Genomic DNA, 227,442 nt, shown 5'->3' with positions numbered 1-227,442 from the left:
CCAGCTTCTCGGTGCTGGCAGACATGACCCGGGCCGTGGGCGGCGACCTGGTGGACACCCGCTCCATCACCCCGCCCGGCGCCGAGGTGCACGAGTACTCCCCCACCCCCGGTGATCTCCGCGATGCCGCAGCGGCGGACGTGATCTTCTTCAACGGACTGGGCCTGGAGGCCTGGTACGAGCAGTTCCTGAGCCATTCTTCGGCGGAGGTGGTGATGCTCTCCGAGTCGGTGGAGACCCTGCCGGTCACCCGGCTGCCCGAAGCTTCTCCGGGCTCCGGCGAGTCCGACGACGTCGAGGACCCCGGGGCTTCCGAGAGTGCCGGCGCGGAGGAGACCGCCGAGCTGCCGGTCAACCCGCACGCCTGGATGTCTCCGGCACAGGCCATGGTCTATGTGGACAACATCGAGGCCGCACTGAGCGAGCTCTCCCCCGCCGACGCCGAGCAGTTCACCGAGAACGCCGGCCGCTACAGGGAGCAGATCCAAGCGGTCTGGGACCAGGCCGAGGAGCGGCTGGCACCGCTGCAGCAGGACGGTGAGATCCACCTGGTGACATGCGAGGGCGCCTTCAGCTACCTGGCGAAGGACCTGGATCTCGGCGAGCACTACCTGTGGCCGCTCAACGCCGAGGACGAGGGAAGCCCGAAGCAGGTCGAGGCGCAGATCCGCTACGTCGAGGAGCACCAGGTGCCCACGATCTTCTGCGAGTCCACTGTCAATGACTCCACCCAGCGGCAGGTGGCCGAGACCACCGGCGCCACCCTGAGCGAGCCCCTGCACGTGGACTCGATCACCGAGCCTGACGGACCGGCACCGAGCTACCTCGAGCTCTTGGAACACGACCTGGACCTGATCATCGAAGGAGCCCAGCGATGAGCACTGACATAGACACTGGATCAGCCACAGGCGTGGACGCCCCACCCGGTGCTGCCGCCGTCGTCGTCGATCAGCTGAGCGCCGGCTATCCAGGCGTCCAGGCTCTGGACGAGGTCAGCATCACCGTGGGCACGGGCAGCATCTGCGCCCTGCTGGGAGCCAACGGCTCCGGGAAGTCCACGCTGTTCAAGGCGCTGCTGGGACTGCACCGACCCACCGCCGGGACCGTGCGGCTCTTCGGCATGGAACCGACGAAGGCCCGACGGCGCAACCAGGTCAGCTACGTGCCGCAGCACGAACAGGTGGACACCAGCTTTCCGATCAGCGTGGAGCAGGTGGTCATGATGGGTCGCTACGGGCACATGGGCTTCACCCGCCGCACCCGCCCTGCGGACCGGCAGGCCTGCGACCAGGCGCTGGACCAGGTGGGCCTGAGCCAGCTGCGCCGGCGCGGGATCGGTGAGCTCTCCGGAGGCCAGCGCAAGCGCGCCTTCCTGGCCCGTGCCATCGCCCAGCAGGCGCCTCTGATGCTGCTCGATGAGCCGTTCGCCGGCGTGGACCGCGGTTCGGAGGAGCTGATCAGCTCGGTGCTCAAGACGCTGCGCGACACCACGGGCACCACCGTGCTGATCTCCACTCACCACCTCGCCGGCGTGGAGGACCTCGCAGATGAGGTGGTGCTGCTGCACCAGCGGGTGCTCGCCGCGGGACTTCCGGGCGAGGTGCTCACCGAGGAACAGCTCGGCCGCAGCTTCGGCGCCGTGCTGCGCGAGACGAACTGATGAGGGAGGCAAGCTGATGTGGGAGCTGCTGGTCCAACCGATGGAGTTCGCCTTCATGCAGCACGCCCTGACGGCGGCGATCATCTCCTCGGTGGTCTGCGCCCTGCTCTCCTGCTGGCTGGTGCTCATGGGCTGGTCCCTGATGGGTGACGCCGTGGCGCACTCGATCCTGCCCGGGATCGTGCTGGCGCACATCTTCGGTCTGCCCATGGCGCTGGGCGCCTTCGTCTTCGGGATGCTCGCGGTGCTGCTCATCGGCGGGATCAGCGGAGGCTCGACGCTGAAGCATGACACCTCCATCGGCGTGGTGTTCACCTCGCTCTTCGCGCTGGGCCTGGTCCTGGTCTCCAGGACCCCCAGCGAGACGCACCTGACCCACATCCTCTTCGGCAATGTGCTGGGCATCTCGCAGCAGGACCTGCTGCAGACCGCCGGTCTGGGGTTGGCCACAGTGGCGGTGCTGTTGACGCTGCGGCGCAGCTTCGTGCTGCTGGCCTTCGACAAGGTCCACGCCCACACGATCGGACTCTCCACCGGCGCCCTGTCCATCTTGCTGCTGGCCCTGCTCGCGCTGACCACCGTGACCGCGCTGCAGACCCTGGGGATCCTTCTGGTGGTCGCTATGCTGGTGGTGCCCGGCGCCACCGCACTGCTGCTGTGCCGCCGCTTCGGGCCGATGCTCGCGGTCGCCGCGTCCAGCGCGGCAGCCTCCGCGGTGATCGGCGTCTATGCCAGCTACTGGCTCGACATCTCCACCGGAGGCTCGATCGTGCTGGCACAGTCGGGCCAGTTCGCGCTGGCCTACCTCTTCGCCCCGGTGAAAGGGATGATCCCGCGGCTGCGCCAGCGACGTCAGCGCCCACCCTCCGAGCAGGCGAGGCCGACCCGCTCGATCGATACGCTCCTCGACGTGAAGGATCCCGCCTAGATGACTCCGCGCACCTCAGCTCAGGGCCGTTCCACCGCGATCGAGGCTGCCACCACCTCCGTGGAGGACTACGCCAAGACCATCTATGGCCTCGCCGAATGGGACGGCGCCTCGGTGACCGCGTCCGCGCTGGCCAGGACCCTGGGCGTCTCCAACCCCTCGGTCTCGCTGATGATGCGCAAGATGGCCGACCTGGGGCTGGTGGAGCACCGCCCCTACGCGCCGATCGCGCTGACCCCCGCCGGACGCCAGCTCGCCCTGGCAATGGTCCGCCGGCACCGTCTGATCGAGACCTGGCTGGTGCGCGAGCTCGGATACGGCTGGGAGGAGGTCCATGAGGAGGCCGAACGGCTCGAACACGCCGTCTCGGAGACCTTCGTGGACCGTCTCGATGTGCGGCTGGGCCACCCACGCGTGGACCCTCACGGTGATCCGATCCCCGGTCCAGACCTGCAGCTGGACTACCCCGAGACCCTGCTGCTCTGCCGGGTGCCGGCCGCGATGAAGGTGCGCCTGGAGCAGGTCGACGACGCCGTGCCGGATGCGCTCTCCGCCCTGGACACCCACCGGGTGCCCATCGGTGCGCAGGTCACGGTCCAGGCCACCGACCGCGGCGCCGTCGTCCTGACCCCGCTCACCCCCGGAGGGCAGGACAGCCCGGGAGCTCCCCCGACGCAGGACGATCAGTCGGCGGCGGCCGGGAGCATCCGGCTCGCCCATGAGGTGGCCCACGCCATGCGCGTAAGCGTGGTCCGCTGAGGCCGCCCGGCCCCGACGTATCCTGTACTGGTGTCTTCTCCCGAACCGCGTGCCTCCAGCAGGCGCCCACGCCCGAAGCGGCAGGCGACCTCGCTGACGGTGCTGATCCTCCTGGTGGCGCTGGCCGGCGCCGGTGGCGCGCTGCTGCGACTTCTGGTCGGCGAGCTGATCCCGGAGCAGGGGATGAAGTTCCCGTGGACCACGCTGGTGATCAATCTCAGCGGATCAGGGCTGCTGGGCCTGCTCATCGGCGTCGCACGCGCCCGCCCGAGCACCCCGGACTGGGTGGTGCCGACCTTCGGCACCGGACTGCTGGCCTCCTACACGACCTTCTCTGCGGTGATCCTCGCCGTGATGCCCTCGATGCCCGGATCCGCCTATGAAGGACTCGCGGCCGTGACCTATGTCAGCCCGGGGGCGATGGAGATGCTCACCTACCTCATCATCAGCATCCTGGGCTGCACCGCTGCTGCCGCGGCCGGACTGACCATCAGCCGTGCGCTGTTCGGCCAGCTCGGCGCCGCCTCCGCGGATCTCGGTGTGAGCAGCGAGGGCCGCCATGAATCCTGAATTCAGCATCGCCATTGCGCTGGGCGTCGCGCTCGGCGGCTCGGTGGGCGCGGTGGCGCGCTTCCTCCTGGACCGATACCTGCGCGTGGGCCTGCTGCTGGCGAACACGCTCGGGTGCTTCCTGCTGGGGTATCTCCTCGGCGAACTCACCTGGCTGAGCGGGAACGGCGCCGCTGAGCCCGAAGGCGTGCTGCCCGGCCCGGTGTCCACGGTGCTGATCTTCGGGGTCCTCGGTGCGCTGAGCACCTTCGCAACCGTCTCGGTGCGGGTGGCGCAGACCTGGGTGTCGGGTCGACGACTGCGGGCGGTGGGGATCTGGACGGCGCACGTGGGGTGCGGGTTCGCAGCCGCCGCGCTGGGGATTGCGCTGTCCCGAATGTCGGGGCTATACTGAAAAGTCAGCTCGCGAGCACGTGGCGAGAGGCAGGGGCTGATAAGCCTCGTTGACAACACAATATGGGGACGATCGGTTTCGACGATCTGAGTTGATCATGGTGAAGCGGGTCGAGGATGCAGAGTGACCTCGTAAATACCTCTCTGCAAAACAATAAGTGCCGAAACTAAGCGCACTGACTTCGCCCTCGCTGCCTAAGCAGCGACGCGAGTCTGTCAGCCTGGGTCTGCTATCGACCCAGCTCCTGGCATCAGCTAGATAGCCACTGGTTCCAACTCCTCGTCGTGGGGAGTTGGGTCGACAATTCACACGACTGGGCCCGTCATCCGCCTGTCTGCGTGACGGCTGGGGCCGAGAAAATCTATCAGCAGACTGCACCCGGAGAAGCCCATGTGAATCCAGATCGGACGCGGGTTCGATTCCCGCCGTCTCCACAGATCGCCCGAGCAGGCTCAGCCTGCTCGGGCTTTTTTGTGCCCTGAAGCCGGGAAGCCCCAGCTCGAAGGGCCCGGGAAGGCCGCGTTGCTCAGCCCGCCCCTCGGGAGTCGGAGTAGTATCCGGAAGGTCTCGTTGACTGTGCGAAATCTACGTGAAGGAGCCTGATGAGCATCCCCTTCTACCGCCCGCTCTCCCCCACCTGCGGCCTGCGGGTCTCCCCGCTCGCGCTGGGAACGCTGCCCTTCGGCGGCGCCAACGGCATGGGTCATATGGGCAGCCTGGGCCCCGACGATGCCGCCGTGCTGCTGGATCGCTCCCTCGAAGCAGGGGTCAACCTGCTGGACACCGCGAACCTCTACTCGCTCGGTGTCGCCGAGGAGGTGCTGGGGCAGACCCTGGCGCGCAGCGGCCGCTATGACGAGTTCCTGGTCACCACCAAGGCCCGGATGGTCGTCGGTGACGGCCCCAACGACGGCGGCGCCTCCCGCTGGCACCTGCTCAAGGAGGTCGAGACGTCTCTGCACCGGCTGGGCCGTGATCACATCGACCTGTTCTACCTCCACCACTGGGACGGCGAGACCCCGCTGGAGGAGACGCTGCAGACCATGGACGGGCTGGTCCGCGCGGGCAAGATCCGGTACTACGGGGTCTCGAACTACACCGCCTGGCAGCTGATGAAGGCGCTGAAGGTCTGTGAGGTCAACGGCTTCATCAAGCCTGTGGTGCAGCAGATCCACTACTCACCGTTCTCCCGCGAGGCCGAATACGAGATGATCCCCGCCGGGATCGATCAGGGCATCGGCACCCAGGCGTGGAGCCCGCTGGGCATGGGGCTGCTCAGCGGCAAGTACCGCCGGGACCAGCGCCCGGAGTCAGGTGCTCGCATGGTCGACGGGGATGGCTCCGAGATGCGCGTGGCGGACTGGGAGAAGCTCCACAGCGTCGTCGATGTGCTCGATGAGGTCGCTCAGCGCAACGACGCCACCATCCCGCAGGTCCTGCTCGCCTGGCTGCTGGAGCGCCCCGGGGTGACCAACCTGGCCGTGGGCGCGCGCAGCCTGGAGCAGTGGAACGATCTGCTGGGCACCTTTGAGGTCTCCCTGGACGCGGCGGACTCTCAGGCCATCGACGACGTCGGCCGGCCGACCCTGGCCTACCCGTTCTGGCACCAGGCCGATATGGCCAGCGAACGCATGAGCGCCGCGGATGTGTCGATCATGGCGACCACCAAGCGGGAGATCGCCGAGAAGATCGGCGAGTAGTCAGCTGACGTTCAGCTCGCACGGACAGGGCCCGATGGTGGTCTGACTATGGTGGAGACAGACGACCACAACAGATTGAGGTGTCAGATGACTACCGAACAGAACAGACCTGAAGAGGCGAAGAGGCCCAGCGCGGACCACAGCTCCGCCGATGTGAACGGCGGCCAGCCGCTGGACACTCCCCCGCACCAGCGTGACGGCGGGAATCAGCACACCCACGGCGAGCATCACCGCGACGAGGCTGCGCGCAACCCGGGGCTGGATCCCGAACCGACCGAGACTCCGGGGCTGGAAGACGGCGGCGGCGTGCAGCCTGGCGATACTCCGCCCGATTCGAACTCCGCGACCGCCTCACCCAAGCAGGCTTCGCCGACGAAGCCCCCGAAGTCCAACCTGGTCATGACCGTGGCGATCATCGCGATCATCGTCGTGGTGCTGCTGATCTTCGTGGGTTACATCGCGGGACTGCTCGACTGAGCCAGGGGATGACCGAGGGCTGAGCACGACTCAGTTGAGATCGGCTCAGCGGAGACTCAGGACGACCGCAGGTTCCGGTAGCGCATGGCGCGCTGGGCCTCGCGGTTGTCCTGCTTCTCTCGGAGGGTCTGCCGCTTGTCGAACTCGCGCTTGCCGCGGGCGATGCCGATCTCGACCTTGGCCCGGCCGCCCTTGAAGTAGAGCGAGAGCGGGACGATGGTCAGGCCCGGGTCCTCGATCTGGCGGGAGATCTTCACCAGCTCTTTCTGGTGGAGCAGAAGCTTGCGTTTCCGGCGGGCTGAATGATTGGTCCAGGTGCCGTTGAGGTACTCGGGGATGGTGACCTGTTCGAGCCAGAGCTCGCCGCCGCTGGAGAAGCCGCCGAAGCCGTCGGTGAGGTTGGCGGTGCCTTCGCGCAGCGACTTCACCTCGGTGCCGGTGAGCACCAGTCCGGCCTCGTACTTGTCGAGGATCTCGTAGTCATGCCGCGCGCGACGGTTCGTCGCCACGATGCTGTTGTTGGGATCGCGCTCTTTCTTCGCGCCCTTCTTCTTCGCCACCGTGTCACCTCCGCGCTGGATCGCTGATCTCGGCGTTCTTCTGCAGTGGCCAGAAGAGCCGACCTTCGATCATACACGCAGGTATCGGCGCACCGTGACCCAGGAGGCGATGATCGCCAGGACCACGGCGATCGCCAGAAGGCCCGGCATGATGATCCAGGCTTCGGCGGAGTCGATGAAGTGGATGCTCGGCACCTGCTGGGCCATCCACTGTCCCAGCACGAACTCCGCGACCACCCAGGTGGCCGCACAGGCGAGCAGACCGCCGATCAGTGCAGCGATCACGCCTTCGAAGACGAAGGGCATCCGGATCATCGATTTGGAGGCGCCGACCAGACGCATGATCCCGGTCTCGCGGCGACGGCTGAACGCGGAGAGCCTGATGGTGGTCGCCACCAGCAGCAGCGCGCAGACGATCATCACCCCGGCGATGATCAGCGCGACCATGGTCAGCCCGTTGAGGATGCCGAAGATCTGATCGAGGACCTCCTGCTGATCCGCCACGGACTCCACCCCGGGGGCAGACCCGAAGAGCTCGGTGACCACCGGGAACTCCTCCGGCTCGTGGAGCAACACTCGGTAGGACTCCGGCATGTCAGAGGCGGTCAGCGCCGCGGTGCGCGAGTTCTCCCCACGGGTGTCCAGGAAGTCGTCCAGGGCTTCCTGCTGCGTCTCGTGGCGGTAGCTGGCCACGTACTGGCTGGCCGCACCATCGGAGAGGGTGTGTTCCAGGGAATCGCGCTGATCCGTGCTCACCGCACCGGTGGGACACGCTGACTGCGGGGAGCTCTCGGTGCACAGGAACACCGAGAGCTCAAGGCGATCATAGAAGTCGTCGGTCATCTGGTTGACCTGGGTCTGCATCAGCGCGGCGGAGCCCACGAAGGTCAGCGAGATGAAGGTGACCAGGATGACGGAGGCGACCATGGCGACATTGCGGCGCAGCGAGCTGAAGGTCTCGCTGAGCATATAGAGGAGGCGGTTCATCGGTCCCTCCTCAGGCGGCGCATGATCGATCGGCGCGAGCGGGACAGGCCGAGATGTTCTGCTGTCCTGCTCGCATCGGGGTAGGTGGACTGAGCTGCCGAGGACTCAGGCCGCGGCACCGGGCTGGGCTCCTCGGGCTCGGGCGGCAGCTCCGGTTCACGTTCCAGCTCTGGCTCTGACTGGGGCCCGACCTCTGGCTCCGGCTCGGGTTCCGGGTCGGGCGTCGGGGGATCCAGCGTGAAGGCGGGCCGGGACGGTGACTGCTGTTCCGGCGGCTGGGCGGAGGGCGGCTGCGGGGCGTCGTCGTCGGCGCGCGCCAGCCAGGACAACCGGGGCCGCGCGGGCGGCGGAGTCGCCGGAGCCAGCGGTGCGAGCGGCTCGCCGTCGAACATCGGGGCCGACGGCGGCCGGGGCTGGTCAGGTTCGCGGGGCGGCTCGACGGAAGGCCCGGTCGCGGCAGGAATCTCGCCCGTGATCGGTTCCTCCAGGGTCGGCTCGACCGACTGAAGTGCGTGTGCGTCCTGATGATCAGCCCGAAGTTCGGTCTGATCCTCGCGTGGACCGTAACCCGCTGGTTCGTCCGCTGGTTCCGTCACGAAATCGTCCTCGAGATCGTCCTCGGTCTCGGTGTAGCCGTCCTGTTCGAGGTCGGGCATCTCGGTGCCGTTGAAGTCCCCGTGGGGCTCCTGGACGTCATGGCCGTGAGCGTCGTGGCGGAGATGCTCGGGCCAGGTGACCCTGAAGCCTGCCTCTTCTTCGTGCGCGGAACCCTCGCCGTCGAAGTCGTGCTCGTGCTCGTGCTCGTGCTCGAAGGGATCGTGGGCGACGGGCTCATCGTTGATCGGCGCGTCGTGGAGGCCCTGTTCGCTGTCATCGCCCGCGGGAGCCGCGGGGGCGTCGTCGTCGAGGTCCAGTTCGGTGAGCTCATCGGTGTATGCCAGCGGGGCGGTCTCCTGGAGCACCGGATCTTCGTCGTAGGCGAGCACGGAGGGGTCCTCGCCTGGAGCCATCACCTGGTCCTGGGGGTGATCACCGACGTGATCGATGGCGTCATCACGCGATTCCACGAAATGGTGGTCTTGCGCGTCGGGCTCCCAGGTGTGGTGTTCCTGGGTGTCGTGTTCCTGGGTGCCGTGTTCCTGGGTGCCGCCGTCACCGAAGTCACTGTCCGCCAAGTGGTCTTCCGCGGTGCCGGTGTCGCTGCCGACCACGGCGGGAACCATCCCGGTCTTGAGCGGGGCCGGATCGTGGGCGCGCAGCCCTGATTCGCCCTCCTCCTGGGCGAGCACATCCCAGGCCTCGGAGCCTTCGGGCGGGTCGTAGGAGCCGTGGGACTCGTCGCGGACCACCCGGCCGTGGTGCAGCTGCACCACCCGGCTGTTGGCCTGGTCGACGATGGCGCGGTCGTGGGTGGCCATGATGACGGTGGTGCCGGAAGCGTTGATCCAGCGCAGGACCTTCATGACCTCGGCGGAGGCGCGCGGGTCGAGGTTGCCGGTGGGCTCGTCGGCGAGCAGGATCGCGGGGTCGTTGACGATGGCGCGGGCGATGGCGGCGCGCTGCTGCTCACCTCCGGAGATCTCATGCGGGTAGCGCTTCGCGAGGTGAGCGAGGTCGACCTTCTCCAGGACCTTGGTGACGCGTTTGCGGATCGCGCTGCGTTTGGCGCCCAACACCCGCATGGCGAAGGCGACGTTGTCGAACACGGTCTTGTCCGGCAGCAGGCGGAAGTCCTGGAAGACCATGCCGATGCTGCGTCGGAAATCGGGGACCCGGCGGTCGAGCATCAGCCCGAGGTTCTGCCCGGCCACGGTGACCTTGCCGCGCTGGGGCAGGCCCTCGCGCAGGATCATCCGCAGCAGGGTGGACTTGCCGGAGCCGGAGGCGCCGATCAGGAAGGCGAAGTCTTCGCGGTAGAACTCCACGGTGACGTCATCGAGCGCCGGTCGCCCGTCTGCCTCGTAACGACGGGTGACCTGTTCGAATCGGATCATGGATCAGTCGTCCTCGGCCGCAGTCTCGTTGCGCCAGCGGATGCCGGTGTCGATGAAGCCGTCGATGTCTCCGTCGAGCACGGCCTGGGTGTTGCCGACCTCGTGCTCGGTGCGCAGGTCCTTGACCATCTGGTACGGGTGCAGCACGTAGGAGCGGATCTGGTCGCCCCAGGAGGCCTTGATGTCTCCGGCGAGCGCCTTCTTCTCGGCGGACTCCTCGGCCTTCTTCAGCACCAGCAGCCGGGACTGCAGCACGCGCATCGCGGCGGCGCGGTTCTGGATCTGGGACTTCTCGTTCTGCATCGAGACCACGGTGCCGGTGGGAAGGTGGGTGATGCGCACGGCCGAGTCGGTGGTGTTCACCGACTGTCCGCCGGGCCCGGAGGAGCGGAAGACGTCGATCTTGAGGTCGTTCTCGTCGATGTCGATGCTCTCGGTGCCTTCGAGCAGCGGGATGATCTCGACCGCGGCGAAGGAGGTCTGTCGGCGGCCCTGGTTGTCGAAGGGGCTGATCCGGACCAGCCGGTGGGTGCCGGCCTCGACCGAAAGGGTGCCGAACGCGTAGGGCGCGTTGATCTCGATGGTGGCGGACTTCAGTCCGGCCTCCTCGGCGTAGGAGGTGTCGAGCACCTTGACGTTCCAGCCGCGGCGCTCGGCCCAGCGGGTGTACATGCGCAGCAGCATCTCGGCGAAGTCCGCGGCGTCCACGCCGCCGGCTCCGGAGCGGATGGTCATCACGGCGTCGTACTCGTCGTACTCCCCGGACAGCAGGGTCGTGATCTCCAGGGACTCCAGCGCCTTGTGGATGGAGGCGACCTCACGGACGGCGTCGTCGAGGACCTCGTCGTCGCCCTCCTCCTTGGCCATCTCGACCATCATCTCGACGTCGTCGATCCGGGTCTCGAGCCGCTCAAGGCGCTCCAGCTCGGTCTGTCGGTGACTCAGCTGAGAGGTGACCCTCTGCGCGTTGGCCTGGTCGTCCCAGAGGTCCGGCGCGACGGCCATATCACTGAGCTCGACGACCTGCGCCTTGAGCTTTTCAACGTCGGTGACCTCCGTGATACGGCGCAGCGTATTGCGCAGGTCACGAAGTGCGGTGGGGAAATCTGTCTCAGCCATAACAGCACTACAGTACCGTCGTCTGGGGATTCACCGGTTGAGACTCACCCGGGGGCATGCTCGCGCTGATCTTCACCCCATCGAGGAAGGGACTGACGCGAAGGTGCCGGGCAGAGGGACCCGGCGTCGGGCCAGGTCTCAGCGGGCATCTCGGCGGCGCTTGAGCCAGCCGTCGAGGATGGACCATCCCCAGAGCGCGACGACCCCGAAGCCGAGCAGGATCCCCAGGATGCGCAGCGTCTCGGCTTCGAACACCCCGGAGTCGAGGAACTCCGGGCTCACCAGGGCCCCGCGCACCAGCAGGTTCAGGATCAGACTCACGAACACCACCGCGAGCACGGTGTTGGCGACCGCGAGACCCGCATCCCACCGGCCACGCCGCTGAAGGACCACCGCGAAGACCGCGTGCAGCCCGATCAGCACCAGCAGCCACGGCCAGAGGGCGGTGTTGAGGATCGGCATGGTCTCGCCGTCGACCCGCATGGAGCCGCCGAATCGGTCCCACAGCACCGCACCGGCGGCCAGCCCGAGGAAGACCAGGGTGGCGATGAGCTCGGATTTCGCGCTGTCCGCCCCCGGCACGGGGAGTTCTTCGGGGTCCCAGCCGGTGTCGATCTCGACACCGGATCGCTCGATGATGAAGAAGACCAGGGTGACCCAGAAGCAGAGATGCACGATCAGTGAGAGCCCCACGGTGATCGAGGCGCTGAGGATCTCGCCGATATCGGCGCCGTCGAGGGTCTGTCCGAGCGCGACGCCGCCGGCCGCACAGATCGGTACGATCGCGAGCAGCTTCCTGAGCAGGCGCCACCAGGTCAGGTAGTAGGGCGGTCCGATCAGGTTCAGCGGCTGGTGCGAGTAGCCGGCGGCCAGGACGGCTGGGTCACCCAGGTCGATCAGCGTGGCGCGTTCGGCCGCAGCCGGTTCCTCTCCCATGCTGACCCGGCTGGCGATCGCCTCGGCGATGGACTGCTCCAGGTCGGTCCGGGATTCCTCGCGCACCTTCGGAGCCAGGTGTCTGGTGGCGGCGGTGACATACCGCTCGGTCAATGTGGTGTCCATGTCAGGGGCCCCTGCCCGGAGTTGATTCGTCGGAGAGGACTATCGTCGCGCCTGCTGATCCCGGCGGGAAGAGTGGGCCGCTCATCGGTTGAGGCTCACTCGAGCGTGGGACTCCACGCTGATCGGGACCTGAGCCGGCAGGATCACCGAGACCATCGGCAGGTCGACGACGGCGGCCAGTTCCACGTGCGCCGTCTCCCCCGCATCGGTGACCCAGGTCCGCGACACGACCAGGTCATCGAACCGGCCGTGGGCGCCGGAGACGGTGAGGTAGTTCTGCGCCTGGGCGCGCACCTGGTCGCTGCTGACCCGCGGGGTCGGCCCGGAGGCGCCCTGTTCTGCGGCCTGGGCGGCGGCCGAGGCGGCACCATCGGCGGCGGAGAGCAGCTTGCGCGCCTCCAGATTGACCGCCGTGGCGCCTGCCATCACGGCGACGAGCAGCAGCACCACCAGCAGCATCCCCAGGATCAGGACGCTGGACTGTCCCGCGTCCTCAGTCTGCAGCCGCCGCAGCGCCGCCTTGGTCGCGCCTCTCTGCGGGAGCCGAGTCGGGAGCAGGGTCCGTGTCGCGTGCATCTCAACCCGCCTGGACCTGCGCTGAGGTGGAGGAGACGGTGACCAAGGTGGAGCGCCAGCCACCGAGGTCCGGGATCAGCGGCACCGGTACCCGGACTTCCACGGTGAAGGCGACCACGTCGCCGTCATCCTCGCAGCCACCCTTGGGGCAGGACATGGTGATCTCCGCCTGCTCGGTGCTGATCCCGAAGTCGGCGAGCGCCGCCGACGCCGCAGCCTGGCTTCGTGCTGCCCGTTCCCCCGCGCCGAGGTCCTCCCCTCCGAGGACGTACATCCGGGCAGCCTGATCGGAAGCGCCAAGGCTCGCGTAGGCCGCGGCCTGGACGGTCGCGACGCCGAGGATGAGATAGATGACCGGAATCAGCACCAGCACGGCGAGCATGATGAATTCGACCAGTGTGGAACCTGACTCATCCTGGCCCTGCCGCAGCCGCTGGGTCAGCCGCTCAGTCAAAGTCATACGCGCTGCCCGTCACCTCGAGGCTGCCGACCCCCGGAAACAGCCCCAATACCGGGACCTGAGCCTGGACCGTGATCTGAAGGGTCTGGCCCTCCGGTTGGGCCAGGTACTCATAGCCCACGTCCTGGGCGTATCGGGAGGAGATCGAGGACTCGATCAGAGTCCGGGTGCGCTGGACCCCGTCCCCGGCGGTGCGGTCCTCCAGCACGCCGAAGCGAGCCCCCGTGGACGCCGCGTCGATCAGGGTGTTGCGCACGTGCACCATGAGGGTCAGCTGGAGGAGCGCGAAGCTCAGCAGGACCAGGAGCGCGGAGACCATGGTGAATTCAGCGGTGGCGGCACCCCTGTCCTTCCCCGCCGACCGGATGCGCGCGAATCGATGGGCCCGGTGCGGGTCAGCGCGAGACCTGATTGATGGCATCGTTGAACAGTCCCTGCAGGGCTGGCTGAGCGATCGCGAGCAGCCCGGCCACCAGCACGGCGCTCATCAAGGTGATCATCACCCAGCCCGGCACATCACCGCGCTCCTCCTCTTTCAAACAGACCGCGGCGCAGGCCGCCTGGTGGACGAGTCTTTCCGTGTGCGGCATGTTCTTCCCCTTCTCCGGTGGTGTGGTTGTGTTGTGAGCGGTGGTTCAGATGCCGATCTCCAGCAGCGAGAGACCCGGGTAGATCGCGAAGAGCACCGTCAGCGGCAGCACGCCGAACACCAGCGGCACCAGAGTGGTTAACAGTTACTATTCTTTCCATGAGGACTGCTATCTACCTGCGTCAGTCGCAGGACAAGACAGGGAACTGGGCCGCGATCGATCGCCAGGAGCTCGCGTGCACGAAGCTCGCCGAGGCCAAAGGGCTCGACGACCTCACCATTTACAAGGACAACGACCGGTCCGCGAGCAGCGGTAAGGAGCGCCCCGAGTTCAACCGGCTCGTCACCGACATGCAGGCCGGGAAGGTCCACACGCTCATCGTCTGGCACCTGGACCGGCTCACCCGCAACGTCCGCGACCTCACCCGGGTCATCGAAGCCGGGAAAGACCACCGGACCAACATCGCCAGCGTCCATGGTGTGAGCCTCGACCTCGGCGACCCCACGGGCGTCGCCGTCGCGACCATCCTGACCGCGATCGCGGCCATGGAGGTCCAACACAAGGGAGCCCGCCAGCGGTCCGCCAACGAGCAGCGAGCCCGCCGCGGTGAGACCTTCTGGACCCGCCGGCCCTTCGGCTACCAGCGCCACAACTGTGAGGTCACGATCGTGGAGGACGAGGCAGCGGCGATCCGAGAAGGGGCACGGATGGTCCTCGCCGGCTCCACGATCACCGCCGTCGCCCGGCATTGGAACAGCCTCGGACTGACCACCACGGCCGGGAACCCCTGGGGTGTCACCCAGGTTCGGCGGCTGCTGATCAACCCCCGATACATCGGGCGACGGATCTACAACGGCGAGGACCTCGGGGACGGGTCCTGGCCGGCGATCCTCGACCCAGAGCAGCTCCCCGAGCTCGAAGCGAAACTCACCGATCCACGCCGCAAGACCGCCCCCAACGACCTCTCCATTAAGTACCTCCTCTCAGGTATCGCGGCGTGCGGGAAATGCGGGAAACCGATGTACGCCTCACCCAGTCCGACGAAGAACGGGCACAGCCGGATGATTTACCGGTGCATGGGCGGCTACTGCCTCAGCCGGGGCCTCGAGCAGGTCGACGCCGTCGTCGAAGCCGCAGTCATTGGAGTCCTATCCCGGCCAGACGCAGCCGCCCTCTTCAACCCCGACAGCAACGTCACCGAACTCCGCGCCAAAGCCGCCGCCATCCGCGAGCGCCGGGACACCCTCGCCGCGCTACTCGGAGAAGGTCTACTCTCACCTGGGGCGGTCCGGGAACAGTCAGGGAAGCTCACCACTGAGCTGCGCGACTACGAGGCGCGGATCGACGCCGCAGACACCCTGGACCCCCTGGGCGCGGTCCTCGGCACAGACGATATCGAGGCCGGGTGGCTGGCGTTGCCGGTCATCGCGAAGAGGCAGATCATTGAGGCACTCATGCAGGTTCGGATACTCCCCATGGGGAAGGGCCACAGTTTCAGCGCGGACACCATCGAGATACTGCCCAGGAAGGCAACCAGCTGATGAGACTAGAACCTATCCAGATGAAGGAAATGATTTTTGTTTACTGCGATGGAACTAAATCACGTTCCCACGAGAGCGCGAATGCAGGTGTGTTCTATAGGCGTGACGGCGAATGGGTGGAAACCCCCAAGGATTCGACACCGCTGGCCCCAGCCCCATCCAGGGCGGACCGTGGCGGGGATGCTCCTGCGAAGCGCAGTTCGCGCGCTCGCCGCCTGACACGGCTGCCGGTCCGCGTCGACCGTGGCAGATACATTCTGCGATGCAGTCATGACCAGTGTCGGAACCATCTGCCCGTGAGTAGCGAGAACATCCCTCGCCTCTACGAACGGTTCGACACACTGCTCGCAGCCGGTATCCAGCGAATCGGACTCGAGCACCTAAAGTCACTGCTTTAGACAATGCATCTATTGCCTGGTAGGTGCTAGCATCTAAAAGCAACGTCTTAGGACGTTTCGGAGCAGGCGGCCCATGCGGACGCCGAGCATCGCTTCTGAGGTTGGCGGCTACCTCGAATACAACCCCGCCCGAAGTCCTTGGGAGGGCACTAGATTACTAGTGCTCTGGAGCCTCAGATGCCCTCATGGACCTCGGAACGCGCACGCGTTGCGTCCCTCACACGATCCCGCCCAGCAGATGATCCTGAACTGGTCGAAGCCCGGCAACGCCTCAAGGCGGCCCGGTTAGAAGACCACGTCCGCCAATCAGTCGCGGATTGGCCGCCCCTCACGCGAGAGCAGCTCGACACGATCGCCGCCGCCCTCCACGGCGCACGGGCGGTGGCATCGAAATGAGCCCGCACAGCGAAACACCCCCGGCGGCAGGCCGAGGGCGTTCCCAGAAAAATGAATCCGACACTCACAAGAATACCGCTCGGCAGCTCGAAAAGATAAGAGCTCGTGTCCGCGCCCGTACCGACGAAGCGCAGACCGCGACGCCCACCCCGCACGACTGGCAAGACCACGGACTCAGCCGTCAACAGCGCATAGCAGCCCGCTACGCCACCCACACCGCCGGCAGGATCACCTACGTCATCGGCAGCGGCTGGCACCACTGGGACGGCACACGCTGGGCACCAGACCCTCGTGAGGTCCACGCCTATCAGGCGCTCCGCGAAGTCCTCGAAGCATCATGGGCCGAAGCCATGAGTGACCGGGACCTCCGCACCGACGTCACCTCCGCCATGACCGCCAACGGCAGCGCCGGAGTCCTCGCCCTCGCATCCCGCGACAAGCGCATCGCCGTCACCGAGACCGACGTCGACCCCTACCTGCTCAACTGCGCCAACGGCACCCTCGACCTGCGGACCCATGAGCTGAAACCTCACGACCCGGCAGACAGGATCACGAAGATCACCAGGGCCGCCTACCATCCGGACGCCGCCGGCCCGACCTGGGAGCACTTCCTCGAGACCAGCCTGCCCGACACCGAAAGCCGCGACTACCTGCAGCAGTACCTCGGGCTCAGCCTCATCGGCAGGACCATCGAGCACCTGCTACTCATCGCGACCGGCACGGGCCGAAACGGCAAAGGCGTCTTCGCGAACACCATGAGCCACGCGCTCGCGGACTACGCGACCACCGCACCCAGCGACATGCTCGTCGCGAGCCGCCACGGGGACAAGAAGAGCGCCGGCGAACTGTCCGGGCTCATGCGGCTACGCGGGGCACGATTCGTGAGCATGTCCGAGCTCAACCGAGGCGTGAAAATGGACGAATCCGTGATGAAGCGTCTCACCGGCGGGGACCCGATCACGGCGAAACACATGGGCCAGGACTACGTCGAGTTCAACCCCTCGCACTCGCTATTCATGCTCACCAACGACCTGCCGACCATCCCCGCCGACGCCGCAGCCGCATGGGCCAGGATCAGAGTCGTACCCTTCACCGTTTCCTTCGCAGGCCGCGAGGACACCACCCTCGAAGAGCGCCTCCAAACAGAGATCGACGCCGCCCTCGCCTGGGCAATCCGAGGCCTCCTCGCCTACCAGACAGCGGGGAAGCTGCGCACCCCGGCGTCCGTCCTGGCCCGCACCGAGGAATACCACGGCGAGAACGACCCCCTCGCCCGGTTCATCGAAGAGCGCTGCATCAGGAACCCCGCAGCCAGCATCACCCGCGCCGCGCTACTCGACGCCTACAACACCTGGGCCAAAGAGAACCGGGAACCCCAGTTCGGCTCCCGCGTGATGACACCCCAGGTGCGAGCACTCGACGGCGTAACCGAATCCAGTGGGAGGGGGCGCGGATGGCAAGGAATCGGGCTGGCCGCAGACGTCCACGATGACGGCTGACCAGGGCGGGAACACATGTCACAGCATTTCCCAGAGATTCCTTCACGCGCGCGCATGAGAAATGACTGGGAACAAGTGTGACAAGTGTTCCCAGCCTCGCAACAACACCTAGAAATCACCACCACAACAAGGAGAACCGCCATGACCGAAGTAACGATCACCCCAGGCCCACTGCGAAAAATTCACATCAGCGACGAAGTACTGACCATCGACGTCGCGCGACAGCTCGACGAAATCACCATCAGCGTCGTCGACGGATACGGACTCGACGCCCTAGACACCATCCAGTCGTACCGGCCCATCGCCCGCATCCGCGCCGCGAAGCACGCACACGGCGTCGAGCTGCTCGGCTTCACCCCCGGGCGTGGAGAGCTCATCCGCATCACCATCTTCGCCGGCCATTTCCGCATCAAACGCGCCGAAGAGACCACCGAGGAAACCGAGACCCTCGACGCCCCCCTCGAAGGCATCCGCCTCGCGGGCGAATGGGCCACCAACCACCTGCCCCTGGCGGTCCTCCCTCGGAGCACGACCGACCAAGGCTGACCGACACCACCCCGCGAAAGCGACACCAAACAGGCGACGAAGGGCAGGCCAATGGGACACCACGACGACGCACCAGACACCACCCGAGCGGAGACAGCTGCACAGCAGAACACAACCCGGACGGAATCCCCGCCGAGACGACCAGGAGTGCCGCCACCTCGCATCGAGCTCGGAGACCTCCGCACCCTCGTCGCAAGCCTCCACACCACACCACCCCACGACGACACCGACTAGACCAAGGAGAACCACCATGGCGCGCACCGATCCACGCCGACCACCAGACCTCGCCGTCAACCACCACACCTGGCCCCAGCTCGTCGCCGCCATGGACGGAGCCATCACACCCTGCAGAAACAGCAGCGAATGGCTGAGCGAGAACCCACGCCAGCAGCAACGCGCAGCGGCACTATGCCGAGGCTGCTCAGTCCTCGCCGAATGCCGAGACTTCGCCCTCGCCGTCAACGAACCCAACGGTGTCTGGGGCGGAACCACACCCACCGATCGCAAGGCCCAACGACGCCGCGCACAACGCGAAAAAGAGGCCGCATGAACATCAAAAACGGTGGTCGGCTGCCAGCCCGCGTGACAGCCGCGCACACGGCACGAGCACCCTCACGCCTGGAAGCGCGGCCAGGACGCGAGAACGCCCATCCTGCGCCAGTCCTGGCATGCCGGGCCGTTCGAGGGGGTAGGGGGGTCGAAAAAGCTAGGGGCAAGCGGACGGGGGCGCGCAGCCGGGGTCCCCCGCAAAAAGTCTCAATATAGCGAGGGCCCCTTAGGTTCTCCCTCGAGTGAGCTTCCCGGGCGACGAATAATCACCCATTCGCCGGATGACGACTGTCTCTCATCGCGGTGGGAACGGCTCATACGTAAACCAGAGGTTAACCAACTTCTCGCCGTCCTCGTTCTTCTCGCCGGTAGAGCGACGGGTGACTTTCACGATGCCGTCTTCTGTGAAGTAAGGGTCACGCCGTCGAGCTGAGATGGTCTTCGCTACCCGGAAAGGAATTTTCTTTGCCGCAAGCATGGGCTGTCCCGGATTCTGTCGCGCGCGTTCTGCCAATGCATCAAGACCAAAGTAGTCGACCCTGGCTTGCCCGATCAGAAGTCCATCGGTTGGGCCTGGATCAACAAAGTCCCCTACCTCGGGCAGCTCTTCCTCAACCATCATGCCTCCCTTGTATCCCAGCCTGTCGCCATACCTTATCAAGTCCCGGAATCAGGGAACCCGCAAGAAAATTCGGGTCGAAGTCGATCAGCACTGAGTTTCGCCACATAGTCGACCGAATCCCGGCAAGCTTGTAGCAGCGTCCCCGCTATCCCCTATCCGATTCACACAGAAAGACAACATCATGAATCCCAGAGAGAAACTGGCTGCTCTGATGAGCGAGGGCGCGAAGCTCCGACAGAAGTCCATCACCGGCGGTGAGTTCTCCGAGAAGGACGCCAGCCGCGCGGTCGAGCTCGCCGCCGAGGTGACCGGCCTCCAGGCCACGATCGCGAAGCAGGACAAGGCGTCCCGGGACCTGCAAGCGGCTATGGACGGCTCCGAGCTGCGGGAGAACGACCAGCACAAGGACTGGAGCGGTACGGGCCGCAATGCGGCACTGAAGGCCGGCACCCGGTACGGCGTCGCCGAGAAGGCCCGCCACTTCTCCGATGGTGTGATGCGCGCATTCGACGCCGCCGCCCCACTCATCGGCGGACCCGCTGTCGCGAAGCAGCTCATCCCCCAGGGCGCGATCACCGCGGAGTTCGATGGTCGGATTATCGAGGATCCCCGCCAGCGGTTCAGCCTCGCCGCCGCGCTGGGCACCCGGCAGGTCAATGGGGCGGGCGGGCAGTACCTGCGCCAGACCGAACGAGACAACCAGGCGGCGACCGTGGCCGGCGGGACACTGAAGCCTATTTCCCGGTTTGGGCTCAGCCCAGCAAGCTGGTCAATCGCGACGATCGCGGCCCTGACCGAACCGGTCCGTCTGCAGTGGCTCGCTGACTATGACGGGCTGCAGCAGTTCCTCACCAGCGAGCTCGCCTACGGAGTGGACGAGGCCGCAGCCGAGTTCATCCTCCACGGCGGGACGGACGAGAACGGGGACACCGTCACCGGCCTCCTGAACACCAGCGGGGTGCAGCAGACGCCCTACGCGGTGTCGGCGCTGCGGACTATCCGCGCCGCCATCGGTGACCTCGAAGCCATTGGGGTCGAGCCGACCCATGTGGTGATGGCACCGAAGGACTTCGAGGAGCTGGAAGTGTCGCTGGACGCGGACCAGAACTTCCAGTTCGCCGGTGCACCGGTGGACCGGGTGAACCAGCGCCTGTGGGGGCTGCCAGTGGTGACCCCGGCGAACATGCCGCGCGGGGAAGCGATCGTCGGGGACCTTTCCACGGTGACCCTGCTGCACCGGGCTTCGCACCAGCTCACCTGGGACGCGTCGACCGCGAACGTAGGCACCGCCGAGGCCCCGGAGGTGCGCGACCTGTTTCGCACCAATGAGGTCCGTTTCCGTGACGAGCTTCGTCTCGGCCTGGAAATTTCCAGCCTCAAGACCTACACGGTCGCCACCCTGACTGCCGCCTGATTGAGCCGGGGTCCCCGCCGGTGGTAACGACCAACACCGGCGGGGACCCTGGCCCCGTCTGATCGTTTGAGAGAGGAAGAGGGAGAAGGAGAGCAGCCATGATTATCAAGCCTGCAGTGTCGAAGGACGCCGAGCCCGGCACCGCGAAAAGTACCGGCACCACCAGCACGGGGTCCGGGCCGGGGTTCACTGACTGTTTCCGTGCCGTGGACACCACGGGGCCGGGCGGGCCGGGAAGGTGCCGGCCCCGCACCCCGGCGCACATCTGGGCGTCCCAGCCGTCGGTGCGGAAGGTAGTGGACTTCCTCGCCACCCAGGCGGCGTCAACCCCGATGGTCCTCCTGCAGCAGCGCGCGGACAATGACACCAGGACGATCCGGGACGGCGACGCGTACCGGGTGCTAAAGAAGCCGCACCCGCTGATGACCTCGTACATGCTGTGGCGGAACGTGATGATCGACCGGCTGCTCTACGACGCCGCCCTCGTGATCTACGTCCACGGGGAACTGCGACGGGTCCCGCCGCACATGTTCGAGATTCGCTCTGACGCCTTCGGAGTCGTGCGGGAAGTCCGCGTCCACGAGAACGGCGAGTCGGTGGACGTGACCGATATACCCAAGGTGCTGCTTTACGGGTGGCACCCGGACACCGCCGGCGGGGTGTCGCCGCTGCACACTTTGGCCGCGATTCTCGACGAGGCGCAGCGGTCCGTGCAGTGGAGGTCCCGGCTGTGGGAGAACAGCCCGAAGATGAGCGGCCTGCTGACACGGCCGGCGGACGCTAAACGGTGGGATGCCGAGCAGAAGCAGGCGTTTGTGGAGGCATGGCGGTCTTGGGCCAGCGGTGAGAAGGCTGGCGGCACCCCGATCTTGGAGAACGGGATGGAGTACCAGCCGATGACCGGCCTGACCCCTTTGGACGCGCAGGACATCGAGGGGCGACGGCTGACCGACGTGGAGGTCGCGACGTTCTTCGGGGTACCGCCGGAGATGCTGGGAATCCGGGCCGGGAAGTTCGCGGGGCTGAATGCCTACCGGGAGACGCTCTACGGTGCCGTGCTGGGTCCGTGGTGTGTGGAGCTCGAGCAGGCGTTCAATTCGCAGCTGCTTCCCCACCTAGACACCCGGGACGGGGTCGCTTTGAAGCTTGACCGGGACGGGATGGTTGCCGGCACCTTCTTGGAAAAAGCCCGCACGGCGCAGGTGCTCACCGGGGCCCCGGTGATGACGAGGGCGGAGGGCCGGGACTTGCTGAATCTGCCGCACATCCCGGACACCGATGAGCTGATCACGCCGATGAACCTTACCCAGGAGGGCGGCGACTAGACCAGGGCGCGGCGTCAACGTCACCCCGCATCCTGGCCGGCGGTTCTTGTTTCGGGGCCGCGCGGAAGGGTTCGGGGAGCGATGGTCGGAGAGCGGTCTCATTCTCCTTTTTCGGGCTGCTGAGACCCGGCCAGCGCCGCGCCCCACCCCAAGAAGTGGATTGTGCATCAGCCTTGTGAGGTTGGCGAAGGAAGCTAGGATCGGATCCATGGCGACTTTAGGTATGAGATCCCGATTCGACGGGCGGATCAATGACTGATGTACAGACGAGCGTTTCGAGATGTGTAACGCCAGGTCGCCAGTACGAAATGCACCGGTTGAACGTCCAGCTTGCCTCGGGAGAAATTCTGGCCATCGTTGACGAAGAGCTCAGCGCGGCGATTCAGAGCTCGACGAGGGACGAGACGTTGATGCGCTACCAGGAGTTCAAGAAGCTGCAAGAGAGAGCCTGCTTGGGGCAAGCAACGACTAAGCGTGACACACGGAGTCGACACGATCTCGACAGCGTCAGAACAGAGCCCCACCTTTGGGAGTTGCGACTTCAAGTAGGAAGCTGGCTATTGCGTCAATACCACGCAGAGCCTGCAGAGTTCCCCTCCTTGCTGGTCGCCGTGAAGGCCTACTCAAAAGAGGTGCAGGGGAAAACTGGACAGGAAATCACTGATGAACAGGACTCGGAGATCGCGGTGGGCGCGGCACGCTACGACCGCGAGAGTTGCCGACACTGGGGTTGGGGCACGGTTAGTTGACACCGCGCGGTCGTGCTACATAGATTGCAGTCTATGGACACCCTAGAAAGCCTCCTTGGGATTGACCCCGAGGACCCCAAAACGAAGCTCGCTGCAGAGCTCGCCGAGGAGCACTACGACTTCATCGAGAAGCTCGTTAGCGCGCGCGTACGCGCCGGGCTGAGCCAGCAGGACGTTGCCGACAGCATGGGTGTCACGCAGCCGACCGTCTCCGCCGTTGAAAGACTCGGCAATGACCTAAAGCTGTCCACTATTCGTCGTTACGCGCTCGCAGTCGGAGCGATGGTCCGCTACCAGGTTGAGCCGGCGGTCGTCTCGCGGGACTTGGCGGAGGTGATCTCGTTGGAGGACCATCGGAAGGGCCGACGGGTCCACATCCACGGTCGCTGGCCAGAGGAAAGCATTCCCGCATACCAGTACATGTGACTGTCGATCAGCCTCTAAGAGGTATTTGAGAGGAACCGACGACCTTATGCAGACAGAAGTAGCGCCCGAGAATGGCCTCGACTCGACGGTAATCGGAGTTTTTCTTCAAAAATCCACGACAGCTTTCACGCTTTCCAAGCGTCAGGTGTCTGGGGGTCTCACTTACAGTCTCGACCTGCACACCACACCCGAATGGGCGGAAGATCCTTCCGTCCTCAGCGTTGACGTGGAGACAAAGCTCGAGATATTTGTCGTCGGGGACTCACCTGATTCCAAGCCCAAAAGTGGCGATCGGCCAATTGGTACTGTCGAGGTCACGTACCAGGCCCAGATCGCGATAGCCGAGCATCACAAACACTTCATGGACGTTGACCGCGCCGAGGGGTTTGCTCGAACGCAGGGCATAAGCATGGTCTATCCGTATATTCGGCAGTATCTGTCTGACACGATTGTTCGTGCTGGGTTCCCTCCCCTTTACATACCCCTGCTCGAACAGGCCGAGAAGGGCGAGTGAGTTTCCGAGCTCATCGTGGCTAGCGTGTGGTCGCGCGGAATCACGAAGATGCTGCTCAATCGATTCGCCTACGTCGGGCCCGCGGCTTAAAAGTAGCAACATCACACCATTGCGACCAGCATCCCGATCTCCTTCTTCCCCGCCGTTTCGATCAGTTCGCGACGAGCGAGTTCGCGGACGTCCTGAGCCTGGGCGTGCATGACCTCGGCCAGGGGCGTGCCGCGCTCCATCGCCACGATGATGCCCTCGAGGAACCGGGAGATCGGCGCCGACCCCACCCGGGTGGACATCTGTTTCAACGCTGTCGAGAAGCTGGTGCCGGCTTGGGTCTGGTGCAGCACCCGGGTCAGCTCGAGGGCCAGCTCTCCGCGCGCCAGCCTTCCCACGCGGGAGAACGCACCGGGAGCCCCCTCACCGGCGCTGACCGCCAACGCGATCATCTCTGCGATGGTGGGAAACTCTGTGAGCATGCGCGCCTGTCGGCGCCGAATCTGGCTGGTGAGCAGGTTGTCACGCAGGGCCACGCCCAATCCTGCAAGCCCGAGCACGATGACCGCGGCGGAGAACCCGTTGAGGCTGCCTGCCCAGACGCCGAGCAGACTGAGCCCGGTTCCCAGCAGGGCGCCGAGGACTCCGAAGCCGAGCTGCTGAAGGCGGTAGTCATTAGGACCGAGTCGTGAGTTCGCCTGTCCCAACCGGTGACCAAGCTGTTGGGTGTCGAGACTGAACCGATCGAATTGGCGTGCCGCCTGGTGCAGCACCGGGGTGAGGATCTTCGCCAGTACTCCCAGGGGCATGGTGTGCTCGGCACCAGAATCGGAGAGGGCGAACCGCGAGTCCGTGGAACGCAGGTAGGGAGCCACCCGTGCTGAGAAGCTGGGCTGATTGTTCACCGGCAGCGCTCGCAGGATGATGACCAGGCCAAGTCCCAGGACCAGCCCACAGATCATTGCCCATCCGATGACCGCCTCATTCACGCCAGCACCCGTACTTCCCGCGGCAAAGCGCCGATGCGCAGCATGAGTCGATAGCACACCAGGGACACGAGGAGTCCGGCACCAAGCACAAGCATGCCGGTGGCGCCTCGGTATGCCTCGGCGGCATCCCGCTGCAACGAGAGCAGCAGAACCACGATCCAAGGAGCGGCTACCGCGAGCTTGGCGGCGTTGACCGTCCAGGATTGCCGCGCCTCAAGTTCGCTTCGCGTCCTGGCGTTCTCGCGCAGGAACTCCGCCAAGGTGCTCAACAGCCGGCCCAGGTCAGAACCACCCACCTCGCGAGTGATCAGGAGCGCCGCCACGATCCGGTCCCCCACCGGATCGGCGAGACGCAGCTTCAGCCTCTCCAGCGCGACACCGAGGGTCTGTCCCGCGCGGTAGTCCTTGGCGAACTCCACAAACGGTTCACGCAGCGGCTCTGGACCTGAGGTGCCGAGTTGAATCAGCCCCTCAGGCAGCGACATCCCCGACCTGACCGCCGAGCGCAGATGATCCACCGCATCAGGCCAGATGTGTCGCAGCAGTGCGCGACGCTTCCCGGCCTGCCAGCGCAGCGCCAGGACCGGGACCATCCCGGCGAAGAACGCGAAACACAGCGCCACCGGGACCGCAGCGGTGAGCACCAGGACGACCAGAAACGCTGCGACGGCGCAGACCAGGACTGCGGTGAGGACCCCCGTGACCGGGATTCTGGGGTGCCCGGCCTCATCGAGAAGCTTGCGCAGCCTCCGCCGACGCGGTCGGTTGGGACGACCCGCGGTGGAGGGACGCGGCCAGAAGGACGCGTAGATCAGCAGCAGTCCGAATCCGAGCCCCAATCCCAGCAGCAGACTCATCCCAGCATCCCCGTCCTGGCCAGTCGGATCTGGTGCTGCGGTGAGAGCTTCGGCAGATCGAAGACTGCAGACTCCGTGACCTCCAGCTCACCCTCCGGCGCGTCGAAGAGCATGGTCGTCTCGATGGTGTCGGCCTCGACCCGGCTCCCCACGGCCAGGATCTGCCCTACGTGGCGGCTGCCGTCCCGCTCGCGCACGCAATGGACGACCAGGTCGAAGCAGGAGGCGACGGTGGGCAGGATGAAGCTGCGCGAGATGTTCTCACCGGCCAGCAGCGGAAGGGTGCAGATCTTGGTGACAGCGTCTTGGGCGCTGTTGGCATGCACGGTCGCCATCCCAGGAAGTCCTGCGTTCAGAGCGATCAGCATGTCTAAGCTCTCGGCTTCCCGGACCTCCCCGACGATGAGCCGGTCAGGGCGCATTCGCAGCGCCTCTTTCACCAGCCGCCGGAGCGGGATCTCTCCCTCCCCCTCGAGGTTGGACTGGCGACACTGCAGTCCGACCACATCGCGAAGCGGCAGCTGCAGCTCGAAGATCTCCTCCACCGTGACGACCCGCTCTCGCGGACCGATCGCAGCCGAGAGGCAATTCAACAGCGTCGTCTTTCCAGACTGGGTCGAGCCTGACACCAGGATATTCATTCCGCTGTCCACACACCCGGCCAGGAACTCCGCGGCCGCTGCGGTCAGGGAGCCGTTGCGGACCAGGTCGTCGAGCGTATGGGCTCGCGCAATGAACTTGCGGATATTGACGGCCCAGTGGCGTCGGGTGATGTCCGGAATCACGACGTGCAGACGGGACCCATCGGGCAGCGTCGCGTCGACAAACGGTGAGGACAGGTCAAGTCGGCGTCCTGAACTCTTGAGCATCCGTTCCACGAGGTCCCGGATGCGGGATTCACTCAATGTGATCGAGGTGAGTTCGGAACGGCCCGCGCGAGCCACGAACACAGCGCTGGGTCCGTTGACCCAGACCTCCTCCACCGAGGCGTCATCAAGAAGCGGCTGAAGCTCCCCGAAGCCGGCGACGGCATCGACGACATGCTTGACCGCCTGCTCCACGGGGCCGATCAGCGGCAACGCGGTCACCATCGACCGCCGGTCGTACTCGACGACGGCGGCCTCGACCAGCTCTCGCACGCCGCGCGGATTCTCTGCAGGGTCGAGCCCGCGGTGTCGGATCTGTTCCCGCACCTCATCTTCAACGATCGTCAAAGCATCCACAGGCTCGGCCTCGTCCCTGATTCCAGTGTGGTGAGATCACGATAGCCAGCTACGCAGTGACTGACCAGCGATTGTTCAAACCCTGTGGAAAATAGGCGATGATCACAGGTTCTCCACAGCTCGCCATCTGCCCGCGGCCGCCGAATCGTGGGGGGCATAACCTCAGGGAAAGCGGACGCCGCGAAGCGCTCTCGCGGACGTCTCGGCACCCGAGGATCAGGAGGGACACGCGTGACCACGGCAGCACCGATGACCCTGGCCTTCACAGTCGTCCACGCGCCAGGGTCCGTTCCTGAGTCCTTGTGGACCCTGATGCGTCTCGCAGCGGGCGGTGCGCACGTCCACGAGCTGAGGATCGTCCTCGACGGCACCGCCATCCCCTCGGGGGCGCAGATCGATGAAGCGCTGTCCGCATGGGTCCAGAGCTTCCGGAGCGACTGTTCTTCCCGCACTGGGGTCCTGGCCGGCCCAGTCGGACCCGCCTGGGTCGCAGTCCTGGACCATACGCCGTTGAAGGACCACGCCGCGGACTCCTCTTCGATCCATCACGGAATGGTCGTGGTGCTGCATCCCCGAGCCCATGCGGCGCAGCGAACCAGGTCGGACCCGTCACCGCTGCGACTGTGCATCAGCGCCGGGCCGGACTCCGGATGGATGGTGAAGGTCCCGCGAGGTGTCCACCTGCTGGGGCGGGGCACTGCGCATCGCGGCACCGCAGACATCCGGATCAATGACCCTCGTCTGGAGCCCGTGCATGCTTCGATCCATGTCAGTGCGACACAGGTGAAGCTGACTCGCTCAGGGACAGCTTCACAGCTGCTCGCCATCGAGGTCCCGGTCTCCGTCGGCGGGTCGCGCGTGGAGCTGGTCCAGAACGCGCCGGCGGCTGCCCCCGCAGCGATCTGGCCCCTGCCACGCGCAAGCGTCGCGGAACAGCCACCGTCCGGACGCCACCGCACGACGCTGCTCATGTCCTTGGCCCCGCTGATCGTCGGGATCGTGCTGGTGCTCGTCACCGGAATGTGGATCTTCCTGATGTTCAGCGCCGCCTCTGCACTCCTTGCTGTGGTCACACTCGTCGTCGCGCACCGGCAGCGCCAGCGCTTCCGCCGGGCCGTTCGTGCGGCCGCCACCGCATGGGCCCGGCAGCGCAGAGACCTGCTGACCCCACCAGGACGCTCCATCAGAGCCCTGCGAGCGCGGGCTCACCCGCGGAGCTCGCTCACCCCCACGGACGCCGAGGGCGTCGTCGTGACAGTGGGTGAGGCGAGAATCGATGCTGATCTGGACTGCCCGGGTGATACTGGACCGCCGGTTGACCTGCCGGAACTCTCGGTCTGCACAGCGGCGGCGCTGACACTTCGCGCGGCTGAACACACCGCACTCTCGGGCCCACCTCGAGACCAGCTCAGCGTCCTGCGTTGGATTCTCGCGCAGCTGACCCACCATTGCCGAACAACTCCCGAAGTCATGCTCGCAGCAGGTCCCGAGGAGAGCGGCGGATCCCGGTCAGGTGAGCTTCTCGACATCACGGAGCTGCGCGACTATCCCCACGTGAGCGTCGTGCAGCGGCGCAGTCTCCCCGACGCGCTGCAGCTCAGACAGGCCAGGTCCCCTATCTCATCTGCACCGGTGCTGATCACCCCTGTTTCGCTGGACCCCGCACACATTCGGGCAGCGCTGCACGCCGGGTGGCACGTCATCTCCCCGGCCGGGTCCCCTGCCCTCCAAACACTGCCGGGGAAGCCACCGGAGGAGCAGGGGCTTCCCCCGGCAGCCGATGGCTGGCAGGTGAACCTCGAATCGGGCGAGATCCACCGGATCGAGTCAGGAGCCGCGCTGCGGGTCGCAACAGAGCTGGTTCCTGACGGACTGTCGCGACGGACGCTCCACGAACACCTCAGGCTGGGGCTCGCGCGGATCTCAAGGACGGCGACGACTCCCGAGGTCCCCGCGCAGTTCACCGCGGCCCTGCCCGACCCCCTGATGACGCGCAGCGCCCACCTGCGGCTGGAGACGCTGCTCGGCCGTGGGGCCGCCGACGCGGAGCTTCTGGACCTGGTGGAGGACGGTCCCCATATCCTGCTGGCAGGAACGACTGGAGCGGGTAAATCCGAGCTTCTGAAGTCGATGCTGCTCGGCTGGGCGGCCAGATACAATCCCCGCGAGCTGAACTTCCTGCTCTTCGACTTCAAGGGCGGGTCGAGCTTCCAACACCTGGCGCGACTGGAGCACACGGTGGGTCTGGTCACGGACCTCACACAGGCACAGGCCGATCGCGCGCTGGAAGGCGTCCGATCTGAGCTCACCCGGCGGGAACGGCTCTTCCTCGAGTCCGGGGCCACCGACTACGCAGATTTCCGACGAGCACAGCCCGACCGGCCGCTGGCTCGGATCCTGGTGGTCTTCGATGAGTTTCGGATCTTCACGCAGGAGCTTCCGGCAGCGATGGGTGAACTGATGCGCCTTGCCACCCTGGGTCGATCGCTGGGACTCCATCTGATCCTCGCGACCCAGCGCCCACAGGGAGTGGTCACAGCAGAGATCCGGGCCAACATCGGAACCACGATCTGTCTGCGTCTGCGCAGCGATGACGAGGCACGCGAACTGGTGGGAACCACAGCGCCCGCACATATCCCTCGGCACCTGCCGGGCCGAGCAATCATCCAACGCCCAGGAGAACCAGCGGTGGCGTTTCATGCGGTGCAGCTGCTGGACCGTTCGGCGAAGCTCCGGGCACGTCCGGAAAGGTCCCCGATGCCGCCGGCGGCCGGGTGGCGAGAGACCACTCCGCACCTGGTCGAGACGCTGGGGGCGCATATGCGCCGGCAGCGGATTAGCAGACCCCACACTCCGCTTTGCCCTCCGCTGCCCGAGATCCTGCGAGCGCCACCCCAGGCCCACGAGGTCCTCCTCGGCCTCATCGACGATCCCGCCCGGCAGGCGCAGCGTCCGCTTCGCCTCAACCTGAACGAGGGTCTGGGCACCGCCCTGCTGGGCGAGACCGGGTCTGGCGGCACCGCAGCCTTGGTATCACTGGTCCACCAGCTCCTGGAGCTCCCCGCAGAGGTCCACGTGTACCTCCTGGACGGCGACCACTCCTTGGAACAGTTCCGGAGTCACCCACGAGTCGGGTCCTGGGTCACCACGGAACACCCTCAGGAGGCTCAACACCTGGTCAGCGAGCTTCACCGCCTGGTGGTCCGACGGCGCACCGCCCCGCCTCAGGAGCGCATCCCGGTGGTCCTCATCGTCTCTGGGCACCCGCAGTGGCATGGGTTGAGTCACCTGCTCGGCCTTGGAGGCTTGGAGCATGACCTGGGCGTCCTCATCGGTGAGGGAGCCGGCTTCGGTGTCAGCGCGGTGGTCGCAGGAGGCCGCGAGCTCGCCCTGGGGAAGCTGGGTTCGCGGCTCCCGTCCAGGATCTACCTCCCCTACGGCGTCTCCGAGGACGTGCGGCTGCTGTGGCCGAAGCTGCGCGTCACAGATCGCCTGCTCGGGCGCGGAGTCCTCGTCACGGCCGATGTTCCGCCCCCAGGCCTGACCGTCCAGCTTGTGACCGGCGTCCGCGTGCAGCAACCTCGGAGCCAGGTGATCGGCGGTGAAGAATCGACGAACGGTCCCATGCTCCGGGTGCACCCGCTGCCAGAAGCGATAGACCTCCCTGTGTTGAAACCCCGCTCGGAGGCGCTGCTGTTGGGCCTGCGCCAGTTCACGCACGCACCCGCCCTGCTCGAGGACGACTCCTGGCAGGTCGGGCTCATCCTCGGAACCGCGCAGACCGGGAAGACCAACGCCCTGCGCGTGGTCGCCGCCCAGCGGGGGTGTTGGACTCTCGGCGATCTTTCCAAGACCTGCGAGCACGGGGTCACCGAGGCTGCGGCCCACCGGCTGCTCCTGGTCGACGACGCCGACCGGTGCACCCCCGCGCAGCACCAGAGTATTGAGGCGTGGCTGGACTCTGGGGGAAAGGTGCTGGCGACGGCACGGCCAAACCTGAACGTCGTCGGTCAGTTTCCCTGGTCCTACCGGGCACGTGGAGGCTCAGCGAACTTCGTGCTCAGTCCGCTGAGCCGCTCGCAGGGGGACGCCCTCGGAAGCTCCATTCCCATCCTGCCGAGACTCATTCCGGGACGTGCAGTGTGGACGGCATCCGAGGGGCCCCGGGTCATCCAATGGTGGAGGCACCCGCGGACACCCTGTGCCGACCGCTGAGACACACGCTGGTTGCCGAGAGACAGGGCGGCTCCCAAGACTTGGCGGCTTGGCCACTGGGAGGATCGATGGCAAGGGCCCCTCCGGCGCGTCAGCCTCACCCGGTCGGACCCGCCCCGACTCGTAGGCGACCACCACCAGCTGCGCCCGGTCCCGACATCACACTTGTCCAAGGACGGTTGACGTCGGACTCACCGCCGCTGTGCTGAGGAACAGCGCACCTGCGATCTCAACGCCGAAGCGTCCCAGCTCCAGGGCGCAGCCCGGTGTGGACGAGTTCCTGGTCATCGACGAGCAGTACCCGCAGCGTCACTGGGGACCCCGGGTGGGGAGCCGGGCCCGGACGCGGTAACCGGGCTCTCCGTCGTCGGCTGGTCCGTAGTCCAACCGACCCCCGGCCACAGCGATCCGCTCGGCCATCCCCTGCAGCTCCGATCCGTGCCGGTCAGGCCGGACCGGGGTGGGCTCCCGCGGGCTGCCATGGTCACGGATGATCACGTTGACCACATCGGCCTGCAGGTCCAGACCGACATCCACGCTCTCCGCCGTCGAGTGGCGCAGCACATTGGTCAGTGATTCCTGCACGATCCGGTAGACGACCAGCTCCACAGAGGGACGGACCGTGGAGAGGTCCCCGTGGACGGTCAACGAGACGTCCAGTCCCGAGGTCCTGACGGCGTCGATGAGCTCAGCGAGCTGATGTTCTGCGAGTGCGGACTCTTGCGCGGCCCCGGTGCCGTCTTCGCGCAGCACCGCGATGGTGCTGCGCAGATCCACGGTGGCTTCCTGACTGGCGGTACGGACCCTCGCCACGGCCTGTTTCGCGGTCTCCGGGTCGCTGTCGATGGTCTCCGCCGCCACGCTTGCCTGGATGCCCACCACGGCCACCGTGTGGGCCAGGACATCGTGGAGTTCACGAGCGGCACGCAGTCGCTCCTCGGTGAGCTGGCGCTGATGCTGCTGATCCGCCAGCAGCAGTCGCAGGGAGGCCTCCTCACGGATCGTGCGCCGGCTGCGCAGCGCCTCCCCCAACAGCAGCAACACCCCCAGCAGCGAGATGTCGAAGAGCGTGCTCAGCGCAACCTGACCCAGCGGCTCCGCCTCGGGACCGCTGAGCCGGTAGGGCACGCCGATGAGACCGGTCAGCGCGAGGACCGCGAGCGCCCACCAGAGGTGCCCCTTCCACGCGGCGATCAAGACCGGCACGCCGATGGCCAGGGCTGGCGAGAAGTCGGGAATGCCGACGCTGACGGCGGCGTAGAAGCTGACGCTGGCGCCGATCAGGGCGGCCCGCGGGGCTCGTCGCGCAATAGCGGTCCAGGCCCCGGTGAACAGGAGGATCGCGACCACCGCCGCATCGACCTGCCGAGCCGGCTGATCTGCTGACTCCGAGGCGGCGATGATCATGACCACGGTGACCAGTGCTGCAGCCGCGAGGTCCAGAGGAATGCCGCGCCAGAAGGTGAAAGGCACCTTCCCAGTTTAGCCACCTGGCTCATCAATGGTCTGGCGATGGACCTGGAACGTATCGATGAGGTCGTGGAGGTCGACACCACGGAGGTCTGGGAGGTCTGGGAGGTCCCGGAGGTCTGGGAGGTCTCGAACTCAGGCAACCTCCCGCGCAACCTCCACGGCCACGACGTCGAGTTCCATGTGGTCGACATCGCCAGCCGCGCACCAGGCCCAGAACTCGCCGGTTGGAAGGACACGGTCGACGCAGCGCCGAACACCACCACTCGGAGCGCGCTGCGCTTCACCAACCCCACCGACCACACCAACCCGGATCTGGCCCAGGTGCTCCACTCTCACCTGCTTTGTCACGAGGATCTGCGCATGATCGGCCAGTTCGTCGTCGTCGAACCGGGGCAGCAGCCCGGAAATCGGTCGAAGGGTCGTCCCGGGAGTCCCTCAAGGAGTCAGCACGAACATTGAGCCCCATCCGCTCAGCGTCTGGCCTGGATCCAAGGTAGACGCAGATCAGCGCGGGCAACTATTCTCCAAGGATGCAGCAAGGCCCTGCTGCACGCAGCATCCCAGGAGGCTGGAGGCCAGTCGCACCGCCTCTCTGGGAGTCAGCCCATAGCCGCTTGTGGAAGGAGATCCGATGTCCCACACCCGCATGAGCACACGCAACGCTTTTCTCTCGATGGCCGCCATCTCGACACTGGCGCTGAGCGCCTGCGCCAGTGATGAACTCGGCGCAGAGGATCCCGCCGAGGACGAAGACACTGCGCAGACCGAGACCGCTGAGACCGCCGACACCGGGACCGAGGACACGACGGAGGACGCCACAGCCGAGGAGGACGCGGCGGGGACCGATGCGGATGAGGATGCTGCAGCTGATCCGGAGGATGCGGATACGCAACAGACGGACGAGACCTCGGACGGCGATGGTCCGCAGGAGCCCTATGACGCCGTAGACGCCGTCATGGCCGAATACCCGGATGCGATCGTGCTGGACTTCGACACCGAAGGCTTCTACTACGAGTTCACGATCTACGACGGCGAGGTCGAGTGGGAGCTCGAAGTGGACCGTGACAGCCTCGAGATCATCGATGCGGAGGAGGACGACGTGGACTCCGATGACCAGCGCAAGTCGGAGTCGGTGGAGATCGACTTCGCTGAGGCGCTGCGCACCGCCGCTGAGGAGGGCGACGGCGTTGCCGCCGAGGCCGATCTCGACGACGACAACGGCGCGGTGGTCTGGGAGATCGACCTGGACAACGGCACCGAGGTCTATGTGGATGTGGCCACCGGCGAGGTCGTCAACGTGGACAGTTGACATAGAATGGGCTGACTTGAGAATCAGCCGACTAGGGCAGGGAAGAGGTGAGGTCGTGACGGCCAGCCACAGCGACACCACCAGTGACAACGTGAACCCGACCGCGCAGGAGCCCGTCGGCGAGGCCTCCCGGGACGCCGTCGAGGCAGGCACGGTCGATGATCAACGCGGCCGTCACGACCTCACCGGCTTCTCTCCCAAGGCTCGGGCTTGGCGGTCCTTCTTCGAGACCTCCGCGATCATCAGCGATCGCATGGAGAAGCGGCTGCACTCCAGCACCGGGCTGCGGCTCACCGATTACAACCTGATGCTGCTCCTGGCCGAGGCCGAGGATAACCAGCTGCGCATGGGGGAACTCGCCGAGGGCATGGTCTTCTCCCCCTCCCGACTCTCCTACCAGGTCAAGTCGCTGCAGAAGCGCGGTCTGATCGATCGCTTCGCCGACGCCGAGGACCGGCGCGGCATGACCGCCCAGCTCACCGAAGAGGGGCACCGCGTCTTCGAGCAGGCCTCCCGGCTGCACGCCACGCATATCAAGCAGCTCTTCCACCCCGCGCTGGATGACGCCGAGGCCGACACGCTGCGGCAGATCTGCGAGCAGATCAAGGACACCGTCGCTGCGGCAGACCGGGCCTGAGCCCAGAGTCTGAGCGACGACCTCCGCTCAGCGGACCAGTTTCAGCTGAACCGAGTCCGCCCGATGGCGCAGCATCTCAAACTCCGACAGGGCCGCCTGCACGCTGGCCAGCGCCAGCCGGGCATCCACCTCATCGGCTCCGGGCGCCAGCACGACGCCGATGCTCAGCTCCGGTCCGCTGCCGCCGCCCACCACCGCATCTCCTGCCTCGGTGCGGGTCGCCACGCCGTCGCCGGGCTGCAGCTGCAGCTGGGCGACTCCGGGGCACAGATCCAGGATCCCCGCCAGCGACTCGGCCAGCTCGGGGTCCTGATACGAGGGCACCCATCGGGTGGCCTGCGCCAACGCCTCCACCGCGGGGCGGCGCAGCACGAAGGTCAGCTCCGCTCCGGGGTCCAGCACCGCGAGCTCGGCGCCCTCGGCCAGGGCCGCGAGCATGATCCGTTCGGTCTCGGCCGCCACCGGCCGGGCCTTGTCGTGCCAGGCGGTGAGTGCCTGCACGGAGGTGAACACCGGCATCGTCTGGCGTCCATCGCGGCTGGTGACACTGATCAAGGTGATGTCGGCCTGCTTGTCTCCCACCGGCGCGCCGCCATGGCCCGGTTCGGTCGAGCCGCCCGGGGCGGGCGCGGCCTCCTCGGCCAGCTCGGCGAGCACCGGGACGAAGAGCCGCTGCCCGGCCAGGGCGTTGACGAATCCCGCCTCATCGAGCTCGCCGGCGAGCAGCTGCTCCCGGGCGGACCGGACCGCGGCGGCGGCGAGGCCGTCGTCGCCGTCGAAGGTGTGCAGCGGGTTGCCGTCGCCGGAGAGGTCGCGGTCCGCCCAGGGGATCCCGGCGGAGTCCGCGGGGCGGCCCTCGGCGTCCCGGGGTGCACGCTGCAGCAGGGCAGCGATATGACCGGGCAGGTCCCTGCTGGGGGCGGAGTCCTGGTTCATGCGGAGGCTGAGGCCACCTTCAGCGCCTCGGGGAACTCGAACTTCCCGGCGTAGAGGGCCTTGCCCATGATGGCGCCCTCGACCCCGAGGGAGACCATCTTGGCCAGGGCCGCGACGTCCTCCAGGGAGGAGATGCCGCCGGAGGCGACCACAGGCTTCTTCGTCTTGGCGCAGACCTGGGCGAGCAGCTCGGTGTTGGGGCCGCGCAGGGTGCCGTCCTTGGTGACATCGGTGACCACGTAGCGGGGGCAGCCGGCGTCTTCGAGGCGCTGCAGCACCTCCCAGATGTTGCCGCCCTCGCGGGTCCAGCCGCGGGCGGCGAGGGTCTCTCCGCGCACATCCAGGCCCACGGCGATGGCGTCGCCGTGGCGTTCGATGGCGCGGGCGGTCCACTCCGGGTCTTCCAGTGCGGCGGTGCCGAGGTTGACGCGGGTGGCGCCGAGCTCCAGGGCCCGGTCCAGGGATTCGTCGTCGCGGATGCCGCCGGAGAGTTCGATCTTCACACCGAGCTCCTTGACCACGCGGGCCATGATGTCGCGGTTGTCGCCACGGCCGAAGGCGGCGTCGAGGTCCACCAGGTGGATCCACTCGGCGCCCTGCTGCTGCCAGTTCAGGGCAGCTTCCAGCGGATCCCCGTAGCCGGTCTCAGATCCGGCCTCTCCCTGGACCAGTCGCACGGCCTGGCCGTCGGCCACGTCGACGGCGGGCAGCAGCTCCAGGGCGGGAACGGTGGCAGTGGGCGCGGAGGGCTCAGTCATGGATCTACTTTCGGCTGGATGTACGGCTGGTCGGAATGTCTGGCTGGGTGGGTCAGGTTCTCGGGCGGCGGACCCTCAGGTCACGCCGAAGGACAGCGGTCAGAGGCTCAGGATCCAGTTGCGCAGCAGCTGCATCCCCGCGTCACCGGACTTCTCCGGGTGGAACTGGGTGGCCGAGAGCGGACCGTTCTCCACCGCGGCGATGAAGTCGGCGCCGTGGTGGCTCCAGGTGACCTTCGGTGGGTTCATGGTCTCGATGGACTGATCGAAGTCCCAGGACTGCACGGCGTAGGAGTGCACGAAGTAGAACCGCTCATCCCTGAGCCCGTCGAAGAGCACGCTGTCCTCGGGCGGACGCACGGTGTTCCAGCCCATATGCGGGACCACGGCATCTTCGGGCAGGGCTGTGACCTCACCGGGCCACTCCCCCAGGCCTTCGGCGGGAATGCCGTGTTCGACTCCGCGGTCGAACATCACCTGATGCCCGACGCAGATGCCGAGCACCGGGCGGGACCCGGCGATCCGGCGGCCGATCCAGCGGGGTCCGTCGATCTCACGCAGCGCAGCCATCACCGCCGCGAAGGCGCCCACACCGGGCACCACCAGCCCGGAGGCGTTGAGCACCGCGTCGGTGTCTTTGGTCAGGGTCACGTCCGCGCCGGCGCGCTCAAGCGCACGGACCGCGGAGTGGGTGTTGCCGGAGCCGTAGTCCAGGACGACGACGTCGGGCTTGCCGGTCACAGGGCACCCTTGGTGGAGGGGATCTCGTCGGTGCGCGGGTCGGACTCCACTGCTTCGCGCAGCGCGCGGGCGAAGGCCTTGAACTGGGCCTCGGCGATGTGGTGCGGGTCGCGTCCGCCGAGCAGGGTCATGTGCAGGCAGATCCCGGAGTGGTACGTGATCGCCTCGAAGACATGGCGGGTCATGGAACCGGTGAAGTGCCCACCGATGAGGTGGTACTGCTGACCCTCGGGCTCCCCTGAGTGGACCAGATAGGGCCTGCCGGAGACATCGACCACGGCCTGGGCGAGCGCCTCATCCAGCGGGATGGTGGCATTGCCGAATCGTCGGATGCCCCGCTTGTCTCCCAGGGCGACGCGCAAGACCTCGCCGAGCACGATGGCGGTGTCCTCGACCGTGTGGTGCACGTCGATGTGGGTGTCGCCGGAGGCTTCGACGTCGAGGTCGATGAGGGAGTGCCGGGACAGTGCGGTGAGCATGTGGTCATAGAACGGCACACCGGTGCTGATGTTCGAGGTGCCGGTCCCGTCGAGGTCCATCCGGACCTTGACGCTGGACTCGCTGGTGACACGTTCCATCTGGGCGATGCGCCCGGAGATCAATTCTGCTCCCATAACTCCTGCTTGGTGGTGGGGTACGCCAACGCTTCAGTCTACGCGGTGGTGCTGGTGATGAATCGCTGCAGCGAGGCCAGGAAGTCGCCGGTCTCCTCCTCAGTGCCGGCGGTCACGCGCAGATGCCCGGGGATGCCGACGTCTCGGATCAGGATCCCGTCCTCGAGCAGGTGCTGCCAGGCGGCCTTCTCGTCCGTGAGGCCGCCGAAGAAGACGAAGTTGGCGTCCGACGGCGCCGGGTGCAGACCCATCTGCCCCAGCGCGGTGACGATCCTGTCGCGCTGTTCCTTGATCCGTTCCACATTGGCCATCAGGGTTCTCGAGTGGTCCAGGGCGGCGACGGCGGTCGCCTGCGTCACCGCGGAGAGGTGGTACGGCAGCCGCACCAGTCGCATGGCGTCGGTGACCTCGGGGGCCGCGGCCAGGTAGCCCAGTCGGCCACCCGCCAGCGCGAAGGCCTTGCTCATGGTGCGCGAGACGATCAGCCGTTCCCGCCCGGGCAGCAGCGCCAGCGCCGAGCCGGTTCCGGACTGGCGGAACTCGCCGTAGGCCTCGTCCACCACGACCATGGTCTGAGATTCCTCGGCGGCGGCATAGGCGGCCTCCACGGTCTCCAGCGAGAGTGCGGTGCCGGTGGGGTTGTTCGGCGAACACAGGATCACCACGTGGGGACGGTGCTCACGGATCTGCGCGGCGACGTCGTCAGGGGTCTGGGTGAAGTCAGCCGCGCGGGTCCCGGCGATGTACTCGCTGTAGGTGCCGCGGGCGTAGAGCGGGTACATCGAGTAGGTCGGCGGGAAGGAGAGCACCGAGCGGCCCGGGCCGGCGAAGGCCTGCAGGATGTGCTGCATGATCTCGTTGGAGCCGTTGGCGGCCCAGATGTGCTCGGCCGTCAGCTCGGCCGGCTCTCCCTCGGAGGCGAGGTCTCGGTTCAGGTATTCGGCGAGCTTCTGTCGCAGGACCGAGAACTCGCGGTCCGGGTAGCGATTGAGCTGGGCGGCCGCGGCGCGGACCTCTTTGCCGATGGCATCGACCACATCGGCCGGAACGTCATAGGTGGTCTCGTTGACATTGAGCATCGCCTTCACGCTCAGCTGCGGGGCTCCGTAGGGTTCTTGACCCTGGAGCTCCTCGCGCAGCGGCAGTCGGGACAGGTTCCTGGCACGGGATGAAGTCACCGGGACATTCTAACCGGGTGATGCGCACCGACTTCAGCTTCCCGCGGTCTGCTCAGTCTCTTGGGACGAACAGTTCCTGGCCCGGGGTGAGCTCGGAGCCGTTGAGACCGTTGAGCTCAGCGATCTGCCCGATGAGGACCTGGGCGTGCTCCTCGGAGTCCACGGAGGCCGCGACGCTCCACAGCGTGTCCCCCGCGCCGACCGTGACCACCTGTGCGTCCACGCCTGGGACGTCGCCCGAGGAGGCCTGCGCCTGGTTCAGCAGCGAGGTGGCCAGCATGAGCGCACCCAACAGTGCGACCGCCAGGACTGCCAACGCGGGCAGGCCCAACAGGAGGAAGCGACCGCGGCGAGTGAGGTGCACTGCCGGAGCCGGTGCGGAGTCAACAGGTGCAAGTGCAAGCGGTGCTGTACTCATGGGGAAGAACCTCTCATTCGAACGTGTGTACTATTTCTAGCACATAGTTTCGAATCTCGACCAGACTCGCCGCAGAATCAATGGAATCCCTCTACGATTTCGAGTAACCTGAGCGCCAAGTTCGAAGTGATCTTCGAAGCGAATCTCACGGTGAACAGTCCACCAGCAGGGTCTGACATGGATGCTGACACGGGTCCCGGCGGGGTCAGCCCCGCTTCGGTACAGGGTCGAATCTCGGTCCGCTCGGAGCTCGGTCCGCTCGGGTCCGGCACTGCTTCATCGGGACGCAGAACGCTCAGCACAACTACGGAGGCAGCAATGGCGCGGAACACCAGGGACTCATCGGCAGCGCCGCGACTGACGGATCGGCAGCGGCAGATCGTCGATGTCATCCAGGAGTCGCTGGCCGAGCGCAGCTACCCTCCCTCCATGCGTGAGATCGGCGACGCCTGCGGGCTGGCCTCACTCTCCTCGGTGACTCACCAGCTGGCGCGGCTCCAGGAGCTGGGCTACCTCAGACGGGTGCCCGGGCGACCGCGCGCCATGGAGGTGCTGCGTGACTCTGCCGGCGCCCCCGTGCTCAGCGAACAGGCCCAGGAGGCCGAATCTGCGGCACGTGACGCAGTGGTGGAGCTGCAGGGCTACCGCACCCAGTCCGACAGCCGGATCTCTGAGATTCCCATGGTGGGTCAGATCGCGGCCGGTGGACCGATCCTGGCCGATCAGCAGGTCGAAGACATCATGCCGCTGCCGCGGCAGCTCACCGGCGAGGGCGAGCTGTTCATGCTTCAGGTCCGCGGTGACTCCATGATCGAGGCCGGCATCTTCGAAGGCGACTGGGTCGTGGTGCGTCGGCAGAACACCGCAGAGAACGGCGACATCGTCGCCGCCCTGCTCGACGACGAGGCGACCGTGAAGACGCTCAAGCGCCGCGACGGCCACGTCTGGCTGCTCCCGCAGAACCGGCAGTATGAGCCGATCCTCGGCGACGAGTCCACCATCATGGGCAAGGTCGTCACGGTGCTGCGCAGCCTCTGAGGCAGCTGCAGGTCCCCCACACACGCCGCGGTGCCCCCAGCTCTTCCCGGCCCTCCGAGACCCGGCGTCCTAGTCCCGGCGCGGCACCACCGTGGGTTCCTCCCCCGTGGGTGACGGTGGATCCTCGCGGAGCTCCTGCTCCGTCATGACGTCGAGGACCCGCGACCACCGGTCTTCAACGGTTTCCGCGCTGAGTTCGACCCCAGGCGGAATGTTTTCCTCGGCGAGGTCGCGCAGCGGCCAGATCCCTCGGTGAGGCTCATCATCGGTCGGGCCGCGATCCACGGTGACGGGCAGCCAGTCCATGGAGATGACCTCGGCGTCCTCGTCGCTGACCTCGACCGTTGCGTAGACCACTGTTCCGCTGGCAGTTTCTGGGATGCAACAGGCCTCGTCCTGGTTGGAGAGGAAATTGCCCATGGACCACACCACCCACATGCCCTCACCTGACGGGCCGCCCTCGAGGTGTTCCAGCGGCTGGGGCGTGTGCGAATGGCTGCCGAACACCACGTCGATCTCACCACCGGCTGCCAGCTGCTCGCCATAGTCCCGCTGCTCTTCAGCGGGCTGGTGGACATACTCCTCACCCCAGTGCACAGAGGCGACGACGACGTCGGCGCCGTCCTCGCGCGCCTGGGCCGCCTGGTCTGTGAGCTCCTCGGGAGTGACATCGGCGACGCGCCACAGTTCATCCTCCGGCGGTGGATATGCCTGGTTGTGGAGCATGGTGGTGGCCACATGCGCCACCGTCACCTCTTGTCCGCCGCGTTCCAGCGTGTAGAGCTGGGGCTGGGCGGCTTCGGCTTCAGTTCGCGCGGTTCCGGCATGTCCCAGGCCAGCGTCGTCGAAGACGTCGAGCGTGCGCTCCTGCCCGGCCGTTCCCTGGTCGAAGGAATGGTTGTTTGCTGTGGAGCAGCCGTGGAAACCCACCGAGGCGAGATCCCCGGCGAGTTCCGGCGGGGCCGCGAACACCGGATAACCGGCCGGCTCCACACCCTCTGGGGCGATCGGCACCTCCAGCCCGCACAGGGCAAGATCAGCACCACTGATGAGATCTTCAACCCCGCCCATCAGCGGCGCAAACGAGTAGTCTGCGCCGTCGGCGAGCGCAGCTGCCTCGTCAATGATGGGGCCATGGAGAAGCATGTCCCCCGTGCCGGCGATGGTGAACTGCTCCGGCTGAGGTTCGTCAGTCTCCGCCTGGTCGGCTTCATCGTCGTCGATGTCGGGCCGCGCGGTGTCAGTATCGCTGTGCGCATCGGTCGGCACAGCGGGCGCGGCGTCGTCATCCCCAACGCCTTCGGCGCAGCCGGCCAGGGTGAGCGCTGCCGCCAGCACCCAGAAGCAGGTCATGGGGCCTGAGCCTGTGGTGCGTCTTGGATCCGACATCGTCTGTGAGCCTCCCGTGGTCACCCATCATGTGGGATTGATTCTCTTCTGCAGCCTCACCCGGGAAGCGCACTGAGCCCAGCTCCCAGCACCCGACTCACCTCACAGGTCGAGCTAGCCGTCTGACTCGGCCAGCCGGGCCAGCGCCCCGCGGGCCAGATCCCCGTTGACGGTGGGCCAGAAATCTGGCATCGATTGCTTCAGGAAGCCGCCGTAACGCGCATTGGCCAGGCGTGAGTCCAATATGGCCAGCACCCCCTTGTCCTCCGAGGTGCGGATCAGCCGTCCAGCACCCTGGGCCAGCCGGGTGGCGGCGTGGGTGGCAGCGACCTGCATGAACCCGTTGCCGCCATGCTTGGTGACCTCCTGGCTGCGCGCACTGACCAGTGGATCATCCGGTCGTGGGAACGGGATCCGGTCGATGGCCACCAGCCGGCAGGACCGGCCGGGCACATCCACGCCCTGCCAGAGGCTCATGGTGCCGAACAGGCAGGTCTCCTCATCCTCAGCGAAGGCGCGCACCAGCGCGGACATCGTCGAGTCGCCCTGGCAGAGGATAGGGATATCAAGGCGCTGCCGCAGATCCTCGGCCGCCTCCTCGGCGGCGCGGCGAGAGGAGAACAGCGCGAGGGTCGCACCCTTGGAGGCCTCGATGAGACCGGCCAGCTCATCACGCTGGGCCTGGGCGGTCTTCATCGACGGCGGCGGCAGGTGCTTGGCCACATAGAGCACCCCCTGTTTGGGGTAGTCGAAGGGGCTACCCACATCCACGGCGTCCCAGGCCGGGGCCTTCTCCCCCGCCAGGCCCAGTGACCCGGCCACGGGGTCGAAGCTGTCGCCGATGGTCAGCGTCGCGGAGGTCAGCACCACGGTGCGATCACCGAAGAGGCCTTCACGCAGCCGCCCGGCCACCGAGGTGGGTGCGACGTAGATGAGTGGGGACTCATCCAGATCTGCCTCCTGGTAGCCCCGACCCGGCACGAACGCTCCGGGCCTGTTGAGCCAGACCACGTCGGGGGTGTCCGGGGAGTCCAGGATCCGGTTGGCGGTGTCGAGCACGGCCTGCATCCGGGACCTGGCGGTGCTGCGCCCGGGATCGGCCTCGGCGTCACCGGTCGGCTTCGAGTCCGAAAGTGCGGTCCGTGCGGCGTTGCGGGCCAGCTCGACCGCCTCGCGCTGCTGCGGGTTCAGGCCGCGCGCTAGCAGGCCTGAGTCGATCCGGTGGAAGGCCGCCTCCACGGCGACCGCGGAGCTCTGCAGCGCTTCGACGTTGATGGCGGTGTGCCGCCGAGCGGAGGAGGCCGCGGCCTTGATCATCTGTGCGGAGAGCTGCGCGGTCACCGCGGAGGTCACCCGGTCGGCCAGTTCATGGGCCTCATCGACGATGACGGCGTCATGGTCCGGCAGCACGTCGAGCCCCTCGAAGGCATCGATGGCCAGCATGGCGTGATTCGTGATCACCAGGTCGGCGTCCTTGGCCTTCTCCCGGGCTCGCTCGGAGAAGCACTCTGCCGCCATCGGGCATTTGCGCGGGCCGATGCAGTCCACGGCGTTCACCGAGATCTGCCGCCAGGCCCGGTCGGTCACCCCGTTGGGCAGGTCATCCCGGTCCCCGGTCTCGGTGACCTCGGCCCACTCGCGCAGCGCCACGATCTCCTTGCCCAGCTGAGAGCCGGGTTCGAAGGCGGTGACCCCGCCGGTGGGTTCGTCGGCGAAGGCGAAGAGGGCCTGTTCGTCGTCGTCCTCGGGGAAGCCGCCGTCCATCTTGTGCTTGCAGGCGTAGTTCGCCCGGCCTTTGACCAGGGCCACGTCGACCGGTCGGTCCACGTGCTCGGCGATGTTCTCCAGCAGGCGCGGAAGATCACGGCCCATGATCTGGGCCTGAAGCGCCAGCGTGGCGGTGGAGATCAGCACCGGCTTCTCCGCGTCCAGTGCGTGGACCACCGCCGGCACCAGATAGGCCAGTGACTTGCCCGTGCCGGTCCCGGCCTGGACCAGGAGGTGACGGCGCTTGCGCAGCGCCATGGCCACATGTTCGGCCATGGTCACCTGCCCCTCGCGCTTGACTCCGCCCATGGCGGTGACGGCGCGCTCGAGCAGGTCCGTGGTCTCCTGGTATCCCGTGGACCGGCTGGTGCTCACGCTCAAGGCGTCGGCTCTGCCTGGACCTGGAACTCGGCGAGGTCCCCGACGAGTTCCCGGCGGACCAGCACCTTCAGCAGCGTGCCCTCCTCCAGGTACTCGGTGGAGAGGATCTCGGCGTCCTCCGCGTGGAGCCTGGAGACGATGTCTCCCTGGTCATAGGGCACCATGAGCTGCAGCGGGACGCTGGGACGCGGGATGGAGCGGCTGATCAGTTCGCGCAGCTCCTCGATCCCCTCCCCGGTGTGCGCCGAGACCACGATGGTGTGCGGCTCACGACGGCGGATCCGTTCCACCACGTCCCAGTCTGCGACGTCGGCCTTGTTCAGCACGATGACCTCGTCCACCTCGTCGGCGTCGACCTCGGCCAGCACCGTGCGGACCGCGCTGATCTGGCCCTCGGGCTCGGGATGGGAGGCGTCGACAACGTGCAGGATGAGGTCGGCGTCGGCCACCTCCTCCAGCGTGGAGCGGAACGCCTCGATCAGCTGGGTGGGCAGCTGTCGGACGAAGCCGACCGTGTCCGAGAGCGTGTAGCCGATCCCGTCCGGGGTGACCGCCTTGCGGGTGGTGGGGTCCAGGGTGGCGAACAGGGCGTTCTCCACCAGGACCCCGGCGTCGGTGAGCCGGTTCAGCAACGAGGACTTGCCCGCGTTGGTGTATCCGGCGATCGCGACGGAGGGCACGGCGTTGCGTTTGCGGTTGGCCCGCTTCGCGTCTCGAGCCGGTTTCATCGCGGCGATGTCCTTGCGGAGCTTGGCCATGCGCGCGTTGATCCGCCGACGGTCCAGCTCGATCTTGGTCTCACCTGGACCGCGTGACCCGATGCCGGCACTCGCACCACCGACCTGGCCGCCGGCCTGGCGGGACAGCGACTCGCCCCAGCCGCGCAGGCGCGGGAGCATGTATTCCATCTGGGCCAGCTCCACCTGGGCCTTGCCCTCCCGGGACTTCGCGTGCTGCGCGAAGATGTCGAGGATCAGGCCGGTCCGGTCGATGACCTTGACCTTCACGATGTCCTCCAGGCCGCGGCGCTGGGAGGGTGCGAGCTCGGAGTCGACCACGACGGTGTCGGCGCCGAGCTCGGCCACTGCGACGCGGATCTCTTCGGCCTTGCCGGAGCCGAAGAAGGTGCCGGGGTCCGGCTTGGCCCGGCGCTGCAGGAAGCCGTCGAGCACGGTGGAGCCTGCGGTCTCGGCGAGCGCGGAGAGCTCACGCAGCGAGTATTCCGCCTCTGCGACGGTGCCCTCGCCCCAGAGCCCGGCGAGGACCACGCGCTCCAGGCGCAGCTGGCGGTACTCCACCTCGGAGACGTCTTCCAGCTCGGTGGAGAGCCCGTCGACCCGGCGCAGGGAGCGGCGTTCCATGAGTTCGAACTGTTCGCCGTCGGACTCGGAGTGTGAGGTATCACCGGCGAGCTCACGTGCTTGTTCACCGAGGATGCCGCGGCGTTTGAAGCTCGAATCCGCCTCAAACCGGGTGGTCCGCTTCGGTGCGTCTTCGCGGGCTCGATCAGCGGCCAGGATCCGCTCGATGGTCGCATCGACGGAGGACTGCTCTGCGGCTGGCGCCGTGGAGTCCTCGGGGGTCTCGCCTGAAGGTTCGGGCGTGTGATTCTGCTTGGTCATGATCTCCTTAGGACCAGTTTTCGGCCTGGCCCTGCCCGCCGTGGATCTCCATCCTACGTTCGACCCTGGACATGGTTAAGTGCGCGGGTCCGCTGTGGAGATCGAGCGGGGCTTGTTCGGGGGTGTGGATACTTTGGTTCGGCCAGCTTCCGGATCCGCATCGGGAACCGAGGTGGCGCAGTCCGCGAGGACCGCGCTGGTGCCGGGCGAACGACACTGCCGGCTCAGCGGGCCGGCCAGGTGGTGAAGGGGTGACTCAACCGCGCGGGCGGGAGTACGTCAGGTGAATCCACATAGGGAGGAGTCTACTACGATTCACCGTGTGAACTCCCAGCATTATTTCTCCGCGTCCCCCGAGGGGCCCTTCACCCGCCGAACCGTCAGCGTCACCCTGGACCGCAGAGAGGTCTCGGTCTCCACCGCCGGGGGCATCTTCTCCCCCGACGGAGTGGACAAGGGCACTGCGGTGCTGCTCAAGCACGCGCCCGATCCGGCGAGCCAGGGCCACCTGCTCGACATCGGCTGCGGCTGGGGCCCGTTGGCGCTCACCATGGCGATGCGCTCACCGGCGGCCACGGTCTGGGCGGTGGATGTCAACGAACGCTCCCGCATCCTGTGTGCGGAGAACGCGGCTGCACTGGGACTGACCAATGTGCGGGTCGTGGCACCTGAAGAGGTGCCGGCTGAGATTGAATTCGACACGATCTGGTCCAATCCCCCGATCCGTGTGGGCAAAGAGGTGCTGCACGGACTGCTTGAGCATTGGCTGCCGCGGCTGGGCCCCGGCGGCGAGGCCTGGCTGGTGGTGCAGAAGAACCTCGGCGCGGACTCGCTGCTCGCCTGGATCACCACGATGCTCTCCGGCTCAGCAAGCGAGTTCCACAGCGGGCGCGCGGAGACCGCGAAGGGCTTCCGACTGCTTCGGATCAGCCGCGGCTGAGCAGGCGGCGTCGACGGCTCAGCGGCTCAGCGGCTCAGCGGCTCAGGCGAGTGTCCCGGTGAGCACCAGCTCCGCGGGTCCCGCCAGCTCCACGTCCTCGGCCCCGTCGGCGCGGGCGGTGAACCGTACAGTGACCTGTCCGCCGGGGACGTCGACCTTCCAGAGGTTCACGCTGTCATCTGCGGCCCAGACCCGGACCGCGGCTGCGGCGGCGCAGGCGCCGGTCCCGCAGGACATGGTCTCGCCGACCCCGCGTTCATGCACGCGCATCCGTACCCGACCCACCGGCTGGCCGTCTTCGCCCTGAGTCACCAGCGGCTCGGCCGGGACCACGAACTCCACGTTGGTCCCTGCGGGCGGGACCGGGTCCACCTTGGGTGCCTCGTGAAGGTTCAGGTCCTGCAGCGTGGTCTCGTCAGAGAGAGCGACGACGGTATGCGGATTGCCCATCGAGATGCTCAGGGCTGGGCGGGGCTCATCGAGTCCGGCGGCGATCACCAGCGCGTCCGAGGCGTTGGACGCGGCCTGCTCGGGGTCCAGGAAGGACCATACGCCCATGCCGATGGCGTAGCCCTCGGGGACCTTGCGCACGGTGCGCAGCCCGGCCCGGGTCAGGACGGGAAGCTCCTGGCCCTCGGCCAGCTGCACCAGGTCTTCGGCGATCAGGAAGTGGGCGAAGGCGCGCACGCCGTTGCCGCACATCTCGGACACCGAACCGTCGGAGTTCCGGTAGTCCATGAACCACAGGGGCGCTTCGTCGGTGCTGCTGAGCTCAGGCGTCTCGGCCAGCACCCGTGACACCATGGCGTCGCCGATGACCAGGTGTGCGGGGACTGCACGAATGACCCCGTCGCCGCCGATGCCCAGGTGACGGTCGCAGAGCGCTGCCACCTGGTGCGCTTCCAGAGCCTGCTCCCCGGTGGGGTCGGCGATCATGACGAAGTCATTGCCGGTGGCGTGGGCCTTGGTGATCGAGGTGCCGGTGAGGGCGTCCAGGCCGGTGAGGTGGTGAGCCACGCGGTTCTCCTTCATTGATGCTTCGGGTCCTGATCTTCTGAGCTGCTGCTTGGGGGCGCGCCGCTGTCGAGATGTTCAACGCAGCGCGCGGTGGATCGCTTCCTGGGCCTGCTCGGTGAGGTCTTGGGACGGCGCCGGGAGCCAGGTCACGCGGGGATCAGCGCGGAACCAGGTCTCCTGTCTCCGGGCGAACCTGCGCGTGGCCACCGTGGTGGACTCGATCGCCTCCCCCGGGGTCAGTTCGCCATCGAGGACTTCGAGGAACTGCTGGTAGCCGATGGCCCGGGAGGCGGTGCGTCCTCGACGCAGTCCGGCGTCGTCGAGCTGGCGCACCTCCTCGAGCAGGTCTTGGTCGGCCATGCGCTGGACGCGGCGTGCGATGCGTTCGTGGAGCAGGGGCCGGTCCACGTCGAGTCCGATCTGCACCACCGGTTCCAGGCCTGGTTCATGGCGCCGCTGCGGCATGTAGGAGGAGAAGGTCCGGCCGGTGAGCAGCACGACCTCCAGGGCACGGATCAGGCGTCGGTCGTCTTTGATGACGGCGGCAGACTCGGGGTCCAGCTCGCGCAGCTCCTGGCGCAGCGGGGCTGCACCCTCGTCGTCGAGTCGCAGGGTCAGGCGGCTGCGCAGCTCTGCGTCGGTGGGTGGGAATTCGATCACGTCGATGACGGCGCGCACGTAGAGCCCTGAGCCGCCGACCATGATGGGGGTCTTGCCGCGGGCTCTGATCTCCCCGATGATCCGGCGTGCCTGGTCCTGGAAGTCCGCGACCGAGGCCTCCTCGGTCACGTCGAGGACGTCGAGGAGGTGGTGCGGCACGGCGCCGGCCTCGTCCTGGGTGACCTTGGCGGTGCCGATGTCCATGCCTCGGTAGAGCTGCATCGAGTCGGCGTTGATGATCTCCCCGTCGAGGCGCTCGGCGAGGTCGATGCCCAGCGCTGACTTGCCGGAGGCCGTGGGGCCGACCAGCACGATCAGCGGAGCCGTCTGCCGGGCAGCATCCGATCTTGCGGAGGACACCTGCTGTGTCAGATGATCAGCGGTCATCAGGAGACGGGGCGCAGAGTCGGCATGCCGAGGGAGACGGCCGCAGGAGTGGATCCGGTCACCTGAGTGGTGCCCACGCCGCAGGAGTCAGCCTGCCAGCGGTCCCAGGCTTCGCCGGCGGAGGACCGACGAAGCTCGTAGTCCGCGGGGCCCGTCGGATCGGCCAGCAGGTGGAATCCGGCGGCCTCGGTGATGGTCACGGTCACGAAGTCACCGGGACGCGGCGCGGAGGCTCCGGCCGGCACGGCGAAGTGCACGAGCCGGTTGTCCCGCGCGCGCCCGCTGAGCCGTCCGGTCTCGGTGGCTTTCGCACCGGAGTCGGCGGTGACGAGAAGCTCCTGGGAGGTGCCCACAAGTTTCGCGTTCTCTTCGGCGCCGATGCGGTCCTGCAGGGCGCACAGGCGTTCGAACCGCTCCTGCACGATCGCCTTGGGGATCTGATCCTCCATGGTGGCGGCGGGGGTGCCTGGACGTGGTGAGTATTGGAAGGTGTAGGCCGAGGCGAAGCGTGAGGCCTCGACCACCCGCATGGTGTCCTCGAAGTCCGCCTCGGTCTCCCCGGGGAAGCCCACGATGATGTCGGTGGTGACCGCCGCACGCGGCATGGCTTCACGCACCTTCTCCAGGATCCCGAGGAACTTCTTGGAACGGTAGGAGCGTCGCATGTCTTTGAGCACCTTGTCGGACCCGGACTGCAGCGGCATGTGCAGCTGGGGCATGACATTGGGAGTTTCGGCCATGGCATGGATGACGTCGTCGGTGAAGGAGGCCGGGTGGGGGCTGGTGAACCGGACACGCTCGAGCCCTTCGATCTCTCCGCAGGCGCGCAGCAGTTTGGCGAAGGCGCCGCGGTCGCCGAACTCGACTCCGTAGGTGTTCACGTTCTGGCCCAGCAGGGTGACTTCCACTGCGCCGTCGGCGACGAGCGCGCGGACCTCGGCGAGGATCTCGCCCGGACGCCGGTCGCGCTCTTTGCCGCGCAGCGAGGGCACGATGCAGAAGGTGCAGGTGTTGTTGCAGCCCACCGAGATGGACACCCACCCGGAATGCACGGACTCGCGTTTGGTCGGCAGCGTCGACGGGAAGGTCTCGAGAGCCTCGAGGATCTCGATCTCGGCCTCGGCGTTGTGGCGGGAGCGCTCCAGCAGTGCCGGCAGCGACCCGATGTTGTGGGTCCCGAAGACCACGTCCACCCAGGGTGCCTTCTTCTGGACGGTCTCCTGATCCTTCTGCGCCAGGCAGCCGCCGACGGCGATCTGCATGCCGTCATGCGCGGCCTTGGTCTGGCGGAGCATCCCCAGATGTCCGTAGAGCTTGTTGTCGGCGTTCTCACGCACCGCGCAGGTGTTGAAGACGACGAGGTCCGGGGTGGCGCCCGCTGCGACGGGCCCGTAGCCGGCGTCCTCCAGGAGTCCTGACATCCGCTCGGAGTCGTGGACGTTCATCTGACAGCCGAAGGTGCGCACCTCGTAGGTGCGCGGACCCGCCGCTGCCGGGTGCGCATCGACGGCAGAACCCTCCGCCAGGGCGGGGTCCGGTGCGGTGGTCTCGGCGCGGTCCATCAGTGCATCACTCATTGCAGGGAATTCTACGCGTTTGAGTGATCCTCGATCACTTCACGCACGATCTGAAAGGCTGCTCCCGGGGCGTGGCCTCTGCGGGCCAGCATCGAGACCAGTCGACGGGTGACCTTGTCCCGCTCGGCGCGCTCCTCCGGACTGGGCCCGGTGGGCACGGCCTTGCCCTGAAGCTTGCGCCGCACGAGCTCGCGCGCGGCCTCACCCTCGTCCTCGGCGCTGATCTGCTCCAGCGCGTCAGCTGCCACCGGCTCGCTGATGCCCTTCTCACGCAGCTCCCGGCGCAGCGCGGACTTTCCGAGGTTCTTGAGCTCATGACGACCCCTCACCCAGGTGCGGGCGAACTCCGTGTCATTGACCAGGTGGACCTCTTCCATCCGATCCAGCACCCGGGTGATGATCTCCGGGTGGAACTCCTTCTCCTTCAACGCCACGGCGAGCTGGTGCCGGGACTTCGGGGACCCGGTGAGTCGGCGCAGCACCACGGCACGGGCCTTCTCGTACTGCTCCTCAGGACTGAGCTCGGCGATGGCACCCATGGAGGTCTCGGCCTCCCCGTCGTCGGCCTCAGCTTCAGCTTCAGCTTCAGGGGCATCGACTTCGGGGGCATTGACTTCGGGGGCATCGAACGCGGGGGCGTCCTCGGCCCGATCTTCGCGGCGATCCTCAGCCTCCAACGGCGCCGTGGGGCCGGGGAGCCCGCCAGGGTCCACCAGCGGACGGGCCGCGGCTGATGCCTCGAACTCGAGGTCTCCCGACTCGATGTCAGCGAGTTCGGGGCCAGCGAGTTCGGAGTCAGCGAGTTCGGGGCCGGCGGAGTCGGCCTCCGCGCCCAGGGCGTCGCCCGGGACGGTTTCGCCCGGGGCAGACCCGGCAGTCCCAGCGTCGGCAGGCGGAGGGTCGGCAGGCGGAGCGTCGGCAGGCGGAGCGGGCAGGGAGGTGTCCACCACCAGGAAGTCGGGAACCGGCTCGTCCGGGTCCCGCTCCTGGATTCTCGTCATGGCCGCCCGCAGGGCGTCGATCTTCTGCTGCTGGTCACCCATAGAGGCCTCCTATCAGCCGTCGACCGCCTTGAGGGCGGGTCCACCTTCGTCTTCCAGCGGGGCGATCAGACCGAGCTTCTCCCGGATGCGACGCTCGATCTCATCGGCAAGGTCGGGATTGTCCTTGAGGAAGGTGCGTGCCTTCTCCTTGCCCTGGCCCAGCTGGTCCCCGTCATAGGTGAACCAGGCGCCGGACTTCTTCACGAGGCCGTTCTCGACGCCGACGTCGATGAGGCCGCCTTCACGGGAGATTCCCTCGCCATAGATGATGTCGAACTCGGCCTGCTTGAACGGCGGGGCCATCTTGTTCTTCACGATCTTGGCGCGGGTCCGGTTGCCCACCGCGTTGGTGCCCTCCTTGAGGGTCTCGATGCGGCGCACGTCGACACGGACCGAGGCGTAGAACTTCAGCGCCTTGCCGCCCGAGGTGGTCTCCGGGGAGCCGAAGAAGACGCCGATCTTCTCGCGGAGCTGGTTGATGAAGATCGCAGTGGTCTTGGTCTGCGAGAGCCGACCGGCGATCTTGCGCAGCGCCTGCGACATCAGGCGGGCCTGGAGGCCGACGTGGGAGTCGCCCATCTCGCCTTCGATCTCGGCGCGGGGCACCAGCGCGGCGACGGAGTCGATCACGACGATGTCGATGGAGCCCGAGGAGACCAGCATGTCCATGATCTCCAGCGCCTGCTCACCGGTGTCCGGCTGGGAGACCAGCAGCGCGTCGGTGTCCACGCCCAGCTTCTGGGCGTACACCGGATCGAGGGCGTGCTCGGCGTCGATGAAGGCGGCGATGCCGCCCATCTTCTGCGCGTTGGCCACTGCATGGAGGGCCACGGTCGTCTTGCCCGAGGACTCCGGGCCGTAGATCTCCACGACGCGGCCGCGGGGGAAGCCGCCGATGCCGAGTGCGGCGTCCATGGCGATCGATGAGGTCGGGATGGTCTCGATCGGCGCCCGGGTTTCATCACCCAGACGCATGACCGAACCTTTGCCGAACTGCTTGTCGATCTGTGCCAGCGCTGCTTCAAGCGCCTTCTCACGATCTTTGCTGACTGCCATGATTCACCTCGATGACTCGTTGTATGTATGTGGTGCCAGATTAGGCGGACCCTCTGACATGCCCTCGTGCACGGGCAGACGATGTGCATCCAACCGGGTCGACCCCGCAGTACGGGCCTTCTGAGGAAAACTCTAACGCATCCAGTCGAACATATCTTCGACTGTCGCCCGGCGTGTCCGCGCGGCTGATTCGCCCGCCGCCGCCGAGGCCGCGGGCCGCTCCACCCATGGTGCTGATCGGGTGTGTCCGGTCCAGCTCAGCTCTTCGGCGAGATGTCTCGTCCGAGGCGTCGATCAGCGGGGACATCCTGCTGCTCACACACGGCGTCCCAGACATCGCGCGCACTCACGCCCGCCTCCAGCGAGGACTTCACCGTCAGCTGGTATTCGCTGAGCACCAACGAGTCGGCGAGGACGTGGGCGTAGTTGGCCCCGAACTCACCCTCCATGAGGAACCAGAACCGGCTTTCTCTCACGAAACCCTCTTGTCTGTGCCGTTGTCTGTCGAATGTCGCACCGCTGATCCTGCGGAGCGCTGCACCGGGTCGGCGATGTTCACGGCTCCCGGGACGGTGGACTCCTGCGCGAGCGAGGGATCGTGCTCGGCGTCGAACTCGGTGTAGGCCTTGTTGAGCTTGGCCAGCAGCTTCGAGAGCGTCTCGATCTCCTGCTCCTGCCAGGGCGTGAGCATCTGCAGGTATCGCTCGGCTCGGTCCCCCTGGGCGGATTCCAGCCGGGCGCGGCCCTCCTCGGTCAGCGAGACCATCTGGGCCCGGCCGTCGGCAGGGTCGGTGGCCTTCTCCACGAAGCCGCGGTGCTCCAGCGTGCTGAGCTGCCGCGAGAGTGTGGGCTTGCCGATCCCCAGGTGACGGGCGATCGCAGTCATCCGCTGCGGTCCCATCTGCTGGAGCGTGGCGAGCACGGAATAAGAGGCCGGCTCGATCTCGGAGTCGATCTGACGCGCCAGCTGCAGGGCGTTGAATCGACGCCGGACGAAGAGTCGGTTGAACTCCTGCTCCAGCTCGTGGACCTTGGCGCGTCGATCAAAACTTTCCATGGGCAACAGTCTAGGACAGCAAGGGAGGGCCGCCCCATAGGGCGCCCTCCCAGACAGATCTTTGGCCTGCTCCGGTGCTGAATCTCATCCGGCTGATCCGCCGACGATGTTGCCGGTCTGGCCAGCGGCTGGCTGGCTGTCGGTGCACACGCCCATGCCTTGCGGCCGGCATCGGTCTCAGGACCCGCTGCGGGCGAGTTCTTCTCGGGTCAGCGCGTCGGGCACGCGATCCGGGACGACTCCGCCGCCGAACTCGCGCTGGAACTCGGTGGGCACGGTGTCGGGGACGTGGAGTCCCTCGGCGGTGGCGATGCGCTCCGCAACCTGGGAGAGCATCGTGGAGAGCGGCACCTCGAGGGCGGAGCAGATCGAGGCGAGCAGCTCCGAAGAGGCTTCCTTCTGCCCGCGTTCCACCTCGGAGAGGTACCCCAGGGACACTCGCGCGTCGTGGGAGACATCTCGCAGGGTCCGGCCTTCGGCCTGCCGGATGCTGCGCAGGACGTCACCGATCTCCTGGCGCAGGATCACTCCCTTGGACTCTCGGGGCTGGGTCGTGGCGACGCCTTCGACGTCCATATCTTTCCAACGGGTCACGCCGTTGACGGTGACTGGTTGTCTCACCATGGACTCACTCCTCTTTCGGTATGTTCCACCTGTCGTCAACGGTCTTGGCAGGTGTTTTCTTCCCGGGGTGGCTGAAGGTCCCTATACGCCTACTCTAGTCCCGATCCCCGATGCCATGAGGTTCGGTGAGCAAGAAGTCTTCGACAAGCTTCAATGCGCCCTCCACCGAGGCGGCGCGGATCTCTGCGCGGTCACCGTGCAGATCCAGCAGCAGGGATCCAGAGATCCACGTCTCAGCGGTCTCGGGGGCCAGTCCCGCCGAGGCCGGTTCGCAGCCGGCGGGAAGGCGCAGTCCGAGCCGCTCGGCTGAGGACTCTCTGCAGGCCAGCCCCAGATAGACCGTGCCCACGTCCTTGCCCTCGTGAGGTTCGGGCCCGGCCACGCCGGTCGTCGCGATGCCGATATCGGCTCCCGTGCAGAACGCGACGCCGCGCGCCATGGCCGCCGCGACATCGGGATCCACGGCGCCGCGATCCTCGAGCAGCTGCGCATCGACGTCGAGAACATTACGTTTCACGGCGCTGGAATAGGCGACGACGCCGCCAAGCAGCGCCACCGAGGTGCCGGGCACCTCGGCGATGCGGGAGCAGAGACCGCCGGCGGTCAGCGATTCAGCGGTGGCCAGGGTGAGGCCCCGGTGCCCCAGGCTCTGGATGATGGTGCGCGGCTCGGTCCGGCGCTCCGCGGCGCGGGCGACCTCTCCGGCCTGTCCGGAGATCCGGTCGGGCTCGCTGGAGAGATCAGTCATCGTCGGGCGACCTGGGGTGCTCGGCCGCGGCAGAGTCTGCACGCTCCTGGCGCACCCGGCGGCGCATCCGGATCGCGGAGATCAGGTAGTCCACTCCGGTGACCACGGTGACGGCCAGGGCGAGGATCATGATCCAGAAGGCGACGTCGGCCAGCCAGGTCGCGATGACCACCAGGGGCAGCAGCATCAGCAGCAGGCCGGCGGACTGCAGCACCGTCTTGAGCTTGCCGCCGCGGGAGGCCGGCATCACGCCGTAGCGGATCACGACCATGCGCAGCACGGTGACGCCGAGCTCACGGGCAAGGATCACGATGGTCACCCACCAGGGAAGCTCACCGAGCAGCGAGAGCATGACCAGGCCGGCCCCGATCAGCAGCTTGTCCGCGATGGGGTCAGCGATCTTGCCGAAGTCGGTGACCAGGTTGCGGGACCGGGCGAGGTCGCCATCGATCTTGTCGGTGAGCACCGCCAGTGCGAAGACCCCGGCGGCGGCCCAGCGCCATCCGCCGTTGGTGGCCTCGCCGGACCCGCCGAACACCTCGCCCTGGGCGTCGAGCACCAGGAGCCAGATGAAGACCGGGACCAGCGCTATGCGCACCATGGTGAGGATGTTGGCGATGTTGAGCAGCGGCGGTTCGGCCGGCTGCCCGGTCTGTGCGTCTCGTTCGCGCGGTGTGTCAGTCATGAGTCTCTCAACGTCCGGTCAATTCCCACATATCCTCGCCGGATGTGGAGTCGTGCCCGTCATGATAGTCCCTCGCCTGCGGCAGGGCCGCCGTGCGTTCGGCGAGATCACGGGCGATCAGGTCGGCGCTGGAGAGCGAGGCGCGGCTGACCTGGCGCTGCCCGACAGCCTGGGTGGGTGCGGTCTGCGTGGGCTCCTCCTCGCCGCGAGCGGGATAGTCGCTGCCCTCGCGCGGCTGGATCGGCTGGATCTGGGTGGGCTGGGTCGTCGGATAGCCAGCCGGATCCGGCGCCGAGACGGCGGAGACCGCCGAATGACCGGACGGAGCGGAGTGACCGGAAGCGGCCGAGTGGGCGGAGTGACCGGAGGCCGCCGAGTAGGCGGAGCCGGCGCCTGCGGCTGACGTCGGACTGTGCGCAGGCTCTGCGACCCCGAGGATGCCGCTGGGCGCGGTCTGCACCGACTGGCCGGGCTCGTATTCGATCCCGGTGTTGTCGTACGCCTCCGGTGCGGCCTCGCTGGGCGCCGCCGCCCGCGGCTCCTCGCCGCGCATCATGGCCAGCAGGCCGGGGAGCTCCTCCGGGGAGACCAGCACGTCGCGGGCCTTGGAGCCCTCGGAGGCGCTGACCACACCGCGGGATTCCATCAGGTCCATCAGTCGCCCGGCCTTGGCGAAGCCGACGCGCAGCTTGCGCTGGAGCATCGAGGTGGAGCCGAACTGGGTGGTGACCACCAGCTCGGTGGCCTGAAGGAGCACGTCGAGATCGTCGCCGATGTCCTCGTCGATCTTCTTCGAGACCTTCTCCGGCACCACGTCTTCGCGGTACTGGGCCTTGAGCTGGGACTTCACATGCTCGACCACGGCGTGGACCTCGGAGTCGTTGACCCAGGCCCCCTGCACGCGCATCGGGTTGGGCCGACCTGCCGGCAGGAACAGCGCATCGCCCTGTCCGAGCAGCTTCTCGGCGCCCACCGAGTCAAGCACCACGCGGGAGTCGGTGGAGGAAGAGGTGGCGAAGGCCATCCGGGAGGGGATGTTCGCCTTGATCAGCCCGGTGACCACGTTGACCGAGGGACGCTGGGTGGCCAGCACCAGGTGGATGCCGGCGGCGCGGGCGAGCTGGGTGATGCGCACGATCGAGTCTTCGACGTCGCGCGGAGCGACCATCATCAGGTCGGCGAGCTCATCGACGATCACCAGCAGATACGGGTAGGGGCGCAGGTCGCGCTTGGAGTCCGGCGGCAGCTGGATCGCTCCGCTGCGCACGGCCTTGTTGAAGTCGTCCACGTGCTTATAGCCGAAGTGGGCGAGGTCGTCGTAGCGGTTGTCCATCTCCTTGACCACCCACTGCAGCGCCTCGGCGGCCTTCTTGGCGTCCGTGATGATCGGGGTGACCAGGTGCGGGACACCTTCGTAGGCGGTGAGCTCCACCCGCTTGGGGTCCACCATGACCAGGCGCACCTCATCGGGGGTGGCGCGCATCAGGATCGAGGTGACCATGGAGTTCACGAACGCTGACTTGCCCGCACCGGTGGCGCCGGCGACGAGCAGGTGCGGCATCTTGGCCAGGTTGGCGACGACGAAGCCGCCCTCCACGTCCTTGCCCACACCCATGACCATCGGGTGCTCGGTCTTCCGCGCCGCGTTGGAGCGCAGCACGTCACCCAGGGCGACGACTTCCTTGTCCTTGTTCGGGATCTCGATGCCGATGGCTGACTTGCCCGGGATCGGCGAGAGGATCCGGACCTCGTTCGAGGCCACGGCGAGGGAGATGTTCTTCTCCAGCCCGGTGACCTTCTCCACCTTGGTGCCGGGAACCAGCTCCACCTCGTACCGGGTGACGGTGGGGCCGCGGGAGAACCCTGTGACCTGGGCTTCGACCTTGAACTGCTGGAAGGTCTGGTTCAGCGCGTGGACGATCTCATCGTTGGCGGCGGTGTGCTCCTTGGCCGGCGGACCCGAGGGCAGCAGCCCCTGTTCGGGCAGCGCGTAGGTGACGTCGCCACCGAGGGTGAGCTGCTCCGAGCGCACCGGCATGGCAGCGGCCGGAGCGGGCGCCTCGGGGTTGGGATTGCGCTTCAGTCCCGCGGAGGACGGAACGCCCGACGGCGGCACGGCAGGCGCCGCCGCTGCGGCGGGTGCCGCGTGGGCTGCGGCTGCCGGTGCGGCCTTCTCCCGGGCGCGCTGAATGGCGCGCTCCTGGGCGGTGGGGCGGCGCACCCCGGCAGGCACTGCCGGAGAGCCGAACGAGTCCTGCTCGGACTCGTTGAACACCGGGTCCTCGTAGGCGCCCTCGGTGGCGCGCCTGGCCTCGGGGTCTTCGTGGCCGAAGGAGTCGGTGTCTGAGTCCTCGGAATCCTGCTTGGTGCCCATGATCTTCGACAGCAGGGACTTCTTGGTGCGGCCCTCGCCGCCGCCGTCCTCGGCGTGGCGGGCGGCGCGACGCGGGCGGGCCTGGGCGTCGTCGTCGTGAGACTTTGACTGTGATGCGGGCGCTGACTTCGAGCCCGACTTCTGCGCGGGTGCCGACTGCTGGGCCGAGCCGCCGGAGGGAAGACTCGGATCCTCGAGCGGCTCGCGGCGCTCCCCGACGATGAAGCCCTTGGCGACCGCGACACGGTCGGGGACCCGGCGCAGCGGGGTGTCGGTGATGACCAGGAGTCCGGCGAGCAGCGCGAGCAGCAGCAGCGCCCAGACCGGGTAGGGGGTCACCAGGGAGGCCAGCGGGACGCTGACCAGGTAGCCGATGACTCCCCCGGAGTTCAGCAGGGCGGTGAAGGTGCCGTCGTCGCCGACGGTGAAGGCCTCGTTGATCGTGGGCAGACCGTTGGCCAGGTGCACGACCCCGGCCGAGGCGACCAGGATGATGGCGCTGCCTGCGGCGATCCGGGCGTTGCCGGCATGCTCCTGGGGTGCGCGGAAGTAGCGCACGGCGGCGATGAACAGGATCAGCGGAAGGATCACCGAGGCCCAGCCGAAGGTCCCCGCAGTGGAGGTGTGCACCAGGTTGACCGCCCAGTGATCCAGGGTGCGGGCTCCCCACCAGTCGACCACCGCGGTGAGCAGCGCGAGCAGGAAGAACACCAGTCCGGCGCCGTCGCGGCGATCATCGGGGTGAACCTTCACCTGCCGACCGATCCCGCGCACAGCAGAGGCCACCGGCGTGGCCAGGGCCAGCCAGAAGCCGCGTGCGGCGGAGGCCAGCAGGTTCCCGCGGGGGGACTCTGCCGGTGGGTTGGAGGGATTCTTCGACGTCGTCGCGCGGCCGGATGCACTTTTGGAGGTCTTGCTTCCTTTGGTGCTGGCGGCTCGCGAGGGGGAAGTACGTGTCGCCATAGAGGCTAACTTACCCTCGATGCCGGGTCCGGTCACCGATCGGCACACCTTTGGACCCCGTCACACCCTTGCGCCGGATGCGCCGCTGGGCCCCGCATGATGCGAGGCCCAGCGGCGTGATGGTGCAGATCTGACCGGTGCAGGTCGAGCTGACCCGGGCGGGGCGACCCGATGGATCAGGTCTCGACGACCACCGGGACGATCATCGGCTTGCGGCGCAGCTTGCGCGCCACCCAGGAGCCCATGGTGCGGCGCACGATCTGCTGCAGCTGATGCGTGGTGTGCTCCTTGTTGTCCTGGATCGCCTCGGTCAGCGCGCGGGAGATCTTCGGCTTGATGTCCTTGAAGACCTGATCCTCCTCGGCGACGCCGCGGGCGTGGATGTCTGGTCCGGAGATGATCTTGCCGGTCTGCCGGTTGACCACCACGACCACGGAGATGAAGCCCTCTTCGCCCAGGACGCGTCGGTCCTTGAGGTCGTTGTCGGTGATCTCGCCGATCGAGGAGCCGTCCACGTAGACGTAGCCGCACTCGACCTGGCCGACGATCTGCGCGACACCCTTGTGCAGGTCCACCACGGAGCCGTCATCGGCGAGGATGACGCGGTCGCTGGGGACCCCGGTGTCCTCGGCGAGCCTGCCGTTGGCGATCAGGTGGCGGGTCTCGCCGTGGACAGGCATGACGTTCTTGGGCTTGACGATGTTGTAGCAGTAGAGCAGCTCACCGGCGGAGGCGTGTCCGGAGACGTGGACCTTGGCGGTGCCCTTGTGGATCACGTCGGTGCCGAGCTTGAGCAGCCCGTTGATCACGCGGAAGACCGCGTTCTCGTTGCCGGGGATCAGCGAGGAGGCCAGGATGACGGTGTCGCCGTCACCCACCTGGATCGGGTGGTCGCCGTTGGCCATGCGCGAGAGCGCGGCCATCGGCTCGCCCTGCGAGCCGGTGGACATCAGCACCACCTCGGAGTCGGGGTAGTTGTCCACCTTCTTCATGTCCACCAGGATGCCCTCGGGCACGTCCAGGAACCCGAGCTTCGAGGCGATGCCCATGTTGCGCACCATCGAGCGGCCGACGAAGGCCACTTTGCGGTTGTGCGCGTGGGCGGCGTTGAGCACCTGCTGCACGCGGTGCACGTGGGAGGAGAAGGACGCCACGATGATCCGCCGGTTGGAGGTGCCGAAGAGCTGGTCCAGGGTCGGACCGATCTCCTTCTCCGGGGTGGTGAAGCCAGGGACGTCGGCGTTGGTGGAGTCGGTGAGGAACAGGTCCACGCCCTCTTCGCCGAGCTTGGCGAAGTGGCGCAGGTCGGTGATCCGCCCGTCCAGGGGCAGCTGGTCCATCTTGAAGTCACCGGTGTGAAGCACGGTGCCGGCCTCGGTGCGGATGAACAGGGCCAGCGCGTCCGGGATGGAGTGGTTGACCGCGATGAACTCGCACTGGAAGGGGCCGAAGTCCTCGATGTCACCCTCTTTGACCTCGAGCGTGTAGGGCTTGATCCGGTGCTCGGTCAGCTTGGCCTCGATGAAGGCCAGGGTCAGCGTGGAGCCGATCAGGGGGATGTCGGGCTTCTTGCGCAACAGGTACGGGACGGCCCCGATGTGGTCCTCGTGGCCGTGGGTCAGGACCAGGCCGACGACGTCGTCGAGCCGGTTCTCGATGTAGCTGAAGTCAGGAAGGATCAGGTCCACGCCGGGCTGTTCCTCTTCGGGGAAGAGGACGCCGCAGTCGACGATCAGCAGCTTGCCGTCGATCTCGAAGACCGTCATGTTGCGCCCGACCTCCCCCAGGCCGCCAAGGGCGACGGTGCGCAGGGTGCCGCGGCGGAGTTTCGGTGGAGTGATGAGGCGCTGTGCTGCCAAGGTGAGATTCCTCCTCGAGAGATCCCGGTGGGGACCTCAATTGTGTAGTGGTTGCGTTCTCTGCTCCGCTGGCAGCCCGTTCTTCGAACGGGTCCCTCAGAGCTGCCAGCCTGCCTCGCGCAGGTCGGCGATGATCAGTTGTTTCTCGAGTTCGTTGGCCTGCACCAGGGGCAGGCGGACGCTGGGGTGCATCCCGGTGCCGAGCCAGTTGAGCACCTGCTTGCACGAGACTGCGCCCTGGACGCGGGTCATCATCGCGCGGATGACGGGGCCGAGCTCGCCGTGGGCGATGCGGGCCTCGCGCAGCTCGTAGTTGAGCACCGCGTCGATCATCCGTCGGAAGGTCGGGGACGCCACGTGGGCTGTGACCGAGACGACTCCGGCGGCGCCCATCGCCATCCAGGCGAGCACATTCTGGTCATCGCCGGAGTAGACCTCGAGGTCGGTCTTGGTGAGCACCTCGGTGGTGGCGGTGATGTCGTTCTTGGCGTCCTTGAGCGACATGATGTGCGGGTGCTCGGCGAGCTTGAGGATCGTCTCGGTGGCGATCGGGATGCCGGTGCGTCCGGGGATGTCATAGACCATCAGCGGCAGGTCAGCGGCATTGGCCACCGCGGTGAAGTGCGCGAACACTCCGTCCTGGCTGGGCTTGTTGTAATACGGGGTGACCACCAGCTGGCCGTCGGCCCCGGCGCGCTCGGCGCGCTTGGCCATGAGCAGGTCGTGGTCGGTGTGGTTGGTCGCGGTGCCGGCGATGACCTTCGCCCGGTCTCCGACGGCGGACTTGGCCGCGCGGACCAGGGATTCCTTCTCGTGGTCCTCCAGCGTGGAGGTCTCACCGGTGGTGCCCGAGACCACCAGGGAGTCGTTGCCCTCCTCGACGAGCCTGACGGCAAGCGCTTCGAAGGCCTCGAAATCGATCTTGTCATCGGGGGTGAAAGGCGTCACCATCGCCGTGATCAGGTGCCCGAAGTACGGGTCGGTCTGATCCGGGTGCTGGACCTGCCCCTCCATGAGGTGCGGATCGAATTCGTGTGTGGGCTCGTTGTCGCTTGCCATAAGCAACAGCCTACCGCGTGGGCCCCGCCGACGGGCCAGCGACGGGCAGGAACTCCGCGCGGACCTGGCCGGGACTGGGCCGAGACCTGACCGGATCCTGGCCGGGACCCGGTCGCGGGGTCAGATGTCGGCTTCCTCCATGGGACCCGCGCCCAGGGTGATGCCGCTGTGCCCGGGGTCCCCGTCGAAGTGCTCGTGGGAGACGTCGACCACGGGGTACTGGCTCAGATCGATGCCGGCGGGCACCGTGAAGGTGGTGGAGCCGGCGGTGGCGGAGCCGAGGGAGATCAGCTGGGTGCCGTCCTCATCGCGCAGCCACACCTCGAAGTATCCGGCCTCGGGGTCCGGGGCCGCGGAGATCTCTACGGTGAGCTCCAGGGCCCCCGCCTCGGTCTCGACCATCTCGGCGCGGCCGGTGAAGTCCTCTGCGGCCACCGGTTCCAAGGTGGCGTCGCCGACGACGGTGGGGACGGCCACGGGAAGCTCCACCTCGGCGGCGTCTCCCTGGCCGAGCACAGCTGCCACCGCCGCGCCGCCGAGCAACGCGCCTGCGGCGGCCGCCGCGAGCGGGATCCAGGCGCGGCTGCGCCGGGAAGGTTCCCGCTGGCTCTGCCGGCGGCTGTTCCGCTCACTGGTCCGGGGGCGCAGCTCGGTGACCGAGGCCATCGAGGCGCTCCGGTCCGAGGCATGCTCCGGGGTCGCTGCGATCTCGGCGGCGATCCGGTCCCAGAGCCCGGCGGGGGGCTCGTGCAGCGCGGCGGGATCCCGCAGCGCCTCCATGGCACGCTCGGTGGCCTCGAAGGCCGCGTGGCAGGGCCCGCAGAGTCCGAGGTGCTCGCGCTGGGCAGCTGGGAGTGGCGGGTGGATCTGGTCCAAGGTCTGATCATCAGTCTGGTCGGCGGCCGACTCGGTGTGGGCGAGCCGCGGATCGGCCAGGACCGCCAGGTACTCGTCCGTCAGGTGCCCGTTGGTGCCGAAACCGTTCCGCGCGGGAATCTGTTCAGTCACTATGCACCTCCAGACTTTGTCTCATGCGTGCCAGTCCCCGGTGGACATGGGATTTCACGGTGCCGAGCGGCATCTCCAGGCGTTCCGCGATGATCTTGAGCGGAAGGTCCTCGGTGTAGGCCAGACGAATTATCTCATTCTGCGGCGGTCCCAGCTGATTCAGGCTCTGCTGGACCACCACTCGGTCGACCACGGCGTCGGTCGGCTGCGGCGCACCGTCGCGCGCAGCCGCGTCGGCCCCGGCCTCGGCGGCCTGCAGATCCTTCTCCCGCCGGGCGAAGACATCGGCGATCACCCGCCGGGTGATCCCGGTGAGCCAGGCGCCGGTGGGATGGGTGATGTCATAGGTGTCCCGTGAACGCCAGGCCCGGGTGAAAACCTGCTGGGTGGCATCCTCTGCGTCCTGACGATGCCGGAGCGCGGCCATACACAGGGAGAACACGAAGCTACCGTGCTGGCGGTAGAGGTCGTGCATGGCTGCGGGCTCCCCGGCCGCGAAGCGCATCGCAAGGTGCTGATGATCCAGAGCGACTCCTCGGTCGGGGGGCACGGGCAGGCCAGGCGCAACCGGAGCTGTCGCCTGCTCAATCGAGGGGTTCGGCGACCACGATGATGTTGTCCGCATAGCTGCTGCGCTCATCGATCCACTGACCCCCACAGGTGATCAGCACGAGACGGTGCTCCCCGGTCCGCTCGAAATACGGAGCGAAGTCCAGGCCGTCCTTGCCGAGCTGTTCCACCTGTGTGACTTCATAGTGATGTGCATCTCCGGCTTCGTCAAGGACGGTCACCTCCTCACCCGGACTGGAGTCCTTCAATGCATAGAGCGGCCCGACCGGGGTCTCTTGCGAGCCGGCATGGGCCGAGATGACGGTGGTCCCGACCTCATCGGCCGGCGCCTTGCCGTATTCGTACCAGGCCGCCTGGGCGGCGTCGTCGGGGATGTCCATCTGGCCATCCCCGGCGCCGCCGCGCGGCTCCACCGGGATGTCTGCATCGATCTCCGGGTAGAGCACCTGCACGGGCTCGGGAGTGGGCTCCTGTTCTCCCTGCTCGGCAGGTTGGACCGGGACGGATCCGGGACTCAGGACTGAGGGGGTGGCCTCCGGAGATCCGGGGGCCGTCGGCGAAGGGGAAGACGCCGACGGTCCCGGGGATGCTCCGGAGGCCGAGACCGCCGCCGCCTGGCCCTCGGAGCTGGCCGCAGTCCCCGTGGCGCACCCTGTTGCGACCAGAGAAGCGGTGAGCATGAGAGCCAGGCTGGCGGAGTGACCCGCCCGCAGGCGACGACGGTGGTTGTTCATCTCAGGCGCGGCTCTTGGCGCGGGCACCCATGGCCACGGCTCCGACGCCCATCAGGGCCAGCACGCCGATGCCGGCGACCCAGCCGGCAGTGGACTGGCCGGCGACGACCTCGAAGTTGCCGGTGGGCACGCCGTCTGGCGAGGAGTGCGCGGCGTCGACCGTCTGGGTTGCCAGAGCCAGGTTGCCGTCCGCGGCGGAGCCCCAGGCGTAGACGATCGTGTTGACGCCTTCGGCGACGTCGACATCAGCCGGGCCGATGACCGGGTCAGACTCGCCGGCCAGAGACACGGCGGCCTCAAGCGTGCCGGCAGGCAGCTCCAGCGCGGCCTCGTCCGGGTTCGCCAGCGACTCGACGGCGACCTCGCCGTTGGCCCAGATGTCGACCTCGGGGGCGGCGGCCACGTGGCGCACCGTGAGGCGACCCTCACCGGCCGCGAGCTCCGAGGTGTCGTTGCCGAACGCGGTCACGGTCGGGTTGCCGTCGGCGTCCAGGTGGGCGGCTGCGGTGTAGTTCCCGCCGCCCTCCAGGGAGACGTCCACGGGGCCGAGCACCGGATCCGAGGCATCGGCGGCGTCGGCGGCGGTGATCGCGATCTCGTAGTCGCCGCCCGGCAGCTCCAGCGGCCCGGCCAGGTCACCTGGGTTGAAGTCATCGAGGGTCAGCTCGCCGTTGACGTAGACGTCGACGGGAAGGTCCGGCACGGCGTGCAGCACGGAGAGCTGAGCGGAGGCCTCATGCTCGTCGGCGTAGGCAGGGGCCGCGGTGGCAGCGATGGCCATCCCGACGAGAGCGGTGGTGGCGAGTGGAAGTGACTTGCGCATGGCGTTGTCCTTTCAGGGTGCCTGAAGGCAGTGATGGTGATCACTTTTTGTGCTCACATCAGGACTACCGTCGGAGCCGCAAAAAGGTTGCAGCGGATTCGAAACTTTTTTCTCCCGGGCCGCTCAAGTGGTCCGCTGGCGCGCCCACCAGGTGCTCGGCGATCGTCGGCCCGAGGAAGCAGTAACGTACATACGGTGATCAAAGCTGGCACCACCTCCGTACGTCCGCGCCGCATCTCCGGTGTCGATGCCGCCCGCGGTCTCGCGCTGCTGGGGATGATGAGCGTCCACGCGCTGCCCACCATCTCTGAGACCGGCCAGGACGCGAGCTGGGCCGGGCTGCTCTTCACCGGACGGCCCTCCGCGCTGTTCGCGATGCTGGCCGGGGTGGGGCTCTCGCTGCTCAGCGGCGGCGACGGCCGACCCCATTCCGGGGCGCAGCTCGCCGGGGACCGCAAGGCTGTGGCGGGGCGCGCGCTGGTCGTGGTGGTGATCGGGCTGCTGTTGGCCTCGTTGAACTCCGGAGTGGCGATCATCCTGGTGCACTACGGCCTGCTCTTCCTGCTCGCGCTGCCGTTCCTGCGTCTGGGCGCGGTGCCGCTGTTCGCGCTCGCCGGGGCCTGGGTGGCCGCAGCCCCGGTGGCGTTCTGGTGGCTGCACAACGATCTGCGCAGCTCCTGGGAGGGATTCCCCGACATCTGGCGGCTCTGGCACTCCCCCGGCGTCGCCGACCTGGCCAATCCGGCGGTGCTGGGCATGGATCTGGCGCTGACCGGGTACTACCCGCTGCTGCTGTGGCCGGCTTACCTCTTCACCGGCATGGCCATCGGCCGGCTGCAGCTGCACCGCGCCCCCACCGCGCTGAAGCTGGCCGGCATCGGTCTCGTGCTGGCCGCGGCGAGCTACGCGGTGCACCTGTGGATGCTCTGGCAGTCCTCGCTGATCCCCGAACTGGCGGCCCGCTATGGCTGGTCCAGCGCCGAGATGCGCGCCGAGCTGCTGGTCGGGACCTTCCAGGTTCCGCTGGTCACCGAGGACCTGTGGTTTCTGCTTGCCACCCCCCATGAGGGCTCCACCATGGACCTGATCCACACCATCGGCACCTCGATGCTGGTGCTGGGGCTGTGCCTGCTGGTCGCGGAGAAGCTGCGCTGGCTGCTGGCACCGCTGATCGGCGCGGGTGCGATGCCGCTGACCCTCTACGTGGCCCACATCGTGGTGCTGCACTTCTGGCGCGGGGCTCCGGTGCCGGACTTCCTGACCTTCCTCACCAAGTATTCGCCGATGGAGATGCTGATGATCCTGATCATCGGCGCCCTGGGCGCGGGTCTGCTGCGCTTCATCCTGCGCCGTCGCGGCCCGCTGGAGGCGCTGGCCCACGCGGCCGGCAACGCCGTCGCGGGCCGCTAGGTCCTCGCCCGGAGCAGGCACGGCGGCGGTTCCCGCACGGCGCTCAGGCGAGGCGGCGGGCTCCGGCGGAGGCGTGCGCCAGGAAGCCGGTGGGCTCGGTGAAGCCGCGCCGGCGGGCATTGTCCTGGACCGCGGCGAGCAGCCCGTCGAAGGAGTCCGCCTGGATCAGCGCGATCACGCACCCACCGAATCCTCCACCCACCTGCCGGGCCCCCAGCGCGGGCTGCACGTGATCGGAGGCCGGCACCGAGAGCAGCGTCTGCACCATGGTGTCGGTCTCTTCGACGGTGATCTCGAAGTCATCGCGGGCAGAGGCGTGGGATGCAGAAAGGATCTCACCGAGCTGGGCGTAGGCGCCGGTGCGCAGCGCCTCCCGGGCGGCGAGCACCCGCGCGTTCTCGGTGAGCACGTGCCGGACCCGTCGCAGGGTGACCTCGTCGGGGAGCCGCGCCGGCAGCTCCTCGGGCGCGACCCCGTCGTCGGTGAGCTCGCGCAGACTCTGCACCCCCAGCGTCCGGGCGCCGGCCTCGCACTGGGCGCGGCGGGCGGCGTACTCGCCGTCCACGAGGCGGTGCTCGGCGCGGGAGTCGATGACCAGCAGCGCGAGATCATCCGGGGCCAGGGTGAACGGGACCTGTTCGGTGCTCATGCTGCGGGTGTCCAGCAGCAGCGCGTGCTCGGCCTCGGCGGCGACCGAGGCCATCTGGTCCATGATCCCGCAGGGCATGCCCACGAAGTCGTTCTCCGCGTGCTGCGCGAGCCGGGCCAGCTCCGCGGCGGGCAGGTCGACGCCGGCCAGGTCGGTGGCCGCCAGCACCACCGAGCACTCCAGGGCGGCCGAGGAGGACAGTCCCGCGCCGATGGGCACCGTGGAGTCGATGAGCAGGTCCAGGCCGGGCAGCCGGTGTCCGGCCTGCTCCAGTGACCAGAGCACCCCGGCGGCATAGGCGGCCCAGCCCGTGACGACGCCGGGGGCCAGCCCGTCGAGGCTGAACTCCGCGGTCTCGCCGTTGAGCAGCGAGCGCACATGGACCATCCGGTCCTCGCGGGCCGCGGCCGCCACCTCGCTGACCTGAGGCAGAGCGAAGGGCAGCACGAAGCCGCCGTTGTAGTCGGTGTGCTCGCCGATCAGGTTGACCCTGCCCGGGGCGGCCCAGATCCCGGTGCAGGTGCGGCCGTAGGCGGCGTGGAAGTGCTCGGCGAGCGCCAGGTGCTCTGAGCTCATGCGGCGCCTCCGCGGGCCTGGTCTCCGGGGGTCTGGGTTCCGGCGGTCTGTGGGTCGGGGGTCGCGGCGGGCTCGTGCCCCAGGGCGGCCCAGGCGTCGGCGACCATCTCGCGGACCTCGCGGGTCGGGCTCCAGCCCAGCCGCTCGAGCGCGCGCGCTCCGGAGGCGACCAGCACCGCCGGGTCCCCGGCGCGGCGGGGCTCCTCCGTCGCCGGAACTGGAGCCCCGGTGACCTCGCGGACGGCGTCGATCACCTGGCGCACCGAGGTGCCGGTGCCGGTGCCGAGGTTGTAGATCTCGTGGGTCGAGGGTTCGGCGGCCTGCAGCGCGCGCAGGTGCGCCTCGGCGAGGTCGAGCACGTGGATGTAGTCGCGCACCGCGGTGCCGTCCTCGGTCGGGTAGTCGGTGCCGAAGATGCTGGCGGACTCCTTCTCCCCCGCGGCGACCTTGAGCAGATTCGGGATCAGGTGGGTCTCCGGGTCGTGGCGTTCGCGCAGGTCACCGGAGGCGCCGGCCACGTTGAAGTAGCGCAGGCTGATCGCGGCCAGCCCGTGGGCGTGGGCCTCGGCGGTGAGCATGTGATCGATCGCCAGCTTCGACGCCCCATAGGGGTTGGTCGGCATGGTCGGGTCCGATTCGGCGATGCTGGATCCGGCGGGCTCCCCGTAGACCGCGGCGGTGGAGGAGAACACCAGCCGGCCGACCCCGGCCTCGCGCATCGCATCGAGCAGCGCGAGGGTGGCGACGATGTTGCCGTGCCAGTAGCGCTCCGGGTGGCTCACCGACTCCCCCACCAGGGAGCGCGCGGCGAGGTGGACGACACCGTCGAAGCTGGAGTCCAGGATCTCACCGACCTGGAGCAGCTCGGCCTGGTGCCAGCGCGCTCCGTCCAGCACGGAGTCGGCGTGGCCGGTGCTCAGGTTGTCCAGGACCTCCACGGTGTGGCCCTCGGCGAGCAGCCGCTGCACCACCACGGATCCGATATACCCGGCACCGCCGGTGACCAGCAGCTTCATGGTGTCTCCTCTGTCTGGGTGGGTGTTGCCTGCTCTGACTCTGCCGTGTCTGATTCTGCCGCCTGCGGGCCGATCGCCACGAGTCGCCGTGCCGTCTCCTCAGGGGCGATGTCATTGATGAACACGCCCATCCCGGATTCGGAGCCGGCCAGGTACTTCAGCTTGTTCTCCGCCCGCCGGATCGAGAACAGCTGCAGATGCAGCCGCATCAGCCCGGGTGCGGTCGAGGCCGGGGCCTGTTGCCAGCCGGAGATGTAGGGCAGGGGTGAGTCGAAGAGCAGGTCGCCGCGGCGCAGCAGGTCCAGGTAGAGCGCGGCGAAGTCGTCGCGTTCGGCGTCGGTGAGCTCGGGCAGCCGCTCCACCGCGCGGTGCGGGTAGATGTGCAGCTCCACCGGCCAGCGCGCCCAGGCGGGGGTGAACGCGGTCCAGTGCTCGGTGCGCGCGACGATCCGGCGACCGTCGGCGACCTCGCTGGCCAGGATGTCGGCGAAGAGATCAGCGTCGCGGCGGGCGCGGTAGTCCGCGGCGGAGTCCAACAGGGTGCGGGTGCGCGGGGTGACGAAGGGGTAGCCGTAGATCTGCCCGTGCGGGTGGTTCAGCGTCACTCCGATCTCCTCGCCGCGGTTCTCGAAGCAGTACACCTGCTCGACGCCGGGTTCGGCGAGCATCGCGGCGGTCCGGTCCGCCCAGGCGTCCACCACGGTGCGCATCCGCCTGACGCTGACCTGCCCCAGCGCGGAGGTGTGCTGGTCGGTGAAGCAGACCACCTCGCACCGGCCCGAGCCGGGGTGGCGCAGACCGGCAGACTCCTGCGCCGCCGTCGTGGTGCTCAGGAGCTCCTCGGGGATCGGGATGTCGCCGCGGAAGGAGGGGAAGCGGTTCTCGAAGACGACGACGTCGTACTGGCCCTGCGGGACCTCGGTGGCACGCTCGGGCGTCGAGGGGCACAGCGGGCATTGATCGGTGGAGGGCAGGTGGGTCCGATTCTGGCGGGCCGCGGCGATGGCCACCCATTCGCGCAGCAGCGGGTCATAGCGCATCTCGTTGCCGCCCACCGGTCGGGAGATCTCGCGCCGGTCCTCGACGGTGCGACGGCGGGGCTCATCGTCGAAGAAGAAGATCTCGCGGCCGTCGGCGAGCTGGGCCCGGGTGCGCTGCGCGGCATGCCCGCCGGGGAGGGGCTGCGGCGGTTCGGGCGCGGGGCGCTCGGCGGCGCTGGCGGGGGTGGCGGGGGTGGTCATCGGGGACTCCTGGTCTCGGTGGGTTCGGCGAGGATCAGCGCCTCGAGCTGCTCGCGCAGCGCATCGGCCGCGGCGTCGTCGAGGCCGGTGTCGGTGATCAGTGTGTGGATCTGCGCGAGCTCGGCGAAGGTGCCCAGCGCTGTGGCGTTCCATTTGCTGTGATCCGCCAGCACGACGGCGCGCGGTGAGGTCTGCAGCCAGGTCCGGTTGGTCTCGGCCTCCTCCAGGTTCGGAGTGGTGAACCCGGCCTCCAGGGCAAAGCCGTGGGCGCCGAGGAAGATCAGATCCAGATGCAGGGAGCGCAGCGCCTGGTTCGCGATCGGGCCGAACAGCGCGTCCGAGGGCGTCCGGACTCCCCCGGTGAGGATGACGGTCTGATCTGCTGGTGCGCTGCCCGCGGCTGTCTGTTCCGGGGCTTCGCCGCCGACCCGCGCCTGCTCGGCGGAGCGGTGGAAGATCTCCGCGATCCGCGGGGAGTTGGTGACCACGGTGAGCTCTCCGATGTCGAGGAGCCGGTGCGCCAGCGCCCAGGTGGTGGTGCCGGCGGAGAGGCCGATGGACATCCCCGGCTGGACCAGCTGAACGGCGGCCGCGGCGATGGCTTCCTTCTCGGCCTGGCGCTGCGCTGACTTCACCGGGAAGCCCGGCTCCTCGCTGCGCCGCGCGGATGAGCCGGCGGCGGCATCGGCCGGGGCGACGGCTCCTCCGTGGACCTTGGCGATGAGCCCGTGGGCGGCGAGGTTGTCCAGGTCCCGACGGATGGTCATGTCCGAGACCCCGAAGTGCGCGGCGAGCTCGGTGACGCTCACGGCCCCGGAGACGTCCAGCAGAGAGACGATCCCGGCACGACGCTGGGCTGCCAGCATGGACTCCCCTTCACTTGCCGACCTGTTGCTCACATTCAAACACAAGCGAACAGTTCCCAACACCCCCTGACCTGTCCAGGGAGAACCCCCGGTGGGGAGGACTGGACGATAGGCTGGGGGGATGAGCACAGCAGAGATTCGAGTCGCCGTCCTCGGCGCGGGCGGCCGCATGGGCATCGAGGCCGTGAAAGCCGTTCAGAACGCACCGGACATGGAGCTGGTCGCCGCGCAGGGCCGCACAGACGAGCTCAGCGAGATCCTCTCCGCCGGGGCCACCCATGTGGTGGATCTGACCGTGCCGGAGTCCACCGAGGCCAATGTCCGCTTCGCCGTGGAGCATGGCCTCCACGCGGTGGTCGGCACCACTGGCTGGGACACCGCGAAGCTGCAGGCTCTGGAGCAGCTGCTCAGCACGCACAGCTCCACCGGTGTGCTGATCGCCCCGAACTTCGCGCTGGGCTCGGTGCTGGCCACCGCCTTCGCCGCCAAGGCCGCGCAATACTTCGACTCTGCCGAGATCATCGAGCTGCACCACCCGAAGAAGGTCGATGCCCCTTCAGGCACCGCGGTGCGCACCGCGGAGCTGATGGGTCAGGCGCGGGACGCGGCCGACGTCGGCCCCTCCCCCGATGCCACCGAGACCGCCCTGGAAGGTGCTCGCGGCGCCGAGGTCGCCGGGATTCACGTGCATTCGGTGCGGCTGCGCGGACTCGTCGCGCATCAGGAGGTCCTGCTGGGCTCCACCGGTGAGCAGCTGACCATCCGCCACGACTCCTTCGACCGCGCCTCCTTCATGCCCGGCGTGCTGCTGGGTCTGCGCACCGTGGGATCGCGGCCAGGCCTGACCCATGGGCTCGACGGCTACCTGGACCTGGGACTGTAGCCCGCGTGAAGACGAAATTCTGGACCGGACTGGTCATCGTCCTGCTCGCCATCATGTTGGTCGGCGCCGGGGCCTCAGCCTGGCGGTTCCTGCGCGTGGATGACCTCGCCGCGCAGCTCATCGGCGCCGGTGCGATGCTGATCGTGATCCTCGGCGTCTGGGTCCTGGCCCGGGAGCTGCTCTTCGGCATCGGCACCGAACGATTGGGCCGGAGGCTGGAGACCGAGGGCGGGCTGCCCGAAGACACCGTGGAACGTTCTGCCGGAGGCCGGGCGAACCGGGCCCAGGCCGATGAGCAGTTCAAGATCTACGCCGCCGAGGCCGAGGCCGCCCCTTCAGACTGGCGCTCCTGGTTCCGGCTCTCCATCGCCTATGACATCGCCGGGGATCGCACCCGAGCCCGGAAGAACATGCGCAAGGCGATCGCCATGGAGAAGACGGCCCGCTCGAGCCGGTAGGTCCTGCACCGGGCTAGAGCCCGACCCATTCCTTGCTGCCGTCGGCGAAGAACTGCTCTTTCCAGATCGGCACCTGTTCCTTGGTCTGCTCCACCAGTTCGGCGCAGGCTTCGAAGGCCTCGGCGCGGTGGGCCGAGGCGACGGCGGCGACCAGTGCGTGGTCCCCGATCGCGAGCTCCCCCACCCGGTGGGCCACCCAGACCCGCACAGTCGGGAAGCGCGCGGCGATGTCGACGGCCACCTGGGCGATCGCTTCGGCCGCGGAGGGGTGCGCGGTGTAGCTCAGCCGGTGCACGGGCTGGCCCTGGTCGTGGTTGCGCACGATTCCGGAGAAGCCGACGACGGCGCCGGCCCGTTCAGCCCAGACCTCCGCCTCTGCCTGGGCGGGGGTCAGCGGCTGATCGCTGAGCTGGGCGAGGATCACGCGTTCCTGCGGAAACTCGAAGGGCTCATCGGCGGAGAAGCCTGCCCGGTTCAGCTCCTGGGGTGTATCCGAGCTCATTCCTCGCTGTCCCAGGCCTCGTGGTCGCGGATGTCGGCGACCTGGTCGCAGAGGTGCGGGAGGACCTGGACCAGCACCTCCATGCCCTCGCGGACAGCCTTGGGAGAACCGGGCAGGTTCACGATGACCGTCTTGCCGGTGACCCCGGCGACGCCGCGGCTGAGCGAGGCCAGCGGGTTCTTGGTCCGGCCGTGGGCGCGCACCGCCTCCATGATGCCGGGGATCTCTTTGTCCAGCAGCGGCTTGGTGAATTCGGGGGTCAGGTCATCGGGGGTGAGCCCGGTGCCTCCGGAGGTGATGATCACCGCGGGCTCGATCTGCACCAGCAGCTCCGAGAGTGCCGCGAGGACTCCCTCGCCGTCGGGGATCAGCACCGGGGGGCGGGTGAAGAAGCCGATCTTCTTCGCGAACTCGGCGATCACCGGTGCTGAGCGGTCCTCGGTGACCCCGGTGGCCGCGCGGGTGGAGACGATCACCGGTGCGATCATGCGCGAGGTCTGGGCGTCGGAGTAGTCGGTCTCGCCGAGGTCCGGCACCTCAGCCTCAGCGGTGGCGTCGGCGGGGATCTTCTTGGGCGGGGTTGCGTGCGGGGTGTCGGTCATCGGGTCTCCGTCTCAGTCCTGGCCCATTCTCCGCTGGCGCCGCCGGCCTTGAACAGGACCATCTGGTCGGTGATCACGGCGGCCTTGTCCACGGCCTTGATCATGTCGTACAGAGTCAACGCCGCGACCGTGGCTGCCGTCAATGCTTCAATCTCCACGCCGGTGCGCGAGGTGGTCTTCACCTCCGTGGTGATGCGCACCGAGCCCGAGGCAGGGGTGTCGACGTCGAGGTCCACGGTGACCTTCGCGACCGGCAGCGGATGACACAGTGGGATCAGCTCAGGGGTCTTCTTGGCGGCCATGATCCCGGCGATCCTCGCGGTGGCCAGTGCGTCGCCCTTGGGCAGCCCGTCACTGGCGAGCAGCGCGGTGACCTCGGCGGTGGTCTTGACCACGGCCTGGGCCCGGGCCACCCGCTGGGTGACCTCCTTGCCGGAGACGTCGACCATGTGGGCGCTGCCGTCACCGCGGACGTGGGTCAGCCGCTGCTGGGCAGCGGCCTCGGTCTGCTGCGCACCTGGCTGTTCGCTCATCGGGTGCCGATCCCGCGGCCGGTGATCAGCACGGCCTGCCGCTCGGAGCCGGCCGGGATCTCGACGTCGTCCTCGGGCAGCTCCAGCAGCGCATCGGCCCGGGCGAGGTGACCCAGCAGGTGGGAGCCGGGCCCGCCCTCGAGCTCCACGCTGGGCGCCGCGCCGGTCTCGGCGGCGGCGTCATCGAGGATCCGCACGCGACGGAACTGCCGGACGCCCTGCGGGGAGCTGATGTCTTCGACCGTGCGGACCGTGATCCGGCGCGGCGGGGCGCAGTTGGGATCCACCGCCGCCAGCGCGGGACGGACCAGGGTCTCCATGCTCACGGCCGAGGAGACCGGGTTGCCCGGCAGCGAGATGACGGCGATCGGGGCGCGGGCGTCATCGACCTGGGAGCGCCAGTGCAGCAGGCCGCGGCCCTCGAGGTCACCCTCGAGCAGACCCCATCCCTGCGGGCCCCCGGGCTGCTGCGCGACGACGCCGAAGGAGATGCCGCGGCGGCCGAGCCCCTGGCGGACCACCTCGTAGGCGCCCTTGCTGATGCCGCCGGCGGTGATGATCAGGTGTGGGTGGTGCACCGCGATCAGCGCGTCCAGCGCTTCGAGGAACCAGGCCGGGTCATCGGTGCCGATCCGGGAGGTCTCCACCTGGTGCCCAAAGGTCTCCAGCACCGCGCCGAGCAGCGGGGTGTCGGCGTCGTAGAGCTGGCCGGGGCGCAGCTCGGAGCCGGGACGACGGATCTCGTCCCCGGTGGAGACCACCAGGGTGCGGATCGGTTCCAGCACGCTGATCTCGGCGTAGCCGCAGGCGGCGAGCACGGCGAGCTGGGCGGGGCTGATCACGTCACCGGGTTCGGCGAGGAGGGTGCCGGCGTCGATGTCGGAGCCCACCTCCCGGATGTAGCGGCCGCGGGCGACGTCGGCCTCGGTGAGTCCGGTGAAGCGGACCTCCTTGGCGCCGAACCCGTCGGTGAACTCCACCGGGATCACCACGTCGGCCCCGGCGGGGATCGGGGCCCCGGTCATCACCTCGAAGGCGGCGCCGATGGGCAGCAGCGCCGGCTCCTGGCCGGCGGCGGTGGTGCCTGCCACCGGCAGGGTGGCTTCGCCGGCATGCACGGTGAGGTCGGCGGCGCGCAGCGCGAAGCCGTCCATCTGGGAGTTGTCGAACCCCGGCAGGGGCACCTCGGAGACCAGCCGCTCGGCGATGATCCGGCCGGCGACGCCGCCGGAGGAGATCTCCACGGTCTCGGCGGCACGGGCGCCCAGGGCGGCGCCGAGCACCTCTCTGAGGCGGCTGATGTGCTCTTCGACGGGTACGCGGTCGGGGGTCTCTGACATGGGGTCCAGTCTACGCAGAGGCTGTGACATCTCCTCGTGACAGGCCGCGAGGATACGATGGCCAGATGCAGCAGCTTCCAGCTGACCACGCCCCCGCTCCAGGCGCATCGAGCACCGCCCCGGTGAGCCCGAGCTCCTCGAGCCCGGCCTCCCCCAGTCGGGTCCAGCTGGGCATGCCCGCGCTGCCCTCCCAGCAGAGCGCATCCAGGCCCGGAGAATCAGGCGGGGGTCACGTCGGGCGCGACACCAGCGGCGCGGATCCGGCTCGCGGGCTGATGGACTCCTTCGGCCGCCGCGCCACAGACCTGCGGATCTCGCTGATCGACAAGTGCAATCTGCGCTGCACCTACTGCATGCCGGCCGAGGGGCTCCCCTGGCTGAGCAAGGACCAGCTGCTCTCCGCCGCGGAGATCCGCCGGCTGGTGCACATCGGGGTGAACACGCTGGGGGTGCGCGAGCTGCGCCTGACCGGAGGTGAGCCGCTGGTCCGTGCTGATCTGGTCGAGATCGTCGCGGCCCTGCGCGCCGATCACCCGGATCTGCCCATCGCGATGACCACCAACGCCATCGGACTCGAGCGCAAGGCCGCCGCGCTGGCAGAGGCCGGGCTGACCCGGGTGAACATCTCGCTGGACTCGGTGCACCGGGAGACCTTCGCCCAGCTGACCCGCCGCGACTCCCTGGACAAGGTGCTGATCGGGGTCGAGGCCGCCGCCGCGGCAGGGTTGACCCCGCTGAAGATCAACGCGGTGCTGATGCGCGGGATCAATGACACCCACGCCGCGGACCTGCTGGCATGGTCGCTTCAGCGCGGCTTCGAGCTGCGTTTCATCGAGCAGATGCCGCTGGACGGGGATCAGCAGTGGAACAAGGACGGCACGATCTCCGCCGCGGAGACCCGGGCGCTGCTCTCCGAGCGCTTCGTCCTGACCCCGACGCCGGAGAACCGCGACGGCGCCCCGGCCGAGCGCTTCGACGTCTACCCGCTGGGCACATCTGATGACGCGATCCTCAGCGGGCTGCACGGGCCGCCGCTGGGCCGGGTCGGGGTGATCGCCTCGGTGACCGAGCCGTTCTGCGCGGACTGTCGGCGCACCCGGCTCACCGCGGAGGGCCGAGTGATGAGCTGCCTGTTCTCCAACGAGGAGTTCGACCTGATGCACCTGCTGCGGAACCCCGCCACCACCGACGCCGAGATCGCCCAGGCCTGGGCCGAGGCGATGTGGGTCAAGCCCGCCGCCCACGGCACCGACCGCCCAGGCTTCGATCTGGCCAGCTTCCACCGCCCTGACCGCTCCATGTCCGCCATCGGAGGCTGAGCCATGACCGAGACCTCACCTGCGACGGCATCCCCCGCACCGGACACATCCGCTGCGCCTGTCCCGACGTCAGCGCCGAGCGCCGCGCCTATGACGGGTGCGCCGATCAGCGTGCGCTTCTTCGCCGCCGCCGCCGAGGCCGCCGGGGTCGAGGAGCTGCGCCTGCCGGTGCCCGCAGAAGGGGTCGCCGTTGTCGATCTGCTGACCGAGCTGCCCCGGCTGGTCCGGGAGCAGCTGTCCACCACCGCCGGCGGTGACGACCCTGCGGGCGACCACGACCACGACCGCAACACCAACGACGGCGCCGCGGTGCCCGGCCTGGAGCGGGTCTGCGCGCGAAGTTCGTTCCTGGTCAACGGGGTTCGAGCCCGGTCCGAGACGGCTCGGCTGCACCCCGGGGATCAGCTCGATGTGCTCCCGCCCTTCGCCGGCGGCTAGGCCTGCCGCTCCCGGCCCCGAAGCGCTGACAGGCCGCGGGAGGGACGAGTAGATTCCCGATCATGATCAGGACGCCGATGGAGACAGCTCTGGCGCAGTTCGCGGCCTACCGCGTCGGGGACCGCCAGGCGGCGCGGATCCTCCTCGATGAGGACATGACCTTCACGTCTCCACAAGATGACCATCTGGACAAGGCCGCATTCCTGGAGACCTGCTTCGCCACCGCCGAGCGCTTCCTGCGCCACGAGATCACCGCTGCGGTCGAGATCGAACCCGGCACGGTGATGCTGCGCTATACCGCTCAGCTGCCGAACGAGCCGCCGTTCAGCAATGTGGAGCTGGTGAAAGTGGTCGATGGGCAGATCACCGAGATCGAGCTGTACTTCGGCGGGGTCGAGGCCAAGGGGTCGGGTCCGAGTCCGATCTGGCCAGGTCGACACTGAAGCCGAGCCGAGCCGCTGGGTCAGGGTGCGAGCTCAACCTCAGTCAGCGGCACGACCTCGCGGTCTCCCAGCGGCTGGTCGAGCTCGATGACCAGGGCCACGTAGCGGGCCTCCTGGGTGCAGGCGGAGCCGACTGCGTCGGGCAGGGTGCCCGAGATGGTGGCCACGCGAACCTCCGTGTCATCCTCTTCCACCACCGACCGCACGCCGTAACAGGCAGGATTGCCGCTGTAGAAGGCCAGCTGGAGCTCCGTCTCGGAGGCGGTGCTGTATTCCTGCCAGCTGGAGAGGTGTTCGGACACCAGCTCTGGTGCCTCCTGAACCGGGGTGGGGATCATGTCCGGGACTTCACCGCCATCGTCAGGCCCCGCGCCGTCGATGTAGGCGCCGCTGCCGTCGGCACCCTCGTTCGGGTAGGTCACCGCGGGGGCGCTGGTGGACTGATCGCCAGGGCTCTCTGCCCTCATAGGGCCTGAGTCGCCCGCGCAGGAGGTCAGGAGCATAAGGCCGAGAGACATGACCACGACGCCGGACCGCCGGGAAGCAGCTCGACTCCGGCTGCGGCTGCGGCATCCACTTCGACTGCGGTGCATGAGACCCCCTCGGTCCGCCTGCAGTGACTCTTCCAGTCTAGGCGGGGCCGACCACCGTGACAGCTCGTGGCGAGCTGGCAAGCCTGGCCGCGACCTTGCGCACGTCCTCGGCGGTGATGGAGTCGATCTGGTGCAGCGTGTCGGAGATGTCGACGAACTCGCCGCGCACCAGCTCGGCCCGGCCCAGTCGGGACATCCGCGAAGAGGTCTCCTCCATGCCCAGCACGGTGCCGCCGCGCAGCTGACCCTTCGCGCGGGTGAGCTCCTCGGCGCTGACGTGGTCGGTGGCGATCCGGTCGAGTTCCGCGGCCATGACCTCGGTGACCTTGGCGACCTTGTTCGGCAGGCAGCCGGCATAGAGGCCGAAGTAGCCCGCGTCGGTCATCGCCGAGGAGAAGGAGTAGGTGGAATACGCCAGGCCGCGGCGCTCGCGAACCTCCTGGAAGAGTCGGGAGGACATGCCGCCGCCGAGCACCGCGTGCATCACCGAGAGCGCGAAGCGGTCCTCGTCGGAGGCCGCCATACCGCGGCCGCCGAGGATCACCTGGGACTGCTCCACGGGTTTGATGATCGTCTCGGTGCCGGCGCGGACCGGGATCTCGGTCTCGCGACCGACCCGGCGCTGCGCAGGTGAGCCGGGGACGGTCATGTCCCAGGAGGACTTGTCCAGCGCCTCCGCGATGAGTGAGACCACATGGTCATGGTCGAGCCCGCCGGCGGCGGTGATGACCAGCTCGTCGGGGCGGTACCAGCGCTGGTAGTGGTTGAAGACGTCCTCGCGGCTGGCGGCATTGATCTCCTTGGGCGTGCCCCCGATGGGCCGGCCCAGCGGGTGACCGTCGAGGACCTGGGAGCCGAACCGCTCGTGGACCACGTCCTCGGGATCGTCCTCGGCCATGGCGAGCTCTTCAAGGATGACCCCGCGCTCGATCTCCATCTCGGCCGGATCCAGCAGCGCGGAGGTGACGATGTCGGTGAGCACCTCGACCGCCATGGGCAGGTCGGTGTCGAGCACCCGGGCGTAGTAGCAGGTGTGCTCCTTGCCGGTCATCGCATTGGACTCACCGCCCACGCTGTCGAAGGCCGAGGCGATCTCCAGCGAGGAGCGGGTCTCGGTGCCCTTGAAGAGCAGGTGCTCCAGGAAGTGGGTGGAGCCGTGCTGGTGGGCGGCCTCGTCGCGGGAGCCCACTCCGATCCAGAAGCCTAAGGTGACCGAGCGCTGGCCCGGCATCTCCTCGGTGAGCACACGCACCCCGGCGGGGAGCACGGAGCGGCGGACGGTGGAGCCGGCGTCGTTGTTCAGGACGCCTTCGGTGTGGGGATCAATGGTGACGCGCATAGGCCCCCAGGTTACCTGGGTGGTTGAGTTATCCGGCACTTACGTATCGGCCGGAGAACTCAACCAGCTAGGAGGAACGGCGGGAGAACGACGACGGCGCCGGTTCGGCCCCCAGCGGGCGGCTCAGCTCTCCAGCATCGGCGCGGACCCGGGCTCAGCGGACCACCGAGCTGAGCAGCAGGCTGGTCTCACTGTTGACCACTCCCTTGATCCCGCGGACGCGGCGCAGCACCTCGTCGAAGTCGCGCAGATTCTCACACGAGATCTCCGCGACCAGGTCCCAGCCCCCGTTGGTGGTGTGCAGCGCCATGATCTCGGGAAAGCCGCGCAGCTCGGCGATCACATGATCGGTGGTGCGCCCGACGACCTCGATGAAAGAGATGGCGCGGACCTCGCCGGTCTCATTGTGGTCGTGGACGCGCACGCTGAACCCCACGATGACCCCTTGGGCCTTGAGCTTCTCGATTCGGCTGGTGACCGTGGCCCGGGCGACTCCGAGCTGTTCGGCGAGCGCCGCTACCGGTGCGCGGCCGTCCTTGCGCAGCGCGGAGATGAGTCGACGGTCGAGGTCCGTGAGGCGAGGCATGTGCATAATGCTAACCGAAACCTGCCAAACTGCCACCTGAGTGCCCCGAAATTCAACAGAACTGCTCTTACATGTACACATCGAGATCCCTAGGCTGAGACTCATCACCCTGGCACGATTCACGCACCACCCCTTGAAGGAGTTCCTCATGACGCAGTTCGTCGACGTCGGCAACATGGCCCGCTGGATCCAGCGCGAGGGCGTGGAGCAGCTGATGACCGAGATGATCCAGTACCTCGAGGCCGACTTTCGCCGCTGGGAGAGCTTCGACAAGATCCCGCGCATCGCCAGCCACACGCCGTTCGGCGTGATCGAGCTGATGCCGACCTCCGACATGGAGACCTACGCCTTCAAGTACGTCAACGGGCACCCGCTGAACCCCTCCCGCGGGTTCCAGACCGTCACCGCCTTCGGCATGCTCGCCGATGTGGACAACGGCTACCCCACCTTCCTCGCAGAGATGACTCTGCTGACCGCCCTGCGCACCGCCGCGACCTCCGCGATGACCGCGAAGGCGCTGGCCCGCCCAGACTCGACGCGGATGGCGCTTATCGGCGCCGGCTCCCAGGCGGAGTTCCAGGCACTCGCGATCCGCTCGGCGCTGGGCATCGAGGACCTGCAGGTCTTCGATGTGGATCCCGCCGCGATGAGGAAGCTGCGCCGAAACCTGGAGCCGCTCGGCTTCAACGTCACCCTGGCGGAGTCCACCGATGAGGCCGTGGCCGGGGCCGACATCATCACCACCTGCACCGCGGACAAGGCGCAGAACACCATCCTGAGCTCTGCGCAGATCTCCCCCGGCGTGCACATCAACGCTGTGGGCGGAGACTGCCCGGGCAAGACTGAGCTGGACGCCGAGATCCTGCGCCGTGGCCGGGTCTTCGTGGAGTACCCGGAACAGACCCGGATCGAAGGCGAGATCCAGCAGGTGGAGCCTGATTTCCCGGTGGTCGAGTTCTGGCAGGTGCTCACCGGCGCCGAGTCCGGCCGCCAGTCCCCTGAGCAGATCACGATCTTCGACTCGGTGGGCTTCGCGATCGCGGATCTCTCCGCGCTGCGCTTCGTCCGCGACGCCACCGCCGGCACCGATCTGCAGACCTCGCTGGACCTGGTCGCCGACCCCGAGGACCCGAAGGACCTGTTCTCACTGGTCAGCTCGATGAAGCCGGTCGGGTGATCGTTGATGACTGAGGTGATGAATGCGCCGGTGGCGCGTTTCCGCGTCACCGCAGAGCAGGTGACCGAGCAGGCCCCGTCCCGAGTGGTGCTCGTGCGACCGCACCAGTTCACGCCCAACCCGGAAACCGCTGCGGACAACAGCTTCCAGCAGCGGATCCTCGACGCGCTGCTGCCCTCAGCCGCCCGGGAGTCCGCCCGCCGGGTAGCCGATGCGGCCTACGCCGAGGTCACCGAGCTCGGCCGCACCCTGGAGCGACTGGGCATCGGCGTGGACATCTTCGATGACCCCTCCGCGGAGACGCCTGACAGCGTGTTTCCGAACAACTGGTTCAGCACCCATCCCGACGGCACGGTCACGCTGTATCCGATGTATGCGGAGAACCGCCGGGCTGAGCGGCGCGGCGACATCGTGGCGCACCTGCAGGAGACCCATCGGGTGCGCCGCGTGGTGGACTACTCCTCGGCGGAGCGCTTCGGCGAGTACCTCGAGGGAACGGGTTCGATGGTGCTCGATCACCGCGCCCGGCTGGCCTACGCCTGCCGGTCACGTCGGCTGTCCGCGGGCCTCTTTGCTGAGTTCTGCCGCGACTTCGGCTACGCCCCGGTGCTCTTCGACGCCACCGACGGCGACGGGGTGCCGGTCTATCACACCAACGTGATGATGTCGGTCGGCACCGACCTGGCACTGATCAGCAGTGACATGATCCGCGACCGGGCTCAGCGCGAGCACGTGCTCGGCGTTCTGCGCGATTCCGGCAGGACCGTGGTGGAGCTCAGCGAAGCCCAGGTCGGCCGCTTCGCCGGCAACTGCCTGGAACTCGCGGGGACCGACGGGCGCTACCTGGTGCTGTCCACGACAGCCGAGGCGAGCCTGACGGACGCTCAGCGGGAGACCATCGCCGCGCACTGCACGTTGATGCCGGTCGATGTCTCCACCCTGGAGGCCGCTGGCGGGTCAGTGCGCTGCATGATCGCCGGCAACCACCTCCCCCGCCGCTGACCCCATCCTGGGCAGTTGAGTTCTCCGGTCGATACGTATGGACCGGAGAACTCAACTGCCGGGGAGGATCTGCCGGGAACGGACGACGACGGCGCTCGGTCACCTCATCTTTGGGTGGCCAGCAGGCAAAGGGTCACTCCCCCAGCCAGTTGCCGTTGGCGTCGTACTGGTCCGCGAAGATCTTCGGTGGGGTGTCGCCCGGTTCGAGGGTGACTGGTCCGTTGCAGCCCCAGTCGACGGTGTTGCGGCAGGAGCCGGAGACGTTGCGCGCGGCGACTCGCCAGATGTCGGCCTCACCCGGTGAGGCCTGGACCTCCACGGATCCGGGGATGACGATCCACGGTCCGCTGCCGACCCGGTACTCGCCGACGAAGGTGGTGCTCAGGCTGACCGGGAAGCGCCCGGTCTCGGTGTAGACGTGACTCGTGGGTGTCTCTTGATTCGTCTTGACCACCGCTTCGCCCTGCCAGCTGTCGGGCATCGGTTCCCCGGGGTCGTGTGTGACCCGGCTGGCACCATCGCCGTAGTCCCATAGGAAGCTCTGCGGGTTCACTCGGATCTCCACCGGAACGCCGAGAAGGGTCTGATTCAGGTTCTGTGTCTCGACGTCCGCGAACATGTGGGTATGCCGGCCCCGGTAGCCGAAACCGAGAAGGTCGGGTTCGAACTCGACGGAACCTCCGGCGATCGGGAGGGTGGCGAAAGCTTCTTCGACGGCGCCGGGCAGGAGCGCCATCACATCGACAGCCTCTTCCCCTTCGTCCCCCTCGACGTCGGGGACGGCCGCTGGCGCGCAGATGTAGCCAGAAAACTCGCCAGTATCGACAGGGCTTACGGCGTCCATACCCTGGGACGCGCATTGCTCAATCAGAACCACCCGACAATCGGCTTGACCCTCCCCGCTCTCCGTTCCGCAGTAGGTTGGCTGCGACTCCGGCACCGAAATCGGCGGACTGGCATCTTGTTCGTCCGCACTAGACGCCCCGCCACGGTCGTTGCGGACACCTGGCAGTTGGTGCTCCGCGCGAGTCCTAGGACTTTCACACCTAGCACTTCCTTGAGCACCTCCTCCCTCCCAGGCCACTATGTGATCGCAGCTTCGGGATTGCGGCGTGCCAGCGGAAGCCATACCAAGTGTCACTCCGACAGGGACCGCCACGAGGCTGGAGATTATCCAGACAACCGATCCAACTCTTGCTTCAGACCACAGTTTCATTGTGGGTCCGCGATACTGAGCTCAAGGACCCACCACTGTGCTCCGTCATAGGCGAGAGACGCCTCGGCAGCGTAGGTTTCGTCCGTCACCTCACCGAGGCTTTCTCCAGAAGTGTCGTGCGCGGCGTACCCACCTTCAACGAGAGTGAATAAGATTCCGGCATTGCCGCCGGTTGTGATTGACGAGACGATTTCATCGGACGTGGTGGCACCCTCCGCGACATACCATCCACCCTCTGCCTCATAAAGGTCATAGAACTGGTCGATTTTGTTATTGCACGTCTCGCAATCCGGAGCCGAGACTGCGGAGACAGGCTCGAACTCGCCAGTAAGTTGCAGGTACGTAATCGCCTCAAACCAGTACTTCAGCGCCGCCAGCGCGCCCTCTTCGGTCTCCTCATAGATCTCATCCGGAACCTCAGGCTCGGGCCAGTTCTGCGCGGGTCCATCCGAAGACGCAGGCACCGGCGTCGGCGACGATTCAGGCTCTTCGGCCTCGCTCCCGTCACCACTCGACTGCTCCGGATCCGAAGCTCCACCCTCCGGTGAGGTCTCCTCCGCACTCGGCTCAACATCCGCTCCACCAGACTCAGCCCCAGCATCGTCACCCCCACAGGAACTCAGCGCCAGCCCAAGAACCAGCACAACACTCACCACACCAAGCCGACCCGCTGAAGTGTTCATGAACCTGTCCCGTTCAATCCGTCACGGCCACTGAAGCAACAGACTAAACAGAACCGCCCCGGCGCAACAGGGGCCGGGGCGATTCTGTGGAGGGCGAAGAATCAGAACAACTGGCGGAGATTCGTCTTCGCGAGGTCGACAAGTTCATCCCCGCGGCCACTGAGAACCGTCCGCACCGCATAGAGCGTGAAGCCTTTTGCCTGCTCAGCGGTGACACTCGGCGGCATCGAAAGCTCCTGGCGCTCGGTGACAACATCCAGCAGCGCCGGGCCGTCGTGCGCGAGGAACTCCTCGACGGCGGCTGGAAGATCCTCAGACTTTTCCACCCGGATCCCCTTGATATCCATCGCCTCGGCCACTTTCGCGAAGTTGGGATTCTTCAGCTCGGTGCCGAAATTGACGATGCCGGCGGCCTTCATCTCCACCTCCACGAAGTTCAGCGAGGAGTTGTTGTAGACCACGGTCTTGATCGGCAGCTCGTTCTGGGTGATGGTCAGCAGCTCCCCCATGAGCATCGCCAGCCCACCGTCACCGGCGAGCGCGATCACCTGCTTCTCCGGCTCGGCCATCTGCGCGCCGATCCCCTGCGAGATCGCGTTCGCCATGGATCCGTGGCTGAAGGAACCGAGCAGCCGGCGTCGTCCGTTCATCGTCAGGTACCGGCAGGCCCAGACCACGGGTGAGCCGACGTCGGGAAGGAAGATCGCGTCGTCGTCCGCGGCGTCGTTGATCAGCTTGGTCAGGTACTGGGGATGAATGGTCCGCCGCGAAGGCGTCGCCAGCGCGTCAAGATCCTTCCGGGTCTTCGCGTAGTGCTTCGTCGCACCGTCAAGGTGCCGGGAATCCTGATGTACATCGAGCTTCGGCAGCAGCGCCTCCACGGTGTCCTTGACCGACCCGACCAGCCCGACGTCCACCGGGGTGCGTCGGCCGATCTGGGATCCGCGGATGTCGACCTGCACCACCTTCGCGTCCTCGGGATAGAACTGCTGATACGGCAGGTCCGAGCCGAGCACCAGCAGCGTCTCGCAGGCCGCCATCGCAGCGTAACCGGAGGAGAACCCGAGCAGCCCGGTCATTCCAACGTCGTAGGGGTTGTCCCACTCCACGTGTTCTTTGCCGCGCAGCGCGTGCACGATCGGGGCCTGCAGACGCTCGGCGATCGCCAGCAGCTCGGGGTGAGCTCCGGCGGTGCCGGCACCGGCCAGGATCGTCACGCGCTCGCAGGTGTTCAGCGCCTCGGCGGCCCGGTCCAGATCGGCCTCGGCAGGAATGACCCGGGAGTGCATCGACCGGATGGTCTCAGCCTCGGCCTGGCTATCGGCGAGCGCCACGTCTCCGGGGATGACCAGCACGGCTACCCCGCGCTTCTCGATGGCTTCGCGCATGGCGATGCGCAGCAGCCGCGGCATCTGGTCCGCGTGGGCGACGTGCTCCACATAGACGCTGCATTCGCGGAATAGCTCCTGCGGGTGGGTCTCCTGGAAGTAGCCGGACCCGATCTCCTCGCTGGGGATGTGCGCGGCGATCGCGAGCACCGGGGTCCGCGAGCGCTGCGCGTCGAAGAGGCCGTTGATCAGGTGCAGGTTGCCCGGCCCGCAGCTTCCCGCGCAGACCGCGAGCTCCCCGGTGACCTGGGATTCCGCGCTGGCGGCGAAGGCGGCCGCCTCCTCATGGCGGGTCGGCACCCATTCGATGGTCCCCGCGGCGCGCAGCGCATCGGTCAGACCGTTGAGCGAATCCCCGGAGATCCCGTAGATCCGCTCTACTCCGCTGGCGTGCAAGGTATCAACGATGTTCCGTGCGACTGTCGGCATGAGCGTCCTTCCCTTCAGGGTCGCCGCTCCCCGAGTAAAGGCCACGGCGCGTATGTCCGCAGTCTAGAACTCCGGGCCCCGTGCGCCTATGGGCCAGGTCGTGCGGAGGACGACGACGGCGGGCCCTGTTCAGCGGCCGAGGCACCAGCCCCACGTAGGCTGGCTCCATGCCGATCTATGACTCCCCCGCTGAGCACCCCATCCTGGGGGCCAAGTCCCTGCAGTCGACGCCGATCTATGACCTGGTCGAGGAGACCTTCAGCTTCGGCAAGAACGGCCAGACGCTGACCCGCGCGTTCCTCAAGCACCTCAGCGCCGTGGCCGTCCTCGCGATGGACGAGCAGGACCGGGTGCTGCTGATCCGGCAGTACCGGCACCCGCTGCGGCAGAACATGTGGGAGATTCCGGCAGGACTGCTCGACGCCGAGGGCGAGCCGATGCTCGACGCCGCAGCGCGGGAACTCCACGAGGAAGCCGACATCAGCGCCGACACCTGGCACACCCTGGCGGACTTCCACACCAGCCCCGGCGCCTCCAATGAAGGCATCCGGATCTACCTGGCCCGGGGCATCACCGAGACGCCGGAACATGACCAGCACGAGCGCGAGGGCGAAGAGGCCGAGATCGAGAAGGCCTGGATCCCTCTGACTGAGGCTGTGCAGGCGGTGCTCACCGGGCAGATCCGCAACCCCAGCGCCGTGACCGGAGTCTTGGCGCTGCACGCGATCAGGACCGGTGCAGGGGAGCTGCGCGACCCTCGTGCGCCCTGGACTGATCATCCCCGCGGCATCAAGCCCTAGGCGCCCACTTCCCTCTTCTCGAGCAAGACTTCCCGGTCCCCGATGGCGTTACGTCTTCAGGTCATCGAGGACCTCGAGCGGTGACTCGACATCACCGCGCCACGCTTCGATCCCTTCACGCAGCGCCAGGGCCGCGATGACCAGTGCAGCCACGGAGTCGGCCCACATCCAGCCGAAGAGGGTGTTGAGCAGCAGCCCGAGAAGCACCGCCCCGGAGAGATAGACGCAGAGCAGCAGCTGCTTGGCGTCGGCCTGGACGCTCTTGGATCCGAGTTCGCCGCCTGTGCGGAACTCGAACCAGGCGAGCAGCGGCATGACCACCAGGCTCGCCACGGCGATGCCGATGCCGACCGGACTGTGATCGACCTGCTCCACCCCGGTCAGGGTGAGGATCGCGTCGATGCTGACGTAGGCGGCCAGTGCGAAGAAAGCGATACCGATGGCGCGGACGGTGGCCTTCTCCCACCGTTCAGGATCCTTTCGGGTGAACTGCCAGGCCACCGCGATCGCCGAGGCGACCTCGATCACGGAATCGAGTCCAAAGGCGATCAATGCCGTGGAGGAGGCGGCCACCCCGGCCCCGATCGCCACGGCAGCTTCGATCACATTCCAGGTGATGGTGAAAGCAACGATGAGCCGCACCCGACGGTGCAGCTTCGCCCGCCGCGTGGGCGTCACGGACTCCAGGCTCATTGACGCTCCACAGTTGCCGAAGCTTCACGACAACCAGACACGGAACAGGCCGGGTCCATACATGGCACGCTCTCATCCACCGCGAGAGTCACCTCCAGCAATGCGGTCAGGGCGACGGCGAGGTGTGGGTCAGCTATGGCGTAGCGAGTCTGGCGCCCCTCGGTCTCAGCGACCACGATTCCGCATCCCCGCAGGCAGGCGAGGTGGTTGGAGACATTCGTGCGGCTCAGTGCGAGTTCACGTGCCAGCTTCGCCGGGTAGCCCGGTTTCTCGAGCAAGGACAGCAGAATTCGGGAGCGAGTCGGGTCCGACATCGCCCGTCCAAGGCGGTTCATCACCTCCGCGCGGGAAACATTGGTCAGCATGGGATGACTATACATCGAGCGCTGACCTATCAATCCAGGCGCCAGACTCTTGACCCATGCTCAGGACCCCTTCTAACGTGTAAGCAACTACTTACGCATTGGAGGCGCTCTTGCCACCCAAGGACCCGTTGAGCGTCACCTTCAGCGCCCTGGCCGATCCGACCCGTCGGGACATCCTGAACAGACTGCGACGCCGGCCGCTCACCGTGAGCGAGCTCGCCAAGCACTACCCGATGAGCCGCGCCGGGGTCTCCCAGCATCTGAGCGTTCTGGAGCGGGCAGAGCTGGTGAGCCGCAATCGCCGCGGGCAGTGGATCGACTGCTCGATCACCCCGGCGTCCCTCGATGAGGCATCCCAGTGGATCGAGAACCAGCGCAGGCAGTGGAATGAGCGGCTGGATCGCCTTGAGGAGTACCTCAACAATCACCCATCCAAGGAAGATGCATCACGGAAAGGCGAAGAGCAATGATCGATGAATCCAAGGGCTTCACCCTGGTGCGGACGTTCGCGGCCACGCCGGAGCAGGTCTGGACTGCGTGGACAGACCCCGATGCCGCAGCACAGTGGTTCCATCCCGAGGGTGCCACCACACCGCGGGAGTCGGTGGAGATGGACGTGCGTGTGGGCGGACGCTACACCTACACGATGGTCAATGATGAGGACGGCACCGAGGTGGTCACCGCCGGCGACTACCGAGAGGTCTCCCCCTTTGAACGCCTCGTCTTCACCTGGGGTGACCCGCACAGCGATCCCGACGACGCCCCGGTGGTCACCCTCGTCCTGGCCACCACCGACGCGGGCACCCAGCTGACCTTCGACCTCCGCGGTGCAGAGGGCGCCAAGGGGGACAACTTCTTCTACGACGGCTGGGACAGCGCGCTGAATGTCCTTGACTCCTTCCTCCAAGACGACAGCCACAGGTCGACTACCGCTCAGAAATGAGGCGACCATCACGGATCGTCACGGTTCGGTCGGTCAACGTCGCCATCTGCGCATCATGAGTCACGATCACCGTTGCAGTGTTGAACTGACGCGTGGTGCTGACGAGCAGTTCGAGGATGGATCGGGCCCGCTCGTGGTCCAGCGCGGAGGTGGGCTCGTCCACCAGCATCACCGAGGGTCTGCCCATGAGTGCCCGGGCGATGTTGACCCGCTGGCGTTGGCCGCCGGAGAGCTGGTGCGGACGCCGGTTCGCGACAGACGCCAGACCGACCAGATCCAGCAGTTCCGCACCCTGTTCTTCTGCCGCCTTCAGCTGCCTGCCTCGGTCGCCGCGCAGATGTGCAGTGAGCACCAGCTGATCCAGCGCGGTGAGGCTCGGCAGGAGGTTGGGCTGTTGGAAGATGGTGCCGACGTGGTCTCGGCGCAGGGTGGTGAGCTCGCGCTCACGCATTCCGGTGAGTTCCCTGCCGGCGAGGTGCACCGAGCCGGAGCTCGGTCGGATGAGTGCCGCGGCCACGGCCAGCAACGATGATTTTCCCGAGCCTGAAGGACCGACCAGGGCCGTGACGGTCCCGGCCTCTGCGCTGAAATGGACCGCATCGAGTGCCCGAAGCGTGCGGGCCTCTCCGTTCTCGTCGACGCCGTCCGGATAGGTCAAGGTCACGTCCTCCAGCCGAAGAGCAGCGGCATCTCCACAAGTCGGAGCCGACGGTGATGGCATGGGTGCGGTCTGGATCGATGTCATGCTCAGTTTCCTCCGAGGGCGAGAAGTGGATCGACGCGGGAGACGCGTCGAGTCGTCAGGGCGGCACCGGCAACGCCCAGTGCGACGACCCCGAGGACCGGGGCCGCGACGGTGACAGGCGTCAGCACGAACGGCACGGTGTTGGCGATGAGCAGTCCTGCTGCCCAGGCGGCCAGTCCGCCGGTGAGGGCGCCGAGAGAAACCACGATGGCCGCTTGGGTCAGCGCGTCGCGGACCAGGTAGCCGCGGGAGGATCCCAGCGCGCGGAGAACCGCGAGGTCACGCGTGCGCTGGATGGTCCACACGGTGAGAAATGACACGACCACCAGCGCGGATATGCCGTAGAGGAATCCCTGCATCATCACCAGTGAGCCGCGCTCTGACTGGTAGGCGGGCAGAGCGTTGAAGGCTCCCTGAGTGTCGGTGGAGACAGTGCCAGCCTGGTCATTGACCGTGGCGAGGGCCTCGGTGGACAGATCATCTGCGGCAGCTCGTCCGGCTGCCTCAGGCACCGCGAGAGCTGGAACCGCGGCAGCGGGTACCGCGAGAGCGGTCGCCACAGTGTCCTCGCCCAGATGAGCGATGCCCGCGAAGTCTTCGATGGACGTCCAGACCACCGGGACGTGACTGTAGAACTCGTCGTCGACCATCCCGGCAACGGTGAACTCACCGGAGGACAGGCGCAGGCTGTCCCCCAGTGCCAAGTCGAGATCCTCTGCGATCACAGAGCTGAGGATCACCTCGCCTTCATCCGGATGCGGCCAACCTTGAATCGCCTGCAGTCCCGGGGCAAGCGTGGTGTCCTGCTCCACGCTGAAGACCGCGACCGAGGCCGCTGTCCGGCTTGAGCCCTCCTCCGCGTCATCAGCACTGGTTTCAACCCGGGTCTGCGTCATTCCCAGCCGCTCCACGGCGCCTGCACCCAGAGCCTCCTCCCAGATGTCCAGCTCGGCTGCGGTGATCCCTGATTCGGTGAAGGAGGGATGATCATCCGCGTCCGCTGGCGCGCTGAAGATGACGTGTGAGGCGTCGAGTCGCTCCAGTGCTGAGGTGTTCTGATGACCGAGACCGTTGGTCAGGCCTGTGAGCAGCACCAGGAGCATGGTGATGAGCGCGACGACTCCGCCGATCAGCGCGAAGCGCCCTTTGGCGAAGGTGATGTCCCGAAGGGATAAGTACATGGCGACTCCAGAGAGCAGGTGTTGGGTGATGATCTTGCTCTCCAGAATTCTGGAATCAGGCCGCTCAGGGATCGTGTGATCGGTTGATCCCGCAGGTCCCTTCGGTGGACGCCAGGCTCAACCGAATGGTTGATCCGGCGGGGAGTCCGCCTCGGTACGATGATCAAGTGGACGACCACGGCCCACGAGCATTGTCACTTGTCGTGGAGCAGTCGAGGAGGGCATCGCTGGTGGGAGAGGTCTCCACGCCCGACATCCTGCGTGGTCTGAGGATCAGCCTGCATGTCAGCTTCGCCGCCCTGCTGCTCATCGGAGTGCTGCGCGTCGTCGTCGGCATCCGTTCTGCCTTCGGGGGCGAATGGCTCGTCGTCTCACTCAGCATTCTGCTGGCGTGCATCTACGTCATCGGAACCGTCTGGGAAAGTCGGTTCGCACAAGGTCAGACCAGCCGCAATCCCCGACGCTTCGTGCTGCCGTGGCTGGGCGCAGTCACCCTCGTGTGGGCGGTGATGACGCTGGCCAGCCCCGACTTCTCCTGGGTGGCGTTCCCGCTCTTCTTCCTCTACCTGGTCGTCCTGCCGACAGGACCGGCGATAGCGAGCATCGTGGGTCTCACAGCGGTGGTGATCCTGGCCCAGTTCATGCACGCGCCGTCGGGTGATTTTCATCTGGCAATGGTGATCGGGCCATCCCTGGGAGCCGCTTTCGCCGTGGTCGTCGGCTTCGCCTACCGGGCGGTATACCGAGACAACGAACGCCACCAGCGAACGATCCGTCAGCTGCAGGCAGCTCGGCTGGAGCTTGCCGAGCAGGAACAAGAGGTGGGGCGCGCAGGCGAACGGGAAAGACTGGCCCGCGAGATCCACGACACCCTCGCCCAGGGACTGTCCTCGATCGTGCTGATGACCCGCGCCGCACGGCAAGAACTGGAGAATCAGCACCCGGACAGGGCGCTTGAACGCATCGACGTGATCGAGGAGACGGCGGCAGAGAACATGGCCGAGGCCCGACGTTTCGTGCGGGATCTGAGCTCACCCGCCCTGGACTCCGATCTCCTCACAGCCCTCCGCGAGGTATGCACCCGGACTGCCGAGCGGGCGCACGCCGAGGGACAGGAGCTCCAATGCAAGTTTCGAAACGAAGGCGAGCTGCCTGACCTGCCGCTGAACCACCGTGCAGTGTTCTTGCGTGCAGCCCAGTCGCTGCTCGGCAACGTCGTGGCCCACGCGCGCGCTCACACAGCCGTGGTCACTCTGCAGGTCTGGCCCGATGCGGTCTCATTAGACGTGGTCGACGACGGGATCGGCTTTGCCAACGACGACGACGCCCAGCTCGAACGACAGGACGCCCCCAGCTACGGACTGGCCAAACTCGCGGCGCGCGCTCGCGAGCTCAACGGAGCACTGACCGTCGAGTCGGCTCCGGGCAAGGGCACTGCGGTGAACATCCGACTTCCCCTGGAGGGCCAGTGACACCCGGACCCACGACACCTGAACCCACAACACCCGGCCCGACGACGCAGGTGCGCGTCCTTCTCGTGGATGACCACCCCGTGGTCCGCTCAGGGGTGAAGGCGCTGCTGGAAGGTTCGGGGAAGCTGCGCCTGACCGCTGAGGCCGGCACCGGTGAAGCGGCGTTGGAGATCCTCGCGGTCTCTGCCCAGGAGGTGGATGTGGTGGTCATGGATCTGCAGATGGGTGCAGGCATGAGCGGGGTCGAAGCCACGAGAAGGATCACCGCGGAGCATGACCTTCCGGTGCTGATCCTGACGACCTTCGACACTCAGGCGGACATCGTGGCCGCCATGGGTGCCGGCGCGATCGGCTACCTGCTCAAGGACGCACCGTCGGAGACCGTGCAGCACGCGGTGCTGGACGCCGCGGCGAGGAAATCCGTGCTGTCCCCCTCCATCACCGCGCAGATGATGAAGCGACTCGCGTCACCAGCGACGGCGCTGACTCCGCGTGAGATCGAGATTCTGCAGCAGCTGGCCACCGGAGCCACCAATCGTGACCTGGCCCGCGTGCTCTTCATCTCGGAGGCCACGGTCAAGACTCACCTGGTCCACATCTACGACAAGCTCGGCGTGGAGAATCGCACGCAGGCCATCGATCGAGCACGCGCTCAGCACATCATCTGACCTGGCCATTGCTAGGCTGACCGCGCTTTATCGCGGTCAGCAGCCCTCTTCTCGGGCCTTCCTCATCTATGAAAGGGCTTCAACGCCGTGCGTACGGAACAACAGGCCTTGAAGGTCTCCCTGGTGGGAGTCCTGATCGTCTCTGCGCTGGGAATCGGGTTCGGCGTCGTCTCCGGATCGTTCGCCATCCTCTTCGATGGTGTCTTCTCGCTGGTCGATGCGGTGATGTCAGTCGTGTCGATCACTCTCGCGGGACTCATCGCGAAATCAGCGTCGAATGCGCTCTCGAAACGGACACATGATCGATTCACCATGGGTTTCTGGCATTTCGAACCGATCGTCCTGGCGGTGAACGCCCTGCTGATGATGTCGGTGGCCGCCTACGCACTCTTCCAAGCGATATCGGCTCTGCTGACGGGTGGCCGTGATGTCGAGTTCGGCCCCGCGGTGGTCTACGCCGCCGTTGTAGTCGTGTTGACCCTCGTGATCGGGTTCATCGAGCATCGAGCGAACAAGAAGCTCGGCTCGGCTCTGGTCGCGATGGACGTGAAGGGCTGGATCATGGCCGGAGGAGTGACCGGAGCTCTGCTTGCGGCCTTCTTGATCGGCATGCTGATCGAGGACACCGACGCGGAATGGGCGATGCCCTATGTCGATCCAGCGGTGCTGGCGATCGTCGCTCTGATCCTTCTTCCCATGCCGTTCTCCACATTGCGCAGGGCCCTGGCCGAGATCTCCCTGGTGACTCCACCCGAGCTCAAGAGACAGGCCGAGGGAGCAGCCCAGGACGTCACCGAGTCAGAAGGCTTCACCGACTATCGGGTCTACGCCGCGCAGCAGGGACGAGCGCGCACGATCGACGTCGTCTTCTACGTTCCCACAGGCATGGGGCTTCGATCCTTGGAGGACTGGGATCGCATCCGTGACGAGACCCGAGCGCAGCTGGACGGTGAGGATCCGCACAGTTGGATCACAGTCTCCTTCACGACGAAGACACCACCTCCGCAGCCGCAGCCCTGAGAACACCTTCGCCGCTTCTGCCCGATCGAGCAGAAGCGGCGAAGAGAGACCCAGCAGAACCGTCCGTGGAGATTCCTAGATGAAGCCTGGCACGAGGACCGCCACCAGGACGTTGACGGTGGCGAGGATGCCGGCGGCGTGGGTCAGCTTCTCGCTTGCCCGCTGGTTGTTCTTGCGGGACTTGCTCGCGGCGATCTCCAGTGCCGCGACCACGGCGAGGGAGACCAGCAGCTTGATCCCGATCTTGAGATGGTTCACATCGGCGCCTCCCCAGAGGTCGGCGGCCTCGCCCAATGCGACGATCAGCAGGCCGCTGAGAAGCAGGATGCGGCCGCCCCAGACCATGACTGGCCAGGGTCGTGGCTTGCGGAGGACCACGAAGTACCCGCCGATGACGGCAGCCATCGCGAACAGGTGGGCCAGGACGCTGAGGTCGTAGATGATATCCATACCTCCAGCCTATGGAATGAGCCAGAGGTTCAGGCGCGCAAGGTGTCAACCGAATGGTTGATCTTCGCGGCACTGACGAGCCGGAGCCTGATCAACTGGCCTTCTTCTTCTGGCTGGAGCCGCTGTCCTTCGAGGAGTTCTTCGAAGAACCACCCTTCGCGGGACCCTGAGATCCCTCACCTTTGGAACCCTCAGACTCCCCAGCACCCTTCCCCGAGCTCTTCCGCCGGGAGTCCACCGACTGCTTCAGCGCCTCCATGAGGTCGATGACGTTGCCGTCGCCGTCGTCCTCATCCTCGACGTTGCCGAAGGTCGCGTCGGTGTCGATGTCCTCCCCGTGGGCGAGCTTCTCCTCCACGAGCGTGTGCAGCTGGTCCTGGTATTCGTCCTTGAACCGCTCCGGGTCGAAGTCCTCGGCGTAGGCGTCCACCAGCGAGGTGGCCATCTCCTGCTCCTTCTTCGTGAGCCGCGACTTGGGGATGTCGAAGTCCGGTTCGCGCAGCTCATCGGCCCAGCGCAGCCCTTGCAGCACGATCACGTCCTCACGGACCCGCAGCACCCCGAGCCGGGTCTTCGTGCGCAGCGTGAACGTCACGATCGCCACTCGGGAGGACTCCTCCAGGGTTCGACGCAGCAGCACATAGGCCTTCGCAGACTTCCCCGCGGGCTCGAGGTAGTAGGACTTGTCCAGCACCATGGAGTCGATCTGGTCCTCGGGTACGAACTGCTCCACCGCGATCTCCTTGGAGTCATCCGCGGGCAGCTCCCCGAGCTCCTCCTTGGTGAGCACGACGGTGGACTCGCCTGAATCATAGGCCTTGTCGATGTCCTTGTAGTCGACCTTCTCGCCGCAGACCTCGCAGTGGCGCTGGTAGCGGATCCGCCCGCCGTCCTCGTCGTGGACCTGATGCATGGACAGATCGTGGCTCTGCGTGGCCGAATACAGCTTGATCGGCACCGTCACCAACCCGAAAGACACGTCTCCAGACCAGATCGCCCGCATGGGTCACTCCTGAGGTTGTTCGTCATGGGTTCTTCGTCATTGCTCTTGGGCTAATGACATCACAGCCGTCTGGGTCCGGACAGATAGAGCGGACGATGACGGCGCGGGCTCGGCTGGGAGACGCGGCGGCGGCAGGGGAGCTGGGCCAGCAGGTAGGCCGCGATGAGCAGCATCTGAATGCACCCACACACACGGAGGGGCACTGCCGATGATCGGCAGTGCCCCTCCGTGGAAGTCTGAGATTCAGCGCTTCTTGCCGTTGTTCTCGTACTGCGAGAGTGCCAGGCCCAGTCCGAAGAGTGTCGGCGCCCACTGGCCGACGAAGATGCCCCATCGGTCTGCCTGCGGCTTGGAATCGTCATTCTTGTAGCGGGAGAGCGCCCAGCTGCCGAAGGACAGCCCCACTGAGACCAGTGCGGCGTTGTAGGCGTGCTCGGAACGTAGACCCAGATTATGCAGTGTCGTCAGCATGTTGACTCCTCAAGAACATCGTTGTCAGTACCCGGACAAACTCGGCACCTGACTTCAACGTATGGGCGCCGCCTGGTGACTCCATGTTTTTTACCTCCGCCTAGGCTTTGCACGCCGGAGTGCCAAGCCTAGGCGCGCGGCGGTCAGCTCAGCGCCGAGTGGTAGGCCGCCAGGCCAAAAGTGCCCAGCACGGCCGAGACGTCCCGTGGGGATCGAACACCAGCCGACGACGGCGGCAGGTGGGCTGCCAGATGCACCCACTCCCCTGCGTGGTTGGGCAGGGAGAGCATCGAGCTGTATCCGCGCTGCGCGCCGGCGGCGGTGAGCTCCCAGCCCGAGAGGGTCTGGTGCGGCACTCGTTTCGGCCCGAAGCCTGGGAGCGCCGCGGCCAGGCCGGCGGGTTCGAAGACCTTGCCCATCCAGCCGTGGAGCCGGTGACGGGTTTCGGAGGAGACTCCCCCGGCTGCGGCTGGACCGTTCCCGGTTTCGCCCGGGGTCCCAAGCGCACGCAGCAGCTGCAGGTTTGCGGAAGCAGTCGTCTCACCGACGAGCCCCTCGCCCCATGATTGATCGCGCTCCAGGCCGGTCAGCCGAACAGCATCGAGGCCCAGCTTCGCGACCAGGCCCTGGGCTTCGGTGAGCAGGTCGACTCCCTCGGACGCGGCGAAGTCCAGCAGCGCGAGCACACAGGCGCCGTCGCCGGTGGAGAAGACCAGTTTCACCGCGTCGTCAACACTGAGCGTCAACTCCCCGGCCATCAGTCGCAGCGTGCCCGAGCGGGCTCCGACGCGGTGATCAGAGGTCACTGTGAGCGGACGCCCGAGGAAGCCCCCGTCCCCCTCGGCGAGGAGGGCCAGGGTCAGGCCGAGCAGCAGCTTGCCCGTGCCTGCCAGGTCGTGCGGTTCATCCGCCCGGGATTCGGCACCCACCCCAGTAGATTCAGCAGACCCAGCGGCGCCCACGGCGAAACGCGCCTCCGGATAGGTCGCCGCACATTCCTCAAGGCTCAGCATCTTCACCTCAGCGACCAAGGGCCCACTCCTGAACTGCCAGTCCCAGCTCGGCGAACAGATCAAACGCCGCCACCCGCCCGGGGACCCCGGAGGGCAACACGGTCGGGATGTTCTCGGCGTAGGCCGCGACTGCTGCCAGAGGTGCACCCGACGCCGAGAGCGCCAGTCCCACCTGGGAGAGGCTGCGCAGCCCGCGCCCGTTCTTCTCCGCGAACCGGATCTGAGTACAGGCGACCCCCAGCGCCGGGGTGAAAAGCCCGAGCATCGCATCACGCGCGAACTCGCACAGCTGCTGCGACAGCATCAGCTCAGCGGCGGCGAGGTCATCCACGCACCCGCGGCCCAGCTGCTCCAGCAAGCGGGACTGATCCCGCGCCGTCGTCGTAGTGAGAGTGTCCAGTGAATGACTCCAGGTCAGGTCTCCGGTGCGGGGGAAGATCTCGCGGTGCAGGGTGGCGTGGAGGCCCATCCAGGCGCAGTAGTCGTTGACCCATTGCAGCGGGTCAGGCCGGACGGAGCCGATGGCGGCGAAGACCAGCTGGGTGCAGATGTTGTCCGAGGTGCTCATCATCTGCAGCAGGCAGTCGCGCAGGCTCAGCGAGATCCCAGCGGAGAGGCTGCGCATGATCCCGGCCTGGACGCCGTCCTTCATCTCCTCGGTGATCACCGAGCGGTCTTCCAGGCTCAGCTCGCCGGTCTCCACCAGTGCGAGGCAGGCCAGCAGCACGCTGACCTTGCGAGTGCTGAAGGAGGCGGCGGCGCGGGTCGAGTCCTGGCCGACGACCTCGCCGGTGCCGATCGGGCGGATCTCCCAGGACAGCGCGAAGGGCTGGTCTGCGGCTAAGCGCGTGACCGCGGATTCGAGGTGCTGCAAGGACTGCTCCACAAGGCTCCTCATCACTGCGGGCGCCGGACGAGTCCAGCATAATCGCGAGCGCTGACCTGTCCGCGCGCTGTACGCCTCACGCGTCACGCGCCCGGTTCACTCGGAAGCACCTAGGTCGGACGGGCCCGCTCCAGGGCGTCGATCACGGCGTCGATCCGCGGGTTGCCGCGCGAGCCTGCCCGGAAGGTCAGCATGATGCGGCGGTGCGGTCGATGCTCACCGGCGAGCGGGACGCGTCGAACGTGCGGATGTGAGATCTCCTGCGCGATCCGCGGCACCGCCGAGATGCCCAGACCCGCGGCCACGAGAGCCGCCGTCGCGGTGAGGTCCTGTGCGTAGTGGCTGGATCGCGGCGCATAACCCGCTGATCGGGTCGCCGCGTAGAGCTCCTTGTAGGAGTCCTGGTGCGGCAGACCGGTGATCCACTCCTCGTTGCGCGCCTCTTCCAACCGCACCTCCTCCCGCGAGGCGAAGGCATGAGACTGGTGCACCAGCAGGTCGATGGGATCGTCCATGAACTCCGCGACCTCAAGGTAGGCGGGGAGGCGACTCGTGGATTCATCGGCCACGAAGAGGCCCACATCGATTGCGCCGGTCTCGAGAGCTCGTGTGATCCCCTGCGAATAGATCTCCTTGGCCATGGGCCGCAGCAGCTGGTGATCCTCCCGGAGTCGCACCACGGCCGGGGTCACCACTGAGGTCAAGACCGTGGCGAAGCCGCCGATCGACACGGGTCCGCAGAGCTCGGTGGCGGCCGAGGCTGTGTCGCTGAGCGCTGATTCCCACGCGGCGTTCAACGCCCGGGTGTGCTCGACCAGCCGATGGCCTGCCGCAGTCAGTTTCACCCGACGCCCCTCGTGCTCGAGAAGGTCGAGGTCGATCTCCGCCTCGAGCTGTTTGATCTGCCGTGACACCCCCGAGGGGCTGCGAAACATCGCTTCCGCAGCGGCCGTCACCGTCCCGTATTCACTCACGGCGACCAGGAGCTGCAGGCGGGAGTCGATCATGAATCAATACTGCACGATCATCGTGACTATGTGAACCTGGACGCAGGCTTCTGAGTCCGTTGAACTGGGCCCATGCCCCACTCCACAATCTCCACCGTCTCCCGGCAGCACGAACCCCCGATCTCTCTGGCCCGCCTGACCGGGATCCTGGCGGTGTTCACGGTGGTGCTGGTCATCGGCGGGACCGATATGACCAAAGTGGCTGTGGCGCTGCCCGAACTCACCGAACAGCTGTCGCTGGGCCCGGTCCAGGCGCTATGGGTCGCCGATGCCTACGCCCTCACCACGGGCATCGCGATCATTCCCAGCGCAGTCCTTGCTGATCGCTATGGACGAAGGCGCGCCTACCTTGCCGGGCTGACCGTCGCCATGGCAAGCGCCCTTCTCGCAGGGACCGCTGCCGATCCCACGATGCTGATCATCGGACGGATCGGGCAGGGGGTCGGGTCCGCCCTGCTCATCGCGGCCACCGTGGCGATCATCCGCGTCTCATTCCCCACCGAGAGATCTCGCGCCTTCGCCTATGGCCTCTGGGTCTCCAGCTTCAGTGCCGGCGTCGGTCTCGGACCGCTGCTGGGCGGCGTCCTGGTGGAGCACCTGCCCTGGGCGTGGATCTTCTGGGTCAACGCACCGGTCCTGGGCCTGTGTCTGCTCGCTGCGGCCTTGGTGCTGCCCGAGTCGAGGAACGCACATCCCCCGGGCCTGGATCCGTTCAGCATCGGGTCCTCGACGATCGGAATTGCGGCTCTGATCCTGGCGCTGAAATCGATGCCGCGGGACGACTCCGTCGTGATCGCGCCGGCACTCCTTCTAGGAGGCGCGGTCGCCCTGACTGCCTTCTGCGTCCGGCAACTCCGACTGCGCCGGCCGTACCTGGACGTCGCGCTGTTCAAGAACCCGGTGCTCGCGGTCTCGGCGCTGAGCATCGCGGCCACCACGGGACTCTTCAACGGCACCCTCTACCTGCTCACCCAGCAGCTCCAGCTCGTTGACGAGCGGTCCGGCATCGAGGCCGGCCTGGTGCTCCTGCCCCTGGCCGCGGCCAGCGTCCTCGGCGGCGTGCTGAGCCCTGGACTGAAACGGTGGATCTCCGAGCCGTACCTCTTGATCTCAGGGTTCCTCTGCACGGCGTCGGGTGCCCTGCTGTTGATCTCGTTGCCGCAGACAGCCCACCCTGCGAGCCTGATGCTGCTCGGACTCGGTGCCGGCACGGTGATGGCCATCGCGTCGAACGCCTTGATGAGCTCCGCTCCGACCACCCGCACAGCCGATGCCGGCGCGATCCAGGAAAGCGCCTTCGCCCTGGGTGCCGGGATGGGCATCGCCACCCTCGGGGTGCTGTCCCTGCACTTCAGCGCGCTGGACGGTGACGATCTGGGAATCGGGATCCACTCTGCCCTGGGAGTCGGCGCGTTCATCTACGCCTGCCTCGCGATTCCAGCAGCCCTCATCTCCTTGGCACGACGGCGCTGAGCTGCGGCCTGCGGAGCCTGGACGACGGCGAGGAAGCAGGCCTCGATCATCTGGCAACGCTGCACGGGGTGGGTCCCAAGGTGATTCGCATCCTTCGGGAAGCGCGGCAGGAACAGCTCGAGCAGCTGTTCAGATGTCGTCCTCGTAGGCAGGTCCGCCCTCGCTCTCCCAGCGGCCCAACTGACGAGCCTTGGAGGCGTTGTACTTGCGCCGCACCCCGTAGCCGCCCTCGTCGTCCTCATCGAAGAAGACGGCGCCGAATCGCTCCAACGCCGCCCGCAGCTTCTTCTTGGCTTCTGGGTCCAAACCGGATCCGCGGTGTTCGAAGTCGCGGACCCTCGCGGGCTCGAGCGAGGCCTCCTCACTGATCTCTTCGACGGACACCTGTGTGAGCGCGCGAGCTGCCCGGGCCAGGTCTGGGGTCAGCGGAGCGAGATATCGTTTCATCTTCCCAGTGTGTCAAATACCACACCTTTCGGGAATGGCCATGAGAATGGCATCGCCGTCACCCTCAAGAGATCGGAACAAGCACCATGCAGAAGACCTCACTGATCGCACTGGCACGGCATGAACTTGAGCAGGCTCGTAAGGCGTCCAGCGGCAGGAGCGCGAAGACGGTGTTCGGGGGTCATGAGCATCAACTGCGGCAGACTCTCATCGCCCTACGGGCAGGTGAGGAGCTCTCCGAGCACGAGAACCCCGGGGAAGCCACCTTGCAGGTGCTGGAGGGCCGAGTCTTGCTGAAATCCGGTGAGGCGTCCTGGAACGGATCACCCGGAGATCTCCTGACCATTCCGGACGGACTGCATTCGCTGGACGCCGTCGAAGACGCCGTCATCCTTCTCACGGTGGTCAAGCAACGCTGAACGCAACTCCGCGAAGATCAGGCTGAATCACCTCACCGTCCGGCAGGTGGGGGCCGCGGCCCGCTGGGCGCATTAGGGTTGGATCATGATCAATGAAGACGCACGACTGCCCCAGGACATCCTGCACGCACTGCCCGGCTCCAACGCGGTGATGAAGCACGGTGTTGATGTCGACGCCGCCCGCTGGCGCGCCGAACTCTCCAAGCGCGGACTCCCCACGCTGACCGGCATGCTCGGCAGCCTCGACAAGGTCTCGCTGACCCGCCGCGACGTGTTCGAGATCGGCGACCGCGAGCGCACCGCTGACAACGCCTTCCAGCTGTTCTATTACTCGCTGTCATGGGGTCTCGGGCCCAAGGTTCCGCGGCTGCACCACCGTCTGGACAACTTCGCCTCCCACCGCGACGAGGCCTCCGAGCTGCTCGTCAACGCGTGGAACTCGGTGCGCAACGGCGATTCCGCCAAGGACGCCTTCAGCATCCTGACCACCGACGACGGCGCCGGACGGATCCCGTGGTTCGGGCCTGCCTTCTCCACGAAGTTCCTCTACTTCGCCCAGGGCGCGGCCGCTGAGCCGAAGCTGGTCAGCCTGGACCGCGACGTCGCCGCGAACCTCGCGCGCGACGCCTGGCCCGACGCGACCACCGACGTCTGGGTTCCCGAGGTCTACCAGCAGTACTGCACGCTGATGACCGAATGGGCCGACGAAGCCTCACAGGACTCCTCGGTGGATCGCACGGTCCGCGCCGATGAGATCGAACTGGCAGTCACCCGCCGGGCATAAGTCACTTCCCCTCTTGAGGGACACCACTGTGGCGGGCGCTTCTCGACGCAAGCGCCCGCCACAGTCATGTCATGACCCGGCGCAAATTAGCCTTACTCAGCCAACGCCCAGGCTCCCCCACCAAGGTTGACCCATGGCAAGCAAGCGGCAGCAGACTGTCACGGTCGCCGGTCACAAGCTGCGGCTCTCCAACCTGGACAAGGTCCTCTTCCCCGCCTCGGGCACCACCAAGGCCGAGGTCATCGAGTACTGGCAGACCGTGGCCCCGGCGATGCTCCCGCACACCAGGAACCGCCCGGCCACCCGCAAGCGCTGGCCCGACGGCGTCGGGTCAGAAGAGAAGCCCAATGAGCCGTTCTTCCGGAAGAACCTCGAGGACTCCGCCCCGGCCTGGGTACCGCGCGAGGAGCTGGAACACTCCGATCACAGCAACACCTACCCGCTGGCGAATGAACCTGCCGTGCTCGCCTGGTTCGGACAGGTCGGCGCCCTGGAGGTCCACGTCCCGCAGTGGCGGTTCAGCCCGGACGGTGAACCGCAGAACCCCGACCGACTTGTCCTGGACCTGGACCCCGGCCCCGGTACGGACCTTGCCGACTGCGCGCGGGTGGCCCGCTGGTGCCGCGAGATCCTCGATGAGATGAACCTGCCCTCGGTCCCGGTCACCTCCGGGTCCAAGGGCATCCACCTCTACGCCGCGCTCAACGGCAGCTACACCTCCGAGCAGGTCTCCCAGGTCGCCCATGAACTGGCCAAGGCACTGGAGGCCGATCACCCGGATGAAGTTGTCAGCGATATGAAGAAGTCCCTGCGCCAGGGCAAGGTGCTCATCGACTGGTCGCAGAACAACCGCAACAAGACCACCATCACCCCCTACTCGCTGCGCGGCCGCCCCGGATCCGCCGAGGGTCCGCATGTCGCCGCCCCGCGGACCTGGGAGGAGCTGGAGGATCCGGACCTCGCCCAGCTGGACATGCACCAGGTGATGGAGCGGATCGCCTCCGGCACGGATCCCTTGGCTGACTTCACCGCCGACGACGACGCCGCGGACGTCCTGACGCCTGCCCAGGACGCGCTTTCCACCTACCGGTCCATGCGCGACGCCGCGAAGACCCCTGAACCGGTGCCCACCGACTCCCCCGCCGCCCGGACAGGGGATCCGATCTTCGTGATCCAGGAGCATCACGCCTCCCGGCTGCACTATGACACCCGGCTCGAGCGCGATGGGGTGCTGGTCTCCTGGGCCGTGCCGAAGGGCCCGCCGCTCAAGAGTGGTCAGCAGCGACTGGCGGTGATGACCGAGGACCACCCGATCGAATACGCCCAGTTCGAGGGGACCATCCCGAAGAATGAGTACGGCGGCGGGGAGATGTCCATCTGGGACTCCGGCACCGTGAAGATCGAGAAGTGGGAGATCGGCGTGGGCAGGTCCGGGAAGGTGGTCTTCGTCCTGACCGGTGCACCCGAAGGCGGGTTGGGCGGGGTGCCGCGGCGCTACGCGCTGGTGCAGACCGATGAAGCCGGCAAGGACTGGCTTATGCGGATGACCAAGGACCAGCCGCGGGCCGCCATGAGCGCTGCTAAGCCGTCCGCTGAGTTGCCGGAGAAGCCCGAAAAGTCTAAGGAGTCAGCCGACGCATCTACGAAGAAGTCAGCGTTCCCAGACCCACTCCCCTCCCCCATGCTCGCCTCCCCCGGCAAGCCCACCGACATTCGCGGCAACGGGTGGGTGCTGGAGGGCAAGTGGGACGGCTACCGGGCGATCGCCGCGGTCCACGCCGATGGTCGCGTGGAGATCCGCAGCCGCAAAGGCAAGGACTTCACGCCCACCTTCCCCGAGCTGGGCGAACTGGCGGACCTGGCCCCAGCGGGAACCGTGGTCGACGGCGAGATCGTCGCGCTGAACTCCGGCTCCCGGCCCGACTTCGGACTGCTGCAGCGTCGCGGCAAGCTGAGCAAGCCCAAGGAGATCGAACAGACGGCCAAGAAGATCCCGGTGCACTTTATGGTCTTCGATGTGCTTTACACCGCCGAGCACGGTGACCTCACCGCTGAGCCCTATTCGCTTCGTCGGGAGATTCTGGAACAACTCGCCGAGAGCGGCAAACACGTGCAGGTCCCAGGCGACCTGGGTGATTCCCTGGATGAGGCCATGGAGGTCAGCCTGGAACTCAAAATCGAAGGACTGGTGGCCAAACGCGCCGACAGTCCCTACCGCTCAGGGTGGCGCTCCGAGGACTGGCTGAAGCTCAAGCACGAGAGCCACGCCGATGTGGTGATCATCGGCTGGCGCCAGGGCAAAGGCGGGCGCGCGAAGACCTTCGGCTCGCTGCTGCTGGGCATGACCGACGACGACGGAGAGCTCCACTACGCCGGACGGGTCGGCACCGGCTTCAGCGACGTGGAACTGACCGATCTCCGCGCCCAGCTGGAAAAGCTGATCCGCAAGACCGCCCCGGTGGATGACGTCCCAGCCGAGGACTCCTCGGACGCGACATGGGTGACTCCGAAGCTGTCCGCGGAAGTCCGCCATTCCGGGGTGACCAGGGACAATCGGCTGCGCCACCCCACCTGGCGGGGCATTCGGGCAAAGAATGGACCCTGAATCGGCTCAGCGCGGACGCGCTGCACTCAGCACCTCTGATCCGTAGACTGCGAACAAGACGCTCATACCCAACACAGGAGAACAATATGACTGACATGACTGCGAACGAACTCGTCAAGAAGCTGAACAGCATCGGCACCTGCATGTTCACCACGGTGGACCAGAACCACCGGATCGTCTCCCGCCCGATGGGCGTCACCGAGATCGATGACCAGCACAAGTTCTGGTTCTTCACCCCGCTGAACTCGGACAAGGTCGAGGACATCGTCGGTGAAGGCGAGGTCAACCTCGGCTTCGTGGACGCCCACACCTGGGTCTCCATCGCCGGCAGCGCCCAGATCATCGATGATCTCGAGCGCAAGAAGGAGCTGTGGGACCTGGGACCAAAGGCCTACTTCGAGGGCGGCCCCGAGGATCCCAATGCCGTGCTGATCGAGGTCACTCCGGAGACCGCCCAGTACTGGGAAGGCCCAGGCAAGGCTGCGGCTCTCGTGAAGATGGCGAAGGCTTCGCTCTCCTCCGAGACCCCCAGCATGGGCGACCAGGGACGCGTAGATCTGTAAGTAGCTCAGACTTGAGAGGAGGCGGGTCACTTTGGTGGCCCGCCCTTTCGCTGTTGCTAAACAGAACTCTCCACTTCACCCCTTCCAGTAGGAACCCCACCACAGAGGCAGAACACTTCAGCAGATCTTCAGGGCGAGATGGCGCTCGGGTCCGCATCCCAACGTAGGTGAAAGAAGTTGAAATCGGACTCTCGTGCGATCGCCACCGGCAACGCTGGTCACGCCATACGATGTGAGTACGCACCGCTGACTTGGAGGGAAAGTTGATGGCACGGTACTCACACGTGGACCGAACCGGAATTGATGCGGTCGCCGATCGCTGGAAGCGACACTCGCTGCTGAATGACGCATCCTTCCTACGGCCTGAGGAGTTCCCGAGTTGCTGGTCGTTGGAGAATATAGAGGAGCTCTACCGATTATTTGTCGAAAATCCCATTCTGGGTGCCGAAGGCGGCGGCACATTCGCTTCCAAGTGGGACACACAGCTAGAAGGGGCCAGCGTGGGAGTCCGACTGCTGGCTGCCGAGTGCCTCATCGTGTACTACATCTTCACGGAAACCGTCGGGTTCAAGCGGAAGCTCCAGATGGTCAACGACACCATCCAACAACAGGACCTCCGGATCGACCCAGAACAAGGTGATCAGGATGTGCTACATGCATTCCAGAACTCACTCGCAAATCCTGGCTCGCGCTACAACACTGGTCAAGACATTCAGCTCACGTACCTCATTGACTTCGGTCTCCGATTTAAGAGCGAGTCTGACCCGAAGCGAAGAGAGCTACTCGACGACAATCCGTGGGAATTCGCCACTTTCGCTGATTCAACGGACAAGCCATTGGACGCAATGCGCCACGTCGTGTGTCACCTGATCTACCCTGACCATTTCGAGAGAATCTCCTCGAACCGGCATAAGTCGCAGATCCTCTCCGCTTTCAGGGGCCTTCACGCTGCCTCCGAGGACGAAGGAATCGACCAACAGCTCTACGGGGTCCGGCAAGCCCTTTCGCGAACACTGACAAGAGACGAAGCACAGCGAGACTTCTACGAACCGACTCTGGAACCTATCTGGCGACCGGTCGCTGAGGACACTGACCAAATCTCGCCATTGACTGCCCTCCGGCGAAAGAAGCAGATCGTATTCCACGGCCCTCCCGGCACAGGCAAAACCTACCAAGCGCGACGTGTTGCAGAATCCCTCATTCGTTCAAGTGGAATTCAACGTTGGGGAGTTGAAACTTACTTCTCCAGTTCGAGCGCCGTCGAACAGCTTGTGGAATCCAACATCACGCATCTTCAGCTCCACCCTGGCATTGACTACTCAGAGTTCGTCGTCGGCCTTCGACTGGGTGAGCACGGCAGGACGGAGTACCGCAACGGGATTCTCCTGGACCTGATTGAGAACATGCAGAGGCAGCAGGCGCAGCAAGACCTGCCACTCCCCCACGTCCTCATCCTCGACGAGATCAACCGCACAGATCTCTCCGCGATGCTTGGGGAAGCCTTCAGCGCAATGGAGGCCGATAAGCGAGGCAAGTCCATTACATTGGCTGCGACTGATGAGCACGGCGACCGCCTGAGCCTGACGATCCCTAAGGATCTCTACATCATCGGAACGATGAACGAGATCGATCACTCCGTAGAGTCGCTCGACTTCGCCTTGCGACGGCGCTTTTTATGGTTCCGTGCGACGTTCGACGCCGACGCCCTGCGCAGCATCTGGCAAGATCAGTGGCGAGAAGTAAAGCCAAGAGTTGCCCATGGTGACGCCGAGGACCAACTCGAACAACTGATCCGTAATATCGAGACATTCAACGAGGCCATCGCGGAGACGGCGGACCTTGGACCGGTTTATCGGATCGGACACGCCTTCTTTAACGACCTACCGTTCTTGATCGCAGAGGCCTGGCCAGGGCGCAGGCCGAATAGAAATCGGGTTCTGTGGGGTCCGTCCGGAAAGTCACTGCCCCCGCTGGATAATTTGTGGGCGTTCTCGATCCGCCCCCTCCTCGAGCAGTACCTTTCAGGTTCAGATGTGCAGCGAGATGAGCTAGAGCGTCTGAGAGCCCTGCTGTTCCAAGCGCCCGCGGGTCACGGATGAAAATGGTAGAAGACTGTATCCATCTCAGCATCCCAGATCTTACGAGCGAGAGTGCCTGGCCCAACCAACCTTTACCAGAGGACCAGCAGTGGCTCCGGTCTATCGCACGGTTGAAGCCCGAACAGTTCTTACTCGATGTCGGAGACCGTAACGGCGCTGGAGCTGACCCCGCGCCGATCCTCGACGTGGACCTCAATGGATGGCGCGCAGGACGCTACATCGGCGAAATCCATCACCAGGGCCGCACCTTGCAGATACGGCCGAGGCTAGGAATCGAGACCGTCGCCCAGTGGATCAGCGCGATCCACAACGTCCACGTCTTGCCCGACGTGGCTGGGGGTTCCCGGTCGTACCAGCCACTTGTGATACAACTTACTGCCGCGCTGTGGCGCGCCTCCATCTTGGATGCGGGGCGGCACACCCTTGCCCGAGAGAAGGTTAAACGGAAGTCCGCCGGCCTACGGGTGCGAGGGAAGCTCGACGTCGCTGCCACTGGCAAGCTACGCGCCGCCGGTGACCCCGAACTGGTCTCCAACAGCACCTTCCGGACACTTGATAACTCGACCAACGCCGTCGTCGTAGCTGCCGACCGAGTGATTAATTCGCGAATGGGCAGCCCTAGATGGCGTGGTCCCAGGATAGAAGACCAGCTCATCGTGCTGAAGCGGGCCGTTGGAAGCAATCCCCAGCTCCCTTCCCGAGGTGAGCTCAAGCGAGCCCGCTACTCTCCCCTCGAGGTCAAGTGGAGAAAGACCGCGGAGCTCTCCCACATGATCGCCTCAAACCGGTTGCTTCGCCACAACGCCGAGGCCTCCGATACTTACGGACTGCTGATCGATGTCGCAGAGCTTTGGGAGCGTTTCGTGTTGCACTGCGCGAGCGAAGCGTTTGAAGCACCTGTAATCCACGGCACTTCGACGACAGTGGAACATCGATTGTTGAGCTCCGTAGCGCACCCTGACCGAGGCATGGGCCGCCTCTACCCGGACATTCTCATAAACCCGTCGACCGAGACGAACTCTTACCGGTGCATCATCGACGCCAAATACAAGCCTCTGACTCAGCCTCGAGGTGTCGATCGCGAGGACCTGTACCAAATCCACGCCTACTCCCAGGCATTCAACGCCCAGCGCTCACTACTCGCCTATCCGGTCCTGGACGGTGACACTGCATTCGCTCAGAGATTCAGCCCGTGGGACACCGGCGCGGACGCCGAGATTTCGTTCCTCCGACTCCCTATTGAGCAAACGGAATGTGTAGCTGCCCTTCAGGCCTGGGACAGTGGAGCCTGACTCCCGGGCACGATTCTGGCTAGGCCACCATCATTGGCCAATGAAGATCCCACTACGCTTGTGCACGTGTCAGGTCCAGGCCAAACCCTCTCTCGATGAGATTGAAGTCTTCTCAACCCGAGGGTGATGTGCGATAATAAGAGTAATTCGCAATAGCCGGTTCCGAGTACATTCACTCCCCCTTCGCGAAGTTTCCACATGATCACAGTCCCGCGCGGACTCCGACTCCATGTCAGTCCTCGCCGGTAGTGTGGAATCCAATACAAAGCATCACGTAAATCGCGCTCGCTCAGCTGCGCATCGAGGGGAAACAACACATGGCGACATCGGTCCCAGGGGAAACTTCAGACGGACACGAGGAGTTGCTCGCTCAGCTCCGTGACCTGGTGCCGAGTGCCTTCTCAGACGGCCAGCTCGACCGAGAAGCACTTCTGGGCGCGCTGAATCTCCGTGATGGCTTCAAAGAGAGCTTCCAGTTCACCTGGCCTGGATTGGACCAAGCCAGGAAAGATGCGCGCGCAGCAACCACGGCCACATTGGTCCCTGACGAGGGAGCTTCCCTCAACTGGACGACCGCACGTGACGTGTTGATCGAAGGCGACAACCTCCAGGTGCTGAAGCTCTTGAAGAACGGTTACTCACGCTCTGTGAAGCTGATCTACATCGATCCGCCCTACAACACTGGTGACACTTTTACGTACAACGACGACTTCGCCGTGCCGGAGGCGGAGTACCTCACCACCACCGGACAAGTCGATGATCAGGGTCAAGCGCTCTCTAGCAGAGTTGAAACGAAGGGGCGAAAGCACGCTCCCTGGTTGACCATGATGTTCTCGCGCCTGGTGCTTTCGCGCCAACTCCTGAAACGAGACGGAGTCACCCTCGTCTCAATCGACAACAACGAAGTACATCACCTTCGACTTCTCCTGGACGCGGTGTACGGGGCTGAAAATTTCGTCGACATGATCACTTGGCAAGGCGGACGAAAAGGTGACGCAAAGCTGACAAGTGGAGGTCAAGACTACATACTCGTCTATGCGCGGGACCGGTCTTTCTTGACTGCGAACGATGTGCGCTGGCGTGAACGAAAATCAGGGCTGGACGGTGTTTACGCGATGGAGAGTGAACTCCTAGAACGTCACGGTAAAGATTTTGAAGCTGCGAAGAAAGAGCTCCGGGACTGGTTCGCCGCACTCCCGGAAGGCCACCCGTCAAAAGCACACGCACACTACAGCTTCATAGACGAAGACGGAGTGTGGACTTCGGACAATAGTGCGAGTCCAAACTACCGAGCCAACCTTGTCTACGACTTCAAGGGCTACAAGCCCCCGGAGAAGGGCTGGCGCTACGAAAAAGCCACTATGGAGCGTCTCCACGCGGAAGGACGGCTCATATACCCGAGTGGTCGCGCAAGCCGTGTGAGAATCAAGAAGTATCTGCACGATCAGGAGTATTGGGCTCCCGGTTCTTCATTCGTAAAAGACCGAAGCGGTGCCTCGAGTGCACTCGATCGGCTAATGGGCTCGAAAGTCTTTGACGATCCCAAAAGTACTGAGGTTTTGGCCCGCTTGTTTAGCTCCATGACCAACGAAGGCGACACGATTCTCGACTTCTTCTCTGGTTCTGGGTCCACTGGCCAAGCAGTGTGGGAGCTCAACGCTCGACAGGGAGGGTCTCGTTCGTGGGTACTGGTACAAATACCAGAGACACCAAATACGGACGAGCCATCCGGCGAAAATGCAGCTAACGCAGGGTACGGCACAATCTTCGAACTCACGGCTGAACGTATGCGTAGGACAGCCAAAGAGTTGGCTCCGCTCCACGGGACCCAGGAATTTGCCTTCCGCGTCTTTCGCGCCCGGACCACAAATCTTGTCGTCGAGAAACCTCTGCTCGCGATTCCTGAAACTAGTGAACAGGCATACTTCGACCGCGTGCTGTCTGCCGCTTACGGAAGCCCGGTACTCCCCCACTCCACTCCAGAGGCTGTGGCATGGGAAGTGGCCCTTAAAGCGACCGACACTCGCCTTAACAGTGGGGTCATTGCACATGACGTGGACCATATAACGACCTATGAGTTCCGCGCGATCGGTGCCGAAGAGGACACGGGCCGTTTGCTGGTGTCATTGGATGCATTCACTTTGGAAACTGCTGATGCTCTGGAGCTGTCGGACGACGACACGTTGATTCTGCGTGGCGACAAGGTGGATGACTCGGTGACGCTGACACTCGCTCCGCGCTTACAGTCAAAGCTGATCTTGCTGGAGAGGATCCCTCGTGAAGTTTCGCTTTGACGACCAGCCGCACCAATCGGCCGCTGTATCGGCGGTCGTTGACCTCTTTCGAGAGGGCGGCCTCCGCCCACCGCTGGACGTGCTCGCTGGACAAGCACCAGGATCCGAGGGGCACCTCGGTTTCAAGCTGGATTCCACTGTTCTGAGCGGAAACTTGGCCCAGATAACCAAACGAGAGAACGTCGACCCGCAGTCCAGTCTGCAGCTACTCAGCGAAACCGATCTGCTGGGTGTCCCTCGTGAGTTCCCCAACTTCTCAGTGGACATGGAGACTGGCACGGGCAAAACCTACGTCTACATCTCCACTGCCCTTCGTTTAGCTGAGCTCTACGGACTTCGAAAATTCGTTATCTTGGTCCACTCTGTCGCCATCAGAGCCGGTGTGAGGAAGACCTTCGAGCAAACTGAGCAGCACTTCCGCTCGAAGTACCCGTCCGTTGAGTTCAACTGGGGCGTACTCGGCGAAAACTCCGGCCTGAGCGACTTTTCTCAACCCTCAAGCACGGTGCAGTTCCTGGTAGCTAGCGTGCAGGCTCTAGACAAGCCGGAAACCAACACGCTGTACTCCAGCGCCGAACAACCGCGCCTCTGGGGCGTCGGCGAGACAGGCGTGGATGAGATCGCCCAGACTCGACCAATCGTGATCATAGATGAACCCCAGAATATGGGCACTGATCTGCGCCGTCAGGCAATCTCTACACTCAATCCCCTGGTGGCTCTTCGCTACAGTGCCACACACAAAGAGCCATTCAACTTAGTCCACCGTCTCGGGCCCCGAGAAGCGGCGGATACCGGACTCGTCAAGCGCGTGTCGGTCAAAGGCATCATCGCGGGACAGGACGGTCGACCGTACATCCATATCTCCAAAGTACGGTCGAAGCGGAATACGCTATTCGTCGAAGCGACTATCGATCGCAAGTACGCGGATGGCGCACGACGCGTACCGGTAGTGCTGCAAAACGGCAGCGACCTATTCGAAGATTCCGACGGCGTTGCTGAATACCGAGGTCTAGTAGTCGATCGGATCGACAGGAAGCCCGACCGTGTGACCTTCACCAACGGTCAAGTAGTCCAAGTTGGCGAGGAAAGTGGCGTCGACCGGCAACTGGTGTGGCGTGATCAGGTCAGACACACCATCCGCCAGCATTTGTCTCGCCAGGATCAAGTTGACTCCGCGGGTCACGATGTCAAAGTTCTGTCACTCTTCTTCGTGGAGCAAGTGGCTGACTATGCAGGATCCGAGGGGGTCCTTCCGGGCATGTTCGACGAGCTCTACCGTGAAGAGTGGCTGCGCGCCGGAAAAACCGAGTCCGAGATGCCTGATCCTGCTTCCGTGAGGGTGGCCTATTTCCCGTCCACGAAGACCGGAGTTCTCAAAGACACTAAGGGTCGGGCGTCCGACGCCGAGTTCGAGGCGCGCGCCTACCAGGAGATTATCGCGAACAAAGAACTGATTCTTACCAAGAGCAATCCCCGAGCGTTTATTTTCTCCCACTCTGCACTCAAAGAAGGCTGGGATAACCCGAACGTCTTCCAGGTCGGGTTCTTGAGGCACACCCGGTCGGATCTCGAGAGACGCCAACAGATCGGTCGAGGCCTTCGCCTACCAGTCAACCAATCGGGTCGCCGCGTGAAAGACCAAGCAGTCAACAAGCTCACCCTTGTCGTGGACGAATCGTTCGCGGAGTTTCGGGACGGCTTGAACGCTGAGTATATTTCCGCTGGAGGATCCAGTGGCGAGACCGCTGATCTTGAGAATGCCGACAACGAAGTTGTACTGCGGCGTCGCCCCGCCCTATTCGAGAGCAATGAGTTCCGTGAGCTTTGGAAGCGTATACGTTACAAAGCACGCTATCGAGTAAGTGTCATCCCCCAGTCGCTTGCTGCGGTGGTGGCCGCTTCTGACCACCTGGACCATCTACGCTTTATCCAGCGCCGCGCCAACGTCGTGCAGTCTGCGAATCTCAAATACGACAATAACGGTCAGGTCGTCACCGAGGACGCAGAGGTGTCCGAGAACCGCGGGGAGCGAATCCTCATGACCGGCCAACGTCTCCCGGATGTTGTCCAGCTGATCGAAGAGCAGCTTCAGTACGGGAAGTTTCCTTTGCAACTTACCCGTCAGACAATCGCACTCATCGTTCAGCACATTATTAGCTTCCCTGAAGGCGACTACGGTCGTCACGTGCTCGACGACCCTGAGTACTGGGCAAGGATCGTCGCAAATGCGATTCGCTGGGAAGCCATCGAGCAGATGATTGACGGCATCACGTACGAACCTGTGGACGAGGCGGAATGGTACGACGCGGAGGTTGTCTTCGTTGACGTGGAGTCCAAGACTCCCGTGCAACCCTCTAAGGGTAATCCTGATCCTCAAGCCGGAGTTATCGAGGACCAAGGTGGTCGCAGTCTTTACGACCACGTCGACTACGACAGTCACGTTGAACGAGCGTTCGCACGGCAGCTTGAGAATGACACGGACCGAGTCAAGCTGTTCACGAAGCTGCCACGAAGGTTCAAAGTAGCCACGCCCGTGGGCGAATACGCCCCAGACTGGGCCATCGTCTACGAGGAGGATGGAGCTGAACGACTTTACCTAGTTCGGGAGACCAAAGACACACGCAATCTCGAAGATCTCGACTGGGACGAGAAAATGCGTATCAAGTTTGCCGGGCGACACTTCCATGCTGCTCCGCGTGGCCAAGTCGGCTACCTGCACACCACGGAGAAGGACGGCGTTCTATCCCTCCCCGACAGGAGCAAGGAATGAACCGCGTGAGTGTTGAAGTGAACCTGAGCTCCTACCTAGAGGTGGAACGGAGATAGCGCATGCACATATCCAAGATATCGCTGACGAATTACAAGAACTTCTCCAGCACGTCCGTCCTGCTGCATCCCGGCGTCAATACAATCGTAGGAGAGAACGGCTCCGGAAAGACAAACCTCTTAAGGGCACTGCGTCTACTTCTCGATGAGAATATGGTCGGACGCTCGCACTCACTGAGCGAGACAGACTTTCATCGAGGACTCGAAGACTGGAGAGGGCACTGGATCTCGATCAGCCTGGAGTTCTCGGACATCGGACCAGACGAGAGTATGCAAGCTCTGTTTCAACATCGAGCTGCCGATGACCAAGACGAGTCATTGGAGATAGCCACCTATGGTCTTCTGTTTCGACCAAACAAGTACACCCGCAATCGGTTCGCGAGTCTAAGGGCCGGCGATAGAACCGCCTTGGAACTCTTGCAGCAATCCATCACTATTGATGACTACGAAACCGTGATCGCAGGCAAGATTTCGGTCGACCTGACCGACCCTGATGAATACAAACGAATCGTGGGGGATTTTGATGCCGTCGAATTCCCGTCAGACCTACTAGGGATCGCACCTGACTTCCCAGAGCTCGGAATTCCAGTCCCACGTTATTTCTCTCTGGTTAAAGAGTTCTCATTTTCTTACATACCAGCGCTTCGCGACGTGGTTAAAGATTTTCAGATGAATCGTAACAACCCATTACGGACGCTACTAAACGTCAAGAGCGATGAGATCCCCGAGGGGGATTTCGACTCGATTCTCGCCAAGGTCGATGAGCTAAACAACGCGATCGAAACTAGGTCGGACGTCACGGACATTAGAGATGGCATACGTGAGACGTTCAAGGAAACCGTGGGAGAGACCTACTCTCCTACTTCCATGAGCATCAAGTCAGAACTCCCCACAGAAGCGAGTCGACTGTTCCAGTCTCTTAAGCTGTACGTCGGAGAACATGGCGAAACATACGAGGGGGGCGTTGAGGAGCTCAGCGTCGGCGGTGCCAACCTAATGTTCTTGACGCTGAAGTTATTAGAGTTCCAATATCGAACTGCTCGTAAATCAATCGCTAATTTTCTCGTCATCGAGGAACCAGAAGCTCATATACATACTCACATCCAGAAGACACTCTTCGATCGTGTGCGCTATGACAGCACCCAAATAATTTATTCGACACACTCCACTCACATCTCAGAAGTTAGCGAGATTGAGCGCGTGAACATTCTATCTAAGGAGGGATCCGGTTGGTTCGCGTATCAGCCCGCTACGGGTCTTGACCCGCAACAGGTGGAAGGTGCAGAGCGCTTCTTAGACGCTATCCGCTCCAACTTGTTATTCGCGCGGAGCGTCCTGCTTGTCGAAGGTGACGCAGAAGAGATCCTCATCCCGTCTCTTGTAAAGACCGTTTATGGCGTAAGCCTCGACGAAATCGGCGTGAGCGTTATAAATGTGCGTAGTACAGGGTTCAAGAACCTGGCAAATCTGTTTCACTGTGACCGTATACGGAAGCAATGCGCCATCGTCACCGACTCAGATGAAGCGTTTTTTAACGTAGAAGAAGACCCTGAAGATGACCAGGCCGACCAGGCGAAGAAATCTAAAGCTCGGGCCTCGCAAGATTCCGGCCGCGGACGCGTCGCAGATCTGGACGCCTACACCGCGGAGAACGATTTCGTAAGCAGTTTCTACGCCGAGCACACCTTTGAGGTAGATCTCGCTTTTGCGGACGCAGCGAACCGGGAGCTTCTCGTCAATCTCGTTGATCGCGTGTACACCAGACCCTCAAGTCGAACCTGGCATAAAGCTGCCCTCAATTCCGGGCGCACAGCCAAGTCGGGATACACCACTCTCAAGATGGCCGATAAGGCAGGCAAAGGGTGGTTTGCGTTATTGCTCAGCGGTTATTTGACTGCGGATATGGTCGTACCCTCCTACATTATCGATGCCCTTGGATTTAGCGTCTCAGTACTTCCCACAGAGACGTGGTGCCGGTTGTTCGAATACCGGATTGCCACTTGGAAAGATCTGAGTGATACGGAATTCACCAACGCCAAGTCTTTTGTGGACCAACTTAGGCGGAGCGAAATCGGTCCGCGAGAGTGTGCGCGTCTGCTCGAATTCATTGAGGACGACGTTCAGCTGAGGGCACTCGTCGGGGCGTTCTTGGATGAGTGACTCTCTAGATAAGCTCAATGCGGAACAACTTGCGGCAGTAAATGCTGATGGCAACATCCTGCTTGTATCCTGCCCTGGCAGCGGCAAAACTCGCACCCTCATTCACAAAATCGCTCGCGAACTGGCCGAAGTCGACAGCCACCGGCAGTTTGTGATTGCACTGACCTACACGCATGTAGCTGCCAACGAGGTGGAAGATCGCATCAGCGGTATGGGCATCAGTACCGATCAGCTGTGGGTGGGCACTATCCACAGCTTCTGTCTGGAATGGATTATCCGACCCTACGCGATCTATCACCCGGCCCTCCGGGACGGTTTTAGGGTGATCGACACTTTCGATCAAGAGGTTATGCTCGACTCAATCGCCAAGCAGCATGGCCTACGCAGTCGCTTCGATTGCTCGCATTTCGCCACATCAACTGGGTACGAGATCGACCTAAGCACCTCGCAAAGGAACCGCCCGCTAGTTATTGCTGCGGTCGAGCAGTACCACGAGGAGCTTAACGCCCTGCGAGCGATCGACTTCGAGATGATGCTCAAGTATGCCGCGGACCTTATTCGTGACAACAAGCAGATCGCGCAAAGATTGAGTCGCCTGTTTCGTCTGATCGCCGTTGATGAATACCAAGACACTCGCGAAATTCAGTACCAGATCCTTGCGTGCATTTTTCGAGCGACCGGATCAAGTGCCCGTCTGTTCATGGTGGGTGACCCCAATCAGGCGATCTTCACCTCGCTCGGAGGTTTGGCGCTTCCCCACGAGGAGCTGACCGGTATGACTGGATTGACAATTTCGGAAATGTCCCTCAGCCAAAACTACCGATCGTCCGAAGAGAGAGTGGACTACTTCAGCAGGTTCCAAGTCTCCCCAATGGACATCGTAGCTTCAGGACACCTTCGCGACTGGTCCGGAAACGTTACCTACAACCGGACCGTAGACCGTTCGCAACTGCCAACACACCTTGAAGAATTGATCCGGTACAATATCGAGACTCTTCATATCGATCCGTCCGAGATCTGTGTGGTGGCTCCATTCTGGATCCACCTGGCGTCAGTAACACGGGCCCTTGTCCGAAGCATGCCAGAGTATGAATTTAATGGACCGGGCCTCACACCGTTCGGAGAGAATCGCGACAACTTTTGGTTCAAGCTAGCTCGCATTTCGCTGACGGAAGCGTCCCCCCGTCACTTCTATACAAGACTCCGCTGGGCGCAGGAAGTTATAGATCTTCTCGTGGAGTGCCGTGCGACCACCGATGACTTGGCACCCAGGACACTTTTGCGCTTTTCAAACTCTGTGTCGCTAGATACTCAAGATGGCGTTAAATTCCTTCGAGACTTTTTCGATGCGTTTCTAAATGAGTATAGTATATCTCTAGATACGCATGAAGGACTAAAACACCAGCACGATAGTTTCTTTGAAAGAATGCATAATAGAATCTCACGTGTCGAGAGAGACGAGGGTGTGAGTCTGAATGATCTTGAGACGTTCAAAAAAGTATTCCGCCCCAAATCAGGCGTCACTGTATCGACCGTCCATGGTGTCAAAGGGGCAGAATTCGATACGGTCATAGCTTTTGCGTTATACGAAGGCGCGCTCCCGCACTTCAATGAGCCCGACAAAACAACTGCAGCCAACCGATCGCTGTTCGTAATAAGTTCACGGGCACGAAAGAATTTGCATCTAATTTCAGAGAGAGGGAGGTTTGACTACAGGGGTGACGAGCAACGCCCCACTCAAGTCCTTGCTGCCGCGGCATTTGATTACTCCAACGAGGTCGCGTAGCAAAATCAGAAGGGTGTAGATGCTCCTCCCGAGTCGTCGGTGGAGCAGAGCGTTATCTTACCCGACGACGTATACTTGACCGGAAGATATTCAGACTCTTTAGTTTCATGAATCGAGGAGCCTCAGGCCGTGAAAAATACCTGCAGAGACCTATGGACGGCAGACTTTATTTCTGTTATTCGGGCTCTTTTTTTTGCTTTCTTTGTACTTGTTGGAACAATTTTTGGGATGGCGGAAGAACCCTTCTCGTTTATCCTGGCGGCGCTGCTGACAATAGTCGGGGGCTGCTTGCTCTGGCTGGCACACTCCATCGCGCTCAAGAATGCCCCTCCGCCCGACGCTCCCCAAACGAGCGTGGTCATCTGGCGAACGCTGGGGAGTGGTTTCCTGAGCGCTGCTGCTGGAACCACCGCTTCAGCCTTTATGAACAGAGAGATACAGACGGGTGGCAATGTCGTTCCAGTACTGCTCTTCGTTATCGCCTTTCTACTAGTTTCCATTCTGGTGGTACAGCGAAGACTGCATCGCGGGTAAATCTGAGCACCCTGGGACTTATCAAGTCGAACGAGGTCAAGTCTCTACTTGAGCTCAGTGCAGCTTCGAGACCGAAGCGGCTCATGCATTTAGCGGCTATGAATGCGGACCGCGCGTTTCACCCCCCTTTAACCAAATCACTCATCCGACCAACCCCAGAGTCCTGCGGGACTCCCTCGTAAATACCCGCGCTCTTCAGCCTCCGCCTCACCGTCTTGGTAGTGAAACCCAGTCGCCGTCCTATATCCCCGGTGCCCACGCCACGCTCGTAAAGACGAATGATTTCGGCAACTTGCTCTGGGGCAACCCTGGACTTCTTCGGCCGGTGGACTCCAGCTTGCGCCGTGTACTTCAAGACCGTCGCGCGATGGCAGCGGTACTCGGTGGCCAGGTCCTCGACGCTGACTCCGGCTGCGTAATCCGCGGAGAGCCGCTTAATCTCCTCCTCTGTGAACGCCTTACGGCGGGGTCTACTACCCGACTCCACTGCAGTGGGGACACTCACAGGGTCAACGTTTTCTCTTGTTACCGACATCATGAGTTGGTCGAGGCAACTCACTGTGGTGCTCAGTTTGTTTGCGTAGTCGCCCGACATGCCGGGGCGACCTGCTCTACTCAAACACTGGAACTCGCGTCCAACGACCGTGAGACCTGCCGATTACGTGACTCTCCGAAGCAGCCTTCGAAATCTATTGACTATCGATAGATAATCACTGAAGCTTGATGTATGATAGGTCAACGCTGGGTTGTTGCCACCCTCAAGGCATCACTGGTCCTGCTCTTCGGACTCCTGCTCCTTCTCCAGGCGATGTCTCTTCCAAAGCAGTTCGCCTATATGGCGCAGGAGTCGCCCGACATGGCGTTCCTTCGCTGGCCCCTCACGCTGATCTCAATCTTCTGGGTGCTATGCGTCCAGGTGGTCATCGTCTGCATCTGGCAGCTGCTCACGCTGGTGCAAAAGGACCGCATCTTCAGTCCCACCTCGATGCGCTGGGTCAACCTCGTGCTGGGTGCGATCGGGGCCGCATGGCTTGTCCTGGTCGGAGTCTTTCTCTACATCGGGATCAAAGCCACCGATCCTGGGATCCCTCTGGTGCTCGCGCTGATGGTGGCGGTTGGCGCCGTCGTCGGCCTGGTGGTCGTGGTGATGCGGGCGCTGCTGAAGCAGGCGACCACGCTGCGCACCGACATGGAAGCCGTGATCTGATGCCGATCATCGTGCGGATCGATGTGGAGCTGGCCAAACGGAAGATGAGCGTGGGTGAGTTCGCCGAGCGGGTCGGGATCACCCCCGCGAATGTGGCGGTGTTGAAGAACGGACGCGCCAAGGCGATCCGATTCAGCACGCTGGAGGCAATGTGCGAGGTCCTGCGGTGCCAGCCCGGAGACCTCATCGAGTGGGTGGAGGAATGAGCGGCCGGGTGCGGCAGACGGATGTGCTCGTCGTCGGAGCCGGACTCGCGGGGCTGCGCGTCGCGACCAGGCTGGCGGAGCGCGGGCACTCGGTGGTGGCCATCGACCGGCGACGGGACCTGACCACCTCCATCAGGACGACTGGGATCTTCGTGCGGCGCACTTTGGATGACTACGACCTGCCCGATCATCTCCTCGGACCAGCGATACGCCGGGTGGTGCTGTACCCACCGAGCCTGCGCGATCCGGTGGAGCTGGTCAGCGAGCGCGATGAGTACCGCGTAGGTGAGATGGGTCCGCTCTACGCGGCTGGGGCCCGGGCCGCAGTCTTCGCCGGGGCTGAACTGATGCTGGGCACCCGCTACCTTGGTGGCTCGGATGGCCGATACGAAGTGACCGGGCCTGACGGACCCACCACGGTGCATGCCCGCTTCTTGGTCGGGGCGGACGGTGCGCGGTCGCGGGTGGCTAGGGATCTGGGACTGGACCGCAACACGCAGCTGCTAGTCGGCGCGGAGAATGTCTTCACCGTCTCCGAGCCGGTGGGCTCCCCCGCCTTCCACTGCGTCCTGGATCCCCGGCTGGCGCCCGGGTACATCGGCTGGGTGATCAACGACGGAACCCACGCCCACGTGGGAACCGCCGGGTACTCCCGCCGCTTCACCGGCGGGGTGCGCAGCACGCTGGACGAGTTCGCGACGCGCGCTCCAGGATTGACCGAGGCGGACCGCCCCCCTGCCGAGGTCGAGCGCCGCGGCGGCCCCATCCCGGTGGGCGGGCTGCTGCGGCGGATCAGTTCACCCAATGGGCTGCTCGTCGGTGACGCGGCCGGCGCGGTGTCACCGCTGACCGCCGGCGGACTGGACCCCTGCCTGCGACTCTCCGACTACGCGGCCACCGCGCTGGATGAGGCACTGCGGACCGGCCGGCGAGAGGCACTGCAGGACTACGACGGCGGCGCGCTGCGCCGGAAGTTCACCGGACGGTTGGCGATGCGCCACGCACTGGCCCAGGTGAAACACCCTCTGATGGCGAGCGCCGGATTCGAGGTGCTGCGGACGCCCTTCGGGCGGGCAGCGGCGCGGAAGGTGCTGTTCGAGGATCGGTCGTTCCCAGACCCACCAAACCCGATACGTCTTGGGAAGGGAAGTGAACCTGGAACCGGATACACATCGACGGAGACAATGTCGCGTCCATCATGATGGCTGATCCCGACGTCGGCGGAGGCTCTGCTGAATTTTCGAGTCCCTTCCCAGATCAGCGCCTTGCGGCATAGGGTTGAACATACATAAGCGTCGACACCGGAGTGAATCATCGTGAGCAGCTACAGCACCGATCCGTCGCAGACCACTACCTCTGCTCCCCCGTTGAACGAGCCGCTCTACGGAGCCACACTCGGCCAGGCCGTGCGCGCTTCTTCGGCAAGTACGCGCACTTCAAGGGCTACGCCTCGCGCAGCGAGTACTGGTGGGTGCAACTCTTCATGACCGTAGTCGGCGGGCTGATATCAATCCCGCACATGCGCACCTACGATCCCGCGCTGGGATACTTCGACCTGACTCAGGGCACCGGCAACGTCGAGGGACTGGTTCTGGCGAGCTCGCTCGCGGCCTTCGTCTGGGGCGTCGCAACGGTTCTTCCGATGCTCGCGGTGAGCTGGCGCAGGCTGCACGACGCAGGACTCCCAGGACCCGTCTATTTCCTGGGACTGATCCCCTTCATCGGCCCCTTCATCGTTCTGATCCTGATGATCTTGCCGACGCGGTTCGATAAACGGCACCCGAAGTGGGAGTACTCGACGGAACCAGCGCCCGAGGCGCAGGAGGCGGGACGCTCCCTCCCCTAGGCTTTCCACCTCATCTGTGAGACCTCACGACTCCAGCAGCCGCTTCCGCTCGGCCTCCACGTCATAGTCCGCTGCGGGCCAGCGCAGCTTCAGGTCAGAGAGCGCGGCGATGAGCAGCTCCTGGACCGCCAGTCGGGAGTACCACTTCCGGTCCGCGCCGATCACATGCCAGGGCGCGTGGTCGGCGTCGGTGGCTTCCATAAGGTGAGAGTAGACCTCCTGGTAGAGGTCAAACTCGGCCCGGGCGTCGGCGTCGGAGGGGTCATACTTCCAGTGCTTCTCCTTGCGGTCCAGCCGGGAGACCAGCCGGTCCAGCTGCTCCTCCTGGGAGATGGTGAGCTTGATCTTGATGATCACGAAGCCCAACCGGACCAGTTCGCGCTCGAAGAGCATCAGCGCCTCGGTGCGGCGCTCGAGCTCCTCCGCACTCTCGCTGCCGAGGATGGTGGGCACCAGCACGTCCTCGTAGTGGGAGCGGTCGAAGACCCCCACATGCCCGGGGCGTGGGAGCCTGCGGATGATGCGCTCCAGGTAGTGCTCACGACTCTCCGCTGGGGTGGGCTTGCCGAACCCGGCCACGTCCACACCCATCGGGTCCATGGAGGTCACGACCTGCTTGACCACCCCGCCCTTGCCGGAGGCATCCATGCCCTGCAGCACCAGCAGGATCCTGGGCCCCCGCGCCAGGTTGCTGAGCGCCTTCTCCACCTCGGGTGAGAACAGCTCCTCCCGGCGGGCCTTCTCCGCAGGTGTGCGCCGAGGCACTCGGCCGGCGATGGCCTTGGCCACCTCGCGCTGGTCCTCTTCAGACGCTGAGACGACATGTGCCCACATCAGCTCCTGCAGGTCGGCCAGCATCTCGGCGCGTTCATCGAGCGCGTCCTCGCCGTCGTCCTTCTTGCCCTTGAACCCGACCTTCTCGCGGGTGGGGGCATCTGCAAGTGAGAACGGGGACGGGTATTGGTTCACCCGCCAGAGCTTGCGGGGGTCGCCCTCGAACGGGGTCTTCTTCGCGCCCTTGGGTCCGCGGACGCCGTCCAGGGGGACATCGAGCCGGTGGGCATTCTTCTCATTCTTGGACACGGTGTCTCCTTGTGGCAGATGCAGCGGCGATTTCAGGGGGCAGGAAGGTCAGTCGGTTGTGCGCGGTGAGCGGCGGATGAAGTCATCGGCGATGTCATTGAACTGCGCCCACTTCACGCCTTCGTGGGAGTTGATGTGTTCGATCAGCCGCTCCAGCATCAGCAGCACCTGCGGGCGTCCGGAGACGTCGGGGTGGATGGTGATGGTGAAGACCGCGTAGTCGCTCTCCCGGTAGACCCAGTCGAACTGGTCGCGCCACATCTCTTCGAGCTGACGTGGATTCACGAAGCCGTGGCTGTTGGGGCTGGACTTGATGAACATCATCGGCGGCAGGTCATCGAGGTACCAGGAGGCGGGAATCTCTACCAGGTCGGTCTCCTCGCCGCGGATCAGGGGCTTCATCCAGGAGCTGGCGGGCTTGTCGTAGTCGATCTTCGAGTGCTCCCAGCTGTCCCCGACGCGCACGTAGTAGGGCTCGAAGTCCCGGTGCATCAGCGAGTGGTCATACTTGATGCCCTGTTCCAGCAGCAGCTCGTTGGTGACCGTCGAGAACTCCCACCAGGGCGCCACATAGCCGGTGGGGCGGCGCCCGGCGCGCTTCTCGATCAGATCGATGCAGTAGGTGAGGATCTCGGTCTCCTGCTCGCGGGTCATCGCGATCGGGTTCTCATGGCTGTAGCCGTGGACTCCGATCTCGTGCCCGGCGGCGACCACCTGATCGAACTGCTCGGGGAAGGTCTCGATGGAGTGCCCTGGCCAGAACCAGGTGGAGGGCAGGTCGTACTTGGCCAACAGGTTGTTCAACCGGGGCACCCCGACCTCACCGGCGAACATGCCGCGGGAGATGTCTCCCGGGGAGTCCTCGCCGCCATAGGAGCCGAGCCAGCCGCCGACCGCGTCGACGTCGATGCCCAGTGCTACGTAGATCTCTTTGGCCATGATGTGAGTACCTCTTCCGTGTCTGGTGCAGTGCGTCTGAAGTGTTCTAGGTCTGCGGGTTCAGCCGTGCGTCCAGCTGGTCTCTGGCCTGGCTGGGTGAATGGGCGCTCAGCAGCAGCGCCATCAGGATCCGGGCCTGGGTGGCGGGCAGGTCTGAAAGCGGGACAGCTCCGGCGGCGACGGCGTCCACGGCTCCCCCGCCTCCGTATATCACCGCGACGGGCCCGGCCCCGGTGCGGGTGCCCAGACCCACCAGGACACCCTGAGCGGTGGCCTGCGCGATGGCATCGGTGAGCGGAACACCGGGGTTGCCTGCCCCTGCGCCGAGCACAACGACACCGGTGGCCCCGGCCTCGAGAGCTGCGTGCATCAGCGCGGCGTCGGCCCCGGGATAGCCCAGGACCATGTCCACCCGCTGATCTTCGAATGCCGCGTTGGGCAGCGGGAGCGGCTCGGGTGTCAGCGCCTGGGCGAAGTAGCTGGTGCCGGAGCCGACGACGGCGCCCAGCGCGCCTGCACTGCGGTGGCCGAAGGGCTGCGGGGCCAGGGTGTGGTTCTTGCGCAGACCCAGTGCGCTGTGGATCTCCCCGCCGAAGACCAGCAGCACGCCTTGGTCGCGGGAAGCTGGCGAGGCCGCGGTGTGGATGGCGTCGTGGAGGTTGCGTGGGCCGTCGCCGTCGGGGTGATCGGGGCTGCGCTGGGCTCCGGTGAGCACCACCGGCCGCGGATCATCATGGGTGAAGCCCAGCAGCGCGAGGGTCTCTTCCATGGTGTCGGTGCCATGGGTGACGACTACGCCGTCCACGTCTTCCCGGCCCAGGATCCGCGCGACCTCGTGGGCGATCCGGGAGAGGTCGGCTAGAGAAAAGTTGAAGGAGTTCTGCACCGCAACGTCCTCGGACTCGAGTTCGACGCCGGCTCCGAAGTCGTCGAGTCCGTGCGTGCTCAGGGCGCTGATCAGGTCTGCGGCGCTGTCCTTGGCGCGGGACCCGCCTGCCGAGCTCTGACGGGAGGAGATGGTTCCTCCGGTGGCCAGCACGACGATGCGGGTCATGTCAGCCTCGATTCTTGTGGTCGCCACTGTCTTCCTTGAGTCCATCACAGACCAGCGGTGAGGACAACGACGTTTGCTGTGGTTACGCTCGAGGTGACGCCTCGTACGGAGCTCTCCCTATATGGGCCTGGCTCCGCGCGGGGATATAAGGAGGAGCACCACACATGTCATCATCCGACACCCCCATCCGGGTGATGCTGGTCGCGGACCCGGGAGTGGCCGCCCGCCGGATCAGAAAGATCGAAGCAGTGTTCACCGCTGAAGCGCGCGAAGTGCTGGCCGACGACGTCACTGTGGAGATCGAGACTCGAAGCGTGCGGATAAGCCCTGACGGGACTCTGGACATCAAGGCGCTGGGTGAACTCGACGCCGAGCACCTCGATGCCGACGCCGTCCTCATGCTCACCGAGGTGCCCCGCCATGACGAGGGACGACCGCTGGTGGCGGAGATCTTCGCCGAGAACAGGACGGCGATCATCTCTTATCCAACCCTGGGCATCTGGGCGACCAAGCGGCGGATCCGTGAGATCTTCATGGACTGTCTGTTGCGGCTGCTGCCTGATTCCCACGGGCCGCTCCAGGAGAAATATAAACAACGATGGACTCACTGGAGGCCGGCAGAAGGAAAAGAACGGCACCGGTTGTTCGCCCGCTCCGGCACCGGCGACCTGCGAACGATACTGGGCATGACCGTCGCCAATGACCCGTTCCGGACCGCTCCGAAGCTCTCCGGCGCCCTGGCCGGTGCGGCGGCGGTGGGCGCCTTCGGCATCTTCTACTACTCGATCTGGCAGATGGCTGACGCGTTGAGCACGGCACGGCTCCTCTCCATCGGGGTCACCGCGATCCTGAGCATGGTGGTCTGGCTGATCTTCACCAACAGGCTCTGGGACAAACCTACGAACCGACACCTGGCTCGGGTCGTCTGGCTGTACAACGGGTCCACCGTGCTGACCCTGCTGATCGCAGTGTCCGTGCTCTACACGGCGCTGGTGGTGACCATTCTGATCGGCGCTCTCGTCGTCATCGACCCGGATTTCCTGGCTGAACTCATCGGCAACGAGATCAGCTTCTTCAACTACCTGGACATCGCGTGGCTCAGCGCCGCCATGGGAGTTGTGGCAGGAGCGGTGGGATCCACCTTCGACTCCAGCATGGACATCCGCCGCATCACCCATGGCCAGCGCGAGTCCCAGCGTCGGTATTCGGAGGAAGAGCTGGGCTAGGTGCGGTTCTTCGTAGGTTCTGATTCATGTCCGTGGTCATACCTAGGGTGATTCTCACTGGCACAGAAACTGTTTTTCTCAACGTGTCAGATCTCTGGATAGGCCAGGGAATCACTCGAGGAAGAGGGACACGATGAATCACTCGCACCAGGATCAGCACCAGTCTTACCCACCGGCTGCAGGCGGTGCGGACTCACCGGAGAAGCCCAGGAAGAGCCGTCGCTGGCCGTGGATAGTCGGCATCGTAGTGGCACTTATTGCGGGGGTCGGTATCGGCAGCAGCGGAGAGCCCGAACCTGAGATCGTCACCGAGACCGAGACGGAGACCATCACCGAAGAGGTCGAGGTGGAAGTCGAGGTGGAACCGGCAGACCTCGAGGAGCGCCGCGAGGTCATCGCCGAAGACGAGGAATCCATCGAGACCCGGGCATCCGAGCTCGAGGACCGTGAAGATGCCCTGGACGCACGGGAGGAGGAGCTGGCATTGCAGGCCGAGGAGGAAGCCGAAACGGAAGCGGCCGAGCAGTCCGCACAGGAAGAGACATCAGCCTCGGATTCCGGATCCATCCCGGGCTCAGGAACGTTCCTGGTCGGCGAGGAGATCCAGCCGGGCACCTATCGCACCGAGAGCACCTCAGGGTTCTGTTACTGGGCCCGACTCTCAGGACTCAGCGGTGAGTTCGACGACATCATCACCAATGGACTCCCCGAGGGACAGGGATTTGTCACCATCGCCGAGACGGATGTCGCCTTCGAGACCAGCGACTGCGGCGAATGGACTGCACAGTAGAGATCCCGTCGACATCACCGGGTGAGTCCGGGTGCCCGGACTCACCCGGTTCCACGCTCAGAATGAGCTCTCGATGCCTGACTCAGGTCCTTGTCGCACTTCACCGCGACAGATGTGAAGGTCGACTTTTTCGCACACGACACTTGAATTGAGCTGTGCGGCAGATCACTATGGAGATAGGCAAAATTGCCGTGCAGTCTTTCCCCTCCCGAGAGGTCACCACATGTCCACCACCTCCACGCTTGACACGACCACACTCCTCGACGACGTCCGCTGGGACAGCAAGGTCTTCACCGGCCAATGGCAGACCGGCGGGGGTGAGCTGATCCCGATCACCGAGCCCGCCACCGGCGACAGCCTCGGCACCGCCGGCGGCGCCTCCGTCGCCGACGTCGAGCGCTCCGCCACCGCGGCGGCCGCCGCGCAGAAGAAGTGGTCCGCGATGAAGCCCTCCGAGCGCGCCGCAGTGCTGCGCCGCGCCGGAACCCTCTTCGAGGAGCACGCCAAGGAGATCGAGACCTGGATCATCCGTGAGACCGGCGGAGTCCCGGCCAAGGCCGCGCTGGAATCCCACGTCGCCGCGGCCGAGTGCTTCGAGGCCGCCGCACTGCCCTCCGCTCCCGCCGGTGAGGTGCTGACCACCGAGCAGCCGCGCTGGTCCTTCGCGCGGCGCCGCCCCGCCGGCGTCGTCTCGGTGATCTCCCCGTTCAACTTCCCGCTGATCCTCTCCATCCGCTCCGTCGCTCCCGCACTCGCGCTGGGCAATGCGGTGCTGCTGAAGCCGGATCCGCGCACCACCGTCTCCGGCGGCGTGACCATCGCCCGGATCTTCGAAGAAGCCGGCCTGCCCGCCGGCGTGCTGCACCTGCTGCCCGGTGGCGGCGAGGTCGGCAAGGCGCTCACCGAGGCACCCGAGGTACGCATCATCTCCTTCACCGGCTCCACCGCGGCCGGACGAATGGTCGGTGAGACCGCGGGCAAGCTGCTCAAGCGCGCCCACCTGGAGCTCGGCGGAAACAACGCCCTGGTGATCCTGCCCGGTGCCGACCTGGACAAGGCAGCCTCGGCCGGTGCCTTCGGCTCCTTCCTGCACCAGGGTCAGGTCTGCATGACCACCGGACGCCACCTGGTGCACGAGTCGCTGAAGGACGAGTACATCGCAAAGCTGAGCCAGAAGGCGAAGAACCTTCCGGTGGGCAACCCGGCGGAGGACGGCATCGCCATCGGCCCCATCATCGACGCCAAGCAGCTCGACCGGATCCACTCGATCGTGGAATCCTCCACCGCAGACGGCGGCACGGTCGAGGCCGGCGGCGTTTTCACCGACCTCTTCTACTCCCCCACCGTGATCTCCGGGATCACTCCTAAGAACCCGGCCTGGACCGAGGAGATCTTCGGCCCCGTGGCTCCGGTCATCTCCTTCTCCACCATCGAGGAGGCCGTGGAGATCATCAACAGCAGCGAATACGGGCTCTCGGTGGGCGTGCTCGGCGATGTCGGCCTGGCCATGAAGATCGCCGACCAGGTCGACTCCGGCAAGGTCCACATCAACGAACAGACCGTGGGCGACGAAGCGAACGCGCCCTTCGGCGGGGTCGGCGATTCCGGCACCGGCTCCCGGCTCGGCGGCGCGAGCGCGAACATCGAGTCCTTCACCGAGACCCAGTGGCTGACTGTGCGCTCGGAGATCGCGTCCTACCCGTTCTAGATTCAGCCCTCGCTGATGCTGACCTGGGCCTTCTCCTCGCGGCCGAAGGCCCAGAGCAGCAGCTCCTCGGGCGCGCCCTGGATCTCCTGCACCGGGGCGGAGGACGGTCCGCTCGTCGTCGCGCCGTAGCCGGGGCTGATGAACGTGATGCGCCGCTTCGCCTTGCGCGCGGCCATCGCGAACATCGCCGTGGCACCCTGCTTCCAGAGTCGCCTGCGCAGCTTCTCGGAGATGCGGCGCGGGCTCTTCGGATCGAAGTCCGACTGCGCGCGCAGCACGTCCTCGGTGTGGATGTAGAACTCCGCGGTGTTCATCAGATCGTTGAGCGGTGGGAGGCTCTGCGGGAAGTAGAGAGGCGGCCCGGCCTCCGCCCGGTTGACCAGCGACTCATACCCGGTGGCGCGCAGCTTATCCAGGGTCCTGCGCGCCGCGTCGCCCACCAGCGGCAGCGCCGGACCGATGATCAGGTCCGGGCGGGAATCGCGGATCACGATGTGCAGAGCCAGGTCCTCGGCGGCCCACCCTTCGCAGAGCGTCGGGGCGTCGGCGGGGACACTGCGCAGTGCAGTGACCAGGGCTTGGCGTTGCTCAGAAGCTGTAGAGGTCATAGGCCCAAGTGTATGGTCGGGGCATCACTTGGGTACGGAAGGACCGTGAGATGACTCCGCACGCACGCACCGAAACTTGGCTCGATCCACATGGCACCCCGGACTCCACGGTGAAGCAGCTCATCGCGCTCATCCTCTTCGTCGGGATCCCGCAGGCAGTGGGGTTCCTGGGCAACATTCTCACCGCCGATGAGACCGACGGGTGGTACGCCGACGCGGACAAGGCCGCCTGGACCCCGCCGGATGCGGTCTTCGGTCCGGTCTGGACCGTGCTGTATCTGCTGATGGGCGTGGGCGCCTGGCTGGTCTGGCGCCGTCGGCACAGCGTCAACGCCACTCCGGCACTGGCGCTGTTCGTGGGGCAGCTGGTGCTCAACAGCATCTGGTCCCCGCTGTTCTTCGGCGGCTATCCGCTCTTCGGCACCGCAGCTCTTTGGGCCGCGATGGTGCTCATCGTGGTGTTGATCGTCGCGATCGGGCTGACCATCTGGCGGTTCTGGCCGATCTCCCGGGTGGGGGCATACTTGCTGCTCCCGTACTTGGCGTGGACGCTGTATGCCTCGACGCTGAACTTCTACATCGCGCTGATGAACTGAGCGTCCAGGGCTTGCGCGGGACTCGACTACCCGAACCCGGTGCCCAGCAGCGTGCCGATGATGAACGTGGCCGCGAGCGCGATCGCTCCGCCGATCACCACCCGCATGGTGGGCCGCAGCATCGGACTGCCGCCGAGCCGAGCACCTAGCGCCCCGGTCAGCGCCAGGGTCAGCAGCACCAGCGCGAAGGTCGCCGCGATCCGGATATCAGGCGGCAGCAGGATCGCGGCGAAGGGAATGGTCCCGCCGACGGTGAAGGCCGCGGCCGAGGCGAACGCCGCCTGCCACGGGCTGATCAGGTCCTCCTGATCGATGTTGAGCTCGACGGAGAGGTGCGCCGCCAGCGCGTCATCCGCGGTGAGCTCCTCGGCGACCTTGCGCGCGGTCTCGGCGGAGAGCCCCCGCGCTTGGTAGAGGCCGGTGAGCTCGTCGAGCTCCTGCTCCGGCATCTGTGCGAGCTCTCCGCGCTCCTTCTCGATCAGCGCCTTCTCACTGTCGCTCTGGCTGCTGACCGAGACGTACTCGCCCAGCGCCATGGAGATCGCGCCGCCGACCAGGGCGGCGGTGCCTGCGGTCACGATGGGCGCGAGCTGGTTGGTCGCTCCAGCCACGCCGACGACGATGGCCGCGACGGAGATGATCCCGTCGTTCGCGCCGAGCACCCCGGCGCGCAACCAGTTCAGCCGTCCCGCGATGCCTGCGGTGTGCGGCTCTCCGGCGTGGACTGGCATATTCATCCGGCGTCCCTCAGGATTCGGCAGCTGGTCGGGCAGATCTGCTGCGCCCATTGGACCGTAGACCTGAGGCTCAGCTCAAGAGGTCGCGCCCAGCTCCCGAAGCTTGGCCTCGACATCGGCGTTGGAGGGCTCCACCTGGTGTGAGCCGTCGGGGTAGACGACCACGGGAATCTGCTTGCGTCCGGAGATCTCCTCGGCCACCTTCGCGGCGGCGACGTCGTGCTCCAGGTCGATGTAGTCATAGTCCAGCTCGAGCGCGTCGAGCTGGGCCTTGGTCCGCCGGCAGTCCCCGCACCACTGGGCGCCGAACATCCGGATCTTGGTGTCTTCTGTCATTGGGCATTCTTCCTTCTCTGGACCAGGGTCAGCTGTCTGACGGTGTCAGCTGCCGAGCACGTGTTCGAGGGCCTCTTGCAGGGTGTGGTGGCGGAACGCGTATCCCAGGGACTGGGCCTTCACCGAGGTGACCTGCTGATCCGCGCCGACGATCTCCTTGGCACCCTGCTCACCGAGGACCAGCTTCGGACCGAAGGTCGGCACCGGGATCGCCGAGGGGCGGCGCATGACCGCGGCCAGGGTCTTGGAGTACTGCTTGGCGGTGACCGGCTCAGGCCCGACACCGTTGACCGGACCTTCGGCGTGCGGGTTCAGCGCCAGGTGCACGATCAATGAGGCGATGTCATCGATGCTGATCCAGCTCTGCCACTCCTTATCACCCAGCGGTCCGCCAGCACCGAGGGTGTAGAGCGGCAGAAGCTGAGAAAGCGCGCCGCCGGCGGGGGTCTGCACGATCCCGGTGCGGACGATCCCGACCCTGACCCCGGCCTTCTTCGCCGGCGCGGTGCTCTCTTCCCACTTCTTGCAGACGTCAGCGAGGAAGTCAGTGCCCGCAGGTGAGTCCTCGGTCAGGATGGCGCTGCGGCTGGAGCGATCGGCCGGCGTCGCACCGTAGTAACCGATGGCGGAGCTGCTGATCAGCACGCGGCCGCGCTGATCGGCTTCTTCCAGGTGCGCGAGGGTGGTGGCGATCAGCGAGGTCCCCTCCACGCGGGAGTCGAGGACCTTCTTCTTGTGCTCATCGGTGAAGCGGGCGGCCAGCGGGTGTCCGGCGAGGTGGATGACGGCGTCCACGTCGCGCAGCGCCTCCGGGTCAAGGGTTCCGGCCTCGGGATCCCAGATGATCTCTCCGGTCTTTCCGCCAGAGGAGTCCCCGTGGCCGCGGACCATCCGGCGGACCTCGATGCCGGCACCGCCGAGCAGCGCGCAGACCTGGCGTCCGATCAGCCCGGACGCGCCGCTCACGGCGACCACCTTGATCGGGGCGACCTCGGGCACGTGGTGGGGGTCTTGGTTCAGCTGTGAAGCCAGGCGGCCGTGGGACTGGTGGAAGGCCAGGTCATCGCTGCTCTGTCGGCCGCGGTAGGCGAAGATCCGGTTCAGTTCGGCCTCGAACTGGCGAGCGACCACCTTCTGCACCGCGGCGGGGAGCTTGTCCACCAGGGGCAGCTCGTAGGTGACCTTTTCACGCAGGACCATCCCGGCGCCGTCGTCCTCGAAGCTGCGGTCATGCCGCCAGGACTTCGCGGGACCCGAGATCATCTCATCGGAGAAGCCATGTCCAGGCTTGAAATTGGTGTGCCGCGAGCGCCATTTGGTGTACCCGCGCATCGGCAGCGAGCTGGCCGAGCCGGCCATATCGGCGAGGGAGGACAGGGTGGTGCCGAAGAAGCTGGGCATGTTGATCCCGAGCACCGACTCCGACCCGTCCTGCAGACCATTGGTGGGCTCCTCGATCACTCGGCCGGCGAAGGGCGGATGCAGCCGCACCAGCGCACCCGGGCGGGCGTACCAGTCGAAGACGTCTTCACGGGAGAAGGGCAGGTGGGTCTCGTACTCGAAGATCGGCATAATGCCTCCTGGTAGACCTGGCGCGGCAGCTTAGCCGGAACGCTACCAGGCCTCACTGCCCGGTGTCTGGGAGTTTCTTCCGGCCTCCGCGGTGCTAATCTCGGGCCATGCCGGTTCGTAACACTCGCCGCGTCCGCGCCGCGCGCCGGCGGACCAGACGCGTCGCCGCCTCGGGAAGCGACCTGACGAAGGACCAGTGGTTCCGCATCCTCCAGGCGTGGGCGCGCTGCGCCTACTGCGGCGCCGAAGGGGCTCCTCTCCAGAAGGACTGCGTATCCCCGATCTCCCGGGGTGGGCGCTACACGATCGACAACGTGGTGCCTGCCTGCCGTTCCTGCAACGCGAGCAAGTGCAACGACGAGGTCACCTCCTGGATGCGACGACGGCGCCTCGACGAGCCGGCGTTCCTGCGCCGCTGGGTCGAGATCACTCGAATCCTCCGCGCGGAGGATGCAGCGGTGGAAGATGCAGCAGTGGATGATGAAACGGCGTTGAGCTGATCACATCTCGTCCCGGAAGCCGTGTCATAGGGCTGTGACAGAGTGGTCACGTGAGCATCCCCAGCACGAACACAGCCAGCCCTGACTCCTCCGCCGCCGAGCGCGATCCGGCCTTCTACACCGAGGCCCGCGAGCGCCTGGCCGCGCTGGCCGGAGCCGAGGTGGACTTCCGTGACGGCCAGTTCGAGGCGATCTCCGCGCTGGTGCAGGAACGACGCCGGGTGCTGGTGGTGCAGAAGACCGGCTGGGGAAAGTCTGCGGTCTACTTCCTGGCCGCTCATCTGCTGCGCAGCCGCGGACGCGGGGTCAGCCTGATCGTCTCCCCGCTGATCGCGCTGATGCGCGACCAGATCGCCGCCGCCACCCGCGCCGGGGTGCGCGCCCAGGCGGTCAGCTCCGCCAACGCCCACGAATGGGACTCCATCATGGAATCCCTGCGCAATGACGAGCTCGACGTGCTGCTGATCTCCCCCGAACGTCTGGCCAACCCGCGCTTCCGCGACGAGGTCCTGCCCGGGCTGCTGCAGCGCATGGGCATGCTGGTGGTCGATGAGGCTCACTGCATCTCCGACTGGGGTCATGACTTCCGGCCCGACTACCGCCGCATCGGGGAGATCGTGCGCAACCTCCCCGCCGAGGTCCCGGTCCTGGCCACCACCGCCACCGCGAACTCACGGGTGGTCGAGGACATCGCCGCCCAGCTCACCCCTGCCGGGGAAGCTGCCGGACCTCAGGGGGCTGACAAGGAGGTCCTGGTGCTGCGCGGCACGCTCAGCCGTGAATCCCTGCGCCTGGGCGTCCTCTCGCTGCCCGACTCCGAACAGCGCATCGCCTGGCTCACCCAACATCTGAAGGACCTCACCGGCAGCGGGATCGTCTACGCGCTGACCATCTCCCAGGCCACCGACCTCGCCGCGCACCTGAATTCGCACGGCTACAAGGTCGCCGCCTACACCGGGCAGACCGACCCGGATGAGCGCCAGCAGCTGGAGCAGGCGCTCAAGGACAACACGGTGAAGGCGTTGATCGCGACGAGCGCGCTGGGCATGGGCTTCGACAAGCCGGACCTCGGGTTCGTGGTCCACCTCGGCGCCCCTTCCTCCCCGGTCTCCTACTACCAGCAGATCGGCCGTGCAGGACGCGCGGTAGACAGCGCCGACGTGCTGCTGCTTCCCGGCAAGGAGGACATCCGCATCTGGGAGTACTTCGCCCAGGCCTCCATGCCGACCCAGGAACGCGCCGATGCCGTGCTGGGCGCCCTCTCCCCCGAGACCACGCTCTCGGTGGCCAAGCTCGAGGCCATGGTGGAGATCCGCCGCTCCCCGTTGGAGCTGCTGCTCAAGGTCCTGGAGGTCGACGGCAGCGTCCGCCGGGTCTCCGGCGGCTGGCTCTCCACGGGCAGACCGTGGACCTATGACGCCGAGCGTTATGACACCATCCTGGCGATGCGCCGGGCCGAGCAGCAGCTGATGCTCGACTACGAGCGGCTCCCCGCCGGGGTCTGTCGAATGGTCTTCCTGGCCCACGCCCTCGACGACGAGGAAGCCCAGCCCTGCGGTCGCTGTGACACCTGCGCAGAGACCTGGTTCCCGCATGATGTCTCCCAGTCGGCCCTCGCCGAGGCCAAAGACAGCCTGGACCGCGTCGGTCTGGAGATCGCCCCGCGCAAGCAGTGGCCCACCGGGCTGGACGCACTCGGGATCAACCTCAAGGGAAAGCTCCCGGCCGAGGCACAGTCCCAGCCGGGACGAGCACTCGCCCGGCTGAGCGACCTCGGCTGGGGCACCCCTGTCCGCGAGGCGCTCCAGGGCGCCGACGCGGAGGTCTCCGAACAGCTGGTGCGTGGAGCGATCCGGGTCCTGGCCGAATGGGGCTGGGCACGGCGACCCGACGTCGTCGTCTCGATGCCCTCCCGGAAGCATCCGGTGCTGGTGGACTCCATCGCCCGGGCGCTGGCCCAGGTCGGTCGGCTGCCCTACGCCGGAGCACTGGAGTGGGTCGACGGCGGTCCCACCAGCACCCCGGACACCAACAGCGCCTTCCGGCTGGCCGGGCTCTTGGGGAAGTTCGCGGTGCCGAAGGAGCTCGCCGAGAAGATCAACGGCGCCTCGGTGCTGCTGGTCGACGACGAGGTCGTCTCGCGCTGGACGCTCACCGTGGCAGCCCGGGAGCTGCGCGGGGCGGGTGCGGCAGAGGTGCTGCCCTTCGCGCTGGGCATGCGCGGCTGATCCCGACTCCCTGCAGGTGATTCGGGCGGGATGAACAGGCGGAGGGTACGGGCGTGAATGCTGGATACTCCCAGCTCCAGCCACCAGGATGAGGACCATCGCCGGGACTCCGTTCCCGGCCACCGGCAGCAGCCTGAGGAAGGACGACCTGTGAACTCACAGAGCCCGCACACCGCCTATGAGCCCTCGAACACCCACCGCTCGGTCTGGCTGGACACCTACTCCCCCGAGTCCATCCCCAGCGACTCCTTCACCGAGGGCGCGCACTATGACACCGTCGTCGCCGGAGCGGGCCTGACCGGTCTGACCACGGCGGTGCTGCTGGCCCGGGCAGGGCACAAGGTGGCGGTGCTGGAAGCCCGAGCAGTCGGGGTCGTCGCCACCGGCAACACCACCGCGAAGCTCTCTCTGCTGCAGGGCACCACGCTCTCCAGCATCCGCAGGCACCACTCCGCTGAGGTGCTGCAGGCGTATGTGGACGGCAACGATGAGGGCGTCTCCTGGCTGGTCCGCTATATGCAGGAACACGGGGTGCCCTATCAGCATCGCACCGCCTACACCTACGCCACCACAGAATCCGGACTCTCCTCGGTGCAGGAGGAGTTCGCCGCCTGCCAGGAGGCTGGGTTGCCGGTGACCTGGACCGATCAGACCGATCTGCCGTTCGAGGTCAGCGGCGCCGTGGCACTGGCGAAGCAGACTCAATTCCACCCCATGGAGGTCCTCGCCGCCCTGGCCGAGGAGCTCCGTCAACGCGGCGGGGAACTCATCGAAGGGGTCAGGGTCACCGGGGCGACCTCCAACGGCTCCGCGGCTGGTGACGCATCCGACACTGCCGGGGGCGCCGGTGCGAGATCCCGTACGGGAACTCCCCGGGCCTCGGTGGAGGACGACACCGAAGGCTCCCCTCTGGACCCGGCAGTGGATGAGGCGCCCCTGACCGTGGAGACCTCCCAGGGTCAGGTGACCGCGGCGCGGCTGATGCTCGCCACCGGGGTCCCGGTCCTGGATCGCGGCGGCTATTTCGCCAAGCTCAAACCCAACCGCTCCTACGCGATGACCTATCGGGTGCCCGGCGCTCCGGTCAGCATCCCGAAGGGCATGTATCTCAGTGCCGACACCCCTGGCCGAACCCTGCGCACGGTCCCGGTGAACGGTGAGGAGCTGCTGCTGATCGGCGGCAACGATCACGGAGTGGGCCGTTCACCCTCCGAGCGCGCCGCCGTGGATGATCTCGAGGCCTGGGCGCAGGCCCATTTCCCCGGCGCGAGGCGCACCCACGTGTGGTCCGCCCAGGACTACCGCACCGCGCAATACGTCCCGTTCTTCGGCGCGCTGCCCCGCGGCGGCGGAAGGATCTATCTGGCCACCGGGTACAACAAATGGGGCATGAGCAACGCGGTGGCCGCGGCGCTGGCCATCTCGGCGCAGATCCTCGGCGGGCACATGGCCTGGGCCGAGACGCTGAGCAAACGGATGGTCACGCCTTCGGACGTGTTCACCGGGATCAAGGACAACCTGGAGGTGGGCGGGACCCTGGTGGCCGGCTGGGTGGGCGCCGAGCTGCGCTCGCTGCCCGAGGACACCCCCGAGGAGGGCGAGGGCAATGTGGGTCGCGACCATGGGAAACCTGTCGGGGTCTCCACCGTGGACGGTCAGACGTGCAAGGTCTCCGCGATCTGCCCCCACCTGGGTGGGGTGCTGAAATGGAACGACGCGGCCCTGTCCTGGGACTGCCCGCTGCACGGCTCACGCTTCGCCGCCGACGGGGAGCTTCTGGAAGGGCCCGCGGTCACGAATCTGTCGCCATTGTGAAGTCCCGCGGGTAGGAGGCCTGGGCGCCGAGCCGGGTGGTCGTGGCGGCGGCGAACCTCGAGGCGATGGTCGCCGCCGTCTTCAGACTGTCTCCGCAGGTCAGCCGTCCGAGCAGGGCACCGGCGAAGGCGTCCCCGGCGCCGCTGGTGTCGACTGCCTGCACCTGGACGCTGGGCACATGCACCGGTTCCAAGCCAGATTCATGGATGCTCGCCCCGGCTGCTGCGCGCGTGACGATGAGGGTCTCGATGCCCAGCGCGCCGGTCGGGTCTTCGGGTGTCGGGGCCTGCGAGTGACGGTGGGCAGCGCCGGCATCCGCCAGCAGCTGGTCGGCCTCACCTTCATTGACGATCACCAGGTCCACGTCGCGGAGATCCAACGTCTGCTCAGACAACGGTGAGGCGTTCAGCGCCACCCTGGTCCCTGCCGCGCGGGCGCGGGCAGCCACCTCCAGGACGGTGTCCAGCGGGACCTCCAGGCTGAGCAGGATCCAGTCGGCCTGGTCCAGCAGCGCTTCCGGGCAGTCCTGGGCTTGGAGTTCCGCGTTGGCCCCGGGGACCACCACGATGGTGTTCTCCCCGTCAGCGCGCACGGTGATGAAGGCCATCCCCTGGGCGCCGCGGCCCGGAGCGACGGCGTCGACGTGAACCCCTGCCTCGCGCAGCGCGTTCACCGCTTCGGCCCCGGCGGCGTCGGACCCGCAGCGAGCGATCAGCTGCGCCTCGGCGCCGACCAGCGCTGCGGCCACTGCCTGGTTCGCGCTCTTGCCCCCGGTGGCGGTCTGCGACGCGGTGGCCAGCAGTGTCTCCCCGGGCTGTGGGAACTCAGGCAGCCGCGCGGTGATGTCGCGGTTCACCGATCCCATGACGAGCAATGTCATATGTGTCCTCTCCTGTGCAGTGCAGCTGAGTCCCATGATGCCAGCGATGCACAGGGGCCTGCCGCCAGAGATGAGCACGGCTCGGAGCGGGTGCGCGGCAGCGTCTGGAATTGTGCCGCGGCGGCGAAGAACCCGATGCGAACGATCACGCGCGAAAGGCCCAGCCGATGTGCGGCTGGGCCTTTCGAATGTATGCACGGCGGTGAGCACGTCCGGCGTCATGCAGCCGGGAGCACCTCGGTGGCGCTGCCCTGACCCGCAGCCCCGGCCTGCTCAGCTCAGGAGAGCGAGAGGAAGAGCTTCTCGAGCTCCTCCACGGTCAACCCGTCCTCGGTCTCCGCCGCCCGCTCAGGGTCGGTGACGCAGAACTGCATCGCCGAGGAGACCACGCTGAACCCGGCGCGGTCCAGGGCGGTGGACACCGCCGCGAGCTGGGTGACCACGTCGCGGCAGCTGCCGCCGTTCTCCACGGCGTTGATCACCGAGTCCAGCTGGCCGCGGGCCCGCTTCAGGCGGTTCACGATCTTGCGCTGTGTCTCCGGATCGGCTTCTCTCATGATTCTCTCCCTGTTTCTCGCACTGATTCGTCTCTATGTTGCCAGCTGATCTCCGCGCCGGCGGTACAGCAGGGTCCCGAGCAGCACCACGATGGCCGCTGCGGCACCCAGGCCGTAGGCCAGCGGCAGCTCCTGGAGGAACACCACCACGCCCATGGCCAACACCAGATATCCGAAGGCCTTCTTCAGCGCCTTCTCTGGGACGTGCTTGCCGAACGCGGTGCCGATCAGCGCGCCGATCACCGTGATCACGGTGATGATCAGCACCGGGACCCAGTCGATGCTCACCGAGGTCAGATACCCGGCGAGCCCGGTGAAGGACTTCATCGAGATGATCAGCAGCGAGGTGCCCACCGCGGCGGGCATCGAGAGCCCGCCGAGCAGCACCAGCGCCGGAACCACCAGGAACCCGCCACCGGCACCGACCATGCCGGTCACCAGACCGACCACGAGTCCTTCGATCAGGATCTTGGCCAGAGGAAGCTTCTTCCTAGGCTGACCAGAGGCTTTGGCGCGACGGTCCAGGATCATCGCCAACGCCGTGGCGACCATCATGATGCCGAAGGCCACCATCAGCACGACGCTGGGCAGTCGGCTCCCCAGCAGTCCGCCGCCGAAGGCTCCCACCATGGCCGCGGCGCCGAAGATGAACCCGGTCCGCCACTGCACGTTTCCGCGCTTGGCATGGGCGACCACGCTGACCGCGGAGGTGACCCCGATGATGAACATCGAGGCGGCGATCGCCTCCTTCGGCGGCATTCCCGCCACGTAGGTCAGAAGCGGAACCGCAAGGATCGTGCCCCCGCCGCCGAGCAGGCCCAGCGAGATCCCGATGATGACGGAAAGGATCATCGCCAGGATGAGACCGGTACTCACCCCCGCGACGCCGGAGTCTGGATCTGCGTGGAGCGAGGAATCTGCGCCAGGAATGCCTCCACGGTCGGGTCAGCCTCCACCTTGTTCCACGGCATCTTGTTCAGCGCCGCGGCCATCGCACAGGAATCGGTCGCCGCGGAGAAGGTCAGCCCCGCACCGATCGCGCCGGCGACGTAGCCGACCTTCGGGGAGATCAGCTTGCCGCCGAGGAACCCGGCGAGCACCAGCGATCCGGCGACCATCCGGACCTGGCGATCCATGGCCCAGCGCTGCTGGCCACGGTGCGTGTGCTGGCTGTGCTGCGCTTCCATGGCGACGACGCCGCCCTCGAGCACCCGTGCCGTGTCCACTCCTGCAGCGCGCAGGTGCTGCAGGGCCTGGTTGGCGCGGTTGCCGGTCTGGCAGATCAGCACGATATCGCCGTTGAACTGCTCGGCCAGGGTCTCCTTGTTCTTCTGCAGCAGATCCAGCGGGACGTTGTGGGACCCGGGGACCCGCAGCGACTCGTGCTCCGCAGGGGTGCGCACGTCGACGAGCAGCGGGGCGTTCTGTGAGCGGAGCTTCTCGACGAGTTCGGTGGGGCTCATCGGGGATGCGGCCGCCGTCGTCGTCGGGTTCAGGGTGCTCGTGGTGGTGTTAGCCATAGGGCTGGTGTTTCCTCTCGAAAAGTGTGTGGTGCTGCTGAGACCAGAACAGTCTGATCAGTGTGATTTGTTCCAGTCTGACCAGCCGGCATAGCTGCCGACGAGTTCGCGGACGTCATGGCCCTGCCGGCGCAGCGCGCTGGCGGCCACCGAGTTCCGGACCCCGGACTGGCAGTAGGTGACGATCGGGCCGGAAGCAGGAAGCTGATCCTGGTTCCACAGCACGCGGCCGGCGCTGAGCTGCTTGGAGCCGGGGACGTGGCCGTCGGCGTGTTCGGACTTGTTGCGCACATCCAGCAGCAGAGCCGGCTCGAAGTTCTCCAGCTCGGCAGGGGTGATGGTGGCCGGCTGAGTCTGCGGCAGGTCGGCGATGCTGACCGTGTAGCCCTTGACCGCATCGATGCCCACTCGCATCAGGTGATTCCGCATGTCCTCGGCCTGGTCCTGATCCGCGGCCAGGAGGATCAGCGGCTGCTGCTCCTTCTCCGGGTCGTAGGCCCAGGCGCCGTAGCTGGCGAACTTGCCGCCGGCGGGGATGTTCAGCGCAGCGAGGACGGTGCCCTGCTTGACCTCGTCGTTGGTGCGGGTGTCCACGAAGATCGCGCGGTCCTCTTCCAGGGCGCTGCGCACCTGGTCCGAGGTGAAGGCCTCGAGGGGGCTCAGCGGGCCGAGCACTGCGGGGCCTTCCTTGTTCTCGCGCTTCATCCGACCGAAGTAGGCGTGCGCGTCTGGCTGGCCGTCGAGCAGCTCATCGATGAAGCCCTGTTCATCGTCATTGGCCAGGTGCTTGGACCACCAGGCGTTGATCCGCTCGTAGCCGACCGTGGTGGCGGGAAGCGCGCCGAGTGCCTTGCCGCAGGCGCTGCCGGAGCCGTGGCCGGGGTAGACCAGCACATGATCGGGCAGCGTGAGGAACTGCTCTTTGAGGCTGGTGAAGAGCTGCTTGGCTCCCACGAAGCGGGTGTCCACTCCCCCGGCGGCTTCATCGAGGAGGTCGGGGCGGCCGAGGTCTCCGGCGAAGACGAAGTCTCCGGAGATCATGTAGCCGGGGTCGTTGCTGAAGGCGCCGTCGGTCACCAGGAACACCAGGTGCTCAGGTGTGTGGCCGGGGGTGTGGCGGGCCTCAATGGTGATGTTGCCCAGCTTGATGGTGTCCCCGTGGGTCAGCCGGGTGGCGTCGAAGCCGTACTGCCAGTCATCGCCGCCCTCGCCGGAGACGTAGGCCTCCGCGTTCGCGGCGGCAGCGAGCTCGCGGGTGCCGGAGAGGTAATCGGCGTGGATGTGGGTCTCGGCCACGGCGGTGATGCGCATGCCGTGGCGGGCGGCCAGTTCGAAGTATTCGCTGTTGTCGCGGCGGGCATCGATGACGATGGCCTCGCCCTTGGACTGGCAGCCGATGAAGTAGCTGGCCTGAGCCAGGTCCTCGTCGTAGATCCGTTCAAGAAGCATGAGATCCCTTCCTTTGAAAGTCAATGGATACCCCAGGGGGTATGTCACTACTCTCGCACATACCCCCTGGGGTATACAAATCTAGCCAAGTCGCCCGGGCTCCATAGCGCTCTGGACCTTGCCGATGCGAGCTGGGAGAGGACGTCCTCACTGGTCATGCAGGCGTGCAGCCACTCCGGAGGCCACCAGGCCAGGGCCTGTGTCTACAGGCAGCTCGGTCAGGCGCCACTCCAGCATGCCCTCATGCAGCCGCCAGGCAGTCCGGCCGGCGGCACGCAGGAGATCCACCGCTTCGTACGCGAGCACGCAGTAGGCGCCACGGCAGTATGCAACGACGTCCTGACCGGACGGCAGCTCGTTGATCCGCCGAGGAAGCTCCTCCACCGGGATGGACACGGCACCTGGGATATGGGCGGCCACATACTCCTCGACAGGACGTACATCAAGCACCGTGACCTCGCCCGCGGCAACCCTGGCCAGAAGCTCGTCCCGGCCAACCTCGTCCCGCTCACCCGGGGCCCCGGCAGCCCGACCGCTGACCAGATAGTCCTCCCGGGCGCGACCCACATCAGAGACTCGTTCACCGGCCACATTTCGAAGCTGCTCATAGAGCCGGATCACATCCAGGCCCGCCAAGCCGTAGTGCACCCGGGTGCCGTCCCGGCGAGTGGTCACCAACCCAGCCTGCTTGAGCACCTGCAGATGAGCCGAGGTGGTGCTCAGCCCCAGCTGAGCTGCAGCCGCCAGGTGCTCGACGCTTCGCTCGCCCTGGGCAAGCAGATCCAGCAGCTCCAGGCGCTTGCCGCTGCCCAGCGCCTTCCCCACTCGAGCCAGCTGCTCGAACAGCACGGTCTTCTTCTGCCGATCACCCAATTGATCCTCCAGACTTCTTTGGATTATCATAACAACCAGTATTCTAGTTTTCTTTGGAATACGAGATCAGCCCGACTCCTCGGGCAGCGCCGGCCTAGGAAGGGCGAGCCTCATGAAGGGTTCGGGATGCACTCACATTCGCAGGAACGCTGGGGCCGCCGTCGAGCGGACCCAGCGCTTCACGGCGAGCCCGCAGGTGGAGACATGAGCGCGCGTCGGTCCCCCGCAGGGCCACCGACGCTGGGACTGCGCGCCAACATCTCCCAGTTCACCCTCCTCGTCGCGGTGAACGCCCTGGTGGGAGGCATGGTCGGCCAACAGCAGACGGTGCTCCCGCTGCTCGCGGAATCCGAGTTCGAGCTCACGGGCTATACGTTCATCTTCACCTACGTCGCCGCCTTCGGCGTCACCAAGGCCATCGCCAACTACTTCGCCGGGACCCTGTCGGACAGGTACGGCCGCAAGCCGGTACTTCTCATCGGCTGGCTCTTCGCCGTGCCCGTTCCGCTGATGTTGATCCTCGCGCCGGACTGGGGCTGGATCATCGCCGCAAATGTCCTGCTGGGCATCAACCAGGGGCTCACCTGGTCCACCACAGTAGTGATGAAGATCGACCTCGTGGGGCCCACCAAGCGCGGCTTGGCCATGGGGCTGAACGAAGCCGCAGGGTATGGCGCTGTAGCCGTGACCTCCCTGCTGGCGGGATACCTGGCGGAGCAGTTCGGGCTGCGCCCGGCACCGTTCCTGTTGGGCCTCGCCTACACCGCCCTGGCGCTGCTGCTCTCAGGTGCGTTCGTGCGCGAGACTATCGGGCACGCCCACTTGGAGGCCGCCGAGCATGTGGCCCGTGCCGACGGCACCCACGATCACCTGCACGCAGACCTCACCAGCCGGCAGGTCGCAGTCCAGACGAGCTTCCGGGAACCGGCCCTCTCTTCGGCCAGCCAGGCTGGGCTGGTCAATAATCTCAACTTCGGTCTCTCCTGGGGTCTCTTTCCCCTGCTCTTCGCCACGGCCGACCTCTCGGTAGGCGAGGTCGGGCTTCTCTTCGCGCTATACCCAGGCGTGTGGGGAGCGGGGCAGCTGGTCACCGGCGCGCTCTCGGATCGGATCGGGCGCAAACATCTGATCACCGCAGGGATGTCCACGCAAGCCGTGGCTCTGATACTGATCGCCTCGGGTGATGACTTCAGCAGCTGGGCCGCGGGCACGGCTCTGCTCGGGGCCGGCACTGCGATGGTCTACCCGACGCTGCTCGCCGTGGTCGGCGACGTCGCCCACCCGGCCTGGCGCGGTCGAGCGGTAGGCGTCTACAGGGTCTGGCGCGATCTCGGCTACGCAGCCGGGGCTGTGCTGGGCGGGATCGTGGCCGACCTGATGGGACTCTCTGCCGCGGTATGGGTGGCTGCCGCCGTCAGCGCAGTCTCGGCCGCGATAGTGGCGGCACGGATGTACGAGACCCACCAGAGGCCCTCGGTGAGCAGACATTGAGCTGCGCACAATTCAGTTTCGACCCTCGACCCGTAGCCCAGGAGGCCACAATGCAGGAAGTCTCACCTTCAATGACGTTCAAACGGATGGAGACGGCTCAGATCGTTGACGTGCGAGAAGATGAAGAAGTCAGCGCTGGCATGATCCCGGGAGCCCTCCATATACCCCTGGGACAGCTGCAGACACGACTGCCGGAACTCGACTCCGCACGGCCGACGATCACAGTGTGCCGCAGCGGTCGGAGAAGTCTGACGGCGGCGCAGACCCTGAGCGACGCAGGATTCACCGTCGAGAGCATGGAGGGCGGGATGAATCTATGGGCCAAAGAGGGTCATCCGACGGCGCTCCGCTGAGAAGCCTCTGCAATTCCTTGAACTCAGCACCTCCTCACCGGCACCCCTGGCGTCCCTGGGCACGAGGCTGATGTCCACCGGTGGCCCTCTCTTCAGACAGCCCCTGCGCCGAGGAAGCCCTCCGGCGCGCGACGCGTTGAGCGCCGGAGGCAGGAAGTGCAGATGGCGCCAGCTGAAGGACAGCCGGTACGCTGAGAACTCTGCCCTCCCCCGGCCCGGTCCAGCTGCGGCCGCATCGCGGGAGCGCTGACATTTCGTGTATCTACCTGTCTCGGCGGCGGCCTCGCTGTGGAGTCAAGGCGGCACTGAGCACGCGAGAGCCGACTCCCGGAGGATCCACCACCATGCCCGCGCACCAGTCCGACGCCGTGCAGCCGCGACCAGCTGCTGAGCCAGGCACTCGTCCCGCACCCAGCTTCCCCGGCTCCGACCCGCGGCAGACCCTGCGCGGCGCCGTGGGTCCCGCCTATTTCCCGGTGGCCCTGCTGGCGCGCTTCCCCTACGCGATGATGGTGGTCGGGGTGCTGACCCTGGTGGTGGCCGCACGGGATTCCATCAGCCTGGGCGGACTGACATCGGCCATGGTCGGTCTGGGCACCGCGATCTTCGGCCCGCTCATCGGAGCCGCGGCGGACCGCTGGGGCCAGCGCCGGGTGCTGCTGATCGCCGGCTCCGCCAGCAGCCTCTCGCTGCTCGCCATGGCCTGGGTGGTCTATAGCCCCTTCGGCACCTGGGCCGTGCTGACCTCGGCCTTCTTAGTGGGAGCCACCGCTCCGCAGGTCCCGCCGATGTCGCGCAGCCGGCTGGTGGGCGTGATCTTCCGCGAGCTGCCCCCGGCACGGCAGCAGAAGACTATGAACTCCACGATGGCGTATGAGTCCGCCGCCGATGAGATCACCTTCGTCTTCGGTCCGGTCATCGTGGGCCTGCTCGCCGCCACGCTCGGCGGAGCGGCACCGATGATCGGCGCCGCGATCCTGACCCTGTGCTTCCTGATCACCTTCGCGCTGCACCGCACCGCGGACGTAGTGCCCAAGAACGCCGCCACCCACCAGGAGCCCGCACCGGTGCGGTCACTGTTCGCGCCGCGGCTGCTGGTGCTGATGGCCGGCGCGCTGGGCATCGGGCTGATCTTCGGCTCCACATTGACCACGCTGACCTCCTTCATGGCCGACCTCGGCTACGCCGAACGCGCCGGGCTGGTCTACGGCGCGATGGGCATCGGCTCGGCGGTCTTCGCCCTCGCCGCGGCCCTGTTCCCGGCGAGCTTCAGCCTTCAGGCGCGCTGGCTGAGCTTCGGCGGCGTGCTGCTGCTGGGCACCATCGGACTGCAGTTCGCCTCGGCCCTGCCGGTGCTGCTGCTGGTGCTGCTGGTGATGGGGGTGGGGATCGGCCCGACCCTGGTCACCCAGTTCAGCCTGGTGGCCGAGCGGAGCCCGCGGGGGCGCTCCACCACGGTGATGTCGCTGCTGACCACGGCGATCGTGATCGGTCAGTCGTCCTCCTCGGCGATCACCGGGTATCTGGCTGAGGGCTTCGGGACCCAGGTCGCGGCGCTGGTGCCGCTGGTCGCCGCGCTGCTGATCATCCTCGCCGCGGTGGCCAATGCGCTGGGTGTGAGCAACGCGCGGGACTACTCCCGGGACTGACCCTCAGCCTGGTCGTGGTGCTGATCCTCCGCCTCGTTGCGGCGCTCCGCTCCCCCCCGGCACGTCTTCGGGATGCTCTCCGGCGCGCGCGTCGAGGGTCGGCCAGACCCCGGCCGTGCCTGTTCGCAGCACCGGGCGCAGCACCGAATCCTGCAGCGAGGATCCGCGGCGTCGTCGTCGGAGGGCCAGCACCAGGCGGACCACCACCGCCCCGCCGAGCACGACCCAGAAGCCGAGGAACAGCCATCCCACCACATGGTCCATGGGACCCACCTTGTCATGGTCCATCGAGCCGCTGAACCCCCGCCGCCTCACTGGGTGAGATACAGCTGCGTCCGGGCAGGCTGGAACCCCGACAGCCTTCATCTACTGGGCGATTTGGGCGCTTTTTCCGCCCTTCTGGGGCCCAGAGATCCCTCAAATCGCCCACTCGATGCGCGACAGAGCAGCTGGAGAGGGCACTGGTCCTGGGACCCCCGTGACACGAAGACGGCCGGTGAGGTCCCCGTCAGGGGAGCCTCACCGGCCGTCTCTTTGGCTCAGCTTCTCAGCTGGAGCCGTTGACGCAGAAGCTGATCACGCGTCGTCGTTGTCCGACTCCGAGGAGCCGTCACCTTCGACGACGGGTGCCAGGCTGAGCTTTCCGCGGTCATCGACCTTGGAGATCTCGACCTGGATGCGCTGGCCGACGTTGACGACGTCTTCGACGTCATCCACGCGCTTGCCCTCGTTGAGCTTGCGCAGCTCGGAGATGTGCAGCAGGCCATCCTTGCCCGGGGTCAGCGAGATGAACGCGCCGAACGTGGTCAGCTTGACCACGGTGCCCAGGTACCGCTCGCCGATCTCGGGGACCTGCGGGTTGGCGATCGCGTTGACCGCGGCGCGGGCTGCCTCAGCAGCTTCGCCGTTGGTCGCGCCGATCAGCACGGTGCCGTCATCCTCGATCGAGATGTCGGTGCCGGTGTCCTCCTGGATCTGGTTGATCATCTTGCCCTTCGGGCCGATGACCTCACCGATCTTGTCCACGGGGACCATCACCGAGATGATGCGCGGTGCGAACTCGGACATCTCATCCGGGGTGTCGATGGCGGCGGCCATGACGCTCAGGATGTGCAGGCGAGCTTCGCGGGCCTGCTTCAGCGCTGCGGAGAGCACCGAAGCGGGGATGCCGTCGAGCTTGGTGTCCAGCTGGATGGCTGTGACGAACTCGGAGGTGCCGGCGACCTTGAAGTCCATGTCGCCGAAAGCATCTTCGGCGCCGAGGATGTCGGTCAGGGCGGCGTAGCGGGTCTCACCGTCGACCTGGTCGGAGACCAGGCCCATGGCGATGCCTGCGACCGGAGCCTTCAGCGGCACACCGGCGTTGAGCATGGACAGCGTCGAGGCGCAGACCGAACCCATCGAGGTGGAGCCGTTGGAGCCCAGGGCCTCAGAGACCTGGCGGATCGCGTAGGGGAACTCCTCGCGGGACGGCAGCACCGGGGTGATGGCGCGCTCAGCAAGAGCACCATGTCCGATCTCGCGGCGCTTGGGTGAACCCACGCGGCCGGTCTCACCGACCGAATACGGCGGGAAGTTGTAGTTGTGCATGTAGCGCTTGGTCTTCACCGGCGACAGCGAGTCGATGTTCTGCTCGAGCTTGAGCATGTTCAGCGTGGTGACACCCATGATCTGGGTCTCGCCGCGCTCGAAGATGGCCGAGCCGTGCACGCGGGGAAGGACCTCGACCTCGGCGGTGAGCTGGCGGATGTCCGTCAGGCCGCGTCCGTCGATGCGGACCTGGTCGCGCAGGATCCGCTGGCGGATGACCTGCTTGGTCACGGCGCCGAAGGCCTTGGCGACCTCGCCGCCGCGACCCTCGAACTCCTTGCCCTCGCCGGCGAGGTCCTCGCGGACCTCGGCCTTCAGCTCGGAGTCGGCAGCGTCGCGCTCCTGCTTGTCAGCGATCTGGTAGACCGCGCTCAGACGCTCCGAAGCGGAGGACTCCACCGCGGCCAGCACGTCGGACTCGTAGTCCACGAAGGTCGGGATGTCGATGGCGGGCTTGGCGGCGCGAGCTGCCAGGTCTGCCTGTGCGTCGCAGAGGACCTTGATGAACGGCTTTGCAGCCTCGAGGCCCTCGGACACGATGTCCTCGGTGGGCGCGGTGCGGCCCTGCTCCTTGATGAGCTTCCAGGAGTCATCGGTGGCTTCGGCCTCGACCATCAGCACGGCGATGTCGTCGTTGACGACTCGACCGGCGACGACCATGTTGAACACGGCGTCCTTGAGCTGGGAGTGCTTCGGGAAGGCGACCCACTGGGCGCCTGAGCCGGTGTCCACGAGGGCCACGCGCACTGCACCGATCGGGCCGGAGAACGGCAGACCGGAGAGCTGGGTGGACATCGAGGCGGCGTTGATGGCGACCACGTCGTAGAGGTCATCCGGGTTGATCGAGAGGATGGTCTCGACGACCTGGACCTCGTTGCGGATGCCCTTCTTGAAGGCGGGGCGCAGCGGGCGGTCGATCAGGCGGCAGGCCAGGATCGCGTCGACGGAGGGGCGACCCTCGCGGCGGAAGAAGCTGCCGGGGATGCGACCTGCGGCGTACATGCGCTCTTCGACGTCGACCGTCAGCGGGAAGAAGTCGAAGCCCTCGCGGGGTGACTTGCCCACCGTGGTGGCCGAGAGCAGCGTGGTGTCCTCGTCCATGGTGACCAGGACGGAACCGGCGGCCTGCTTGGCGAGGCGGCCGGTCTCGAAGGAAATCGTGCGTGTACCGAATGATCCGTTGTCGATCACGGCTTCGGTGTAGTGAATCTCGGGACCCTGCATTACAGGTGTCTCCTCTCAGTAGCGTGCATTGCTGGCGAGCCAGTGAGAGGAAAGAATCTGCGTACATACGGTCGGTCATCGATCGAAGCCCACGGGCCTGGCACGTGTCGTGCCTCCCGGAGGCTACTACCGAGGACCGGAACATATGAGTTCGATCCCTCTCACTGGCGGGTGCGCCACCCACTATCCTCGCATACAAAGCAGGCGGCTCCTACGGTCATGAAGACCGTTTCAGGAGCCGCCTGTTTCGTTGCTTGGTGATCAGCGTTTGACGCTGAAGCTCATCGGCGGATACCGAGACGCTTGATCAGCGAACGGTAGCGCTCGATGTCCGTAGCAGCAAGGTACTTCAGCAGACGACGACGGCGACCCACCAGGATCATCAGACCGCGACGGGTGTGGTGATCATGCTTGTGCACCTTCAGGTGCTCGGTGAGGTCGGAGATCCGACGCGTCAGAACCGCAACCTGAACCTCGGGTGAACCAGTGTCACCCTCGGAAGTTGCGTACTCCTTGATGATCTCCTGTTTGACAACGGGATCTAAAGCCATGGAAGAGCTCCTTCATTGTTGTACCGCGAACAGGACCGGGCTTTGCCCGTGAGGGCCAGGGACCAGTGTCAGCCACCGCGGACTGCAGCATGACGACGTCGCCGAAGCGACCTTTCTACGATACAGGAGCGCCTGGCACACGGGAAACGCTGGTGTGCAGCACGGTCAGGTACGGCAGCGCGACCGGCTCCCCCGGGGTGAGCTCCAGGTGCTCGTCGAGGTACCAGTCCAGGTTGGCCCGGCGGCGGGCTCGGGCGGGCTCTTCGGCGGAGAGCCAGGAGCTCAGCGTGGTGGAGAGCTCCCGGATCTGTTCAGGTGTGATCTGCCGCTCCCACCGGGTCTGCGTGGTGTCCCAGGCGATGAAGCGTGCCGGGTCCACCGGCGGGGTCCAGCCCGGCCGGTAGACATCCCCGGCGCGCATGATCCGGGTCAGCCGGTGCACCCAGGGCACCGAGGTGTCCAGATAGTTCGCGACCACCCCCAGCACTCCCTGCGGCCGCAGGATCCGGCGCACCTCGTCCTGCACCAGGGCGTCATCGAACCAGTGCCAGGCCTGGGCCGCGACGACGACGTCGCAGCTCGCCTGCTGCAGCCCTGTCGCCTCCGCCGTGGTGCGGTGCACCTGAAGGCGGTGCGGCGGGCGGGTCTGTCCGGGGCTCTGCTCCGGATTCTGCTCCGGATTCTGCTCGACGCTGCGGGCGCACATGACCTCGGTCATGGCCGCAGAGGGCTCGACCGCGTGGACGCTGGCACCTCGGGCCAGCAACGCCCGGGTCAGGATCCCGGTGCCGGCGCCGAGGTCTGCGACCACCGGCGGCCCGACGGAAGCGCAGGATCCAGCCGCGCGCAGCAGCTGGTCCACCATCTCGTCGGGGTAGCGGGGACGGACCGCGTCGTAGCGCCGGGCCTCCTCGAGCGAGGTGTCATCGGCGAAGGAGGCGCCCAGGCGACGTCGTCGTTCTGGGTCGGAGATCAGCGCCTGCTGGGCGGGCCGTGGCTTGGGACGGGAGGGCACGTGCCGAATCCGGTCTACTCGACGGAGAGGCGGGCGAGGACCTGGCGGGTCTGATCCACGTCCTGGTACATCTGCTCGACCAGCTTCTCCACGCCTTCATAGGCGACCATGCCGCGCAGGTGCTCGACGAACTCCACCCGCACGTGCTGGCCGTAGAGGTCGAAGTCCTCCACCGCCTCGGTGGGCCGGTCGATCACGTGGGATTCCACCACCCGCTCGACCCCGTGGAAGGTCGGATTCGAGCCCACCGAGATCGCCGCGGGCCAGCGGGCGCCGGCGGCGTCGACCAGCCAGCCGGCGTAGACGCCGTCGGCGGGGATCATGCCCTCGGAGTCGCGGCCCAGGTTCGCGGTCGGGAAGCCCAGGTCGCGTCCGCGGGCGGCCCCGTGGACCACCTCGCCGAGCACCGCGTGCGGGCGTCCGAGCACCTCGGCCGCCGCGGCGACGTCGCCGGCCTCCAGGGCCTCACGCACCCAGGTCGAGGAGCAGCGCCGCTCGGTCTCGGCCACCGAATGCCCGATCAGCGCGAAATCATCCACGCCGAGCACGCTGAAGCCGTAGCGTCGGCCCAGCTCGACCATGGTCTCGAAGTTCCCGGAGTTTCCGCGGCCGAAGCGCACGTCGTGGCCGATGACGACCACGGAGGCGTTCAGCGTGTCCACGAAATAGGTCTTGACGAACTCCTCGGGGGTGAGCCCGGCGAGGTCGAGGTTGTAGTGCAGCACCAGCAGCGCGTCGATGCCGGTCTCGGCCAGGCGCTGGACCTTCTCCGCGGTGCCGGTGAGCATCTCCGGGGACTCTTCGGGGCGGTGGACCTGCAGCGGGTGCGGATCGAAGGTGATCGCCACGGCCTGGGCGCGCGGAGAAGCGTCCACTGCGGCACCATCGGCCGGCCCGTGGGCGGCGGCGACCAGACGGGTCAGGACCTCCTGGTGACCCAGGTGGACGCCGTCGAAGTTGCCGATGGTCACGGCGGTGGGTCCGAGCCCGCGGGGGACTTCTTCAAGACCATTCCAGAACTGCACGCCGATCAGCCTATCGCTCATCACTGGGTGTCCCGCGCGGCCTCGGTGCCCGGCCGGTGCCGCAGCAGCCAGAACAGGCCGATGAACGGCAGCAGCAGCGGCACGAACCCGTAGCCGGCACCGAAGTGGGACCACACGGTGGCCTCGTTGAAGAGCTCCGGATCAAGGTAGGTCCACAAGCCGACGCCGAGCACCCCGGTCAGCTCCACCAGCACCGCGATCAGGGCCACCAGCCAGGCGCGGGGGCCGATCCGAGCCAGGGCAAGGGTGGCGACGATGTAGACGGCGGCGGCGAAGGCGCTGAGCGAGTAGGACACCGGGGAGGCGTCGAAGTCGGTGAGGATCTGATACAGCGCTCGGGCGAAGGAGGAGACGGCAAAGATGCCGTAGGCGGTGATGATCAGCATGCCGACTCCGCGATTGCGCGGAGTGGGCGAGGCGTTGGCCGGCACGTCCGGCGACGGCCGGGTCATAGCGCGCTTCCCCACCAGATCTCCTCCAAGCGGTAGACCATCACGAACACGACAAGTCCGACGAAGCTCATCACCAGGTTGGACCAGCGGGTCTTGTCGATCATGGCCCAGATGAACACTCCGACCGGAAGCAGAAGTGCAGTCAGGATATAGCCCCAGAACTCCCACGCCTCGCCGGCCACCGGAGCCCCGGCGATCTGCCGGATCCCGGCGTAGATGCCGTAGGCGATGAGGTAGAGCTCGATCGCGGCCAGCGAGATGATCGAGGAGTCCGCGGGGTGGTCGCGGGCCGCGGTCATCACCCAGCAGACCAGCACGGAGAGCCCACAGACGATGGCGCCTATGAGGAACATCACCGTCATTCGGAGGCTCCGGGCGGCTGTGTGACGCCGGTTCCGGCGGGCTGAGCCCCGGTTCCGGCAGTCTGCGACCCTGAATCCGCCGATGCTGAATCGGTCGAGCCAGGTCCGGTGCTGATCGCGAAGACCAGCTCGGGCTTGGCCTGGTAGTCGATGGAGTCGGAGTCCGCGGCATGGGCGGCGTCCGGTGAGGCCGAGGCGCCCTTCTTGGCGGGCACATCGATGAGCAGCGCGACCAGCTCGCCGTCGGGGGCGAAGGCCGCGGTGAGCTGCGGGTCCTCGCCGGTGCCCGAGGCGGTGATCCGCCGGCCGTAGCCGAGGTTCTCGGTCTCCTCGGCGGTGAGCTGACGCGCCGGGAAGAGGTGCTCGGCGGCTTCGGCGAGGCCGATGTAGCCGAAGTCCTCGCCCAGCTGGTCCAGGGTCAGGGTCTGGTCGATGCTGTAGGAGCCCACCGCGGTGCGGCGCAGCGCGGTGAGGTGACCGCCGACCTCGAGCGCCTCGCCCAGATCCCGGGCCAGGGCGCGCACGTAGGTGCCGGAGGAGACCCGGACCTCGATGTCGACGTCGACGAGCTTGCCGCCGTCGATCCGGCGGATCTCGAAGACCTCGAAGTCATGGACCGTGACGTCGCGGGACTTCAGCGCGACCTCTTCGCCGGCGCGGGCCCGGGCGTGGGCGCGCTGGCCGTCCACCTTGATCGCGGAGACCGTGGCGGGGACCTGTTGGATCGCGCCGGTGAGCTTCGCGATCTCGGCCGCGATGGCCTCCGGGGTCACCGCATTGGCGAACCGGGTCTGCAGGACCTCGCCCTCGGCGTCGTCGGTGGAGGTGGACTGACCCAGCCGCACGGTGGCGGTGTAGGTCTTGTCGACTCCGACGATATGGGTCAGCAGCCTGGTGGCGCGGTTGATCCCGACCACCAGGACGCCTGTGGCCATCGGATCCAGAGTCCCGGCATGGCCCACCTTGCGGGTCCCGGCGAGCTTGCGGATCCGTCCGACCACGTCATGGCTGGTCAGGCCGGCCGGCTTGTCCACCAGGACAAGTCCGGAGCCGACCTCCAGCTCTTCAGGCTTCTGCTTCTTCCCCATGCGTATCCAGCCTCAGCTTCCGTGCGCTCAGCGATCCGCGGAGCTGGAGCGGCCGGCGTCGTCGTCGTCGGATGCGGCGTCGTCCTGCGATGCGGCCGGCTCCTCCTCGACCTGCCAGCGGTAGGGCTTCTCCTCCGAGGCGGGCTGGGCGTCCTTGCGCAGGGCGGCGACCTGCTCGTCCTGTTCGCGGGCCTTGCGCAGGAGGTCCTCCATGTGCGCGGCCGTCTCCGGGATCTCGTCGGCGACGAACTCCAGAGTCGGGGTCAGCCGGATGTTCAGCTGCCGACCGAGCTCGTAGCGCAGGGTGCCCTGGTTCGCGGCCAGGACGGCCTCGGCCCCTGCCCGGGACTCCTCGTCCGGGGCCATGACGGTGTAGTACACCGTGGAGTGCTGGAGATCATTGGTCACCCGGGCGTCGGTGACGGTGATCAGTTCTGCGCGCTCATCCTTGACCCGGCGACGCAGCGCCTCGGCCACGATCACCTTGATGCGCTGCGCCAATCGGGCGGCGCGTGCTGGATCTGCCATGATGCGCTCCTTTCAGAAGACTTGTGTGTCCCTGGCCTGGATCCGCGCTTGATGCGGGGCCAGGTGGGTATGGTCTGCGGACAGGTCCGGGGACCCCGCCTGTGGCAGGGTCCCCGGAGCTGTCACCGGTGAAACCGGCGGGCCTGGTCAGGAGCGCGGAATTTCGCGCATCTCCCAGGTCTCGATGCTGTCACCTTCGCGGATGTCGTTGAACGATCCGAGGCCGATGCCGCACTCGAAGCCGTCGCGGACCTCGGTTGCGTCGTCCTTGAAGCGCTTGAGCGACTCGATGGTGAGGTTGTCTGCCACCACGTTGCCATCGCGCACCAGGCGCGCCTTGGCATTGCGGCGGATGAGGCCGGAGCGGACGATCGAACCGGCGATGCTGCCGAACTTCGAGGAGCGGAAGACCTCGCGGACCTCCGCGCTGCCCAGTGAAGCCTCTTCGTACTCTGGCTTCAGCATGCCCTTCAGGGCTGCCTCGATGTCATCGATCGCGGCGTAGATGACCGAGTAGAAGCGCATGTCCACGCCTTCACGCTCGGCCAGGTCGTTGACGCGCTCCGCAGGTCGGACGTTGAAGCCGATGATCACTGCGTTGTCCACAGTGGCCAGGTTCACGTCGTTCTGCGTGATCGCACCGACGCCGCGGTGGATGACGCGCAGCTGCACATCGGCACCCACATCGATCTTGAGCAGCGCATCTTCCAGGGCCTCCACGGCACCGGAGACGTCGCCCTTGAGGATGAGGTTGAGCGTGTCGATCTTGCCGTCGGCCACAGCCTGGTCGAAGTCTTCCAGGCTGATGCGCTTGCGGCGCTTGGCCAGCTGAGCGTTGCGCTCCACGGCTTCACGCTTCTCAGCGATCTGCCGAGCAGTGCGGTCATCGGAGGTGGACAGGAAGGTGTCACCGGCGCGAGGCACCGAAGACAGACCCAGCACCTGCACCGGACGGGAGGGCAGGGCCTCCTTGACGGTCTCGCCGTGCTCATCGAACATGGCGCGGACGCGGCCGTGAGCCGTGCCGGCGACCATGTTGTCGCCCACCCGCAGCGTGCCCGACTGGACCAGCACAGTGGCCACGGCGCCGCGACCCTTGTCCAGGTTCGCTTCGATGGCCACGCCGCGAGCTGCCTTGTTCGGGTTCGCGGTGAGCTCCAGGGCTGCGTCTGCGGTGAGCAGCACGGCCTCGAGGAGCTCGTCGATGTGCAGGTGCTGCAGCGCGGAGACGTTGACGAACATGGTGTCGCCGCCGTACTCCTCGGGCACCAGACCGTATTCGGCCAGCTGACCGCGGACCTTGTCCGGGGAGGCGCCTTCCTTGTCCATCTTGTTGACCGCGACGACGACCGGCACGTTGGCGGCCTTCGCGTGGTTCAGCGCTTCGATGGTCTGGGGCATGACGCCGTCATCGGCGGCCACGACCAGCACCGCGATGTCGGTGACCTTCGCACCACGAGCACGCATGGCGGTGAACGCCTCGTGACCGGGAGTGTCGATGAAGGTCAGGCCGCGCTCGACGCCCTCGTGCTCGACGTGGACCTGGTAGGCACCGATGTGCTGGGTGATGCCGCCGGCTTCGCCTTCGGTCACCTTCGCGCTGCGGATGGAGTCCAGGAGTCGGGTCTTGCCGTGGTCGACGTGACCCATGACGGTCACGACGGCGGCACGGGCGGAGAGCTCGTCGGAGCCCTCGGCTGCCAGCTCATCTTCGATGTTGATGTCGAAGGTGTTCAGCAGCTCGCGGTCCTCGTCCTCCGGGGAGACGATCTGGACCGGATAGCCCAGCTCATCGCCCAGCAGGTGGAAGGTCTCTTCGTCGAGGGACTGGTTGGCTGTGGCCATCTCACCGAGCTTCATCAGCACGGTGACCATGGCTGCCGGCTCGGCATTGATCTTCTCGGCGAAATCGCCCAGCGAGGAGCCGCGGCGCAGCCGCACGACGGTGGTGCCGTCTCCCTTGGGAACGCGCACGCCGCCGATCTCGCGGGACTGACGCTGCTCCATCTCCTGGCGCTTTGCGCGCTTCGACTTGCGAGCCTTGGCCTTGGAGCCGCCGCGACCGAAGGCACCTGCTGCGCCGCCACGGCGAGGACCGCCGCCGCGACCGCCGCGTGGCGGGCCACCGGCGGGGGCGCCGGGACGACCACCGGCAGGAGCCGGGGTCTGGCTGGGCATCATCGACGGCTTGGGACCGCCCGGACGTGGTGCGGCTGCGGGGCGGGCTGCGCCGCCTGCTGCCGGTGCGCCGGGACGTGAGGCGCCGGCCGGGCGAGGTGCACCCGGACGCGGAGCGCCGGCTGGTGCACCCTGACCGCCGCGGGGACGGGGTCCACCGCTGCGCTCATTGCGCATGCCCTGCTGGGGTGCGAACGGGTTGTTGCCCGGACGGGGTCCAGCCGGTTTGGGACCGGGGCGGGGGCCGCCGGTTCCACCGGGACGCGGGGCCTGGCGCTCGGCGCCCATGCCCTGGCTCGGCGCGTAGGGGTTGTTGCCCGGGCGGGGACCGCCGGGCTTGGCGCCTGATGCGGCGGGCTTGGAGGCGGGCTTCTCAGCCGGAGCCTCCGTGCTCGCAGCGGGCTTCTCGGCAGCCTTGGGAGCTTCGGCCTCAGGAGCCGGGGTCTCGGCCTTCGGGGCCGACGCCTTGGGGGCAGCAGCTGCGGGGGCTTCGGGTTCGGGCGCTGCAGCAGGCTTCGGGCCGGGCCGGGGGCCGGGCTTGAAACCGCCGGGCCGTGGCGCGGAGGATCCTGATGCGGCGGGCTGTGCCGGGCCTGAGCTGTCAGCGGCGGGCGCGGAGGCACCGTCGGACTTCTTCGGACCTGGGCGGGCAGCGCCGTTGGACGCGGGGGCGTCGGCGGCGGGCTTGGCGTCAGGGAATGCCTGACGCAGCTTCTTCGCCACCGGGGGCTCCACGGTGGAGGAGGGCGACTTCACAAATTCGCCCATGCCCTGCAGTTTTGCGAGGGCTTCTTTCGAGGTGATGCCGAGCTCTTTGGCGAGCTCGTGTACGCGGGCCTTGGCCACATTTCTCCTTGTCTGGCCCACGCTTCCCCGCTGGCACCAGCGGGGCTGATGTCAGCGGTTCATCGGCGAAGGCCGTTTGAACTGTTCTGAAACCGTGACGGAGTTGCTGTGATGGGTCATCGCTGCGAACTCATGCGTCGGTCTTCATCGGGGATCCATCTCTCTGAACCCGCTTTCTGGTCTCCTCCGACTGTCCGCTGCATTGCTGCAGCCCCAGGCGGCGTCAACCGTTGGTGCCAATAATGTCGTGCAGGTCGAGCGTCCTCGGGTCCACGGTCCGGCGGAAGGCCCGGTTGAAGGCCTTGCGCTTGACGGCGGTCTCGAAGCACTCACGCTGCGGGTGCAGCCAGGCGCCTCGTCCGGGCAGGGCCCGATCGGTGTCCCACACCACCAGCGGCGGTGCAGGATCGGCGTTCCGGGCTGCGCTGAGTGCGAGCCTTATTGCCTTGTCCTGAGCGACCTCACGGCGACAGCCGATACAGGTACGCACTGGAACCATGACAGTCTACCCCTTCCGGCGGCGTCGAGCAGAAACGTGGGAGTGGGCGGCCGGTCAGGGTGCGGCGAGCGTGGCGTCGGAGACGATGTCGATCCGCCACCCGGTGAGCTTCGCGGCGAGGCGGGCGTTCTGACCCTCCTTGCCGATGGCCAGGGAGAGCTGATAGTCCGGGACGACCACGCGGGCGCTGCGGGTGGCCTCGTCCAGGATGGTGACCGATTTCACCTTCGAGGGTGAGAGTGCATGGGCGATGAACTCGGCGGCGTCGTCGGAGTGATCGATGATGTCGATCTTCTCGTCGTTGAGCTCGTTCATGACCGCCCGGACGCGGGAGCCCATGGAGCCGATGCAGGCACCCTTGGCGTTGATCCCCGACTGGTGGGCGCGCACCGCGATCTTGGTGCGGTGCCCGGCCTCACGCGCGATGGCCGTGATCTCCACGGAGCCGTCGGCGATCTCGGGGACCTCATGCTCGAAGAGCTTCTTCACCAGGCCCGGGTGTGAGCGCGAGAGCGTGATGGAAGGTCCGCGCATGCCGCGGTGGACGTCGACGACGAAGGCGCGGATCCGATGACCGTGGACGTATTCCTCGCCGGGGACATGCTCCTGCGGGGGCAGCAGCGCCTCGACGCTGCCCAGGTCCACCTGGACCATGTTGGGGTTGCGGCCCTGCTGGATGGTGCCGGAGATCAGCTCGCCCTCGCGGCCCTTGAACTGGCCCAGGACCTGATCGTCCTCGGCGTCGCGGATCCGCTGCATGATGACCTGGCGGGCGGTGGAGGCGGCGACCCGTCCGAAGTCCCGGGGGGTGTCGTCGAACTCCCCGATGAAGGTGCCGTTCTCGTCCTGCTCCTTGGCCCACACCGTGACGTGGCCAGTGGACTGATCGATCTCAGCCCGGGCGTGCTGCAGCGCTCCGGGCGATTTGTGGTAAGCCAGCACCAGCGCCTGTTCGATGGCGGGGATCAGCCGCTGCAGCGGGATCTCTCGCTCTTTGACAAGCATGCGCAGTGCGCTCATATCGATATCCACTTGTGCCTCCGGTTAAGCCAGTATCTACTGCGTGTGGGAAAACTCTACCTGCACTCGTGCGTGGGTGATCGCCGCGAGACTGATCTCCGCGGGATCTCCGTACTTCACCGGCATCCCCTTCTTGGGGGTCGGCTTCTGCTCGACCACGGTGATGGAGCCGTCGCTGACCGCCTGCAGCCGGGCCAGGATCGGGCTGTGCCCGGCCTGGGTGATCTCCAGCATCCGGCCCAGGTTGCGCTCGAAGTGCCGCGGTGTGGTCAGCGGGCGGGTCGCGCCGGGGGTGGAGACCTCGAGGTCATAGCTGTCGAGTTCGGGCAGGACGTCGTCCTCGTCGAAGCGGGCGGAGATGGCCTGGGACAGTTCGGCGATGGTGTCCAGATCCACCTGGTCGGTGCCGGTGAGCAGATCCACCGAGACCTTCAGCGTGGTGGTGGGCCCGTTTGCGGCGAGCTCGATCTCCTCGAGGTACAGCCCCTGCGCGGTGATCGTGGGGGTGATCAGCTCGGCGATCTTCGCGGCGCGGGCATCCTGGAAGCGCTGCTCACCGGTGGGGCGGGGGGCGGTGGCCATGACGGTCCTATCGGTGGTGGTCTGCGGTGCGTCTCTATTGTGCCTGAGACTCGCCGCACCGCCTACCGGGCCCTGTGGGTGCGCCCCGCTCAGCCCCGGCCCGCTGGCGGACCGAGTCTCCGGGAACGTCGGGGGTGATCGCTCGGCGGCGGCGCAGCGGCGGTTCAGCGGCGGCTCAGCGGAGGAGCTTGCCCTTCGCGGCCGCGAACTCCTCCTCGCTGAGCAGACCCGATCGTCTCAGCTCGGCCAGCCGCTGCAGGTCATCCATGAAGCTCGTGCCGCTGGGAACTGCCAGCGGCACAGGTGCGAGCGGGGCCGGAGGAGCGGCATGGGCGATCGCCGCCAACGCGGCTGCCTCGATGCGCGCCTGCTGATGGGCGGCGGCGTAGTGCTCCTGGTCGTCGCGGTCCCGTGCCCGACGCTGCTGATAGACGTCCCCCTCCCCGGTCAAGGCCTGGGTGGCGCCGAGCAGCACAGACGTTCGGGCAGCCAGTCCGATCAGCCCCGGGCGTCCGACACGTTCGATCGTCACGGCGGTCCTCCCTCCACGGGGTCATACAGGTCGATGAGTGCGTTGACGACCGGGGCCGGTACTCGCGTGGTGTGCAGGACCTCCGCCTCCCCCTGGGCCAGCCGGTCTGCGAGCATCAGCTCGAACCTGAGCTCCAGGGCCAGCACCACCGCCGAAGACCCGCAGGCCAGCGGCGCGGCGAGCTCGATGAGGTCCTCCTCGCCGATCAGCCCCTCGGTCACCGGGTCCGGCCCCACGCTCAGTCCCAGCCGGTCGCGTCCCGCCAGGTCGAGCATGGCCGCTCGTCCGGCCTCGTCCTTGCTCACCGCGACCAGGTCAAGGAGTCTCACCGCGCCGGTGGAGAGCACATCGGCCAGAGCGGTCAGGGCACCGGGGGCCGGCTCTTGTCCCTCGAAGGCGAGCAGATAGATCTCCACGGGGCCGTATCGAAAGTCAGGCATGGTCTTTTCCCTCTCCGGTGATCTCCGCGATCCGGCAGAGCCCTGCAGCACAGGGGGTGTCTGATCCGATGCTCGCAGAGCCGACCGCGCGGCGGCGTTCTGCTCACCCGGAACGGGTGATTTTCAGTCCACCCGCCGCGGGGTCTGTGTGACGCTCAAGGTGTCAACTCCTCGACGGCGGCAGCGTGCACAGAAGGGCAATGTCATGGAATTCTGGGAATCGTTCTGGTCCATCATCTGGTGGTTCATATGGGCCTTCGTGTTTGTGGCCTATCTGATGGTCATGTTCAGCATCATCGGAGACATCTTTCGGGACAGGAAGCTCGGCGGGTTCTCCAAAGCGGTCTGGGTGTTCTTCTTGATGTTCCTGCCCTTCCTCACCGCATTGATCTATCTCATCGCTCGTGGCGGCGGGATGGCTGAGCGCGGCGCCGCAGCTGACCAGAGAAGCCATGAGGCGATGCTCGCGCGGCTGCGGGAGGTGGGCGTGACCAGTCCCAGCGTCGAGATCGAGAAGGCGGCCCTGATGCGCGATTCGGGCACCATCACCGAGGAGGAGTTCAGGTCGCTCAAGGCCAGGGCCCTCGCCTGAGGCTCCAGGTTCAGGGCGCGAGCTGCTGAGCCTCGCGGCGGGTCCGGACCCCCAGCTTCCGGTGGATCGCTCGCTGGTGGGTCTTGACCGTGTTCACCGAGACCATCAGCGCGTCCGCGATCTCCTGGATCGTCTTGGAGGTCTGGAGCAGGCGGTACACCTCGACCTCCCGGCCGGAGAGGGCCGCGAGGACCCCGCGGCGGCTCTGTTCAGCCGTCAGGGCGCTGGCGATGAAGGCCTCATGGGATGTGCGTCGGGTCAGATGGTCCGTGAGCAGCAGGCGAAGATTCAGGTCACCGTCGCAGAAGGGCTGGCGGATGTCTTCGCGCTCCGCGATGTCCAGGGCGTACTCACAGTATTCGTGGGCGACGTCCGGTTCCCCGCGCATCCGGTGGACCAGGGCAGCTGAGATTCGTGCGGAGATCGCCACATAGGAGATTCCCATGAATGCTCGATGCCGGGACAGCAGGCGGAATGCGCGAGCGGGATCCCCGGCTCGCCGCAGAATGCCGGCCAGCACGACCCCGATCATCGGAAGGTCTGCCGCATCAGGGTGTCGCTCCACCAGCGCCAGGGCCCTCGGCCGGTGCCCCGCGACCTCCTCCAGCACGGCCTGCGCCGCATCCCGGAAGATCGGCCACTGCACCCCCTGGGCCTCCTCCCGTGACACAGCCTCCAGCTCGAGGGCAGCCCTTCGACACAGGGCCGGATCCCGGGCACCCGCAGCGCTGAAGGCCAGGAACGTCCGCACCGCGCCGCCGAGAGGAACAGGGGCGTCCCCCGCCTCGATGACGCGACCGAACCATTCGGTGGCGCTCTCGAAGTCTGCAGACCAGTACGCCAGCAGTCCCATCGCGGTGCCGAGCGCACTGCCCTCGTAGTGTGTCCATATCGAGGTCGATGCCTGAAGCGGAGCATCGACCTCGCTCAGGATGCGACGGGCGCGGGCGTTCCTGCCATCCCACAGATCGACCATGGCGAGACTGCCCAGTGCGCTCCGCTCAAGCTGGGCCTCCCCCATCGCTCCCCACTCGCGGGCGGCGGCAGACATGATCTCGGGGGCAGACTCAGGGTGCAGGCGGAGCCGCAGCTCGGTCCAGGCCAGCAGGAACAGCACCCCGACCCGCTCCCGTCCCTCGAACTCCCCCGAGACAGAGAGCCGCGCATGGACGTCCCGCGCGGCCGTCAGCGCCGCTCTGGGGTCGTCGGTGAGAAACAGTCGCGCGACCCGGAGCACGGACTCCACACCCTCGTCCGTCGCGTCATCGGGCAGCGAGTCCAACACCTTGCGGAATCGGGTGCGGGCCACCTGATGCTCGCCCATGACATCTTCGGCGCAGGCGAGGATGAGCTGTGTCGTGGCCGCGCCGGATAAGCGCTGCGGAAGGCCCGCGCAGAAGGTGGCGACCTGTCGGGCGTGGTCCCCGATGATCAGCTCCAGCCAGTTCGCGACCAGCACCTGATGGGCACGATCATGATCCTGAGCCGCCTGGAAGTGGCGCAGTGCGCTCAGGGGGTTGGTGGACGACAGCTGCTCCCCTGCCCTGAGGTGGAGCAGGTTCAGCGCCGTCGGGTCCTGACGGCGCAGGATCTGGGTGCACTGCCGCGCGAAGATCGGATGCCACCGGTAGGTCGGGGTCTCGCCCGATTCGCAATGCCGACTCAGGAAGATGCCGCGGTCGACCAGCTCATCCAGCACCGCGGCAGCGTCGTCTCGACCGGACAGTGCGGTGGCGAGCTCGGCCGTCAGCTCCGTGCAGGCAGTCGTGGTGAGGATGAACACCGCCAGCGATTCACCCAGCCCGTCAAGGATCTGGGTCTGCACGTAGCTCCTCAACAGGTCCTCGAGGCTGTCTCCCGCTCCGGGAGGCCGCTGGCTGGCCAGCGCGGCCGTCTGCACGGCGATAGGCCATCCCTGCGTGCTCTCGAGCACCTCGCGCGAGTCCAGGCTGTTTCCGAATCGCTTCAGCAGGCCCTCGGTCTCTGACCGGTCGAAGGCCAGATCCGCTGCGGAGAGATGGACGGCCGAGCCCTCCAGGATCTGCTTCGCCAGCCAGGCCTCGATCGGGGTGGTTCCCAGGAACACCAACCGCAGGTGTTCGGGGGCGTCGTCGACGAGCATGCCCAGCAAGCCGGCCCTCAACTGACCTGCGGCTCGCTGGGCATCGTCGATCACCAGCACGGAGACAGACGCAGGCTGCTCGAAGGTCCGGCAGACCTGGTCGTAGAGCGTGTTCGCGTCGGAGGCCGGATCCAGCTCACCCAGCGCCTCACGCAGATCGTCGTCGGCGTGGAACAGTCCGCGCAGGGCAGTGATGACACCCGACGTGAGCGCCGCCGGTTCATCGTCGGCCGGACCCAGGCAGAGCCAGGCGACCGGACGCGGCTGATGCCTCGCCCATTCGGCGGCGGCCCGAGTCTTGCCGTGACCGCTGGGGGCGCTGATGACGGTCATCCGGTGTCCTGTGACCGCGCGCTCAATGGCCGCGGTCACGCGGGGACGCGGCAACAGGTCCGGCCGACTCGCCGGAATGCGATAACGGGCCCATGGCACTGTCGGATGCGCTGGCCTCGAGGCGGCCACGCTGGGAGTATATCCACGTCGCGCGACGGCGCGGGAGGGCTGGTCGACGACGCGTGGGAGCTCATCTGCGAGCGCCCCTTAGACTTGGGCCGGTAGAAGATCCCTCACCGGAAACGAGTTCACCTGTGCCGCTCCGCCTGTCTCACCTGTTCCTCCGCACGCTGCGCGACAACCCGGCCGACGCCGAGGTCGCCAGCCACCAGCTGCTGGTCCGCGCCGGCTACATCCGCCGCGCCGCCCCGGGCGTCTACAGCTGGCTGCCGCTGGGGCTGACCGTGCTGCGGAAAATCGAGGCGATCGTCCGCGAGGAGATGAACCGGATCGGCGCCCAGGAGGTGCACTTCCCGGCACTGCTGCCCAAGGAGCCCTATGAGGCGACCGGCCGCTGGGACGACTACGGCGACGGGATCTTCCGGCTCAAGGACCGCAAGGACGCGGACTACCTGCTGGCACCCACCCACGAGGAGGTCTTCACCCTGCTGGTGAAGGACCTCTACAGCTCCTATAAGGACCTGCCGCTCTCGATCTATCAGATCCAGACGAAGTACCGCGATGAAGCCCGCCCCCGGGCAGGCCTGCTCCGCGGCCGCGAGTTCATCATGAAGGACTCCTATTCCTTCGCGCTGACCGAAGCGGACCAGAGCGCGGCCTATGCGGCCCACCGCGAGGCCTACCTGCGGATCTTCGACCGGCTCGGCCTGCCCGTGGTCCCGGTCAACGCACAGTCCGGCGCGATGGGCGGCTCGGCGTCCGAGGAGTTCCTCTTCCCCTGTGACGTCGGCGAAGACACCTTCGTGGAGTCCGAGGGCGGCTTCCGCGCCAACGTCGAGGCGGTGACCACTCCGGCTCCCGAGCCGCTGGACTTCTCCGGACTGCCGGAGGCCCAGGTCCACCACACCCCCGGCACCGACACCATCGCCACCCTGGTCGACGCCGCGAACACCCACCAGCCCCGGGCCGACCGCGAATGGACTGCGGCGGACACGCTGAAGAACGTCGTCGTCGCGGCCGTGCTGCCTGACGGCACCCGCCGGATCGTGGTGCTCGGCGTGCCGGGCAGCCGCGATGTGGACCTCAAGCGCGCCGAAGCCACCATCGGCGGCCTCCTCGGCGTCGGCGGCGAGGTCGCACTGGAGGCCGCGAACGAGGCGGACCTGAAGAAGCACCCCGGACTCGTCCGCGGCTACATCGGCCCCGGACTCTCCCTGGACGCCCCGGTCCTGGGCGAGGAGTCCAGCACCGGCATCAGCTACCTGGTGGATCCCCGCGTGGTGTCGGGCACCAGCTGGATCACCGGTGCCAACGCATCTGACCAGCACGTGTTCGGCCTGGTCGCCGGGCGCGACTTCGGCTGGGACGGCATCATCGAGTCTGTGGTCGTGGAATCCGGTGACCCGGCCCCGGACGGCTCCGGTCCGCTGCGCACCCGCCGCGGCATCGAGATGGGCCACATCTTCCACCTCGGCACCCGCTACGCCGAGGCGCTCGGCCTGCAGGTCCTCGACGTCAATGGAAAGCTCGCCACCGTGACCATGGGCTCCTACGGCTTCGGCGTGACCCGCGCGCTGGCCGCCATCGCCGAGGCCACCCACGACGACAAGGGCCTGATCTGGCCCGCCGCGATCGCTCCGGCCGATGTGCATCTGGTCGCCACCGGCAAGGGCGAGGAGGTCTACGCGGCCGCCGAGGCGCTGATCAGCGAGCTCGAAGCCGCCGGCCTGACCGCGATCTACGATGATCGGCCCAAGGTCTCCCCCGGCGTGAAGTTCGGCGACGCCGAGCTGCTCGGGGTCCCGATGCTGGTCACCGTGGGCCGCGGCCTGAAGAACGGCACCATCGAGCTCAAGGACCGCCGCTCCGGTGAATCCCACGAGGTCCCGGTGGCCGAAGCCGCGGCGGCGGTGCTCGAACACGTCAAGGGTCTGCGCTGACCGAGACCCTCGAGGCCGCCACTGATCTCGTGATCGGTGGCGGCCTCGAGATCACCTGGGTGACCCTGCTGCTGCTGGTCATGGCCGGCTTCGCGGCCGGGTGGGTGGACGCCGTCGTCGGCGGGGGCGGGCTGCTGCAGCTGCCGGCGCTGCTGATGGTCCCGGGGATCACCCCGGTCCAGGCGCTGGCCACCAACAAGCTCGGGTCGATCTTCGGGACGACGACGTCGGCGATCACCTACGCGCGACGGGTCAGGCCCTCGATGACCACGGCGCTGCCGATGGCCGCGGCGGCGCTGCTGGCCAGCTACGGCGGCGCGGCGGTCGCCGCCTCGCTCCCGGAGCGGATCATCCTGCCGCTGATCCTGCTCGCGCTGATCGGCGTGGGCGTGTTCACCGCAGTGAAACCCCACGTCGGGCAGCTGGAGAGGCTGCGGCACGCGGGGATGGGCCACCTGGCGCGCGCGGTGACGATCGGGCTGATCGTCGGCTTCTACGACGGTGTGCTCGGCCCAGGCACCGGCACCTTCCTGGTCATCGCCCTGGTCACCGTGCTGGGCTACAACTTCCTGAACTCCTCGGCGCAGGCGAAGGTGGTCAACGTGGCCACGAACCTCGGCGCGCTGCTGTATTTCTTCCCCGCCGGACACGTGTTCATCGGTCTCGGGCTGGTGCTGGGTGCCGCGAACATGGCCGGGGGCTACCTCGGCGCGCGGATGGCGATCGCCAAGGGATCCAAGTTCATCCGGGCGGTGTTCCTGGTGGTGGTCTTCGCGCTGGTGATCAAGCTGGGCTACGACGTGGCCATGGACCTCTTCGGCTGATCCTCGACGGCGCGCCCTCCGTCGGCGCCGGCCAGGTCCGCACCGTCTCGATCGACGTCGGCTAGACCGACGCCGGCCTGATGTTGTGGTTCAGCCGGAACAGGTTGGTCGGATCGTAGCGAGTCTTGATCTCGATCAGCCGTCGGGTCTTGTGCCCGCCGTAGACCTCCTGAACGGCCCCCGTCGGATCGGTCTCATGCTCAGCGCCGAGGAAGTTCACATACTGGCCGTCGTCGGCGTGGGGTTCCACGGCGGCGTGCGCCCGCCGAGCAAACGCCGTCAGGCGAGAGTCCTCGGACGGGTCCTGCCAGAATCCGTAGATGTTGAGCCAATAGCGGGCCGAGCGGTTGGGAAAAGCGGTGGCATCCTCGGCCACCCGGCCGAAGGCGCCGTCCATATGATGGATGTCGAAGCCCGTACCGATCCAGGTGAGCTCCCCGGCGATCTCCAGCAGCGCGTCGATGACCTCGTCATCGAGACGCGAGAAGGAGGCGTTCTTCCAATAGCCGCGCGCGCCCTTGGGGAAGAGCCCGTCCATTGCGGACTGCCATGCAAGCCATTGGACCGGCTCGATCTCCTCGGCGTCGGGCGGGGCATGCTCGCGCAGCCGGTCCACCAGTCGCGAACCCTCATCCAGGTCTGCTCCGACCCAGGCGACCCCGATGACCAGCACCGGCTCCTCGCCGACCCCGTACTCCGAGGGCAGCCGAATGATCGAGAGGATGCTGGTCATCTCGTCGGGCAGGTCCTCGGTCCACCGGGCGAACGCCTGCAGCGCCTGCCGCCAGTGGGGCCGGCCGTAGACCAGGTTTCCACCCAGGACCTGTTCCGGCAGTCGCTGTGCCCGGTAGACGAAGGAGGTCACCAGTCCGAAGTTCCCGCCCCCTCCGCGGAGCGCCCAGAACAGGTCTGGGCTGTTCTGCGCATCTGCATGCACGTGCTCCAGGTTGCTGGTGATCACCTCCGCGGAGATCAGGTTGTCCAGCGTCAGGCCGCAGGCCCGGGTCAGCCAGCCGACCCCGCCGCCCAGGGTCAGTCCAGCGACCCCGGTGGCGCTGATCACCCCGAGCGGGACCGCGAGGCCGTGCGGGACCGTGGCCGCGTCCACATCGGCGAGGGTCGCGCCGGGCTCGACCGTCACGATCTGAGTCTCAGCATTCACGTCGACGCCGCGGAGCTGGCTGAGGTCCAGGACCAGCCCTGCCTCGACGGTGCCGTGCCCGGCCACATTATGTCCTCCGCCGCGGACCGCGAGCGGCGTTCCAGTGCGTTGTGCGAGGTCGAGCACGGGGTCGACATCGGCGATGCTGCCGGCTCGGACCACGGCGCGGGGATGAACGTCCACCATGCCGTTCCATACCCGGCGCGCGTCTTCGTACAGCGGATGGTCCGGTTCGATCACCACGCCCGACAACGAGGATCTGAGTTCCTGCAAGGACTGGTCGAGGTCTCGATCTGTGTCCATGTCTGCGCCCTCCATGTGGAGGTTGTCTCTTGACGCCGGGCGCCCGATCGCCGGAGCGCTTCAATGCGGCGTGGTGGGGAATGACTTAATTCTGAGCAGGCCCGCGCAGCGCTGTCAACTGTGCATGAACGCTGGGCTGAATCACCTGTGACGGGGGCTTTCATCGACCGCCTGCGGCTGACCGATTCCTGTTTCGAGCAGGAGGTCAGTCGAGGCTCTCGAGGAGGTCGGCGGCTTCGGCCTGGAGCTCTTCGACGGCGACCTCGGCCTCCTCCTCGGAGAGCGCGTCTTCCAGCGGGACCGCCACCGTGACGATGTGCGAGCCGCCGCGCAGGGTGATGGCGGCATTGTGCTCGGTCTCGCCCTCAGCGCTGATCCGCCGGGTGGTGCCCAGTGCGGCATCGGCGGTGGAGGAGACGTCGACGGTGTCCACCGAGGTGGAGGTCTCTGCGGAGTCCTCTCCGCCGCGGCTGGCCGTGTAGGAGTCGCAGGAGTCCAGTCCGTCCTCTTCCGCGGCGAGGTATGCATCCGCGGCGCGCCAATCGCGGAAGGTATAGATCACGGCCTGGCGCGCTCCGGGCAGGTCCACGGTGACGGGCTCGGGCTCGGGCTCGGGCTCGGGCTCTTCCTCGTCCTCGGAGCCGCCGTTCTCTGAGTCACCGGAGTCGTCGGAGTCTCCGTTCCCTGGATCACCGGATGCGCCGTCGCCCTCAGGGTCGGCATCTTCTCCTGACTCGGATTCATCTGCAGAGTCATCTCCGGACTCGTCGTCCTCGGTGCTGGCGAGCTGGAAGCGCGCCCGGTCACCGAACGTACCGGCTTCGGGGTCGCCCTGGGCATCTTCGGGCTCCTCGGGCTGCTCATCGCTCCGGTCCTCAGCAGACTCGGTCGTCTCGTCCGCGTAGGCCACCAGCGCGCCGGCAGGAACCGGCACCGCCGAACGCACCACGAACTGCTTGCACTCGGGCGGGTCGACCACCAGCCGCTGCAGCTCGGTCTCGATGTCGCGCAGTCCCGCCCAGTACTCCGAGGTGTCGCTCAGCGCGGCATCCGGGTAGCGGGACTCCAGCTGCTCACGCATCTCCTCGTGGGAGAGCTGGTTGCCGGAGGGTTCAGGGACCTGCTGCTGGACTCCCCCGGTGCTGGTGTCCGGCTCGGCCGCCGGCGTCCCGGCCTGCTCCGCGGGGGAGCTCTCACAGCCGGTGAGCAGGAGCACTCCGAGGAGCCCGAGCGCTGCGCCGACGGTGGGACGGCGGCGGCGCTGCGCGGCGCGAGTGGAGGGGAAGAAAGTCATCTAGAACAGTATGGTCGCGAACGTCCCCACCTGGGTGAATCCAACACGCTCGTAGGCGCGAATCGCCGCAGTGTTGTAGCTGTTCACATACAGGCTCACGGTGGGCGCCAGCTTGAGTCCGTGCTCGACCACGGCGGCCATCCCCGGCCCGGCCAGGCCACGTCCGCGGTGGCTGGGCCGCACCCAGACGCCCTGGACCTGGACCACCTCGGGGCTGACCGCGCCGAACTCGGCCTTGAAGACGATCTCGGAGGTCTCGGGATCCACCGCGATGATCGAGTGTCCTGCGTTGATGAGTCCGCGCACGCGCTCCCGGTACTGGCTCGCGCCCTGGGCGTAGGGGGAGAATCCCAGCTCTTCGGTGAACATCGCCGCACTGGCCGTCTCCACCCGGGGGAAGTCCCCCGACTGGGACAGCCGTGCCCCCGCGAGCGGCTCCACTTCAGACACCTCGGTGATCGACATCAGCGGCTGGTCCGGCCGGACGTCGCGTGCGCCGGTCCAACCGGTGGCCTCGAAGAGGTGCAGGGCTGCATCGGCGCCCCCGTAGATCGAGGCCACTCGTCGGCGCATCGCACCGACGGCCACCCCTAGGAGTTCTCCCTGGGCGGCGGTTGCCGCCACGGGGATGATGTTGCTGCCCGTCCAGCAGGCGGCGAGCAGCCCGTTCTCGCCGTCGATGCCGAGCACCACGGCGCCGTTGCGGCCCTTGCCGGGCGCGGCAGAGCGGCGGGCACGCACGGTCGCGGTGACCGAGACATTGGCCACCGGATCGGTGGCGAGCAGCTGCTCGAGCGCAGGGGTGTCCCCGTGTCCGAGCACACGGACCTCTCCGCGGGTGGCGCGGTGCACGCGTGCGGCTGCGGCGTCAGCTGACGGAGACCACAGGGGCACTCGCTGCCTGAGCATCTCCATCGGATTCGCGTTCCATCTCCTCGGCCAGCCGGTTGGCTTCTTCGATCAGGGTCTCCACGATCTGGTCCTCGGGCACGGTCTTGATGACTTCGCCCTTGACGAAGATCTGTCCCTTGCCGTTGCCCGAGGCCACGCCGAGGTCCGCGTCGCGGGCCTCGCCTGGTCCGTTGACCACGCAGCCCATGACGGCCACGCGCAGCGGCACGGTCATGCCCTCAAGGCCGGCGGTGACGTCATCGGCCAGGGTGTAGACGTCGACCTGGGCGCGTCCGCAGGAGGGGCAGGAGACGATCTCGAGCTTGCGCGGGCGCAGGTTCAGCGATTCCAGCAGCTGGTTGCCCACCTTGACCTCTTCGGCCGGCGGGGCGGAGAGCGAGACGCGGATGGTGTCGCCGATGCCCTGGGAGAGCAGCGCGCCGAAGGCCACGGAGGACTTGATGGTGCCCTGGAAGGCCGGTCCGGCCTCGGTGACGCCCAGGTGGAGGGGCCAGTCCCCGCGCTCGGCGAGCATCTGGTAGGCCTGGACCATGATCACCGGGTCGTTGTGCTTGACCGAGATCTTGAAGTCGTGGAAGCCGTGCTCCTCGAACAGCGAGGCCTCCCACACGGCGGATTCGACCAGCGCCTCGGGCGTGGCCTTGCCGTACTTGTCCATGACCCGCTTGTCCAGGGACCCGGCATTGACGCCGATGCGGATGGAGACGCCGGCGTCGCTGGCGGCCCTGGCGATCTCGCCGACCTTGTCATCGAACTGTCGGATGTTGCCGGGGTTCACTCGCACGGCCCCGCAGCCGGCCTCGATGGCGGCGAACACGTACTTGGGCTGGAAGTGGATGTCGGCGATCACCGGGATCTGCGACTTCATCGCAATGATCTTCAGCGCCTCGGCGTCCTTATCCGTGGGGCATGCCACCCGGACGATGTCGCAGCCAGAGGCGGTGAGCTCGGCGATCTGCTGCAGAGTGCCGTTGATGTCATGGGTCTTGGTGGTCGTCATCGACTGCACCGAGACGCGGTGATCACTGCCCACACCTACTGACCCGACCTGGAAGTTGCGCGTCTTCCGGCGCGGCGCCAGCACTGGCGGCGGCGCGGAGGGCATTCCGAGATTGATCGCGGGCACAGACTCTCCTGATGGATCTTGAGTGTTGACGTCGGTCAGACGTCAGATTCTTGGGGCATCGGCGAGGGCCACCCGCCTCTCCCATGGTACCGCCCGGTGTGGACGCGGCTAGTCGAAGAGGCGGATCGGGTTCACGATGTCCGCATAGATCAACAACACGCCCATGACCAGCAGCATTCCAACGACCACATAGGTCAGCGGCAGCAGCTTGGAGATGTCGAAGGGTCCCGGATCCGGGCGGCCCAGCAGCTTGGCGAGTCGACGGCGCAGGCTCTCATACAGCGCCCCGGCGACGTGGCCGCCGTCGAGCGGCAGCAGCGGGATCAGGTTGAACACCATCAGCGCCACGTTGACCCCTGCCACCAGGGAGATCAGCGAGGCGAAGCGGGACTCCAGCGGGATCTCCTCCTGAGCGGAGAGCTCCCCGGCGATCCGCCCCACACCCACCACCGAGAGCGGCCCGTCGGGGTCCCGCTCGGCGGAGGTGAAGGTGGACACGGCCACGTCGTAGAGGCGCACCGGCAGGTTCGCGACGACGGCACCGACTGCCTTGGACTGCTCCCACACCACCGGCCCGGCCTCCCAGAACGGCTGCTGGACCAGCTCCTGGTCAGCACCCATTCCGATGAAGCCCACCGGTTCGGTGATGAGCGCGCCGTCGTCGTCACGCTGGGCCCGGCCCAGCCCGTCGCTGATCGGTCGCTCGGTGAGGATCGGGGTCAGCGTGGTGGTGGTCTCCTCACCGGCGCGGACGTAGGTGACCTCGCTGGACTCGTCGGCCGACTCGCGGATCAGCTCGGTGAGCTCGTCCCAGGTGTCCACCGACTGACCGTTGAAGGCGAGGATCTGATCGCCCGGGCGCAGACCCGCCTCATAGGCCGGTCCGGCGGGGTCGTCGGCGGTGCATTCGCTCTGCCCGGCGTCGGCGGCATCGGCGGAGACCACGCATTCGAAGACCTCGCGGACCGTGGTGTTCGGTTCGGCGGTGCCGTGGAAGGAGATGATCCCGGCGGTCAGCGACAGCGCGATCAGCCCGTTCATGGCCGGGCCGCCGAGCATGATGATGATCCGCTTCCAGGTGGGCAGCCGGTAGAACATCCGGTCCTCGTCCCCGGGCTGCAGATCCTCGGCCGCGACCTCGCGGGCGTCGGCGGAGAGCTGCTGGAAGATCCCGGTGGACTGCGAGCGGACGGTCTTGGTCGTCGTGCCGGGCCCGCTGCCGGCTCCGCCGCCGTCAGCACCTGCACTCGACGACGACGCGGCGGGGGCGCCGTACTGGGCGCCGACCTCGCGCAGATAGGGGTCCCGCGGGGCGGCATCCTCGCCCAGGGCGGCCTCGACCGATTCGTGGTCCTCCTCGGCGGGGTGGTTCATCGTCCCGGTCTCATCCGGGGGCGGGTACATCCCGATCATCGCGACGTAGCCGCCCAGCGGGATCGCTTTGACCCCGTATTCGGTCTCGCCGCGGCGGCGGGACCACAGGGTGGGGCCGAAGCCGACCATGTACTGGGTGACGCGGACCTTGAAGAGCTTGGCAGGCAGCAGGTGCCCGATCTCATGCAGCGCGATGGACAGCGCGATCCCGAGGGCGACGATCACGATGCCGGCGATCATCAGCAGCGCGATCATGCGCGCACCTGGACTGATCCGGCGGCGATGCGCTCATCGGCGGCGGCCCGGGCCCAGTGCTCCGCGCCCAGGACCTCCTGGAGCGAAGGTGCGGCGGGGCTGCTCGCGGGGTGGTAGCGCTCAAGCACGGCTTCGACCGTGGCGACGATGCCCGGGAAGCTGAGCCGGCCGGCGTGGAAGGCCTCTACGGCTTGTTCGTTGGCGGCGTTGTAGACGGCCATGTGGGTGGGTGAGGCGGCGCAGGCGCTCTTGGCCAGGGCGACGGCGGGGAAGGCCTGCTCATCGAGCGGCTCGAAGTCCCACTGCATGGCCTGGGTCCAGTCGATGGGCACATCGATCTGCTCGAGGCGTTCGGGCCAGGAGAGTCCCAGCGCGATCGGGATCAGCATCCGTGGGTGGCCCGCCTGGGCGATGGTGGAGCCGTCCCGGAACTGGACCATCGAGTGGATCCACTGCTGCGGATGCACCACGGTCTGGATGTCCGCCAGCTCGATGTCGAAGAGCAGATGCGCCTCGATCACCTCCAGCGCCTTGTTCACCATGGTCGCGGAGTTGGTGGTGACCACCCGGCCCATCGCGTAGTTCGGGTGTTTCAGCGCCTGGGCGGGGGTGACCTCGGCGAGCGCGGCGGCGTCCCAGCCGCGGAAGGGCCCGCCGGAGGCGGTGACCACCAGGCCGGAGACCTCCGAGGCGCCGCTGAGCTGGGAGTTCCCGTGTGCGGGGACGGAGCAGAGTCCACGCTCATGTCGACCGGAGCTCAGCGCCTGCGCCAGCGCGGAGTGCTCGGAGTCCACCGGGACCAGCTGTCCCGGGCGCTGCAGCGCCTCGGCGACCAGCGCGCCGCCGACCACCAGTGATTCCTTGTTCGCCAGCGCCAGGGTGGCGCCGGAGCGCAGCGCGGCGAGGGTGGGGCGCAGACCGATGGAGCCGGTCATCCCGTTGAGCACGACGTCGGCGCCGGACTCTCCGGCGATCTGCACGGCCGCTTCCTCACCGGTGAGGATCTCGGGGCGGCGCCCGGCCGTGCCGACCGCCGGGGCCGAACCCGGCGAGCCGGCTGACAGCGCCCGCTGAAGCTCGCCGGCCGCGCCGTAGTCGGCGATCCCGACCAGCTCGGCGCCGGTTGCGGCGACCTGCTCGGCCAGCAGTGCGGCATTGGACCCCGCGGCCAGAGCCACGACCTCGAATCGGTCCGGGTGTGCGGCGATGACCTGCAGCGCCTGGGTTCCGATGGAACCGGTAGAACCGAGGATCGCCACGCGGCGCTTGGGGGAAGCCATAGCCACCATTATGGCGCACCGAGGTCGCCCGTGATGGGCGTGCACAGTACGCTGGGAGCACAGCAGTTGCAGACCCATGCGGCCACAAGCCGATGAAGGAGCCTCACCGATGATCACACTGCGTGCAGTGGAGACCGAGGACCTGGAGCAGTTCTTCGTGTTCCAGCAGGATGCCGACGCCGCACATATGGCCGCATTCGCCTCGACCAACCCCAAGGACCGCAGCGTCTTCGACCACCATTGGGGCGAGCTGCTGAACTCCGATGACATCATCGTGCGCACCATCGATCGGGACGGCCAGCCTGTCGGCTCGATCGCCGCGTTCGAGGATGAGGACAGCCGGGAGATCACGTTCTGGATCGAGAAGCGCTTCTGGGGCCAGGGCATCACGACCGAGGCCGTGCAGAAGTTCCTCACCGAGTTCCCCGAACGCCCCGTCACCGCCCGCGTGGTGGTGGACAACCTCGGCACGCTGAAGATCCTGGAGTCCCTGGGCTTCACCGAGACCGGTGAAGAGTCCAGCTTCTCCAACGTCCGCGCCAAGGTGGTGCAGGAGAAGATCCTGCAGCTGGGCTGAGCGGCCCGGCGACTCCGCCGGCACCCTTGCCGCGCCTGCACCCTTGCTGCGCCTGCACCCTTGCTGCGCCTGCCGCGCTGAACAGTGTCAAATCGCGAAACACTCATGACATTGTTCTGACCTGGGCCTAGTATGTGTTCAATGCCACTGACGGTGACGTCTTGAACCTAAGGGGGTCCGCGCGTGAACGCCACAGCCGCCAGGGTCGCGATGGGTCGAGACCCGGAGCGCGCGAAGGTGCTGCGCGCGATCTACAGCACTCTTGCCGGGCGGAGTGCCGTCTGCTTCCTCGAGGGCACCATCGGTTCTGGGAAGTCCACGCTCGCGGGCGAGGCGCGGGCCTGGGCGGCCTCCGCCGGACTGACCGTCATGGCCGTCTCCGACCTGACACCAGACGCAGAAGTGGGCGAGGCGCTGCAGCAGCACGGACCGGGCCCGTACTGCCTGGTGGCCGATGACCTGCACCTTGTCGAGCCCGGGATCCAGGCCTCCCTGGAGCAGCTGATCGATCATGGCGCGCTGACGCTCAATGCTGGTCCTCCGGTGCTGATCATCGCTACTGCCTCCCCCACCACCGATCCACTCACCCGTCGGCTCGCGAAGATGGCCGCGCAGACCGGGACCCGGATCACCCTGCGTGGCATCACAGAGCACGAGCTCGACAAGCTGCTGCGCCAGCACGGCCATCGCCTCGCCGAAAAGTCTCTCGCTGTGGTGCACGCCCGTGCGGCCGGAAACCGTGGCATCGCGCTGCGCCTCGCCGGCGCCGGACTGACCTCCGACGCCATGGCCCGCTCAGCGATTCCACAGTCATTCCTGCAGCCCGAACTCGAGCAGATGGCACCATGTCTGCGCACCTTCCTCGAGGTCCTCGCCCTCGACGGCGGCGACTCGTCGACCGGGCAGACCGCGGAGGTCGCCGCACTCGCCCTCGAAGCGGCCACCCGCACGGTGACGGCCGCGTTGGACGTCGATTCTCTGGTCGATGCGCTCAATCCCATCCTGACCGGCAATGGTCGAGAAGTGCGTCTTCACGATCAAGCCTGGCGCGAGGCGACGGTCGCGCTGATCGAACCTGCCAGGCGTCGGCAGCTGCATGATCTCCTCGCCCGGCGCACGAGCGGTCTCGCACAGGCCAGACATCTCAGCGCGGCCTCCCCAGACGGGGACCCCGAGCTCGGCGACACCCTCGAAAGCGAAGGGATCCGAGCGCTGGAAGCGGGAGACTATTCCTCCAGTGCGGAATACCTGGCGCTGGCCATGGGTGTCAGCCGTGGGCCCGAACGGAACCGGCGGATGGTCTCCTCCTGTCTCACCGTGGGCATCGCGGAGAACCCGGGCGGCATGGCCTCCCTCTTCACGGAGGTCGGGCTGCTCGAAGACCCCGCCCTGGCCGCGTTCTTCCACGCCGGACTGGCTTTCTTCACCGGTCGGCTCGCCGAGGCCCGCCGCCTGCTGCTGACCCAGCTGCGCAATCCATGGTCGAACAAGTCCTTGGACGATCTCACTCATTGGCGCATGCTGATCCTGCTGTGCTCTGTGGAGATCGCCGCGGCCGATGCGCGTGCCGCACAGGCCGCCGTCGCGGCGGCACAAAGCCTTGAGGTCGAGCCCGCCACCCCCATCGACAGGGCCCTGAGCCGAGTGCTGGTCATGCACGAGGTCTACGCGCTGTGGAACTCCGGAGCAGTTGAGGAGTCCATCACTCGTCTGAATGCCTTCCTGATCGAAGCCGCCGATACCGCCGAACACACCGATGCGCTCTACTTCCGCGCACGCGCGCACTTCTACGCCGGCCATACGACTGCCGCACTGGATGATCTGGAGCGCGCCGAGGAGGGCCGGCATCGCCGGGTGGTCCCTGCGGCGGCCCAGCGCGGAATGGCTGAACAGGCCATGATGGAGTTCCAGCTGGGACGCTGGACCGACGCGATCCTGCGCGCGGAGCGGGTGATCGCAATGGCTCGCACCACGCACGACTGGCGTGGTCTCGCAAGCTCCCATGCGGTCCTGGCGATGGCCGCCGTCGCCCATGCCGATGAGACCGCCGCTGCCGAACATGCTGACTGGCTGAGTCATCATGTGACCACCTCCAGCGCACTGCCCCTCTATAACGTCATGACCGCGATGGCCTGGACGGCGAGGATGGCTGGGGACCAGGAGCGGGCCCTCTGCGTGATCGCCGATTTTCGGGGCAGCAAGCTGAGCACCTGGACCGAGCGCGTGGGCCTCATCGGGTGGCGGGCGCTGGAGATCGAAGCGCTGCTGGACCTCGAGAATCCAACCCGAGCGCGGCTTGCAGAGGCCGAGCGACTCCTGGCGACGTTCTCGCAGAAGGTGGCCGCGCACCCCGCGCTGCCGCTGCCCTATGGCCACCCGCAGGCGCTGCGGGCCAAGCTCGCCGCGCAGCGCGGAGATCTCATGACTGCCGTGGCGGACTACCGGTCCGCCATCTGGCTCACCGCAGACTTTCCGCACACCAAGGCCCGACTCCACCACAGCCTCGGCGTCGTCCATCGCGAACGCGGAGAGCACACCGAGGCTGACGATCAGCTCGAGGCGGCGCGGGACATCTTCGCCCAGCTCGGCGCTGCTCCGGAGCTGACCGCGGTCAAGGGCAGACTTCTCTCCGTGGCTGGCCGCTATGCCTCGCTCACTCCGCGGGAACGGGACATCGCTCACCTGATCTCTCAGGGGCGGACCAATCGTCAGATCTCCGAGAGCCTGTTCGTCTCGCAGAAGACCGTGGAGTATCACGTGGCGAACCTGCTGCCGAAGCTGAGGATGGACTCCCGGCGTGAACTCTGGACCGCGGCGGCGGTGACCTCGCAGCGCACCAGCCCCCCGGAGCAGACGCCGGGATTCGCACCCGGCGTCCGCGCCTGAGCCGGGACCAACCAGCTCAGTCGTAGGCTCGCGCGACATCATCGGCCCCTCCGGCCGCGAAGGCATCTCCCTCCTCGCGCGCATGCCCTCCCAGGGCCGTCCGCAATGATCTCAGCCCGTAATACATCCGCGTCCGCAAGGTCGCGACCGGAACCCCCGTCTGCGCCGAAAGCTCCGAATAGCCGACGCCGTTCAGCTGAACAGCGGCGATCACCTGGCGGTGCTCGTAGGTGAGTGTGGCCAGGGCCTCATAGAGGACCAGCCGCTCCACAATGAGGATGTCCTCCGTCACCTGCTCGCTCGGCCACTGCATCTTCTCCAGATCCGACGGCGCCGGGCGCCGGGCGCGGGCGCGCAGGGAATCGATGATCAGGTTCCGCGTGATGGCGAACAGCCATGTCCGCACCGAACCCCGTTCGCTGCGGTAGAGGTCTCTGTTTCGCCAGGCGCGGATGAAGGCCTCCTGAACACAGTCCTCTGCCTCGGCTCGGTCACCCAGGGCCTTGCGCGCGAAGGAGAAGAGAGCCCCTCCGTGCGCGGCAAAGGCGTCACGGACGTCCAACTCTGTGTCATCTTCTGCCCGCATCGGAGGCACCCCCTCGTGTGGCGGTGGAGCGCTCCTGGCAGCTGCGGGTCGAGAACTGGTCTTGACTGGAAGGGAGTGGGCTGAGGGCAGGCGGCGGGGCAGTCACGGCGGAGCTGGGAGGAACAGGCATAGCGAAGCATCCCGGAGATCTGGCAGGGAGTCCTGCAGGGGTGGATCCACCGGCGAAGGGGCCGGCGGGCCCTTGTTCACTCTAGAGACTAAAGTCCACACCCCCCGGGGTGCCCTGGGGTGCCACCCTAGGGTTTTGCCGCTGCGCAGACCATTGTCCGAACCAGCAGCCTGAGGAAAACTCCTGCTCGGTGTATTCTCAGGCCCATGACTGTGAGCCACGCAACGCCGGCGTTTCCGGAAGATTCTCCCCTCGACTCCGCTCGCTCCGCCGAGACACAGGTCGAGACACACCCCGCGGCCCCCGCTCCACGCCCGGGTTCACTGCGCTGGGGCATCCTGGCCACCGGGTTCATCGCCGGGCAGTTCACCTCCGATGCGCTGATCGCCGGCCTCGACGTGCGCGCCGTAGGCTCCCGCTCTGCGGAGTCCGCGCAGCGCTTCGCAACCACCTATGGGATCCCCCGCGCCCACGACTCCTATGAGGCGCTCGTGGCGGACCCCGAGGTCGACATCATCTACGTGGCCACCCCGCATCCGATGCACCGCGAGACCGCCGGGATGGCGCTCGAAGCGGGCAAGCATGTGCTCGTGGAGAAGCCGTTCACGCTCAACCGCGCCGAAGCCGTGGAGCTGCGCGACCTCGCCGCGCGCCGGGGACTGCTGGTCATGGAGGCCATGTGGACCCGATACCTGCCGCATATGCGCCGGATTCGCGAGATCATCGCCGCCGGCGGAATCGGCGAGGTCCGCACCGTCTTCGCCGATCACACCCAGTCCCTGCCCACCGACCCGGAGCATCGGATCAACGCGCTGACCCTCGGCGGCGGCGCCCTGCTGGACCTCGGCATCTACCCGATCTCCTTCGCCTGGGACATCCTCGGCGAACCGATCAGCATCCAGGCCGCCGCACATTTCGGTGCCACCGGCGCGGACACCGAGGTCGCCACCGTGATGACCCACCTCTCAGGGGCACTCTCGACGACGACGACCTCCTCGCGCGCGAAGGGCCCCAACACCGCCCATATCGTGGGCACCGAAGGGCGGATCGACATCGACGGGGTCTGGTACACCTCGACGGACTTCAGCCATCGCGCCGCCGACGGCACGCTGCTGGAGCGCTACGAGTCTGCCCGCAACGGTGTGGGCATGCAGCATCAGGCCCTCGCGGCCGAGGACTACGTGGCCCGCGGGGTGCTCGGAGGCGAGCGGCTCAGCGTGGACGATTCGGTGCGGATCATGGGCACCCTGGATGAGATCCGTGCCCAGATCGGACTGCGCTACCCGGGCGAGCCACGGCTGCGCTGAAGTTCAGCTGCACCTGAACTTCAGGTGCACCGAACTTCAGGTGCACCGAGCTTCAGGCGCCCTGACCTTCACGTGCACCGAGCTTCAGGCGCCCTGCTTCTCGGGCCGGCTGCGCGTCAGCGGCCCGGCCGCAGCGCGGCGAGCTCAGGCGTGTGCAGCCGTTCCATGACCGCATCGGTGTGACTCGGCGGCTGTTGACGACCGAACCTGCTCACCAGCACCGTCACCGCGAAGGCCAGCGGGACGCACCACAGCGCCGGGGAGACCAGCAGCTGCATCGCTCCGTCCTGCACCGGGCCCTCCCCCAGGGCCAGACCCAGCACCTGCGCGGTCAGCGAGCTCACCGCGCCCACCGTCATGCCCCAGAACGCGCCCTGCGCGGTGAGCCCGCGCCACCACACCCCGAGCAGCATCACCGGGGCCAGCGCGGAGGCGGTGAAGGTGAAGACCATCGCCACCGCACCGGCGAGCGCCAACTCGGAGGTCGCCGATCCCACCACCAGCGGGACCGTGATCGCCAGCAGCGCACCGAGCCGAAATCCGCGCACGGTGCCGGAGAAGAACTCCTGCGAGAGCACTCCAGACACCGAGACCACCAGCCCCGAGGTGGTGGAGAGGAACGCAGCGAAGGCTCCCCCGGCGATCAGCGCGGTGAGCAGGTCGCTGGCCAGACCGTCGAAGACCGCGGCAGGCAGCCGCAGGATCGCGGTGTCGTGGCTCAGACCACCGGTGCCCGCCAGCGCACCGGCCCCCGTCGTCGTGCCCCAGACCATCCGGGCGATGACCCCGAGCAGCACCGGCAGCAGGTAGAACAGCACGAGCAGGCCCAGCAGGAAGGTGGTGGTGCGGCGGGCGGCGCCGCCGTCGGGGTTGGTGTAGAAGCGGACCAGGACGTGGGGCAGCCCGAGGGTGCCCATCATCAGGGCCACCATCACGGAGAGGCTGCGGGAGAACTCCCCCCACTGGTCCCCGGAGTCGCTCAGCGAGGCCAGCCCGGCGGACCAGGCGCCGTTGAACTCCGGCAGCTCCAGCCGCTCCCAGAACCCGACCTGGAGCAGGATGAACACCGTGGGCACCAGCAGCGCGGTGAGCTTGACCCAGTATTGGACCGCCTGGGCGAGGGTCACCGAACGCATCCCGCCGGTGAGCACCACGAAGAGCACCACGAGGGCGACCAGCAGCGGTCCCACCCAGCCGGGCGCCCCGCCGGTGGCCGAGAGCGCGATCGAGGCGCCATGGAGCTGCGGGACGATGTAGAGCCAGCCGGCGGCGACCACGACGATGACCGTCATCCTGCGCATCATCGCGGAGCGGAAGCGCAGCACCACGAAGTCCGGGATCGTATAGGCCCCGGATCGGCGCAGCGGGGCGGCCATGAACAGCAGCACGATCAGGAAGCCTGCGGTGTAGCCGACCGGGAACCACAGCCCGTAGGTCCCGTGGGCCAGGATCAGCCCGGCCACGCCCAGGAAGCTCGCTGCGGAGAGGAACTCCCCGGCGATCGCCGAGGCGTTCATCCAGGGCGGGACCCGGCGTGAGGCCACGAAGAAGTCCCCGGTGCTGCGCGAGAGGCCCGGGCCGCCGAGCAGCAGGGTCACCGCGCACACCAGGGCGACGGCGCCCAGGACGGCGATCTGCTCACCGGTCACCGCGGGTCCTCGGCGGTCGGGGCCGTCTGGGCGTTCGGGGCGGTCTGGGCGGTCTGGGCGGTCTGGGCGGGTGAGGCTACGGCTGCTGTGCGGGGCCTGGCGCCGGGGCTCTGCAGGCTGAGTCCGAGCACCTCGGCCCACAGCTGCTCATTGGCCTCTGAGCGCCGGCGGAAGTACCAGGCCAGGCCCAGCAGCACCGGGAAGAAGCCGACGCCGGGGACGGCCCAGGTCAGCGGCACGCCCCAGAGCGTGAGCGATCCGAGCCCGGTGGTGACCAGCAGCAGGCTGGTCACCACCACGGTGCAGAAGAATCCGACGCCGAGGATCAGCGCGAGCCGCAGCTGGGCGCGGATCAGCGCACGCACCGCCTGGGCGCGCTGATCGGAGTCTGCTCCGGCGGTACGGGCGTGGTCGGCGGCCTGGCTGCGGGTCAGCAGCGCCTCGCGCACGGTGGGCACCGCCTCGGGGCCGCGCACGGCGATCCGCAGGGCGGCGGGGCCGGTGGGGCCTGTGTCGGAGTCGCTCATCAGCGGCCGGTCTCCAGGCGCTCGCGCACCTGGGGCATCAGCCGTCGGCTGACCTCAAGCTCGGCACCGGGCACTTCGATGAGCATCCGTCCCTGTCGGCGGGTCACCCGCTGCACGTGGATGAGGTTGACCAGGGAGGACCGGTGGGTGCGGATGAACCCGTGCTCCTCCCAGGCCTCGGCAAGCTCCGCGAGCGGGGTGCGCAGCAGGTAGGTCCCGGCCTGGGTGTGGAGCCGGGCGTAGTCTCCATGGGCCTGGACCCAGCGGATGTCCTGCAGGTTCACCAGCACCGTGGAGTCTCCCTGCAGCACCGCGACCCTGACCGGCTCGGGCCGATCCTGCGCGGCGGTCTCCCGGGCCGCCGCCGCCCGACGCAGCGCCTCGGCCAGCCGCTCGGCGCGCACCGGTTTGAGCAGATAGTCCCGGGCTTCGAGCTCGAAGGCCTCCACCGCCGGATGGGCATCGGCGGTCACGAAGACCACCTGCGGTCCGGCCTCAGCCTGGGGCTCGACCGCCGGGAGGTCCCGCAGCCGGCGCGCCAGCGCCAGACCGCTCATCCCGGGCATGTGGATGTCCAGCAGCACCACATCGATCCGTCGCTGCTGCAGCACCTGTTCCGCGCTGCGCGCGTCCGCTGCGGTGAACACCTCGCCCGCCTGGGGTTCGGCGGCGAGCAGCCACTTCATCTGAGACAGCGCCAGCGGTTCGTCGTCGACCACCAGGACGGTCAGGCCCTGCGGATTCATGCTCGCTTCCATCAGGATCCTCCCTGGGGCTCATGACGCTGGACTGGCTGCTGCTCTGGGCGGTCTGGGTGGTGCTTCTCGGGCTGGAACGGATCGGGCTGAAACTTCGGGACCCGCATGGAGACCTTCATCCCGGCCCCGAGTGCGGTCTCCACCACCAGCCCGGCGTCGGCGCCGTAGGCCTGGCGCAGCCGCAGATCCACATTGCGCACCCCGATGTGGGCGTTGCCAGCCTCCCCGTGGAGCACCTGATGCATCGCTTCGGGATCTGCGCCGTGCCCGTCGTCCTCCACGCTGATCTCGGCATGGGTGGCCGTGTCCGCGGCCCGCAGCCAGACCGTGCCGGATCCGGAGTCCGAATCCATTCCGTGGCGAACCGCATTCTCCACCAGAGGCTGCACCGCAAGGAAGGGGATGCGCACGCCGAGCACCTCCGGGGCGATCTGCAGCTTCACCTGGATGCGGTCGCCGAAGCGCGCCTTCTCCAGCAGCACATAGCTTTCGACCGCGGCCAGCTCCTCGCGCAGCGTGGTGAACTCCCCCTCGGCGCGCAGGCTGTACCGGGTGAAGTCTGCGAAGTCCAGCACCAGCTCACGCGCCCTGACCGGGTCGGTGGGAATCGTCGCGGCGATGGCGTTGAGGCTGTTGTAGATGAAGTGCGGGGAGATCTGCGCGCGCAGCGAGCGCAGCTCTGCCTCGACGAGCTGGCGCCGCAGCTGCTCCTCCACCGGCGCCTCGCTCAGCTGTGCCCGGATCTCCGGGCTGATCACCGCATCCCGGGTCGAGGCGGGGCCGGCGTCGTCGTCGTGGGTGCGGTAGAGCAGGACGGCAGCCAGGATCACCCCGACCACCAGGGCCAGGGCGAGCACCAGGGGGGCGAGCTCTGCCAGGAAATTCATCGTGCTCATCCTATGAGGGCGCGGGTCGATCTGTTGCACAGCTCATGATCCGACCGCCAGGCGCAGCCCGATGACCACTCATCGCTAATCCAGTGCCGCTCATCGCACAACATCGCGCTGAGGCCGATCGTGACCCGGGTCACACTGCACTCTGGAGGTACACACATGTGACCGAGGCCCGCTTCCGCGTGCCGACGCTACTTTCTAAGGAGCCGCAATGACACAAGTCAATGCCCCCGACGCGGGGCCCGTTGACTACCAGGAGGTGCAGGCGCGCGAAGACTTCCAGGAGCTTCGCCGGACGCACCGGAGCTTCGTCTTCCCGATGACGGCGTTCTTCCTCATCTGGTACATCGCGTTCGTGATCGTCGCCGCGTTCTTCCCGGACGTGATGGCGATCCCGGTCTGGGGAAACATCAACCTCGGCCTGGTGCTCGGACTCGCGCAGTTCGTCACCACATTCGTGATCACCGGACTCTATGTCTGGTTCAGCAACTCGAAGATGGACCCGAAATCCTCGGCGATCCGCATCGAGCTCGAAGCCCGAGGCGCGGGCCTTCCTGAGGAGGACAAGCACTGATGAACTCCCTGATCAACGCATCGATCACAGATGCCGGACTGACGCCGCTCGCGACCGCGGCCGCGGAAGCGGGCTCCGACGTCGGCAGCCCGCTGGCGAACATCTCCATCTTCCTCGTCTTCGTGGGCGTCACGCTGTTCTTCGTGATCCGCGCGTCGAAGAACACCAGCACCGCCGCCGACTACTACGCAGGCGGACGCTCCTTCTCCGGCACGCAGAACGGCACCGCCATCGCCGGCGACTACCTCTCGGCGGCGTCCTTCCTGGGCATCGTGGGCGCCATCGCGATCTACGGCTACGACGGCTTCCTCTACTCCATCGGCTTCCTGGTGGCATGGCTGATCGCCCTGCTGCTGGTCGCCGAACTGATGCGCAACACCGGCAAGTTCACCATGGCCGACGTGCTCAGCTTCCGTCTGCGTCAGCAGCCGGTCCGCATCGCCGCAGCCATCTCGACCCTTGCGGTCTGCTTGTTCTACCTGCTCGCACAGATGGCGGGCGCCGGCGCGCTGGTCGCGCTGCTGCTCGGCATCGAGAGCGGGATCGGTCAGTCACTGATCATCGCTGTGGTCGGCTCGCTGATGATCTTCTACGTCTTCATCGGCGGCATGAAGGGCACCACCTGGGTGCAGATCATCAAGGCCACCCTGCTGATCGCCGGCTCTGCCGTCATGACCGTCTGGGTCCTGGCGCTCTACGGCTTCAACTTCTCCGAGCTGCTCGGCGCAGCGGTGGACAACACCGGTGAAGAGGCTCTGCTCGAGCCCGGCCTGCAGTACGGCGCGGATCTCTTCACCAAGCTGGACTTCATGTCCCTGGGCATCGCACTGGTTCTGGGCACCGCCGCCCTGCCGCACGTGTTGATCCGCTTCTACACGGTTCCCACCGCCAAGGACGCACGCAAGTCCGTCGTGGTGGCCATCGCCCTGATCGGCGCGTTCTACCTGTTCACCCTGGTGCTGGGCTACGGCGCAGCGGCACTGCTGGACACCGAGACGATCCTGGCAGCACCCGGCGGGCAGAACTCCGCGGCACCGCTGCTGGCCTACGAACTCGGCGGGACGTTCCTGCTGGGCTTCATCGCCGCCGTCGCCTTCGCCACCATCCTCGCGGTGGTCGCGGGTCTGACGATCACGGCCTCGGCCTCCTTCGCCCACGACGTCTACGCCCAGGTCATCAAGAAGGGCAAGATCGACTCCGCCGGCGAGGTCAAGGCTGCCAAGATGACCGTGATCGTGGTCGGCATCCTCGCGATCCTCGGTGGCATCGGTGCACAGGGGCAGAACGTCGCCTTCCTGGTGGCGCTGGCCTTCGCGGTCGCCGCCTCGGCGAACCTGCCGACGATCCTGTTCTCGCTGTTCTGGAAGCGCTTCACCACCCGTGGCGCGCTGTGGTCCATGTACGGCGGACTCGGCTCGGCGCTGCTGCTGATCGCCTTCTCCCCCGTGGTCTGGGGCCGCGACACCTCGTTCTTCCCGGAGATCGACCTGGCGCTGTACCCGCTGACCAACCCGGGTCTGGTCTCGATCCCGCTGGCCTTCCTGCTGGGCTGGATCGGTTCGCTGACCTCGAAGGTGGCGGAGGATCCGGCCAAGCAGGCCGAGATGGAGATCCGCTCGCTGACCGGTGTCGGCGCCGAGAAGGCCGCCGACCACTAGGCCTTCTTCACCCCCATTCGTTGAGGGGCGGATTCTACGAGTACTTCATGCCGGAAACGGCAGAGGCTGCTCGGAGAATCCGCCCCTCAACTGTGTGCGGTGGGATTTTCGGGACGCCAGCCTTGCTGCACCAGGACACACTGGATGCGTTGGATCCCACGGCGCCCCTGATCCCCCATGTGGTCCGCGGTGATCCTGACCTCGAGCCAGCCCAGCTGCTCGGTGATCTCGCTGCGGCGCACATCTTTGCGGACGCTGACCGGTGTGGAGTGGAGCTCCTCCCCCTCGTACTGGATCGAGACGCGGAACTCCGGGATCGCCAGGTCAGGCTCGAACCACGGGTGCCCGCTGGGATGCCGGATCACCGGATTCACCCGCGGTTCAGGCAAGCCTGCGAGGTCGACGATGAACCGCTCAGGCACCGTGATCCGGTGCCCCACAACCAAGTCAGGCCGCTGCACGCGGGAACCTCCTGCGGGGCTGCTGATATGGAACGGCGGCGCGGCATGCCGGAGGCCAGGAGACGCGCCCGTCGTCGTCCTGTCGCCGGCACGAACTGCGCGGGTCGGCGGCGACCATCCCGGGGCAGGTCCAGTGACTCCACGGTATTCAGTGCACACCCGGGCAACGCGCCAGGGGCGGCCGAGGCCTCGGCTGTGGAGCCGGAGCAGCTGATCCGGTCCTGGGGAAAACTCCGCGGAGCCGGGTCCCAGGACCCTCAACGAGAAGAGAGAAAGGAAAGGGTCAGCCGACGGAGGCCATGATCTCGGTCATCTTGTCCAGGAAGGCGTCCACCTGGGCCTCGTCGTAGCCGTTGTGGCCGTGGGCGCCGCTGAAGGTGATGGTGCGGACCTCGTCGACGCTCATCGGGTTCTCACCGTCGAGGTACTGCTCAAGCTGGCGGCAAAGCTCGTCGACCTGCTCCTTGCGGTAACCGTTGGAGGCCGAGTGCGCGGGCTCTCGGAAGCGTCTGCCGTCCGGGCGGGAGAGCCGTCCGCGCAGCGGCTCAGCGCGCTCGGCGAGCATCTCGTACCAGGCGTCCTCGCCGTGGGCATCGATGTACTTGTCCCGCTCGGCGCTGGCGAAGGCGTCCTCAAGCCGGTCCAGCGCGCCGTCCACCTCAGCAGGGTCATAGCCGCCGCCGGTCATGGAGAAGCTGACGTCACGGATCTCCGACAGGGCCATGCCCTCGCCGGAGTCATAGGCCACGCGGGCCCGAGCCATGAATTCGTCAACCTCGTCGCGGTTGTACCCCTGCTCCTGGTCGCTCAGAAGCGTGAACAGTGCAATCTCGTTCGCCATGGTCATAATCCTAGTGGCACTCCGCCGGCATCCGCGTTAAGCGCCACGATCACGAAGAACGCGGTGGGCATCGCGAAGACCAGCGAGTCCAACCGATCCATCACTCCGCCGTGACCTGGGAGGAGTCGAGACATGTCCTTGATGCCGAGCTCGCGTTTGACCATCGACTCGGAGAAGTCGCCCGCGGTGGAGGCGATGACCACGGCGACAGCGAGCACCGCGCCGATGTAGACCGGCTCGTCGAAGATCAGCCAGGAGGCCAGCACCCCGACGCCGGTGGCACCGAGCAGCGAGCCGCCGAAGCCCTCCCAGGACTTCTTCGGACTGATCTTCGGCGCCATCGGGTGCTTGCCGAGGAACACCCCGAAGATGTAGCCGAAGGTGTCGTTCGAGACCACCAGCAGCACGACGACGACGAGGCGCCAGTCACCCTGGTCGAGGTTGAGCAGCAGCACGGCGAAGGACATCATGAACGGCACCCAGCTGGCCACGAAGATCGAGGACAGGATGGAGCGCCCCGGATCCCGGACCTTCCAGAGGGCTGCCGCGACGACGATGGCCAGTCCGGTGGCGATCAGCGCCAGCGTCAGCGCCTCCACCCCGCCGAAGTAGGCGGCGGTGGGCATCGCGACGGCACCGAGGAACAGCGGAATCTTGGGGAGCCGAAGCTGGTGTCCGTTGGGGGTCACGCGCGTCTCAAGCGCGCGGGCCACCTCCCAGACACCCATCGAGAGCAGGATCGTCCAGACCAAGATCAGCATCAGCTCGAAGAAGAAGATCCCGAGCAGTGCGGGTACCAGCAGGACGACGCCGGTGATGATGGCTGCGGGCAGATTCCTCCCAGCTTTGCCCGACATCAGACTTCGAGCAGCTCAGCTTCTTTGCGCTTGCTCATCTCGTCGATCTTCTCGACGTAGGTCTTGGTGAGGCTCTCGAGCTCCTTGGTGCCCCGCTCGCCGTCGTCCTTGCCGACCTCGCCGTCCTTGATGGCCTTCTCGATGATCTCCTTGGACTTGCGCCGGGTGTTGCGCACCGAGACCTTGTGGTCCTCGCCCTTGGACTTGATCAGCTTCACGTACTCCTTGCGGCGCTCCTCGGTGAGGTCCGGGATCGTGATCCGGATCTGTTTGCCGTCGTTCGAGGGGTTGGCGCCGACCTCGGAGTCGGAGAGCGCCCGCTCGATGTCGCGCATCGCGGAGACGTCGAAGGGGGTGATCAGGATGGTCTTGGCATCCGGGGTGGCGAAGGAAGCCAGCTGCTGCAGCGGTGTGGCGGAGCCGTAGTAGTCCACCAGCACGCGGGAGTAGATCGCCGGATTGGCTCGGCCGGTGCGCACGGTGCTGAAGTCGACCGAGGTGGCCTCGATGGCTCGTTCGAACTGCTCCTTGGCATCTGCCAGGGTCTCATCAATCACGGGGGTCTCCTTAGGGGATGACGTTGAGGATGGAATTGAGGTTCAGTCTAGTCGGGGCCACCAGGTCAGGGGGTGACCAGCGTGCCGATCTCCTCGCCGAGCAGGGCACGGGTCACGTTGCCCTCCCCCTCCATGCCGAACACGCGCATGTTGAGGTCGTTGTCATTGCACATGGTCATCGCGGTCTGGTCCATGACCCGGATGTTCTTGCGCAGCGCATCGGTGTAGGTCAGGTGATCCAGCTTCTGCGCGTCGGGGGTGGTCTTCGGGTCCGCGGTGTAGACCCCGTCGACCCCGGACTTGGCCATGAGCACCATGTCGGAGTGGGTCTCCAGGGCGCGCTGGGCACAGACGGTGTCGGTGGAGAAGTAGGGCATGCCCGCGCCGGCGCCGAAGACGACCACCCGGTCCTTCTCCATGTGGCGCACGGCGCGCAGCGGGATGTAGGACTCGGCGACCTGGCCCATGGTGATGGCGGTCTGCACGCGGGTGGGCTGGCCGGCCTGCTCCAGGAAGTCCTGCAGCGCCAGCGCGTTCATCACGGTGCCCAGCATGCCGATGTAGTCGGCGCGGGCCCGATCCATGCCGGCCCGGGAAAGCTCGGCGCCGCGGAAGAAGTTGCCGCCGCCGACGACGACGGAGACCTCCACCTTGCCCTTGACCGCGGCGATCTGCTCAGCGATCCCGCGGACCGTGGCCGGATCGACTCCCACTGCGCCTCCGCCGAAGACCTCTCCGGAGAGCTTCAGGAGCACTCGGCGGCGGTGTGTCGGTGTCTCTGCGGTCATGGGTGTCCTCCAGGGGATCGTGGGGCGTCGGTGGTGCGGTCTTCCGGGCTGCTGGGACCCGGTGAGGCCGGTGTGGGCACAGAAAAGGGGGTGACCACCTCGTGTGAAGTGGTCACCCCCTTGACGTCTGAACTGTTGAGCTGCGACCAGTCTAGTGGTCAGCCGCCCTCCACTTCAGCTGCGTTGAGTATCAAGCTCCGACGCGGAAGCGAGCCAGACCCTTGGCAGACGTGCCGGCGGACTCGAGGACCTGGGTGACGGTCTTCTTCGGGTCCTTGGCGAACGGCTGGTCGACCAGCACGTTGTCCTTGAAGTACGCGTTGGTGCGACCTTCGATGATCTTGGTCATCGCCTGCTCGGGCTTGTTCTCGGCCCGGGCGGTCTCCTCGGCGATGCGGCGCTCGTCTGCCACGGTCGCTGCGGGGACCTCGTCGCGGGTCAGGAACTGCGGGGACAGCGCGGCGGCGTGCACCGCGATGTCGTGAGCAGCCTCTTTGGCCTGATCCGAGTCGGCGTCGACGGCGAAGAGCACGCCGACCTGAGCCGGAAGGTCCTTGGAGGTCTTGTGCAGGTAGGCGTCCACGAAGGCACCCTCTACCGTGGCAAGACGACGCACGACGACCTTCTCGCCGAGGATCGCACCCTCTTCGGTGACGAAGTCGACGAGCTTCTTGCCCTCGACGTCGGCCTCCAGGAGTGCCTCCACGGTGGTCACGTCGTGGGCGACAGCGGTCTCGAGGACCTTGTCGGCCAGTGCGACGAACTTCGCGGACTTGGCCACGAAGTCGGTCTCGGCGTTGATCTCGACCAGGAAGCCCTTGGTGCCGTTGACGACCTTGGCGGTGACCAGGCCCTCAGCGGCGGAACGGCCTTCGCGCTTGGCGGCACCCTTGAGTCCGCGGATACGGATGGCCTCGAGGGCCTTCTCGGTATCGCCGTCGGTCTCGTCGAGAGCCTTCTTCACGTCCATCATGCCGGCGCCGGTGCGCTCACGCAGGGCCTTGATGTCTGCAGCGGTGTAGTTCGCCATAGAAAAGCAGTTCCTCTCTTTACTTGACTTCTTCAGCCGGAGCTTCGGTGGACTCGGTGGACTCGGCAGCGGGCGCCTCTGCGGCCGGCTCGGACTGCTCAGCCTTGGCGGGCTCGGCGGCCTCGTCTGACTGCTCGGTCTTTGCTGGCTCTTCGGTCTTGCCGGACTTCTCAGTCTCGGCGGACTTCTCAGTGGCGTGCTGCTCGAGCAGCTCGCGCTCCCACTCGGCCATCGGCTCTGCAGCCGTGCCGGAGCCGCCGCCGCGCTTGGATTCGCGAGCCATGAGGCCATCGGCCACGGCGTCGGCGATCACGCGGGTCAGCAGGTCCACGGACCGGATGGCGTCGTCGTTGCCCGGGATCGGGTAGTGGACGTCATCGGGATCGCAGTTGGTGTCGAGGATGGCGATCACGGGGATGCCGAGCTTCTTGGCCTCATCGACGGCCAGGTGCTCTTTGTTGGTGTCGACGATCCAGACCGCGGAGGGGGTCTTGGTGAGGTTGCGGATACCACCGAGATTGGACTGCAGCTTGGTGAGCTCGCGGCGCATCAGCAGCAGTTCCTTCTTGGTGTGACCGGAGCCTGCGACGTCGTCGAAGTCGATCTCCTCGAGCTCCTTCATGCGCTGGACGCGCTTGGAGACCGTGGCGAAGTTGGTCAGCATGCCGCCGAGCCAACGGTGGTTGACGTAGGGCTGACCGACGCGGGTGGCCTGCTCGGCGATGGCTTCCTGGCCCTGCTTCTTGGTGCCGACGAAGAGGACGGAGCCGCCGTGGGCGACGGTCTGCTTGACGAACTCGTAAGCAGTGTCGATGTAGGAGAGGGACTGCTGGAGGTCAACGATGTAGATACCGTTGCGCTCGGTGAAGATGAAGCGCTTCATCTTCGGGTTCCAGCGGCGAGTCTGGTGACCGAAGTGGACACCGGAGTCGAGCAGCTGGCGCATGGTGACGACAGGCATGGTATTTCCTTTCAATGCCGGGCTTGGAACATGGAGGACATGCCTCATGCAGCTCCGGCTGGGTTTCTCGGTTGGACAGTGGCCCGGTTCTCTCGGGCTCCTGGCAGAAGAGGGAGGGGACTCGCGTTCTCTCCGCACGGCTGTCCCAGAGTAGAGAACAGCTGTCATGCGGACCGATGAGAAACGCCCCGATCGCTCGGGCAACCTCTGCGCGTAGTCAGCTGATTCAGGCATGCCGAGGCACGAAGAAGTCAACTGCTGGGGTTCAGCTTAGCGGCTCGACGCCGTTTTCCCCAACCGCCACAGGGATCCGCCAGCGCCCTGGATGCTCCACACATCGGCGGACTCGCGGGGATCGGAGTTCGGGGTGGTCGAGGCTGGGTGCATGGGCAGGCGGGGGCGAGGATTCACGGAGGCGAAGGTCGCGGCGCTGAGTGTCGCGCTGCTGATTGTTCTGGGCGGGCTGACGCCGGCCTCGGCGGGGTCATCGGCGGTGGAGCCCTTCTCGGCGGGGCGCTCTTCGCCAACGATGGCACAGGCGCCCTGGCGGCTGCCCGTGACCGCGGATGAGCTCCGGCCCTTCGCCAGGCCCCCCTCCCCCTGGGGTCCAGGGCACCGCGGGGTGGACCTGGGGCCGCTGAGCGTCGGGGCGACCATCAGGGCTCCGACGGACGGTGAGGTCAGCTTCACGGGCGTGGTGGTGGATCGTCCGGTGCTCTCCATCCGACACGGGAAGGGGTACCTCAGCTCCTTCGAGCCGGTGGAGACCACTCTGGAGGTCGGCGATCGGGTCAGCGCCGGGGATCCGGCGGGGACGCTCGCTGCCAGCTCAGGCCATTGCGATGCACCCTGCCTGCACTGGGGCGTGCGGCTCTATGGGGAGTACATCAACCCGCTGCTGCTCACCGGCGACGTCGAAGCTTCGGTGCTGCTGCCGCTGGGCGACGAGTGATGGTGCCGGTGGAGGGCATCGAACCAGATCTAGTAGGCTCTTGTCCCCCGATCGCCGACCAAGACCCCGAGGAGCACGCGTGGCCCGACGTTCCCAGGAGGAGACGACGAACCGCAGCCACCAGGACGCGAAGAACACCCCTGGGCGCAGCCCGGCATCTGAAGGGGATGCCAGGAAGATCCGACACCTGGTGCAGCGGCCGGAGTTCCTCACCGATCTGCTGCAGATCCTCAAGACCGTGATCGCAGGCACCGGTGCCTGGTGGGTCTCCACCTCGGTGCTGGAATCCGAGCTGGCGTTCCTCGCGCCGTGGACCGCGCTTCTCACCGTCCACGCCACGGTCCATCGTTCGCTCTCCCGCGGCATCCAGACCACCATCGCATCGAGCCTCGGCGTCGGTCTCTCCTTCCTGATCGGCTACTTCCTCGGCGTCAGCCTGTGGACCTTCGCCCTGGCCCTGCTGGTCGGGGTGGTCGCGGCTCGGATCTCCTGGATCCGCGATGAGGGGATCGCGATCGCCACCACCGCGATCTTCGTGCTCGGCAGCGGCTTCGATGATCAAGCGGGGCTGCTCGATGACCGGATCCTCGAAGTCGCCGTCGGTGTGGCCGCCGGCCTGCTGGTCAACCTGCTGATCGTGCCGCCGCTGCGAGACAAGCAGGCCAGCCGCTACGTGGACAGCATCAATGAGCGCATGGGCAGCGTACTGGTCAGCATCTCCCAGGAGTTCTCCGATTCATGGGACACCGATCAGGCTGAAGCATGGTTCCGGGAGACCGAATCGATGACCGAGGAGCTGAACTCGGCCTGGACCGTGGTGCGCTTCGCCCGTGAATCTCGCCGGGCCAACCCCCGCGCGCGGCAGGGCATTCAGAGCTTCGAGGTCAGCAGCTGGAACTCCGAGCAGGCAAGCTACGAGGAGATCCTCGAACGCGTCGACGAGGGGATCTCCCATCTGCGGCACCTGGCTCGCACCCTGCGAGAGGCGACCTACACCGACGGGGAATGGGACCATCGCTTCCGCGAACAGTGGGCACAGATCGTCGGAGACGCGGGCCGGGCGATCGCAGATCCCGATGCCGAGGTCGCATCCATGCACGACAACCTCAGCTCCCTCTCCACCGAGATGTCAGAGGGCGAGGGACTGCCCGGAGACTCCTGGCCGCTCTACGGCTCCCTGATCTCCAGCGTGCGCCACATCGTCGTCGTCGTCGACGACGTCGCCTCGGCGCGCCAGGCGCGTGAAGCGACATCCGAGAACCCGACCGTCTCGCACTGATCCGCGCGAGACACCCTCCGGGGTCAGCACGAGACAGTCCACCTGGGTCAGCGCCGGGCCGCCCGCCCGTGCCCGGCGAGGCGCTCCCCCAGCGCGACCAGCGCTGAAGCCGAGTCCGCCCAGGAGAACTCCTGGCTTCGCGCCCGGGCCGCGATCGAGGCGCGGGCGAAGGTGGCAGGGTCCTGAAGTCGGCGCACCGCCTGGGCTAGGGCTTCAGCATCCTGCCCGGGGACCACCTGGGTGCCGGCCTCCGCCATCGCCGCTCCCCCGATCTCGCGGAAGATCGGCAGGTCGGAGACCACGCAGGGCGTGCCATGGGCCATCGCCTCCACCACGGGCAGACCGTAGCCCTCCGCCTGGGAGAGCGTCACCAATGCGCTGGCCCGCCGCAGCAGGGTGCGATAGTCGGCGTCGGAGATCCCGTGGTGGAAGACCAGCTGTTCAGGGTCGGCCGCAAGGGTGCGGAGCTGCGCCTCGCGGGCGGCCTGGATCGGGCTGCACAGGTGCAGGGTGTATCCGGGCAGCCGGTTCAGGCCCGCGATGACGGATTCGACGTTCTTGTACCCCATGAAGGACCCCATATAGATGAGCTCCTTCGTCGGCGCCGCGCCCGGTTCGCGGGGGCACTCGACCGCGGGCGGAGCATTGGAGATCAGCTCCACCGGCCTGCGGGTGAGCCGGTGCCGGCGGATCAGCCCGCGGGTGGTCTCGGAGACGGTCGCAACGGCGTCGGCCTGGTTCAGCACCAGCCGCTGAGGCAGATAGGAGAGGTGGTAGGCCCGCCAGCCGAGGCGCACCAGTGCGGGCAGATCCCGCGGCGGGGTGCGGTGTGCGTAGTAGATCAGGTCGTGCAGGGTGAGGATCAGCGGGTAGTTCCGGCCCCGTCCCCCCATGGTCTGCATCGGGGAGAACACCACGTCTGGGCGGTGCGGATTGATCTGCCGGGCGACCCAGGGCTCCCGAGCCGAGGTCGGCGAGGAGATCTGCAGATGAGGAAGGGCTGGGAGCAGGTTCAGCTGCTGCGGATCGCTGATCAGCATGGTGACATCGGCCTGTTCGGCGGCCGCCTCCACCAGGGAGGCGGTGAACCTGGAGATGCCGTCGTGGACCTGGGTCCGGGTGTACCGGCAGTCGAAGAAGAGCTTCAGCACATGCCGATTCTGGCACAGCCGTCGACGGGGCGACGGAGTGGACGGCTCTGGCATGATGAGTGTCATGAGCGAGTTGCGTTTCACCGGTGTCAGCGCGGATGTCCAGGGCCACGGCCAGACTCCCGAAACCTCTCGCCAATATTGGACGGAGTCCGCCGACACAGGGGCGCTGCGCGATGTCCCACTCCCGTCGCCCCGCCCCGGCGAGCTGCTGATCGAGACCCTGCACAGCGGCATCTCCCGCGGCACCGAGTCGCTGGTCCACCGCGGCGAGGTGCCCGCGAACATCACCGAAGTCATGCAGGCCCCCTTCCAGCTCGGCGAGCTGCCCTTCCCGGTCTCGCACGGCTATCTCAACGTCGGGGTGGTCCGGCAGGGCAGCGAAGCGCTGATCGGGCGGACGGTCTTCACCCTGGCCGGGCACCGCGAACATGTCGTCGTCCCCGAGTCCGCCGCCCACGTGCTCCCCGAAGACTGCCCCCCGCAGCGGGCGCTGCTCGCCGGGATCGGCGAGGTGGGACTCAACGGCCTCTGGGAGGGGCCCGTGATGGTCGGCGACCGGGTCGCCGTCGTCGGCGGCGGTCTGATCGGGCTGACCACGGCGCTGCTGGCCTCGAAGACGGCGCTGCAGCGTCTGCAGGTCGTGGAGATCGACGCCGAGCGGCGAGCCTTCATCGAATCCCTGGGCCTGGACGCCGTCACCCCCGAGGAGGCTGGACTCGACAACGATGTGGTCCTGCACAGCTCGGCCAGCTCCTCAGGGCTCGCCACCGCACTGCGTCTGGCCGGTGACGACGCCGTGGTCGTGGAGCAGTCCTGGTACGGCACCGGAGATCAGCAGATCCCGCTGGGTGCCGACTTCCATGCCCGCCGGCTTCGCATCGTCGCGACCCAGGTCGGTCAGGTGTCCGGCCCACGGCGGATGCGCCGCACCCGCGGCCAGCGTCTCGCCATGGCCTTAGGCCTGCTCGACTCCCGCTTCGACATGCTGATCAGCGGGCACTCGCCGCTGGCCGAGCTGCCTGCCGTGATGCAGGACGTCGCCACCGGTGCGCCCTGGACCCGGGAGCAGATCCTGCACGTGATCGATCACCCGCTCGCCGCGCACTACGCCTTCGGGTGAGGCTCGCGCAGCGACGATTCCCATCCACCACCACCTAGGAGAGCCATGAGCCGATTCCGCCTGACCGTCGATGACCACATCATGATCGCGCACAGCCTGAAGGACCCGTTCTTCGGACCGGCGCAGAACCTCCATGGCGCCACGCTGAGCATCGAGGCCAGCTTCTTCCGCGAGAGCCTCAACGAGTACGGCGTGGTCCTGGACATCGGGGCCGCCACCGAGCTGCTCGCCGCCACGCTGGAGCCGCTGCGCTATAAGAACCTCGACGAGGTGACCGAGCTCGCCGAGAAGTTCACCACCACCGAGGTGATCATCGAGCACATCGCCGAGAAGCTGGTCGCGGGACTCCCCGCCGACCATGGGCTCACGGCGCTGGAGGTGCAGGCCGAGGAGCACCCCCGGGCCCGCGCGTCGGTCAGGGTTCAGCTCTGAGCGGGCAGGCTCGGTAGTATGTCGGAGTGTCCTCGCGACTCGACTCTTCATCGTGCGCGCGGACCCGAGGGGCGTTAGCTCAGTTGGTTAGAGCAGAGGACTCATAATCCTTTTGTCCTGGGTTCAAGTCCCAGACGCCCTACCGTCGAAAGTCAGGTTCAGGCGGGCTACGTCTGCTGGCGAGCCACCGTGACCTATGTCATACGTTCCGGCCGGGCACACGCTTGAACTAGGGTCGGGTCATGGGACGTCTACCTGCGATATCTGCCGGAATCCTCACCTCTCTGCTGCTCGTCAGCTGTGCCGAACCCTCCACGGAGCAAGCCGGCGACGGTGCTGAGACCGGCACCGACGCGGCAGACTCTCAATCCACAGACCCCGAATCACCAGAGGCCGAATCACCGAACTCTGAAGCACCCGACGCGGACCCGAGCCCCGACTCTGACGCTGCGCCGTTCAGCATCGAAGAGCAGGGCAGCTATGACGCCCCCTGGGCGCTGGAGTTCCTGCCCGGGACCGAGCAGATGCTCATCACCAGCAGATACGGCGAGCTGTTCCTGCGCAGCGCGGACGGCTCTGCCGCGCCGGAGGACTCTGCGGACGCCAATGACATCAGCGTGAGCGGCCTGCCCGAGGACATCGTCGTCGAGGGTCAGGGCGGCCTGGGCGACGTCGTCGCCGCCCCAGACTTCGACGACAGTCAGCGCGTCTACCTGAGCTGGATCAACGCCTCGGAGGCGGGCACCGGTGCCGTCGTCGGACACGCGCAGCTGGTGGACTCCGGGGACACTGCGACGCTGGATGACCTCACGGTGATCTGGGAGCAGGACCCCAAGACCTCCGGCGCAGGGCATTTCTCGCACCGCCTCGCGTTCAGCCCGGACGGAGAGCACCTCTTCGTCACCTCCGGGGACCGTCAGCAGCTCGACCCGGCGCAGGATCTCTCCAGCGGCCTGGGCAAGGTGATGCGTCTGACCCCCGAGGGCGAACCGGCTCCGGAGAACCCCTTCACCGAGGACGGGGACGTCACCGAGGAGATCTGGACCTATGGTCACCGCAATCCGCTGGGCATCGACTTCGACGCCGACGGGGAGCTCTGGATCTCCGAGATGGGCCCCGAGGGCGGCGACGAGCTGAACCTGCTAGAGGCGGGCGAGAACTTCGGGTGGCCCGAGGCTTCCAACGGCTCCCAGTACGGCGGCGCAGAGATCCCGGACCACACCGAGGGGGACGGCTTCGCGGCCCCCGCCGCCTGGTGGACCCCCTCCATCTCCCCCGGCAGCCTGATGATCTACCAGGGTGAGATGTTCCAGGACTGGACCGGCAGCGCCTTCATGGGGGCGCTCTCGGGTGAAGCACTGGTCCGCGTGGAGCTCGACGGCGATCAGGCCGGGGAGGAAGAGATCTGGGACATGGGGGCCAGGATCCGCGACGTGGAGCAGGCCCCCGACGGGAGCATCTGGATCATCGAAGACGGCGACGGCGCCGAACTGCTGCGCCTGACCCCGGCGGAGTGACCCCGGCACAGTGACCTCGCCAGCGGACGCGACGGCAGAGACGCGACGGCAGAGACGCAGGCCTCCGCTACTGCGGGTGCTTGCTCTCGATCCAGTCCGCGCCGCGGTAGAGCTTCTCGAAGGCGTTCATCGTGGTGTTGAGGCTGTGCCGGCCCGCCCGCTCCCGACTGCGCTCCCCCATCGCGGTGCGCTGTTCCGGGCTCATCGTGAACAGCTGCTCCAACCGTGCCGCCAGATGTGCGGAGTTCCCGGGCTCGAAGAGGTAGCCGTTGACCCCCTCCTGCACCAGGTGAGGCAGCGCCAGAGCATCGGCGAGCACCACGGGAAGCCCGGCTGACATCGCTTCCAGGGAGACCAGCGACTGCAGCTCAGCGGTCCCGGGCTGGCAGAAGACATCGGCTTCGAGGTAGGCGCGGCGCAGCGCGTCCTCGTCGACATGGCCGCGCATCCGCACTCGATCGTCCAGGCCCAGCTCCTGGATCTGTGCGGCGAGCCGATCGCGCTGCTCGCCGTCGCCGACGATGTCCAGTCCGATCCCCAGCCCCGGATCGGTCTTGCCGATCGCGTCGATGAGCACATCCACGTTCTTCTCCACGGCCAGACGGCCCACGAAGAGCACCGTGGGCCTCTCGGGCGGGGTCAGCACCTCACCGGGACGCAGCCGGTAGTTCTCGACGTCGATCCCGTTGGAGAGCGGGAGCACCTTCTTGAATCCTGCCCGCTCCATCATGGTCCGCGCCGCCAGCGGGGTCGGGGTGGTCACCACGGCGGCCTTGCCCATCAGCTTGCCCATGTCCCGCCAGGAGTTCTTCGCCACGATCCGGCGGAACCAGGCAGGGAAGGGCAGGAACGGGTCCAGGTTCTCGGGCATGAAGTGATTGGTCGCGATGGTGCGCAGACCGCGTTCGGCGGCGGCATCGATCGCAGCCTTGCCGATCATGTAGTGGCACTGGACATGGACGACGTCGGGCTGCAGCTCGTCCATCAGCCGCCCCATGGCGGGCTCCACCAGCCCGGGCAGGCAGAGCCGGATGTACTCGTGGGTCGGGGCCTTGAATGACCGGAACCGGTGCACGGTGGCCTCGTCGGTGTGTTCGACCATGTCAGGGCCGCGGCTGGTCCTCGCGGCAGCGATGTGGACCTCATGACCGCGAGCCGCCATGTTCTTCGCCAGCCGGTGGCTGAAGACCGCCGCGCCGTTGACGTCGGGCGGGTACGTGTCGGCGGCGATCAGGATCCTGAGCTTCCCACCGGGTTGCTCAGCGGGGTTCACCTCAGGCATCTCCGCGGGCTTCTCTTCGGGCTTCTCTGCGGGCTCCCCGGCAGGCTTCTCCCCCGGCTCATCACGGCGAGCATCGGCGGGCACGTGGTTCATCATCAGGCGGTCGAATCCTCCTCGGTGTCCGGGCGGGCCTGTTCGCCGCGCAGCCGCGCCGCCTCGCGGCGGGCCTTGATGAAGTAGTCGATTGAAGCAATGATATGCATCGCCGCGCCGAGCGCCAGCAGCACGAAGGCGATGTCAGGAATGAGGCCCTCGCGCAGCATCCCGGTGGAACCCAGCAGGGCCAGCGGCAGCCCGATCAGCAGGCACGCGGTGCGCAGCTTGCCCAGCAGGGTGACCTTCAGCGGAGGTGGTCCCTTGAAGAGCAGATAGGTGTTGACCGAGAGGATCAGGTCGGGGATGACCACGGCGAGCACGACCCAGATCGGCACGATGCCGAAGGTGGCCAGGGTGGCGCTGACGGTGATCAGTGCGAGCCGGTCCGCCAACGGATCCAGCCACTGGCCCACCGTGGACATCTGATCGAAGCGTCGGGCGATGTACCCGTCGATCCAGTCAGTGCTGGAGAGGACGACCAGCACCCAGAACGCAGCCATGTACTGGTCCTGCGCCACGAGCCAGACGAACACGGGGATCAGCAGGGCCCGCAGCACGGTCACGATGTTGGGCGCGGTCCAGAACGTCTCGCGCATGGTGTACTCGAAACCATCCTGGGTTCCGGCACCGATCAGTCTCACCGGGGCAGTTTATTTCTTCACAAGCTCGCGGAGGAAGACTGCACCTGCAGCAGCAGAACCAGCGACGACGGCGAGCGGCTTCCACCGCGCAGCCACGAACTCTCCGGCAGCGTGTGCGCCCGACTCCTGGCCTGCGGCGGCGGGGACGCCCTCGATCTTGGGCTCGGCGGCGGGTGGGACGCGTACCGGCTCACCGGCGGCACCGAGGGTCTTCGGCTTGGGCCCGACCCGGTCGGAGGAGCCGCGGTCGGCCTTGGGCTTCGGCTTGGAACCGCCGCGGGCCTTGGAGCCGATGCTCTCGGCCTTGTCCTTGACGTTCTCAGCCCGGTCCTTGACGCTCTCGGCGATGGTTCGGGTGCTGGAGGTGATCTGGTCCTGAAGCGAGGCCAGGTGATCGCGGCGCAGGCCGGTGCGGCGAAGCAGCTCGCTGTAGGTGGGAGGTGTCGGGGAACCGGCGCCGGGAGTCTTCGCGTCCTTCTTGGCCTGTTCGGCCGCCTGACGCTTGGACTCTTCCTTCTGCCGACGCTTCTCGGAATCCGCCTGATCCAGGCTCTGCGGATCGAAGCGGGTGCCTTCGCGGGCCACTCCGAGATCGAGGCGGAAGCCGCGGATGGCGTCTTCGGGCAGCAGCGGCAGCGTCTTGCGGAACTTGAGCAGCCCGATGAGCGCGAAGATCAGCGCGATCAGCAAGAAGATGCCGGCCACGATGAGCGCGGCGGCCCAGAGTTCAAAGATCAGCGCGAACGCGGCCACGGCGGCGACGATGAGCGCCACCACGAGGAAGGTGAGAAAGACGACGCCGACGACCATGAGGGCCACGGCGATGCCCGCGGCCACACCTTTGGTCTTCATCTGGCCGATGGCCAGCTGGATCTCGTCGTTGATCTGCTTGGGGCCGAGTCGCAGTACGACCTTGATCACATCGAGCAGCGACGTACGGGGCGCCGTGCCCTTTGTGCGGCCGGTTCCGGGCTGAGACAAGACTGCGCCTCCATAAGAGAGATGGTGCTCGAGGGTGGGTGTTCAGTTCACTACAAACTACCACCTATACGATTGAGAACATGGCTGACCAGTACGATTTCGAAGAGCTCTATGCCAACACCTACACCGAGGCTGACCAGCGGGCGTACGAGAGCCAGCCCACCTCGGAGAAACGTTTTGTGATCGCCTGGCTCCTGACACTTCTCATGGGGCCCGCAGGGGCGCATCGATGGTATCTGAACCGCCCGGTGACGGCGTCGCTGATGGTGCTGGTGAGCATCGCCGCCGTCGCGCTGATGGTCTCAGGATCCGCGAATCTCGGGCTGCTCTGCATCACGATCATCTTCACCTGGACGCTGCTCGACCTGATCATGCTGCTCGCCGGGTCCATGCGTGACCGTGCGGACCTGCGACTGGCCGGGCACCGCGAGCGGGCTGGCGTGTGCTCGGCGATCACGATGCTGCTGCTGGCGGTCGGCCTGGTCTTCGCCCTGGTGGTCGGCACCAGTTCAGGGGTGGCGGGCTGAGCCGACGCGGGATGGGCGGAGTCGTCGTTCCTGGTCTCCCTGGCTCGCTGCTCCGCTCTGCGGACCCCGCTCAGTCCTCGATCCGCCCCACCGGGGTGCGCTTCTCGGCCTGGAACTGGTCCTCGATCCGGCCGTTCGCCCAGTATGCGGAAAGTGACATCGCCTTGCGCTCCAGCCCCTTCTGATCCACCAGCATGCGGCGGATCCGCTTCATCTGGGCCCGTTCGCCGTGCACGAAGACCTGCACATCACCTTCCGGGATGGCCAGCTCCTCCAGGTACTCCGCGAGCATCGTGGTCTCCGGGCTGAAGTCGGCCTCGCGGTGCAGCCAGACCAGGTCCATCCCTGCGGGGACATCCAGCGGCTGGCGCTCGGCCGCGTCACGGACCTCGACGACGGCGACCCCGCGCGCGTCCTCAGCCATCGATTCAAGCGCCGAGGCGATCGCGGGCAGCGCGGCCTCGTCACCGGCCAGCAGGTGCCATTCAGCCTCCCCGCGCGGAGCGTAGCCGCTCCCGGGCCCGAAGAAGCTGATCTGCTCCCCGATCTGCGCGTTCTTCGCCCAGACTCCGGCGCGGCCCTCCTCGCCGTGGACCACGAAATCCACCCAGATCTGCGAGTTCTCATGGTCGACGTGGCGGATGGTGTAGGTCCGGGTCGCCGGCATCTGTTCGGTGCGCAGCTGTTCGCGCAGCGCGTCCATGTCATAGGGGCGGCTGAGGTCCAGACCCTCGGGCAGCTGCGCGGCCTCCGCGGCGCTCTGCGGAAGGAAGAGCAGCTTGATGTACTGGTCCGTGGCAGGCGACTCCCCCACGGACTTGAACTCGATCGCCTCGAACCCGGGTCCGCCCAGGACCAGCCGGATCATGTGCGGACTGAGCTGCTTCTTGGCCTCGACGGCCAGGACGTGCTGGATGCGCGTTTTCTTTGACTTGGACACCCCGGCACTCTAATCGAACCGGGTGGCCCGGCGGAGGTGAGCCTCAGCTGCGGAGGCCTGTATTGCGACAGAAGCCCGTGCTCGAATCGTTGTCCAATCCGTCGAAAAAGTTGAGTGCATCATGCTCAACTTGGGAATATACTGGGTGTGGGTTCCACAGGAACCGACGCCGCAAGGCACTGACCCAGTCCTATAGAGCGATGAGCATAAGGAGCTGATTGCCGTTATGAACAACTCTCTGACCCGTCTGGACCCCTTCGCCCTGATCGACGATGTCTTCCGCAGCATGCGGACTCCCTCGATGGATGCGGCCCAGCGCCAGGCCGGCTTCGTGCCCGCCGTGGATGCCCATCGCGAGGGTGAGGACCTGGTCCTGCGCGCCGACCTCCCCGGCATCGACCCGGACAAGGACGTCGCGGTCGAACTGACCGGACGCACGCTGACCGTGTCCGGGGAGCGTCGCAGCGAGACCGAGGCCGAGGGTCTGCGCGAGGTGCGCTACGGGTCCTTCTCCCGCACCATCACCCTGCCGGGCGAGGTCTCCAGTGACGCGATCTCCGCGACCTACGAATCAGGCGTGCTCACGGTCCGCGTGACCGGGGTCTACGCCACCGAGGAGCCGCGCAAGATCCAGGTCACCTCCACCGAGCGCGAGAAGAACCTCGAATCCTGATCCCTCCCTCTTCTCGCTGAGAGGCGGATCCTCCGGCCAGTCTGGGCTTCCCGGCCCGTCAGGCACCCGGAGAATCCGCCCCTCGACGGAGGAGAAGAGCTAGAAGACGATCGTGGTGCTGCCGTTGCGGATGACCCGGTCTTCGCAGTGCCACTTCACCGCACGGGAGAGCACGGCGCGTTCGACGTCGGCGCCGAAGCGGGTGAGCTGGGCCACGTCGTCGCTGTGCGAGACCCGGATGACGTCCTGCTCGATGATCGGACCCTCGTCGAGGTCCTTGGTCACGTAATGGGCAGTGGCGCCGATGAGCTTCACTCCGCGGTCAGCGGCCTTCTGGTACGGGCCGGCGCCGATGAAGGCGGGCAGGAAGCTGTGGTGGATGTTGATCACCGGAGCCCCGACATGTTCGAGGAAGTCCTCGGAGATGATCTGCATGTACCGGGCGAGCACGATCATGTCGACGTTGCCCTTCAGCAGCTCCAGGTGCCGGGCCTCGGCCGCAGCCTTGTCCCCGTTGATCACCGGCACGTGGAAATACGGGATCCCGAAGGGCCGCACATCTTCGGCGAGGTCGGCGTGGTTGGAGATGACCATGACGATGTCCATCGGGATCTCACCGCGGCGGTGCCGCCAGAGCAGATCCAGCAGGCAGTGGTCGGTCTTGGACGCGAAGATCGCCACCCGCTTGGGCTGATCTGCCGCTGCCAGCGAGTAGTCCATGGAGAAGCGATCAGCAAGCTTCGTCTGGATGGCCTGCTCCACCGCGGGCTTCGCCGCGGCGAGTCCGGGCAGGTGGAACACGGTGCGTTGGAAGAATCGGCCGTCCTCCACGCCGGTGGAGTACTGGTCCAGGCTGATGATGTTGCCGCCGACCTCGGCGATCAGCTCCGAGACCGCCGCCACGATCCCTGGCTGGTCCGGGCAGGAGATGATCAGCCGGGCGATGTCGTGGGTCTTCGTCTCAGGGGCGCTCATCAAGTCTCCGAATCAGGTTCACCAGGTCAGGGCGGCGGGACAGCCTTGCATCATCGAAGCGGCCCCGTCACGGACAGCGTCGCACGAAGCACACTATGACATGAAAAACGCCCCCGCCCGTGAGGGCGAGGGCGAATCTGCTCCCCCAGTTGGATTCGAACCAACAACCGCTCGATTAACAGTCGAGTGCTCTGCCGTTGAGCTATGGAGGATTGCGACTACGAAAGTCTAACAGGGGTTCCTGGTCGCTGTGAAATCGCTGTGGAATCATAGATCCGTGACGCCTGTATCTCTCGACACCCCAGCGACTGCCCCTGCCCCGCGGTTCAATGCTCTCACGGTCTTCACCGGTTCCGCCTCCGGAGCTGATCTCGACTACACCGAAGAGGTCCGCCGGCTCGGCACCGCGCTGGCCGGGGCCGGCATCGGCGTGGTCTACGGCGGCGGGAAGGTCGGCCTGATGGGGCAGATCGCCGATGCGGCCCTGGAGGCCGGCGGCGAGGTCCACGGGATCATCCCCGAGGTGCTGATCGGACGCGAGGTGGGACATCATGGGCTGACCTCGTTGGAGATCGTGCCCGACATGCATACCCGGAAGTCCCGGATGGTGGACCTCGGTGATGGCTTCATCGCGCTGCCCGGCGGCATGGGAACGCTGGAGGAGTTCTTCGAGGTGTGGACCTGGCAGTACCTGGGTCTGCACGCCAAGCCGGTGGGGCTCTACAACGTCAAGGGATTCTGGGATCCGCTGTTGGCCATGGTGGACCATATGGTCGATGAGGGCTTCATGTCCGCCTGGCGCCGCGCGGCACTGGTGATCAGCACCGATCCGCAGGACCTGATCGCGAAGCTGCGAGCCTGGACGCCTCCCGCCGGACGCTGAGGCTCAGCCGTCGGGCAGCCGGGCGTCAATCCAGCTCGGTGTCCAGCCAGCGGCCCAGCACCACGGTGTCCTGGTCGGTGTAGCCCAGCGCCCGGTAGAAGTCCTGGACGCCTGCGTTCTCCTGCCGGACCATGAGCATCAGCTTGGGCACCCCGCGCCCGCGCAGCCAGTGCTCGGCCCCGGCCAGGAGCGCCTTGCCGAGCCCCTGGTCCTGATGCCTTTGGTCGACGGCGAGATAGTAGATCCAGCCGCGGTGACCGTCCTGGCCGACCATCACCGTGCCGGCCAGCTCCCCCGCGGCGTCGAGCGCTGCGAGCACCGTGGACTCTTCTCCGGTGAGGGCCCGCCGGCAGTCCTCAAGCGGGTCATTCCAGGGCCGGGTGAGCCCGGCCTGCTGCCAGAGCCCGACGGCGGCATCGAGCAGTTCTTCGGGGAGCTCGGTGACGCGCAGGTCGGTCACGTCTTCCCTGCTATCTCTGCACCGGGCGGATGGAGATGCTCTCCACCATGGAGGCGTCCTCCATGTCCACCACGGTGCGCGCCGCCTCGGCGATCGCCTGCGGGGAGATGTAGATGCCCCCGTCGTAGTCCTCGTTGCCCATGGACTCCTGCAGGGCGACCTGCATGTCGGTGTCCACCCGGCCTGGGTGGATCGAGGTGACCCTGACCCGGCCCCGCTCCTCCTCGCGCAGCGCGTCGGTGAGCGCACGCAGCGCGAACTTGGTCCCGGAGTAGAGCGAGCTTCCGGGTCCGGCGGTGAATCCTGCCCCGGAGTTGATGCTCAGCACCTGTCCGGTGGATTCGCGCAGCAGCGGCAGCGCGGCGCGGGTCAGCTCCGCGACGGCGAAGACGTTGACGGTGAACATCTCCTGGAACTGCGTCGGAGAGGTCTCCGCGACCGGGTTCATCCAGGCGAGTCCGGCCGAGTGGACGAGCACGTCGAGTCGGGCGAGCCCGGCGGCCTGCAGCGCGGGGGCGATCGCGTCGAGGTCGGTCAGGTCCAGCAGGAACGGTTCGGCGCTGGGCAGGGTCTGCACCACGGCGTCCACGGTCTCGGGGTTCGTCCCGCCGACCAGGATGTGGTGGTCCCGGCCGAGCTCGGCGGCGATGGCCTTGCCGATCCCGCGGGAAGCCCCGGTGATCAGGGCGACTGGACGAGTGCTGGCGGTCTGCTGTTGGGTCATGAAATCAGCTTAGAGGATCCGCTCCGAGGGCTGCCGTGGCGGCGCAGCAGCTCAGGCGTCCAGACCCACGCAGCTCAGCCGTCCAGCAGCCAGCGGTGCAGCGCGGTGTGGCAGTCGCGCAGCGCCTGCGCGGTGACGTGTTCATCGTCGGAATGTGCCAGCAGCGGGTCTCCGGGGCCGAAGTTCACCGCCGGGACGCCCCTGGCCGAGAACCGTGCCACATCGGTCCAGCCGTACTTGGGCATCGGCTCTCCGCCCACGGCGTCGATGAACGCCTTGGCCGCGGGATGGTCCAGCCCTGGCCGCGCGGCCGCGGAGCTGTCGGTCACCTTCTGCTGAGCCGCGCCTATTCCGGCCTCGGCGAGGACCTCGCGGACATGGGTGTGGGCCTGCTCCTCGGTCTTGTCCGGGGCGAACCGGTAGTTGATCTCCACCACGGTGGAGTCCGGGATGACGTTTCCGGCCACCCCGCCGCGGACCCGCACCGCGTTGAGCCCCTCGCGGTAGTCCAGGCCCTCCACCGTGATGGTCTGTGGCGCGTACTCGCTCAAGACCCGGAGCAGCCCGGCGGTGCCGTGGATCGCGTTCTCCCCCATCCAGGCCCGCCCGGAGTGCGCGGCGACCCCGGGGATGGTCACCTCGAAGCGGCAGGTGCCGTTGCAGCCACCCTCGACCACGCCGTGGGTGGGTTCCAGCAGCACCGCGAAATCGCCGTCCAGCAGCTCCGGCACGCGGTTCAGCACCCGCCCCAGCCCGGACTTGCTGGCCTCGACCTCTTCGTGGTCGTAGAAGACCCAGGTGATGTCGCGGTCCAGGGAGCCTCCCGCGGCCAGGCGCGCCGCGACGTCGTCGGCGAGCTTCAGCTGCACCGCCACACCGCCCTTCATGTCTGTGGCGCCGCGGCCGTAGAGCACGTCTACACCCTCGGTCTGCTCCCAGCGCGGCGGGACGGTGCCGCGGGAGCCCGGAGTGGTCGGCAGCGGCACGGTATCCAGGTGCCCGGCGAGGATGATCCGCTGCGCCGCACCGGTCTCGGTGCGCGCGATGATCGTGTCGCCGTCGCGATGCACGCGCAAGCCCTGCAGGTCTTGAAGCGCGGTCTCCACGGCGTCGGCCAGGGCCGTCTCGTCGCCGGAGACGGATTCGCAGCCGATGATCGCCTCGGTGAGCGCGGCGACGTCGCCGGAGAGCAGTCCACGGATATCCATCCGCCCAGCCTAGGCGAACGCCCCCGCGCATGGGACCCGCAACAGGACGCTCCTGGGCTCCAGCGCCGGAAAAAGTAGGATGGTGCCATGAGCACTGACATTCGAACCGCATCCGGCCATGGCCTCGCCACGGTGACCACCGACGGCACCGTCCTGGACACCTGGTTCCCGCGCCCTGTGATGGCCCCCCTGTCCGAGAACGACGACGCCGAGCTGATCGCCGCCCTGCAGGCCGCGACCGGCGAGGATCCTGACCGCGGGGTCACCACCCAGGTGGTCTCCGTGGAGTCCGCCCTCGACTCCGAGGCGAGCTCCGCCTCCGACGTGTGGCTGCGCCTGCACCTGCTCTCCCACCGGCTGGTCAAACCGCGCACCATCAACCTCGACGGCATCTTCGGTCACCTGAGCAACGTGGTCTGGACCAACTTCGGGCCCTGCGCGGTCGCCGACTTCGAGACCACCCGGCTGAAGCTGCGCTCCCGCGGACACGTCAGCGTGCACTCGATCGACAAGTTCCCCCGCCTGGTGGACTACGTGACCCCCTCCGGTGTGCGCATCGGCGACGCGGACCGGGTGCGCCTGGGCGCGCACCTGGCCGAGGGCACCACCGTGATGCACGAGGGCTTCGTGAACTTCAACGCCGGCACGCTGGGCACCTCCATGGTGGAGGGCCGCATCTCCGCCGGGGTCGTGGTCGGCGACGGCACCGACATCGGCGGCGGCGCGTCCATCATGGGCACCCTCTCCGGGGGCGGCAGGGAGAAGATCACCCTGGGTGAGCGCGTGCTGCTGGGCGCGAACTCCGGTGTGGGCATCTCGGTCGGCGATGACTGCGTCATCGAGGCCGGGCTCTACGTCACCGCCGGCACCAAGATCTCGGTGCTCGCCGATGACCGCACCGTCATGGACACGGTGAAGGCCTCGGCACTCTCCGGCGTGCCGAACCTGCTCTTCCGCCGCGACTCCGTCACCGGCGCAGTCCAGGCAGTGCCTCGCAAGGGCCAGAAGGTCGAGCTCAACGCTGCCCTGCACCGCAACTGAGCCGACACCGGGTCGACGCCGAGTCGACCCAGAGCTGAAAGGTCTGGATGAGTCCCCGCGCTGATCGCCCCATCACCGTCACCCGCACCGTGCACCGACGCCGTCGTCGGGTCAAGGCCGTCGCGGCCATCACCGTGGTCGCGGCCGCCGTCGGCGCGACCGGCTACGGGGCCTGGCAGCTGATCGAGGAGAACGAGTATCTCCTCGATGAACGCTGCTCCGTGACGGTCGGCGAGATGGAGCATCGGCTCACCCCGGCGCAGACCTACTCGGCTGCGCAGCTCGCCGCCGCGGCCGCGGAGCTGGAGCTGCCGGTTCAGGCCGCCACCGACGCGATCGCGATCTCGCTGCAGGAGACGAACCTGGACAACCGGGCAGACCCTGTGGAGGAAGACGCCGAGGAGGCGGAGAACGGCGACGAGGCGGAGGCTGCTGATTCCGAGCAGGGGCAGGCTCCGCCGTCGCCGGTGCTCTTCGCCGACGGCGGCCCGCAGTGGGACGCGGTGAAAGCCACCAGCTCCACCCCGATCACCGCCGAAGACTTCTACGCCCGGCTGATCGACAGCCGCGACGGCGACGGCGAGGGTGAGGGTGCATGGTCGCCCGACCTGGGACTCGAGCAGGTCGCCGAGGCGCTGGGCCGACCGCAGAACCCGACGTTCTACCCGCAGCACGAGGAGCTGGCCCGGGCCTTCGCCCGACCGCTGACCGGCCTGCAGCCCATGGTGATGACGTGTCAGCTGAGCCAGATCGAAGTCCCCGGCCCGGACGCCGAGGGGCTGCGCGGTGAGCTCCAGGGCTCGCTGTCCGGGATGCTCGGCGCCGAGGCGGCGGCCGTGGAAGGCTCCGGCGAATCAGCCGTGGTGCGGATCTCGGTCAGCGCTGTCCAAGACGAGGCCGGCGCCACCGAAGATGATGCAGACGGCGCTGCCGAGGACCCAGCGACCGAGCACAGCGAGCCGGAATGGCTGGTGGCGCAGTGGGCCGTGGCCTCCGCGGAGACCTACGGGGTCCAGTCGGTGCACGCCGGCGCCTACGAGTGGCACCGCGATTCGGGCCGCTGGGAGCGCGCGGAGACGGTCAGCGAGGACGCCGTGGTCATCGGCTTCTCCCGCCGCTGACCCCTTAACCGCGTTGAGCGGCGGATTCTCCGACCGGTTGAGGCCGAAAAGGCGCTCAGATGGTCGGAGAATCCGCCGCTCGACGACGGGAGGGAGGGTCAGACTCCGGGGTAGTGGCGCTCGGGCTCGCCGATGTAGATCTGGCGGGGCCGTCCGATCTTGGTGGACGGATCCTCGATCATCTCGCGCCACTGGGCGATCCAGCCGGGAAGCCGGCCCAGCGCGAAGAGCACGGTGAACATCTTCTCCGGGAAGCCCATCGCCTTGTAGATCAGGCCGGTGTAGAAGTCCACGTTCGGGTAGAGCTTGCGCTCGATGAAGTAGTCATCCTCCAGCGCCTTCTGCTCCAGGCGCTGGGCGATGTCGAAGAGCTCGTCGTCGCCGCCGAGCTTGGCCAGCAGATCATCGGCGATGCCCTTGACCACGCGGGCGCGCGGGTCGTAGTTCTTGTAGACCCGGTGGCCGAAGCCCATGAGCCGGACGCCGTCTTCCTTGTTCTTGACCTTCTCCATGAAGGCCTCGGGGCTGACGTCGCCGGACTGGATCTGGCGCAGCATGCCCAGCACGGCCTCGTTGGCGCCGCCGTGGGCGGGGCCGTAGAGGGCGTTGATGCCGGCGGAGACCGAGGCGAAGAGGTTCGCCTGCGAGGAGCCGACCAGGCGCACGGTGGAGGTGGAGCAGTTCTGCTCGTGGTCCGCGTGCAGGATCAACAGCGTGTCCAGGGCCTTGACGATGGTGGGGTCCAGCTCGAACTGCTCGGCAGGCACGCCGAAGCAGCCGCGAAGCAGGTTCTCGACCAGGGTCAGGTTGTTGTCCGGGTAGAGCATCGGCTGGCCGATGGACTTCTTGTAGGCGTAGGCCGCGATGGTGGGGACCTTCGCGAGCATCCGGTAGGTGGAGCGCTCCACGTGATCCTTGTTGAAGGGATCCAGCGAGTCCGGGTAATAGGTGGACAGCGCCGAGACCGCGGAGGAGAGCACCGGCATCGGATGCGCGTCACGGGGGAAGCCGCCGAAGAAGTCGCGCAGCTCCTCGTGCAGCAGGGTGTGCCGACGGGTGACGGTGTCGAAATCGGTGAGCTGCTGCTGGGTGGGCAGCTCGCCGTAGATCAGCAGGTAGGAGACCTCGAGGAAGCTGGACTTCTCGGCCAGCTGCTCGATGGGGTAGCCGCGGTAGCGCAGGATCCCTTCATCGCCATCGATGTAGGTGATCGCAGACTGCGCGTTCGCAGTGTTCATGAAGCCGGGGTCATAGGTGACAGCGCCGGTGGTCTTCAGCAGCGGTGCGATACCGAGACCGACATTGCCCTCCACGGACGAATGCACGGGTAGTTCCAGATCTCCCCCCTGATAATTCAGGCGGGCAGAAGACTGCTCAGTCATGGGTCTCCTTATCAGACACACTAGGGGGACATCATGACAAACCTACCGCTTGGTCACGGTCGGTTGCCAGTTGTGTCATGGTTCACGCCTCGGGGTGTGCCTTTCGCGGGCCCGGGCCCGAGAGCCCGGCTCAGCCCGTGAGCCGGTTCGCCGCGGCGGCGATGCGCTCATCCGTGGCTGTCAGCGCCACTCGGATGTACCCGTTGCCCTGTTCGCCGTAGAACACCCCGGGGCCGACGACGATCCCGCGCTGCGCCATCTGATCCACCAGCGCCCAGGTGTCCTCCGCCGTGGCGGCGGAGGGGTCTGACTCCGCCGCGCGGCACCACAGGTACAGACCGGCGACGGATTCTTCGATCTGCAGGCCGGAGGCCTGCAGCGCCGGCACCATCAGCGCACGACGCCGGCGGTAGAGCTCGCGCTGGGCCTGCACGTGGGCGTCGTCATTCAGCGCCACGGCAAGTGCGGCCTGGATCGGGGCGGGCACGATCATTCCGGCGTGCTTGCGAGTGTTGATCAGCCCACTGATCAGCTCCGGGCAGCCCGCGGCGAAGGCGGCGCGGTAGCCGGCGAGGTTGGACTGCTTCGAAGCCGAGTAGACCGCGAGCAGTCCCCGGTGGTCGGCCCTGCCGGTCTCCGGATCGGTCCCGCAGACCCGCGGGTCCAGGACCGAGGGGACGTCGTCGTCCTCGACCTCCCAGGGGAGTTCGGCGTAGCACTCGTCAGAGGCGACCACTGCACCGATGCGGCGGGCGAGCTGGACCACCGCGCGCATCCAGTCGACTCCGGCGACCGCTCCGGTGGGGTTCGAGGGTGAGTTGATCCAGATCAGCTTGACCCGCTGCAGGGTCTCCTCGTCGAGGCTGAGCGGATCATCGGTGGCCAGCGGGGTGGCTCCGGCGATCTGCGCGCCGATGTCATAGGTCGGGTAGGCCACCAGCGGGCGGAGCACGACGTCGGCGGCTCCGGCTCCCGCGCGGGCACCGAGTCCCAGCAGGGTGGGCAGCCAGGCCACGAGCTCCTTGGAGCCCACCGTGGGAAGGATGTTCTCCGGGTCCAGCCCGGTGACCCCCCGGCGGCGCGCGAACCAGCCGGAGATCGCCTCGCGCAGCGCGAGCGTGCCATGGGTCGTGGGGTACCCGGGGGCGTCGGCGGCCGCGGTGAGCGCCGCCTGGATCACCGCAGGGGTGGGATCCACGGGGGTGCCGATGGAGAGGTTGACGACTCCCTCGGGGTGCTGCCGCGCCTGTTCCAGGTAGGGAGCCATCGCATCCCAGGGGTACTCAGGAAGGGTGAGCATGGAGGCCTCCGCTGGGGTGAGTGGTCAGGGCTGCTGGGTCACTGCTGCTGCGGGGGCAGGGCCGCGACGATCTCGTGGTCTTTGGGGATCAGCCCGACCTTCGCCGCGCCGCCGGGGGAACCGACCTCGTCGAAGAACTCCACATTGGCGCGGTAGTACTCCGACCACTGCGACGGGGTGTCGTCCTCGTAATAGATGGCCTCCACCGGGCAGACCGGCTCGCAGGCGCCGCAGTCCACGCATTCATCGGGGTGGATGTAAAGCATCCGGTCCCCCTCATAGATGCAGTCCACCGGACATTCATCGATGCAGGCCTTGTCCTTCAGATCCACGCAAGGAAGGGCAATGATGTACGTCATGGACTCCTCTGTCTTTCTACGAGTGCGTAAGTAGAGTCTACCGAGATGCGGCGCGGTCCCGCACAATGATCCACTTGACGAGGACCATGCTGATAAGGGTCACCGCCGCGGTGCCCAGCCACCAGATCACCGAGGCCAGCGTGGGTCCGGGAAGCAGCGCCATGGCCTCGGGGCTGTAGGGCACCACGAGCTGGTCGGGTCCGGGCCAGAGGTAGGCGATCGAGGCCACGGTGAAGGTGGTCACGCCCATCAGCATCGGCTCCAGCAGCGAGCCGCTCTTCAGCCCGGCCCACAGCTGCGCCAGCAGGCACATCAGCAGGGCCAGCGCCGCGCCCCAGGGCAGCACGGTCCCGGTCTCGGTGGGCCCGAGCATCAGGATGTTGCCGTGGAGCACGGTGCCCAGGATCCCGAGGACCACCCCTGCGGAGAAGCAGACGCCCAGCAGCGCTGGTCGCAGCGAGCTTCTCCGCGAGGGTGTCGCGGTGTCCTGCGGTGCGGTCATTACTGTGAAGCGCTCTTCTTCTTGCGTGTGTCACGCATGCGCTCGGAGGAGTTCAAGATGACCTTGCGGATGCGGATCGAATGCGGGGTGACCTCCACGCACTCGTCCTCATTGGCGAACTCGAGGGACTCCTCGAGGGTCAGCTTGGTCGGCGGGGTCAGGCCCTCGAAGGAGTCGGCAGCCGCTGCACGCATGTTGGTGAGCTTCTTCTCCTTCGTGATGTTGACCTCCATGTCGTCGTGGCGAGCGTTCTCGCCGACGACCATGCCCTCGTAGACCTCTTCCTGCGGGTCCACGAAGAAGGTGCCGCGCTCCTGCAGGTTGATCATGGCGAACGGGGTCGCCGTGCCGGTGCGGTCGGAGATCAGCGAACCGGAGGTGCGGTACTCGATCAGGCCCTTCCACGGCTCGTAGCCTGCGGCGTAGGAGGAGGCGATGCCGGCGCCGCGGGTGTCGGTGAGGAACTTGGTGCGGAAGCCGATGAGGCCGCGGGCGGGCACCATGAACTCCATGCGGATCCAGCCGGTGCCGTTGTTGGTCATCGTGGTCATGGTGCCCTTGCGGGACGCCATGAGCTGGGTGATCGCACCCATGAACTCCTCGGGAGAGTCCACGATCATGTTCTCCATGGGCTCGTGGAGCTTGCCGTCGATCTCGCGGGTGACGACCTGGGGCTTGCCCACGGTCAGCTCGAAGCCTTCACGGCGCATCTGCTCGACCAGGATGGCCAGCGCGAGCTCGCCGCGGCCCTGGACCTCCCAGGTGTCGGGACGCTCGGTGGGGAACACCTTGAGCGAGACGTTGCCGATGAGCTCCTTGTCCAGCCGGTCCTTGACCTGGCGGGCGGTGACCTTCGCGCCCTTGACCCGGCCGGCCATCGGCGAGGTGTTGATGCCGATGGTCATGGAGATCGCGGGGTCGTCCACGGTGATGGTCGGCAGCGGCTTGGGGTTCTCCAGGTCGGTGAGGGTCTCACCGATCATGATGTCAGAGATGCCGGCGACGGCGACGATCTCACCCGGTCCGGCGGACTCGGCGGAGACGCGCTCCAGACCCTTGGTGGCGAGAAGCTCGGTGATCTTCACCGTCTTCATGGTGCCGTCCTTGCGGGCCCAGGCGACCTGCTGGTTCTTCTTCAGCGTGCCGTTGAAGATGCGCAGCAGGGCGAGGCGGCCGAGGAAGGGTGAGGCGTCGAGGTTGGTGACGTGGGCCTGAAGGACCTCTTCGGCGTCGTACTTCGGGGCCGGGACGTGCTCGAGGATGGTGTCGAACAGCGCTTCGAGATCTTCGGCGTCGGGAAGTCCGCCGTCTTCGGGCTGGTTCTTCGAGGCGCGGCCGGCCTTGCCGGAGGCGAAGACCACAGGGACGTCCAGCACGGAGTCCAGGTCCAGGTCGGGGTTCTCCTCGGCGACGTCGGAGGCCAGGCCGAGCAGCAGGTCCATGGTGTCGGAGACGACGCCGTCGATGCGCGCATCGGGGCGGTCGGTCTTGTTGACGACCAGGATCACCGGAAGCTGGGCGTTCAGTGCCTTGCGCAGCACGAAGCGGGTCTGGGGCAGCGGGCCCTCAGAGGCGTCCACCAGGAGCACCACGCCGTCGACCATGGAGAGGCCGCGCTCGACCTCACCGCCGAAGTCGGCGTGACCGGGGGTGTCGATCACGTTGATGGTGACCTTGTCCATGCCGGCGTGCTTGGTGGCGGCCGGGCCGGAATAGAACACGGTGGTGTTCTTGGCCAGGATCGTGATGCCCTTCTCCTTCTCGAGCTCACCGGAGTCCATGACCCGGTCCTCGAGATCGCCGTGGCCACCGACAGACTTGGTCTGGGTGAGCATGGCATCGACCAGAGTGGTCTTGCCGTGGTCGACGTGAGCGACGATGGCGACGTTGCGCAGATCCTGGCGCTCGTCAGTGCCTGCAAGTGTACGAGCGGCAGCAGTGGTCATAAGAGGGGCAACGCCTTCCATAGAGGAGAGTGTGACGTGTCTGGTCGGTCGATGTCATGCCTCGACTCGTCCATGTCACTTCGTGGTTCAACAGTGTGGATTCGGGTGGGTCAGAGCGCACAGCGACACGGCCGTGTCGCGACCACACCTTTCCAGTGTACGGCCTCGAACGGCGAGACCGGCAATGATTGTGGTCACCGGCGCTTGAGCTGAGCCTGGGAGGCCGGCTTCGCGAGGCCTGTGCCGCAGGCGTCACCACGCCTGCGACCCAGGCGCCGGCTAGCCGTGGGAGGGGATGACCTTCTCGTTCTGCTGGGCGTGGTGGCAGGCGGTCAGCTGGGTGATCTGACCGCGCGAGATCAGCTCCGGCTCCTGCGTGGCGCAGATCTCGGTGGCCTTCCAGCAGCGGGTGCGGAAGCGGCAGCCCGAGGGCGGGTTCGCCGGGTTCGGCGGGTCGCCCTGGAGCACGATCTGCTCGCGCGCCCCGCGCAGGGTGGGGTCCGGCAGCGGCACCGCGGAGAGCAGCGCCTGGGTGTAGGGGTGTGCCGGACCGGTGTAGATCTCGTCCTGGGTGCCCAGCTCGGCGAGCTTGCCCAGGTACATGACACCGACCCGGTCCGAGATGTGCCGGACGACCGAGAGGTCGTGGGCGATGAAGATGTAGCTGAGCCCGAACTCCTTCTGCAGGTCGTCGAGCAGGTTCATCACCTGCGCCTGGACCGAGACGTCCAGCGCCGAGACGGGCTCGTCGCAGATGATGACATCGGGGTTCAGCGCCAGCCCGCGGGCGATGCCGATCCGCTGGCGCTGACCGCCGGAGAACTGGTGCGGGTACCGGTTGATGTGCTCGGGGTTCAGCCCGACCAGGTCCAGCAGCTCCTTGACCCGATTGCGGATCCCCTGCTTCGGCTTCTCCTCCGGGTGCAGCTTGAACGGCTCGGCGATGATGTCGCCCACGGACATGCGCGGGTTCAGCGAGGTGTAGGGGTCTTGGAAGATGATCTGGATCTTGCGCCGCAGCCGGCGCAGCTCATCGCCCTTGACCGAGAGGAAGTCCTTGCCGCGAAACTTCACGGTGCCGGCGTCGGGCTCCTCCAGGCGCATCAGCAGCTTCGCCAGGGTGGACTTGCCGCAGCCGGACTCTCCCACGATGCCCAGGGTCTCGCCCTCGCGCAGGTTGAAGCTCACCCCGTCCACGGCCTTGACGGCGCCGACCTTGCGCTGGAAGACGATGCCCTGGGTGATCGGGAAGTGCTTGACCAGGCCGTCGACCTCAAGGACCGAGGGCTTGTCGGCGAAGGGGTCCGCGGCCGCGGCGGGAACAGACAGGCTCATTCTGGTGCCTCCTCAGAGACGTCGATCATGCCGGCGCCGGTGGGTGACGGGCGCCGTGTGCGGGTGGCGGTGCCGGCGTAGACGTCCTCGGCGTAGTGGCACGCCGAGAGGTGTCCCTCGGCCACCAGCCGCAGTTCCGGACGTTCGGTCCGGCAGCGGTCGGTGGCGAACTCGCAGCGCGGGTTGAACGGGCAGCCCGGCGGCATGTCGGTCAGCGAGGGCGGCAGCCCCGATATCGCGCGCAGGCGTCCGCCCTCGTCGTCGATCCGCGGGATCGAGGCCAGCAGGCCCTGGGTGTAGGGGTGACCGGGCTTGGCGTAGGTCTCGTAGACGTCGGCGGCCTCCATGACGCGTCCCGAGTACATCACCGCGATCTTGTCCGCGACGTCGGCGACCACGCCGAGATCGTGGGTGATCAGGATCAGCCCCATGTTGAACTCGGTCTGCAGGTCCTTGAGCAGCCGCATCACCTGGGCCTGGACGGTCACGTCCAACGCGGTGGTGGGCTCATCGGCGATCAGCACGTCGGGGTCCAGGGCGATGGCCATGGCGATCATGATCCGCTGGCGCATGCCGCCGGAGAACTGGTGCGGGAAGTCGCCCGCCCGCTCCTCGGCGCCGGGGATCCCGACGCGCTGCATCATCTCCACGGCCTTTGCCCTGGCCTCTTTGCGCTTCATCCCGCGGTGGACGCGGAACATCTCGGCGATCTGCCAGCCGACCGGCAGCACCGGGTTCAGCGAGGACAGTGCGTCCTGGAAGATCATCGCGATCTTCCCGCCGCGCAGCTTCCGGCGCGACTCCTCGTTCATGGTGAGCAGGTCATCGCCGCGGTAGCGGATCTCGCCGCCGGCGATCCGCCCCGGGGGCATGTCCAGGATGCCCATGATGGTCTGCGCGGTCACGGACTTGCCCGAGCCGGACTCGCCCAGGATCGCGAGGGTCTCCCCCGCGTGCAGGGTGAAGTTCAGCCCGTTGATGGCCCTGGCGACGCCGGCCTTGGTGCGGAACTCCACCTGGAGGTCCTCGACCTCCAGCAGCGGGGCGTCGCCGGGACTGGTGCCGGGGGTGAACCCGGTCGAGGTCTGGGATTCAGTCATGAGATCCAGCCCTTCACTTCTTGGATTTGGGATCAAGGGCGTCGCGGATGGCGTCGCCCATGGTCATGAATGCGAACACCGTGAGTCCCACGAAGATCACCGGGAACAGCAGCAGGTGCGGGACGGTCTGCAGGAACGGCTGCGCATCCGAGAGTTGCAGCCCCCAGGAGATGGCTGGCAGCTGCAGGCCCACGCCGAGGAAGGTCAGCGTCGCCTCGGCGCCGATGATGATGCCGGTGAACACCGTGGCGTAGCCGATCACCGGTCCCAGCGAGTTGGGCAGGATGTGCCGGCGCATGATGGTGATCGGTCCGGCGCCCAGGGCGCGGGCGGCCAGCACGAACTCGGAGTTCACCACCGAGATGACCGAGCCGCGCATCAGACGCGTCATGGTCGGCCACATGAAGATGATCAGCACGAAGGCCACTTCGCGCACCCCGCGGGACTCCAGCACGTTGAGGAACACCAGCGCACCCAGGATGTAGGGCACGGCGAAGACCATGTCGGTGATGCGTGAGATCACGGCGTCGACCCAGGAGCCGAAGTATCCGGCGACCAGGCCGAGGACCACGGCGATGATGAAGGTGCCGATGGCGACGATGAATCCGACGGCGATGGAGTTCCGGGCGCCGTGGATGACTCGGCTGTAGTAGTCGCAGCCCTGCACATCGGTGCCGAACCAGTGCTCGGCCGAGGGCGACTGCCGGCTGCGTCCGAGCAGGCACTCGCGCGGATCGGTGTTGGTGAACAGCTGCGGGAAGATCGCCATCCCCAGGAAGAGCACCAGCAGGACCGCGGAGATGATGAACCAGGGGTTCTTCCGCAGCGAGCGCCAGGCATCGGCGAGCAGGCTGGCCTCCTCGACCTTCTTGGTCGATTCTCCGGCGGGTGTGATGGTCGAGTCGATCGGCTCCCCGCGCGCTTCGGGGCGGTGTGTCTCACTCATAACGGATCCTTGGGTCGAGAAGGCCATAGAGGAGATCAACGATCAGGTTGATCACCACGAAGAAGAGCACGAAGAGGGTCACGATGCCGACGACGACGGTGCCCTCCTGCCCCTGGATGGAGTTGAAGACCTGCTGGCCCAGTCCGGGGAGGTTGAAGATCGTCTCCACGATGATGGAGCCGCCGAGCATGCTCGCGAGGTCGGCGCCGATGAAGGTGACGGCGGGGATCAGCGAGTTGCGCAGCCCGTGGCGGGTGATCACCCGGGTGCGCTTCATCCCCTTGGCGGTGGCGGTGCGGACATAGTCGGACTTCAGCGAGTCCAGCAGCTCGCTGCGCACCAGCCGGGCCAGGATGCCGGTGGAGACCGCAGCCATGGTCAGGGCGGGAAGGATGTAGCTGGTGATGCCGTTGTTGATCCCGGCGATGGGGAACCAGCCCAGGTTGAGTCCGAAGATCAGCTGGAGCAGGAAGCCGATCACCAGGGTGGGCAGCGCCACCATGGCCACGGTGGAGACCTGGACGAAGCGGTCGAAGAAGCGGTCGCGGTACAGGGCGGCGAGGATGCCGGCGATGACGCCCATGATGGTCTGGATCACGAGGGTCACCAGGGCCAGCGTCGCGGTGACCGGCAGGCGCTGTTCGATGATGTCGGTGACCGGGCGGCCGTTGAAGGTCGAACCGAAGTCCAGGGCGGTGACGATCCCCCAGATGTATTTGAAGTACTGGACCAGGAACGGGTCATCCAGGTTGTACTGCTCGCGCAGGGTCTCCCTGACGGCGTCGCTCATCGGGCGGTCCCCGGCGAGGGCTCGGATGGGGTCACCGGGAATGGCGAAGACCAGTGCATAGACGATCAGCGTGGAGATCAGGATGACCGGGATGAACTGGAGCAGACGCCGAATGATATAGCGGGTCATTGCTGTCCTTGTGGGTGCGGGTGGTGGCGCGGGTGCGCCGAGCATCTGTCTCGTCAGAGAGGTCTTCTCTGTGTCGAGGGCGACGCCGCGATCAATGATAGGGACTTGGACCCGGTTTTCCGGAATCCTTGCGCGTCGACATGCCAGAGGCGGGGGGGGGGGGGGGGGGGGGGGGGGGGGGGGGGCGGGGGGGGGTGTGGTTAGGGGAAGGACGACGACCCCAGCACCGCCGTTTGCCGCATGGCGGGCGTTGCCCACGCCCTTGGGGGCGCGCGGGGTGTCCCCGCGCGGCCCGCGCCTCTGAAGGGTTGAGGATTACTCCTCGGTCACCACGACCTGCTCGAGGCGGGTGAAGGTGGCCTGATCCATGAAGAGGGACTCTCCATCGATCCGGTCGCTGTGCACCGTGAGGTAGTTGGTGAACCACATCGGGATCACCGGCATGTCCTCGAGGAGGACGGCCTCGGCGTCGGTGTAGAGCTCGGCCGCCGCGTCGGGATCGGTCTCGGCATTGGCTTCGCCGATCAGCTGGTCGAACTCGTCGGACGAGTAGTCGGCGTAGTTCGAGGAGGCGCCGGTGGAGTAGATGGGCTCCATCGCGTACTGCGCGCTGGGGTAGGACAGGGTCCAGCCCAGACGGTACGGCCCGCTGATCGCCTGCTCGTCGTGGAGACCGAGGTACTGGGCGAACTCGAGGGACTCGAAGGTGATGTCTTCGATGCCCAGGTGCTCGCGCCACTGGTTGGAGACGGCCTCGACCCAGTCTTCGTGACCTGCACCGGAGTTGAAGTAGACGGTCAGCTCTTCAGGTCCGCCGGCCTCTTCGTAGAGGTCTGCGGCAGCCTCGGGATCGAACTGGCAGAACTCACAGGTGTTCTCGTTGGACTCGATCAGGTCCGGCGGGATGATGTTCTCGGCCGGGGTCTGCGCGCCGTCGTAGATGTTGTCGATGATCAGTTCACGATCGATCGCCATGGAGAGCGCGTGGCGCACATCGACGTCCTGGAATTCTTCCTGGTACAGCGGGAAGCCCAGGTAGGTGAAGGCAGAGGTGTCGAAGTCCTGGTAGTTCTCGCCGAAGTCGGCCTCCACCGTGGTGCGGCGGTTCGGCGGGGCGGCATCGAGGATGTCGAGGTTGCCGGCCTGGACGTCCAGGTAGGCGGTGTCGACCTCGGAGTAGATGCGCCATTCGATCCGCTCGGGAAGGCCGGGGTTCTCGCCGGCCCAGTCCTCGTAGCGGTTCACGGCGATCTGCTCGTCGTGCTGCCACTCGCCGTCCATCTGGTAGCGACCGTTGCCGACCGGCGCCTCCTCGAAGGCGTCGATGTCGTCGAAGGCGACCGAGGGCATCGGGTAGAACGCCGTGTAGGTCAGCATGTCGGGCAGCGGGGAGAAGGGCTCGGTGAGCTCGATCTCGAGGGTGTACTCATCGACTGCGCGGACGCCTTCCAGCTCCTCGGCGTCACCGTCGACGACCTCCTGGTAGCCCAGGAAGTTGTCGAAGAAGTTGGCGCTCTGCTGGGCGTTGTCAGGGTCGACGGCCCAGTTATAGGTCTCCACGAAGGTCTGTGCGGTGATCTCTTCGCCGTCGTGGAAGGTCCAGTCCTCACCCAGGGTGAAGGTCCAGGTGACGTTGTCCTCGGTGTCCCAGGACTCGGCCACGCCCGCGGTGGGCTCGTAGGTGTCGAAGTCGGTCTGGGTCAGGCCGGTGAACAGGGAGCCGAGGACCCACGAGCCGCAGACCTCGGTGGAGTTCGCGGGGACCAGGAACTGCGGTTCGCAGTTGTAGGCCGAGACGGTGCCGCCGCCGTCGACGCCTTCGGCGGTTTCGCCGTTGTCTCCGCCGTTGTCGCCACCGCCGCCGCAGGCCGACAGCACCAGGGCTGCGGCTGCGGTCACCGCGACGGCACCCGTCGCGCCATGGCGACGGGATGTCTTGTTGACGTGCATATTCGATTACTCCTCGAGAAGATGCGAGCTTTATGGGCATACGGTGATCTACGCGCGAGTGTTGCGTGGGTCACCTGTGGGAGCGAGTTTAGCAGGGCAGTTTTTCAGCTGCGTTACAGGTTCCGTACATGTGACCGTGTTTCACGCGCAGGCGCGCAGAGCGTCCTGCAGGATCTCCTCAGGCGAGCGCGGCGAGCAGACGCTGCCGTTCGGTGCGTCGTCGAGCTTGGATCTCAGGGTCGGGAACCGGGGCGGCTGCCAGCAGCTGCTGGGTGTAGGACTCCTTCGCGTGGCGCAGCACCTGGTCGGTGGTCCCCTGTTCCACGGTGCGCCCGTTCTGCATGACCATCACCTTGTGTGCCAGAGCATCGACCACGGCGAGGTCGTGGCTGACGAAGAGGCAGGCGAAGCCGTAGTGCTGCTGCAGCTCGGAGAACAGGTCCAGCACCGCCGCCTGCACGGAGACGTCCAGCGCGGAGGTGGGTTCATCGGCGATCAGCAGCGTCGGGTTCAGGGTGAGTGCGCGGGCGATGCTGATGCGCTGCCGCTGGCCTCCGGAGAGCTCGTGCGGGTACCGGTTGAGCACGCTGGAGGGGAGCCTGACGGCGTCGAGCAGCTCCCTGGCCCGCGCCATCCGTGAGTTCTTGTCTCCCTCCTTGTGTACGACCATGGGCTCGGTGATGATGTCGCCGATCGGGAATCGGGGATCAAGCGACGCGGCCGGGTCCTGGAAGACCACGCCGATCTCTCGCTTGAGCGTCTTCCTCTCCTTCGACGGCAGCGCCGGCATGTTCATTCCGCGCACGCGCAGCTCACCTTCGGCGACGTCGAGCAGACCCAGCACCGCCTTGGCAACGGTGGACTTGCCGGAACCGGACTCCCCCACCAGACCCATGATCTCCCCGGGCTGGACGGTGAAGTTGAGGTCATGCACCACCCGGGTCGCCCTGCGGCGGAACTTGTACTCCAGCGCGACGTCCTTGGCCTGAAGCGCCGGCGGCGCGACGCTGGCGGCGCCGTCGTCTCCGTCGCCGGAGAAGCCGTTGGTCGTGCCGTTGGGCGCGAGGCCGTCAGCTGAGGCATCGGCACGCTCGGTGACGCTCACGCGCTCCGGCTCCAAGGATGGGTCTCCCGCCGCGCGCAGCAGCGGCATCGCCGCGAGCAGACGCCTGGTGTAAGGGTGCTCGGGGTGGCTGAGGATCTTGGTGACCGGGCCGGTCTCCACCACCTCCCCGTTGAGCATGACCACCACGCGGTCCGCCATATCTGCGACCACACCCATGTTGTGGGTGATCAGCAGGATGCCGGTGTTGAGCTCCTCCTTGAGTTCGCGCAGCAGGTCCAGGATCTCGGCCTGGACCGTGACGTCCAGTGCGGTGGTCGGCTCATCGGCGATGATGACCTTGGGCCCGCAGGCGATGGCCATGGCGATCACGATGCGCTGCCGCTGCCCACCGGAGAACTGATGTGGATACTGCCGGATCCGGGTCCGCGCGTCGGGGATGCCCACTCGCTCGAGCAGCTCGATGGACCTCTCCAGCGCCTCTGCGCCGAAGGCGACGTCGTGGACCTGCAGGGCCTCGATCAGCTGATCGGAGACGCGCAGCACCGGGTTCAGCGCCGTCATCGGTTCCTGGAACACCATGCTGATGTCCGCACCCCGCAGCCGGCGCCGCTCGGCGGTGGACATGTTGAGCACGCTGCGACCTTCAAGCAGGACCTCACCGTGGACAGTCGCGTTCTCGGGCAGCAGCCCCATGGCAGTGGAGGAGGTCACGGACTTCCCGGAGCCTGATTCGCCGACGACGGCGACGACTTCGCCGGGCATGACGTCGAAGGAGACGCCCTTGACCGCATCCACATCGCCGAACTCGGTGGCGAAGCTGACCCGGATGTCCTTGTAGCTCAGTACTGGCTCGCGCATCAGGAGTCCCTCTTCTCGTCGGTCGGATCGTGGCCGAAGTCTGGACCGTGATCGCTCATTCCTGCGGGCATCTGCAGCTGGGAGGGACCTCCGGAGAGCTCCTTGACCTGCGTGCCGGCCCGCTCCTCTGCGGTGGCCCGGCCCAGCAGGCCGAAGGCGGTCCGCCAGCCGGGACGGCTCGAACCGGTGCGCTTCTGCCGCGGGTCGATGGCATCGCGGAGTCCATCGCCGATGAAGTTCACGCTAAGCGCGATGGCGATGATGAAGAGTCCGGGGAACCAGAAGAGCCAGGGTCGGGTGGTGAAGGCGTTCTGATTGTTCTGGATCAGCGAGCCCAACGAGGTCTCTGGGGGCTGCACGCCGAATCCGAGGTAGGACAGCGTGGTCTCCAGCAGGATGGCCGCGGCGATGGCGAAGGTCGCGTTGACCACGATCACCCCGATGCTGTTGGGCAACATGTGCTTGAGGATGATTCGAGCCGGGTGGGCGCCCATCGCGACCGCCGCCGAGACATAGTCCTTCTCGCGCAGGGAGAGGATCTCAGCGCGGACGAGTCGGGCGGTGCCGGTCCAGGTGGCCAGTCCGATGAACAGCGCCAGCGTCAGCGTCCCCCCGGGCAGGTTCTGCGCATAGGCGCCGAACACCGCGGCGAGGGCGAGCAGCGGGACCACGATCACCACATCGGTGACGCGCATCAGCACCGCCTCGATCCACCCGCGGAAGTACCCGGCAAGAGCACCGACCAGCACTCCGAGGAAGGTGGAGGCGAAGGCCACGCCGATCGCGACCACGAGCGACTGCTGGATCCCGCGCATGACCATGGCGAAGTAGTCCCGGCCGATGCTGTCCTGGCCGAAGGGGTGGTCTCCGAGGAAGCCGTCGTTGAACATGGTGGGGCGGCCGCCGTCGACCGTGATGCCGGTGGCCAGGAAGCTCTTCGACCACCAGCCGGTCCCCTGGCCGGAGAAACCGATGGAGGTCACCGAGATGATGATGATGAAGACCAGCACGGCCATGGAGACCACGGCCGGCTTGTGCGCGAAGAATCTCCGCCGGACCAGCTGGCCCTGTGAGTAGGAGCGATGCGCGCTGGCGAGTTTCGCATCTTCGGCCTCGGCGGCGCTGAGCACGTCCTCGGGCGGGATGGGGGGTGTCTGTGAGCTCATACTCTAATCCTCGGATCCAGGACCGCATACGTGAGGTCCGCAATCAGGTTGAACAGCACCGCTGCGGCGCCGGTGATGAGGGTGAACGCCATGACGGGCGCGGGGTCGGCGTTGCTCAGGCCGGTCACGAACATGTTTCCCATGCCGGACCAGCCGAAGACCTGCTCGACGACGACGGCGCCGCCGATCAGCCCGGCGAAGTCGAAGGCCACGATCGTGGTCAGCGGGATCATCGAGTTGCGGAAGGCGTGTTTGAAGACGACGGTGCGCTCGTTGACGCCCTTGGCGCGTGCGGTGCGGATGTAGTCCTGGTTGACGGCCTCCAGCATGGAGCTGCGGGTGTACCGGGTGTAGGTGGCCACCGAGACCAGCATCAGGATCGTGGTGGGCAGGATCAGCTGAGTGCCCTGGTCCAGGGAGACCTGCCAGAAGTCCCCGCTGAAGTTCGGCGAGGATGAGCCGATCGTGGCGATCGGACGCGGCTTCATGCCCAGGAATTCGGGCCAGGCCCGCATGAAGTGGTCCAGCAGCACCATGACTGCGAAGAGCGAGGCGGTGATCACGCTGACCGCCACAGCCTGCCCCTTCGCGTGGCCGCCCATGGTTCGACCCACGAGCACGGCGACGGTGATGGTGACCACGAAGAGGCCGACGATGCTCAGCCAGCCGCCCGGAGGGTCGATCAGCAGCCAGAAGGTGGCGTAGTAGGAGACCAGGCCGAGCCCGACCACGGTGAGCGCCGAGTACAGCACGCTGCGGTTCCTCAGTCCGGAGAGCAGGGCGGTCAGACCGAAGGCGAGTCCGATGCCCAGAAGCGTGATCAGCGCGGGGCCGAGCCGGGGCTCTCGGGCGTAGTTCAACGAGTCCAGCAGCGGCATGGCGATCATCACGAAGCCGAACATCACCGCACCGGTGAGCAGCCGCCGCCGGGCGGAGCCGCCGATGATCAGCGGCACCAGGATCGCGGCGACCGCCGCGACCATGAAGATCTGCGTCCAGCTGAAGTGTGGTTCACGCAGCCAGTTGTTGTAGGTGATGCCCATCCAGTCCTTGGCCAGCACCGCGGCCCAGAATACCGGGAGCGAGAAGAAGAGGAAGACGAAGAACGAGACCGCGTAGTCCAGGGAGGAGTACTGCCGGATCGCGGTGACGATGCCGGTGAGGATGCCGATGTTGATCGAGAGGATGGTGGCCAGGAAGACCAGGCGCAGCGTGGAGGACGCCGAGTTCGCCACCATGGCGCCGACATCCTGTCCGCTCATATTGGTGCCGAAGTCGCAGGCGCCGACGGCGCAGCCGGCGATCCCGGAGAGCCAGATCCAGTACCTGGAGTACCAGGGCTGATCCAGGTTCATGAAGTCGATGCGCTGCTGGATCAGGAATTCGACGTTGTCGGCATTGGACTCGCGCAGCTCCAGGAGCGGATCACCGGAGTTGATCACCAGGACGAAGACGAGCAGGGAGGCGCCGAAGAGCACCGCGATGGCGCTGAGGAGTCGTTTCAGAACATAGCTGTACACGGGGTGGTTGTACCTTCCACGAGCTGTGGGGGAAGCATCAGTGGGGTTCGATCCGGAGTTCTTCCGGATCGAACCCCACTGATGTCGATGGTCCTGATCAGCTGAGGTGCTCAGCGGAGAGGGACCTGCGGACTGCTGAGATCACTCGGCGCGCTGCCACTGCTCGGCGTTCCACATGATCTGGTCCTGCGACGCGGTGTCGCGGACGTTGCTGATCGTGATGTCCGAGCCGGAGAGCTGCGGGTGCACGTAGAGCGGGATCCCGAACAGGTCGCCCCAGAGCTCCTGCTCGATTCCGATGATGATCTCCTGCTGCTCGTCGGCATCCTCAGTCGTCGCGAGCTGGTTGAACAGGTCGTCCACGGTCTCGTTGGAGTAGCCGCCGTAGTTCTGCGGGCGATCGGTGGAGTAGATGTTCTGCCCCGAGACGACCTGGCCCGAACCGGCCCAGGCGAAGAGCGCAACCTCGTAGTCACCGGTCTCCAGGGCACCGCCCGGAGCGAAGAAGTCCTCGCTTCCCTCGTCGACGATCTCGAAGCCTGCTTCATCACAGGAGGCCTGGATCTCGGCGACGGTGTCCGTGCGACGCGGGTTCGGTCCGGCGTAGCCGATGCGCACCTCGGTGCCGACGGCGTCCTCAGCCTCGAGGATCTCGCGGGCGCCTTCGACATCGACCTCGTCGTAGGTGCCCTCATAGCTCTCGGAGACGATCTCCTCGTAGTTCTCCTCGAAGCTCAGCGACTCGCGGGCGTTGAGCACCGAGGCCTCGGGGTTGACCGGCTCGATCAGGTTGCTGACGATCTGCTGGCGGGGCACGCACATCGCGAAGGCCTCCCGCAGTTCGAGGCTGTCGCTGAAGGCACCGTCGTTGAAGTTGAAGTCAAGGTGCTCCCAGGTGGCGGCCTCACCCTCGTGCAGCACGAAGTCATCTTCGAGACGCTCGAGCTGGCCGCGGGTGTCGACGGTGGCCTGCGGACGGGCGATGTTGAGGTCGCCGTTCTCCAGGGCCTGGACGTGCTGGCCGTCGTTGACGAAGCGGTAGACGATGCGCTCGGTGCCCGGCGCGTTGCCCCAGTACTCCTCGTTCGCGGTGATGGTCAGTGACTCCCCGGCCTGCCAGTTGTCCAGCTTGTAGGGGCCCGTCACGGGAATCAGCTCCTCATCGGGGAACTCACCTGGATCGGTGAACCAGCCGTCGTTCCAGAACTCAGCTGCCGGTTCCAGCGCCTCGGTGTCAGCCTCGCGCACCGCGGTGACCAGCTCATCGAGCTCCATGTCACTCTGCTCTGCGACGACATGAGCCGGCAGCGCCGAGCCCACCAGGATCTCCCAGTCGGCAAAGGGCTCGGTGTACTCGATGGTGAAGGTCTTGCCCTCGGGGTCACCCTGGGGGCCTTCGAGCACGCGTTCGCCGTAGGTCTGGGAGATGCCGTTGAAGAGCGGCTCATCATCGGAGTTGGTGAGCTCGGCGTTCTGATACGCCCAGTCGAGCACGTAGTCCGCGACGGTCACCGGTGTGCCGTCTGACCAGCTGACATCCTCTCCGATGGTGTATTCCACGGTGAAGGGATCCTCGCTGGTGACCTCGTAGGAGCCGAAGTCCTCATTGGGGTACCAGACGTTGTCGGTGCCCCAGTAGCCGAAGCCGTCGAAGAGTCGGTTGACCACGACGGAGTTGTACGTGCTGTAGGTCTCCGGGGTGAACCCCTGGTAGCTGATGAACTCGGTCTCACCGATGGAGACCGAGATCTCGTCATCCATGGTCTCCAGGTCACTGGTGTCTGCCTTGCCGGTGTCCTCCGGCTCGGTGGTGAACTGCTGCCCCTCCGCGGTGATCGCGTCGGTGTTGCCGCCATTTTCGCCGTTGGACGTTTCTTCAGCCTCGGCGTCGTCGTTGTCGCCTCCGGGGGTGCAGCCGGAGAGCACGAGTGCGCCGGTGGCCAGAATGGCCGTCGCCGCAGAGAGTTTCCTCAGTTTCACAGTTGCTCCTCATCCTTCAATGCGATGTGACCGGCGCGATTTCTTCCCCTCATCCCTCGAGAAGGTGACCCATCTAACACCGGTTCAATGTGCGAACCAGACTACGGTCGGCACGACTGGCCGGTTGGCCATTTCAACGCGTGTGATGGAATCGTTACCCGACTCAACCGACTGAGATATGACCCAGATCACGGCTCGATTCTGCGTCCGATCAACCCGCGAAAACATGCGTGAAACATGCAACGGCCACCTGGAGAAAGAGAAACTCCCGTGCGATTCCGCCCAGGGAATCGCACGGGAGTTACCAGGCGGTCACATGTCCGCACGTTATGTGAGGAGCGCCACTTTACCGCTTGAAACACGTAAGCAACATTCGGATCAGACTTCTGCTACTCATTGGTAACGGGGGCTGACCTGCGAATAAGTCAGAGTGTTACGTCGCTGTGCCGGGTGTGGTGCTCAGCGCCGCCAGGAGGCCTCGGGATCGGAGGTCTCACCCTGAGTCATGCGCAGCGCCTGGCCCTGCGCCACGAGGTCCTCATACTTCTTGGACTTCTTCTCTGCGGTGCCCATGTCCCGGGGTGGAAGCATGATGGTGCGCTCGGCCTCGATGCCGCTCTGCAGCTGGCGTCCGCGTTCCAGTTCGGAGTCGAACTCGGCGCCCAGCAGCAGCACCAGGTTCATGATGTAGACCCAGATCAGGAAGATGATGACGCCTGCCAGCGCGCCGTAGGTGGCCTCGTAGTTCCCGAAGTTCGACACATAGAAGAACACCGCAGCAGTCGCGAGCACCATGACCAAGATGGCCAGCACGGCGCCGGCGGAGATCCAGCGGACCCCGGGCTGACGCAGATTCGGCGTGACGTGATAGAGCATCGCGATGCAGATCACAGCCACGATCAGCAGCGCGGGATAGGTGGCCCAGTTGAAGATCGTCACGGCGGTCTCGCCGAGCCCCACGGTGTCCCCCACCGCCCGGGCGATGGGCCCCGAGATCAGGAGCAGGAAGACCGCGGTGGCCACCAGCACGAGAAGCCCCGCGGTGACCAGGTAGAAGATCGGACGCAGCTTCAGCAGCGAGCGGCCCTCTTCCACCTCGTAGACCCGGTTCATCGACCGGGAGAAGGCGTTGACGTAGTTCGAGGCGGTCCACAGCGCGGTGAGCAGGCCGAGCGCCAGCCCGATACCTGCACCCTCCACGCTCGTGATGGCTTCGATGGCCGGTCTGATCTGCTCCATGGTGTCGGACTCGAGCATCTGCGCGGCGGTGGAGAGCAGGAATTCCTGGGTCCGTTCACCCTCGCCGACGAATGACATCAGCGAGACCAGCGCGATCAGCGCCGGAAAGACCGAGAGCACCGTGTAGTAGGTCAGCCCTGCGGCAAGATCCGTGCAGCTGTCGCGACCGAACTCCGTGAGGGTCCGCTTGGCGCTGTACTTCCAGGTGGTGCCGGTCAGCTTCACCGGGGAGGACGTCTTGTGGTCCTCGCTGTCCCCGGAGATGGACTCCTCGAAGTCCTCACGCTGGCGGTTCTTGACCATGAACGGCTGGTCCGCCGCCGCGGAGAGGGTGCCGACGCGCAGCTGGTCACCCTGGTGCACGGTGGCACCGGAGCGGCCCCCGTCCTCGATCTGGTGCCGGGGTGCACGATGGGCCTTCAGGGCACCAGCGGCGCGGCCTGCCGGGTTGGAATTCTTGGGGTGACCCTGCGGGTCGGAATGAGCGCTCATGGACTCAAACTATCGGCATGTGACCTCAGGACCAACTGTTCAACGACCCCCTGACACCTCACGTCTGGTCATAGCCAGCTCGTCGATATGTGTGATCGGAGCGGGCAGGGCGTTGTTGAGGTATCCAGCCCTGGCGATGGCCATGGATCCCACTGCCGAGGTGAGCAGCTGAGCGACGATCGCGATGATCGCTTTGACCAGGTTCAGTCCGCTGAAATCCATCAGCAGCGCGCCGAAGACGATGGACGCCACCCCCAGTCCCGCGGAGGTGCCCACCGCCGAGGCGCGCAGGTAGAGATCGGG

Annotated in this window: 218 protein-coding genes, 2 tRNA genes and 1 other RNA gene (2 of these 221 cut by a window edge); 83 read left to right on the top strand and 138 right to left on the bottom strand. The window is 66.5% G+C overall.

Annotated elements, in window-relative coordinates; translation table 11 throughout:
• From LSI54_RS03100 to LSI54_RS03060, 9 genes are all read left to right on the top strand, one after another.
• On the top strand, positions 1–878 hold the 3' portion of the coding sequence (locus LSI54_RS03100; protein WP_241469983.1) for a metal ABC transporter solute-binding protein, Zn/Mn family. 127 nt of this gene lie to the left of the window's left edge; the window shows 878 of its 1,005 coding nt (coding positions 128–1,005); its start codon lies beyond the left edge, outside the window; its stop codon occupies positions 876–878.
• A complete protein-coding gene (locus tag LSI54_RS03095; RefSeq protein ID WP_241464286.1) occupies positions 875–1,660 on the top strand; it encodes a metal ABC transporter ATP-binding protein in 786 nt (261 codons plus the stop codon). Before LSI54_RS03100 ends, LSI54_RS03095 begins: the two co-directional genes overlap by 4 nt.
• A 16-nt stretch (positions 1,661–1,676) precedes the next feature.
• A complete protein-coding gene (locus LSI54_RS03090; protein ID WP_241464285.1) occupies positions 1,677–2,588 on the top strand; it encodes a metal ABC transporter permease in 912 nt (303 codons plus the stop codon).
• Positions 2,589–3,347 carry a metal-dependent transcriptional regulator gene (locus LSI54_RS03085; RefSeq protein ID WP_241464284.1) on the top strand — a complete coding sequence of 253 codons (759 nt, stop codon included), beginning with the start codon at positions 2,589–2,591 and terminating at the stop codon, positions 3,345–3,347. It abuts the gene before it with no gap.
• A gap of 30 nt (positions 3,348–3,377) precedes the next feature.
• A complete protein-coding gene (locus LSI54_RS03080) occupies positions 3,378–3,917 on the top strand; it encodes a CrcB family protein (RefSeq protein ID WP_241464283.1) in 540 nt (179 codons plus the stop codon).
• Positions 3,907–4,311 (top strand): fluoride efflux transporter FluC, encoded by a 405-nt coding sequence (locus LSI54_RS03075; RefSeq protein ID WP_241464282.1) that lies wholly within the window; start codon positions 3,907–3,909, stop codon positions 4,309–4,311. Before LSI54_RS03080 ends, LSI54_RS03075 begins: the two co-directional genes overlap by 11 nt.
• Positions 4,312–4,375: 64 nt before the next feature.
• Positions 4,376–4,748, top strand: a transfer-messenger RNA (tmRNA) gene (ssrA, locus tag LSI54_RS03070).
• A 165-nt stretch (positions 4,749–4,913) separates the two neighbouring features.
• Positions 4,914–6,011, top strand: a complete 1,098-nt coding sequence (locus tag LSI54_RS03065; protein ID WP_241475263.1) for an aldo/keto reductase — start codon at positions 4,914–4,916, stop codon at positions 6,009–6,011.
• Positions 6,012–6,098: 87 nt separating this feature from the next.
• The gene (locus tag LSI54_RS03060; protein ID WP_241464271.1) at positions 6,099–6,488 is read left to right on the top strand and encodes a DUF6480 family protein; all 390 of its coding nucleotides are present in this window, start codon (positions 6,099–6,101) and stop codon (positions 6,486–6,488) included.
• A gap of 56 nt (positions 6,489–6,544) precedes the next feature.
• Here LSI54_RS03060 and smpB read toward each other — a convergent pair whose 3' ends face one another.
• From smpB to LSI54_RS03015, 9 genes are all read right to left on the bottom strand, one after another.
• On the bottom strand, positions 6,545–7,048 hold the full coding sequence (smpB, locus tag LSI54_RS03055; RefSeq protein WP_241464270.1) for an SsrA-binding protein SmpB: 504 nt from the start codon (positions 7,046–7,048) through the stop codon (positions 6,545–6,547).
• 69 nt (positions 7,049–7,117) lie between these two features.
• Positions 7,118–8,035 carry a permease-like cell division protein FtsX gene (gene ftsX, locus LSI54_RS03050; RefSeq protein ID WP_241464269.1) on the bottom strand — a complete coding sequence of 306 codons (918 nt, stop codon included), beginning with the start codon at positions 8,033–8,035 and terminating at the stop codon, positions 7,118–7,120.
• Positions 8,032–10,029: a cell division ATP-binding protein FtsE gene (ftsE, locus tag LSI54_RS03045; RefSeq protein WP_241477736.1), complete on the bottom strand. Its 1,998-nt coding sequence runs from the start codon at positions 10,027–10,029 to the stop codon at positions 8,032–8,034. Before ftsE ends, ftsX begins: the two co-directional genes overlap by 4 nt.
• Positions 10,030–10,032: 3 nt before the next feature.
• Positions 10,033–11,148 (bottom strand): peptide chain release factor 2, encoded by a 1,116-nt coding sequence (prfB, locus tag LSI54_RS03040; RefSeq protein WP_241464267.1) that lies wholly within the window; start codon positions 11,146–11,148, stop codon positions 10,033–10,035.
• A gap of 138 nt (positions 11,149–11,286) precedes the next feature.
• Positions 11,287–12,210: a hypothetical protein gene (locus LSI54_RS03035; protein WP_241477735.1), complete on the bottom strand. Its 924-nt coding sequence runs from the start codon at positions 12,208–12,210 to the stop codon at positions 11,287–11,289.
• An 81-nt stretch (positions 12,211–12,291) separates the two neighbouring features.
• A complete protein-coding gene (locus LSI54_RS03030; RefSeq protein WP_241475271.1) occupies positions 12,292–12,786 on the bottom strand; it encodes a pilus assembly protein TadG-related protein in 495 nt (164 codons plus the stop codon).
• Position 12,787: 1 nt separating this feature from the next.
• Positions 12,788–13,246, bottom strand: a complete 459-nt coding sequence (locus tag LSI54_RS03025) for a hypothetical protein (RefSeq protein ID WP_241477734.1) — start codon at positions 13,244–13,246, stop codon at positions 12,788–12,790.
• Entirely contained in the window at positions 13,233–13,613 is a 381-nt protein-coding gene (locus LSI54_RS03020; RefSeq protein WP_342357794.1) for a TadE/TadG family type IV pilus assembly protein, read from the bottom strand. Before LSI54_RS03020 ends, LSI54_RS03025 begins: the two co-directional genes overlap by 14 nt.
• Positions 13,614–13,641: 28 nt before the next feature.
• Positions 13,642–13,836: a hypothetical protein gene (locus LSI54_RS03015; protein ID WP_241464262.1), complete on the bottom strand. Its 195-nt coding sequence runs from the start codon at positions 13,834–13,836 to the stop codon at positions 13,642–13,644.
• A 158-nt stretch (positions 13,837–13,994) separates the two neighbouring features.
• Between LSI54_RS03015 and LSI54_RS03010 the strand changes: the two genes are divergently transcribed.
• From LSI54_RS03010 to LSI54_RS02995, 4 genes are all read left to right on the top strand, one after another.
• Positions 13,995–15,377 carry a recombinase family protein gene (locus tag LSI54_RS03010; protein WP_241477732.1) on the top strand — a complete coding sequence of 461 codons (1,383 nt, stop codon included), beginning with the start codon at positions 13,995–13,997 and terminating at the stop codon, positions 15,375–15,377.
• A 790-nt stretch (positions 15,378–16,167) separates the two neighbouring features.
• The gene (locus tag LSI54_RS03005) at positions 16,168–17,670 is read left to right on the top strand and encodes a DNA primase family protein (protein WP_241477731.1); all 1,503 of its coding nucleotides are present in this window, start codon (positions 16,168–16,170) and stop codon (positions 17,668–17,670) included.
• Positions 17,671–17,811: 141 nt separating this feature from the next.
• Positions 17,812–18,216 (top strand): hypothetical protein, encoded by a 405-nt coding sequence (locus tag LSI54_RS03000; RefSeq protein ID WP_241477730.1) that lies wholly within the window; start codon positions 17,812–17,814, stop codon positions 18,214–18,216.
• 250 nt (positions 18,217–18,466) lie between these two features.
• Positions 18,467–18,766 (top strand): WhiB family transcriptional regulator, encoded by a 300-nt coding sequence (locus LSI54_RS02995; protein WP_241477729.1) that lies wholly within the window; start codon positions 18,467–18,469, stop codon positions 18,764–18,766.
• Between the two features lie 294 nt (positions 18,767–19,060).
• On the opposite strand, the gene LSI54_RS02990 is transcribed toward LSI54_RS02995, so the two are convergent.
• Positions 19,061–19,387, bottom strand: coding sequence for a hypothetical protein (locus tag LSI54_RS02990; protein WP_241477728.1), 327 nt, complete (start codon positions 19,385–19,387; stop codon positions 19,061–19,063).
• 181 nt (positions 19,388–19,568) lie between these two features.
• Here LSI54_RS02990 and LSI54_RS02985 point away from each other — a divergent pair, with 181 nt between their 5' ends.
• The 5 genes from LSI54_RS02985 (at position 19,569) to LSI54_RS02965 (ending at position 23,815) form a co-directional block, all read left to right on the top strand.
• Positions 19,569–20,801, top strand: a complete 1,233-nt coding sequence (locus LSI54_RS02985) for a phage major capsid protein (protein WP_274617474.1) — start codon at positions 19,569–19,571, stop codon at positions 20,799–20,801.
• A 98-nt stretch (positions 20,802–20,899) separates the two neighbouring features.
• Entirely contained in the window at positions 20,900–22,126 is a 1,227-nt protein-coding gene (locus LSI54_RS02980; protein ID WP_241477726.1) for a phage portal protein, read from the top strand.
• A gap of 251 nt (positions 22,127–22,377) precedes the next feature.
• A complete protein-coding gene (locus tag LSI54_RS02975; RefSeq protein ID WP_241477725.1) occupies positions 22,378–22,875 on the top strand; it encodes a hypothetical protein in 498 nt (165 codons plus the stop codon).
• Between the two features lie 33 nt (positions 22,876–22,908).
• Positions 22,909–23,301, top strand: a complete 393-nt coding sequence (locus LSI54_RS02970; protein WP_241477724.1) for a helix-turn-helix transcriptional regulator — start codon at positions 22,909–22,911, stop codon at positions 23,299–23,301.
• A gap of 46 nt (positions 23,302–23,347) precedes the next feature.
• Entirely contained in the window at positions 23,348–23,815 is a 468-nt protein-coding gene (locus LSI54_RS02965) for a protein-export chaperone SecB (protein ID WP_241477723.1), read from the top strand.
• Positions 23,816–23,916: 101 nt separating this feature from the next.
• Here the strand turns inward: LSI54_RS02965 and LSI54_RS13120 are convergent, their stop codons facing one another.
• From LSI54_RS13120 to LSI54_RS02950, 3 genes are read right to left on the bottom strand one after another with little or no spacing between them, the layout of a single operon-like run.
• Positions 23,917–24,792, bottom strand: coding sequence for a type II secretion system F family protein (locus LSI54_RS13120; protein WP_241477722.1), 876 nt, complete (start codon positions 24,790–24,792; stop codon positions 23,917–23,919).
• Positions 24,789–25,649 carry a type II secretion system F family protein gene (locus tag LSI54_RS02955; RefSeq protein ID WP_241464259.1) on the bottom strand — a complete coding sequence of 287 codons (861 nt, stop codon included), beginning with the start codon at positions 25,647–25,649 and terminating at the stop codon, positions 24,789–24,791. Before LSI54_RS02955 ends, LSI54_RS13120 begins: the two co-directional genes overlap by 4 nt.
• Positions 25,646–26,872, bottom strand: coding sequence for a CpaF family protein (locus tag LSI54_RS02950; protein ID WP_241475276.1), 1,227 nt, complete (start codon positions 26,870–26,872; stop codon positions 25,646–25,648). The genes LSI54_RS02955 and LSI54_RS02950 overlap by 4 nt, the downstream gene beginning before the upstream one ends.
• Before the next feature lie 231 nt (positions 26,873–27,103).
• Here LSI54_RS02950 and LSI54_RS13115 point away from each other — a divergent pair, with 231 nt between their 5' ends.
• Positions 27,104–31,087, top strand: coding sequence for an FtsK/SpoIIIE domain-containing protein (locus tag LSI54_RS13115; protein WP_241477721.1), 3,984 nt, complete (start codon positions 27,104–27,106; stop codon positions 31,085–31,087).
• Between the two features lie 309 nt (positions 31,088–31,396).
• Here LSI54_RS13115 and LSI54_RS02940 read toward each other — a convergent pair whose 3' ends face one another.
• Positions 31,397–32,560 carry a sensor histidine kinase gene (locus LSI54_RS02940; RefSeq protein ID WP_241477720.1) on the bottom strand — a complete coding sequence of 388 codons (1,164 nt, stop codon included), beginning with the start codon at positions 32,558–32,560 and terminating at the stop codon, positions 31,397–31,399.
• A gap of 39 nt (positions 32,561–32,599) precedes the next feature.
• Here LSI54_RS02940 and LSI54_RS02935 point away from each other — a divergent pair, with 39 nt between their 5' ends.
• From LSI54_RS02935 to LSI54_RS02925, 3 genes are all read left to right on the top strand, one after another.
• Positions 32,600–33,019 (top strand): multicopper oxidase domain-containing protein, encoded by a 420-nt coding sequence (locus LSI54_RS02935; protein WP_241477719.1) that lies wholly within the window; start codon positions 32,600–32,602, stop codon positions 33,017–33,019.
• Positions 33,020–33,191: 172 nt separating this feature from the next.
• Complete coding sequence (locus LSI54_RS02930; protein WP_241477718.1) at positions 33,192–33,869, top strand: PepSY domain-containing protein; 678 nt, start codon at positions 33,192–33,194, stop codon at positions 33,867–33,869.
• A gap of 55 nt (positions 33,870–33,924) precedes the next feature.
• Positions 33,925–34,506 carry a MarR family winged helix-turn-helix transcriptional regulator gene (locus LSI54_RS02925; RefSeq protein ID WP_241477717.1) on the top strand — a complete coding sequence of 194 codons (582 nt, stop codon included), beginning with the start codon at positions 33,925–33,927 and terminating at the stop codon, positions 34,504–34,506.
• Between the two features lie 27 nt (positions 34,507–34,533).
• Here LSI54_RS02925 and LSI54_RS02920 read toward each other — a convergent pair whose 3' ends face one another.
• The 6 genes from LSI54_RS02920 to LSI54_RS02895 all read right to left on the bottom strand — a co-directional run bounded on the left by LSI54_RS02920 (position 34,534) and on the right by LSI54_RS02895 (position 39,151).
• Positions 34,534–35,442 (bottom strand): SseB family protein, encoded by a 909-nt coding sequence (locus tag LSI54_RS02920; RefSeq protein WP_241469997.1) that lies wholly within the window; start codon positions 35,440–35,442, stop codon positions 34,534–34,536.
• Positions 35,439–36,200, bottom strand: a complete 762-nt coding sequence (gene priA / locus LSI54_RS02915) for a bifunctional 1-(5-phosphoribosyl)-5-((5-phosphoribosylamino)methylideneamino)imidazole-4-carboxamide isomerase/phosphoribosylanthranilate isomerase PriA (RefSeq protein ID WP_241464251.1) — start codon at positions 36,198–36,200, stop codon at positions 35,439–35,441. The genes LSI54_RS02920 and priA overlap by 4 nt, the downstream gene beginning before the upstream one ends.
• A gap of 99 nt (positions 36,201–36,299) precedes the next feature.
• The gene (gene hisH, locus LSI54_RS02910; RefSeq protein ID WP_241464250.1) at positions 36,300–36,941 is read right to left on the bottom strand and encodes an imidazole glycerol phosphate synthase subunit HisH; all 642 of its coding nucleotides are present in this window, start codon (positions 36,939–36,941) and stop codon (positions 36,300–36,302) included.
• Positions 36,938–37,555: an imidazoleglycerol-phosphate dehydratase HisB gene (gene hisB / locus LSI54_RS02905; RefSeq protein ID WP_106123307.1), complete on the bottom strand. Its 618-nt coding sequence runs from the start codon at positions 37,553–37,555 to the stop codon at positions 36,938–36,940. The genes hisH and hisB overlap by 4 nt, the downstream gene beginning before the upstream one ends.
• A gap of 38 nt (positions 37,556–37,593) precedes the next feature.
• On the bottom strand, positions 37,594–38,733 hold the full coding sequence (locus tag LSI54_RS02900; RefSeq protein ID WP_241470000.1) for a histidinol-phosphate transaminase: 1,140 nt from the start codon (positions 38,731–38,733) through the stop codon (positions 37,594–37,596).
• Between the two features lie 52 nt (positions 38,734–38,785).
• The gene (locus tag LSI54_RS02895; RefSeq protein WP_241464247.1) at positions 38,786–39,151 is read right to left on the bottom strand and encodes a LysM peptidoglycan-binding domain-containing protein; all 366 of its coding nucleotides are present in this window, start codon (positions 39,149–39,151) and stop codon (positions 38,786–38,788) included.
• 318 nt (positions 39,152–39,469) lie between these two features.
• On the opposite strand from LSI54_RS02895, the gene lexA reads away from it, so the two are divergent.
• A complete protein-coding gene (gene lexA, locus LSI54_RS02890) occupies positions 39,470–40,189 on the top strand; it encodes a transcriptional repressor LexA (protein WP_241464246.1) in 720 nt (239 codons plus the stop codon).
• Positions 40,190–40,258: 69 nt separating this feature from the next.
• On the opposite strand, the gene LSI54_RS02885 is transcribed toward lexA, so the two are convergent.
• The 3 genes from LSI54_RS02885 to hflX form a co-directional block, all read right to left on the bottom strand.
• Entirely contained in the window at positions 40,259–41,542 is a 1,284-nt protein-coding gene (locus LSI54_RS02885; protein WP_241477716.1) for a CapA family protein, read from the bottom strand.
• Positions 41,543–41,692: 150 nt separating this feature from the next.
• On the bottom strand, positions 41,693–43,720 hold the full coding sequence (locus LSI54_RS02880; RefSeq protein WP_342357705.1) for an ATP-dependent DNA helicase: 2,028 nt from the start codon (positions 43,718–43,720) through the stop codon (positions 41,693–41,695).
• Between the two features lie 2 nt (positions 43,721–43,722).
• Positions 43,723–45,348 (bottom strand): GTPase HflX, encoded by a 1,626-nt coding sequence (gene hflX / locus LSI54_RS02875; RefSeq protein ID WP_241464244.1) that lies wholly within the window; start codon positions 45,346–45,348, stop codon positions 43,723–43,725.
• Positions 45,349–45,670: 322 nt separating this feature from the next.
• Between hflX and LSI54_RS02870 the strand changes: the two genes are divergently transcribed.
• The gene (locus tag LSI54_RS02870; protein WP_241477715.1) at positions 45,671–46,288 is read left to right on the top strand and encodes a class I SAM-dependent methyltransferase; all 618 of its coding nucleotides are present in this window, start codon (positions 45,671–45,673) and stop codon (positions 46,286–46,288) included.
• A gap of 42 nt (positions 46,289–46,330) precedes the next feature.
• Here LSI54_RS02870 and dapF read toward each other — a convergent pair whose 3' ends face one another.
• The 17 genes from dapF to LSI54_RS02785 all read right to left on the bottom strand — a co-directional run bounded on the left by dapF (position 46,331) and on the right by LSI54_RS02785 (position 64,532).
• Positions 46,331–47,320: a diaminopimelate epimerase gene (gene dapF / locus LSI54_RS02865; RefSeq protein ID WP_274617473.1), complete on the bottom strand. Its 990-nt coding sequence runs from the start codon at positions 47,318–47,320 to the stop codon at positions 46,331–46,333.
• Between the two features lie 60 nt (positions 47,321–47,380).
• Positions 47,381–48,352: a tRNA (adenosine(37)-N6)-dimethylallyltransferase MiaA gene (gene miaA, locus LSI54_RS02860; protein ID WP_241477714.1), complete on the bottom strand. Its 972-nt coding sequence runs from the start codon at positions 48,350–48,352 to the stop codon at positions 47,381–47,383.
• Positions 48,352–49,929 carry a tRNA (N6-isopentenyl adenosine(37)-C2)-methylthiotransferase MiaB gene (gene miaB, locus LSI54_RS02855; RefSeq protein WP_255727123.1) on the bottom strand — a complete coding sequence of 526 codons (1,578 nt, stop codon included), beginning with the start codon at positions 49,927–49,929 and terminating at the stop codon, positions 48,352–48,354. The genes miaA and miaB overlap by 1 nt, the downstream gene beginning before the upstream one ends.
• A gap of 11 nt (positions 49,930–49,940) precedes the next feature.
• Entirely contained in the window at positions 49,941–50,972 is a 1,032-nt protein-coding gene (locus LSI54_RS13110; RefSeq protein ID WP_342357789.1) for a regulatory protein RecX, read from the bottom strand.
• A 12-nt stretch (positions 50,973–50,984) separates the two neighbouring features.
• Complete coding sequence (recA, locus tag LSI54_RS02845) at positions 50,985–52,028, bottom strand: recombinase RecA (RefSeq protein WP_241464241.1); 1,044 nt, start codon at positions 52,026–52,028, stop codon at positions 50,985–50,987.
• 257 nt (positions 52,029–52,285) lie between these two features.
• A complete protein-coding gene (locus tag LSI54_RS02840; protein ID WP_241464240.1) occupies positions 52,286–52,504 on the bottom strand; it encodes a DUF3046 domain-containing protein in 219 nt (72 codons plus the stop codon).
• A complete protein-coding gene (locus LSI54_RS02835) occupies positions 52,501–53,085 on the bottom strand; it encodes a MarR family winged helix-turn-helix transcriptional regulator (RefSeq protein ID WP_241464239.1) in 585 nt (194 codons plus the stop codon). Before LSI54_RS02835 ends, LSI54_RS02840 begins: the two co-directional genes overlap by 4 nt.
• A gap of 177 nt (positions 53,086–53,262) precedes the next feature.
• Entirely contained in the window at positions 53,263–53,709 is a 447-nt protein-coding gene (locus LSI54_RS02830) for a helix-turn-helix domain-containing protein (protein WP_274617472.1), read from the bottom strand.
• Between the two features lie 94 nt (positions 53,710–53,803).
• Complete coding sequence (locus LSI54_RS02825; RefSeq protein ID WP_241475319.1) at positions 53,804–54,457, bottom strand: CinA family protein; 654 nt, start codon at positions 54,455–54,457, stop codon at positions 53,804–53,806.
• Positions 54,450–55,142, bottom strand: coding sequence for a CDP-diacylglycerol--glycerol-3-phosphate 3-phosphatidyltransferase (gene pgsA / locus LSI54_RS02820; RefSeq protein WP_241470006.1), 693 nt, complete (start codon positions 55,140–55,142; stop codon positions 54,450–54,452). Before pgsA ends, LSI54_RS02825 begins: the two co-directional genes overlap by 8 nt.
• Before the next feature lie 7 nt (positions 55,143–55,149).
• Positions 55,150–58,479 carry a DNA translocase FtsK 4TM domain-containing protein gene (locus LSI54_RS02815; RefSeq protein ID WP_241477713.1) on the bottom strand — a complete coding sequence of 1,110 codons (3,330 nt, stop codon included), beginning with the start codon at positions 58,477–58,479 and terminating at the stop codon, positions 55,150–55,152.
• 176 nt (positions 58,480–58,655) lie between these two features.
• Positions 58,656–60,338 (bottom strand): ribonuclease J, encoded by a 1,683-nt coding sequence (locus tag LSI54_RS02810; protein WP_241477712.1) that lies wholly within the window; start codon positions 60,336–60,338, stop codon positions 58,656–58,658.
• Positions 60,339–60,434: 96 nt separating this feature from the next.
• Positions 60,435–61,352 carry a 4-hydroxy-tetrahydrodipicolinate synthase gene (gene dapA, locus LSI54_RS02805; protein WP_241464442.1) on the bottom strand — a complete coding sequence of 306 codons (918 nt, stop codon included), beginning with the start codon at positions 61,350–61,352 and terminating at the stop codon, positions 60,435–60,437.
• A gap of 165 nt (positions 61,353–61,517) precedes the next feature.
• The gene (locus LSI54_RS02800; RefSeq protein WP_241477711.1) at positions 61,518–62,405 is read right to left on the bottom strand and encodes an anti-sigma factor; all 888 of its coding nucleotides are present in this window, start codon (positions 62,403–62,405) and stop codon (positions 61,518–61,520) included.
• Complete coding sequence (locus LSI54_RS02795) at positions 62,398–62,955, bottom strand: RNA polymerase sigma factor (RefSeq protein ID WP_241470009.1); 558 nt, start codon at positions 62,953–62,955, stop codon at positions 62,398–62,400. The genes LSI54_RS02800 and LSI54_RS02795 overlap by 8 nt, the downstream gene beginning before the upstream one ends.
• Before the next feature lie 34 nt (positions 62,956–62,989).
• Positions 62,990–63,655 (bottom strand): class F sortase, encoded by a 666-nt coding sequence (locus LSI54_RS02790; protein WP_241477710.1) that lies wholly within the window; start codon positions 63,653–63,655, stop codon positions 62,990–62,992.
• A 55-nt stretch (positions 63,656–63,710) separates the two neighbouring features.
• Entirely contained in the window at positions 63,711–64,532 is an 822-nt protein-coding gene (locus tag LSI54_RS02785) for a DUF4397 domain-containing protein (RefSeq protein ID WP_241464231.1), read from the bottom strand.
• Between the two features lie 195 nt (positions 64,533–64,727).
• On the opposite strand from LSI54_RS02785, the gene LSI54_RS02780 reads away from it, so the two are divergent.
• Positions 64,728–65,942, top strand: coding sequence for a heparan-alpha-glucosaminide N-acetyltransferase domain-containing protein (locus tag LSI54_RS02780; protein WP_241477709.1), 1,215 nt, complete (start codon positions 64,728–64,730; stop codon positions 65,940–65,942).
• Between the two features lie 43 nt (positions 65,943–65,985).
• Here the strand turns inward: LSI54_RS02780 and galK are convergent, their stop codons facing one another.
• Genes galK through LSI54_RS02760 form a run of 4 tightly spaced genes read right to left on the bottom strand, consistent with a single transcriptional unit; the run spans position 65,986 to position 70,290 of the window.
• Positions 65,986–67,167: a galactokinase gene (galK, locus tag LSI54_RS02775; protein ID WP_241477708.1), complete on the bottom strand. Its 1,182-nt coding sequence runs from the start codon at positions 67,165–67,167 to the stop codon at positions 65,986–65,988.
• Positions 67,164–68,183, bottom strand: a complete 1,020-nt coding sequence (gene galE, locus LSI54_RS02770) for a UDP-glucose 4-epimerase GalE (RefSeq protein ID WP_241470014.1) — start codon at positions 68,181–68,183, stop codon at positions 67,164–67,166. The genes galK and galE overlap by 4 nt, the downstream gene beginning before the upstream one ends.
• Positions 68,180–69,424 (bottom strand): galactose-1-phosphate uridylyltransferase, encoded by a 1,245-nt coding sequence (galT, locus tag LSI54_RS02765; RefSeq protein WP_241477707.1) that lies wholly within the window; start codon positions 69,422–69,424, stop codon positions 68,180–68,182. Before galT ends, galE begins: the two co-directional genes overlap by 4 nt.
• Positions 69,421–70,290, bottom strand: coding sequence for a DeoR/GlpR family DNA-binding transcription regulator (locus tag LSI54_RS02760; protein WP_241477706.1), 870 nt, complete (start codon positions 70,288–70,290; stop codon positions 69,421–69,423). Before LSI54_RS02760 ends, galT begins: the two co-directional genes overlap by 4 nt.
• A gap of 121 nt (positions 70,291–70,411) precedes the next feature.
• Between LSI54_RS02760 and dapB the strand changes: the two genes are divergently transcribed.
• Positions 70,412–71,173, top strand: coding sequence for a 4-hydroxy-tetrahydrodipicolinate reductase (gene dapB / locus LSI54_RS02755; protein ID WP_241464222.1), 762 nt, complete (start codon positions 70,412–70,414; stop codon positions 71,171–71,173).
• A gap of 5 nt (positions 71,174–71,178) precedes the next feature.
• Entirely contained in the window at positions 71,179–71,631 is a 453-nt protein-coding gene (locus tag LSI54_RS02750) for a hypothetical protein (protein ID WP_241464221.1), read from the top strand.
• Positions 71,632–71,644: 13 nt separating this feature from the next.
• On the opposite strand, the gene LSI54_RS02745 is transcribed toward LSI54_RS02750, so the two are convergent.
• Genes LSI54_RS02745 through LSI54_RS02730 form a run of 4 tightly spaced genes read right to left on the bottom strand, consistent with a single transcriptional unit; the run spans position 71,645 to position 74,608 of the window.
• A complete protein-coding gene (locus LSI54_RS02745) occupies positions 71,645–72,133 on the bottom strand; it encodes a molybdenum cofactor biosynthesis protein MoaE (protein WP_241464219.1) in 489 nt (162 codons plus the stop codon).
• A complete protein-coding gene (locus tag LSI54_RS02740) occupies positions 72,130–72,735 on the bottom strand; it encodes a MogA/MoaB family molybdenum cofactor biosynthesis protein (protein ID WP_342357707.1) in 606 nt (201 codons plus the stop codon). The genes LSI54_RS02745 and LSI54_RS02740 overlap by 4 nt, the downstream gene beginning before the upstream one ends.
• Complete coding sequence (moaC, locus tag LSI54_RS02735; protein ID WP_241477705.1) at positions 72,732–73,268, bottom strand: cyclic pyranopterin monophosphate synthase MoaC; 537 nt, start codon at positions 73,266–73,268, stop codon at positions 72,732–72,734. The genes LSI54_RS02740 and moaC overlap by 4 nt, the downstream gene beginning before the upstream one ends.
• On the bottom strand, positions 73,265–74,608 hold the full coding sequence (locus LSI54_RS02730) for a molybdopterin molybdotransferase MoeA (protein ID WP_241477704.1): 1,344 nt from the start codon (positions 74,606–74,608) through the stop codon (positions 73,265–73,267). The genes moaC and LSI54_RS02730 overlap by 4 nt, the downstream gene beginning before the upstream one ends.
• Before the next feature lie 173 nt (positions 74,609–74,781).
• On the opposite strand from LSI54_RS02730, the gene moaA reads away from it, so the two are divergent.
• The 3 genes from moaA to LSI54_RS02715 all read left to right on the top strand — a co-directional run bounded on the left by moaA (position 74,782) and on the right by LSI54_RS02715 (position 76,808).
• Complete coding sequence (gene moaA, locus LSI54_RS02725; protein ID WP_446740414.1) at positions 74,782–75,927, top strand: GTP 3',8-cyclase MoaA; 1,146 nt, start codon at positions 74,782–74,784, stop codon at positions 75,925–75,927.
• A 3-nt stretch (positions 75,928–75,930) separates the two neighbouring features.
• On the top strand, positions 75,931–76,365 hold the full coding sequence (locus LSI54_RS02720) for a MoaD/ThiS family protein (protein ID WP_274617470.1): 435 nt from the start codon (positions 75,931–75,933) through the stop codon (positions 76,363–76,365).
• A gap of 62 nt (positions 76,366–76,427) precedes the next feature.
• On the top strand, positions 76,428–76,808 hold the full coding sequence (locus tag LSI54_RS02715; protein WP_241464212.1) for a nuclear transport factor 2 family protein: 381 nt from the start codon (positions 76,428–76,430) through the stop codon (positions 76,806–76,808).
• A 20-nt stretch (positions 76,809–76,828) separates the two neighbouring features.
• Here LSI54_RS02715 and LSI54_RS02710 read toward each other — a convergent pair whose 3' ends face one another.
• The 3 genes from LSI54_RS02710 to LSI54_RS02700 all read right to left on the bottom strand — a co-directional run bounded on the left by LSI54_RS02710 (position 76,829) and on the right by LSI54_RS02700 (position 79,326).
• A complete protein-coding gene (locus tag LSI54_RS02710; protein ID WP_241470020.1) occupies positions 76,829–77,275 on the bottom strand; it encodes a hypothetical protein in 447 nt (148 codons plus the stop codon).
• A gap of 163 nt (positions 77,276–77,438) precedes the next feature.
• Entirely contained in the window at positions 77,439–78,740 is a 1,302-nt protein-coding gene (locus LSI54_RS02705; RefSeq protein WP_241477703.1) for a M16 family metallopeptidase, read from the bottom strand.
• A gap of 154 nt (positions 78,741–78,894) precedes the next feature.
• Positions 78,895–79,326, bottom strand: a complete 432-nt coding sequence (locus tag LSI54_RS02700) for an Lrp/AsnC family transcriptional regulator (RefSeq protein WP_106122999.1) — start codon at positions 79,324–79,326, stop codon at positions 78,895–78,897.
• A 148-nt stretch (positions 79,327–79,474) separates the two neighbouring features.
• On the opposite strand from LSI54_RS02700, the gene LSI54_RS02695 reads away from it, so the two are divergent.
• Both LSI54_RS02695 and ctlX read left to right on the top strand, forming a co-directional pair.
• A complete protein-coding gene (locus tag LSI54_RS02695; RefSeq protein ID WP_241477702.1) occupies positions 79,475–80,503 on the top strand; it encodes an ornithine cyclodeaminase in 1,029 nt (342 codons plus the stop codon).
• 6 nt (positions 80,504–80,509) lie between these two features.
• On the top strand, positions 80,510–81,505 hold the full coding sequence (gene ctlX / locus LSI54_RS02690; protein WP_241464208.1) for a citrulline utilization hydrolase CtlX: 996 nt from the start codon (positions 80,510–80,512) through the stop codon (positions 81,503–81,505).
• Positions 81,506–81,638: 133 nt separating this feature from the next.
• Here the strand turns inward: ctlX and LSI54_RS02685 are convergent, their stop codons facing one another.
• The 3 genes from LSI54_RS02685 to poxB all read right to left on the bottom strand — a co-directional run bounded on the left by LSI54_RS02685 (position 81,639) and on the right by poxB (position 85,221).
• The gene (locus LSI54_RS02685) at positions 81,639–82,241 is read right to left on the bottom strand and encodes a hypothetical protein (RefSeq protein ID WP_241464207.1); all 603 of its coding nucleotides are present in this window, start codon (positions 82,239–82,241) and stop codon (positions 81,639–81,641) included.
• Between the two features lie 476 nt (positions 82,242–82,717).
• Complete coding sequence (locus LSI54_RS02680) at positions 82,718–83,374, bottom strand: DUF6318 family protein (RefSeq protein WP_241477701.1); 657 nt, start codon at positions 83,372–83,374, stop codon at positions 82,718–82,720.
• 131 nt (positions 83,375–83,505) lie between these two features.
• Positions 83,506–85,221, bottom strand: a complete 1,716-nt coding sequence (poxB, locus tag LSI54_RS02675) for a ubiquinone-dependent pyruvate dehydrogenase (protein ID WP_241477700.1) — start codon at positions 85,219–85,221, stop codon at positions 83,506–83,508.
• Between the two features lie 167 nt (positions 85,222–85,388).
• Between poxB and LSI54_RS02670 the strand changes: the two genes are divergently transcribed.
• Complete coding sequence (locus LSI54_RS02670) at positions 85,389–86,021, top strand: NUDIX domain-containing protein (RefSeq protein ID WP_241470026.1); 633 nt, start codon at positions 85,389–85,391, stop codon at positions 86,019–86,021.
• Between the two features lie 48 nt (positions 86,022–86,069).
• Here LSI54_RS02670 and LSI54_RS02665 read toward each other — a convergent pair whose 3' ends face one another.
• Together LSI54_RS02665 and cmtR are read right to left on the bottom strand one after the other, a co-directional pair.
• Positions 86,070–86,714, bottom strand: coding sequence for a cation transporter (locus LSI54_RS02665; RefSeq protein ID WP_241477699.1), 645 nt, complete (start codon positions 86,712–86,714; stop codon positions 86,070–86,072).
• Positions 86,711–87,079, bottom strand: coding sequence for a Cd(II)/Pb(II)-sensing metalloregulatory transcriptional regulator CmtR (cmtR, locus tag LSI54_RS02660; protein ID WP_241464200.1), 369 nt, complete (start codon positions 87,077–87,079; stop codon positions 86,711–86,713). Before cmtR ends, LSI54_RS02665 begins: the two co-directional genes overlap by 4 nt.
• Before the next feature lie 110 nt (positions 87,080–87,189).
• Here cmtR and LSI54_RS02655 point away from each other — a divergent pair, with 110 nt between their 5' ends.
• Both LSI54_RS02655 and LSI54_RS02650 read left to right on the top strand, forming a co-directional pair.
• Positions 87,190–87,549 (top strand): ArsR/SmtB family transcription factor, encoded by a 360-nt coding sequence (locus LSI54_RS02655; protein ID WP_241477698.1) that lies wholly within the window; start codon positions 87,190–87,192, stop codon positions 87,547–87,549.
• A complete protein-coding gene (locus LSI54_RS02650; RefSeq protein ID WP_241477697.1) occupies positions 87,546–88,022 on the top strand; it encodes an SRPBCC family protein in 477 nt (158 codons plus the stop codon). Before LSI54_RS02655 ends, LSI54_RS02650 begins: the two co-directional genes overlap by 4 nt.
• Here LSI54_RS02650 and LSI54_RS02645 read toward each other — a convergent pair.
• Both LSI54_RS02645 and LSI54_RS02640 read right to left on the bottom strand, forming a co-directional pair.
• Positions 88,006–88,686 carry an ABC transporter ATP-binding protein gene (locus LSI54_RS02645; protein WP_342357788.1) on the bottom strand — a complete coding sequence of 227 codons (681 nt, stop codon included), beginning with the start codon at positions 88,684–88,686 and terminating at the stop codon, positions 88,006–88,008. The genes LSI54_RS02650 and LSI54_RS02645 overlap by 17 nt on opposite strands.
• Before the next feature lie 83 nt (positions 88,687–88,769).
• Complete coding sequence (locus LSI54_RS02640; protein WP_241477696.1) at positions 88,770–89,948, bottom strand: ABC transporter permease; 1,179 nt, start codon at positions 89,946–89,948, stop codon at positions 88,770–88,772.
• A gap of 230 nt (positions 89,949–90,178) precedes the next feature.
• Between LSI54_RS02640 and LSI54_RS13105 the strand changes: the two genes are divergently transcribed.
• The 3 genes from LSI54_RS13105 to LSI54_RS02625 all read left to right on the top strand — a co-directional run bounded on the left by LSI54_RS13105 (position 90,179) and on the right by LSI54_RS02625 (position 93,108).
• The gene (locus LSI54_RS13105; protein WP_241477695.1) at positions 90,179–91,420 is read left to right on the top strand and encodes a sensor histidine kinase; all 1,242 of its coding nucleotides are present in this window, start codon (positions 90,179–90,181) and stop codon (positions 91,418–91,420) included.
• A 65-nt stretch (positions 91,421–91,485) separates the two neighbouring features.
• Positions 91,486–92,088: a response regulator transcription factor gene (locus LSI54_RS02630; protein WP_342357787.1), complete on the top strand. Its 603-nt coding sequence runs from the start codon at positions 91,486–91,488 to the stop codon at positions 92,086–92,088.
• An 87-nt stretch (positions 92,089–92,175) separates the two neighbouring features.
• Entirely contained in the window at positions 92,176–93,108 is a 933-nt protein-coding gene (locus LSI54_RS02625; protein WP_241470033.1) for a cation diffusion facilitator family transporter, read from the top strand.
• A 75-nt stretch (positions 93,109–93,183) separates the two neighbouring features.
• Here LSI54_RS02625 and LSI54_RS02620 read toward each other — a convergent pair whose 3' ends face one another.
• The 6 genes from LSI54_RS02620 to LSI54_RS02595 form a co-directional block, all read right to left on the bottom strand.
• A complete protein-coding gene (locus LSI54_RS02620; protein ID WP_241477694.1) occupies positions 93,184–93,558 on the bottom strand; it encodes a hypothetical protein in 375 nt (124 codons plus the stop codon).
• A 91-nt stretch (positions 93,559–93,649) separates the two neighbouring features.
• A complete protein-coding gene (gene ku, locus LSI54_RS02615; protein WP_274617469.1) occupies positions 93,650–94,561 on the bottom strand; it encodes a non-homologous end joining protein Ku in 912 nt (303 codons plus the stop codon).
• Between the two features lie 243 nt (positions 94,562–94,804).
• Positions 94,805–95,032, bottom strand: coding sequence for a hypothetical protein (locus LSI54_RS02610; RefSeq protein WP_241470035.1), 228 nt, complete (start codon positions 95,030–95,032; stop codon positions 94,805–94,807).
• A gap of 143 nt (positions 95,033–95,175) precedes the next feature.
• The gene (locus LSI54_RS02605; protein WP_241477692.1) at positions 95,176–96,063 is read right to left on the bottom strand and encodes a serine hydrolase; all 888 of its coding nucleotides are present in this window, start codon (positions 96,061–96,063) and stop codon (positions 95,176–95,178) included.
• Positions 96,053–96,931, bottom strand: coding sequence for a serine hydrolase (locus tag LSI54_RS02600; protein ID WP_241477691.1), 879 nt, complete (start codon positions 96,929–96,931; stop codon positions 96,053–96,055). Before LSI54_RS02600 ends, LSI54_RS02605 begins: the two co-directional genes overlap by 11 nt.
• Before the next feature lie 110 nt (positions 96,932–97,041).
• Complete coding sequence (locus tag LSI54_RS02595; RefSeq protein ID WP_241477690.1) at positions 97,042–97,938, bottom strand: LysR family transcriptional regulator; 897 nt, start codon at positions 97,936–97,938, stop codon at positions 97,042–97,044.
• Between the two features lie 72 nt (positions 97,939–98,010).
• On the opposite strand from LSI54_RS02595, the gene LSI54_RS02590 reads away from it, so the two are divergent.
• A complete protein-coding gene (locus LSI54_RS02590; RefSeq protein ID WP_241464180.1) occupies positions 98,011–99,411 on the top strand; it encodes an MFS transporter in 1,401 nt (466 codons plus the stop codon).
• Between the two features lie 129 nt (positions 99,412–99,540).
• Here LSI54_RS02590 and LSI54_RS02585 read toward each other — a convergent pair whose 3' ends face one another.
• Positions 99,541–99,858 carry an XRE family transcriptional regulator gene (locus tag LSI54_RS02585; RefSeq protein WP_241464178.1) on the bottom strand — a complete coding sequence of 106 codons (318 nt, stop codon included), beginning with the start codon at positions 99,856–99,858 and terminating at the stop codon, positions 99,541–99,543.
• A gap of 86 nt (positions 99,859–99,944) precedes the next feature.
• Here LSI54_RS02585 and LSI54_RS02580 point away from each other — a divergent pair, with 86 nt between their 5' ends.
• From LSI54_RS02580 to LSI54_RS02510, 15 genes are all read left to right on the top strand, one after another.
• On the top strand, positions 99,945–100,277 hold the full coding sequence (locus tag LSI54_RS02580) for a cupin domain-containing protein (protein WP_241464177.1): 333 nt from the start codon (positions 99,945–99,947) through the stop codon (positions 100,275–100,277).
• Between the two features lie 85 nt (positions 100,278–100,362).
• Positions 100,363–101,061 carry an 8-oxoguanine DNA glycosylase OGG fold protein gene (locus tag LSI54_RS02575; RefSeq protein WP_241464175.1) on the top strand — a complete coding sequence of 233 codons (699 nt, stop codon included), beginning with the start codon at positions 100,363–100,365 and terminating at the stop codon, positions 101,059–101,061.
• Between the two features lie 133 nt (positions 101,062–101,194).
• Positions 101,195–103,666 carry an ATP-dependent DNA ligase gene (locus LSI54_RS02570; protein WP_241477689.1) on the top strand — a complete coding sequence of 824 codons (2,472 nt, stop codon included), beginning with the start codon at positions 101,195–101,197 and terminating at the stop codon, positions 103,664–103,666.
• Between the two features lie 86 nt (positions 103,667–103,752).
• Entirely contained in the window at positions 103,753–104,229 is a 477-nt protein-coding gene (locus LSI54_RS02565) for a pyridoxamine 5'-phosphate oxidase family protein (RefSeq protein WP_241477688.1), read from the top strand.
• A gap of 284 nt (positions 104,230–104,513) precedes the next feature.
• Positions 104,514–106,328 carry an McrB family protein gene (locus LSI54_RS02560; protein WP_241477687.1) on the top strand — a complete coding sequence of 605 codons (1,815 nt, stop codon included), beginning with the start codon at positions 104,514–104,516 and terminating at the stop codon, positions 106,326–106,328.
• Between the two features lie 110 nt (positions 106,329–106,438).
• Positions 106,439–107,620, top strand: a complete 1,182-nt coding sequence (locus tag LSI54_RS02555; protein ID WP_241477686.1) for an McrC family protein — start codon at positions 106,439–106,441, stop codon at positions 107,618–107,620.
• 317 nt (positions 107,621–107,937) lie between these two features.
• Positions 107,938–109,914 (top strand): site-specific DNA-methyltransferase, encoded by a 1,977-nt coding sequence (locus tag LSI54_RS02550; protein ID WP_241477685.1) that lies wholly within the window; start codon positions 107,938–107,940, stop codon positions 109,912–109,914.
• Positions 109,898–112,684, top strand: a complete 2,787-nt coding sequence (locus LSI54_RS13100) for a restriction endonuclease (protein ID WP_241477684.1) — start codon at positions 109,898–109,900, stop codon at positions 112,682–112,684. Before LSI54_RS02550 ends, LSI54_RS13100 begins: the two co-directional genes overlap by 17 nt.
• A gap of 59 nt (positions 112,685–112,743) precedes the next feature.
• Positions 112,744–114,900: an ATP-dependent nuclease gene (locus LSI54_RS02540; protein WP_241477683.1), complete on the top strand. Its 2,157-nt coding sequence runs from the start codon at positions 112,744–112,746 to the stop codon at positions 114,898–114,900.
• Positions 114,893–116,686, top strand: a complete 1,794-nt coding sequence (locus LSI54_RS02535; RefSeq protein WP_241477682.1) for a UvrD-helicase domain-containing protein — start codon at positions 114,893–114,895, stop codon at positions 116,684–116,686. Before LSI54_RS02540 ends, LSI54_RS02535 begins: the two co-directional genes overlap by 8 nt.
• Positions 116,687–116,815: 129 nt before the next feature.
• Complete coding sequence (locus LSI54_RS02530; protein ID WP_241477681.1) at positions 116,816–117,220, top strand: hypothetical protein; 405 nt, start codon at positions 116,816–116,818, stop codon at positions 117,218–117,220.
• Between the two features lie 808 nt (positions 117,221–118,028).
• Positions 118,029–118,427 (top strand): DUF2975 domain-containing protein, encoded by a 399-nt coding sequence (locus tag LSI54_RS02525; RefSeq protein ID WP_241477680.1) that lies wholly within the window; start codon positions 118,029–118,031, stop codon positions 118,425–118,427.
• Entirely contained in the window at positions 118,427–118,633 is a 207-nt protein-coding gene (locus LSI54_RS02520; RefSeq protein ID WP_241477679.1) for a helix-turn-helix domain-containing protein, read from the top strand. Before LSI54_RS02525 ends, LSI54_RS02520 begins: the two co-directional genes overlap by 1 nt.
• An 8-nt stretch (positions 118,634–118,641) precedes the next feature.
• A complete protein-coding gene (locus LSI54_RS02515; RefSeq protein ID WP_241477678.1) occupies positions 118,642–119,835 on the top strand; it encodes an FAD-dependent oxidoreductase in 1,194 nt (397 codons plus the stop codon).
• A gap of 281 nt (positions 119,836–120,116) precedes the next feature.
• Positions 120,117–120,479, top strand: coding sequence for a DUF805 domain-containing protein (locus LSI54_RS02510; RefSeq protein WP_241477677.1), 363 nt, complete (start codon positions 120,117–120,119; stop codon positions 120,477–120,479).
• 24 nt (positions 120,480–120,503) lie between these two features.
• Here LSI54_RS02510 and LSI54_RS02505 read toward each other — a convergent pair whose 3' ends face one another.
• From LSI54_RS02505 to LSI54_RS02495, 3 genes are read right to left on the bottom strand one after another with little or no spacing between them, the layout of a single operon-like run.
• Entirely contained in the window at positions 120,504–121,562 is a 1,059-nt protein-coding gene (locus LSI54_RS02505; protein ID WP_241477676.1) for a PPK2 family polyphosphate kinase, read from the bottom strand.
• A 48-nt stretch (positions 121,563–121,610) separates the two neighbouring features.
• Positions 121,611–122,501 carry a polysaccharide deacetylase family protein gene (locus LSI54_RS02500; protein WP_241464143.1) on the bottom strand — a complete coding sequence of 297 codons (891 nt, stop codon included), beginning with the start codon at positions 122,499–122,501 and terminating at the stop codon, positions 121,611–121,613.
• Positions 122,502–122,547: 46 nt separating this feature from the next.
• Positions 122,548–123,555 carry an asparaginase gene (locus LSI54_RS02495; RefSeq protein ID WP_241477675.1) on the bottom strand — a complete coding sequence of 336 codons (1,008 nt, stop codon included), beginning with the start codon at positions 123,553–123,555 and terminating at the stop codon, positions 122,548–122,550.
• Between the two features lie 164 nt (positions 123,556–123,719).
• On the opposite strand from LSI54_RS02495, the gene LSI54_RS02490 reads away from it, so the two are divergent.
• From LSI54_RS02490 to LSI54_RS02480, 3 genes are all read left to right on the top strand, one after another.
• Positions 123,720–124,781: a hypothetical protein gene (locus LSI54_RS02490; RefSeq protein WP_241477674.1), complete on the top strand. Its 1,062-nt coding sequence runs from the start codon at positions 123,720–123,722 to the stop codon at positions 124,779–124,781.
• Positions 124,782–125,028: 247 nt separating this feature from the next.
• Positions 125,029–125,571, top strand: coding sequence for a hypothetical protein (locus LSI54_RS02485; RefSeq protein WP_241477673.1), 543 nt, complete (start codon positions 125,029–125,031; stop codon positions 125,569–125,571).
• A gap of 223 nt (positions 125,572–125,794) precedes the next feature.
• Positions 125,795–127,279, top strand: coding sequence for a benzaldehyde dehydrogenase (locus LSI54_RS02480; protein WP_241477672.1), 1,485 nt, complete (start codon positions 125,795–125,797; stop codon positions 127,277–127,279).
• 2 nt (positions 127,280–127,281) lie between these two features.
• Here the strand turns inward: LSI54_RS02480 and LSI54_RS02475 are convergent, their stop codons facing one another.
• The gene (locus LSI54_RS02475) at positions 127,282–127,887 is read right to left on the bottom strand and encodes a TIGR03085 family metal-binding protein (RefSeq protein ID WP_241477671.1); all 606 of its coding nucleotides are present in this window, start codon (positions 127,885–127,887) and stop codon (positions 127,282–127,284) included.
• A gap of 50 nt (positions 127,888–127,937) precedes the next feature.
• Between LSI54_RS02475 and LSI54_RS02470 the strand changes: the two genes are divergently transcribed.
• Positions 127,938–128,483: a TspO/MBR family protein gene (locus LSI54_RS02470; RefSeq protein WP_241477670.1), complete on the top strand. Its 546-nt coding sequence runs from the start codon at positions 127,938–127,940 to the stop codon at positions 128,481–128,483.
• Positions 128,484–128,509: 26 nt separating this feature from the next.
• Here LSI54_RS02470 and LSI54_RS02465 read toward each other — a convergent pair whose 3' ends face one another.
• The 3 genes from LSI54_RS02465 to LSI54_RS02455 all read right to left on the bottom strand — a co-directional run bounded on the left by LSI54_RS02465 (position 128,510) and on the right by LSI54_RS02455 (position 131,128).
• Positions 128,510–129,214, bottom strand: coding sequence for a VIT1/CCC1 transporter family protein (locus LSI54_RS02465; protein WP_446740413.1), 705 nt, complete (start codon positions 129,212–129,214; stop codon positions 128,510–128,512).
• Between the two features lie 81 nt (positions 129,215–129,295).
• Positions 129,296–129,556, bottom strand: coding sequence for a glutaredoxin domain-containing protein (locus LSI54_RS02460; RefSeq protein ID WP_241464132.1), 261 nt, complete (start codon positions 129,554–129,556; stop codon positions 129,296–129,298).
• Between the two features lie 45 nt (positions 129,557–129,601).
• The gene (locus LSI54_RS02455) at positions 129,602–131,128 is read right to left on the bottom strand and encodes a TIGR01777 family oxidoreductase (RefSeq protein WP_241477668.1); all 1,527 of its coding nucleotides are present in this window, start codon (positions 131,126–131,128) and stop codon (positions 129,602–129,604) included.
• Positions 131,129–131,235: 107 nt separating this feature from the next.
• On the opposite strand from LSI54_RS02455, the gene LSI54_RS02450 reads away from it, so the two are divergent.
• The 3 genes from LSI54_RS02450 to LSI54_RS02440 all read left to right on the top strand — a co-directional run bounded on the left by LSI54_RS02450 (position 131,236) and on the right by LSI54_RS02440 (position 135,671).
• On the top strand, positions 131,236–131,628 hold the full coding sequence (locus LSI54_RS02450; protein ID WP_241477667.1) for an HNH endonuclease: 393 nt from the start codon (positions 131,236–131,238) through the stop codon (positions 131,626–131,628).
• Positions 131,629–131,678: 50 nt separating this feature from the next.
• Positions 131,679–133,856, top strand: a complete 2,178-nt coding sequence (locus tag LSI54_RS02445) for a RecQ family ATP-dependent DNA helicase (RefSeq protein ID WP_446740411.1) — start codon at positions 131,679–131,681, stop codon at positions 133,854–133,856.
• Positions 133,857–134,006: 150 nt separating this feature from the next.
• Positions 134,007–135,671 (top strand): FAD-dependent oxidoreductase, encoded by a 1,665-nt coding sequence (locus tag LSI54_RS02440; RefSeq protein ID WP_241477666.1) that lies wholly within the window; start codon positions 134,007–134,009, stop codon positions 135,669–135,671.
• Here the strand turns inward: LSI54_RS02440 and LSI54_RS02435 are convergent.
• The 6 genes from LSI54_RS02435 to LSI54_RS02410 form a co-directional block, all read right to left on the bottom strand.
• On the bottom strand, positions 135,649–136,551 hold the full coding sequence (locus LSI54_RS02435; protein WP_241477665.1) for a ribokinase: 903 nt from the start codon (positions 136,549–136,551) through the stop codon (positions 135,649–135,651). The two genes, LSI54_RS02440 and LSI54_RS02435, sit on opposite strands and share 23 nt — an antisense overlap.
• Before the next feature lie 278 nt (positions 136,552–136,829).
• Positions 136,830–137,108 carry a metal-sensitive transcriptional regulator gene (locus LSI54_RS02430; RefSeq protein ID WP_036473958.1) on the bottom strand — a complete coding sequence of 93 codons (279 nt, stop codon included), beginning with the start codon at positions 137,106–137,108 and terminating at the stop codon, positions 136,830–136,832.
• A gap of 33 nt (positions 137,109–137,141) precedes the next feature.
• A complete protein-coding gene (locus LSI54_RS02425; RefSeq protein WP_241464118.1) occupies positions 137,142–137,984 on the bottom strand; it encodes a sulfite exporter TauE/SafE family protein in 843 nt (280 codons plus the stop codon).
• The gene (locus LSI54_RS02420) at positions 137,981–138,628 is read right to left on the bottom strand and encodes a rhodanese-like domain-containing protein (RefSeq protein ID WP_241464116.1); all 648 of its coding nucleotides are present in this window, start codon (positions 138,626–138,628) and stop codon (positions 137,981–137,983) included. The genes LSI54_RS02425 and LSI54_RS02420 overlap by 4 nt, the downstream gene beginning before the upstream one ends.
• A gap of 57 nt (positions 138,629–138,685) precedes the next feature.
• Complete coding sequence (locus LSI54_RS02415; RefSeq protein ID WP_241464115.1) at positions 138,686–140,077, bottom strand: MBL fold metallo-hydrolase; 1,392 nt, start codon at positions 140,075–140,077, stop codon at positions 138,686–138,688.
• Positions 140,078–140,224: 147 nt separating this feature from the next.
• Positions 140,225–140,950, bottom strand: a complete 726-nt coding sequence (locus tag LSI54_RS02410; RefSeq protein WP_241477664.1) for an ArsR/SmtB family transcription factor — start codon at positions 140,948–140,950, stop codon at positions 140,225–140,227.
• Between the two features lie 204 nt (positions 140,951–141,154).
• On the opposite strand from LSI54_RS02410, the gene LSI54_RS02405 reads away from it, so the two are divergent.
• From LSI54_RS02405 to LSI54_RS02395, 3 genes are all read left to right on the top strand, one after another.
• Positions 141,155–142,441 (top strand): MFS transporter, encoded by a 1,287-nt coding sequence (locus LSI54_RS02405; RefSeq protein WP_241477663.1) that lies wholly within the window; start codon positions 141,155–141,157, stop codon positions 142,439–142,441.
• Positions 142,348–142,794: a rhodanese-like domain-containing protein gene (locus LSI54_RS02400; protein WP_446740410.1), complete on the top strand. Its 447-nt coding sequence runs from the start codon at positions 142,348–142,350 to the stop codon at positions 142,792–142,794. The genes LSI54_RS02405 and LSI54_RS02400 overlap by 94 nt, the downstream gene beginning before the upstream one ends.
• Before the next feature lie 344 nt (positions 142,795–143,138).
• Positions 143,139–144,443, top strand: a complete 1,305-nt coding sequence (locus LSI54_RS02395; protein WP_241475455.1) for an MFS transporter — start codon at positions 143,139–143,141, stop codon at positions 144,441–144,443.
• Positions 144,444–144,446: 3 nt separating this feature from the next.
• Here the strand turns inward: LSI54_RS02395 and LSI54_RS02390 are convergent, their stop codons facing one another.
• The 15 genes from LSI54_RS02390 to LSI54_RS02320 form a co-directional block, all read right to left on the bottom strand.
• On the bottom strand, positions 144,447–144,707 hold the full coding sequence (locus LSI54_RS02390; RefSeq protein ID WP_241477661.1) for a hypothetical protein: 261 nt from the start codon (positions 144,705–144,707) through the stop codon (positions 144,447–144,449).
• A 312-nt stretch (positions 144,708–145,019) separates the two neighbouring features.
• Positions 145,020–147,257 (bottom strand): polyribonucleotide nucleotidyltransferase, encoded by a 2,238-nt coding sequence (locus LSI54_RS02385; RefSeq protein ID WP_241470076.1) that lies wholly within the window; start codon positions 147,255–147,257, stop codon positions 145,020–145,022.
• Positions 147,258–147,538: 281 nt separating this feature from the next.
• On the bottom strand, positions 147,539–147,808 hold the full coding sequence (gene rpsO / locus LSI54_RS02380) for a 30S ribosomal protein S15 (protein WP_036473966.1): 270 nt from the start codon (positions 147,806–147,808) through the stop codon (positions 147,539–147,541).
• 115 nt (positions 147,809–147,923) lie between these two features.
• A complete protein-coding gene (locus LSI54_RS02375) occupies positions 147,924–148,823 on the bottom strand; it encodes a class I SAM-dependent methyltransferase (RefSeq protein WP_241477660.1) in 900 nt (299 codons plus the stop codon).
• 14 nt (positions 148,824–148,837) lie between these two features.
• The gene (locus LSI54_RS02370; RefSeq protein ID WP_370642647.1) at positions 148,838–149,869 is read right to left on the bottom strand and encodes a bifunctional riboflavin kinase/FAD synthetase; all 1,032 of its coding nucleotides are present in this window, start codon (positions 149,867–149,869) and stop codon (positions 148,838–148,840) included.
• On the bottom strand, positions 149,869–150,336 hold the full coding sequence (locus tag LSI54_RS02365) for a hypothetical protein (RefSeq protein WP_370642648.1): 468 nt from the start codon (positions 150,334–150,336) through the stop codon (positions 149,869–149,871). The genes LSI54_RS02370 and LSI54_RS02365 overlap by 1 nt, the downstream gene beginning before the upstream one ends.
• Positions 150,318–150,674, bottom strand: a complete 357-nt coding sequence (locus tag LSI54_RS02360; RefSeq protein ID WP_342357715.1) for a hypothetical protein — start codon at positions 150,672–150,674, stop codon at positions 150,318–150,320. Before LSI54_RS02360 ends, LSI54_RS02365 begins: the two co-directional genes overlap by 19 nt.
• 5 nt (positions 150,675–150,679) lie before the next feature.
• The gene (gene truB / locus LSI54_RS02355) at positions 150,680–151,771 is read right to left on the bottom strand and encodes a tRNA pseudouridine(55) synthase TruB (RefSeq protein ID WP_241477659.1); all 1,092 of its coding nucleotides are present in this window, start codon (positions 151,769–151,771) and stop codon (positions 150,680–150,682) included.
• A 27-nt stretch (positions 151,772–151,798) separates the two neighbouring features.
• Entirely contained in the window at positions 151,799–152,299 is a 501-nt protein-coding gene (gene rbfA, locus LSI54_RS02350; RefSeq protein ID WP_241477658.1) for a 30S ribosome-binding factor RbfA, read from the bottom strand.
• Between the two features lie 147 nt (positions 152,300–152,446).
• Positions 152,447–155,323 (bottom strand): translation initiation factor IF-2, encoded by a 2,877-nt coding sequence (gene infB, locus LSI54_RS02345; RefSeq protein WP_241477657.1) that lies wholly within the window; start codon positions 155,321–155,323, stop codon positions 152,447–152,449.
• 223 nt (positions 155,324–155,546) lie between these two features.
• Entirely contained in the window at positions 155,547–155,822 is a 276-nt protein-coding gene (locus tag LSI54_RS02340) for a YlxR family protein (RefSeq protein WP_241477656.1), read from the bottom strand.
• Positions 155,823–155,876: 54 nt separating this feature from the next.
• On the bottom strand, positions 155,877–156,854 hold the full coding sequence (nusA, locus tag LSI54_RS02335) for a transcription termination factor NusA (protein WP_241464092.1): 978 nt from the start codon (positions 156,852–156,854) through the stop codon (positions 155,877–155,879).
• A gap of 24 nt (positions 156,855–156,878) precedes the next feature.
• Complete coding sequence (locus LSI54_RS02330; protein WP_241475476.1) at positions 156,879–157,424, bottom strand: ribosome maturation factor RimP; 546 nt, start codon at positions 157,422–157,424, stop codon at positions 156,879–156,881.
• A 175-nt stretch (positions 157,425–157,599) separates the two neighbouring features.
• Positions 157,600–157,956, bottom strand: a complete 357-nt coding sequence (locus LSI54_RS02325; protein ID WP_241464088.1) for an SHOCT domain-containing protein — start codon at positions 157,954–157,956, stop codon at positions 157,600–157,602.
• Positions 157,953–158,396: a DUF6325 family protein gene (locus LSI54_RS02320; protein WP_241477655.1), complete on the bottom strand. Its 444-nt coding sequence runs from the start codon at positions 158,394–158,396 to the stop codon at positions 157,953–157,955. Before LSI54_RS02320 ends, LSI54_RS02325 begins: the two co-directional genes overlap by 4 nt.
• Positions 158,397–158,601: 205 nt before the next feature.
• On the opposite strand from LSI54_RS02320, the gene LSI54_RS02315 reads away from it, so the two are divergent.
• Complete coding sequence (locus LSI54_RS02315) at positions 158,602–158,988, top strand: SHOCT domain-containing protein (protein WP_241477654.1); 387 nt, start codon at positions 158,602–158,604, stop codon at positions 158,986–158,988.
• 10 nt (positions 158,989–158,998) lie between these two features.
• Here LSI54_RS02315 and LSI54_RS02310 read toward each other — a convergent pair whose 3' ends face one another.
• Positions 158,999–161,443, bottom strand: coding sequence for a helix-turn-helix transcriptional regulator (locus LSI54_RS02310; RefSeq protein ID WP_241477653.1), 2,445 nt, complete (start codon positions 161,441–161,443; stop codon positions 158,999–159,001).
• 254 nt (positions 161,444–161,697) lie between these two features.
• On the opposite strand from LSI54_RS02310, the gene LSI54_RS02305 reads away from it, so the two are divergent.
• Both LSI54_RS02305 and LSI54_RS02300 read left to right on the top strand, forming a co-directional pair.
• Positions 161,698–163,503 (top strand): proline--tRNA ligase, encoded by a 1,806-nt coding sequence (locus LSI54_RS02305; protein WP_241477652.1) that lies wholly within the window; start codon positions 161,698–161,700, stop codon positions 163,501–163,503.
• Between the two features lie 29 nt (positions 163,504–163,532).
• Positions 163,533–164,327 carry a TSUP family transporter gene (locus LSI54_RS02300; protein WP_446740409.1) on the top strand — a complete coding sequence of 265 codons (795 nt, stop codon included), beginning with the start codon at positions 163,533–163,535 and terminating at the stop codon, positions 164,325–164,327.
• A 61-nt stretch (positions 164,328–164,388) separates the two neighbouring features.
• On the opposite strand, the gene LSI54_RS02295 is transcribed toward LSI54_RS02300, so the two are convergent.
• The 6 genes from LSI54_RS02295 to dxr all read right to left on the bottom strand — a co-directional run bounded on the left by LSI54_RS02295 (position 164,389) and on the right by dxr (position 172,042).
• Positions 164,389–165,792 (bottom strand): FAD-binding oxidoreductase, encoded by a 1,404-nt coding sequence (locus tag LSI54_RS02295; RefSeq protein ID WP_241477651.1) that lies wholly within the window; start codon positions 165,790–165,792, stop codon positions 164,389–164,391.
• A 205-nt stretch (positions 165,793–165,997) separates the two neighbouring features.
• Complete coding sequence (locus LSI54_RS02290) at positions 165,998–167,086, bottom strand: hypothetical protein (RefSeq protein ID WP_241477650.1); 1,089 nt, start codon at positions 167,084–167,086, stop codon at positions 165,998–166,000.
• A complete protein-coding gene (locus LSI54_RS02285) occupies positions 167,087–167,980 on the bottom strand; it encodes a GNAT family N-acetyltransferase (RefSeq protein WP_241470087.1) in 894 nt (297 codons plus the stop codon).
• Positions 167,955–169,103, bottom strand: a complete 1,149-nt coding sequence (gene ispG, locus LSI54_RS02280; protein WP_255727281.1) for a flavodoxin-dependent (E)-4-hydroxy-3-methylbut-2-enyl-diphosphate synthase — start codon at positions 169,101–169,103, stop codon at positions 167,955–167,957. Before ispG ends, LSI54_RS02285 begins: the two co-directional genes overlap by 26 nt.
• Positions 169,104–169,232: 129 nt before the next feature.
• Positions 169,233–170,753, bottom strand: a complete 1,521-nt coding sequence (locus tag LSI54_RS02275) for a M50 family metallopeptidase (protein ID WP_241477649.1) — start codon at positions 170,751–170,753, stop codon at positions 169,233–169,235.
• A complete protein-coding gene (gene dxr, locus LSI54_RS02270; RefSeq protein WP_446740408.1) occupies positions 170,750–172,042 on the bottom strand; it encodes a 1-deoxy-D-xylulose-5-phosphate reductoisomerase in 1,293 nt (430 codons plus the stop codon). Before dxr ends, LSI54_RS02275 begins: the two co-directional genes overlap by 4 nt.
• A 100-nt stretch (positions 172,043–172,142) precedes the next feature.
• Between dxr and LSI54_RS02265 the strand changes: the two genes are divergently transcribed.
• Both LSI54_RS02265 and LSI54_RS13245 read left to right on the top strand, forming a co-directional pair.
• On the top strand, positions 172,143–172,610 hold the full coding sequence (locus LSI54_RS02265) for a GNAT family N-acetyltransferase (RefSeq protein ID WP_241464070.1): 468 nt from the start codon (positions 172,143–172,145) through the stop codon (positions 172,608–172,610).
• Positions 172,611–175,241: 2,631 nt separating this feature from the next.
• Positions 175,242–175,496, top strand: coding sequence for a response regulator transcription factor (locus LSI54_RS13245; protein ID WP_370642692.1), 255 nt, complete (start codon positions 175,242–175,244; stop codon positions 175,494–175,496).
• Between the two features lie 16 nt (positions 175,497–175,512).
• Here LSI54_RS13245 and LSI54_RS02255 read toward each other — a convergent pair whose 3' ends face one another.
• Complete coding sequence (locus tag LSI54_RS02255; protein ID WP_241477646.1) at positions 175,513–176,082, bottom strand: RNA polymerase sigma factor; 570 nt, start codon at positions 176,080–176,082, stop codon at positions 175,513–175,515.
• Between the two features lie 336 nt (positions 176,083–176,418).
• On the opposite strand from LSI54_RS02255, the gene LSI54_RS02250 reads away from it, so the two are divergent.
• On the top strand, positions 176,419–177,519 hold the full coding sequence (locus LSI54_RS02250) for a Gfo/Idh/MocA family protein (RefSeq protein WP_241477645.1): 1,101 nt from the start codon (positions 176,419–176,421) through the stop codon (positions 177,517–177,519).
• A gap of 116 nt (positions 177,520–177,635) precedes the next feature.
• Here LSI54_RS02250 and LSI54_RS02245 read toward each other — a convergent pair whose 3' ends face one another.
• From LSI54_RS02245 to LSI54_RS02230, 4 genes are read right to left on the bottom strand one after another with little or no spacing between them, the layout of a single operon-like run.
• Positions 177,636–179,168, bottom strand: coding sequence for a sodium/solute symporter (locus tag LSI54_RS02245; protein ID WP_241475532.1), 1,533 nt, complete (start codon positions 179,166–179,168; stop codon positions 177,636–177,638).
• Complete coding sequence (locus LSI54_RS02240; protein WP_241477644.1) at positions 179,165–179,695, bottom strand: hypothetical protein; 531 nt, start codon at positions 179,693–179,695, stop codon at positions 179,165–179,167. Before LSI54_RS02240 ends, LSI54_RS02245 begins: the two co-directional genes overlap by 4 nt.
• Positions 179,695–180,453 carry a LytR/AlgR family response regulator transcription factor gene (locus LSI54_RS02235; RefSeq protein WP_241477643.1) on the bottom strand — a complete coding sequence of 253 codons (759 nt, stop codon included), beginning with the start codon at positions 180,451–180,453 and terminating at the stop codon, positions 179,695–179,697. The genes LSI54_RS02240 and LSI54_RS02235 overlap by 1 nt, the downstream gene beginning before the upstream one ends.
• The gene (locus LSI54_RS02230) at positions 180,453–181,340 is read right to left on the bottom strand and encodes a sensor histidine kinase (protein WP_446740365.1); all 888 of its coding nucleotides are present in this window, start codon (positions 181,338–181,340) and stop codon (positions 180,453–180,455) included. The genes LSI54_RS02235 and LSI54_RS02230 overlap by 1 nt, the downstream gene beginning before the upstream one ends.
• Positions 181,341–181,557: 217 nt before the next feature.
• On the opposite strand from LSI54_RS02230, the gene LSI54_RS02225 reads away from it, so the two are divergent.
• Positions 181,558–181,920, top strand: a complete 363-nt coding sequence (locus tag LSI54_RS02225) for a DUF485 domain-containing protein (RefSeq protein ID WP_241464062.1) — start codon at positions 181,558–181,560, stop codon at positions 181,918–181,920.
• A complete protein-coding gene (locus tag LSI54_RS02220; protein WP_241477642.1) occupies positions 181,920–183,578 on the top strand; it encodes a solute symporter family protein in 1,659 nt (552 codons plus the stop codon). Before LSI54_RS02225 ends, LSI54_RS02220 begins: the two co-directional genes overlap by 1 nt.
• A gap of 86 nt (positions 183,579–183,664) precedes the next feature.
• Here LSI54_RS02220 and LSI54_RS02215 read toward each other — a convergent pair whose 3' ends face one another.
• The 7 genes from LSI54_RS02215 to rpsB all read right to left on the bottom strand — a co-directional run bounded on the left by LSI54_RS02215 (position 183,665) and on the right by rpsB (position 189,073).
• A complete protein-coding gene (locus LSI54_RS02215) occupies positions 183,665–184,039 on the bottom strand; it encodes a hypothetical protein (protein WP_241477641.1) in 375 nt (124 codons plus the stop codon).
• A gap of 283 nt (positions 184,040–184,322) precedes the next feature.
• Positions 184,323–184,880 carry a DivIVA domain-containing protein gene (locus LSI54_RS02210; RefSeq protein ID WP_241464056.1) on the bottom strand — a complete coding sequence of 186 codons (558 nt, stop codon included), beginning with the start codon at positions 184,878–184,880 and terminating at the stop codon, positions 184,323–184,325.
• A gap of 2 nt (positions 184,881–184,882) precedes the next feature.
• Positions 184,883–185,737, bottom strand: a complete 855-nt coding sequence (locus LSI54_RS02205; protein WP_241464054.1) for a phosphatidate cytidylyltransferase — start codon at positions 185,735–185,737, stop codon at positions 184,883–184,885.
• Complete coding sequence (gene frr / locus LSI54_RS02200) at positions 185,737–186,294, bottom strand: ribosome recycling factor (RefSeq protein WP_241464052.1); 558 nt, start codon at positions 186,292–186,294, stop codon at positions 185,737–185,739. The genes LSI54_RS02205 and frr overlap by 1 nt, the downstream gene beginning before the upstream one ends.
• Positions 186,295–186,359: 65 nt before the next feature.
• Positions 186,360–187,082, bottom strand: coding sequence for a UMP kinase (gene pyrH / locus LSI54_RS02195; RefSeq protein ID WP_241464050.1), 723 nt, complete (start codon positions 187,080–187,082; stop codon positions 186,360–186,362).
• A gap of 190 nt (positions 187,083–187,272) precedes the next feature.
• A complete protein-coding gene (tsf, locus tag LSI54_RS02190; RefSeq protein WP_241464049.1) occupies positions 187,273–188,112 on the bottom strand; it encodes a translation elongation factor Ts in 840 nt (279 codons plus the stop codon).
• Between the two features lie 19 nt (positions 188,113–188,131).
• Entirely contained in the window at positions 188,132–189,073 is a 942-nt protein-coding gene (gene rpsB / locus LSI54_RS02185; RefSeq protein WP_241477640.1) for a 30S ribosomal protein S2, read from the bottom strand.
• 529 nt (positions 189,074–189,602) lie between these two features.
• Between rpsB and LSI54_RS02180 the strand changes: the two genes are divergently transcribed.
• Both LSI54_RS02180 and LSI54_RS02175 read left to right on the top strand, forming a co-directional pair.
• The gene (locus LSI54_RS02180) at positions 189,603–190,025 is read left to right on the top strand and encodes a M23 family metallopeptidase (protein ID WP_241477639.1); all 423 of its coding nucleotides are present in this window, start codon (positions 189,603–189,605) and stop codon (positions 190,023–190,025) included.
• A gap of 79 nt (positions 190,026–190,104) precedes the next feature.
• Complete coding sequence (locus LSI54_RS02175; protein ID WP_241464043.1) at positions 190,105–191,304, top strand: FUSC family protein; 1,200 nt, start codon at positions 190,105–190,107, stop codon at positions 191,302–191,304.
• Positions 191,305–191,351: 47 nt separating this feature from the next.
• Here the strand turns inward: LSI54_RS02175 and LSI54_RS02170 are convergent, their stop codons facing one another.
• Positions 191,352–192,452 (bottom strand): glycosyltransferase family 4 protein, encoded by a 1,101-nt coding sequence (locus tag LSI54_RS02170; RefSeq protein WP_241464436.1) that lies wholly within the window; start codon positions 192,450–192,452, stop codon positions 191,352–191,354.
• A gap of 67 nt (positions 192,453–192,519) precedes the next feature.
• On the opposite strand from LSI54_RS02170, the gene LSI54_RS02165 reads away from it, so the two are divergent.
• The 4 genes from LSI54_RS02165 to LSI54_RS02150 all read left to right on the top strand — a co-directional run bounded on the left by LSI54_RS02165 (position 192,520) and on the right by LSI54_RS02150 (position 195,527).
• Complete coding sequence (locus LSI54_RS02165; protein ID WP_241477638.1) at positions 192,520–193,578, top strand: zinc-dependent alcohol dehydrogenase; 1,059 nt, start codon at positions 192,520–192,522, stop codon at positions 193,576–193,578.
• A gap of 45 nt (positions 193,579–193,623) precedes the next feature.
• Positions 193,624–194,010, top strand: coding sequence for a 6-pyruvoyl trahydropterin synthase family protein (locus LSI54_RS02160; RefSeq protein ID WP_241464040.1), 387 nt, complete (start codon positions 193,624–193,626; stop codon positions 194,008–194,010).
• Between the two features lie 68 nt (positions 194,011–194,078).
• Positions 194,079–194,152 (top strand) — tRNA-Ile (locus LSI54_RS02155).
• Between the two features lie 100 nt (positions 194,153–194,252).
• Positions 194,253–195,527 (top strand): PQQ-dependent sugar dehydrogenase, encoded by a 1,275-nt coding sequence (locus LSI54_RS02150; protein ID WP_241477637.1) that lies wholly within the window; start codon positions 194,253–194,255, stop codon positions 195,525–195,527.
• 67 nt (positions 195,528–195,594) lie between these two features.
• Here LSI54_RS02150 and LSI54_RS02145 read toward each other — a convergent pair whose 3' ends face one another.
• The 3 genes from LSI54_RS02145 to LSI54_RS02135 form a co-directional block, all read right to left on the bottom strand.
• On the bottom strand, positions 195,595–196,809 hold the full coding sequence (locus tag LSI54_RS02145; protein ID WP_241477790.1) for a glycosyltransferase: 1,215 nt from the start codon (positions 196,807–196,809) through the stop codon (positions 195,595–195,597).
• Between the two features lie 95 nt (positions 196,810–196,904).
• Entirely contained in the window at positions 196,905–197,546 is a 642-nt protein-coding gene (locus tag LSI54_RS02140; RefSeq protein ID WP_241470099.1) for a CDP-alcohol phosphatidyltransferase family protein, read from the bottom strand.
• 9 nt (positions 197,547–197,555) lie between these two features.
• Positions 197,556–198,527: a phage holin family protein gene (locus tag LSI54_RS02135; protein WP_241464035.1), complete on the bottom strand. Its 972-nt coding sequence runs from the start codon at positions 198,525–198,527 to the stop codon at positions 197,556–197,558.
• Positions 198,528–198,607: 80 nt separating this feature from the next.
• Between LSI54_RS02135 and LSI54_RS02130 the strand changes: the two genes are divergently transcribed.
• Positions 198,608–199,054, top strand: coding sequence for a TM2 domain-containing protein (locus tag LSI54_RS02130; protein WP_241477636.1), 447 nt, complete (start codon positions 198,608–198,610; stop codon positions 199,052–199,054).
• A 70-nt stretch (positions 199,055–199,124) separates the two neighbouring features.
• Here LSI54_RS02130 and LSI54_RS02125 read toward each other — a convergent pair whose 3' ends face one another.
• Positions 199,125–199,994, bottom strand: coding sequence for a siderophore-interacting protein (locus LSI54_RS02125; RefSeq protein ID WP_241464032.1), 870 nt, complete (start codon positions 199,992–199,994; stop codon positions 199,125–199,127).
• 226 nt (positions 199,995–200,220) lie between these two features.
• Between LSI54_RS02125 and LSI54_RS02120 the strand changes: the two genes are divergently transcribed.
• Positions 200,221–200,667, top strand: coding sequence for an Hsp20/alpha crystallin family protein (locus LSI54_RS02120; protein ID WP_241464030.1), 447 nt, complete (start codon positions 200,221–200,223; stop codon positions 200,665–200,667).
• Between the two features lie 99 nt (positions 200,668–200,766).
• On the opposite strand, the gene purU is transcribed toward LSI54_RS02120, so the two are convergent.
• Together purU and LSI54_RS02110 are read right to left on the bottom strand one after the other, a co-directional pair.
• On the bottom strand, positions 200,767–201,642 hold the full coding sequence (gene purU / locus LSI54_RS02115) for a formyltetrahydrofolate deformylase (protein WP_241464028.1): 876 nt from the start codon (positions 201,640–201,642) through the stop codon (positions 200,767–200,769).
• A gap of 140 nt (positions 201,643–201,782) precedes the next feature.
• Positions 201,783–201,854: transfer RNA gene (locus LSI54_RS02110), tRNA-Asn, on the bottom strand.
• A 65-nt stretch (positions 201,855–201,919) separates the two neighbouring features.
• On the opposite strand from LSI54_RS02110, the gene LSI54_RS02105 reads away from it, so the two are divergent.
• The gene (locus LSI54_RS02105; RefSeq protein WP_241464026.1) at positions 201,920–202,525 is read left to right on the top strand and encodes an LOG family protein; all 606 of its coding nucleotides are present in this window, start codon (positions 201,920–201,922) and stop codon (positions 202,523–202,525) included.
• A gap of 25 nt (positions 202,526–202,550) precedes the next feature.
• Here LSI54_RS02105 and LSI54_RS02100 read toward each other — a convergent pair whose 3' ends face one another.
• The 3 genes from LSI54_RS02100 to dapE all read right to left on the bottom strand — a co-directional run bounded on the left by LSI54_RS02100 (position 202,551) and on the right by dapE (position 204,917).
• Positions 202,551–202,985, bottom strand: a complete 435-nt coding sequence (locus LSI54_RS02100; protein ID WP_241477635.1) for a GNAT family acetyltransferase — start codon at positions 202,983–202,985, stop codon at positions 202,551–202,553.
• Positions 202,986–202,995: 10 nt separating this feature from the next.
• The gene (locus LSI54_RS02095; RefSeq protein WP_241464023.1) at positions 202,996–203,709 is read right to left on the bottom strand and encodes an SDR family oxidoreductase; all 714 of its coding nucleotides are present in this window, start codon (positions 203,707–203,709) and stop codon (positions 202,996–202,998) included.
• 74 nt (positions 203,710–203,783) lie between these two features.
• A complete protein-coding gene (gene dapE, locus LSI54_RS02090) occupies positions 203,784–204,917 on the bottom strand; it encodes a succinyl-diaminopimelate desuccinylase (protein ID WP_241477634.1) in 1,134 nt (377 codons plus the stop codon).
• 87 nt (positions 204,918–205,004) lie between these two features.
• On the opposite strand from dapE, the gene dapD reads away from it, so the two are divergent.
• Positions 205,005–205,958, top strand: a complete 954-nt coding sequence (gene dapD / locus LSI54_RS02085; protein WP_241464020.1) for a 2,3,4,5-tetrahydropyridine-2,6-dicarboxylate N-succinyltransferase — start codon at positions 205,005–205,007, stop codon at positions 205,956–205,958.
• Between the two features lie 47 nt (positions 205,959–206,005).
• Positions 206,006–207,079 (top strand): hypothetical protein, encoded by a 1,074-nt coding sequence (locus LSI54_RS02080; protein ID WP_241477633.1) that lies wholly within the window; start codon positions 206,006–206,008, stop codon positions 207,077–207,079.
• A gap of 98 nt (positions 207,080–207,177) precedes the next feature.
• Here LSI54_RS02080 and LSI54_RS02075 read toward each other — a convergent pair whose 3' ends face one another.
• From LSI54_RS02075 to LSI54_RS02000, 16 genes are all read right to left on the bottom strand, one after another.
• Positions 207,178–208,461 (bottom strand): citrate synthase, encoded by a 1,284-nt coding sequence (locus LSI54_RS02075; RefSeq protein WP_241464017.1) that lies wholly within the window; start codon positions 208,459–208,461, stop codon positions 207,178–207,180.
• 130 nt (positions 208,462–208,591) lie between these two features.
• Positions 208,592–209,761: a succinyldiaminopimelate transaminase gene (gene dapC / locus LSI54_RS02070; protein WP_241477632.1), complete on the bottom strand. Its 1,170-nt coding sequence runs from the start codon at positions 209,759–209,761 to the stop codon at positions 208,592–208,594.
• Positions 209,762–209,799: 38 nt separating this feature from the next.
• On the bottom strand, positions 209,800–210,120 hold the full coding sequence (gene fdxA, locus LSI54_RS02065) for a ferredoxin (RefSeq protein ID WP_036474056.1): 321 nt from the start codon (positions 210,118–210,120) through the stop codon (positions 209,800–209,802).
• Between the two features lie 37 nt (positions 210,121–210,157).
• Entirely contained in the window at positions 210,158–210,622 is a 465-nt protein-coding gene (locus tag LSI54_RS02060; RefSeq protein WP_241464015.1) for a hypothetical protein, read from the bottom strand.
• On the bottom strand, positions 210,622–212,568 hold the full coding sequence (gene typA / locus LSI54_RS02055; RefSeq protein WP_241464014.1) for a translational GTPase TypA: 1,947 nt from the start codon (positions 212,566–212,568) through the stop codon (positions 210,622–210,624). Before typA ends, LSI54_RS02060 begins: the two co-directional genes overlap by 1 nt.
• A gap of 279 nt (positions 212,569–212,847) precedes the next feature.
• Positions 212,848–213,903, bottom strand: coding sequence for an ABC transporter ATP-binding protein (locus tag LSI54_RS02050; RefSeq protein ID WP_241464013.1), 1,056 nt, complete (start codon positions 213,901–213,903; stop codon positions 212,848–212,850).
• Positions 213,900–215,003, bottom strand: a complete 1,104-nt coding sequence (locus LSI54_RS02045; protein ID WP_241477631.1) for an ABC transporter ATP-binding protein — start codon at positions 215,001–215,003, stop codon at positions 213,900–213,902. The genes LSI54_RS02050 and LSI54_RS02045 overlap by 4 nt, the downstream gene beginning before the upstream one ends.
• Before the next feature lie 13 nt (positions 215,004–215,016).
• A complete protein-coding gene (locus LSI54_RS02040; protein ID WP_241464011.1) occupies positions 215,017–215,949 on the bottom strand; it encodes an ABC transporter permease in 933 nt (310 codons plus the stop codon).
• Positions 215,942–216,868 (bottom strand): ABC transporter permease, encoded by a 927-nt coding sequence (locus tag LSI54_RS02035; protein ID WP_241470104.1) that lies wholly within the window; start codon positions 216,866–216,868, stop codon positions 215,942–215,944. Before LSI54_RS02035 ends, LSI54_RS02040 begins: the two co-directional genes overlap by 8 nt.
• A 315-nt stretch (positions 216,869–217,183) precedes the next feature.
• Positions 217,184–218,818: a peptide ABC transporter substrate-binding protein gene (locus LSI54_RS02030; protein WP_241464009.1), complete on the bottom strand. Its 1,635-nt coding sequence runs from the start codon at positions 218,816–218,818 to the stop codon at positions 217,184–217,186.
• Positions 218,819–218,996: 178 nt separating this feature from the next.
• Entirely contained in the window at positions 218,997–220,742 is a 1,746-nt protein-coding gene (locus LSI54_RS02025) for an ABC transporter ATP-binding protein (protein ID WP_241470106.1), read from the bottom strand.
• Positions 220,742–221,908 carry an ABC transporter permease gene (locus tag LSI54_RS02020; protein ID WP_241464007.1) on the bottom strand — a complete coding sequence of 389 codons (1,167 nt, stop codon included), beginning with the start codon at positions 221,906–221,908 and terminating at the stop codon, positions 220,742–220,744. The genes LSI54_RS02025 and LSI54_RS02020 overlap by 1 nt, the downstream gene beginning before the upstream one ends.
• Positions 221,905–223,428, bottom strand: a complete 1,524-nt coding sequence (locus LSI54_RS02015; protein ID WP_241477630.1) for an ABC transporter permease — start codon at positions 223,426–223,428, stop codon at positions 221,905–221,907. Before LSI54_RS02015 ends, LSI54_RS02020 begins: the two co-directional genes overlap by 4 nt.
• Positions 223,429–223,569: 141 nt before the next feature.
• The gene (locus tag LSI54_RS02010) at positions 223,570–225,408 is read right to left on the bottom strand and encodes an ABC transporter substrate-binding protein (RefSeq protein WP_241477629.1); all 1,839 of its coding nucleotides are present in this window, start codon (positions 225,406–225,408) and stop codon (positions 223,570–223,572) included.
• 459 nt (positions 225,409–225,867) lie between these two features.
• Positions 225,868–227,139: a YihY/virulence factor BrkB family protein gene (locus LSI54_RS02005; protein WP_241464004.1), complete on the bottom strand. Its 1,272-nt coding sequence runs from the start codon at positions 227,137–227,139 to the stop codon at positions 225,868–225,870.
• A gap of 39 nt (positions 227,140–227,178) precedes the next feature.
• Positions 227,179–227,442: the 3' portion of a cation:proton antiporter gene (locus tag LSI54_RS02000; protein WP_241477628.1), read on the bottom strand. The gene runs 96 nt beyond the window's last position; the window shows 264 of its 360 coding nt (coding positions 97–360); its start codon lies beyond the right edge, outside the window — the gene reads right to left on this strand; its stop codon occupies positions 227,179–227,181.

The sequence above is a fragment of the Nesterenkonia sp. AY15 genome, assembly GCF_022565855.1.
GTDB lineage: Bacteria > Actinomycetota > Actinomycetes > Actinomycetales > Micrococcaceae > Nesterenkonia.
The sequence above is the reverse complement of the archived record's forward strand: the minus strand, read 5'-3'. Positions and strand labels throughout refer to the sequence as shown.

Bases quoted from the DNA above. Each gene is read 5' to 3' on its own strand.
- LSI54_RS02420 (WP_241464116.1), bottom strand. From the start codon at position 138,628: ATGGCTAACACCACCACGAGCACCCTGAACCCGACGACGACGGCGGCC.
- LSI54_RS02640 (WP_241477696.1), bottom strand. From the start codon at position 89,948: ATGTACTTATCCCTTCGGGACATCACCTTCGCCAAAGGGCGCTTCGCG.
- LSI54_RS02695 (WP_241477702.1), top strand. From the start codon at position 79,475: ATGACGCAGTTCGTCGACGTCGGCAACATGGCCCGCTGGATCCAGCGC.
- LSI54_RS02595 (WP_241477690.1), bottom strand. From the start codon at position 97,938: ATGATCGACTCCCGCCTGCAGCTCCTGGTCGCCGTGAGTGAATACGGG.
- LSI54_RS02265 (WP_241464070.1), top strand. From the start codon at position 172,143: ATGATCACACTGCGTGCAGTGGAGACCGAGGACCTGGAGCAGTTCTTC.
- LSI54_RS02050 (WP_241464013.1), bottom strand. From the start codon at position 213,903: ATGAGCCTGTCTGTTCCCGCCGCGGCCGCGGACCCCTTCGCCGACAAG.
- LSI54_RS02710 (WP_241470020.1), bottom strand. From the start codon at position 77,275: ATGAGGGCAGAGAGCCCTGGCGATCAGTCCACCAGCGCCCCCGCGGTG.
- LSI54_RS02580 (WP_241464177.1), top strand. From the start codon at position 99,945: ATGCAGAAGACCTCACTGATCGCACTGGCACGGCATGAACTTGAGCAG.
- dxr (WP_446740408.1), bottom strand. From the start codon at position 172,042: ATGGTGGCTATGGCTTCCCCCAAGCGCCGCGTGGCGATCCTCGGTTCT.
- LSI54_RS02160 (WP_241464040.1), top strand. From the start codon at position 193,624: ATGAGCCGATTCCGCCTGACCGTCGATGACCACATCATGATCGCGCAC.
- LSI54_RS02475 (WP_241477671.1), bottom strand. From the start codon at position 127,887: ATGACCTCTACAGCTTCTGAGCAACGCCAAGCCCTGGTCACTGCACTG.
- LSI54_RS02290 (WP_241477650.1), bottom strand. From the start codon at position 167,086: ATGACTTTCTTCCCCTCCACTCGCGCCGCGCAGCGCCGCCGCCGTCCC.
- LSI54_RS02045 (WP_241477631.1), bottom strand. From the start codon at position 215,003: ATGACTGAATCCCAGACCTCGACCGGGTTCACCCCCGGCACCAGTCCC.
- prfB (WP_241464267.1), bottom strand. From the start codon at position 11,148: ATGGCTGAGACAGATTTCCCCACCGCACTTCGTGACCTGCGCAATACG.
- LSI54_RS02310 (WP_241477653.1), bottom strand. From the start codon at position 161,443: ATGACCGTCATCAGCGCCCCCAGCGGTCACGGCAAGACTCGGGCCGCC.
- LSI54_RS02790 (WP_241477710.1), bottom strand. From the start codon at position 63,655: ATGCTCACCGCTTCTCTGGTCGCAACAGGGTGCGCCACGGGGACTGCG.
- LSI54_RS02510 (WP_241477677.1), top strand. From the start codon at position 120,117: ATGACCGTAGTCGGCGGGCTGATATCAATCCCGCACATGCGCACCTAC.
- LSI54_RS02550 (WP_241477685.1), top strand. From the start codon at position 107,938: ATGGCGACATCGGTCCCAGGGGAAACTTCAGACGGACACGAGGAGTTG.
- LSI54_RS02570 (WP_241477689.1), top strand. From the start codon at position 101,195: ATGGCAAGCAAGCGGCAGCAGACTGTCACGGTCGCCGGTCACAAGCTG.
- miaB (WP_255727123.1), bottom strand. From the start codon at position 49,929: ATGAGTGATGCACTGATGGACCGCGCCGAGACCACCGCACCGGACCCC.
- LSI54_RS02760 (WP_241477706.1), bottom strand. From the start codon at position 70,290: ATGCTGGCAGCCCAGCGTCGTGCCGGGATCGTCTCTCTGCTGGACGTC.
- LSI54_RS02565 (WP_241477688.1), top strand. From the start codon at position 103,753: ATGACTGACATGACTGCGAACGAACTCGTCAAGAAGCTGAACAGCATC.
- LSI54_RS02705 (WP_241477703.1), bottom strand. From the start codon at position 78,740: ATGCGCGTCACCATTGATCCCCACACCGAAGGCGTCCTGAACAACGAC.
- ku (WP_274617469.1), bottom strand. From the start codon at position 94,561: ATGCGGGCGATCTGGTCTGGAGACGTGTCTTTCGGGTTGGTGACGGTG.
- LSI54_RS02970 (WP_241477724.1), top strand. From the start codon at position 22,909: ATGGACACCCTAGAAAGCCTCCTTGGGATTGACCCCGAGGACCCCAAA.
- LSI54_RS02540 (WP_241477683.1), top strand. From the start codon at position 112,744: ATGCACATATCCAAGATATCGCTGACGAATTACAAGAACTTCTCCAGC.
- LSI54_RS02470 (WP_241477670.1), top strand. From the start codon at position 127,938: ATGACTCCGCACGCACGCACCGAAACTTGGCTCGATCCACATGGCACC.
- LSI54_RS02360 (WP_342357715.1), bottom strand. From the start codon at position 150,674: ATGTTCCTCATAGGCGCCATCGTCTGTGGGCTCTCCGTGCTGGTCTGC.
- LSI54_RS02295 (WP_241477651.1), bottom strand. From the start codon at position 165,792: ATGGACACAGATCGAGACCTCGACCAGTCCTTGCAGGAACTCAGATCC.
- truB (WP_241477659.1), bottom strand. From the start codon at position 151,771: ATGGGGAAGAAGCAGAAGCCTGAAGAGCTGGAGGTCGGCTCCGGACTT.
- fdxA (WP_036474056.1), bottom strand. From the start codon at position 210,120: ATGACGTACATCATTGCCCTTCCTTGCGTGGATCTGAAGGACAAGGCC.
- hisB (WP_106123307.1), bottom strand. From the start codon at position 37,555: ATGGGAGCAGAATTGATCTCCGGGCGCATCGCCCAGATGGAACGTGTC.
- LSI54_RS02825 (WP_241475319.1), bottom strand. From the start codon at position 54,457: ATGACTGATCTCTCCAGCGAGCCCGACCGGATCTCCGGACAGGCCGGA.
- LSI54_RS02935 (WP_241477719.1), top strand. From the start codon at position 32,600: ATGGACCTGGAACGTATCGATGAGGTCGTGGAGGTCGACACCACGGAG.
- LSI54_RS02535 (WP_241477682.1), top strand. From the start codon at position 114,893: ATGAGTGACTCTCTAGATAAGCTCAATGCGGAACAACTTGCGGCAGTA.
- LSI54_RS02740 (WP_342357707.1), bottom strand. From the start codon at position 72,735: ATGACCGACACCCCGCACGCAACCCCGCCCAAGAAGATCCCCGCCGAC.
- ftsX (WP_241464269.1), bottom strand. From the start codon at position 8,035: ATGAACCGCCTCCTCTATATGCTCAGCGAGACCTTCAGCTCGCTGCGC.
- LSI54_RS02370 (WP_370642647.1), bottom strand. From the start codon at position 149,869: ATGAGCGATAGGCTGATCGGCGTGCAGTTCTGGAATGGTCTTGAAGAA.
- LSI54_RS03010 (WP_241477732.1), top strand. From the start codon at position 13,995: ATGAGGACTGCTATCTACCTGCGTCAGTCGCAGGACAAGACAGGGAAC.
- LSI54_RS02480 (WP_241477672.1), top strand. From the start codon at position 125,795: ATGTCCACCACCTCCACGCTTGACACGACCACACTCCTCGACGACGTC.
- tsf (WP_241464049.1), bottom strand. From the start codon at position 188,112: ATGGCGAACTACACCGCTGCAGACATCAAGGCCCTGCGTGAGCGCACC.
- LSI54_RS02585 (WP_241464178.1), bottom strand. From the start codon at position 99,858: ATGAAACGATATCTCGCTCCGCTGACCCCAGACCTGGCCCGGGCAGCT.
- LSI54_RS03030 (WP_241475271.1), bottom strand. From the start codon at position 12,786: ATGCACGCGACACGGACCCTGCTCCCGACTCGGCTCCCGCAGAGAGGC.
- LSI54_RS03065 (WP_241475263.1), top strand. From the start codon at position 4,914: ATGAGCATCCCCTTCTACCGCCCGCTCTCCCCCACCTGCGGCCTGCGG.
- pgsA (WP_241470006.1), bottom strand. From the start codon at position 55,142: ATGACTGACACACCGCGCGAACGAGACGCACAGACCGGGCAGCCGGCC.
- ispG (WP_255727281.1), bottom strand. From the start codon at position 169,103: ATGCCCTCCGCGCCGCCGCCAGTGCTGGCGCCGCGCCGGAAGACGCGC.
- LSI54_RS02990 (WP_241477728.1), bottom strand. From the start codon at position 19,387: ATGATGGTTGAGGAAGAGCTGCCCGAGGTAGGGGACTTTGTTGATCCA.
- LSI54_RS03000 (WP_241477730.1), top strand. From the start codon at position 17,812: ATGACCGAAGTAACGATCACCCCAGGCCCACTGCGAAAAATTCACATC.
- LSI54_RS02920 (WP_241469997.1), bottom strand. From the start codon at position 35,442: ATGAACCAGGACTCCGCCCCCAGCAGGGACCTGCCCGGTCATATCGCT.
- LSI54_RS02130 (WP_241477636.1), top strand. From the start codon at position 198,608: ATGGCTGACCAGTACGATTTCGAAGAGCTCTATGCCAACACCTACACC.
- LSI54_RS02785 (WP_241464231.1), bottom strand. From the start codon at position 64,532: ATGCGCAAGTCACTTCCACTCGCCACCACCGCTCTCGTCGGGATGGCC.
- LSI54_RS02150 (WP_241477637.1), top strand. From the start codon at position 194,253: ATGGGACGTCTACCTGCGATATCTGCCGGAATCCTCACCTCTCTGCTG.
- LSI54_RS02340 (WP_241477656.1), bottom strand. From the start codon at position 155,822: ATGGTTCCAGTGCGTACCTGTATCGGCTGTCGCCGTGAGGTCGCTCAG.
- LSI54_RS02320 (WP_241477655.1), bottom strand. From the start codon at position 158,396: ATGCCTGACTTTCGATACGGCCCCGTGGAGATCTATCTGCTCGCCTTC.
- LSI54_RS02835 (WP_241464239.1), bottom strand. From the start codon at position 53,085: ATGGAAAGTTTTGATCGACGCGCCAAGGTCCACGAGCTGGAGCAGGAG.
- rpsO (WP_036473966.1), bottom strand. From the start codon at position 147,808: ATGGCTTTAGATCCCGTTGTCAAACAGGAGATCATCAAGGAGTACGCA.
- LSI54_RS02315 (WP_241477654.1), top strand. From the start codon at position 158,602: ATGGAATTCTGGGAATCGTTCTGGTCCATCATCTGGTGGTTCATATGG.
- LSI54_RS03085 (WP_241464284.1), top strand. From the start codon at position 2,589: ATGACTCCGCGCACCTCAGCTCAGGGCCGTTCCACCGCGATCGAGGCT.
- dapD (WP_241464020.1), top strand. From the start codon at position 205,005: ATGAGCACTGACATTCGAACCGCATCCGGCCATGGCCTCGCCACGGTG.
- LSI54_RS03035 (WP_241477735.1), bottom strand. From the start codon at position 12,210: ATGGACACCACATTGACCGAGCGGTATGTCACCGCCGCCACCAGACAC.
- LSI54_RS02230 (WP_446740365.1), bottom strand. From the start codon at position 181,340: ATGAATTTCCTGGCAGAGCTCGCCCCCCTGGTGCTCGCCCTGGCCCTG.
- rbfA (WP_241477658.1), bottom strand. From the start codon at position 152,299: ATGGCAGATCCAGCACGCGCCGCCCGATTGGCGCAGCGCATCAAGGTG.
- LSI54_RS02995 (WP_241477729.1), top strand. From the start codon at position 18,467: ATGGCGCGCACCGATCCACGCCGACCACCAGACCTCGCCGTCAACCAC.
- LSI54_RS02035 (WP_241470104.1), bottom strand. From the start codon at position 216,868: ATGACCCGCTATATCATTCGGCGTCTGCTCCAGTTCATCCCGGTCATC.
- LSI54_RS02240 (WP_241477644.1), bottom strand. From the start codon at position 179,695: ATGAGCGACTCCGACACAGGCCCCACCGGCCCCGCCGCCCTGCGGATC.
- LSI54_RS02590 (WP_241464180.1), top strand. From the start codon at position 98,011: ATGCCCCACTCCACAATCTCCACCGTCTCCCGGCAGCACGAACCCCCG.
- LSI54_RS02720 (WP_274617470.1), top strand. From the start codon at position 75,931: ATGACCGAGACCTCACCTGCGACGGCATCCCCCGCACCGGACACATCC.
- LSI54_RS02985 (WP_274617474.1), top strand. From the start codon at position 19,569: ATGAATCCCAGAGAGAAACTGGCTGCTCTGATGAGCGAGGGCGCGAAG.
- LSI54_RS02400 (WP_446740410.1), top strand. From the start codon at position 142,348: ATGGGTGGCTGCCGCCGTCAGCGCAGTCTCGGCCGCGATAGTGGCGGC.
- ctlX (WP_241464208.1), top strand. From the start codon at position 80,510: ATGACTGAGGTGATGAATGCGCCGGTGGCGCGTTTCCGCGTCACCGCA.
- ftsE (WP_241477736.1), bottom strand. From the start codon at position 10,029: ATGATCCGATTCGAACAGGTCACCCGTCGTTACGAGGCAGACGGGCGA.
- LSI54_RS02145 (WP_241477790.1), bottom strand. From the start codon at position 196,809: ATGCCTGAGGTGAACCCCGCTGAGCAACCCGGTGGGAAGCTCAGGATC.
- LSI54_RS02005 (WP_241464004.1), bottom strand. From the start codon at position 227,139: ATGAGCGCTCATTCCGACCCGCAGGGTCACCCCAAGAATTCCAACCCG.
- LSI54_RS02930 (WP_241477718.1), top strand. From the start codon at position 33,192: ATGTCCCACACCCGCATGAGCACACGCAACGCTTTTCTCTCGATGGCC.
- dapC (WP_241477632.1), bottom strand. From the start codon at position 209,761: ATGCTCACCCTTCCTGAGTACCCCTGGGATGCGATGGCTCCCTACCTG.
- galT (WP_241477707.1), bottom strand. From the start codon at position 69,424: ATGACCACCCCCGCCACCCCCGCCAGCGCCGCCGAGCGCCCCGCGCCC.
- typA (WP_241464014.1), bottom strand. From the start codon at position 212,568: ATGACCACTGCTGCCGCTCGTACACTTGCAGGCACTGACGAGCGCCAG.
- LSI54_RS02165 (WP_241477638.1), top strand. From the start codon at position 192,520: ATGAGCGAGTTGCGTTTCACCGGTGTCAGCGCGGATGTCCAGGGCCAC.
- LSI54_RS02180 (WP_241477639.1), top strand. From the start codon at position 189,603: ATGGCACAGGCGCCCTGGCGGCTGCCCGTGACCGCGGATGAGCTCCGG.
- LSI54_RS02030 (WP_241464009.1), bottom strand. From the start codon at position 218,818: ATGCACGTCAACAAGACATCCCGTCGCCATGGCGCGACGGGTGCCGTC.
- LSI54_RS02650 (WP_241477697.1), top strand. From the start codon at position 87,546: ATGATCGATGAATCCAAGGGCTTCACCCTGGTGCGGACGTTCGCGGCC.
- LSI54_RS02255 (WP_241477646.1), bottom strand. From the start codon at position 176,082: ATGCGGGCAGAAGATGACACAGAGTTGGACGTCCGTGACGCCTTTGCC.
- LSI54_RS02700 (WP_106122999.1), bottom strand. From the start codon at position 79,326: ATGCCTCGCCTCACGGACCTCGACCGTCGACTCATCTCCGCGCTGCGC.
- LSI54_RS02225 (WP_241464062.1), top strand. From the start codon at position 181,558: ATGACACAAGTCAATGCCCCCGACGCGGGGCCCGTTGACTACCAGGAG.
- LSI54_RS02060 (WP_241464015.1), bottom strand. From the start codon at position 210,622: ATGACCGCACCGCAGGACACCGCGACACCCTCGCGGAGAAGCTCGCTG.
- LSI54_RS02075 (WP_241464017.1), bottom strand. From the start codon at position 208,461: ATGACTGAGCAGTCTTCTGCCCGCCTGAATTATCAGGGGGGAGATCTG.
- LSI54_RS02205 (WP_241464054.1), bottom strand. From the start codon at position 185,737: ATGTCGGGCAAAGCTGGGAGGAATCTGCCCGCAGCCATCATCACCGGC.
- priA (WP_241464251.1), bottom strand. From the start codon at position 36,200: ATGACTGAGCCCTCCGCGCCCACTGCCACCGTTCCCGCCCTGGAGCTG.
- LSI54_RS02815 (WP_241477713.1), bottom strand. From the start codon at position 58,479: ATGGCGACACGTACTTCCCCCTCGCGAGCCGCCAGCACCAAAGGAAGC.
- LSI54_RS02745 (WP_241464219.1), bottom strand. From the start codon at position 72,133: ATGAGCTCGGATACACCCCAGGAGCTGAACCGGGCAGGCTTCTCCGCC.
- poxB (WP_241477700.1), bottom strand. From the start codon at position 85,221: ATGCCGACAGTCGCACGGAACATCGTTGATACCTTGCACGCCAGCGGA.
- moaA (WP_446740414.1), top strand. From the start codon at position 74,782: ATGCCCGCGCTGCCCTCCCAGCAGAGCGCATCCAGGCCCGGAGAATCA.
- dapB (WP_241464222.1), top strand. From the start codon at position 70,412: ATGAGCACAGCAGAGATTCGAGTCGCCGTCCTCGGCGCGGGCGGCCGC.
- dapF (WP_274617473.1), bottom strand. From the start codon at position 47,320: ATGAAGGAGAACCGCGTGGCTCACCACCTCACCGGCCTGGACGCCCTC.
- LSI54_RS02575 (WP_241464175.1), top strand. From the start codon at position 100,363: ATGATCAATGAAGACGCACGACTGCCCCAGGACATCCTGCACGCACTG.
- dapA (WP_241464442.1), bottom strand. From the start codon at position 61,352: ATGGAGGGGCAGGTCCAGCACCCGGATCAGACCGACCCGTACTTCGGG.
- LSI54_RS02465 (WP_446740413.1), bottom strand. From the start codon at position 129,214: ATGCCAGTCCACGCCGGAGAGCCGCACACCGCAGGCATCGCGGGACGG.
- LSI54_RS02715 (WP_241464212.1), top strand. From the start codon at position 76,428: ATGATCAGGACGCCGATGGAGACAGCTCTGGCGCAGTTCGCGGCCTAC.
- LSI54_RS02980 (WP_241477726.1), top strand. From the start codon at position 20,900: ATGATTATCAAGCCTGCAGTGTCGAAGGACGCCGAGCCCGGCACCGCG.
- LSI54_RS02895 (WP_241464247.1), bottom strand. From the start codon at position 39,151: ATGAGTACAGCACCGCTTGCACTTGCACCTGTTGACTCCGCACCGGCT.
- LSI54_RS02080 (WP_241477633.1), top strand. From the start codon at position 206,006: ATGAGTCCCCGCGCTGATCGCCCCATCACCGTCACCCGCACCGTGCAC.
- LSI54_RS02525 (WP_241477680.1), top strand. From the start codon at position 118,029: ATGTCTCTTCCAAAGCAGTTCGCCTATATGGCGCAGGAGTCGCCCGAC.
- LSI54_RS03025 (WP_241477734.1), bottom strand. From the start codon at position 13,246: ATGACTTTGACTGAGCGGCTGACCCAGCGGCTGCGGCAGGGCCAGGAT.
- LSI54_RS02490 (WP_241477674.1), top strand. From the start codon at position 123,720: ATGTCATCATCCGACACCCCCATCCGGGTGATGCTGGTCGCGGACCCG.
- LSI54_RS03015 (WP_241464262.1), bottom strand. From the start codon at position 13,836: ATGCCGCACACGGAAAGACTCGTCCACCAGGCGGCCTGCGCCGCGGTC.
- LSI54_RS03060 (WP_241464271.1), top strand. From the start codon at position 6,099: ATGACTACCGAACAGAACAGACCTGAAGAGGCGAAGAGGCCCAGCGCG.
- LSI54_RS02685 (WP_241464207.1), bottom strand. From the start codon at position 82,241: ATGGCGCTCCTGCCCGGCGCCGTCGAAGAAGCTTTCGCCACCCTCCCG.
- LSI54_RS02620 (WP_241477694.1), bottom strand. From the start codon at position 93,558: ATGGATATCATCTACGACCTCAGCGTCCTGGCCCACCTGTTCGCGATG.
- LSI54_RS02975 (WP_241477725.1), top strand. From the start codon at position 22,378: ATGACTGATGTACAGACGAGCGTTTCGAGATGTGTAACGCCAGGTCGC.
- LSI54_RS02495 (WP_241477675.1), bottom strand. From the start codon at position 123,555: ATGACCCGCATCGTCGTGCTGGCCACCGGAGGAACCATCTCCTCCCGT.
- galE (WP_241470014.1), bottom strand. From the start codon at position 68,183: ATGAAGCTGCTGGTCACCGGCGGTGCCGGGTATATCGGATCCGTGGTG.
- galK (WP_241477708.1), bottom strand. From the start codon at position 67,167: ATGAGCTCAGAGCACCTGGCGCTCGCCGAGCACTTCCACGCCGCCTAC.
- LSI54_RS02460 (WP_241464132.1), bottom strand. From the start codon at position 129,556: ATGACAGAAGACACCAAGATCCGGATGTTCGGCGCCCAGTGGTGCGGG.
- cmtR (WP_241464200.1), bottom strand. From the start codon at position 87,079: ATGCTGACCAATGTTTCCCGCGCGGAGGTGATGAACCGCCTTGGACGG.
- LSI54_RS02395 (WP_241475455.1), top strand. From the start codon at position 143,139: ATGCCCGCGCACCAGTCCGACGCCGTGCAGCCGCGACCAGCTGCTGAG.
- LSI54_RS02405 (WP_241477663.1), top strand. From the start codon at position 141,155: ATGAGCGCGCGTCGGTCCCCCGCAGGGCCACCGACGCTGGGACTGCGC.
- LSI54_RS02455 (WP_241477668.1), bottom strand. From the start codon at position 131,128: ATGCCGATCTTCGAGTACGAGACCCACCTGCCCTTCTCCCGTGAAGAC.
- LSI54_RS02665 (WP_241477699.1), bottom strand. From the start codon at position 86,714: ATGAGCCTGGAGTCCGTGACGCCCACGCGGCGGGCGAAGCTGCACCGT.
- miaA (WP_241477714.1), bottom strand. From the start codon at position 48,352: ATGACCGCTGATCATCTGACACAGCAGGTGTCCTCCGCAAGATCGGAT.
- lexA (WP_241464246.1), top strand. From the start codon at position 39,470: ATGGCGCGGAACACCAGGGACTCATCGGCAGCGCCGCGACTGACGGAT.
- LSI54_RS02450 (WP_241477667.1), top strand. From the start codon at position 131,236: ATGCCGGTTCGTAACACTCGCCGCGTCCGCGCCGCGCGCCGGCGGACC.
- LSI54_RS02040 (WP_241464011.1), bottom strand. From the start codon at position 215,949: ATGAGTGAGACACACCGCCCCGAAGCGCGCGGGGAGCCGATCGACTCG.
- LSI54_RS02500 (WP_241464143.1), bottom strand. From the start codon at position 122,501: ATGGCCAAAGAGATCTACGTAGCACTGGGCATCGACGTCGACGCGGTC.
- LSI54_RS02210 (WP_241464056.1), bottom strand. From the start codon at position 184,880: ATGGCGAACGAGATTGCACTGTTCACGCTTCTGAGCGACCAGGAGCAG.
- pyrH (WP_241464050.1), bottom strand. From the start codon at position 187,082: ATGACCGCAGAGACACCGACACACCGCCGCCGAGTGCTCCTGAAGCTC.
- LSI54_RS02955 (WP_241464259.1), bottom strand. From the start codon at position 25,649: ATGAGTCTGCTGCTGGGATTGGGGCTCGGATTCGGACTGCTGCTGATC.
- LSI54_RS02095 (WP_241464023.1), bottom strand. From the start codon at position 203,709: ATGACCCAACAGCAGACCGCCAGCACTCGTCCAGTCGCCCTGATCACC.
- purU (WP_241464028.1), bottom strand. From the start codon at position 201,642: ATGAGCGCCCCTGAGACGAAGACCCACGACATCGCCCGGCTGATCATC.
- LSI54_RS03075 (WP_241464282.1), top strand. From the start codon at position 3,907: ATGAATCCTGAATTCAGCATCGCCATTGCGCTGGGCGTCGCGCTCGGC.
- LSI54_RS02965 (WP_241477723.1), top strand. From the start codon at position 23,348: ATGCAGACAGAAGTAGCGCCCGAGAATGGCCTCGACTCGACGGTAATC.
- LSI54_RS02275 (WP_241477649.1), bottom strand. From the start codon at position 170,753: ATGATCGCGCTGCTGATGATCGCCGGCATCGTGATCGTCGCCCTCGGG.
- LSI54_RS02120 (WP_241464030.1), top strand. From the start codon at position 200,221: ATGAACAACTCTCTGACCCGTCTGGACCCCTTCGCCCTGATCGACGAT.
- LSI54_RS02610 (WP_241470035.1), bottom strand. From the start codon at position 95,032: ATGCTGACGACACTGCATAATCTGGGTCTACGTTCCGAGCACGCCTAC.
- LSI54_RS02250 (WP_241477645.1), top strand. From the start codon at position 176,419: ATGACTGTGAGCCACGCAACGCCGGCGTTTCCGGAAGATTCTCCCCTC.
- LSI54_RS02235 (WP_241477643.1), bottom strand. From the start codon at position 180,453: ATGGAAGCGAGCATGAATCCGCAGGGCCTGACCGTCCTGGTGGTCGAC.
- LSI54_RS03090 (WP_241464285.1), top strand. From the start codon at position 1,677: ATGTGGGAGCTGCTGGTCCAACCGATGGAGTTCGCCTTCATGCAGCAC.
- moaC (WP_241477705.1), bottom strand. From the start codon at position 73,268: ATGAGCGAACAGCCAGGTGCGCAGCAGACCGAGGCCGCTGCCCAGCAG.
- LSI54_RS02025 (WP_241470106.1), bottom strand. From the start codon at position 220,742: ATGCGCGAGCCAGTACTGAGCTACAAGGACATCCGGGTCAGCTTCGCC.
- LSI54_RS02435 (WP_241477665.1), bottom strand. From the start codon at position 136,551: ATGACATTGCTCGTCATGGGATCGGTGAACCGCGACATCACCGCGCGG.
- LSI54_RS03095 (WP_241464286.1), top strand. From the start codon at position 875: ATGAGCACTGACATAGACACTGGATCAGCCACAGGCGTGGACGCCCCA.
- LSI54_RS02415 (WP_241464115.1), bottom strand. From the start codon at position 140,077: ATGCTTCTTGAACGGATCTACGACGAGGACCTGGCTCAGGCCAGCTAC.
- dapE (WP_241477634.1), bottom strand. From the start codon at position 204,917: ATGGATATCCGTGGACTGCTCTCCGGCGACGTCGCCGCGCTCACCGAG.
- LSI54_RS02430 (WP_036473958.1), bottom strand. From the start codon at position 137,108: ATGAGAGAAGCCGATCCGGAGACACAGCGCAAGATCGTGAACCGCCTG.
- LSI54_RS03005 (WP_241477731.1), top strand. From the start codon at position 16,168: ATGAGCCCGCACAGCGAAACACCCCCGGCGGCAGGCCGAGGGCGTTCC.
- rpsB (WP_241477640.1), bottom strand. From the start codon at position 189,073: ATGCCTGTCGTCACCATGCGCCAGCTGCTCGACTCCGGTGTCCACTTC.
- hflX (WP_241464244.1), bottom strand. From the start codon at position 45,348: ATGACCAAGCAGAATCACACGCCCGAACCTTCAGGCGAGACCCCCGAG.
- LSI54_RS02520 (WP_241477679.1), top strand. From the start codon at position 118,427: ATGCCGATCATCGTGCGGATCGATGTGGAGCTGGCCAAACGGAAGATG.
- LSI54_RS02830 (WP_274617472.1), bottom strand. From the start codon at position 53,709: ATGGTGAGACAACCAGTCACCGTCAACGGCGTGACCCGTTGGAAAGAT.
- recA (WP_241464241.1), bottom strand. From the start codon at position 52,028: ATGGCAGTCAGCAAAGATCGTGAGAAGGCGCTTGAAGCAGCGCTGGCA.
- LSI54_RS02390 (WP_241477661.1), bottom strand. From the start codon at position 144,707: ATGGACCATGTGGTGGGATGGCTGTTCCTCGGCTTCTGGGTCGTGCTC.
- LSI54_RS02220 (WP_241477642.1), top strand. From the start codon at position 181,920: ATGAACTCCCTGATCAACGCATCGATCACAGATGCCGGACTGACGCCG.
- LSI54_RS02670 (WP_241470026.1), top strand. From the start codon at position 85,389: ATGCCGATCTATGACTCCCCCGCTGAGCACCCCATCCTGGGGGCCAAG.
- LSI54_RS02885 (WP_241477716.1), bottom strand. From the start codon at position 41,542: ATGACCTGCTTCTGGGTGCTGGCGGCAGCGCTCACCCTGGCCGGCTGC.
- LSI54_RS02385 (WP_241470076.1), bottom strand. From the start codon at position 147,257: ATGCAGGGTCCCGAGATTCACTACACCGAAGCCGTGATCGACAACGGA.
- LSI54_RS02730 (WP_241477704.1), bottom strand. From the start codon at position 74,608: ATGTCAGAGACCCCCGACCGCGTACCCGTCGAAGAGCACATCAGCCGC.
- LSI54_RS02020 (WP_241464007.1), bottom strand. From the start codon at position 221,908: ATGAGCTCACAGACACCCCCCATCCCGCCCGAGGACGTGCTCAGCGCC.
- LSI54_RS13110 (WP_342357789.1), bottom strand. From the start codon at position 50,972: ATGGGTGACCAGCAGCAGAAGATCGACGCCCTGCGGGCGGCCATGACG.
- LSI54_RS02330 (WP_241475476.1), bottom strand. From the start codon at position 157,424: ATGGCCACCGCCCCCCGCCCCACCGGTGAGCAGCGCTTCCAGGATGCC.